Raw genomic sequence first — 230,686 nt, forward strand, 5'->3', positions numbered from 1 at the left:
CAGCCTCTTTAGCTGCTGTCGCTTTGGTTGCCGCTTCTAAAGCAGCAGCTTCGGCTGCTTCGGCTGCAGCTGCACGCTCTAGTGCAGCCGCGAGCAGGTCTTCACCATTACCGGCATTTGCTAAGTTCTCTTCCGCTTTTGCTAGGGCTTCTTGTGCTTTAGCAGCGTCTGCTTGGGCTTTTTCGGCAGCAGCTTGGGCAGCGTCGGCTTGGGCTTGAACTGCTGTCAGTGCTTGGTTAGCAGCATCTGCTTGAGCTTGAGCATCTTGTGCTGCTTGTTCAGCGGCAGTTTGCTTGTCACTCTTAGCACCATAAGTACCTTGAGCGCCATTGCCTTCATAAACACCGCCTAGATACTGAGCATCTCCACCAAAGAATCCACCTTCAGTATTGTAACCAGCATTATCAGCAGCAGTACCTGAGAACTGGTTGCCGTTGATATCAGCAGTAAGACCAATTTTACCAGCATTATCAAAGGTAAGGTCGCCTTTCACATTTTTGGCAACAAAGTCAGCGGTAAAAACTGATTTACCAAATTCGATGTCATTATCTATGCCAAGCTGACGATAAGTGGCATCACCAGTGTAGCCTACGCTACCTTCGGTTGGCATGTTCTCAGCTTGAGTGGCATTACCGACTACGGCAACCCCGTTCACAGGTAGCTCTGCACCGCTAAAGACCGCTTTGCCATCAATGTGACCGATGCGCATGTCATCGCCAAAGTCTTTATACGTTGAGGTGTACGTTAGAGGCAATGTCTGACCCAAGGCTGGAACAGAAACTTCTGCACTGTCAGCATGACTCATAAAGCCATTCGCAAGCGCTGTGTCAGCATTACCTGATGTTGTGACGCCAACTTTACCTAATAGTCCATCACCTTTGCCTGGTTCTGATTCTGAAGCGATGTCTGCGCGGGCTACGATACTATTATCCGTTGCTTCAAAGTCACGGGTGGTGGTGTTATAAACTTTACTTAGTGGGGTTACATTGATATTCAATGACTGAACCCCAGACTTAGCGGCTTCAGGAGCGTTCTTGATTTGAGAGGCAGCTAAGGCATCTTTGGCATCCTGAGCGGCTTGCTGAGCGGCTGCAATTTGCGCCTCTGCTGCGGCCTGAGCTTCCGCTTGAGCTTGCTGGGTAGCGATCACTTCGGCATTGGCTGCATCAAGGGCGGCCTGGCGACGGTCTACTTCTGCTTGTAGCGCTTCAGGATTACCTCCACTTGCCAACGCTTCTGCTAGGTCTTTCTCAGCTTTAGCCAGAGCTGCTTCGGCAGTTTCTAAGTCCGCTTTAGCTTTTTCGGCTAACTGTTTAGAATCTGCTGCTTCTTTGTTTGCTTTTACTGCTTCATCCTTAGCCTTTAATGCCTCTGCTTTTGCTTCTTCAGCTTGCTTTATCGCCTGTTCCTTTCGCGAAGCCTCTAAGTCTGCTCTATCAGCCTCTGATTTAGCAATCGCCTCCGCTTCTTCTACACGTTTTTGGGCATCAGCGGCGTCTTTGACTGCTTTATCAGCACGTGCCTTAGCGTCTGCGGCTGCTTTTTTTGCAGCAGTAATTTCTTTTGCTGACGCACTTTTGACTGCTTCGAGTTTGGCTGCGGCCTCTTTAGCTGCTGCTGATGCTGCATCAGCTGCCGCTTTCGCTGCTGCTTTTGCCGCTACAATTGCTTGTGCTTCTGCAGTTTTAAGCGCTTCTTTTGCCGCTGTCGCTTCTTTTTCAGCGACAGCAACTTGGCTGGCTGTTGCTTCTTTTAGAGCTGCAATCTTTTTATCTGCCTCAGCTTTTGCAGCTGCAACGGCTTTTATAGCGGCGGCGGCCTTTTCTTCTGCTATTTTAACTTTGTCCTGAGCTTTCTTAGTCTCAGCTTCGGCTGTTTTCTTTTCTGCCTCAGCGGCTTCTTTGGCAGCCGTTTCTGATGCCAACAAATCTTGTAGCTCTTTAGCTTTGGCTTCTGCCGTATTTGCACGGGCCTCAGCAGCTTTTGCGTTAGCTTCAGCAACTTTCACTTTAGCTACGGCTTCTTTAGCTGCCGCCTCTTTAGCAGCTTTTATCTTACCTTCAGCCTCTTGTGCCGCCGCTTCAATCTTTGCAACTGCTTCTACCCTAGCGGCCTCTGCTGCGGCTTTCGCTTTTGCTGCCTCTGATCTTGCTGCATCAATCGCCTTTTGTGACGCTTCTGCCGCCTTTTGTGACTCGACACCAAATTTCATCTCAGCAGCTTTAAGTGCGTCTTCTGCAGCCTTCGTTTTGGCCTTTGCCTGTTTTAAGGCATCTTCTGCAGCTTTTGTTTTGGCTTCTGCGGCTTTGATCGCAGCCTCTGCTTGCGCATTACTGCCAGTATCAACGCCGCTACCCTCAGTTTCTGATCCTCCTGCAGTTCCACTATCATCTTTAGGTATTGTAGGGGATGGCTTGGGCGTGGTGCTGTCTCCACCATCACTAGCGCATGATGCTAGGATTACAGTGGTTAAAATAACGACGCTAGCTTTCAGCGGCGTTTTTAGTTTTTTTGCTGTCGCTACAGCAGATATTGAATGACGGTTAAGTGACATTCGTCTTCCTCCATGAAGAATTGATAACAGTCCATTATTTATCCATAATAGGCACAACAAATATCTAGTGCCACGCATAGATAAACAAATCACTTATAAAAAGTCAATAAATATGTCTACAATTATGAATAATGTAACCTTTTGTTACCAATTAATTTCTTATTTCTTTTAAACGATATGTTTTGAATCAGTTTTTATTTAAAGTTAATAAAATACTCATTCCTGGCAGACCCAATGATAGTAATTTAAATATTACATATTCATATCACTCATCATTTATTAGTTACAATATTTATAAAAATATATTAACTAAAAATATATAAAAATCAATACTTTGGGGTAAATAACGAAACTTTGTTATATTAACCATAAATATATTATATAAAATATACAATCAATATTTTTTGATAAAAAATAAACTTATTAAGATCTCATTTATTTATTAATTTCTACCCAATTACTTTAAAAGCAGAAAAACAATATTTCTAAAGACAATAATACTTAGTTAAATTTACCGCAATACTTAAAAAGTATTACCACCATTATGATTAATATGGTGTATTAGATACTTTATAAAATCAATAAAATTGAAAACTTAAGTTTATTATTAAGTAGTACTTTTATAGTTTTTATAAACAAAAAAAAGCGCCCGAAGGCGCTTTTTTTATTCTGAGCTAATAGGCTAATTTATTGCTTTTCTGCACCAAAAGTACCTTGGAAGGTTGTACCTTCTCCTGGTTGAGCACCTTTACCGCCTTGCTCTAGAGCTTGTTGATAAACACCACCTAAGAATTTAGCATCTTCACCGTAGAATCCTCCAGCAGTATCGATATTATTTGCATTACCAGCAAAGGTATTACCAGTGATATCTGCATTGATATCAATTTTGTTGCCAGTAGGCATATACTGATAATCGCCATCTGCAAATGTTAATGTACCTTCAAGCTTGCTATTAACAAAGTCTACATCGAATGCAGAAGTACCATTAACCACTGGTCCACCACGCTCACCATCTTTCAGATGGAGGTTTTCCATATAAGTGGCGACACCGTTATACGCTACCATACCATCATTGATGTTGTTATCGATGTTATACTGGGCGAGTTCTTTCATATACTGCATGTCGTCAAGACTAGTACCATTACCTTGTACATAAACAGTAGACACTCGTGCCAGATCACCTAGGACGGATTGATTGGGATCACCGTAAACATGACCAATCTGCATCTGTGAATCAAAATTTCTATACACAGATGAATAGTTTAGATCTAGTGCTACAGGCCCTTGAACCGTTGTAGACTCTGTATGAAGACTAAATCCACTACCATAATCAGTATCATTATCACCGCTAATGTTTATCGAAACTTGCTCTTTAACAGAGTCAGGTTTTGTCATATCGGCACGAGCGATAAAACTATCATAGTTCGTAAAGTTATTACCTTCACGATTATCTACTGGAACGTTTGACCCATCTACCTCTACCGTTTCTGTAAAGTCAGACTTGTCGTCACGAATTTCTGCATAACCGATAGCATCTTCTGTGAAGCTACCCTCAGCACTACTTAATGTATTGCTTTGGAAGCCAGTAAGTTCAGTATCTGCCGCTACATCTGGGTTAGTAGGCGCTTCTGGAAGTGGCTCAGTTGGCTCAACTGGATTAGCGGCTGTACCATCTTTCTCTGCACCAAAGGTACCTTGTGAGCCATTACCTTCATAGATACCACCAATAAAGTTGGCATCTTCACCGTAGAAAGCACCTTCAGTATTGTAGCCACTCTCATCAGCTGCAGTACCTGAGAATTCATTACCAGTAATATCTGCTGATAGCCCAATTTCGCCAGCTTGAGCAAACTCCAGTGTACCATCAACTTTACTATTGACGAAGTCAGCCGTGAACTTAGAGCTACCGTATTCAATCGCATTGTCTACACCAACTTTACGATTGGTAGCATCACCAGCATACTCAAACGTACCTTCTGTCGGTAGCGTCGCTGTCTTATTACCCACTACCGCAACACCATCTACAGGTACAGCGCCATTGGCTGCTGTGCCATCTATATGGGCAATGCGCATCTCACCGTTAGCACCAAAGTCTTTATAAGTTGCAATGTAAGCCAAATCACCTTCACCAGTTACGTTTCCAGTACCTTCATAAGCTTTGAAGCCATTTTCCGTTTCAGCATCATTGTCACCTGATACCTGAATGGTTATAGGCCCTGGGAGAACACCTGTAAGCGCCAAATCAGCACGAGCATCGACATCTGAGGTGCTACGGATTTCAAAGTCACGCGTTGTGGTTGTTTTGACGCCCATCTGCAATGCACTTGCATCAACAGATAAATGCTGTACACCTGATTGCTCAGCTTCAGCTGCAGACTCAAATTTTGGCGTTAACGCATCTAGCTGTTCTTGCAGCTCTTGAGCTTTCTGTTCAGCTGCTGCTTGTGCTTCAGCTGCTGCAGTTGCTCTGTCTTCTGCTTCTTGTGCTTCTTTTTCAGCTATTTCTTTAGCAGTTTTTGCCTTTTCAGCTTCTAATCTAGCTTCTTCTGCCAATTTTTCAGCTGCTGCTACATCTTCTGCGGCGGCTGACTCTGCAGCGGCTATTTTAGCAGCGGCATCTTTTTCGGCTGCTTCTGCGGCGGCTACAGCAGCGGCTGCACTCGCTTTAGCTGCACTCGCTTCTGACTGAGCCGCTGTTACTTTATCTTGTGCCGCTTTAACTTCTTCTTGCGCTTTATCTGCTGCTGCTTGGATTGCTGCATCTGCGTCTTCTTTAGCTTTCTTCGCCGCTTCTTCTGCTGCGGCTGCTCTGTCTAAAGCATCTTGCAGTGCTTGATCATCGCCGCCACTCCCAGCGTTATCAGCCGCTTCTTGTGCTTTAATGGCAGCTTCTTTCGCTTTTACCGCATCAGCTTGAGCTTGTTCTGCAGTAGCTTGAGCTTCCGCCGCTTCTGCTTGGGCAGCGGCTAACGCTTTTTCAGCAGCTTCTGCTTGCGCTTTTGTATCTTTAGCTGCCTGCTCAGCTGCGATTTGATTGTCACTCTTGGCTCCATAAGTACCTTGAGCGCCTTTACCTTCGTAAACACCACCTAAGTATTGAGCATCACCACCGTAGAAGCCACCATCAGCGTTATAACCGTCTTTAGTTCCTGAGAACTTATTGCCGTCTATAGTTCCTTCTAGACCGATTGTTTTATCACTAAAGGTTAGATCGCCTTTTACGTTTTTGGCCACAAAGTCAGCCGTGAATACTGAAGATCCAAACTCAACCTTGCTGTCTGTGCCCAATGCGCGATAAGTTGCTTCACCTGTGTAGCCCACTTTACCTTCTGTTGGCACATTAGCAGCTTCAGTCGCATTACCTACTACGGCGACACCATTGACTGGCAGCAGGCCAGCAGCTGCACCATCAATATGGGCAACTCTTAAATCATCACTAAAGTCTTTGTAGGTTGAGGTATAGACTAAGTCTTGCTCACCCAATGAAGCTGTGACAACTTTGGTAGTATTTTCAAACGATTTGAAGCCATTAGAGCCTGCTACTTCTGCATCGCTATCACCACTAACTTTTAGTGTTACTGGATCAGAAACCAAGCCGCCTGAAGCTGTGTCTGCACGAGCGTCAACCTCAGTCTCATCAGTGATGTCGAAGTCACGTGTGGTGGTGGTCAGCATACCTTGACCTATTCCAGTGGCATTGATGCTGATGTGCTGGACGCCTGACTTAGTAGTTTGAGGCGCGTTTTTAATTTCAGCAGCTGATGCTGCATCTTGCGCAGCTTGTTGTGCTGCTGCAGCTGCAGTCGCTTCTGCCTCTGCTTCTTGCTGGGCAGTATTAGCGGCAGCGGCAGCGGCGTCGGCGGCAGCTGCCGCTTCTTCTGCTAATTTCGCCTTGCGATCAGCTTCTTTTTGAAGCGCTTCTGAACCACCCCCATCTGCTAATGCATCCTCTAATGCTTGTTCAGCCTCTTCTTTTGCTTTAATGGCATCTGCTTTTGCTTTTTCAGCAGCAGCAGCAGCAGCTTCAGCTTCTTCTTTTGCTTTGAGGGCTGATGCCGCCTTTTCTTCAGCTGCTTTTTCAGCAGCAGCTATTTGCTCAGCAGCCTCTTTTTTTGCTTTTTCAGCTTCTTCTTTCGCCTCTTGAGCTTCCTGTTTTGCTTTTTCGGCTTCAGCTTTCGCTTCTTCTAGTTGCTTATCGGTAGCACCAGGTATTGGGCTAAAGACATCATCAAGATTATAAGAAGGCTCATCTGTTGTATTACAGGCGGCCAAAATCATTGACGTCAAAAGGACAACACTGGCTTTAAGTGGAGTTTTTAGTTTTTTAGCGGTTGATACAGCTGAGATTGAATGACGATTAGGTGACATTCTTCTTCCTCCATGGATGATTGATAGATAGTCCTTTATCTACTCGTACGACATAGGATGGGTCTGTACGATATATAGATAATCAAATTTAGTTTGCAAAGTCAATTTGTTGCAGCGATTACCTGCTGATAAAACATGACGCAAACGTTCATTTATTAAAAATTAAATACATGTATCGACATGATGTAGGCTTATCTGGCTCATAAGCTAGATAAGCCGTTATAGTTAGATTTCAGATAGTGAGATATCACAATTTATTGGCTTTGATAAGACAGCTTTACGCCCGCGATATAGCCATCATTGTCTTCAGCTTTGCTGACGATACTACCGTTAGGTAGTTGTCCAGTCGCATCGCCAAACTTCAGATATTTACCACCCACAGATACCGCCCATTCAGGAGTGACATTGTATTTTACGCCGCCACCGATACTATAGAACCCTTCAATAGTACCAAGCGAGCTCACCGGATCACCAGCACCAGAGTCATAACCAACCACGACCGAACCCGCCAGTTTTTCGTTAAAGCGTTTAGCCAGACCCACATCGACTTTCCACTGATCTTTTTCATAAGACAGTAATGGCAAGCCTTCTGGAACTGCAGCCTTAGAGTAAGCATTGTATAATGGTGGTACGATGGTAAAATCACTCCATGGTACCCAGCGTACATCTAATGTACCTAATAGCTGATACTTTTCACTTAGACCCGTTTGGATATTTAAGTTCACAGACTCAGGCGTTGTGACTGTCGCATCAGTGGTAGCATATTCACCGATTGACTGACCAAGCGCAGAGTCTGGATCAATCCCAAGCTTGCCTAACGCTGTATCTCGTAGAGGTGACCCTAATAGAGGTATTCTCTCTCCCACTGGGGTTTTATGGTCAATCTCTGAGCGATACGTTAAGGCAGCATTTAAGGCGATTTCAGGCTTGCTATACGCCAGACCTGCTACCCAACCATAGTCAGTGTCACTATTCACATTAGCATCGTAGCCTGTCAACGGACCGTATGCTTGACCGCGCAAGTGCACATCTGCTTTTACCTTTTGCATCACAGGACCGCCATAGACTTGAAAGCCATTGGACTTATAACCGATCAAACCTGTCCATGATTCAGTGTGTACACTTACGTTGGTATTTTTGTCGTAATCTGGGTCTAGTACCGAAGAGTTGATCAACTCATTTGGAACGGATGTCCCAGTTGATGAGTCGGCAATAGTATCCTTACCTGCTTGAGAGACAAACGTGCTATCGCCAGAGTACTCTACTTCTGCACCAAATGGCTCGTCATAAAACACACCAATACTGAAGTTCTCATTGATGTCGGTTTTGACGCCATAGCGCATAAAACTATATGTATCTGGAGTTGCATCACCAGTTGACTTACCTTTTCTATAAGCCTCTTCTGTCGAAGTAATGCCATTATTAATATCACCAGTTGGAGTAGTGATAGCACCGGCATTATCATGGGCTGAAACATCAGTATCAATGTAAGCGTAATCAATCTCGGCATAAGTACCAGGATTAAAAAAGCCTTTGATGTCTTGACCAGAACGGTCGAGGCCAGCAGCTTGCGTCAATGAAGCAGCTGATAGCGTGATCAGAGCGAGGGTAAGTTTAGAGATAGGAAAATTTTGAGACACTTAGATATCCTCCATGAATAAAATAACTGGCAAGTAGCTCGAAGACTATACAGACTAATGACCTGTAATAGTAACGTCAGCCGATGCTATGGAATCCTTTGCCAAACGACTTAACTGTCGAAAGTAACGATGATTTACGCAACATCACTTTCGTTGTTATCAGACATTACCGCTATGTAAGACAACGTAACTGATTTCAGTATCATAATTAAACTTCTATACTATAGCAATACTCTTTTAGAGATTTTACAAAGATGGATTTATGTCAATAGAATATTCACCACTGTTTCATTGAGCCAATAATGTGGCATTTTTTACCTCACAAACGCTTTCTTATCGTCTATATACCACCTTATATGATCCACTATATCTCATTGATTATAATAGATATATTTTATAAAAATTTTTTTGTAAAAAAAGTCAGCGGTTTTAGGCCGTCATTTTTATAAAGAATAGCACAATAAAGTATTAAAACAATCGTTCACTGACTGATAAGTATTAACTAGCTATTTGACATTATGGTTAAGCAGAAATCTCATCTATGGTCGACTCTAAATAAAAGAATCATATGTTTATTCACCAGTAAAGCTGACCATATTATTTGTTTTTGCCAAAAAAAAGCGACCCGTAATGGATCGCTTTTTTAGCATTTATCTCAGTTTAAAACTCAACTGATTTAGTGCTTATTTTGCTTGATAAGACAGCTTCACACCCAGCGCAAAACCGTCGTTGTCTTCAAACTTGCTAACAACTTGCTTTGATGGAATTTGACCATCAGCATCGCCGAACCATAAGTATTTACCACCTGCAGACACCGCCCAGTTTTCTGTGATGTCGTATTTACCACCTAGACCGACACTATAATAGCCTTCGATAGGGCCTAGTGAAGTGACAGGGTTGCCAGCGCCACTGTCCCAACCAACGGTACCACTAACGGCAAACTTTGGTGCTAGACGTTTGGCAAGACCTAACTCTACCTGCCACTGGTCTTTATCATAGTTTACTAATGCCAAGCCTTTATCATCTTGCGTAGCAACTTTACTCACATCGTTGTATAACGACGGTACGATAGCAAAGTCGCTCCACGGTACCCAGCGCACTTTAGCAGTGGCTAATGTGGTTGGATTGATACCCGTTTGGAAATCAAAGTTAACTGACTCTGGTGTGTTAATTTCGATATCAGCATGTCTAGTCGTTGATAATGGAACGCCGATAGTGGCACCAGCAGCGGTGGCCAAAGGGAAAGATTCAAACGCTTTTGCGCTATGCTTGATCTCAGAGCGATATGTCAACGCCGCTTTTAGCGCAATCTCAGGCTTGCTATATGCCATACCAGCAATCCAACCATAGTCTTGGTCATTGCTAATATGCATGGTATAGCCTTTTGCTGAGCTGTATGCATCGCCACGCAGCTTCACGTCCGCTCTTACACGCTGAGCAACGGGACCACCATATGCTTGGAACTCTTTGTTTTGACCAAACTTCATTCCAAGAATACCCGTGATACTTTCGGTACGTACTTCAACTTGTGTCTCTTCACCTGCAACTGCTGCTAGACCTTTAGCGGCTTCTAGACCGATTAGCTGAGCCTGTGCCTCTTTTAGTTGCTCAGCTGTCAAACCGCCTGGGTTACCTGGCGCGAGCGCGCCTTGCAACTGCGGTATCAACACATCATCAACATAAGCTTCGGTAACATTAGGGTTGCCTGTAAAATCTTGGATGATAGCATCGGCATCAGTATTGGTAATGAAGTCATTTTTACCAGTATAGTCGGCTGCGGCGCCTAATGGCTCATCATATAAGACACCGATACTAAAGGTGTCATTGATATCTGTTTTTACGCCATAACGGAAAAAGTCGTAATCTTCTGCGATGTCGTCAATTTTGTTGCCTGATGAATCTTCACCCGTTACATCGGCGTCGATATAAGTATAGACGGTCTCTGCATAAGTGCCATCTTGTAAGAATGCGGTGATGTCTTGACCTGAACGATCAAGACCAGCAGCACTAGCAACGCTAGCGACAGATAGAGCAGCAACAGCTACTGTGAGAGTTTTTAAATGAAAAGTTGCGCGCATTGTATATCTCCAAACATCCGCATTGTTTCACTACTTAACCCGACTTTTATGAGTAAGCAGCATCCGAGGGTGAAGATAGTAAAGATTTTGTCACACGAAAACAACTGCAAAAACACATTATTTCTATATTCTGACCAGAAAGTCACCAAAAAGTATCTTTATCTAAAAGTACAAATATAGCGATTATTTAATACTGTTGAGGTCACTTTTTTACTCTCTTAATAGTTCTACCATCTCAATAATGTGGCGGTCTATCCGCCATCACATCAAATGGCGCAATACCATTCTCTGAGTCTTGATTTTCTATTTGTTTATAAATCAGTTGTAACTGACGCTGCAATGTATGAATATCCCTATCTTGTCGCGTGATGACGTCATTTAACCTTTCGACAGTGACTTCAAGATGCGCTAGGCTCGTTTGTAAATCGATTACTTGGGCTTGCAAGTCATCTTGCATACCAAACCCGTCCTCTTTATCTTTGAATTGATTCATGTTGTTCTCTAAATAATGGTAAGTAGAAGGTCGAATAGACTCGGCGGCAGCATATTTGCAGCAGCGTCAATAGTAGCCAGTCACCTTTGATAACGGACATTAAATCGCCGCCACTATGCAAAGTAATAAATAGTGTTGATAAAACCACTTACGCGCACTACAGTGATGCGGTGGCATGTTATACTGCTGGCAATTTTGCAACAACCCCTACCTCACTATTATATAAGCTTAAGACATTCTATGGCACTGATACATCTAAAAGACATTCACTTAGCCTTTGGCGTCGCCCCCATTCTCGATGGTATTGATTTTTCGATCAATGCAGGCGAGCGCGTTTGTTTGATTGGCCGCAATGGCGAAGGTAAATCCACTTTATTTAAACTGATCAATGGCTCGCTGCAGCCAGATAGTGGTGAGATCATCACCAATAGTAGTATGCGCGTTGCGATGCTCGAGCAAGACGTTCCCGAGTCGAGCGGACGCATACTCGATATCGTCATGGGCGGTAGCCGCCGCACAGCTGAGCTGCTGATCAATTATAATAAGCAAGTGGAGATGTGCGCCAATGGCGACATGGACGCTTGCGAGCACATGGCGACCTTGCAGCATGATATCGACGCCGTCCATGGCTGGGACTTAGAACGTGATGCCATGCGTCTAATCACCACCATGGGGCTTGACCCAGAGGACGACCTCTCCTCGCTATCTGGAGGCCGTAAGCGCCGCGTTTTACTCGCGCGTGCGCTGGTTACCAAACCTGACGTATTGTTATTAGATGAGCCAACCAACCATTTAGACGTTGATAGTATTGAGTGGTTAGAGCGCTTCTTGCTTGATTGGCAAGGACTGACTTTGTTATTTGTCACGCACGATAGAGCATTCGTTGATAAGCTTGCGACTCGTATTGTAGAGCTTGACCGTGGTCAATTGACCAGCTATGACGTCACCCAAGGCGCCAAAGGCTATGCTCGTTATCAAGAGCTAAAAGAGCAGCAGCTACTTGCTGAGGAAAAAAACAATGCCAATTTTGATAAAAAACTGGCACAAGAAGAAGTGTGGATTCGTCAAGGCATCAAAGCCCGTCGTACCCGTAACGAAGGCCGCGTACGCGAGCTAAAAGCCCTGCGCGAAGAGCGAAAAAACCGCCGCGAGCAAGTCGGCAACGTCAATATCACCATGGGTGAAGGCGAAAAAAGCGGTAAGCTGGTTTGTAAAGTCAAAAACTTACATCTTGAATATGATGGCAATGTACTGGTTGACAACTTTACGACCACTGTTATGCGCGGCGACAAAATCGGTATTGTCGGCCCTAACGGCGCAGGCAAAACCACATTAATCAAAGCCCTACTCGATATGTCGGATGACGAGGTCACCAAGACCGGCAGCGTCAAGCTTGGCACCAATTTGCAAATTGCCTTTTTTGATCAGCTGCGCGATCAGCTCGACCTTGAGGCAAGCGTCGCGCAAAACGTCTCAGAAGGCTCTGACTTTGTCGAAGTGGGCGGCCGAAAAACCCATATCATGAGCTATTTGCAAGACTTCTTATTTGCGCCGGAGCGCGCGCGTACACCTGTCAAAGCCTTATCAGGTGGTGAGCGCAACCGCGTATTACTTGCCAAGCAATTATTAAAACCTGCCAACATATTAGTGCTTGATGAGCCGACTAACGATTTGGATATGGCCACCCTTGAGCTATTAGAAGAGTCGGTCAGCAGCTTTAACGGTACCATCTTGCTGATCAGTCATGACCGCTCATTTATGGACAATGTGGTCACCTCCACTTGGGTATTTGATACGGATGAAAATGGCAATGGCATCGTCAAAGAGTATGTCGGCGGTTATCAAGAGTACTTGATACAAAAAAACCGTGAGGAAGCCGCGCGCGCCGCAAAAGCACCCGTTAGCAATACTAAAGCGTCAAAATCAGCCAATAAATCTGACGCTGGAAAGCCAAATAAAGCCGCCAAAAAGCTCAACTTCAATGAGCAGCGCGAGCTAGATAGCTTACCCAAAGAAATCGCGGCGCTAGAAGCCGAACAAAAGACGCTAGAAGACAAGCTGGCTGATGGCTCATGGTTTACCACCGACTTTGATGCCGCGACGGCCGCCAGTGAGCGCTTGTTGGCCATCGAAGAGGAGATGATGAGCAAGCTTGAACGCTGGAGTGAGCTTGAAGGCTAATCGCCTAAAGACGCGTTTAGGATAATAAAAGATCACCGCTTTTGTCGCTAAAGTGGTGATTGTTGATTGACGATGAGAGACATAACGCTTAAGTACTGAAAGTTAGTGAACATTGCCTGAATTTCAAGTATCATTCGCTATTGCTGAATATCCTTATTGATTATAAGGTCATCACGTGACCATCGTTTGCAAAACCGTTGAAGCGCCTTTGCGTCCTTTATCGAAACAAAACGGATGTTAGACGTTGATAATCCAGCGTTTTTGTATAGGTTACCCTGTTCAACCTTATACTGTGTTCTCTCAAGGTTGCTTTATTTTTAACGCAATAATTTATTTTATCACCGAAATAGCTTAGAATAGCAACAATTAGCAAAATTAGGCACAGCTAAAGTGGCTTGATATTGTATATTTTCTAAGCCACAAACCCAGTGTGGGATAATCCCATTTCATTCACCTGGAGGAAGTATTAATGAGCCAAGCCGAAGGCGTTAACGTACAACGCCGTAGAGTTCTTATTGCCTCAACTGCCGCAATTGGTGCAGCTGGGGTAGCTGCTGTGGCAACACCTTTTGTCCGCTCTTGGTACCCAAGCGCCAAAGCTGAGGCTGCAGGGGCTGCAGTCACCCAAGACATCAGCTCTATTGAAGCGGGACAGATGATTGTCGTCAAATATCGCGGTAAACCGATCTTTGTGGTAAAACGTACCGAAGACATGTTGAGCACGCTTGAGTCAGTTAAGCCATTACTATCTGACCCTAATTCAGAAGCATCGCTACAACCAGAGTATTGCCAAAACCCAGAGCGTTCTTTGACACCAGAAGTCTTGGTGGTCGAAGGCGTGTGTACGCATTTAGGCTGTGCACCGAACTACCGTCCTGATGTGGGCGCAGCCGATTTGGGTGGTAATGACTGGTACGGCGGCTTTTTTTGCCCCTGTCACGGATCAAAATATGATATAGCAGGCCGTGTCTATAGTGGCGTTCCTGCACCGCTGAATTTACCTGTTCCAGAATATAGCATGGAAGGTACCATCTTGACGGTTGGGGAGGCTTAATATGAGTATGGGTAAAAAGTTAATGCATTGGGTGGACGCGCGTTTCCCAGCGACTGAAACCTATGAATACCACATGTCAAAGTACTATGCACCAAAGAACTTTAACTTTTGGTACTTCTTTGGCGTATTGTCAATGGTCGTATTGGTCAACCAGTTGGTGACCGGTATTTGGCTGACGATGATGTACAACCCTAGTGCCGAGGGCGCATTTGCGTCTGTAGAATACATCATGCGTGATGTCAAAGGCGGTTGGCTCATCCGTTATATGCACTCGACTGGCGCCTCAGCGTTCTTTGTCGTGGTGTATTTGCATATGTTTAGAGCACTGCTCTACGGCTCATATCAAAAACCTCGTGAGCTTATTTGGCTCATCGGCATGGGCATCTATTTGGCTCTTATGGCCGAAGGATTCTTTGGATACCTACTCCCTTGGGGCAACATGTCATTTTGGGGTGCTCAGGTTATCTTAAACCTTCCTGCGGCGCTGCCGGTAATTGGTGACGGTCTTGCTGAGTGGGTACGTGGTGACTATATCATCTCAGGTATCACCCTAAACCGCTTCTTTGCGCTACACGTTGTCGCTATTCCATTGGTCCTTGTGGGCTTGGTCTTCATGCACATTGTCGCATTGCACCATGTAGGCTCTAACAACCCTGATGGTATCGATATTAAGAAGCTAAAAGACAAAAATGGCGTACCATTAGACGGTATCGAATTCCATCCATACTACACTGTGCATGATATGGTGGGTATCGTAGTATTCTTTATCTGTTTCTTTGCGGTGGTGTTCTTCTTCCCTGAAGGCGGCGGTTATTTCCTTGAGCCACCTAACTTTGAAGCGGCGAACTCTCTAAAAACACCAGAGCATATCGCGCCAGTATGGTACTACACACCGTTCTATGCCATCTTGCGTGCGGTTCCAAGTAAGCTGGGTGGGGTCATCGCCATGGGTGCGGCCATCGCTGTACTATTCTTGATACCGTGGCTCGACAGATCACCTGTACGCTCAATACGCTACAAAGGTATCTTGTCTAAGATTGCACTAACTGTCTTTGCTATTAGCTTTATCGTACTTGGCTATTTAGGTGCGACACCTGCAACGCCAACTGCGACTATTATGTCTCGTGTATTCACGATTCTATATTTCTTGTTCTTCTTGTTGATGCCGTTTTACACTGCAATCGAGAAGTGTAAACAGCCACCAGAACGCGTTACCGGAGGTCACTAATGAGCACGCTAATCAAATCCCTAGCTGGTCTAGGCTTAGGCGCGGCATTGAGTTTGACTGCTGGTAGTGCGCTGGCAGCAGGCGGCGGATGTGGTACTTTTACCAATGCCGACGGCGTGGTAGAACATTTGGCTTGTAGTGAAGCCCCCATTGACTTTACCAATAAAGGCTCGCTACAAAACGGTGCAAAAATCTTTATGAACTACTGTGCTGGTTGTCATTCTGCACAGTACGTTCGTCATTCACGCATCGCCAAAGACTTGGATATTCCACCTGAGCTGGTCGAAAAATACCTAATGGTCACCACCGATCAAATCGGTGACCATATCACAGCGGAGATTGACCCTGATGTTCAAGCCGCATGGTTTGGTGCGGCGCCACCAGACCTATCGCTTGAAACCAGACTACGCGGTGATGACTGGGTTTATACTTATCTATTGTCATTTTATGAAGATCCAAGCCGTCCTTGGGGCTCAAACAACTTAGTGCTGGCAAACGCGGCGATGCCGCACGTATTGCATAACATGCAAGAAGAGCTTAGTGCTGAAGAGTTTGAATCTGAAGTTGGTGACTTGGTCAACTTTATGGCGTGGATGGCAGAACCTGCCCGTCATGACCGTCAAGTGATTGGCTTCTTTGTGATTTTATTCTTGTTAGTATTACTGATCCCAGTTTACTTACTCAATAAAGAGTTCTGGAAAGACGTAAAATAACAGCATCCTAAACATAGCCTATCGCTATAAAAACTTGGTCATAATAGATACAAAAAGGCACTACTTTGGTAGTGCCTTTTTTCATTTTGCCGCACCGTATTTTGTACGTGTTACTATATAGTTTGATCCAAGTAAATCAGATACATGGCTATCAAGTCGCTCAATGAAACGTTTTTATATCGAATCGAGGATAGCGTAGATAATAGAGACTGATAAGATAATAAAGACTGACAATAGAACAAACACCTCTCCATACGGCATCCACCCATCACGCTTACGTACACCGGCTTGATAATCGGCTCTACTTTGTTTACGATGACACCCTTTACTATGAACATTAGGCTTTCATGATTGATGCAAACGACATTCCAAGTAGTCAGCTAATCTTATATGCTGATGACGGCTACGATAGTCATGTGGTGCGCCTATTACTTGAAGAAAAAAAGCTCGATTATTATTTGTCACGTTTGCACTCTGAGCGCCCCGAGGACTTGACTGAGCTAAACCCTTATCATACCCTGCCTGTGTTGCAGCAGCGTGATATTGCCCTTTATGAGATCAACGTGATTTTTGAATACTTAGAAGAGCGCTACCATACCAATAAGCTGCTCCCTGAAGCCCCGCAAGAGCGCGCCCAGTTTCGCCAATTGGCATGGCGCATCCAGCATGATTGGCTGGTGCTCGGCAAGCAGCTACTGACACATCCTGATAGTTTTAATAAAGCGAAAGCTGTCATTGCCAAAAAACAGCTCAGTGATTCTTTAATTACGCTTGCGCCTTTGTTTGCGCATAAGCCTTATTTTATAGCAGATGACTTTGGCTGGTGTGACGTGTTGTTAGCGCCTTTACTGTGGCGACTAGAAGACATGGGCATAGCGCTACCGCGTGCGATCAGTCGGCCTTTATTGGACTATCAGCAGCGTATCTTTGAGCGCGAGAGCTTCCAAAGAAGTGTGCGCTAATTAGACAAGGCTCGATGTCTGTCTTAGAATAAAAAGCGTAAAAAAAATAAAAACCAAACAGACAGTGACAATGCGAAAATTAGTCCCGCCATACTTGTCTGTTGCAAACAATGTATTATTTAAAATAGTAGACTGTTGTCACAGATGACCGTTTATCTCTTAACCCATATTTAGTATAGGAAATCATTAGATGAGCGATACCACTTCTCTCACCCCAACTCGTCCATATATGGTACGCGCCCTTTATCAATGGATAGAGGACAATGCGCTGACGCCCTATCTGATGGTCGATGCGACGGCCAAAAACGTCCAGGTACCAACCGAACATGTGCAAGATGGCCGTATTGTGCTCAATATTGCCAGCCGTGCGACAGGCAATATGCGTATAGACAATGACTATATCCAGTTCAGCGCTCGTTTTGGTGGCGTCTCACAAGAGATTTGGGTGCCATTGACGGCGGTGATGGGTATCTATGCCAAAGAAAACTCGCAAGGCATGTTTTTTGATCCAAACGAGTATGACAATTATGTGCCAGAAGAGCAGCACACGACGCCCAAGGCTGACAAGCCCAAACCCAAACGCGATAACAAAGCGGGTCTAAAAGTCTTAAAGTAACAAAAACCTCTAACACCTTAGTTTTTAGCCCACAAAAAAGCCAGTCGTATGAACCATGACTGGCTTTTTGCTTATTTAACACTCTATAACTTTACTCTATAAGGCTAAAGACCTAAGCTAGCGCCAAACAGCAATAATTGAGCGGCTGCCGACTACGTTCTTGGCAGCGTGACACCGCGTTGACCTTGGTACTTGCCGCCACGGTCTTTATAGCTGGTTTCACAAACATCATCGCTATCACTTTGGAAAAACAGCATCTGTGCAACCCCTTCACCTGCATAAATGCGCGCAGGTAGATTGGTGGTATTACTAAACTCAAGCGTCACATGCCCTTCCCACTCAGGCTCAAGTGGTGTGACGTTGACGATGATGCCGCAGCGTGCATAAGTAGATTTACCAAGACAAATAGTCAGGACATCGCGTGGTATACGAAAGTACTCAACGGTACGCGCCAGCGCAAATGAGTTGGGCGGAATGATGCACTCATCACCAACGATATCGATAAAGCTTTTATCATCGAAGTTTTTGGGATCGACCACCACAGAGTGTACATTGGTAAAAACTTTAAACTCAGGGGCACAGCGTACATCGTATCCGTAGCTTGATGTGCCGTAGCTGACCAAACGCTCGCCTGCATCGTTGAAACGTACTTGACCCGCCTCAAATGGCTCAATCATGCCATGTTCTTCAGCCATTTTGCGAATCCAGCGGTCAGATTTGATAGACATTTTTGTTCCTTAGCAAATAATAATATAGGGGTTGGGCGCTGACGATAGCGCATCAATGACCCAGAGGCTGTCATGATTGTCACCCTCTAAGAGACACGCTTCGTATATTGGTAGCGGTGATTATACGGAATTGAGCGCTGAATTTATAGAGCTGTCACTATTTATCATGCAAACCATTTAATAGCCAAACCCTTAACACCCAAACTACTTGACAACCAAACTTTTAACACCCGAGTCAACCGAGTCACTTTATAAAAAGCAGGCAAGACCTCTAGGCTACCATTTGGCAAAATGGTCTTCTGCCAATCCCATGACATGATCGAGCCTGATGACGGTATCGCCCAGCCGTATCTCCCCACTATACCAGCCAAGCCATTGCTCAAAAATACTGGCCAGCACGCCAAAGTTATCGGTTTTTTGATAGACAGTCATGGGCGTAAAGGTCAAATCAATATCGACATTGCTCCAGCCAAGGTTTTGATGATAAACACGCCAAGTACTTGGCACAACTGCCTGCAAGGCCTTACGTACAAACATCACAGGCGGTAGATAATGTATCTGCCCATCTAGCCAGCAGGCATTTTCGCTCATACCTGTTTCATTGACACCCATCGATAAGTTCAATAAAAAATGGCGACCATCGGGCAAATAGTGATTGATACATGTCCAAAACCAATTGGTCTCGCGACGCATATAGCCCAGCGTCCAATCTAGATTGGCAATTGCAGACGCATCAAAGTCTATTTGCTTGGTTTGGCTGCCAGCCGTAACCGCAGCGATATTAAATATTGATGCTTCTTTGATGCACATGTGTCCCATGACTGCTGTCAGTGGCTCTTTTTGTGTGTATGTCCAGCCGCGCCTGCCCGTTGGGGTGCAGATCGCAAGTGGCTGCGCTTGCCGCTGTAGCATCGCATCAAGCGTAATGTGTTTACTATCCAATGCTACTGCGACTTGTGAAGGCGTAAAATCCAATGTTACGGTCAGCTTATTATGGGTAAATGCCATGCGCCCTTGATAGCAATCACCTATTAGCTGCGTCTGCCGCGTCAAAGGCTGTAAAGCTTCACAAACCTCTAGCTCATCAGTCTCATCGTTATAAAGATAAACAAAGGCACTGGTGGCAAGTTTGATGGTCGCCAGTGCCAAACAGATGCGATAAGGCGGCTGAATAATTTGGATAAAGCAAAATTGATTGGCTTTGAGATCTTTTCGCCAGTTTGGCAGCGTCTTTTGCGAGATCAGATGACTGCGGTAGTCAAGATAATTGATGCTTTTGACTTGCGTAAACACCCCAAAAGTGGGCTGTCCCTCTTGGATAAGCTGTTCAATAACTGGTCTTGCACCCACAGGTGAGTGCGGCTGATTTTGTGCGTTAGGGCTGGGGTTTTGGTTCATAAGTGAGGCATCCTAGCCAAATTTTATCGTGAGACTATCTGTCCTTGGTAGCCAACGGTGGTGCTTACGACGCTTCTTTTTGCTTGTCTTGCAGACACCCAAATGGCTTCTCTTATCACCTTAATCTCTATATCGGTCAAACCATCTGTCAGCTTTTGTGTCACATCAGTAGCGGCTATCGCGCTCATCCATAAAAAGTGCCGAGGAAACTTTTTTAATAACTCAGCCAACACTGCTGAAAACTTATTAAAATCAGCGATCACCATGCGGCGATTGCTAAATTCGGCGTTGATTTGATACCGTTTGCTACTACCGTCTTTGTAATAGCAAACAGCAATTATTTGATTGTTTGAAAGCTCGATCACATATATCGGCGGGCGCAACAGTTTCAATAACACATACTGCTTGGGAATATCGTCTAAATGACGCCGATAAATCGATATGCTCACCATACTTCCTTGCTGTAAATCACGTTCTTTATGGAAAAACATGCTTAGGCTATTTTACTATTATTCGAGTAGCGCGCAAAACCTATCAAAAAATTCGCTTATCATCGACTGGTTTGGCAAATTTTGCAATGTTGGCTTCGATGTTTTTGGCAATGCTCAAATAATAAGAGGCAAACTCATCGTCAGCCAAGACGCTTGGCACCCCTTTGTCCACTTGGGCGCGGATACCACTGGCAAGTGGCAACTGGCCTAGTAGCGGCACCTGATATTGCTCTGCGATAAACTCGCCGCCACCGCTGCCAAAGATGGCCTCGGTATGGTTGCAGTTACTACAGGTATGCAGCGCCATGTTTTCCACCACACCCAGTACGGGGATATTGGTTTTGTTAAACATCTCAACGCCCTTTTGCGCATCCATCAAGGCCACATGCTGCGGTGTTGTCACAATCACTGCCCCTGTGACAGGAATACGCTGCGCCAATGTCAGCTGAATATCACCTGTACCTGGTGGCATATCAATCACCAAATAGTCCAATTGTGGCCAGTTGGTTTGATTGTATAGCTGCATCAGGGCGCCCGTGGCCTTGGGGCCGCGCCACGCGACAGGAGTGTTGTCACTATCGAGCAAGCTACCTATCGATAGCATGGCCATACTGTGCGCCTCGACAGGCACAAACTGCTCGTTTTCTAGCTCAGGCTTGATATCCGCCACACCCAGCATCGTTGGCATACTAGGGCCGTAGATATCGGCATCTAGCACACCCACACGGTTGCCAAGCTTTTGTAATGCCAAAGCAATATTGACTGTCGTCGTTGATTTGCCGACGCCACCTTTGCCTGAGGCCACCACAATGATATGACGAATACGTGGGTGCGCTTCCAGCGATGCTTGGGTCGGCGCAGCCTTAGTAATTGGTGGCTCACTGCTTGTCGGTTCTTGGTCTGCTTGGGTAGCAGGTTTGGCGTGAGTGGCCATGGCATCTGTCGTCTTTGGCATCGATTTGGGCGGCGCTTTGGGCAAGCTTGCACCAGCACCTTTAACATCGGCTGGTAGGCGCACATTCATATGAATGGTTCTGATACCATGCGGATGCAGCAGTTGACCCAGCTCCTGTTGTATCTGTTCAGGGTTACTGTCTTTGGGTAAGCGCAAATCTAAGGTGAGCACTTGCCCGTCGCGCTCAAGCCCCGTCACCATCGTGGCAATGCTAACGGTGCCGACTTCATAGCCGAGCAAGACTTTATCAACTGCGCTATCACGCTCGGCACGCTGCTGCGGTGTTTCGGCTTTGGATTTTTTTTTCATAAAATTAAACATGGCTATCATGATTACCTATTTTGCAAGTGGGCCGGTAGGACAACTCGAGCAATACCGTCGTCGCGCTGGTCAATAATACATCATCAGCTTTTTGTCTACCCTTATTATCCGACAGTGTAGCTCAATTGACGCTATAAAAAAACCACAATGCCAGTGGGAACACGCGCGCCGACGATACCTATGGCAAAAACCAATTCAACCAATCGCCAAAAACTTCGAGGCGATAAATAAATAGATCAGCACTCCCGACGCATCACACACTGAAGTGATCAAAGGTGCACTGGCGGCGGCAGGGTCAAAGCCTAATTTGTTCAGCACAAATGGCAAGCTCATGCCGATCACACAACCAATCATCACCACCGACATCAGCGCCCCAGCGGTACGCTCTTCATAGGCGGAGAGTCTGCGAATGTCTTCGCGCTCTGCCTGTGCCAATGCTGGTAGCAGGGCATCACCCTGCGCTTGATTGAGACGCTTATATAAATCGGTACGCTCATCAGCGGGCATCTCACCGACTATCTTTGCTAGGCTGGCCCGCGGGAACACCTGCGCCATGGCGACTTGAAGCGACTTGAATATCAGGCGCTAAGTAGGCAACAGGCGCTCATAAAAAAGAGCCAATACAATTGGCTCAAGTCAACATAAAATCAAATCCTAATGGATTGGTCTTTTACTAGCAAGCTGATGATGGTCAAACGCCTCAAATAGCCAGCAAACCACAATCACGGTCAGTGTTGCCAAAGTTGATACCACAAACAAACATGAATGATATCAATTTATATAAAAGCGTCATAAATCCGCGACTGGCTCAGTTTGGATTTTATTAATTCATAAACCAACCATGGCTGGCGACGATGGATTGCCCAGTAAAGACATTACTTGGGAATGCTGCTAAAAACAAAGCCAGCTGGGCAATATCATCGACTGTAGTAAAGGCTTTATCGACGGTATTGACCAGCATAATGTCATTCACCACTGACTCTTCACTGATGCCTTTTTCGGCGGCTTGTTCGGGGATTTGTTTTTCGACCAGTGAGGTTTTGACAAACCCTTGGCATAGGTTTCGGCGATATCGCGTCCGATACCACTTGCGGCGCCTGTGACTAAGGCCACTTTGCTTGTCAAATCTTGTTGTAATTGGGTTGCCATATGCGATCATCCTTTATCAGTTGGCTGTGTTCAGTCTTTGTTGGCCGCCGTTATTGCATAATGCTCACTGGGGTTTTTTCTTGTAGCTCCTCAAAGCTGACACCCTCTGCCAGCTCAACCAACTTCAAACCATTTTCAGTCACGTCTAATACGGCAAGCTCGGTGATGATACGGTCGACCACGCCTTTGCCTGTCAAGGGTAGCGCGCATTCTGCAAGGATTTTTGGCTCGCCGTGTTTGTTGACTTGCTCCATCAGCACAATCACCCGCTGCACACCGGCCACCAAATCCATCGCGCCGCCCATGCCTTTGACCATTTTTTTGGGGATCATCCAGTTAGCCAAATCCCCTTTTTCTGACACTTCCATCGCGCCGAGTATCGCCAGATTGACATGACCACCTCGAATCATCGCAAACGACTCTGAGCTACTAAAATAACTGGCGCCCGGCTCTGCGGTCACCGTTTGCTTGCCCGCATTAATCAAGTCGGCATCGACATTCTCCGCCGTTGGAAACTCGCCAATACCTAATAGGCCGTTTTCAGACTGTAGCCAGACATCCACCCCTTCAGGAATATAGTTGGCCACGAGGGTCGGTAGTCCAATGCCCAAGTTTACATAATAGCCGTCTTGCAACTCTTGTGCGGCACGCTGTGCCATCTGCTCTCTTGTCCATGCCATGGTGATTTCCTTATTTTTATAACCACTCCAAGAAATATGATTAGCGGCATCAAACTCGCTTAGTCTACAAAATGTAGCACTTAGGGTTATCTTACTTGCTGCTCAATTTTTAGAAGTAGTATTACAATATTCTATTATTAACGTCATTTTTAAAAGGTTTGGGTAAAACCACTAACTAAGCACTCTTGGCGGCTTTAGTGGTGGTTTTTTCGATGCGTTTTTCAGGGTTATCATTTAAGACGATACGCTGCACAAAAATACCGGGCAGATGTACGTCATCAGGGTCAAGAGTGCCGGTCTCGACGATTTCTTCGACCTCAACGATGGTCACTTTGCCCGCCATCGCACAATCCGGGTTGAAGTTACGAGCGGTTTTATTAAAGATTAAATTGCCCGCCTTATCAGCCTTTTGCGCTTTAATCAATGCCACATCGGCGCGCAGTGAATGCTCTAACACATAAGTACGACCGTCAAACTCACGGGTTTCTTTGCCTTCAGCGACCAGCGTACCAACGCCTGTGGCGGTATAAAATGCAGGAATGCCTGCACCGCCTGAGCGCAGTTTTTCGGCCAAGGTGCCTTGCGGCGTCAGCTCAACTTCAAGCTCACCTGCCAAGTATTGACGCTCAAATTCTTTGTTTTCGCCGACGTAAGATGAAATCATTTTTTTAATTTGACGGGTTTGTAGTAGTAATCCTAAACCGAAGTCATCGACACCGGCGTTGTTACTGATACAGGTCAAATCCTTAACTCCGCTATCACGCAATGCTTCGATTAACGCTTCAGGAATACCGCACAGACCAAACCCGCCAATAGCAAGCGTCTGCCCATCGCTGACGATGCCTTTTAGCGCCTCTTCGGCACTACTATATACTTTTGAGCGACTCATACTTATCTCCTTGCAAGTCTGTTTTTGTTATTAACGTCCATTATCTATCATGATTTATTTATTGTGCCAATCAATAGCGTATTGACTTTTTTAAATTTAAATCAATACATTTTATATCGATATATCATATATCAAATACTTATGCTAACTTAACATATAATTCTCGTAGCGAGAAGACAATAACACTAAGAACGAATGAGACAGTACAGTAGCGAGGTATGAGGCAAGTCAATATCATATTATTCTAGATTAATATTTGATAAAAAATCAAAAATTACATATTTTGATTAATTTTATTGACCTACGTACCCAAGCGCTTGATTCCAGCAGCGATTGCGCTTGGCTCCTTTACCTTTACCATGACAGCACTACCAGGCACGCCAGCCATTCAAAACGCCATCCCAATCCCATACTACAATACCAACGTTTTTGCCGCACCGATACTGGGTATCATCGGCGGTACCATTATGTTTGTCTGTGGCTGGCTATGGCTACAGACACGCGCCAAAAAAAGCCAATGCCGCAGGTGAAGGCTATGGTCAATTATCATCTCATTGGTCGTTGCTTGTACGGTTTTGATTCCGCTGATCGCAGTGATCGCTATCATCATCTTAGGGACGATGTTTGGTTCTTTTTGATCGCACCGCTCGCCTAGCCTTAGCGCACCTCACTCTACAGTCGTCTTATTTTCGATTGATGATAACCACGAATACCACCCACTTAGCCTGCGCTCGGTGGGTTTTTTATGTCAAAGCGATGCTGGTTTTTTATAAAAAATCAGCCATCACTTAGCGTTAATTACTAAGGAATATCACAAATTTGGCCGAATTACGGTATCATAGGCACACTTTTTAGACTTTTGCTTATTTTAGAAGTTTTTAGCCTTGATAACGTCATCATCATACCTTTATAAACAGCGTGTGACGTTTGATAACCAACCCATTTATACAAAAATATAGGTGATAAAAGTGCGTGAGATTTTAGTAACCAGTGCGCTGCCCTACGCCAATGGCTACATCCATTTGGGGCACCTTGTAGAATATATTCAGACAGACATCTGGGTACGTGCCATGAAGGCGCAAGGCCATCAGGTCACTTATGTCTGTGCCGATGACGCGCACGGTACAGCCATCATGCTCAAAGCAGAAGCCAATGGCGTCACGCCAGAAGAGCAAATCGCCTCGGTCAAAGCCTCACACGAAGCAGATTTTGCAAAGTTTTTGATTGAATTTGACAACTACCACAGCACCCACTCAGAAGAAAACAAGCATTTTTCTGAGCTGATTTATCGTCGTCTAAATAACGCCGGCCACATCAGCACAAAGGATGTCGAGCAATTGTTTGACCCCGAAAAGCAATTGTTTTTGGCCGATCGATTTGTCAAGGGAGAGTGCCCAGAGTGCGCTAGCCCAGACCAATATGGTGATAACTGTGAAGTCTGCGGCACCACCTATGATGCCACCGAGCTAAAAAACCCCTATTCGACGTTGTCGGATGCCACGCCGGTACTCAAAACCTCAAAGCATTATTTCTTTGATTTGCCAGGATTTGAGCAGTTTTTAAAAGACTGGACCCGCAGTGATGAGCGTTTGCAAGTCTCGGTCGCCAATAAGCTACAAGAATGGTTTGAAGCGGGTCTCACCAGTTGGGATATCTCTCGCGATGCGCCGTATTTTGGTTTTCAGATACCCGATACCCCAAGCGATGAGCCAGACAAATACTTTTATGTATGGCTCGATGCACCAGTGGGCTACATGGCCAGCTTTAAAAACCTATGCGACAAACGCGAAGGCAGCGATCAGGCGCTCGATTTTGACCGCTATTGGGCACAGGAAAATGAGCATAAAACCGAGGTGTATCACTTCATCGGTAAAGACATCGTGTATTTCCATGCACTATTTTGGCCTGCCATGCTAGCCGGTAGTGAATTCCGCACGCCAACGGGCGTTTTTGCTCATGGTTTCTTAATGGTCAATGGCGAAAAAATGAGTAAGTCACGCGGCACCTTTATCAAAGCTGAGACTTATGCCGAGCACTTGCACCCAGAGTATCTGCGTTATTACTTCGCCAGTAAGCTGTCAGATAAGGTCGAGGACATCAACCTTGATTTAGAAGATTTTATGCAAAAGGTCAACTCTGACTTGGTGGGTAAAGTGGTCAATATCGCCAGTCGCAGCGCCGGTTTTATCGTCAAAAAATACGACGGGATGCTCTCAGAGGTCTGCGCTGAGCCTGAGTTGTTAGAAGACATCACCAAAACGGGCGATGAGATTGCTGCTGCTTATGAAAACCGCGAGTTCTCCCGTGCCATGCGCCTTATCATGCAGTGTGCGGACAAGGCCAACGAGTATATCGATGGCAAAAAACCATGGTCACTTGCCAAGCAAGAAGGCACTGAGCAAGAAGTTCAAGACGTCTGCTCGGTCGCTATCAACATTTTCCGTCAGTTGATGGTCTATCTGGCACCAGTATTGCCTGAGCTGACCACCAATGCCAAAACGTTTTTGAATATTGAAGACTTAAGCTTTGCCAGCCGCAATGAGTGGCTACTGGGTCATAAAATCAATAAATTCAAGCCACTGATGCAACGTATCGAAGAAAAAGATATTGAAGCCATGGTAGAAGATTCTAAAGCATCATTAGCTCAAGCTGATGCGCCTGCTGTGACCGAAAATAACAAGCCTGTCGCAAAAGACAAATCACCTGCAATAGACGCTAATACTGATGCCGAGCAAACGGATTATATTGGTATCGAAGACTTTGCCAAAGTCGAGATGAAAGTCGCACACGTTTTAGAGTGTAACCATGTAGAAGGCGCAGACAAATTACTACAGTTCACCCTAGATGTTGGTGAAGAAAAGCCACGTAACGTGTTTAGCGGTATTCGTAAGTTTTATGAGCCTGAGCAGTTATTGGATAAAAAGGTGATCTGCGTCACCAATCTGGCGCCGCGCAAGATGAAGTTTGGTGTCTCTGAGGGCATGATTTTGTCATCAGGCGATCCAAAAACTCAGCTAACGGTCGTTACGCTACCTGATAACTGTGTCATTGGTGATGTACTCGCATAAAAATATTAACTTAAGTAGTGGTGTAAGTGATAATTAAAGAAAGAACGAAAAAAACGGTCTAAATAGACCGTTTTTTTATGGCTGACTTAAAAGATTGAATCTCGCTGTTATCTACTCAAAACATCAATAATTTCCAACGTGTTATTAATTACTGTCACAATCTTATTGTCTGGCGTACGGATACGTACATAACGGTCATCATAACGGTCTAAAATAACAGAACGATCATAATCCCTTCTATCAATCTTGCCGACTACTCTATAACCGTATTTATCAAGGTCACGCTTGAATGACGCGTTAGGGCTAGCATTGCGATACGCATTAATATTAGGGTGGGCATTGCCATTATTTTGATAATTGTTATGGTTGTAATCTTTACTAATGTGAGCAGAGTTACCCTTGCCATTTCCATGACCGTGCCCATTACCATGATTGTCTTTTGCCATAGCAGGCAGGCAAATCAATGAGCTTGCCGTAATGCCAGCGATGGTTAATCGTTTTAGATTGGCCGTCTTCATAATGTTATCCTTAAAATATACGTTTGAATAATAGTAATGAGATATTTGAGTGCGTTGTATATTCAACACGTCAACATAGTAATGATATAAATTTTGGACGCACCCTACTTCTCATATAAAAATTTTTATATAAACATTAGCTTACGTTAATTATGAAGTCGGTTCGTAATAGATGCGTTGCTAGCTTGTATGCTTTTTGACTATCAGTTTATTGGATAAGACAATGCCTTAAAAGGCTAATTCTTATGGTTAAATACTCAAAACCACACTTATGACAGTGGTTACGACAATGCCTAATAGTCTTACTAAGTACGCCTATGACGAATGCGCTTTAATTTTTTATTGCGATAACTTACATTGCTGTCATAATATGGACGTAATAATCATGGATTGATTACTTTTATGTTCGCCCGTTATCTCAGCATGTACATAATATTGACTCGGGTAACCTGCACTTCTTTAACCGACGAGCCAGAATAACATGACCTTTGCTACTACTTTACGCTTTAGCCTATATGGTGCCGCCATGAGCGCGGCCCTTGGACTACTGGGCTGCTCAGACGCTACCGACACCGCCGCCGATAGTGCTGGTACTGATGCCGATAAACCTGCCAAGACTTTGGCCATCACCCAGATCGTCGAACATCCATCGCTAGATGAGATGCGCCGCGGTATCATTGATGAGCTGGCTGATAATGGCTACATCGAAGGTCAAAACCTCACAGTAAACTTCCAAAGTGCGCAGGGTAATACTGCCACCGCAGGGCAAATAGCCAAACAGTTTGCCGGCGACAACCCTGATGCCATCGTCGCCATATCGACGCCCTCGGCACAGTCAGTGGTGGCCTCTACCAAAACCGTCCCTGTGATTTATACCGCCATCTCAGACCCTGTGGCGGCGAAACTCATCGACGCCAATGACGTGCCTATCCAGTCAAACGTCACTGGCCTATCAAGTGAGCTGCCTATCGAGCCGCAACTGGACAATATCAAAAAAATCGTCCCCGATGCCAAAACCATCGGCTATGTCTATAGCCCAGGTGAAGTCAACTCTGTGGTGGTGCTCGATCAGCTCAAAAAAGCCGCGCCAAATTATGGCCTTACCATCTTAGATGTCACGGCCAATCGCCCAACCGATGTCGCCATGGCAACGCGCAGCCTCTCAGGTCGTGCCGATGTCATTTATACCTCGCTTGACAACAACGTGGTATCTGCCTTTGAAGCCATGGCAGGCGCGGCCAACGAGCTGGATATTCCGGTGATTGCTTCGGACGAGTTTAGCGTACGACGCGGCGCGACCGCCGCACTTGGGGTCAATGATTATGATTTTGGTCGTACCACAGGCAAGATGGTCTATCGCGTGCTAAATGGCGAAGCCGTGAGCGCCATTAAGCCTGAGGTCATGAACACCTTAACCTTGTACGCCAGTCCAAAGCATGCCGCTGAGCAAGGCATAAGCTTGAGTGAGGATTTGCTAAAAAACGCCATCAATATCGACAAAAAGGCACAAACCACTGCGCAGTAGTCATAGGGCGTGTGATGCATTGATTGTATGACACAGTCAACTGACGTTATCCTTTACCCATTTATTAAATAATGTACGGACACATTATTATTTTCAGGAGTGAGAGCTATGTTTTATCAAAACCGTTTTGGTCATTTCAACTTCAGTAAGGCGCTGTTATTAGGCGGCGTTTGTACTGCGATCTTAACTGGCTGTAATCAGACAGCCCAAGACACCGATAGTGCTGACGGTGCGACAGACAGTATCGCCACGCAAATGAAAACGGTCGCCATTACCGCCATTGTCGAGCATCCTGCCTTAGATGACGTACGTAAAGGCGTGATCGACGAGCTCGATGAAGCAGGTTTTAAAAACGGTGAAAACCTAACGGTTAACTTTCAAAGCGCACAAGGCAATACGGCAACAGCCGGACAGATCGCCAAGCAGTTTGTTGCTGATGAGCCAGACGCTATCGTCGCGATCGCCACCCCATCCGCTCAGTCTGTTGCGGCAGCGACCAGCACCATTCCGATGGTGTTTTCGGCTGTGACTGACCCTGTCGCCGCCAAGCTAGTACCGAAACTTGATGGCTCAGGCACCAACGTCACTGGCGCATCAGATGCGCTACCCTATGAGCCGCAAATCGAGCTGATGCGTCAGATCATCCCAGACCTAAAAAATGTCGGTTACGTCTATAGCCCAGGTGAAGTCAACTCAACCATCATCCTAAAAAACCTAAAAGAAAAGCTAACGCCACTTGGTATCAATGTGCATGAAGCGCCAGCACAGCGTAGTAACGATATCGCCATGGCCGCCCGCAGTCTTGAGGGTAAGGTGGATATGATCTACACCTCAACCGATAACAACGTGGTGTCGGCTTATGAGTCGCTATACCAAATCGCCAAAGAAAGTAAGATTCCGCTGATTGCCTCAGACACCAGCTCAGTCGAGCGCGGTGCGGTGGCGGCGTTGGGCGTCAACTACTACGATCTTGGCCGCGAAACTGGCAAAATCGTTGTGCGTATCTTAAATGGTGAAAAAGCCGGCACTATCCCTGTCTATACGCCGCAAGCGCTAGATTTGTATGTCAGTCCAAAACATGCGACTGAAGAAGGCATTACTTTGTCACAAGCGGTTATCGATAACGCCAAAGAAGTGATAGAATAACGACCTTTTATTTTTAACGTCACATAGCAGCGTCTATCTATCAGCAAAACCACCAAACAGACAGCGAGCGCTATTCATGGCTGTCTGTCGTTGGTTTTGTCCGATGGGCCTATATAATTAAAACCAAGGTAGCTTATGATCGTTATTCATCGTGATATGTTTTGGTTTACCCTAACCGCAGATTGTTTAATCTGTTAAATTCACCGCTTAGCTGTTTGGCGTTTATATGAGTGTGGCAATCGCCGCGCATTTATGTGACTCTCTCGCGCCGGACACTTGGTTATGACTTACTGATCTCTTATGTCTTTAATTGCTTTTTTTGGTGCGCTTGAAAGCGGTCTGATTTATGGCCTTGTTGCACTTGGCGTCCTGATCTCATTTCGTACGCTCGACTTTCCTGATCTGACGGCTGATGGCAGCTTTCCGCTCGGCGGCGCTGTCGCTGGTATCTCTATCGTCGCTGGTATCAACCCATGGCTTGCTTGCGCGTTTGGTATGCTCGCAGGATCAGTCGCAGGTATCGTCACGGCATGGCTCCACGTCAAGCTGGGTATCTTGCAGCTACTTGCCAGTATCTTGGTGATGGTCGCTCTATACTCTGTCAACTTGCGCATCATGGGTGCGCCAAACTTACCGCTCCTTGGTGAGACCACTGTATTTAGCAGCTTGGTAACCGATGGCAACGGCTATTGGATGCGCTGCTTGATCATTGGGGTGGTGATCTTACTGGCCAAGCTGTTTTTAGATTGGTTTTATAACACTGAAACTGGCTTGTCGATGCGTGCCACAGGCTCCAACCTACGGATGGCACAAGCCCAAGGTATCAACACCTCATGGATGACCATCATCGGTATGGCCATATCCAATGGTCTAATCGCACTGGCAGGTGCTTTGTTTGTACAAACACAAGGCGGCGCGGACATCTCTATCGGTATCGGTACCATTGTCATTGGTCTAGCAGCCGTCATCATCGGTGAGACCATCATTCCTGCCAAGCGTATCTGGCTGATTACCTTTGCTGTTATCGTCGGGGCGGTACTATATAAGCTGTTTATTCAGGTGGCGCTATCGAGCGATACACTACGTAGCATCGGATTTGGTCCGCAGGATTTAAACCTAATCACCGCCCTACTGGTGGTACTGGCACTGGTACTACCAAAAGCCAAAACCAAGTTTTTATCTCGCAAGGCTCGCGCTTAATAGTGGGTAAAGTAGCAATACAAGCTTGAAGTGACTGTCTGAAAGTGACAATAAGGAATAACGACTATGATGCAAGCCACAGATTTGCGGTTAACCTTTAACCCAGGCACCCCTATCGAAAATCCGGCGCTACGCGGCATCAATCTCAACATTGCAGATGGTGAGTTTGTGACGGTGATTGGTACCAATGGTGCTGGTAAATCCACGTTTTTGAATGCTGTCAGTGGTACCACACGTGTCGATAGTGGCTCAATCTTACTCAATGGTATTGATGTCACCAAAAAAACCGCGCATCAGCGTGCGCACTGGGTCGCTCGCGTGTTTCAAGACCCGATGGCGGGCACCTGCGAGGCGCTCACTATCGAAGAAAACATGGCACTGGCGTACAAACGTGGCGGCAAGCGTGGGTTGAGCTTTGCCTTAAACCAAAATAACCGTGATTTGTTTCGCGAAAAGCTGTCCGTACTTAAACTGGGATTAGAAAACCGCTTAACTGACCGCATGGGATTGCTATCAGGCGGGCAACGTCAGGCAGTTAGCCTCCTGATGGCCTCGCTCCAGCCTTCCAAAATCTTATTACTAGATGAACATACGGCCGCGCTTGACCCGAAGACAGCAGCGTTTGTCTTGGAGCTGACTGATAAGATCGTCACAGACAATAGCCTCACGACGATGATGGTCACCCACTCTATGCAGCAGGCGCTGGCGCACGGCACGCGCACGGTGATGCTACATCAAGGCCAAGTGGTCTTAGATGTTGCAGGAGACACTCGTCGCGGCATGACCGTCCATGACCTGCTCGATATGTTCGAGCAAACCCGTGGTGAAAAGGTCGAAGACGATAGCTTAATTTTGAGCTAGATTGTCTCAACTTATTGACTCTCAAAAAGCAGACATTACTGTTTCTGATTGCTTCTAAAACCTTTAAGAAAACGCGCTTTTCTTAAAGGTTTTTTGTTATCTATGGTTATTACTGCTACACACGGTACAGCGGGCATTATATAGTGATGAGATACCACCATTATGCCGCCATTTATCGATGAGGTCTGTCATGCGCAAAATTCCTAATGCAGTAGATACAGCTGCTTTGCCAGACACGCTTGAGACACTTCTCACACAGCTGCAAGACTATGACGTCTATGTGGTAGAGCTCAGACTGAGCCAACGCTGCCATCAGCGCATCCAAGCCCAAAAGCGCCAACTGGCGGGCCGTATAGGCTGCGGTATGTGCGGTATCACGGGGCTGACACAAGCCCTACCTGATTTGAGCACTTATACGCAAGATAGCCAACCAATTCAGACAGCCTGCCCGCGTCTGGATTATCTATTGGATATGCGCCAGCAAATCACTACCATGCAGCATACCCATCAGCTGGCAGGGGCGGTACACGCTGCAGCGACCCTGCATGACGAGCAGCTGTATTTGTTTGAAGATGTTGGCCGCCACAACGCGCTAGACAAACTGATTGGCTGGCAGCTGCGCAACAAGCGAGAGGCAGACTGTGTGCTGATGACCTCACGCTTGTCTATCGAGCTGGTACAAAAATCGATTCGGGGACGTATCCCTTGGCTCGTTGGTATGTCTGCGCCCACCAGTACGGCCGTACGGGTCGCCCAGCGCTATGGTTTGGGGCTGGCTGGGTTTTTGCGTGACAATAGAGTCACCTACTACACTGGTATTTGATGAGTATTGCCTAACCACATTTTCTAAATCCTGTCGTTATCATCGATTCGTTTACTTTGGTACCCTCACATTGATCATTTAATACTGCCACCATTCAATACGTTAGCCTTAGTGACACCCTCACAAACACCTTTTCATAAACCCCATTTGTCAATGCCATTTTTCTTGAGGTCTGCCTCTGCCTTTTGGTCATTTATGACAGATAACTGACTGATAGATTTGAGCTTCACGGCAGAATAGGGTACCCTTAGCGCACGAGTATGTTACACATAGTTAACATAGCTGTAGTTTTATTTATAAATACTGAGCCTATGGTGCGACGCATCAGGGCTGTAGCGTGTTTGAGACTTAACTACAGGTAATGCGTCAATTACCTAATCATGGGCAAAAATTCGCTCATGCTTGGGTGTATTTCAGCCGGCTATACATAATATCAGCCGATAAAGCTGTCTACACTTAGCACCGTCATCAGCAGATGGCTGAGTGCTTATCCATAATTTTGCTGTAGATACCTGCCTTGTCAGCGCTCTATAGCAGCCAGCTACTATCAAGTATGGCCACTTGACAGCGTGATGGATTATCCATCAACAGACGCATACTGATGACTGCCCTGCGATTTTTGTGAGACGTGGCTCACTGTTGCATGTGATTTTTTCAAATGACGTACAACAGTGAGTGACCGGCATGATGTCAATGGACAGTTGTCATTTACAGGTTGCAGGATCTACTCTTAAAACACCAAGTGCGCCAGCGTGCTGCATTTGGGTCGGCGCTGACCGCTTTTTATAACGGTCAATTGTTAGCACTGTGTGATGCCTCTACATAAGCATTTTATGGGCTTTATTATATTCTTAACAGTTTTGGATAGAGTTATACTATTAAACTTTTATTTATGTAAAATAATCGCGAGGTATGAATTTGAAAACTGAGTCACTGTTCCAATTTTCATCGTTAACCATTATTTTATTGTTGTTAGCGTTTTATGGCGGCACGTATTTGTTGTCATTGCTGATCAAAAAAGACAAAGAAACCACTTCAGGATTTATGGTGGCAGGCCATGGCGTCGGCTTTGGCATGGGTGCTGCTAGTATGACCGCTACTTGGATTTGGGCGGCATCGTTTTATGCGGCGGCGACCTCTGGCTACAAGTATGGCGTATCAGGGCCGATACATTACGGCTTTTGGGGCGCGCTGATGATCTTATTCATCTATCCTTTTGGTATGCGCTTTCGTGAGCTTGCACCCGATGGTCATACCTTAGGTGAGCTTATCCACGCCCGCCATGGCTCATCAAGCCAATTAATTTTAGCCATATCCAACCTTATGGGCAGCTTAATTAGCTTGATGGTCAACTTTACTGCAGCTGGGGCGTTGGTGTCGGTATTATCGCCATTATCGTTTCAGACGGGGGTCATGATTGCAGGTATCGGGGTGCTAAGCTACACCCTAACCTCAGGGTTTCGTGCTTCCGTCTTTACAGACTTTGCGCAATTGGTCGCTTTGATGGCCATCGGTATTGTCATTATTCCAGCGGTACTGTTTGCGATGGGTGGGCCACAAGTCATGGTCGATGGCCTCTCTAACCTCACGCTTGAACAGCAGGATTTCTTTTCATCCGAAGCGTTTTTTCAGCAAGGAGCGCCCTATTTTGTCGCTGTACTTGCTTATGCGATTGGTAACCAAACCATCACGCAGCGCTTGTTTGCGATCGATAAGACTAAGATTAAACAGACCTTTATTACCGCCACGGTCGGCTATGCTGGTATCGTCATCGGTCTTGGTATGATCGGATTGATGGCTTTGACCATCGGTATCGAGCCGCTAAATGGCGATATGAATAATCTGATTCCGCAAATGGTCAGCACTTACTTGCACCCTGTATTTATCGCCTTGTTCTTTATCTTGGTCATTGGCTCACTATCATCGACAGCCGACTCAGATTTGTCGGCCTTATCGACCATTATGATGGCGGATGTGTATGGCAAAAACATTGCCAAAGGCCGCGTCAAGCCTAAAACGATGATGCTCGTTGGTCGTAGCACGATGATTATCGCCACCGCTGCCGGACTGATCTTTGCCAGCTTTAAGCTAGATATTTTGGTGATGTTGGTCTTTGTAGGGGCGCTGTGGGGCGCGATTGTTTTTCCGGTCATCGCCAGTGTGTTTTGGAACCGCGTGACCAATACCGCCTTTACCTCGGCGGTCATCGTCGGCCTACTGCTATTCTGTGTGGTACGCTTTGAGCTGCTACCGATGACAGGCTTTACTGCCCTTTTCTTTGAAATACTGGCCAGTGTGGGCGCCGCAGTCGTGATTGGACTGATGGTCTTTGGCTTTTTGGGTCGTAAAATCGGCATGGTAGCGGCAGCGATCACGCTGGTACTGATGCTCATTTTTGCCACAGGCTTCTTACGTCAGTACATGGTACTACTGGCCTCACTAACGGCCTATGGTGCCAGCACCATCGTTTGTATCATCGTTAGCCTCATGGGTGATGAACACTTTGATTTTGCTTTAATCAATCAACGTGTCGGCGATTATGATAAAAAAGCCAAGGCATCGACCTCTGAGCTTTCATAAACACAGGTAGCGAGCACCGCTTGCGGGTTTGGCAGTTGGTCAATATGTGACCGGCTGCACAGGCAACCCTTCATAAATACTATAAGGAGATATCATGGACAACGTCTTTATCTACGGCTTATATATTTTAATTTGGCCAGCCATTACGCTCGGCGTGCTGGTATTGATTTGTACCGCGACTTATCGCGACATCAAACGAGCCAAACGTAATAACGAAGAGATATTATAAAAGTACACACTCAATGATCAGTACTCTCATCAGTGAGTCCGGCTCGCTGATGAGCCTGAATACGCAAAAAACTCATAAAAAAGCACTAAAATCAGCACAAGTGAGCATATAAGCTATTTTTAGCCAAAAAATGACTTGTAATTTAAATTATTTTTGCTAATATAGTCCACCTTGATTGGCTGGATGGCAGAGTGGTCATGCAGCGGACTGCAACTCCGTTAACGCCGGTTCGATTCCGACTCCAGCCTCCAATTATTTATTAACGTCATGTTAATTTAGGCTTGCATTATTAGCATAACCGCTTATAATAGCGACCACTTATCTTACCAGCGAAAAGTACTATCAACGCTTTTTAATGTATAGATAAAACAAGTTTTGCCCGGGTGGTGAAATTGGTAGACACAAGGGATTTAAAATCCCTCGCTCTAACGAGCGTGCCGGTTCAAGTCCGGCTCCGGGTACCATTATAGAAGTACGAAAAACCGCAAACCAACTATGGTCTGCGGTTTTTTTGTGTCTGTTATTTTTTAAGCAGCCTTCTTAGAATGACGCTCCTCCCTCCCTATACGTTAAGTCAGAAAACCTCTTTCTCCATGCGACGCTCAATGTCGGACACTGATACAATGGCGATAGACTAAAGCGTGTCAGTAAACTAATATAGTGCGCAAGATGCATTAAACCAATAACACGATAACTATCAGTTCCTACAACTATCAATCCTTCAACTATAAATCATAGACTCATTTAAGGAAACATCCTGACATGGCTGCAACTCCTATCTCCCCTATCAGTCAAGCTGAGATTAACAAAGCGGTTTGGAACGCCTGTGATACCTTTCGCGGTGTGATCAGCGCCGATACTTATAAAGACTTTATTTTGACCATGCTGTTTTTGAAGTATCTATCGGACGTGTACCGTGATGAATACAACAGCCTAATGGATGAGTATGGCGATGCCGATTTGGTCAAAGAGCTGATGAGCAACCAGCGCTTTGTGTTGCCCGATGGTGCCAGCTTTTGGGATTTGTACAAGCAGCGTCATCAGCCGGGCAATGGTCAGCGTATTGACGAAGCGCTACATGCGATAGAGGAAGCCAACGGTAATAAGCTGAAAAACGTGTTTCAAGACATCAGCTTTAACACCGACCGCTTGGGTAATGAGAAGAAGAAAAACGAGCTACTGCGGCATTTGCTTGAAGACTACGGCAAAGAGGTGATGAACCTCAGCCCGTCACGGGTCGGTAGCCTTGATGTGATTGGTAATGCCTATGAGTATCTGATCAAGCACTTCGCGGCAGATGCGGGCGCTAGTGCGGGTGAGTTCTACACTCCGCCTGAGGTGTCAAGCCTGCTTGCGACTATTCTAAATCCTGTTGCGGGCGATGCGATATGCGACCCAGCCTGTGGTTCAGGTTCTCTGCTCATCAAATGCGGGGCAATGGCACGCAAAAACTCAGGCAGCAAAAACTATGAGCTGTTTGGGCAAGAAGCGATTGGCTCGACGTGGGCACTGGCGAAAATGAATATGTTCCTTCATGGTGAGGACAATCACCGTATCGAATGGGGCGATACCTTGCGTCATCCACTATTACTTGATGATAAGGGCAACTTATTAAAATTCGATGTGGTGACTGCCAACCCACCCTTCTCACTAAGTAAATGGGGTTATGAAGATGCCGCCGATGATGAGCATGGTCGCTTTCATCGTGGTCTGCCGCCGAAGACCAAGGGCGATTATGCCTTTATCACTCATATGATTGAAACGCTCAAGAATGACAACGGGCGTATGGGTGTGGTGGTGCCGCATGGCGTGCTGTTCCGTGGCTCAAGTGAGGGCAAAATCCGTCAGCAGTTGATTGAAGAAAACCTGCTCGATACGGTGATTGGCTTGCCCGAAAAGCTGTTCTTTGGGACGGGGATTCCGGCGGCGATATTGGTGTTTAAGAAGAACAAAACCGATGATATGGTGCTATTTATCGATGCCAGTTCGGATTATGAGTCAGGCTCGAACCAAAACAAGCTGACGGATGAGAATTTGGCAAAAATCATTGAGACTTATAACAACCGTGAGTTTGTCGATAAATACGCCTATGTTGCCAGCCTTGATGAGATTAAGGAGAACGACTTTAACCTCAACATTCCGCGTTATGTCGATACCTTTGAGCCTGAGGCAGAGATTGATCTTGTGGCGGTACGTGAGCAGCGTTTGGCACTCAAAGCAGAGCTTGCCAGCTTAGAGTCTGAGATGGAACACTATCTTAAGGAGCTTGGTTATGGTGCCTAATGGATGGAAGGAAGAGTTTCTTGGTGATGTGGCACAGTTTTCACAAGGAGTTCAAGTAGATGCAGAGTTGCAATCAGAAATCAAGGATGATGGACTTATTCGATTTCTTAGAATTAGTGACTACGTTAATCCTAATGAAGTTCCTAGATACATTTCAAAACCTTCGGATAAATACATTGTCAATAAAACTGACTTAAGTATGATTCGTTATGGTAGTGCTGGTGCTGGGGATTTAGTAAGAGGACTAGAAGGTGCAATAGCTAACAATCTATTCAGAGTAATTCCTAATGAAAATTTACTTTCAAAAGACTTTTTTTGGTTTTATGCACACCAACCGGTAGTCAAAAACTTTTTATTTAGCAATTCAACTTCCTCGACAATGCCAGCAATTTCATTCAAGCTTGTTAGTAAATTGCCTTTGCTACTGCCGCCCCTACCCGAACAACAAAAAATCGCCAAAATCCTAACCACTTGGGATAAAGCGATTAGCACCACCGAGCGTTTAATTGACAATAGTACCCAGCAGAAAAAAGCCCTGATGCAGCAGTTGCTGACAGGTAAAAAGCGTTTGCTTGATGATGAAGGGAAACGGTTTGAGGGTGAGTGGTTAACTAAAAAACTAGTAGATATCACAACTAGAATTCAAAGAAAATCTGATGGTAATGACCATCCAATTTTAACTATTTCATCTTTAAGTGGGTTTATGACTCAAAAAGAACGTTATAGTCGTTTCATGGCTGGTGAAAGCTTAAAGAAATATGTTCTACTTAAAAATGGTGAGTTTGCTTATAACAAAGGAAACTCTAAAACATATCAGTTTGGCTGTATTTTCAAACTTGAAGATTTTGAGACGGGATTAGTACCTAATATCTATGTTTGTTTTAAAATCAATAACGGTTTATGTGAGGATTTTTACAAGTATCTGTTTGAAGCTGACTACTTAAAACCTCAACTCGGACGATTAGTAAATACTGGTGTTCGTAATGATGGCTTATTAAATATTAGACCTGACGAGTTTTTAAATACAACAGTACCTGTTCCTCCTATAGACGAACAACAAAAAATCGCTGCGGTATTAACCAATGCAAGCAGAGAAATCGAATTGCTGGAACAACAGCTTGCCGATTTTCAGCAAGAGAAAAAGGCGTTGATGCAGCAGCTTTTGACGGGTAAGAAGCGGGTGCGGATTGATGAAATAGTATAGCCGTAAATAAGTTTATAGCAGGCTGCGTTACAGACACCCTAGCGTCGCTAAATCGTTTAAAATGAATTAAAAGCTTATTAGGAGTAAACGACATGAATGTGTCTTACTCACGGCTGATCTTGATCTGTATGGTTTTGCAGCAGGTCACGGCATAGAAGCTATTAACTTTACTCACTTGCGAAAATACTTATAAAAAGTTGTATTGACACAAAAAAAGTAATCAACTAATCTATACTCAACATAACCGCCACGCTTAGTGCCCTCTGGGTAACGCGCAACCTTGGCGGTTTTTTGTTGCCTTTTTTATGTCGTTATCGGCTACAATCAATTTAAAAGCGTCACACTTATCAAACAATAACTATAAGCATACTCATATGACCAACCCTAGCATCAACTTCAAAGAAGAATTTAGCGCAAAAATCCCCGCCCTTACCTTACTCATGAATTTGGGTTATCGCTACCTCTCCCCTGAGGAATGCTTACAGCTACGCAGTCCTAAGGGCGCAAGAGTACAGACACCAGCCAATAGTAGCAATCAAGTGATGCTATTGCCTATATTACGTGAGTACTTGACCCGTCAAACCTTCCCCTTTGAAGGTCAGCAGCATCATCTGTCTGACGCTGGTATCGACAAGATCATCAGCGAGCTAAACCCAGCGATGAACCTAGGACTCACTCGTGCTAACGAAAAGCTTTATGACGCCCTACTCTATGGCGTCAGCGTCACTGAATTTATCGATGGCAAAAAAGCCTCGCCGACTATTCAGCTGATCGACTGGCAAAACATTGATAATAACGCCTATCACGTGACCGAAGAGATGGTCGTGCAAAACGCTGATGCGACTGGCAATGTCATCCCCGATATCGTCTGCTTTGTAAACGGCTTACCGCTAGTGGTCATAGAAGCCAAACGCCCCGACTCAAACAACCCCCATCAATCCACCAATAGCCAAGCCATCTCGCAGCACATCCGCAATCAAGGGCAGAAGTACATTCCGCATCTCTTTGCCTACAGTCAGCTGCTACTTGCTATCAATGGCCATGAAGGCTTGTACGGTACTTGCGGCACCCCTGAAAAGTTCTGGTCTAAATGGATCGAAGAAGAGATCAGCGAGATTGAGTTTCATCAAATAAAAAACCAACGCTTAGATGATCCTCAAATCGACCATTTGTTTGCACAGCGTAGTGCTGATGATAAACGTGAATATCGATCGCTGCTTGCTGCTGGCTCGCTTGCCGTGACCGATCAAGACCGTTTGATTATCAGCCTACTGCGTCCCGACCGTCTGCTCGATATGACTCGCTACTACACCCTGTTTGATAGTAAAGCAGGTAAGATCGTGGCGCGCTATCAGCAAGTCTTCGGCATCAAAGCCTTAGTTAAGCGCATCAGTCATTTTGACGAGCAAGGAAGCCGTGAGGGTGGCGTAATTTGGCATACCACAGGTAGTGGTAAGTCCTTTACCATGGTATTTTTATCCAAAGCGCTGATTTGGCTTGAGGATCTCGCCAAGTGTCGTGTGTTTGTCGTGACCGACCGAATAGACTTGGAGAACCAGATCGCCCGCACCTTTATCTCCGCCGGTGCGCTGAGTGATAAAGATCGCCGCCTAGCCAAAGCACTCTCTGGGCGTGACCTAGCCAAAAAGATCGGCAAGAGTAACGAGCGTATTGTGTTTTCTATCATCAATAAGTTTGGTGCAGCGGCGCAATATGATGAGTTTTATAACCCTAGCGAGAATATCATTGTCTTGGTTGATGAAGGTCACCGTAGCCAAAACGGTGAGAACAATATCCGTATGCAGCAGGCTCTGCCTAATGCCGCCTTTATCGCCTTTACGGGTACACCACTATTAAAAGATGATAAGACCGAAAACAAATTTGGCACCATCATTCACTCCTACACCATGCAGCAAGCGGTAGCCGATAAAACGGTCACGCCCCTACTCTATGAAGAGCGCATCCCTGAGCTGAACACCAATGATGTCGCAATCGATAAATGGTTTGAGCGTATTACCCAAAAGCTCACCAGTGAGCAAAAAGCAGATCTTAAACGTAAATTTTCTAAAAAAGGCCAAGTCTATCAAGTTGAAGGGCGTATAGAACTGATCGCCCATGATATCTCTGATCATTTTCAGAACTTCAAGCAGCAAGGCTTAAAAGGTCAGCTGGCTTGTGACTCAAAAGTATCTGCCATTCGCTATAAGCACGCTTTAGACGCTATTGGTAAGGTCAGCTCAGTCGTGGCTATGTCACCGCCTGACACCCGTGAAGGTCATGAAGTCGTCGATGCCGAGAGTAAAGACATCGTTCAAAACTGGTGGCAGAATAACGTCGCACCCAAATACGGTATGGACGATACCCAATATACCAAAGACATCATTGACGCTTTTGGTGAAGATGATGGCCCAGATATTATGATCGTGGTGGATAAGCTGTTAACTGGTTTTGATGAACCCAAAAACACCGTTCTGTATATCGACAAACCGCTAAAGAGTCATAACTTGATTCAGGCCATTGCTCGCGTTAACCGCTTGCATAACAAAAAGCAGTTCGGTTATTTGATTGATTATCGTGGCATTTTAAAAGAGCTCGACACCACGATTGAAAAATACCAAGATTTGGCTGAGCGTACCCAAGGTGGCTTTGACATTGAAGACTTGGCTGGCATGTACCATGCCATGGATTCTGAATACAAAAAACTGCCGATGCTACACAAAAAAGTCTGGGCGATTTTTGCTGATGTGACCAACAAACAAGATGGCAACGCCCTGCGTCAGTCGTTGTCGCCTAAAATAGAAGAGCGAGAGGGCGTATTCGTCGATACGCACCTAAAGAAGCGTGATGATTTTTATGCCGCTTTGACTGAGTTTGCTAATGTGATGAAAGTCGCACTACAATCGGCCTCCTACTTTGAAGACAGCTTTTTTGAGGGTAAGCGAGAGCGTTATAAAAAAGACTTAAAGGCCTTTGTGCAGCTACGTAAACAGGCACGTGAAGATGCCAATGAAACCATCAACTTTGATGAGTTTGAGGATGATATCCGTAGCCTACTCAATAAGCATATCGCAGGTATAGAAGTCAGAGAGCCTAAAGGCGCTTATCTAGTCGGTAATATGGGTAAAGACATTAAGCCTGAAGCACTAAGTGATGACGAAGCGCGTAACCAAACGGACAAAATCACCAGCCGCGTCACTAAGATGATTGAGCAAGATTTAGCTGATGATCCCTATGCGCAAGAGCATTTCTCCAAGCTTCTCAAAAAAGCCATTGAAGATGCTAAGGCCATGTTCGATGCACCAGTCAAGCAGTACATGATGTTTGCTGACTTCGAGCAAGACGTTAAAGCTCGCAAAGTACCTGATGTGCCAAACGAGTTTATCGATGAGTCAGGCAAACATAACAAACATGCACAAGCCTATTATGGACTGTTTAAGCACTTATTTGATCCAAGTCTTCTAGAAGAAAACGGCCTAGACAAGGACACACTCGTCAGCTTCGCTTACGCTATTGATGACGTTGTCGATAAAGCGGTAGCAGTCAACTCCTTAAACCCGTCACAGATGGAAAAAGACATCAAAGTTGGGCTACTAAAGCTACTGTTCAAAGCCATCGGTACCGACAATGCCAAGAAGCTGTCTGATGAAGTGATCCGTATCACTCGCCATGGTATCTCTCGGAGTCACTAGTCATGGCAAACCGACCAGAGCATAAGACAGTGAGCAATAATGGCGTGTCTGCTACTCGTGTATCTAACCATAGCACGCCTAGCAATAATACGCTTACTAGATCTAATGATACGCGGCATCACCTCTACTACGGTCAAGACAAAATCAGCTATGAAGTGATACGGAAAGACAAAGCTCGTAAGCTACGTATTAAGGTGTATCCGGATCAGCGGGTAGTGGTCAGCGTACCGATGCAGGTGACAGATGAGTTTATTTATCAGTCAGTGCAAAAACGGGTGCGCTGGATATGGCAGCACCTGCAAGACTTTGCCAAGCAAAAAACTGACGTGCTGCCAAAACGCTATGTCAGCGGTGAGCCTCAGTTTTATTTGGGTCGCAGATACGTGCTCAAAGTACTTGTCGACCCTGAGCAAGCTGCTAATGTAAAACTGATTCGTGGCAAGCTGACCGTGACTTTGACTCATAGTAGCAATGCTGCTGATGATACCAGTGGTAGCGACCGAGCAGCTAAAGTTAAGGCACTGTTAGATGCTTGGTATCAAACTAAAGCTAGAATAGTATTTGCAGAGCGCCTTGCTGCCGTATTGCCTCAAGCTGATTGGGTGCATAGCTCACCCACGTTTAAGATACTATCGATGAAAAAACAATGGGGCAGCTGCTCGGCTCAAGGCAACTTAGTCCTCAATCCACATTTGGTGAAAGCCCCTAAAGAATGTATCGACTACGTGATACTGCATGAGCTGTGTCATATCAAAGAGCACAACCACAGTGAGCGGTTTTGGCGACTGCTGTCGCAAGTTATGCCGCATTGGAAAGCGGTCAAAACTGAGCTTGATAGCTTGGCTGAGCTTTATTTGAATGAGTGAGGGTTATTAATGAAAAACCCTAATAGTTAAAGAATTCAATCTTGTGTGTTCAAGTAGCGTTCAAGGTAGTCTATATCAATCCATAACTGGATACATGCTCTTAATCGCTTTATGATTATTCACTGCCGTCCGAATCACACTGTTTAGTGACTCTATCGCATTGGTGGTATCAATCACTTTTCTGATGTCTTTAGGGTAGCCAAAGAACACCGTTAAGCCCTCCCAGTTATTACGCCAAGACTTGACCACGTGCGGATACTCCTTGCCCCAAGTCTCATCAAAGTGCTCAAGATTGGCCTCTGCCATCTCAAGGGTATCAGCGCCGTAGATGGCCTTTAAATCAGCCGCTACGGCCTTTTTATCCGTCCACGGCACAAACTTCATTGAATAGCGCACCATGTGTACGATACACAGCTGAACCTGTGCCTTTGGATAGACGGTGTTAATGGCATCAGGGAAGCCCTTTAAGCCATCGACACAGGCAATGAGGATATCTTGTACCCCACGGTTTTGTAATTCAGTGAGAACACCTAGCCAGAACTTAGCGCCTTCGTTCTCTGATAGCCACATGCCAAGCAGCTCTTTTTTACCATCAAGTCCCACGCCTAGCGCCAGATAGATCGCCTTGTTGATGATCTGCTTGTCTTGGCGTACCTTAACGACGATGCAGTCCAAATAGACGATAGGATAAACACTGCTCAGCGGCCTGTTCTGCCAAGCGGTGATGTCCTCTAATATATTATCGGTGACTCTTGAGATAAGAGAGCTTGAGATGTCGACATCGTAGAGCTCTTTAATACTCTCTACGATCTCAGTGGTGGTTTGACCCTTGGCGTAAAGGAATATGATTTTATCATCAAGGCCACTAATACGGGTTTGATGCTTACGCACTAAGGCAGGTTCAAAGTCACCATCACGGTCTCTTGGGGTGGATATCTCAAGATCGCCTGTGTCGCTACGGACGGTTTTTTTAGTGTATCCATTGCGCTTATTAGGCTTGTCTGCTTTCTCATGCTTGGGGTAGCCGAGATGGTCTTCCATCTCAGCTTCAAGGGCAGTATCGATAAACGACTGCATGAGCTGCTTTTGAAAGTCTTTGATGTCATCGAAGCTTTTCATGCTACCAGCCATTTGCTCGGCCAGTTTTTTAAGGTCAGATTGAGTCGTCATTGCTTATTCTCCGGTTAGTGCATATAAGCAGTTACACAAAGTTTGGGAAACTCCCGACCTGGATTCTCAACCGTCTCTAAAGGACAGCCCATCCCTAACCCATTCATCAAAAATCACCTAACAGTTTGCCCTTCTCCCTCAATAACAGGCATGGGTATCAAAAAATCGGTAGCTTGGTATGCGTAACCGTATTGGCTTATTTTTACACATTCCCTTTGGTTTTTTGGCAGCCACTGCAACAAAGTACCGAGCTGATTTATCACCTCGCGCACTACGACCTACTTGGCACGCAGGCCATGTAAGACAAAACCAAGGCAACGGTCGTCTGTCAGCCAATCATGTCAAAATCATGTCATAAAAAAAAGCCAGCCACCTAAGTGACTGACTTTTTTTAAAATATTTGGTGGAGATGGCGGGAGTTGAACCCGATTACATCAAACACTATCACACGCTATCAAATACGACCTTAATAATATCAATGACTTACGATTATGCAATGTGATTAGATGTGATAGCGTATGACGATAGGATGTCAAGAATCATGTCACAGACTAATTATCTTGTGATGAAATTATTGAGTTTTAGTGCATCGAAGTATACATATATTTACGGTGTAGATATACTATCGACAAATTTTATAATCCTTTAGTAAGTATATCCTATGAAATTCAGAAAAGATATTAACGGGCTTCGGGCTTTTGCAGTCATCGCTGTTGTCCTCTTCCATTTTAATGCCGCTTGGATGCCCGGTGGTTTTGCTGGTGTTGATGTATTCTTTGTAATTTCAGGGTTTTTAATGACTGGAATTATATTTAGAGGTATCGAGCAAGAAAAATTTTCTATTCTAAATTTCTATGTCGCTCGTGCTAATAGGATTATCCCTGCCTTAGCGTTGCTTTGCTTGGTATTGTTAGTCTTTGGCTGGTTCTATCTGACGCCTTTAGAGTACAAACCATTAGGGAAGCATGCCGCCAGTAGTGTCGGCTTCTTATCTAACTTTATTTATTGGAGAGAAGCAGGTTATTTTGACGCAGCTTCTCATGAGAAATGGCTGTTACACACATGGACACTATCAGTTGAGTGGCAGTTTTATATCATTTATCCGTTGATACTTGTGGCTATGCGCAAGTTTCTGTCTATAAAGACTATGAAGATTATGATACTAGTGGCAACAGTTTTAGCTTTTATTTTTTGCGTTTACTCTACTTATAAATGGCCTAATGCATCATATTTCTTATTGTCCGCAAGAGCGTGGGAGATGTTGATCGGTGGTGTTGCCTACCTTTATCCTTTTACATTGCAAGAGAATAGAAAAAAGCTTTTAGAGAAAATAGGTTTAGTTTTAGTGGTGGGGTCTTACTTCCTCATCTCAGCAGAAAATGCTTGGCCTGGTTACTTAGCACTATTTCCTGTTGTGGGCTCGTTCCTTATTATTCAGGCACAGCGCAATGACAGTATCATGACAAGCAATATCGTATTCCAAAAAATAGGCACATGGTCTTATTCTATCTACCTATGGCATTGGCCTTTGGTAGTCATTATTTATACATTCGCCATGCCTGAATACTATATTTATTTAGGCATGGCGCTATCCATACTTCTTGGCTTCCTAAGTTATAAGTATGTTGAAAAAATTAACTTTCCAAGAAGTTTTCCCACTCTTTTAAGTTACTTGAAATGTAAGCCAATTTATATTGCTGGAATTATTGGGGTGCTCGGGAGTCTAACTTTCCTTAAAAATGGCGTTGATGAAAGATTTGAGCTGAGTGCTCAAGAAAAAGAAGTAATGAGTGAGCTAGTAATGCCAAATAGAAGCAATGGGTACTGCTTTTATGATGCACACAAACTTTCAGATTTTGAGGTCGATGCAAATAAGGGAGTTGAATGCTATTTAGGAAAGGCTAACCATCCTACCAACACTTTGCTTTTTGGTGATTCTTATGCGGGGCATAATGAACCATTTTTTGATGAAGTGTTTAAAGCGAACGATGCCTCATTTCAGTCTGTAGTTACAAATTGGTGTACACCTTCTCTTTCAGACGACTTTGCAGGTTCAAAAACGGACCCTGCTTATGAACAGTGTATGCTCAACAGAAAGTATTTAATAGAAAGCCTAGGTAGCTATAAAAATATTATTTTTTCTGGATTGTGGACAAGTATCAAGACTGATAAGCAAACAAATGATTTAGAGGAAATTATTTCTAAAGCATCAGAGCAAGGAGTTAATATTATAATTATGGCTGCTCCTAGGTCATATGGCACAAACCCACTAGAAAGTTTCAAAAAAAGTATCTACTTCGATATACCAGATGTTATTGATAATAATGATAGCCCTGACTTAGCAATGCGTGAAGCTAATATGAAAATGGAAAAAATAGCTAACAAATATGACAATGTTCACTTTATCGATAGGACATACCTATATGATAAAAGTAATAATTTTAAAGTTAACGGGCTTACCGTTCCTTATAGTTATGATGGTGGTCATTTATCAATACTGGGATCGAAGTACTCAGCTAAGTATTTTATGGAACATGATGAGTACAAAAATATAATGCGACACTTTGATTTATAAGAAATGATAATTTTTATCAATATAAACGACTATATCTTTTTTTATCAAACTATAAAGCCCTGCCTAAAAGGTAGTGCTTTATCTAAAATTTGAACTAATTATCAATTATCGTTAGCTGCCCACCGTAAATTACCAACGATACGACGTGACCAGCCGCGACCAAATGTCGGCCAAGTACGCAAGCGCGTGTAAAAATCTAGGCGTTCCGCATTAAATAGCAAGATAATATCGTTTTGATCCATTGCTTTGACTGCTGCTAGTGTGCGCGGCCCAATAATGCCGTCATCTCTCGCACCGATTGCGCGTTGCAAAAACTTAACAGCATTGCGGTTACCGTGATTGTACGCTGCATCAAATACCTGCCAAGCGACAGCGCGTGGTAACTCGTCACCTTTAATGGCTTGCCAATACGACTTGTCAGCGATTGCTTGAGCCGTGGATTTTGGCAAACTACGCATTGGACCGTTATAACCGTGAGCACGAGCAACACGTTTTGTCACGCCCCACATCGTTTCACCGCCAGGGTCGCTTGGGTGATTGACGTAACCGCCCTCGTGCCTCATTAGTCGCTCGAAAATTGCGTCGAATACGCTCATAAATTTTACCTTATTTTAGACATTAAAAAAGCCCCAAAAATAGGGCTATATTTAATACTGATTGTTATTTTCCAAGTATCGCAAACACTGCGTCTTTGATTTCTTTTATCACCTCAGCAAGCGTCTTGCCCTGCCACAGCGCTATAGATTGATAAACAATGCCGATTGCAAGCATCCCAAACACTGCCCACATAAGCATGACAAAGCCATGTGTCATCACGCTGTAGTCTTGTAGCTTGTAATACTCAATAGACGCTTCGCCGCCGTACAAACTGATCGTGACAGCGATTGTAAACTTAACGATGACCGAGATATTGACTTGTATCTTACCGTCCCTGCCAATGTCACCTGATAGCATCAAACCAAGAATAGCGCCGATGACCGCGGCAAAAACTTTAGGTAGGAATACCAATAGCTTTAGTAGTATTATGTCCCAATAGGGTGTGTTGTTTGGCATTGTCTCCCCTCAAATTTTAGATAATAAAAAACCCCAATTAAGGGGTTTTGTTAAACTATTTTAAATTATTGTCGATTCAAGTGGTTGCTCAGTGCCTGTGCAAGTGCATCACTCTTACTGTTGATAACCCATTGCTCTGCAATCCAACCATTGGATATAGGCGTGCCAGACTGGGTTACTACGCTATAAGTCGTTAAATCGAACATTGTAGTATCTCCAGAGTCACTAATTAACTCCTCGCCATTTACATATAGTTTGTTTGCCGTGGTACCGTACTCGAACTTCGCAGCAACACCTGCCATGTGGAAAAAGTCGGGAGATTTATCCCCTGTTGTATGACCAGTCCCCCCAACAGCCTTGGTATCTGATAAATAAATCGAGGCATTAGAACTACCCTCAGGCTTGCTAAAAACTATTTTTGGCGCTAGGATACTGCTAATGCTGTTGGCATCACGTATGGAAATTAAGGTTACAGGTGTAGCCTTTCCATCTAGTTTACGGCAAGAAGCAATTATTATACCCTTATCAATGGCAACTGTCTTATCGCCAACAACAACTCCACCTAAATCTTCTTTTACTGGCATTAATACATTATTGTTAGAGTCATTGCCTAGCTTTAATGGGTATTGTGCAAGCTCACTACCCGTACTACCTGCTAAACCGTACACCTTATCTATATTACCGTTTGAAAAAAAACTAACACCAAAATCAGGTGAAAAACAAGCATAAGAATCGTCAGCAAGGTTGTTTTCTAAAACAAAAACAATGGCTCTTACTGTGTAGTGCATTGACAATACTGTAGCACCTGCTTCTTGTACTAATTTTACATGGTCTAAGAGCTTGGTTGTGATTGTCGGTGATGTGACATCTGTGACATAACTACTATCTGCACCCACATCTGCTAGCATGCTCCTAATGTAGCTTGTTTTTTCAGAGGCTGCTTGCAGTATCTCTAAGATATGGCGTGCCTTTGTTACACCAGTATATTTAACATCTGTTTTTAAAATTAAGCTCATTTGTATATCTCCGCATTGTTAATAAATTTAATTGCAACATTAGAAAAGGCGTTGAAATCTCCGTATTCGTACACAATACCAAGCGTGTGTTGGTCTATATTTTTTATAGATGTGTACCCAGTCTTCACTGTCTCTGGTATTAATTGATACTCCTTAGTCCATGACGCACAGTTATTATGTGACAAATACAATCTCAGCCCCTTACGTCCAAGGCGCGATGGGTGCGTAATAGCAATGCTCGGCACTCCGTCCCAAGAGTGAGGTGCTCTTTGCTGCATACCATATGCACAGCGGTCTCCAAAAGTAGGGCTATCGGGTACAAATTCTTTGATTGTCTTACCTCCATCTGTGGACTTTGCAAAATACATTTTTCGCTTATCAGCTACACCAGGTGATAACTCGTGACGTATAACAAAAATAAAGTTATTGTTACTATCAGTAGTAACAGCAGCTTCATTTGCCTCCATCGGCATACCTATTTCAGTAGGGCTGATATTGTAGCCAGTTTGCCACGTAGCACCAAAATCGTCCGAATAAACCCCAATCAACCGTCTATCTGAACTACCTACAGTATATCCAGCAAAAAGTAAGCGGTCTTTATATATACCATCTGGAACCAAAGCAACTGAATCTAACGAAGGATATAACAGTTCGGGTGTTGTTATGTTTCCAACTTTTGTCCATGTTTGACAGTTATCAACTGATTTATAAACCTTCATTCCACCCTGAGCTGTTGTGCTTACCACCGCAACCAATAGAACGCCATCTTTAACATCAAATAAATGAGATAACGAGGAGGATTTGTATGGTTCAGTCTCAAATAAACCCAGTGTCTTCCCAAGAGGGATAGTCTCGCCCACCGTAGCGGTCTGAGTTTCCCAGTCCACAGTGACAAATCTAGCAACAAGGTCGCCCACATAGTCTTGATTTGCCACAGAAAATTGCATAAATGTGACATAAAATAAAGTGTCACTTATTTTATGCATTGTACCCATACGCACATGTTCTTTACCGTCAGTGCCATGTAATGCTACATCGACATCAAAGTTCATAGGTTCTAGGTGCTGACTACTTACTCGCTCTAAATAAGCACCTGCATTGTTTATGCTGGCGTTGTCTAATAATTGACTACGCACAGCGTCAATACCAAAACCTGCTACTGGTGGATGTGGTGAAATCACATCAGCTTTGCTGTCTACACCAAATAGTAAGGAGCCTTCGTCGTCTGTAATCCCGTATGCAATACCTGCTTCTATAGCTTTAGCACTACCTTTCAAGGCTTCGCTTAACGTACCTTCTGTAACCTCAAAATCATTAGCTTTGAAAACTGCATCACTACTCAAGGTCGCTAAAACCTTGTCATCTGGGTCTGCAAACACATAAGCATTAGAACTTACACTTTTAATCTCTGCTATTGCTTTCAGCCTCTCGCTCACTGTGTTTAAAGCGTCCGTTTTACTTGTATCGGTGTAAGCCTTAGCTTGTATAAGCGGGTCATACTCGCTCTTAACCCAAGCTCCTGCGGTCTTAACATACAATCCGTTATTATGAGCGTCGTTAGTCACCATCGCATACTTACCATCAACTAACGCACTCGCTGTCATCAACGCTTTGGTCTTAAAAGGTGTAGCAGGTAAGCCACCATTTTGAAACATGATATTGATAGCTCTTTCAGCAGACGGATATGTATTCCCAGTGCGCGTCGTCACTATCGTATTTTCATCGCCGTTGGCAGCTTCACCCAGCACCTTAATATCTAAATGACCATTAGCCAAATCTTGCATCGTCAATAATTCCGACATTTCCTTTCCCCATAAAAATGCCCCGCTAGATGCGAGGCTTTGAGTGATTGTTTATATTAATTTAGATGATTAAGCCGTTTATATAGTCTTTATCATTCGGGTAGTACCTGCTGTCATAAGCCATTGCACTTATCGTCGACTCAAACAGCCCGTTCCCAGTTTTTTCGCTGATCAGATACGCATCAGACTCCGCGGCGGTCGCTTCTGTAATATTAAACACAGCATGAGTCACGCCAGCGGTCACCAGCGGTATCATAGGTATGCGAGCAACTTCGATTTGATAGTCACCAGTCTGCCTAATGATTTCAATCACATCGACGGTGCCATTTTTAAGCTGCAGATGGATAACATAGCTCTTGCCAGCATCCAAATAAACCGGATAATCCAGCGTCAAAACGGTGTTTTCCTGCAGTTCGATTTGACCGCTGCACAGTATCGGCACAGTAGAGTCGACGACGGCAATCCTATCCATACGTGTCACCAAGTCGCCCTCGCCATATGCGGTGAACTCGATGGCCTTACGGTTATGTTTAAGCTTATTCCAAGCCCTATGCGCCAAGAAATGCGCCTGCACGTTATTGGTCACGCCTTGGCTTGTAATGGTCTTATAGTTGGTGCGCAGCTCATCTGGTAACCGGATAATGGTTTCGCCATAGTTATCTGATGGATCGCGCCACTTAAACTCAACGCCATCATAATTATCTTGTATGCCAAAAAACTCGGTGACAGACATACTCTCTGGCGCAATATTTCGATGATTAAATAGCGCCAGGCTATTAGGCGTCTCACGCTCAAAGCCAAAATAGTGCAAACCACCTTCACGACGAGCAGTACAAAACACTGCTTCAGCGACCGTAAATATCATTTCTTGATAGCTAGCGTATTTATCATCAAACGTGTAGTTAAACTCACACGCTTTATCGGTACCAAAGTACGCGGCTATTTCATCACTGACATCATAAAGCGATTGAGCATCTATTTCGCTGGAATCCATGCGACCGATGAATGGATCAAGTGCCATCGCAATCGATATATCAGCAAAGTCACTTGTGGGTAAAAAGCCATCGATAGTATTAAGCTTACGATGTGCAATCATATTTAGCTCACTGGCATTAGTGCCAGAACCGATAGCCATGCGCCGCAATCGGATAATCGTATCATGCTCATAGACTGACTTCTTAGTCTCGTAGTAGCTGTACGCACTCTCGAAAACCACATCGTCTATTAAACTGGCGCTATCACCGTTATCGTTTTCGCGCTTGACCCTGAATCTAAACTGGCCAGCCTGCGGCAACTCTTTTCGTATGCTCAAACCAATCGGATTTCGGTTATTGGCGACGCCTTGCATGACATCACCGTAGCGATATATCTGCCCAGTCGGCACGCCATCAACAACCATCTGATATTCGATTTCAATGGCTACTTGCTTGCTATCGTCGCCATCATAAATACCATTTTGCGCCAAGAAGTTAAGAATAAACCCAGTAGTATCTTTATTGCCCGAGTAGTACCAGCCAATAAAATTGTCCTTTGAGCCTTTTATTAACACCTCTCTATTTAAAAGACTTTGTTTTTGAGCCTCTGTTAGGCTATCAAGCTTACCCCAGTCGGCATTCACCGAAACAGGGTCGACAAGCTTCAATACGCCGCCGCTTGTACTGGCGATAGTATAGGTGCCGCTCAGATCCACGTTGTTATTATTGCCTGTCAAAATCGCGGCAGTAACAGCGACACCATCTGCAGTTAATAGCGACCAGTTAGGGTTGGTAGTTGCAAAGCCATCCGCCAATACCACCTCATAGAAGTAAGCGCCAGGTGAGCCTGATTTGGTTATCGATGCAACGTCATACTCTCCTGCCAAGTCGAGCGACCCGCTCGATGCGTCATTAATTAGCAAAGCAGCAATACGCACTTTTTTATAGTTGTTTGGATCGATCACATTGATTGATGTAGCGATAGTCAGCACGCCGGCCATCGCTACATCAGTGTTGCCCGACAATCGAACATCTTCAACCGTGCCATAAATAGCATTGCTGATAATCACTTGTTCACCAGCAGTAAAGCTATAAGAAAAGTCAACAGAGCCTTCAATCTTATATTCTACAAAACTGTCAAAGTCTTTATCCCATCTGCGGCCAGTCTCACTTATTGTGCCGCTAGGTACGGTTATTTCATTTGGGCTGGTGACAGTGACCGAACGTGTAGAGATTCGCGCGCTATTTGGCGATAGCAGTGTTTGCTTACCGTCGATGGCGCTGACTTGCTTAGTGACAATCGGCAGCTGATCAAAAACAGACCCTATTTGTATTTGTGGCGTTGGGCTGATTAACGACTGGTTTGGCTCATAAATACTGATAGAGGCGCCATCAATCGTGCTGATAGGCGTCTCACCCTCGTTTATCATATTTTCGTCGATGGCAAAGAAACCAGTGCCAATGCTGAGCAAACACTCTTCTACTTGTACGCTGCCGTCATAATACCGATAAACTGTTGATATCAAGTCAGGTATAACTTTGCGCTTACCATATATATCCGGCACCCGCTCGCCTACGCGGTGTTTGTTTTGACGCTGCGCCAAGCTATTATTTGGAGAGCCGGACACCTCTTGAGGCGTGTTCATTTCTGGCATGTTCATGTATGTGTAAACCGCCACGCCGACCGATATAACGGCTGCAAGGACGCCTATTGTCACAGGGTCTTTTGCATGGCACAGCACATGATACTCACCGGTCACACCCTTCATGGCCCACGCTTGAGCTTTGGTTTTGGGTGTGATGTCGTTCTGCACGCATATTGTGTCTTTGTAGAGACGCGCTGAGGGGTATTGCTCACGGATTGACAACCACTCTGTCAGTAAACAGTCAAAACTGTACTCACTGCACTCGCTCGCATCAAGCTCATTGTGGAAAATCTTTAACGTCATAAAACCGTACCTTTTTATATTGGCGTTTGATGCTTCGCATAGCTTCGAAACGTGACCCCAACTCAGACAAATGCAGCACTCGTCCGCAATAATAAAGCCCAACATGATGACGATTATCTAGTGTCATCATTAGCACGATAGTGCCATCAGCTGGTGACGTCACCAGCTGTCCCCGGCTCATGCTGTGTTTATTTGGGCTTAGTGTGGTATTGAGCGAGCCAGTAAGGCCTAAAAAACAGTGGCTAAAATCATAATCAAACAAATACTTGCCAGCGTCGATCAAAAAGTGCACGCAATGATAGTTGTCACGGTCAAAACTACGGTTAAGTAAAGGGTCAATGCTCTTCATAACAATGCCTTTAGATCAGGATATTCATCAGGCGTATAAGACCGCCCTGTCGCCACGGTGTTTTTGTCAGGCGTTTTGGCATCAAACGTCGTTGCTTGATGGTCGCGGCTCATTTGCTCAACAAACAAGCCTTTGATGATGTCTATAGGTTTATCTTTGGCAAATGACATCGTGGCGACGTCATAAGCGTACTGACGGTAGATGACCTGCGGATGCTCATCACTGTCTGACGATCTTATCTGCTTGATGAGCGGTGGTACTACTTCGCCCAAATCGCCCAGGGTAATGTTAAGGCTTTGGTCTAAATCATCAGACGTCTTGCCTTTGTTGATAAGTAGTGGTGCAAACTCAAAATGTACGACATCTCCCGTTTCCAGCATGGCATCAATACCATCAGCATGATTGGTCACTATTCGTATTGGTTTTGGCCAAAGACTATGGCTAACCTCTATCGTCTCAAGTGCGGCAATACTGGGCGCACTATCAAGATGCAGATCTTTGATATCGTCAATCGTTACCGCCATTACAAACTCCCTAGTGCATCGGGCAAATCTTCGTTTACCAGTTTTTCGAGTAAATTAAGTAACTTGCGTGGGTCGCCTGACTCCCACAGACCAATAATGGTTTCATCAAACCCCTTGTCGGTATGGTTTGGTTTTAAGCGCAGGCCAAACGATACGCTATAGACTTTACCGTCACGCTCATTAACACGTAACGAGCCTGCGACAAACTGACAGACGTAAGTCGTCATCTCAGTATCATCGACGATCAAGCGCCAAAGAAATGGCCGTGGATTCGTCTGATGATTGCTCCAAAAAGCCCAAAAGTATTGCTGCTTAATCTTTTCATCGAGCATGACTGACGCTGTGACAGTATGTACATTATTAACAAACTGAATGCGCTGACGAGCAAACCCGCCTGCCAGCGCCTGCTCAAGCAAGTTGTTTGCTACTTCAGGCGTGTAACCGCGCTGCAGTGGGCATAATGCAAAGTTATTCATTAACGTTTGACCCTTGCTGTTGTATGGCGTTGTATTGATTTACTCTCTAGCGAGTTTGGGCGGCCGATACGGCGAAACGATTTTTCAATCATTTTGTCTACCATATCTATAGTGACTGCGCCGTTTGGTTCGCGGCGGGCGCTGACCTCGGCGCTAGAGTTGTTGTTGATCGTGATATTGCCTTGCCTGCCTGCAGTATCCATAAAGCGGGTAAAGTCTTTATTTTGCTTGGGAGATAGCACGCGCTCACCCTCATCAAGCAGGTATGTTGACTCTTTTGGCACATAATCTAGCCCGCCATGAGCGATACCGCTGACTGATGGCGCGCTCATGCCCTGAATACTAGCAGCACTTGCGACTTGTATAGCCGCCGCGGCTGCGGCTCCTGGGGCTGCGATATAAGGACCGAACAGCGGGATGGCAGAGAGTGAGTTGAAAGTATTAGAGTAGGTTTCCTCTACATTCATAAGCGCTTTATGCACGGCGTATGCTTTCTCTGCAGCGAAGGCTAACTTATGCATTCTCGAGCTTTCACCAAAAAACACGGCTGCAGCTTCGGTCATGCCAGCGAAGAGACTTTGATAAATAGCGACCCGCTGCGCTGCCTGCTGTTCTGCTAGTGTCTTATCTCTTAACGCATATTCCTGCTCTAGCGCCCACATTTTATCTAGGTGCTCTTGCTTGGCAATCTCCAATAACTCAAAGCGCTCAAGCTCAGGCAGTGCATAATTGCCACGCTCATCGACAGCGTTAATCTCACTTTCGCGGGATTTATACTGATTATTAATAGAGTTAAAACCCTCTACATAATCTTGATTCAAGCGCCATTGCTGGTAATCTTCATCGCTTAATGTGCGCTGCATCATGCTATCTTTGCCAGTGCTTAGCGCGTTTATACCGCCTGCACGGGCGCTATCAGCAATGGATTGATACATTTTATCCTGAGCACGAGCCTTGGCCTCTGATGCAAACTTAAAGTTATCTAAGTCCTTTTGATAAGCTGCGTTTTGCGCGTCAACATACATTTGACGCACGCTATCATCTTTGATGTTGGCGGCTTCGATTTCTTTGAGTGCTTTTTGATGCCTGGCATGGATGCGCTGCTCCTCGCCTTGGTATCTCTCCATGATGGATAGAGCTGCTGCGTTTTTTTCTTTAGCGTAGCGTTCTTCTTCGCGTGCCAAATACTTAGCTCGCTCAGCAGAGCCTTCGGCGTAGGCTTCTTCTATACTTTCAACACGAGCGATATGATCAAGCTCGATTTTCTCTTTATCGCTTGCGTATTGATTGACGATAGAGAGTTGAGCGCGTTTAATCTCTTCTTGCTGGCGCAATGCTTCTGCAGCGAGTCTTGCTTGTTCGCGCTGAGCTTGTTCAGCAATCTTGGCATCTTGCGCTAAAGCTTTGCCATAAAACGTACCTGAATATTTACGAGACATGCCAGCGCTATGCGCAGCCTTCAGCCATCCTGGCGCATTGGCCCCTTTGCCATCTTTACCCCAAGCCGCTGCGTTTTGCTGAATACCAAAGTGAAAGCGCCCTGCGCCCATATAGTCATTACCAGCACCGATACCATTGATGCCACGTGCGGCAGCCTCTTCAACGATAGCTTTTAGCAGTGGTAAATCTTTAGAGTTATTCCAGTCTAGTTTTTTACCACCCTTATATAGATCACCATCAGCGGCATAGCCATGGTCATGCGCAGTAGAGCCAACTCGCTTACCACCTGATCCTTTACCAGGCTGACCGCCTGAATTCACTTTGAAAACTATCCCTTCTTCTTGTAAAAAAGATAATGCTTGCTCGAGCTCGGGATTTAAGCGTTGATTTCGAATTGCGCCTTTGTTTGCGTATTGGATATATTTAGAAGCATCAGCGGTTGCTTTAGCAGTTCTTTCTCTAGCCTTAGCCTCGTCTTTAGCGGCATCAGCCAAAGCCCTAGTAGCTTTTATCTCCGCATCTACCGCACCATTTCTATAAGGGATCCCATTATTGTTATAAGGAAAAGCCACATTGGAGCCGCTTGTACCTAACACACTCCCGAATGAATTATTGATTACAGGGCGCTGTGTATTGATTCTATTCATTTTGCTAGACGCGCCATCCAATAGCTTGTCTATAGTTTCCATATCCCTAGCCCACTGGCTAGATATATCCAACATACTGCCACTCGCTAGAGCGCCAGCGCTGAAGAAACCAGTGAATAGAGCCTTACCTTTATCCGCTAAAGTGTCTGCGCTGAAGAAGTTATCAGCAGTTTGGCCAATATTGCGCATCTGCATACCGACTGCTGAAAAAGCATTGATGAGCTGTCCGATACCCGCCGCTATCCCAACTACTGAAGCGGCGGTTATGTTTATAGCTTGTCCAACGCCACTAATTTCGTCTTTAAAGCTACCGCCTTGTTTCGTACCTTCCTTGAAGTAGTCTATTAGCGTCGCCATGGCCGGGAGAGCCTCAGTAACCAGCTCATTGCGTACGCCCTCAAAATTAATCTTTAGCCCTTCGACTTCATTGGCTAATATCTTAGATTGCTCTATAGACTCTTTGGTTCTGATTACGCCTGCTTCATTAAGGTCGCGCTCATAGTTTCTGAGCGCTTCGCCGTTGTTATCCCACAAGGGTATGATATCGCCAAGGCCACTAGCCAAAGACTCAGTGACAAATCTAACCTCTTGGGTGGTTGCCCCTGCCAGCTCCATTTCATCTACGACGGCTTGAATAGCATCGACGCTATCCATCGTTGACAGGCTTTTACCGAATATCTCAAGCTCCGCGTCAGTTTTATTAGTGGCTTCTTGCATAAGCTCTAAGGTATCAACCAAGCCGCCGCCACCAGTAGCACTAAACTCACCAAGCTTTTCTTGAGCATCGGCCAATATATCGCCAACACCTTCCATCTCTAAGCCGTAACTTTTAGTAGCGGCTGTTAGCACCTGTAGATTTTGAGTAGACGTGTTCGCTCTTGTTGCTAATCTTACTAATTGCTCATCCGCTTCGGCGGTCTGTAGTGCTAAAGTTACTAAGCTTGCACCCATGACCGCCACTGACGCTACAACAGAAGCAGCACCCACCGCCGCTGCACCCGCTATTCCACCTTTGCCAAAAGCATCGGAAATAGAACCAAGTTGCTCGTTAAGAGAGTCAATAGCACCACCGATAGGCGTGCCACTGAGGTCCTCAATCAACTGATCTTTAAACTTAGATACTGACTTACCCATATTCTCAGTACGGTCACGGGTTTCGCGTTCTGCGCGGGTCAAGCCATCTGTAAACTCACTTAGGCGTACCGCCAAATCAAGTGTCAATCTACCAAGTGAGTTTGTTGCCATGATAAACACCTTTTTTTGGATAATAAAAAACCCCAATCATTGCTGACTGAGGTGAATATTGCTTATGCCACTTACTAGACAGTTGAATATTATTGAGTATTAAAGTTTTTCAAGACTTTATATTTAATCATTTGGTTGTTTGCATCTATGATATCTAATAAAGCGCCTTTGTAACCAATCTGACGTGAATCATCTAAGTCGTATTCAACTGCGTTACTGAAAGCAGGGCGAGCCATATCGCCTGAAAACTCTCTATACCCAATATTAACTTTCGATCCTACTTTGCCATTGTATATTAGTGTCTGCTGAAAGCTGTTTGCTTCAGCAGTAGTCCAATTCCGTTGTTTAAAGTCCAATCCTGTCTTACAATCTACATTCATATTATAGATAGTAAACATGCAGATAGCGTTGTCAGATTTTCTTAGAGTTACACTTTGTGTTGGATCTGATAAAGGACCGTCTATAATCTTTCCTGCACCGGATTCATTTGAGATGCCATATTGAATATATTCAGCATCTTCACCACGCTTTGGATAATACCCTTGTTGGATAGTGTGTTGAAAGCTTGTCTTTTGAGTGACAGGAAAATATAAAGCTTCACGTTCTGTCACTACACCCTGACTTAGCATTCTATCGCCCACATAAGCCTCATTAACACTGTTAATTGGCGGCTCACTAATTTTTTGAATGGTAGGCTGATAGTTGGTTAATGGTGTAGCACAGCCGACAACTGCAAACGACATAGCGACACAGACTAATGTTTTATGCACAGATCAACTCCTTGTTTTTGAAACACAGAAGCTATGAATATAAAACAATAGTAACATTAGAGCAACTTTAATTTATAAAGCAAATGTCTAGTCCTCAATCTGATCTTCAAAGCTGACGATCACATCATCTTCATGTGGCATGAGCTCAAGCGCTTCTGTATCACCCCCTTGAGAGTTGATATAGATAGCCATCATGTTGGCGACCGCTTGTTCGACTCTTCTGCCCACATTTAGACTACCACGGCGATAGCGGTATTCCGCCCACTGCTTAATCTCAACCATCGTTAGATTGGTTTTTACTTGATGAACACTATTACCACCTATGCCGTTGAGAGCCAATTCAAACAATAGCTCATACTCGCCGGCGATTATTCCTTTTTCTTCTTCGGCGCCTGCTTCTCTACCGCCTTTTTTATATTATCCAGCCCCCATACCTTGTTGAATACCGCGTTCGCCAGTGGCTGAATAAAATTATCTTCGACTTGTTTTTTGGTGAATTGTAGCTTGCCGTTTTCATCAACTAGCGCCTTACTAATCCATTCAGCGGCCACATCTTCCTTATTGTTCATGCGGTTGTGCAGATCATCGCTTATGGCAAAAGGAAGGATCTTGAACATAATATCGACTTCACAAAGCTCGCCTTTGTGATAAAACTCAACCTTTTCTGAATGTATTTCACCAACCAAACTACCCGCTTTCACATCTGACAATAATATCTTTGCCATTTTAATAATCCCATAAATAAGTAAAGCCCCAATAAAGGGGCTTTTGGTTTAACCAACTAATCCATCCGTATCTTTTATAAAGCCTACGAATTTGTCTTATACGCCGTGATAGGCTTCGACTGACGCTTCATAGCAACTGCATGCTTAACCAAAGAGTCAGGGTCGAACGTAGGAGCGCCAGCTTTCAGTCGCGCTGTGAATGTCGTCCAAGTTCGAGTTTCAGGTAGAGTGACCAGCGCTGTCGCTAGTGTTGGCTCACCTGCACCATCGGACCATCCCACGTAGACTTCTACCAACTCTTTATCTTCTGCCAATTGCAGTAGTGTCATGTGAGTTGCATTTTCAGGGTCTGTATTGATAGTGATTGATCCCTCACCAGGCTTATTCAGGCCATATGTTGATGTTGCCGAATCTGGCTCATCAAGACACGTATCATCAATTTCGGTTGAACTATCATCACCAAGCACAATGCCGGTAATACAGTCCATTCTAGTAAGGGTTGGCGCATCATCTTCACCATGCTTAATCCAAACCTTTGTACCCTGCGTGAGTACGCCTTTTTCTTTCTTCGCCATGATCGGCTCCTAGTGTGATTGGTAAATAGTTAACGCGCTAATATCCAGTTTGCATCAAAGCCACGGCCATAAAGCTTTGCTCTGCTGTCATACTGATTAATAGAGGGGTTTAATATCCAAGAGTGGCGCTCAAGGGCTGAACGTGTCACATCACGAATCTTGTAAGCTGTTTTCGCATCTGCTGCATAGACCATTAGTTGATACTGTGTGTCGTCAAAATTAGCTGACTCGTCTAGATGGTTGTTTGCTTGGCCGCTGATAGTTTGCCAGACGACATAGGGAGGCTCGGTACCATATGGAGCAACATCCTCAAACACCTGTGTTTCTACGTTGATCAGCGCCGCCACGGATACATCAGCTTTCAATGTACGATAAATAGGTAAAAAGCTCATAGTTTGGCAATCTCTTTATCAAGCTCAGCGCTATAAGCGCGGGCAAACTCTGCTTGCACAGCGGCTTGGTTATTATTAAGCGCTGGCCGCATAAACGGTGTGGCATTGTTGGTGGCGGATCCATACTCTACCAGCCTCCAGTACCACGTATCGCCGCCAGGGTTTTTTTTATCTCCCTGGGTTTGATAGGTTCTACCTGCACGTCCAGCTCGCCTATTTACTCGAGTATTCGCGTATTGGCTGGCGCCACCCTTGACGCCGACACGCATTACAACAAATCCCGTACCTCGCGTTCGAGCGGCCTTGGTAATAATGTTTTTCCAAATCTTCTCAGGACTATCTTTGTCATCGAGGCGCTTGGCGTTTTCGCGCGCCTCTTTCTTGACGATGTTCATAGCCTTGCGAGACGCACGAGTAGCCGCATTTTTGGCTTTACGCTCGTTGCCAAGCTGTCTTAGCTTGGCTTGTACCTCGTCGAGACCGGTGATGTTGTTTGCCATGGCTCAACCCTTAAACTGTTCGACACCGCCGCCAAGGTTAAAAGTCGTATATTCAACGCCTGTGTCGCTATCATCAAGCCCTTGACTATCAATAGCAAACACGCGACCTTTCCAGATAACGCGCATAGTCGTATCTACATCAAGGCCAGTGCGGTACCGGACCTTCATGCGTGCGGTAATTTCCGAATCTGCCGACTGTGCGCTAAGCAAATCTTTAGTCGATAGCGGCGTTATTTTTGCCCATATCTTTTTATAGTCAATCCATTCTGACGGCAAATCAAAGCCGTCATCATCACGTCCGCCACTGACAAAGCTTTGGACTGTGACGCGGTGCCGCAACTCGCCTGCTTTGATAGCCATATCAATCATCCATGTCTAAAAAAGTAGAACCTACCTGCTCATCATCATCTTGCTGCTCGATGAGCTCATTTAATATTTCATCGTGTTGATCAAGTAGCCGTAACATCGTCTGTTCTTTTTCGGCTGACTGCTTAATCAGTACGTTATTTTGTTCGACCAGTTTTGTCATCAGTGCCACTAAGTCGGGCAATGAGTTTTTTAGCTCGTCTGGCTGCTTCGGCTGTTCGGTTTTTGATGTACTCACGACGTTCCTCGCATGATTTGCATGACATAATTAGATTCCCATGTGGCGATAAGGTGCGAGCAAGCTGGTCACACCCATCGGCACTTCGTTCATTGATGTTTCGGACACTGATTCGCGGTGCGCGTACCAATGGCCAACCAGCATCAATGTCGCCTGATCAATAGACGCATTATCTAGCAAACCATCAGGGTCATCACTTGGTACCGCCACGTCATAAATAGTGCGATCAAGGTATCTCTGTATATGGTCACGAGCAGCGTCAACATATCCCAGCAACAGCGTGTCTTCATCATTATGGTCAATGCGGCACTGGCGCTTGACCTGCTCGAGTGTGACCATGATTAGTCCTTAGTTTTGATTTCGTCTTTCTTGGCCGCTTTGAGTACGGCGGTTTCTGGTTTTGATGCAGCAACTTGAGGCGCTTCAACTGCGATAGCATGTGCTTTTTCGACCAGCGCCGCGCCTTGGGCTTTATCGACTTCAATGATGGTGTCGCGCGGTGTGACCGTGCGATTCACCATCATAAATTTAAGAGTTTTAATCCACATAATGATTCCTCAACTTATTTAGCAGGCTACTCTTCAGCCTTATTTGTCTTTATTAGCGGCAGCTTCTTTAGCTTTCGCCTCTTTTTCGGCTTTTGCAGCAGCTTCTTTCTCAGCTTTTTCGGCAGCCGCTTTAGCCTTAGCGTCGTCATCAGCTTTTTTCTCAGCAACCGCCTCTGCATAGCCTTTATCAATCAGTTGTTGGCCTGTGATATCGGTAAACTCACCAACATCGCCGGCTTTATATGTTTGATTACCCATGCAAATAACGTCTTTAAATTTAACTTTCATAACTTGCTCCTTTTAGTAAGACAAAAACAACTTAATAAATTATTTTTGGCTTAATAAAAAAAACGAAACCCGTTATACGAGTTTCGTTTTTCATCATATTCTTAACAATCAAGTCTTAATTATGGTCCGACAGTTAGCGAACCTTTAATAAACGCTTGCGGACGATATACGGCCAGTGCCAAGCGCTCTTCAGCACGGATTGAGACCATATTTTTCTCAAAGTCGTCCGCGTTTTCGGTACTGACGACAACGTTTGCGTCTTCACGGTCAAAGATTTGCGCGGCATCAGCGAATGAGCCAGTTAAGAAGTTACCTAACATGCCAGCCTGGTTGGTTTGCGCCACTGGCAGACCCCATAAGCGCGCTTCTAAGGTGCCAAATGGATTGCTGAATAGGTAGCCGTTAGTGCTGGCGTCTTTCATCAGCTCAATATCAGTCCAGTCGATATCGTGCATGACGTGACCGGTTGCTGATAACTCAGCCAAAGTAACCTGCAGCATAGCCAAGCGCATTAAATCCAAGCTGTTTGACGGCGTAGTCTTAGTGCTAGGATTGGCGAATGCAGTGGCCTGCGTATAGATGCCGTGCAAATTATTGCCAGTACCGCTACCAAATAGCAGCTGCGTATCTTCTACACGCTTAAGACCATTGAGCAAACGGCCATTAATGATGCTGCGTAGTTGCGGCAAGTCATCAAGCGTCTGTTTGGCAATCTTCATCAAGTGAGCAATCGTCTTGACACCAGACAGCACCTCTTCAAACTCAATTTCTGAGTAAGGTTTAGTGGTGTTTTCAGCGACCGGTGCCGCGTTATTCGTAAATAACGTTTCGCGTAGATACGCCACTGCACTTGATTCTGTGTCGCCCGGCGCTAGTAAGTCACGTACTGTCAAACGCTGGTTTGGGTTGGTAACAATCTTGGTGCTACCATCTACAGGATTTACGGCGAATGAGGTTAGTGCTGCGCGTGGCACATCGATAGCTAGGCGTCGACCGGCAGAAACATTCTTGCTAAATTCGATAATGCTGTCATTTGCAATAACCAAATCGCCTGCGCGGTTACGCGATGGCGACTGATCACCATTACCGCTACCAATACGCGCAAATAACTGCTCTGCCTCACCAAGCTCAGTTTGCAGCTTGTTCTGCGTATCGCGCATGGTATTTAAGTCGGTAAGCAATTCATCGACTTTGTTTTTTGTTTCAGTTGATAGCTCGCCAGCCTTTTGCGCTTCTTTCAAAGCGTTTTCAGCAGCAGGCAGTGTCTTGTCGGTCAGCTCTTTAACCTTGGCATTAACCTGTTTGAGCTGTTCTGCGATTTGATCCTTGGTTTGATCAGTCATAATTTTTTCTCACAAAAAAGGCCGCCAAAAGGCGACCGGATGAATGAATAGGTTTGTTTAGTCTAGTTTGATTGAGTCAATCGCATTTTGCAGACCCTCAATCAATCCGCTCAGGTCAATGCCAGCGTTTTGCGTAGCATCTGGTTGAGTAGCGCTAGGCGTACTCTTTAAATCTTTCACAAGGCCGCGGCGCTCTTTGCGAGTCATACCCGCCTGCGCCATGATCAAATCTAGTTTGTGGGCAGCGATACGCTCTTTAGCACAGTTGTTTGTCTGCTCAGTAATAACATCAGAGTCTAAAAAGCTATCAGCCATACCTGTCTCAACGGCTTGCTTGCCATTAATCCAAGTCTCTTTATCCATTTGCTCTGATAGCTCGGCGGCATCAAGACCACTTTTGACGTGATAAATATCAGCGATAGTGTTATCGATTTGCTCTAAAAAATCAGCCACATCGCGCATGTCGTTGCGGTTACCGCCGACGCCAGTCCAAGCATTATGAATCATGAAGAAGCCAGCGCGGGCAATTTTAACCTCATCAGCAGCCATCGCGATAAATGATGCGGCGCTTGCAGCCATACCAAGTACGCGAACGGTCACATGGCCGCCATATTCGCGTAGCATGTTATAGATGGCAAGGCCTTCAAAAACATCCCCGCCAGGAGAGTTGATATTAACCACGATATCAGCATTACCAAATCGTTTAAGCTGGGCGCTAATGGTTTTTCCAGTGATGCCACCATCGGTCCACCAGTCGTAGCCGATAGGCTCTAAGATATTAATCACATTTTCAGAGTCGTCATCAGCAGCTTTGATATCAGGGTTCCAGCTATCTAGCGCCAATGGCATTTTTATATCGTGTGTCGCCTCAAAATCCGCTTTAGGCATCATCGTTCGCTTGCTCATCGTTGGCAACTCCATTGTAGTTTGTGCCCACCTTCTCAAGCGGGATTAGTGCTGATTGGATAGTGTATTTTTCACCGCCTTCGATCGGCGGCATGTTCTCTTTAGAGCGGACCTCATCGCGATTAATCCAGCCGTTATTAAGGCCAGATGCGTAATATTCGGATCGCGTTTTACTATCAGCTCGTAACAGCCCCTCAACATTAAACTCGACATAATATTTATCGCTTTCAATGCGGCCTATCAAGCAGCGCAAAATCTCTTGCTCGATATTGACCAGTAAAGGCCGGAACGTGTATTTCAGAAAGTGTAAATCTTGCGCTTCAGCTGACGCGGCCCAAGAGCTTTGTTTGTTAAAGTGACCAATCATAATTGGCGATACGCGGAACCAGCGACAGATCTCTTCAATCTCAAAAGCGCGCGTCTCAAGCATTTGCGCCGCTTCTGGGTTCATTGTCACGCCGTGATACTGCATACCATGCTCAAGCACCATCGTCTTGCCAGCATTGCTACTGCCCATAAATTTGGATATGTGACCGTGTAGCTTGCTGCGCTGTTCGCCCGTGAGCTTCTGATCCGTTGTCAAAAACCCAGATGTTTGCAAACCATTTTCAAAAAATTTGCCAGCCGCGTGTTCGGCTGAGGCGGCGGTAGCAAAAGTTTCACGCCCTTTGTTGATCGTAAAGATACCCATGACGCCATCGATGCCGAACGCGCGAATGTGCATGATGTCTTTATGATCAATATCACGGCGGCTTGTGCCTTCAACATAACTGTATTCGAGTACGCTATTGTTTTTGTTGCGACCTACTTTTACATGCTGCGGTAATAGCGGCTCAAGCGATATAATGCGCCTGCCTGTAACATTGCGCTTAATCTCAACGTAGGCATTACCCCATAGCAGTAGGCTTGCCACAATCATTTGCATGAATCGCGCTGGGGTCATCTCATAATTGGGCGACCGACATAGCAGGTCATATAATGGATGCTGTTTGGCCACCACACGACTACCGTCGGCCTTGGTTTCATAAACCTTTAGCGGTAATGTTGATACCGTCTCTGCTACCAACCGCACACACGAAAAAACCGTACTAAGTTGCAAGGCACTATCAACAGTGACATTCTTGCCACTAGCCGTCCTAGTTGACACGTTATCACTAGGCGTTAGACTCAGCTGTCCATCCAAGCCTAGAAAGCTGATCGCCGCCTGTGCAGCTCTGGCAAGACGCTTGGGCTTGATTAGATTACGCACATTAAATCCTTAATATTAAACGCCAATCATGATTGGGTCATCGTAAAAGCCATTATCACCGCCGCCATCACCTGCCAGCACCATGGCGCGGCTGATACCCATTAACAGAGCAACAGCACCATCGATTTTTTTGTAGTTAGTCTCTTTCCGTGGGAATACGTTACCATTGGCATCTTCACGCGATACCACGTTGCCAATCATCCAAGACAGCACCGGATGCCCGTCATGATGAAACCGCCCACCTTTCATGGCTGCTTCTAGCTCACGCATAGCTGGAGAAAAAGATTTTACTGTCTTAGGTATCTTTACCGCATCATAACCTGCAGCCTCAATAGTAGCGGCGACTTGGAAACCACCCCATTCATCATAAGGCACTTCAGTGAGCGGGAAGTTCCCAGCATCAACAACCAAATCTTCAGCGATGGCATTTAGATCGTTTTCAGCGCCATCATGTACTTCAAGCAGGCCTTGGTTCATCCACTTCTGGTACCGCTCGACCGCTTGCTTTTCATCACCTTTATAAACCGTATCTTCAGGTAAATAAAACCACGGCGATATGCAGTAGTAATGAAGCTTGCCATCATCTTCGTGTCGATAAAACAGGTTGATGCGCGCAGCAATATCAATCTTTGATGCCAAGTCAATCGGCATCACACAAGGCGTGGTTGAAAAATCATCAATGCTTAGGGTGTCATCAGCACACTCGCGCCAGTGTTCCATATTGAAAAACGCTGATTTAGCAGATACCCAGACGTTTAGATGCTTGGTTTTAAAAGAGTTTTGACGGCTGGCGTAATTAATCGCCTTAGTCTGCTGAGATTTCAAAGAGTCAGCATATACAGAGACATCATAATTCGGGTTAGCTTTGATCAATACGCTTGGGTCTGTCCAATCATCGCCTTCATCTATGGTCCACATCCAACCAAACAATTCATCATCTGGCACATTGCCAAGTAGCATGTCTTGCACACGACTGCGTAGCTCGTAGCAAGGGCCCTCGATATCATGACCAGCTGTCGTGATAACAAAGATCATCGGTTGTCGGCGCGCGCCCATGCCCGTTTGCATTGTGTCATAAAGACGACTATCAGGATGCTCATGATACTCATCGACAATAGCGCAATGCGGTGACTGACCGTCTGGCGGATCACCAATAATAGGCTCAAACAATGAGCCGTCATCCGGGCGCTCAAGACTGGCTGCATTAATTTGTATGCCGGTTGCTGCGACTAAGTCAGGCGAGCGCAAGACCATCAGGCGAGCAGGTTTGAACACCTCCCAAGCCTGCTTCTCCGTTGTGGCGCCTGAATAAACCTCACTACCAAACTCGCCATCGTTGGCAAACATATTAAGAGCGACGCCAGCAGCAATAGCAGACTTACCATTCTTACGTGGCACCTCCCAATATGATTCTCGAAAGCGTCTGAAGCCATCTTTTTTACGCACCCAACCGAACGTGACCGCGATACCGAATTTTTGCCACGGCTCAAGCTGAATTTTTAAGCGCTTTAAGGCCCACTCACCTTTCGTATGAGGTAGCAATTCAACAAAAAGAATTTTTTTTTCGGCAGCTTTTGGATCAAATTTATATGGATAGTTGCGTTTTTTTGACGCTTTTAAGTCGTCCAAGTGGCGCTTACAAGCCAAAACCACCCACTTACACGCTGGTACCTTGCCCTTAACAACCGACCGTGCCCATTTGTTGGCGATATCAACATTAGGATAATCAGCCATATATATCTCGCTTGAGCATCAGTTACATATTAAGGACACCTGCAAATGGGTTTGTTTGTTCTTTATTGCCAGCGCCAGTTAAGCGTTGGCGAGAGGAAGGATCTAGGCCCAGCAAACTACCAAAAGTTGCCATCTGTCTTACCGCTTCATTGAGTGCTGTCAATGCTGGATTTTTTATCACACTGCCAGCTGCGGTATTTAATGTGACCCCGCTAAAAGCAATCTCTGACTGACACTTCCGATAGGTTTCATATGCCATGCAAAATACTTCGACGTTGTGCATATCGGTAATTTTTAGCAGCTCGTTCTCAAGTAATTCAGGAACGATGGACCGCCAAATCATCGGCGCAAACTCTAGGCCGTCCATATAATCGGGCGGGTCAATATCAGTCACATTACTAAATTCTGGAACGTTGATATTTTTGCCTTTAGATTTTTTCGGGTCCGGCTTGCGACCTCGACCCGGTACCGCTGCCAAACCTCCCATATCACAAATTCCTTATCTTAGTCAATAGGCTAAACTTTTAATTAAACGCGCGTAAAAATGTACTTAAGGGGGCGGTCATTCGGGGCTTCCGGCTGAACAATTTACCCACCCTCCCCCTTTACTCGTTAGCTGTCTTTGATCTATGGCACTTACGACAAAGCGACTGTAGGTTGCTGAGCTCGTCGGTACCGCCGCTCGCCTTATTGATTATGTGATCAACGTCGGTGGCTGGCACGTATCTGCCTGCGCGCTTGCAAGCCATGCACAGATGACCATCACGATTAAGTACTTGCGCGCGAAGCTTACGCCAAGCGTGTCCGTAACCGCGCTTGGTTGTGCTACCGCTGCGGTCTGGGCGCTTGGTCCAGTTGCTGCGCTGGTCTGCATGTTCATCACAGTATCCTTTGTCTTTACGTTTAACTAGGTTTGGGCAGCGGTATTGGCGGCATGGTGTGGACGGCATAGCTTCGGCTTCCATTTCTTATTATCAGGCTCAATCAAAGCCATATACTTCTTGGCCTCGCTGTTGCCGTTATTAGCTCTATCTATAAGCAGTCTTAGGTTTGATTGTCTATACTCTAGCGCTTCGCCTGTGCGATATTTGATATACAGCGTCTCGTTTGTGCATTCATATCTCATGGGTATCACACCTTACCAAACGTTAGGCATAAAAAAGCCCACGCTATTTCTAACGTGGGTAAGTGATAGTGCGCCCGGCAGGATTCGAACCTACGACCAAAAGATTATGAGTCTTCTGCTCTAACCACTGAGCTACAGGCACGCAACATCGCCACTGTTACTTATCAATCATCACATGCAATGATTATTAAATAACGGCAGCTCTCATTCAATTCGCAGTTGCCATCTGCTGCCTAGTATCTCGCTGGCATGTGCTGACCGTGGCTAAACCAATCAGGCATAAAAAAAGACGAGAGCAATTAAGCTGTCGTCTTTTGGTTTAACTGGCCTTACCTACTACTTAAGCCAGTATGACAAATACTACCCTATTCGGGCGGCATGGGTCAAGCTATCTATCGTTTCACTCAATCTTACTCTGCATTCGAAAACTTTAATTGCTTACGATAATGAGCGACCGAACAATCAACCTTGCCGACCATATCAAAAAGGTCGTGCGTCATCTGTCGCTGGTAGGTTAGCCATGCATTAGTATAGGTGCTTGCATTAATCTTTATGCCTGAGAACTGCAACCGACCTTTGACTGTATATACATCCCAAAGCTCATACAACTCAAAATGCAGTACCATGCGCGCCATCAGTCGTGCCAGCTCAGGCAGACTGTGAGTACATGCCTGCGGTGCAGCGCGCTTATTTTTATTGCAGCGCTCAATCATATTGGCTGCCAGATACTGCACGACTTCATCGAAATGACGTGACCAATCCCAGTTAGTATCACTGCCCCACAGCAATATACTTGCCAGCGCCTTGGCTGGCGCGTCATCAATCATTGCAATAGCAGCGCAGTGGTCTTCCCAGTTTACTTCTGGCGGTAATCCACCTTGTCCAATATTGAATTTAACGGTCTTGGCGTGCATGCCTTGCTCAAGCCAGTCTTGATTTGATAGCTGCAGGTTTGGTGATTGGCCAAAGCTGTTATGCAGCTCGTCAATCAGTGCGTAGGCATACTGACCAGGCTTATGTTTTTCTTTTGCCGGCTCAGGCTTATCTAACACTTCCTGCGCTCGAACAACTGGCACAGCGTAACGGAGGAACTTATCGATAGATATAACCCTTTCTTTTTTGCGGTTTGGATTGTTAAGCCATTTAAACTTAAGTTCGCCTTTATCATAATCGACATGCAGCACTTCCATTACCTCGCCTGCTTTGTCGACCCATTCGGTTTTGATTTCGATATCAGTCACTTGCTCACCTCGCTAGCCGCTTTAATCTCGTGATTTGATTCATCACATACTGGCCAATAATCAACCTTGCCATCATCGAACATCACCATATAATTCAATCGACCGCCCGGATAGTCCTTACCACACATAACCAAGCCCACAATCGTCGCCCATTCGCCAGACCTAAAGCTATAAGGGTGTATACCTCTAATCATTGCTGGTGATATATTCAGGCCTTCTTTATCTTGTTGTTTCAAGAAATCACCTCTACTCATTGGCCTGTAATTACGCAGCAAATCAAACGCTAATACCGTACAAAGACCATTGTTCTTTGATTCAGCTCTGAGCAAAACCCCATCAACGACAAGTATTTTTAAAACATCGCCATCGCTATCATCAATCCACTCGCTACCAACCGTAATATCACTCACTTGGCATTCTCCCCAGCTTCTTCACCTGCCAGCGCAAAGTAAGCAGCGCCATCTAAGTAGTTATCTTCACGATGTTCGCCTTGTTCTGAGCGGGCGAGCTTAAGGCATGCCATAAACTTCCAGCCCTGCTCTGGTGTCAATTCATGCCCTGTTAGCGCGTTAAACATCGCAACAATTTTTGGCATTGACCGCTCAGCCTGACCGCCTGACTTATCGTAGGACTTGCCACGCTCTGCCATAACTTCAACTGCTTCGGTGAGTATCTGCACGGCTTTGGGTGGTAGCGTGGCTGATGGTAGTGGATTAAAGGTCTTGGCGGTTGCTGGCTTTCGCTTAAAACGCGCCTCAAACCCAGTGATGCTCATACGGTCATTGGCAATGTCTGAATCAAACAACGGATTATTGAGCCACTCAAAGTAAACGATACAAGCATTAACGTTTTTAACCTTCACCTCCATACCATCGATATCAATCCACGTGCTACCCACCACATCAACACTTTTCATAAAAACCCCTTATCAATTAATCCCGTTTAAACCCGGGCTTCATAACCATCAACAGCGCTACGAACCCAAGTAACGATAAAAGCGCGCCTGATAGCTTATATAGCTCAAGCACAGTGAATGACACAGCCAACACCAATACCACGTTATAAATCATCGCTAGCAGCGCATGAAAACACTCTGGCCAATATTTCCAGTCCATAGCTACTTCCCCTTTTTAGTTTTAATCGGCTTTGGCGCTGGCACGTCGACCACACCTTTATTAATTAGTCTGTGGTATTTATAAATCATCATGCCAGCGTCACGGCCATGCCCAGATGTGCGACCCGCCCAGCCAGTGATCATCTTGAAGTCTTTGGCATTGCGCTTGGTGTCAATATTAGCGGGTGCAACTAAAATATGGCGAAGACCGTTACGCTCACAAAACTCTTGCCAGATGCTGCAATCGCGTGTGACAGACCCAACGCCTTTAATACGCTCACGGCCTATACTGTCATCCACCCATGTGCGCTTGCGGACATCCTCGATGCAGACGACCAAATCAACGTCTGACTGCGCCGCCTCATCTCTAATCGCTAGGACCTTATCTTGGGCGCTTAGAATGCTTTGAGTAGACACCTCTTGCAGTACACCGTCGATGCTATGAGCAAATCCTGTTTTGACGCCTGTATCGATACCGATTAAGATCATTATTCAGCCCTTAATAATTTGATTAAACGTCTGGCGGCTCATGGTTTCTTTAGTGCCGTCTGTGTATGTGATGACAACAGTATTGGTCTTAATCCATTCCTGTTTTTGTATCTGCTTGTTGTTGTAGATGTTTTTCATAAACCCTGAAACTCCTTAAACTTACCTTTGATCAGTCGATACCCTACTGGATTACTCCTATCACACTCCAAATAACCCAACCTAACCAACTCCTGTAGCGTTCTCTGGTGTGTTCTGATTGTGCCATTTAGTATTCCTGACAGCTCCTTACGGCTAACCCAGCAGGGGTAACTGGCAGCAATGTAACGTAATGCTTTGAGCTTGATTTCAAAATTAGTCATGAAACCACTCATACCGCCTCCTGCAACTGGTTTAACACTCTGTCATAGGTTTCATCTGCTGACTCGCCTGGCATCCTCTGTTGCTTGATATGCTCGTATGTTGCAGCGACATCCATGTTTGGCAGCGGCTCTTTGCGTAGACCGTTAAATATGCAGCACTTGCTTGGGTCTATCTTGGCCTGTACTGGCTGGCTATGGCTTGGATGAAACACATCAGGTAAGTCGCTGTCATAACCGTTAGACGGCTTGCCAGCGCTGTTACTCCAATCTTCATTGTCGATATTAAAACGGCCCTTTGCTTTTTCCTGACGCGCTTGATCGGCTTTTTGATTGTTTGCTTCGCGTATCAGCCACTTTACGAGCTTAACTTTGCGATAAGACTCTGTGATCAGTGGATTGCCTTTGAGCGCTTGCTCAGCGTAATGACCTTTGAATGCTGAGACCTCAAACTGATACTGATCATCGGTCAGCTGTATCATCTTGCCCGCTTTGAATAACTCACCGCGCATCTGGTCAATGGTTGGAGCCTCCCAGTTTTCGATGCTTTCTGCGTGTTGACTGCGGATTAATTCAGCCGTGGTCGGTTGCTGATTAGCTGTTGACTGAGTTGGGTGTGCTGGTGCAACTGGTGCTGGCTGGTTGGCTGATGATTGATTGTTGTCAGTAGAGTTATCCACAGAGCCATGATTAGAATTATCCACAACCGCCTCGCCCGCGTGTGTGTGCGCCTCTCTCTCTAATGGTTTATGGTTATTGGTTTCTGGTTCATGGTTCTTAGTTATAGCAGCGTTTTTGGCGTTACCAGCGTTACAGTCATCGTTACTTGGCGTTACAGTTTGCGTTACATCGTTTGCAACGTTACTAGCGTGACACTGCTTGATAGCATCGATATGCTTAGCATGTAATTCCCTTAAAGCAGCAGTACCAATACCCTTATCGACAGATACGCCTATATCAGCAAGGTCGTTAATCATATTGCGCTTGTCTTGACGAGACTTGCGAGTACGTTCTGCAGCTGTCATGGGCGCATCATCATCGTTACACGTAACGTTACACCCATCGTTACTTGGCGTTACAGTTTGCGTTACATCATTCGTTACAGCGTTACGCTTGCCGTTACTATCGGTGTTACCGTTTTTGAATTTGTAATTCTTAAGCTCTTTATCGATACGGTGATGATGATGACGCTTGCCACGTTTGACAAAATATTCATCAAGGATGTATTCGAGCATTTCAAGATATTCAGGCGTAGTACATAGCAGACGACGTGCCAGCTTATTCATATCTGACGAATCGATGGCTTGTTCGTTGTGATAGTACATATCTATCAAGTCACGATAGATAGCACGCTCAGGTAACGATAGGTGGCGTGTTGAGTTGTTAAAATCAGCAATGTTGAAGTTATAGAAATGCATTAGGCCACCTCATGAACGATGGCAAAAGTCTTAGCGAGATGCGTAAGGCCCTTTGGCGTGAATAGCGGCTGAGTGGTTGCGACTCGCTCGTTGCTGTTGCCTCGATACGTTACTGCGCGCTCTTCCATAAAGCCTTGCTTCATGCGAATGCTGCTCATCTTTAGCTTGTTGCGCTTGTCGCGGTACATCCAATCATGGCCCAGGCACCAATTAACAAACTTGTTTTGTGGAATACCAAGCGCTTTGGCAGTATCTCGAACGTTTAAGCTACCCATGGCGCAGTCGATAACATCCAATGCTGCAGCTTTAGGCTCAGTAAGTGCTAAGCGTGACTGCTGATTCTCGATAAGCTCAGCCTGATCAGCGGCAAGGCGTAATGCTTCAGATAAGGTGGAAGGGATGACTGGTGCGCTGGCTTGCGCTTCTAGCTCTTGCCAGCGGTCAATAACTGCAGCGGTAAACTCAGGTGATAAGCGAGCGACAATTACAAGGCTGTCTCGCTGGTCTGATAAAAAGTGAGTGTATTGCTGGCCGTTTTGCTCATGCGTGTACTGATGGGGTGTCGTATTTTTTACGATACCCTTTTCGACCAAAGAGCGTATTAGCTTTAATACATTGTCATGAGGCTTGTTGCATAGGTCTGCCATTTCACGGCTAGACATACGTTTTTTATTATTTGTTTGCAAAGTTTGGATATTCATAGTAGTATTCCTTTATCAATTGTTTGTATTTCAGAAACACCTAAACCCCGTCAGTTCCCGCTGATGGGGTTTTTGTTTGCGCGTTGATAATATCTTCGATACTGACATCGAGATCTTCGGCTATTTTCTCGAACTTCTCATAAGCTTTTATCAATCTGATATTGATATTGATGATGCTGGCAAGTGGACGCGCCTTATCAATACGGTCAAACTCACGTTTGATGTCTGCATCATCGCCAGTCACTTCTGTTACTTCTCTTAAATGACAGGTTTTGCATTTATTGATAGTGGCATTACACATATCATTTCCCCTCACAGTGATTGGCGATTTGAACGCTGAGTGTGCGCAGTGCGACCATGGCGTCTTGAATCTTTGTCTGTAGCGCGTCATGCTCTTTGCAATCAATGCGGCCGTCTTCTAGCGCTTGCTGCATCTCACTCATGATGTCACCCTGGCATGCAGATGTAGATAGCGCGGTCATGATGATGCTTGCCTGCGTCGCCTCTTCATCTACACGCGTAAATATGCCGCCTAAGCGGTGAGCCATGGCTTGGATGATGCTGGTGTCGTTGGTGTATTCCATAATTGTGATTGCTTCATCCAAACGTAGATGATGAGTGTCAGTGTTTGGATTAACTTTATTGTTTAATACAGTGCTTGACATACCCATGCGCGCGGCAATGGCTGTTGAGCCGCCATGCTTAGGGTTATGTACCGTCTTGTGTGCTGCGTCGATTACGTCCATCGTGTCCTACCTATTTATAAAAACGTTTTGTTGATAAGTGGTTGGTTGTAGTATTTAATCAGTGGCTTCGAGTGAGGCTAATGCAGGGCAAAGGTCTACAGCCTTGAACTCACCGTTTGTTATACGCTCTGCCTTTAATGCCAAAGCAGCTGACATATTGGCCTTGCCTTGAACCCATTTCCATACACCAGGCTGACTACATCCCAATGCTTCAGCCGTCTTATGCTGATTTCCGAAATAGCTGACTAAGGCTTCATAAGGATTGTTAGGTTTCATTTTTATTACCTTGGGTATATTTGTGCCTTAATAATATAACTTTAGTTATTATAAATCAATAACTTTAAGCATTTTACATTGATAACCTAGGTTATTAGAATTATCGTAATAACTGGAGAATCATAATGAGCACGTTAGCAGAGAGGGTTAAGCTGGCTAGAGATAGGCTAAACCTGTCGCAACAAGATGTTGCAGATGCCACAGGTATGTCTCAGCCAAGTTATTACAAGATAGAAAAAGGGCTTACAAAGCGGACTACATATATCAATGAGCTCGCTAAAGTTCTAGAAACTAACGTCGATTGGTTGATGTACGGAGAAGGCGAAAACACGTCAAAGCCAAGCCATGACGATCTAATGCAGAAGATAAAGGATATAGAGGGTCGCAGTGGCAGTGGAGGTGAAAACCATCCGGTACCAGACGGCACTACAAATGCAAGAATGTCTAGTGGCTCAGGCATGGTTCCTATATTGAGCTGGGTCGCCGCGGGTAGTTGGTCTAATGTAGAGCCCGTGACGTTTGAGGACGCTATTGGTGAAGCACCAAAGCCCCCTAACCTGTCTAAACTTGGTTTTGCATTACGCGTACAAGGGCAAAGCATGCTGCCAGAGTTTAAGCCTGGTGAAGTTATTTATGTTGAACCACAAACAGGATTTCTTGCACTCAAAGATAGCGATCTTGTCATCGTACAATGCAATGATGATAAGGAAGCGACGTTTAAGCAGCTAGTACTAGGCGAAACGTCAGATGATATGTACCTAAGACCGCTTAATCCTAACTGGCCTGAGCAAAGAATGGTGCCGATGGGTGAATGCAGTTTGGTAGGTAAAGTCGTGGGTAAGTATGTCGAATACTAATAACAAGAGGTTGATGTGATGGATAATAGTAAATTACCGATAAACCAGTTGATAGCTAAAATTAATGAAGCGGCAGACAATAACGAAGCGCTAAATTTAACTGTTGATGAAGTGAAATTAGCAGCTAAAGAATTTGGCGGCCTGGTCATGATTCCAGTTTATGATATGGACAACTTCCCAATTAAACGCCGCAATCGTGATGAAAATACGGACGTAAATGCAGAATAACCAAGGATTTTATTAATAAAGGGATTTTACAAATGACAGACTGGCACTTTGGCTATGAGTTCAATACTCCAATTGTAGGAGAGTCTAACTATCAAGATGCTCTCAGAAAGAGCTTCAACGAACCTAATGCCTTCAGAAAGGGAGAGTCTGCTTTTATTGATGTAGATTTAACGTACGAACCAAACAACCCTTATGACAAGAACGCAGTAGCTGTCGTTTCTACCTATGGAACGCTGGGCTATTTATCCAAGCAAGATGCTATTCGCTATCGACATCTATGTGAAGGCGAGAGAGATACCCTGTCTGTAAGATGCAAAATATACGGAGGCAGCAAAGGCTTGTATGGTGCATGGGTTGATCTAAATCTAGAGGATTTGGCTGAATCACCACAAAGTTTAAAAAAGTATAAAGATATAACAAGCCAGCCTTCCCCGCCTTCGCTACCAGAAAAACCCAAAAACAAAATATCGATGACAACGATTATCGTAGGCGTACTAGTATTGTTTTTCGTTTTCTCGATGGTCTTTTAAGGCTAAGAGTTGGTAATAATAAATAGGCGTCAGCGTCAGCACGCTTGAGACTGGCGATAGCACGAGGTTCTGAGCAAGTTAGAGATTTTTTGTTAAATTACATTGATCATGATGATATCTTGTTCGTCATAAAAGTAGATGTAAGTAATTGGCACTCATATAATGTCCAAAAAGGCGCTACCGACTGGCTAAAAAGTTAAATTATAAATTCTTCTTCTAAAACTCTACTAACAACCGTCCTACATGGGCGGTTTTTTTATGCCTAAAATATCGTTTTAACAATTACTTACAGTTTAATCAAACCCCTTAAAGCAATGAATTTTAGTCCTATAGTAATAAATAAATAACTATTTTGGCGTTTAATTACTTTAGTTATTGACAGTAATTATAACTATGGTTATTATTGTATTCATCACAACGACGCAAGGCAACTGTTATGAACTCAATAAAAGACTTTCTAGCCAGCATCGGCACCATCACATTGTTAGCACTTGGTATGACAGCGGCAACGGCTGGCGCGCAACACATCAACCAAGCATTTGACCGCTCGCAGGCAGGCCATGACGCCATGATTGCCGAACACAAGGCCTACCTAGCCAGCGATGACGACTACTATGTCACCGACCCTATGAATGGCTTTGACGAAGAAGTCTATGAGGCATCTGAGCAAGCAGCTACCGCTCGTCATGCCAATCTTTTTATCTCTAATGCTTATGGGAGAGATTAATGAGCAGCCATACTTTAAACAAGCTCTTAAAAAACCTTGATATGCAGATGGACAACATTATGTCCGACAGCCCTTCAAGCGAAGAGTTAAAAGCCATCAATGAGCAGACACGCCAGCTAACCGCGGTCAGCAAACAAGTCGTTGATATCTATCGGTTGAGCTTGGATGCTGGCAAGTTTGCTCATCAAACAGGCGCGGAAGTGCACGTTAGTGATGAGATACTAAGTGTCGGCACGCCAAGTAAAGCGCTACAAAGCAGAAACGGTGATCGTAATGAGTAGCAAAAGATGGAGTGTCACGCCAGCGCAGCATGACTTCATGGTAAAGCACCAAGCTCATATCACCCGCGCCAAACTAGCAGCCATGCTAAATGCTGAGTTTGGTCTTAACTTAAACACAGAGCAAGTTCGAAGCTACACCAAGCGCATGGGCCTAAAAAGAGTTATCCGCACCATGATAAACAATGGCGATGAGTTGCAGTGGATAGCCAAACATCAGGCCAACACGCCCCGCGGTGAGTTGACAGCAAAGTTTAACGAGCGGTTTGGCAAAGCCATCTCTGTTACTCAGATGAACGGTTACTGCAGACGCCAAGGGCTTTGGATGGATGACTTAATACGTAACCGCAAACCAATTGGCCATATAAGCCGCCATGGTAAGTTTTTGAACATAAAGATCAGTAAATCGGAATGGCAATCGTTGCATCGGTTTGTTTGGGAACGGCACCACAGCAAAAAGGTGCCTGATGGTTTTATGATCGTGTTTGCGGATGGTGATGTGGATAATGTCGATATCGAAAACCTGGTGTGCGTGCGTGAGACGATAAGCGTCACGATTAACCACACCAATCCTGCTAATACTGACAATCCTGATTTAAACAAAGCCATTATGTTGACCGAGTCACTTAATGCCCTGGTCAGAGATTACGTCAAATCCCAACAGACAAAAAGAACCAAAAAGGATTATCGCTGTGAACGACTATAAATCCCCGCAAGAAATGGAAGCGTTGGCGCTTGAACTGCTCGAAACTGAGCTAAACATGGACGTGCCAGCAAATACCTGCCCTATCTGTGGCAGTAACGTGGAGAGTAAACAAGATGGCTGATGATATTGATCGCGCTGGTGAGCGCATAGATGCTGAAATGACTGCTCGTCTTAGGGTTTTGCCGGTATTCGATATTCCTTCGCTTCCTGAGTGCATATCATGCGGTGAAGAAATACCAAGCAAGCGGCGCGCCATTGGTGGTGTTACCCGGTGCTTTGACTGTCAAAATCATTTTGAAGGGCGGAGGTAATTATGGGTGATGCAAATTGTCCTGAGTGCGGCGGCGGTTATACCTGCCAAGACTTAGTTATGGATGGCGAAGTAGTAACAGCCACTTGCCGCGAATGCCAAACTGAGTTTGATGTTGAAGCAAGTGTTTCTTTTAACATGGCTTAAATGAACGCAAATGAACGCAAAAAGGAATATACCGTGGATCTAATCGAATTAAAAACAGCTTATCTAAAAGCTATGTTATGCGCAGCAGCAAAATCAGATGTTAGATATTACCTAGAAGGCGTTTACTTCGTCGGTGGCGATAACAAAGTGTTGGCCTACTCTACTGACGGTCATCAGCTATTGCGTTGGATCGTCTGTGAAGACTATCAAGGCGATGACTTTTCTTACATCATTAACCGTCGCTGTATCAAAGACGCCATTAAAACCAAATACCATATTCACTTAGAAGTCTCAACTGGCGAGCTTGTTTGCGCTAAAGACGAAGATTTTAGAAAATTCAGAGGTTTAATTGATGGTAAGTACCCAGATGTTAAGCGCGCTGTCGCAGGTTACGTTGAGGACATCAAGCAAGAAAAAGACAAGAACGTATTGCTCAATGGTAATTATTTAAAGAACTTAGGCAAGATAGGCAAAATCATCGGTAAGCATTACAAGGTGAAAGACGTGCCAGTACGCTTTTACAGCTCAAAACCTGTGGATGGCATTACTAATATATTTACATTCAATGGCAATAAAAACCTTATGTATATCATGACCAGCTGCCGAACTGCTGATACTACAGACGAAGAGCATCACGCGGTTTTGATGGATGAACACCCAATACCGAAACCTGAAGTACAGCAATGGCTAGATGAAGGCTATGGAGCGATATGCAGTGTCAGCAATAAATCCCCAGATGACGCCAAAGGCTTTGCTGAGTTTGCTATAAATCGAAAAGTTATTGTTGATTATGACGACGACAGTTATATGGACTCAACAGGCAAAATTTGGCGTTTTGTTTATTTAATTGATGCTCTTGAGCCGAACTCACACTTTAAACAAGGAGTAAGTCATGGATAACGATACTTTAAATCTACTCCATCAGATGGGCCTAACCCCGCTCGACTGGGTAGATGCCAAGCAGTTTGCTGCTCTAACTGGCATTGCCGAGCAAAAGCTTACTCATCGTAAGCGAGAGTGGCCAGAAAACGTTGTTTGGATGAAGCAGAGTGGTAACCTATATTACTCAATAAGAGGATATAACCAGTGGATGACAAAACAAGCAAACATACGTTACCGCAAGGCGTGCGGCTTAGATCAGGGAGTATCCAAATCCACTTTGCACGAAACGGTGCCAGGTATCAAGTCACACTCCCGCACCCAGTCACTGCAGCGGGTATCAGTGCAGCGGTTAGAATTAGACGCGATTTAATCACTAAAGCGGAGTGGGGTGTGCTGACTGAAGCAGACCTCGCCGCCGCCAGAGGCGAATGGGTAAATGATAATAGTGTTGTTGTAGAAGATGGCGTACTTTTCCAAGAAATTGCACAAAAATACTTAAAGCATTGCGAAGCGAACACCGACTCTAAAAAAGACTATATCAGCGCGCTAAATAAGCACTGGATGCCGCGCATGGCATTGATACCTATTCATGACATAACATCCGACCTGATACGCGACATCATCTCTGATATTGGATTTAAATCTGATAAGACATTTAATAACTGTCTGGTGCCACTTCGAGGCGTATTTGATAAAGCTATTGAGCTGCGATTGATCACGCCTGCAGAAAATCCAATGTCGATGATCAAGAATAAAAAGGTGCAATCTGGGTTACCGGACCCATTTACGCGCGATGAGATGAATGCCCTATTAAATTGGCTGGATAAGAATTTGACAGATAAGGACCATTTTTATTATTGGTATTTTGAAGTCGCGTTTTGGACTGGATGTCGCCCCAGCGAGCTATACGCTTTAAGATGGAAAGATATCGACTGGTTTAATGAGTCAGTTATCATTAATAAAAGCCGTGTGCGCGGCGTTGAGAAGCAAGTCACCAAGACCCATACAGCGCGCGAAGTATATTTGAATGACCGCTCGAAGCGTGCATTTGAGGCACTAGAGGCTATGAAGCTCAGCGATGACTATGTGATGATATGCCCAGAGACCAGCCAGCCATTTTATAATGAAAAGCCTGCCCGCATGCGGCTGATTGAAGCAATGAAGGCGACAAGGGTAAGGCGTCGGCCAGCATATAATGCCAGACACACTTATGCCACAATGCTGCTGATGTCTGATGTTAATCCGGTATTTGTAGCAAACCAATTGGGCCATAGCTTGCAGATGCTTATTAAGCGGTATGGGCGTTGGCTGCATGGTGACCAGAACAAGATTGAAGTATCTAAATTGAATACGGATTGACGTACTGAAAAAACAATTTACGTCAAAGCTACGTCATAAAAAAAGCCAGCCACCTAAGTGACTGACTTTCTTTAAAATATTTGGTGGAGATGGCGGGAGTTGAACCCGCGTCCGCCAGCATTACGCTCATGAATCTACATGTTTAGTTTCTGTCTTTAGTTTTAATCCGCACCGATCCGACAGTCAGGATGGATTGGACGATTCTCTACTTTTGAACCCAAGCGATTGAGACAATCACTTGTGGCGAACCTATATGCGGACGCTTCAACTGGGCTAACCAACTATAGGTAATCGGCAGCGCAGTAAGCAGGGTTTAAGCTGCTAGAGCGTAAGTTTCGTCGTTTGCGACTATAACAATATATGTTTGATTAACGAGAGGACATACACTCTCGACATGCATCATTGAGTTTCATCACCAGCGTCGAAGCCAGAACATCCCCAATAAGACTGAGTATTCTAGACTAACTTAAGCTTTGACTCAACCTATAACCGTTAGTTATTACATTAATTTACAGGTTGGCTATTACGTTTAAAGCTTATCCATCTGTCTGTCTTAATTACTCTACTTACTATATAGGGTCAACTCACCTGATTTCAATAGCTAAGAGACTATTTATAAGGCAATATTTATAAGAAAAAGTTAAGCTAAAACCTTATTTAACCATTTGCCGATATTTTGAATCTGCGGCATACAGACTTGATGTGCCATCGGGTAAGTATGGTATTCAACGTTGTAGCCTTTGCTCGTCAATAACTGCTGCGCCTGCTCGCCTAGCATCACAGGTACGACTGGATCATGCGTACCATGCTCAATCAAAATCGGTAGGTCTCTATTGGCAGCACTATACTCAATATTGTCATTGGTTGCTAAGTAGGTAGAGAGCGTCATCAGACCCGCCAAGCGCTCTGGATGACTGAGCGCCACATGATAAGCAACCGCCCCGCCCTGCGAAAACCCAGCGATAACGATATGTTCAGGTTTGACGCCGCGCTCAATTTCACGGGCAATCAAATCTCGAATCTGCTGCGCGGATGTCTCAATTTGTGTCACATCAACTTTGCGCTCAAGACTCATCTCCAAGATATCATACCAAGCCGGCATCACCATCCCACCATTGACCGTGACAGGACGCTTGGGCGCATGCGGAAAGATAAACCGTACTGCCATGTCGTCAGCCAGTCCGAGCTGCGGCACCACAGGCTCAAAATCATGACCGCTGGCCCCTAAGCCATGTAACCAAATGACCGCTCTGTCTATCTTTTTTTGTGCCGGATTGTGCTCGGCGGTGACCACGTCTAGATACTTACTCATTATCGCTAGTTTCCTTTTATAAAGCATAAAATATGCATCAAATATAGAACTGAGATGGCGTTTGTATCGCCTTTATCCCTATTATTTTCATCAATTTTTCACAGTGTTTTGCACTGACTGACAAAATCCAGTCACGCTTTTGTGCTACGATAATTATAGACTCTGCTACAACTGATACCAATTGCTGCAGAGCAAGTACGACTGATATCAAACACTGCGCTCACTACTGTATGACGCCTTATTTATATTTTTCAATCTCATATCACCAGTGCCCTATATAGCAGGCACCCTTTAATAAAGATATTACGTTTATGACCCATATTTTACTGGTAGAAGACGATCCGGCGATTGCTATGTCGCTCAAAGTTACTTGCAAACGTGAGGGCTGGCAGATGACGTGGCTCGATAACGCCAGTAGTGTATTGCCGATGCTACACAGTAATGAGGCGCAAGATTTATCGGCTATTATTCTAGATGTTGGGCTGCCCGATGGTGATGGGCTCAGTCTCTGCCAGCAGATACGCCATACACCTGATATAGGCCGATTAAAAGATATCCCTGTGGTTTTTTTGACCGCGCGTAGCGATGAGGTTGATCGTATCTTGGGGCTAGAGATGGGCGGCGATGACTACTGCGCCAAGCCTTTTAGTCCTCGTGAGCTGGTCGCACGCCTAAAAGCCATTTGGCGTCGTGAGCAGCTGCTCTTTGAGCAATCAGCGGCCACGGCGACTGTTACTGAGGCGGCTGAGAACGCCAATCAGCATGTATCTGCCCTTTCATCTAGCAGCACTCCTGCTCACCATCTATCAGGGCAAGCCTTGAGCTTTGAGTGTCAATCTGGCATCTGGCATTACCAGCCGCTCAATTACTCTTTGATGTGGCAAGATACAAAACTGGAGCTGAGTAATACCGAGCGTAAGATTTTATTAACCTTATTACAAGCGCCCAACCAAGTCTTTAGCCGTGAGCAGCTGCTAAATGCGGTAAGCGACTATCCTGATCATCGCCTCGCGCGGACGATAGACAGTCATATCAAATCCATCCGTAAGCAGCTGGCGATCGTCAATCCTAGCCGCGATGTTATCTACACGCATCGCGGTTTGGGGTATGCTTTATGCCCAGCTTAGCTCATCCGCTATACTCCATTTATGATATTACTAAAGTGCTAAAGACATGAACGCTCCTGATAAGAGTCATCGTCACCTTGACAAAACACCTGCTAATCAGAGCAATTGGTATGCCAAACTGCACCCCATTGGAACCGCGCAACAAACCCGCAGTCCGAAACGCCTGCTAAATTTGAGCATATTTTTTCGGATTTGGCTTGCAGTCGCACTGGTGCTAAGCATTTGCGGTGTGGTCGCTTTCACGCAGCTGTTTGGCTACGTCAAACCCACCGCCCAACAAGTCATCGAAGACACGTTGCTAGATACCAGTAAACTGCTGGCTGCGACGCTGCAGCTGCCATTGGTATCAGGGCAATTGTACGATGATACTTATCAAGCCACCCTTGATGCGACGCTCAAGCACACTTCAGGCGCGAACTCTACCCTCGAGCCTACCCAAGAATCCTCAAACAATAGCAACTCTCGCGTTTATGTAACAGACGCGAATGGCGTGGTCATATATGACTCTTTGCCTACCCCGCTCAATGCCGAAGGTCAGGACTATAGCCGCTGGAATGATGTGTACCTTACGCTGCAGGGGCGCTACGGCGCGAGGAGCACGGCAGATATCGATAGCACTCGTGGTAGCTCTATTATGTATGTAGCGCAGCCTATCATCGATAGCAGAGGTGCCGTGATCGGTGTCGTCAGTGTTGGCAAACCGGTCGATAGTGTGCTGCCGTATCTTGATAATACCCGCAATCGCATGCTCATTACCGCGCTGCTGATGAGCATTGCCGCTCTTATCCTCGCAGGGCTGGTGGCATGGTGGCTCAAACAGAGCATTACTTTGGTCACGCACTACACCAATGCCTTAGCTGAAGACACCAAAAAACCCTATTTTTATTTCGGTCATGAGCTCAACAGCTTGACAGATACGATCGAGTCTATGAAACATCGGTTAGAAAACCGCGCCTATGTCACCGACTATGTCCATACCCTGACTCACGAGCTCAAAAGCCCGCTAACCGCCATTCGTGCTAGTAGTGAGCTATTAGAAGATGAGCAACTAGATGCAGAAGATCGGCAGATGTTAAACCACTCGGTCGCTGAACAAAGCATCAAAATGCAGCAGCTGATTGATCGTTTATTACTACTGGCCAAGGTCGAGCAACCTACCTTTAAGCTCAATCGGCAACTGACAGCGCTACTGCCAGTATTGCAAACCCTCACAAGAAACAACAGCGCCAAACTACAACAGCAAAACCTACCACCTATCAATATTTATAGTGAGGATAAATGCGTGACTGACTTGGTTATCGCCGAGGCTCCAATACAGGCCAATGCGTTGACAAACCCGCATGTCTTTGCTGATCCGTTTTGGCTGGTACAAGCGCTACAAAATGTGTTAGATAATGCCATTTATTTTGCCAACACTGAGGTCACCCTTACTGTGTATAGCCACTCTCACGATAGTAGCGACAAAACCGTGACCATTGATATCTTTAATGATGGCAAACCACTGCCCGAATACGCCCTCTCTAAAGCGTTTGATCGCTATTTTAGTCTCTCGCATCAAAGCCTGCAGACCCTTTCCTCAACCTATCAAGTACCCGATCAAACCAATCAGACCGCGCCTGATCAGGCTAATACAGCGCTTAAAAAAGGCACGGGTCTGGGCCTCACCTTAGTCAGGCAAGTGATCGAACACCATGGCGGTCATGTGAAGATCAGTAATATCGGCACAGAGCAAGCCTTTGCTAGACATGACAAAAGTCCAAACGCTGGTGTCAGCGTACGCATTACCTTACCGCTGGCTTAAAACACACCCGTTATACCAATTCATCGATTTTTCATCAGAACTGCACAGGATTTCTACTCGCTTGTCTTACGATGACGTTATACACATTCATCACTTATCTTAGGAGTGGAGACCGCATGCCACAGTTATCAATGCATCCGTCTATTGTCAAAAACTTAGTGGGGCAAAGCCGTCAGTGCTGTGCTCAGACTTTATCCGGCCAAGGGATAGATAGTATCGCGTTTGGTCATTGGCTTGCCATACCCAGTCAGCAGCTACTATTGATATTTCGGCATCAGCAGTGCGTGGCGATTGATACCTATCCGCTGGCAGCGTAACTGATTGACCACTCACAAAAAAGCCCTTTAGTATTTTTAGTCATGGCACACTAAAGACGCTAAAGGGCTGATACGCTAGATAACTGATGCTATCTCACGATATTACGTAATTGAGGAGACCGGCGGCTCGACATCGGCGTTTTGACCACGGTGGCGCAGATAATGATCGAGTAACACAATCGCTAGCATCGCCTCGGCGATCGGGGTGGCACGTACTCCAACGCAAGGATCATGACGACCTTTGGTCAGCATGTCGACAGCTTCGCCTTGGGTATTGATGCTCTTGCCAGCCGTGGTGATACTAGAAGTTGGCTTGAGGGCGATGCTCACGCGGATATCTTGTCCTGATGAAATACCGCCCAAAACACCACCAGCATGATTGGCCGTAAAACCCTCTGGCGTCAGCTCATCACGAGAGCGATGACCGAACTGCCCTGCTACCGCCATACCATCGCCAATCTCCACCCCTTTGACCGCATTGATACTCATCATGGCGTGAGCGATATCCGCATCCAGACGGTCAAATACCGGCTCGCCCAGACCCACAGGCACCCCACTGGCGATCACTTCTAGACGCGCACCGCAGCTGCTTCCTTCGCGGCGCAGACTGTCTATCAAAGCCTCAAACCGACCAATAGCGTCTTTATCCGCCGTAAAAAACGGATTGCTATTGACAAAGTCCCAATCAATTTGGCTTGGATCAGTGACTTGGCTGTACTCATTACCAATCTGGGTCACATGCCCATGAATCTGTATACCTAAGCGCTCAGACAGATACTTCTTAGCGATAGCGCCTGCGGCCACACGCATCGCCGTCTCACGCGCTGACGAGCGTCCACCACCGCGATAATCGCGAAAACCGTACTTCATACTATATGTATAGTCGGCATGACCGGGGCGAAAGGTATCTTTGATATCGCTATAATCTTTGGATTTTTGATTGGTATTTCGAATCAGCAGCCCGATTGAAGTGCCTGTGGTCTTACCTTCAAAGACGCCTGAGAGGATCTCGACTTCATCAGCCTCACGGCGCTGGGTTGAGTATTTAGAGGTGCCGGGCTTGCGGCGATCCAGATCTACCTGCAAATCCTCTGCCGACAGTGCCAAACCAGGTGGCACGCCATCGACAATGGCCATCAATCCGGCGCCATGTGACTCACCGCACGTCGTGACGGTAAAAACCTGCCCAATACTATTGCCTGCCATATCTGTCCTTAAATCCGTAAAATCTATTGCGCACTATCCTATTGAGGTATTAACGCATGGTCGCCGCTTTTATTTGTCATCTAACAGCACCGCCTACATACGACTACTGCGCGCTATCCAATAACTGCACATAAGCGGCAAACAGCTCGCGGTTTGCCACCAGCTCATCATAAGTCATGGCAAACACTCCATGACCACCACGAGCAAATTTTAACCAGTCAAAACTGATATCAGGATAGGCTTGCTTTAGCGCCCATTCACTATCGCCCACCTCGCAGACCAGCAAGCCTTCAGGGCTCAAATAATCTGGCGCTTCAAATAAGATACGATGTACCAAGTCCAAACCGTCTTGACCCGCTGCCAATGCATGCTCAGGCTCATATAAAAACTCAGGCGGCAAATCAGCCATGATGGCAGCATCGACGTACGGCGGATTGGTGACGATTAGCTCGTATTGGTTTTCAGCAGGTATCTTGGCAAACAAATCTGACTCAATGACATTGATTTGATGACCAAGGTCATGATGATCAACGTTGACCATCGCCACCTCTAGCGCCCCTTTATCGATATCAACTGCATCGACCAGCGCATCGACAAAACGGGTCGCAAGCGCAATGGCAATACAGCCAGAGCCTGTACATAGGTCTAAGATACGCTCAGGCTGTGATAGCTGTTTGACGTCCAAACCATGGTCATAAAATACCGAGGTTTGCTCATTGACATCGACGCCGAGCGGTTTGGCCAGCTCATTGACCTCAAAGTACGGATGAAACTGCTGGCGAATCAGCTCGGCGATGGGCGAGCGCGGGATGAGCACGCGCTCATCGACATAAAACGGTAAATCACAAAAGTACGATAAGTTGATTAAGTAGCTCAGCGGTTTGCGCTCAGCGATACGCTCTTCTAATAAGCTCAGCACCAGCTGCTTTTCTGAAGACGTCAGGCGACAATCGAGGATCTGCTCATTGGCCGACCAGTCCAAAGACAAAGAATGTAAAACGATAGCAGAGGCTTCGGCAAACTCATCCGTGGTGCCTTGAGCGACGACCACATCATAATTGCGCAGCTGGGTGACCGAAAAACGGATAAAATCACGAATACTCACAAGCTGCTCACGTGCTTCTGCAAGCTCAGCATGTAAGTTGGCAAATTGCTCATGCTCACCGAGCAGACCGGTCTCTAAATCATACGCCATATCACCTTCTGCGACCTGCGCGCCCTCTTCATTGAAGTACTGATTTTGAAACGCTTCTGCGCTCATTGTTTGCTCTTCTGACATATCGCACCTTGCTGATTGCATGCTCACGGATAGCATGCGGATGGATTAAATCGCCTGATAATAAAAGCCGATCTACTAAATAAAAATCTCGTTTACCATTATAGACGCAAACCGTAACTTGCGCCAATACTTGCATTTATACTGTCACATTTATCTTTGTTTCTATTTACTTTTATGTATCAGATTGCCTCAGCAGCTTACTTGGCCGTCTACACATTTTCACTATATTATTGCCCAACTGTAGTGAATACGTCAGCAGTTGACGTTTAAACGTCTTAAGATAGAAAAACATGTATCAAAAGTTTGCGAAGCGCCACAATTATGCGCATAATAACCCCATTAGTAGCAACCACAAGTAATGTCATATGATGAAAAAAAAGCCACTTATTACTGCTATCTCAATCGCTATCATTAGCACCAGTGTTAGCGCGTTTGCCGCGCCCGATGAGACCGCACGCACATTGCCAGTACGTACGGCTGAGACCCTACCAAGTCTTGCCCAAAAAGTCAGTCTTGATGTGCAAGAAAACCGGAGTCACGCGATTGAGCCGCGTGCGACTGAGGCGACGTCCAGCGTCAAGCCAAACAAATCCGCCTCAAGCGATAGCATGACGCAGCTGATTGACTCAAAACAAGCCTCAGATGCCGCCCCCAAGGCAAACACGGCTGATAATATGAGTGCCGCCGAGCTGACTTTAAAGGATGAGCAGTCTGAGCGCACAGATGACATCAGTGAAGGCCAAGCCGTTGCTGCGCCCAGCAATATCGATGCTATCGACTCCTCTGACCCGTTGTCTTTTGAGCTACCAGACAACGAAAAACGCCAAGACTTCAGCGACGACCCTACCATCAAAAGCATCGAAGACAAAAACGGTAAGCGCTATACCACGCTAAACTTGTCAAGCTATGCCAAACAAGTCAACAACGCCGTTTGGTCGCCGAACATGAAAGTCAACTCAGCGATGACGATAAAAATGCAGGCACTGCTAGATTGGAACCATGCCTCTCCTGGTCCTATCGATGGTGGCTGGGGCATGAACAGCAAAAAAGCATTGACCAACTTTCAAACCATGAAAGGCTTGCCCGCCACCGGCAGGATGGATCAAAAAACGTGGAATGCCTTAACCAAAAACATCCCCGCCAATAAGCCGGTACTGGTGACTTATACACTGACTGATGACGACATCAAAACCAACTTTGCCACTACACCTGCAGGCTCAGAAGCCAAGTCAAAAATGAAGGGCCTATACTACCAAGACATCAAAGAGATGCTGGCTGAGCGCTTTCATATGGACATTCGCTACTTGGACAAACTCAATAAAAACAAAACCTACAAAGCAGGCGAGACCATCACTGTCCTAAATACCCGCGACCCTCTCAACCAACGTATCAACCGCGTGGTCGCCAACAAAGCCGACAAAACACTGTATGCTTATAATGGTGACAAGCTTGTAGCCACTTATCCTACCACCGTAGGTAGTGACGCCACCCCGTCTCCACAAGGTACCTTCAAAATCATCAATAAGGTCAAGATGCCTTGGTATAAAGCGACTGTCGGTAAAGGCTCGCAGAAAAAAGTACACATGCTGCCACCAGGCCCAAACAACCCAGTCGGCGTCGTATGGATGGGTCTGTCTAAGCCATCATATGGTCTACATGGCTCACCAAAGCCTGAAGGCATCAGCCGTCAAGCATCAGCAGGCTGTGTGCGTTTGACCAACTGGGATGTGCTCGAGGTATATGCCAATATCGAAAATGGCGCAACCGTCGAGTTAAAATAACTGTTTAACTGGTATTGTATACGCCAAAAAAAAGACCTTGCTTGCAAGGTCTTTTTTTTGGCGTATATAAAACAAGAGGCGTAAAGCAGTGGTTAGGTATAGGTTTGGTGCAAATCCAAAAACAGAAAGTCACCCATTCAGCTAAGATGCGATTACGTATTATAGCCTTCCTCATTACCCGTGATGCTGCCGACTTTTTTGGTAAAAAACAAACCTGCAGGAATAGAGAGCAAAAGACCGGCGACGACCGCGATTTGTACATGCGGAATTTGATTAAAACCTGTCACCAAAGCACCAATGATAAAGACACCGACTGTCACGGTCGCAGCGATTGAGTAAATAACAGAGAATAATGGCCAATTCATGAATTACTCCTTACTTTTTTTGTGGGTATAACTCCTTTATACACTAAATCCACAAAAAAAGTAAGTATTTCTCGCAAACCTTCAGGCCAGTTATAGCAAGTAACAACGGGCAAAGACCTTGCTATTATTAAGGTTTTTATAATAAACCTCTTTATCATTATTGCTACATCATTTTCATACTACCGATTTTTCCTATTGCCGCGTCTCTGACTGAGTCCGCCGTCCGTAGTTCATAGCCATCAACCGTGTTGCGCTAAATAACCACCCATTACTACCTTCGGTGCTGCCTGCTCGGATGCTGCTCGATGACGACTCGCAAAAAACCCACACATCTGCGGCCATTTATCATTACAATAACGAGTGTCTTTTTTTGATAGAAAGCTACCTATTATGACGTCTGTTGATAAACAAAAAGCCCACCACTCATCCAGCCACACCGCTGATACAACGGCACCATCTCGCACCGATGAAAGCTTAGAGACGCCAACGACCAAGACAGACACTGATGTCGAACCTACTGTCACTGATGATGCCGAAATAGAAAATAGCACTGATAACAGTAGATGTGATAACGATGACGATATAGCATGTGCCAAACCTCCTGAGTCTAAGATTAGCATGGAGTCCATCGCACCTGATGTCGTCGTTGCGACCTTAGAGACCACGGACCCCGATGCACCATCAGCAAACGACCAGCCAACCTCAGAATCAGAGCCTTTAAACCCTGATGCTGATGCTGAGCAAACGCCGACACAAACAGCCGAGCAAGCCTCTACACCCGTATCTCAGCAACAGACAGATACTAATGCCCCTGACCAAGAATATGATAAAGAAAATGACCAAGGACACGATAACAGCGAAGTAAAGGAGGAGCAGCAAAACCCAGAGAATGCTGAGCAACAAACCAAAACTACCGACGCAGAGCAGCTAAAAGCGAGCAAAACAACAGACAAGCCAGCAACAGATGATAGCGACCAGCAAGAAGATGAGATAAAAGAAGAAAAAGAAGCCAAACTAGAGTCTTATAAGCAGTTTGCAGCGGAGCAGTTTAGCAACCAAAAAGTCGACTATCCTGAGGTACGGGTAAAGATAGAGGCCAACGCCCTGCCCAGCAGGATGTATTTTATCATGAATATTCTCTCAGCCATCATTGCCAGCTATGGGCTGGTGACCAACTCAGCTGCGGTGGTGATTGGTGCGATGCTGGTGGCTATGATGCTCGGGCCCATCACGGGCGTGGCATTGGCCATTATCGACCACCGGATGCCGCTGCTGCGTAAATCGCTGATTACGGTACTTTTGGGCATTACTTTGGTGTTGATAGTTGGTTTCATCGTCGGCTGGCTGCACAAAGACCAACCTCTCACCGCCGAGATTTTATCGCGTACGCAGCCAACTTCTATGGATTTGATGATTGCCTTAGCAGGTGGCACAGCCGGCGCTTATGCCATGGTATCCCCGCATCTTTCGGTTGCCGTTGTTGGGGTGGCGGTGGCGACTGCTTTGGTACCACCACTGGCCGCCAGCGGGATTTTGTTTGCCAATGGTGAGATGCAGCTAGGCTTTGGCGCGCTGTTACTGGCAGTGACCAACATCATTGCGATTCAGTTTACCAACGCCTTAGTGCTGTGGGTGCTTGGGTTTCGGCGACTGGTCGATGACGACTACAAGTCCAGCAACTACCTGACTTTTTTGCAGCGTAACGCGGTGACGTTGTTATTGTTAGGCGGCCTCGGTACCTATCTAACCATCAACCTACAAACCAACGCCAAGCAGCAAGTGTTTGAAAGCAGTGTCAAGGAAGCCATCAATCGCTATTTTATTGATAAAGGCAACGTGCTGACCAACACTCAGTTTGATAGCACTGAGCAAAACCAAGTGGTCCGCGCTGTCATCCGCGGTGAGACGACACCGAGCGCTTATGACGTGCAGCAAATAGAAACCCGCATCACCCAAGATATGGCAAAAAACTTCCCTGATTATCTGCCGATAAAACTCCAGCTGCGTTACCTACCCGTACAGGTCATTGAGTCCAATCCGCTGACACAAGACAAACTCGACAAAACAGATGCCGCGATTTTGACCAATTAACGCTGAGGGCGTGTAAATCAAACGTATCGGCTGTACTCGATTGCTGACCTCCCAATGCCGTGTTAGTATCTAGGCTTTTTTTTACAGCCTTACTGCCATGCTCTTGTTGTCTGACGCGCAGTCGTCTGTCAATAAAGCATTGAATACTATACTTTGCGCCGCAGCAACAACTCAGGCAGATTAGCCTCACCAACCTAAACTTCAGGAACTTCAGGAACTTCAGGAACTTCAGGGATAGGAGTACATCATAGTGAACAAACAATCTTGGCAAATAGCCGCAGCCTATATGTCAGTAGTCGTTGGCGGTGGTTTTGCCTCTGGCCAAGAAGTCCTTCAGTTTTTTACCGGCTACGGGATGGCAAGTGTTATTGGCACACTGGTTAGTGCCGCGCTGTTTGCTTTTTTGGGTATGCAAATTGCGCGTATGAGCTCAAATATGCAGGCCAACTCACACAAAAAAGTACTGTATACCTTATTTGGTACGCGCGCTGGGTTGGTTGTGGATGTGGTGTTATCATTCTTTTTATTTGGTGTGGGCGTGGTCATGCTGGCTGGTAGTGGTTCCATCTTTACGCAGCAGTACGGTTGGCCACCTCTGGTAGGCAGTGTTTTTATGACGGTACTGGTCGTCGCCACACTCTGCTTAAAAGTAAAAGGCATTATCAGGCTAATCAGTATCATCATGCCTGTGCTGCTGCTATTGATATTGGCGATTACCACCTACTCATTTTTTAACAGCACCGCCTCAAGTGAGACGCTAAATAAGGTAGCGCAAGAAATACCTACTATCAGCTCAGACTGGCCGATCTCAAATTGGTTTTTTGGGGCGGTGCTTTATGCCTCATTTAATATCGCGGTTGGCTTTCCTATGCTGGTAGTCATTGGCGGTATGACTCGCTCCGAAAAAACAGCAGCCAGCGGTGGCGCGATGGGCGGGCTCGGCTTGGGCTTGTTAGTATTTTTACTCAATATTGGCCTTTTCGCTAACATCGACACACTCATCGGTGTTGAGATGCTTACTCTAGAACTGGCTTCAAACATCTCACCCGTGTTGGCGATCATCATGTCAGCGACGCTCATTTGTATGATATACAGCACCGCCGTGGGTATGTTTTTTGCCTTTAGTACCCGCTTTGCAACACCAGAGACAAACCGCTTCAAAGCACTTAGCGCGTTTTTTGCTATCGTGGGTCTTGGTTTAAGCCAACTCGGCTTTAGCACACTCATTGGCACCGTGTATCCCATGCTGGGCATTATTGGTCTCATCATGATCGTGGCTATTATTTGGGTATGGGTTCGCAACCGCACACAGCCAATACAAGCGCAAGCTCAAACATCAAGTTAGCAGTTGAACGACTCATGCCGTCATTTGCGGTAAGACGTTCACGCTGATTGTTTGTAAATGAAAGCCTCATTGACCTTGGCACAATACCCCAACAGTGATAACTCTTATACCAAGAGCTTGGGCGTTTGTGCTAAAATCGCTTGCAAAATTATTTTACTCAATTCTATCCGTCAGTAAGGAGCCGCTGTGAGCCAGCCATCTCAAACAGCCGATATTCGCCAAGCCTTTATCGATTTTTTTATCAGCAAGCAGCATACCCAAGTGTCATCGTCTAGCTTGATTCCGCACAATGACCCGACATTGTTATTTACCAACGCGGGTATGAATCAGTTTAAAGAAACCTTTTTGGGCATGGAAACGCGCGACTATACGCGTGCGGTGACCTCGCAAAAATGTGTACGGGCTGGCGGCAAACACAATGATTTGGACAACGTAGGCTATACCGCGCGCCACCATACGTTTTTTGAGATGCTCGGTAACTTCTCGTTTGGCGATTACTTCAAAAAATCTGGTATCGAATATATCTGGGAGTTTTTGACCTCAGATAAGTGGTTAGCCATTGATAAAGACCGTCTGTATGTGACCATTTACGAAACGGATGATGAAGCGTTTGATATTTGGCACCATGACATCGGCATCCCAAGCGACCGTATTATCCGCATCGGTGATAATAAAGGTGCGCCTTATGCGTCTGATAACTTTTGGACGATGGGCGACACCGGTCCTTGTGGCCCATGTACTGAGGTCTTTTATGATCATGGTGCCGATGTCGAAGGCGGCCTGCCGGGTACGCCTGAAGAAGACGGCGATCGCTATATCGAGATTTGGAACTGCGTCTTTATGCAGTTTAATCGCCAAAAAGACGGCACCATGTTGCCGCTGCCTGCGCCAAGCGTCGATACGGGCATGGGGCTTGAGCGTATCAGCGCCATTATGCAAGGCGTCCATAGCAACTATGAGATAGATCTATTTGTACATCTAATGGAGGCAGCGGCTGAGATTTTAGAGATTGACAATCAGCAGCAGTCATCACTCAAAGTCATCGCCGACCACATCCGTGCAGTGGCGTTTTTGATTGCAGATGGCGTCACACCAAGCAACGAAGGCCGCGGTTATGTACTGCGCCGTGTCATTCGCCGCGCGGTACGTCATGGCAACAAACTGGGCGCTGATAGTGAATTTTTCTATAAAATGGTCGCGCCTTTAGTGGCAGAGATGGGCGACGCTTATCCCGAGCTAAAAGACAAACAAAGCGAGATTGAGAGCGCCATTCAAAAAGAAGAAGCGCAGTTTGCTAAGACACTCGCGCAAGGTCTGCGCCTGCTCGCCTCTGAGCTTGAAGGCCTAAAAGATGGTGATATCCTCTCTGGCGAAGCGGCGTTTAAGCTTTATGATACCTACGGCTTCCCGCTTGATTTGACAGCTGACATCACACGCGAGCGCGGTATCGCCATCGATGAGGCTGAGTTCGATGAGCACATGCAAGCACAGCGCGAGCGGGCTCGTGATGCTGGTAAGTTTGATGTGGACTATAGCAGCGTCATTCAAGTTGAGAGTCCTACTGAATTTATTGGTTATGAACAGCTAGAAGAAGATGGCGTGAGCATCGATGCCCTTTATCAAGATGGCAACCCTGCTGAGCGTTTGGCTGAAGGGATGGAAGGCGTCGTGGTCCTAGATCGCACCCCGTTTTATGCTGAAGGCGGTGGTCAAGTCGGTGAGCTGGGCGAAATCCACACTGCAACGGGCGTGTTTGCCGTACAAGACACCAAAAAATCTGGGCAAGCCATCATTCATCATGGCGTGGTGACCATGGGCGAGATTTGTAGCAAACAAACCGCCAATGCTCAAGTGCTCTCAAGCATCCGCGCGGCGAGTGCCAAAAACCACTCAGCCACTCACCTATTGCACGCAGCCCTAAGAGAAGTGCTGGGCGATGCGGTCACCCAAAAAGGCTCATTGGTATCCAGTGAGGTTTTGCGTTTTGACTTTGCTTACGACAAACCTGTCACGCCCGATGAGATTAGCCGTATTGAGCGCCTCGTCAATGAGCAAATTCAAGCCAACACCCCGACCCGTATCGAGCATATGTCCATCGATGAAGCCATGAACCAAGGGGCGATGGCGCTGTTTGGCGAAAAGTATGGCAGTGACGTCCGTGTATTGACGATGGGCACAGAGCGCATCGTAGATGGTCAGCGCAAGCCTTTCTCTATCGAGCTGTGCGGCGGTCTGCATGTGCAGCGCACCGGTGATATAGGCCTACTCAAAATCACCAGTGAATCTGGTATCGCCGCTGGTATCCGCCGTATTGAAGCCGTCACTGGCATGAACGCCATCAAAAACATACAGCAAGGCGAGCAGCAACTCAGCGAGCTGGCAAGTCAGCTAAAAGCCAAGCGCCCTGACGTGGCACAGCGTGTACGTACGATGGTCGACAAGCAGCGCGAGCTAGAAAAAGAGCTTGAGCGTTTGCAGCAAAAGATGGCCAGTGCCCAAGCAGCCAACCTACTCGATGAAGTACAGACCATCGCAGACACGCCTGTACTCATCAGCACCCTAAGCGGTATCGATGGCAAATCCATCCGTACCCTGATGGATGATATCAAATCCAAACTGCCAGATAGCGTCATTGTCCTGATCGGTGATAAAAACGAGCAATTGGCATTGGCCGCCAGTGTGGCAAAATCTGTCACCGCCAAGATAAAAGCGGGCGATATTATTCGTCATCTAGCAGGCGAGCTGGGCGGTAAAGGTGGCGGCAAGCCTGACTATGCGCAAGGCGGCGCACCAAAATCTGACAGTGCAAAAGCCGTCATCGACGCACTACCCGCTTGGATTGCCGAGCAGTTAGGTTAGGGCATCTCGGGCATAGCGCTGGGACGAAAACCCAAGCGCTACCTGACCCAAATGCGATCCAGCCTAAATGCTATCTGAGTGTCATAGAGCAATCCTTATCGCATGATGCGGGTTGGTTATGGCCTTCATAACCAATCGCCATGCATCTAAGCACTGCTGGCACTTAACGTTGCTTAGCAGATATGATATAAAGGTCAACGTTTGAACATATCGTTCATTCACTTGCTCAGCAGCACAACATAGCAAACAGCATAGGGCGCAACTCTTATAATACGGCTTTATCTATGCAGACATTGATTGGGCGTCACATAGATGCACAGCGATGATAAAAAAGGCCATTATTGAATAATAGGTAGATTTTTATGGCGTTAATAGTACAAAAATATGGCGGCACCTCGATGGGTAGTATCGACCGCATAAAAAACGTCGCCAAACGAGTCAAACGCTGGCATGATAACGGTCACCAAGTGGTCGTCGTAGTCTCAGCCATGAGCGGCGAAACCAACCGTTTGATCGATTTGGCACGCCAAATCAGTACCCAACCTGACCCACGTGAATACGACCAAATGGTCTCAACAGGTGAGCAAGTCTCCATCTCATTGCTTGCGATGGCGCTAAAAGATCTGGGCGTGGGGGCGCGCTCATTGACGGGTCGCCAAGTGGCGATTAAAACCGATAACGCGTATAACAAAGCCCGTATCGAGAGCATTGATGACGAAAACATCCGCGAACAGCTCGATGCTGGCAATGTCGTCATCGTCGCAGGCTTTCAGGGCATCGACGCAGAAGGCAACGCCACCACCCTAGGCCGCGGTGGCTCTGATACTACCGGCGTGGCGATTGCAGCAGCACTAGGCGCTGATGAGTGTCAAATCTATACCGACGTCGATGGCGTCTATACCACAGATCCACGCGTGACCTCAAAAGCCAAAAAGCTTGAAAAAATTACCTTTGAAGAAATGCTTGAGATGGCAAGCCTTGGCTCCAAAATCCTACAGATTCGTTCGGTAGAGTTTGCTGGTAAATATGGCGTGCCGCTGCGTGTGCTATCTAGCTTTGATGAAAATACTGACGGTAGCTTTGACCAAGAATTTCAAGACAATGTCGGCACCCTAATTACGATAGACGAAGGAGACAGTATGGAACAGGCAATCATCTCAGGTATCGCCTTTAACCGAGACGAAGCAAAAATTGTAGTGCGCGGCGTACCTGATCACCCTGGTATTGCCTCTGCTATTTTAAGCCCGATTGGACGTGCCAATATCGAAATCGATATGATTGTACAAAACCTATCGGATCAAGGTACCACTGACTTCACCTTTACCGTCAACCGTACTGACTTAGACAAAGCCATGAAAGTGCTAAACGACGAAGTCAAAGACGACATCGGTGCCAAAGAAATTTTGGGTAACAGTGAAGTGGTCAAAGTATCTTTGGTCGGTGTGGGCATGCGCTCACACGCAGGGGTTGCAAGCCTGATGTTCCAAACCTTGGCCGAGCACAACATCAACATTCAGATGATCTCGACCAGTGAAATCAAAGTCTCTGTCTTGATTCAAGATCAGCATCTAGAAAAAGCGGTCAAATCATTGCATACAGCGTTCGGTCTAGACCGTGACGATGGCGATAGCAAAGTCGCTGGGCTATAATTTATAATTGATATCACCATTATTGATGAAACTGTCATTGATTTTAAACCATTAAACCTATCAACTTAGCATCAACAGTTATCAATTAAATCAGTATCAATTACTTTGTCTAATATATTTAATAAAATAGGGTCTTTTTAGATCCTATTTTTATTTTTTATTATTACTAGGCTGCGTATTTACCCAGTAGTTTTGTGAAAACCCGTGACAGTAACTGTTATGCCCCCTATAATGGGGGCTTCATTTGGGCTAAATGAATCTACCTATCATCGCCGTTATTGGCACAATCATTATGTTGTGATCAACACATGGTTTGTTTTGTGCTGCGGCGATGTCCTGCAATCGAGAAGTAATCTGATGAGTAATAATTTGTTGATGCGACATAAGGAGTGTGACGCATGTTAATTTTGACACGCCGCGTGGGCGAAACGCTAATGATTGGTGATGAGGTCAGTGTGACTGTCCTTGGTGTCAAAGGCAATCAAGTACGTATCGGTGTAAACGCACCCAAAGATATTGCCGTACACCGCGAAGAGATTTACCAACGTATTCAGCATGAGCGTTCTGTACAGTCGCAAATGCAGCATCTTGAGCAAGGCAATTTTGCGCCTTCATTTGATGACGAAGACTATTTTAATCGTTGAGCGATAAAACTGAACGATTAATCACGAATAATCATTGAGCATCTACTAGAAGTGTGTTTTTATAAATACGCTGCGTTTTTAGAAGTACTGTCGTTTTTATAACTATATAATCTAATAGGTTTATTTTTTAATCTGCTCTGAGGTCATTTATTTATGAGTATCCGCCAATCAGATGTATCGGCCCTACTTAATGGTTTGGACAAAAAAGCCATTGGATTCAATGATGTCATCAGTTTTATTGATGATTTTTATCGTTATGCGCCAGCGCCTTTTGTCAACGGTATGGTACATAATGCTGCTGGTGAAAACGAAGGCAGTGCCAAGATTTTTGGGTTTGCCAAGCATCATGGCCTAAACCAATTAGACACGCTAAAACTGTTTGGCGAGCATTATGCCAAAGTCCTAGCGACGCCTAACGGCACAGATCATGCCAATATTCGCAACTTTTTACATTGGGGCTGGCAAGGGTTTTTGATGCAAAAAAACCCACTAACGGTTCGCCCTAGTGTGGATACCACTGCACTTTAAAACCTAATCTATCAATCCAAAAAAAGCCACGCTCATGAGCGTGGCTTTTTACTGTGTGCTCCTCAGTCAACTCAATACGAAGATAACTTCAATACTCAATACACAATCAACTGAGCGCTTATTTTGCTTATCACGGTCTGTTTACTGCTTATTGCGAAACTTCACAGGCTGTACCGCGCCTTTGGGATTGGGCATGTTTGGATAGTGATGCTCATGCTCGACATCACACTCTGCCCCAACGACTGAGCCATCGTCTTTTACTGGCTTATGAATATAGCCGGTACGCTCAGAGGGCGGCAGATGCTCGTGCTCCCATACCATCACCGCTTGCATGCAAGTCTCGCGCTGCTCCGCGCTTAGCTTACGACCATCTGGCCATTTACCCAGCTCAATCGCCATACGAAACTTATCGACCACCTCTGGCGTCAAACTCGCTAATATCGTTTTTTTATCCATCGTGCCTACTCTCACTATGTCTGACTGTGTTTTTTATCATCTAAGATATTTGTGTCTTAAAAACGCTTATTCATCGTCTATGATATCATCATCGACATCCATACTGAATTCTTCAGCATGGACGTTCCAGTGTAGCTTGGTGCGACATGCCTCATAAAAATCAAAACCTGGCGGGTGCAGTAGCGTCAATTTGTCGGGGTGCTTACGGATATATAGGCGCTGCTCTTGATCTAAGGGTACGCTTGGCTTGCCATCTGCGCTCACCATCGGCTGGGTGCGGTTGTCTTCATGTATGCGAATACACACCTCACTGTTTCCGCTCACCATAATCGGCCTGCTCGAGAGCGTATGAGGATGCATGGGCACCAGACAAATGGCATCCATACTGGGATGGATGATAGGGCCACCGCCTGATAGCGCATAGGCTGTAGAGCCGGTAGGCGTCGCCGCGATCAAGCCATCACTATGCTGCCGATAGACATCTTGACCATCGATTTTCATCTGAAAGTCGATCATGTGGACTGACTTACCGGCATGCAGCACCACGTCGTTGAGTGCCATGTCTTCATGAATGATGTTGCGCCCTTCTCGTATCTCCATGGTCAATAAAAACCGATGATCCAGCTGATAATTACCCATCAGTACTTGGCGCAGTTTAAAGGCCGCCTCGTCCGGCTTTACGTCCGCCAAAAACCCAAGGCGACCGCGGTTGACCCCAAGAACAGGCACACGGTAGCGTGCCAACGCCTCGGCCGCATGCAGGATAGAGCCATCCCCACCGACGACGATGACCAAATCACAAATCTCGCCGATCAAGCTGCGTTTGACGATTTTGACTTTTTCGATTTCGGTAAGGTTTAACGTCGGTAAGTTGGCGGTTTGCATATCCATGATCAACGTCAAGTTCATGTCATTGATGGTTTGGGCAATTTGCACCAGACTTTGGGTCACACTGCGCTTGCCGGCACGCCCCATGAGGCCAATACGCCGAAAAGCTGGGTTTTTGATGGCGTGGAACAGCTCGGATTCGTGTAAATGTGGCAATCTTGCAGACTGCGCTGAGTTTTCCATAAAAAGACTCGGTATAACGGTAAAATACCAGCTCATGATAGCGAGAAATACGTGCTTAGACTAGCATGTTTATGCATTATCGTTGTTAACAGTCGTAATCGACCCCAGATAAAAACCAGTGCACGCTACCACTAGATGAGTTTGTAGCTGCGCTTGTTTGGCTACCAAAATGCCGCCACTGCTGGGTGTAGATCAGCGCTTTATAACGCCGCGCAGCCTTGCTTTTCATCACGCAAACACAGTTGACAATGATGGCGGTTTTGCTAAAGTAGCTGACATTACTATTTTTATATTTAATTAAGGACATATGTATGGCCAATCCTATTGTCAGTCGCGCAGAGCTTGCGATCGGCGGTAACCCAATGACGGTCAAGGGCGTGATTCAAAAGACCAGTCTGCTACTCGGGTTATCTGCCATCACTGGTGTGGGTTTTTTCTTTTATGCACTGATGGCAGGCCTATCACAAGGCTTTATCACGATGGCAGCCATGGTAAGTATGTTTGCCGCGTTTGGTCTTGCCATTTTTATCACCTTTAAACCACAAAAAGCCAAGACGTTTGCTGTCCCTTATGCTCTGTTAGAGGGTGTGTTTTTGGGCGGTATCTCGCTGTTTTTTATGCGCATGTACCCAAGCGTGCCGGTCACGGCAATGTGTGCGACATTTGTGACGGCAGCTGTGATGTTGGGGCTATACCGCTCAGGGCTGGTAAAGGTCACTGAAAAGTTCCGCTCTATCGTCACCTCAGCGGTCATTGCCATTATGCTTGTCTATGTCGCGCAGTGGGTGTTGTCGTTGGTATTTGGCTCGACCTTGCCTTTCTTGTTTGAGGGCGGCGCTATCGCTATTGGTTTTAGCTTATTTGTCATCGTCATTGCTTCTTTTACCTTGCTACTAGACTTCGATAATATCGATCGCGGTGTGGCTATGGGCGTATCAGAGGATTACGAGTGGTTATTTAGTATCGGCATTCTTGCCACGCTAGTCTGGATGTACATTGAGTTTATGCGCTTATTAAGCTACCTACAAGACTAAATGATACATACCGCTATCACATGAACAAAAACCGCCTTGGCTAAGGCGGTTTTTTTATGCATAAGCTGATAGAGTCCCAGTGACTCGGTGGCAGCTACGCGCGTTTTAGCCGCAGGGCGTTTAACACCACAAATAAAGAGCTAAGCGACATGCCAATGGCCGCTAACCATGGCGGTACATAACCGAGCGCCGCTGGTATCAGCACACTGCCATTATAAATAATTGCCCAGCGAAAGTTTTGTTTGATGATGCGTTCGGTTTTATCAGCGATACGCTTGGCTGCGGTAATGGCTTCGATTTGACCGTCCAAAATAATACTATCACTTGATACCTGTGCTAAGTCTGCCGCGCCTGCTATCGAGGTTGACACATCGGCAGCAGCAAGCACTGGCGCATCATTGATGCCATCTCCGACCATCAGTACCACCGCCCCTTGTGCCTGTAGGCTTTGGATATGATCGACCTTATCTGTCGGCGACAAACCATTGTAGGCGGCCTGCATGCCCAAACTCTCAGCCATACGCAGCGCTTGCGGGCTTGGGTCACCTGTCAGCATGACAGATTCGATACCCAAATCCTTTAACGCATCGAGCATCGGCTTGGCACTATCACGCACTTTGTCATTAAAATAAAAGCAGGCCAACGCTTGCCATGACGCACCCGCACTTTGCTGACAAGACAACACCACCGCCGAGCTTGCGCGCTCAGCCACCAAGTCAATATGTCGCCCATGATCTGTACTGTCTAAGGCAAAATCCACATGACCAATACGATAGCGCACATCATCAATCACCGCCTCGACGCCGCCTGCAGGATAGTACTGCAACAACTGAGTGGTAGGCAGATGCAACTGATACGCTGCGGTCAACAGCGCATGGGCAATCGGGTGACGGCTACCGACTTCTAAGGCGGCGGCTATCGCCAGCACTTTGTCTTTCTGCTCAGTGCGCGTCTGCCCTGCTTGCTCGCTGTCTGGCAACAGAGTCATCAGCTCAATATTTAATAAGTTAGGCTTACCGTACGTCAGGGTACCTGTTTTATCAAACGCCACATGAGTAATCTCTGCAAGCGTCTGTAGCGTATGTCCACGCGTGGTCAAAAACCCATAGCTTGCCAAACGGTTGGTCGAAACCGTTAAGGCAATAGGCGTGGCCAAAGATAGCGCGCAAGGACAAGTCGCCACTAACACCGCAACCGTTGCCCAAATCGCTTGGCTAGGATCGACGATATACCAGCCGACAAACACCAATACCGACAGTACTAAGATACGCGCCACAAACCAGCGTGCCAGCTTATCTGCCTGCTGAGCAAGCTTGGGTTTTTCGCTCATGGCGCGGTTCATCAGTCTATCGATCAAGCCGATTTGGCTGTCTTTTGGCAAGGCGGTAATCAACATCTCAAACGGCTGACTGTCATTTTGTGCGCCGCCGACGATATAGTCGCCTTGCGTTTTGAGAATCAAATCGCCCTCACCGGTCAACAAACTCTGCGAGACGGTGGCTGTCTGACTGAGCAATATCCCATCACTGATGATCTCAGAACCTGCCTCTACCAGAATAATATCGCCCACTTGCAAGCTATGCGCGGTGACCATCTGCTTGTCTTCTGTATCGTATGCAGCGTTTGCGCGCTGTGCTTGCCACGCTTGCGCGATGCACACTGTCAGCTTCTGCAGACTGGTATCCATACTTTGGGTAAAGTCCGCGATGGCGTCTGATGCGCCGCCTGTGTCTTTTTGGGCCGCTGCTATGCTCGCGTCACCAAGTTTAGCAGCACTCGAGGGGTTTCTCGCGCCATCTTGTATCGAGGGGCTTTGCTCAAAATGCTGTAATATCTGTGCAGCGGCATCCTTGTTTTCAGCAATTTTTTGTACCAATACCGGCTCAACCACCACCAAGTCATTGGCCATGGTCGCCGCTTTTAGGCGAGCATTATGCTCGATATAACGCCCCGCCAATAAAAAGAAAATAAACATACTGACCGAATCATAGTATGTCTCACCTTGCCCAGTGACGGTGGCGTACAGACTGGCAAAAAAAGTGACAACCAGTGCGATACTGACGGGCACATCCATATTCACCTGACGGGCGCGAATCGCAGACCATGCCGAGGTAAAAAACGGAATACCTGCATAAAAGAAAACCGGCGTACTGACAAACAACGACACCCAGCGCAAAAAATCACGCTGAAATATCAGCATATCGCTGTATTCTCCAAAGTAAATCGCAACGGCATACATCATCGCTTGCATCGAGCCCAGCGCTGCAATACCCAAGCGCAGGAGCATTTGATTGTTATGACGTGCCAGCATCGCCTCGTGAGTGTCTTGACGGTATGGCTTGGCTTCGTAGCCGATCTCGTTGATGACTGCCAAAATACGGCTGATCGGTAGGCGGCTTTCATTCCATATCACACGCATGCGCTGGTTGGTCAAGTTGACTTGGCATTTGCTAATGCCCTCTAGCTCATCTAAGCGCGACTCAATCAGCCAAGTACAGGCGGCGCAGCGCAGGTTGTTGACCGACAGCTCAGCCACCGACATACCGTCTTGTGCGTAGACAAATTGTGATTTGATCTCTTCATGATCATAGGCTTCAAGACGCGTCAACTGCGTAGGTAGGCTGGCAGTGCGGTTGATCTCTGAACGGTCCAAATAATACTGCTCAAGCCCAGCCTCTACGATGCTCTCAGAGGCAAGCTGACACCCCATACAGCACATTTCACGCGATTGGCCCAATATCTCAGTATAAAATGGCGGCTCAGGCACAGGGTCTCCGCAGTGAAAACAGTGGCCTGCAAGAGGCAACACCAAACCTTCGGTGATAGAGCTATCTTCATAGCGTTGACTGGTAGATGCCGTTTGTGATGGAACACTAGACATAATCACCCTTATTTCCTTTAGACAGGTTTGCTCGAACCTTATTTGCTTTAAATTTGCGTTACATAAACTGACTAGGTCGTGTCTGCATTGTAAATAAGTAGGCCACGCTGCCGCGGATTCATAAAAATTACATCATGGTCGCCTAGACAAACTGCTATCGTGTGTTAGCAGCTGACATGCTCTTTAGACTGCCCGTAACATTCTGCTGGTGACGAGGGTATAACCTGTATCAGCTTAGTGTCTATTAGCTTAGAATCTATAGTCAGTTCAAAACAAAACTGCCATAAGTTCCAAAGCGCTACTAGGATGAATTTTTCGCCGCCTCTTTATATACAGAACGCAAGGAAATTTATACCAGTAGCGCTATAACATTTTTAAATTGAATCTACTATAACAACTTAGAATCACTGTGCAGTTTGACTATCGATTATACTATAAGCAGCTCCCTCAAGCAGCGGTAACTACTGACCGCTAAATACCCATGAATACTGTCGTTGACGATGATAGATTGAAAAAGTTGTCAATTTGCGTCATTATGAGGCAGTTTTTTTATCCCAAAACGGTGCGACATCAGTGCAAAAATCCAATTTTAAGCGATCCACTCTCACTTTGCCTCAGTCTTCTAGACCTGCTATCGGCACGCTGCCTTCACAGCAGCGTGGTATCGTCTTTAGTAGTCTGATTTTACTTGTTATCATCGCAGGCATGGTGTTGTTGGCGCTCTATTTGATCAAACTTGATCGCACTATTACTCATAAATTTGAGGGTAAGCGCTGGGATATTCCGGCCAAAGTCTACTCGCAGCCGCTTGAGCTATATCAAGGGGCAAATGTCGATCGCGAAACGATGAAGACCTGGCTTGAGCTGCTCAATTATCAAAGCAACAAATCCTATGATCGCACAGGGACTTATCACCGCTCGGGCAATACTTATTTTATTCACACTCGCGGCTTTACCTACAGTGCCAATGACAAAGACGCCGAGCAAGTCATTAAAATGACCATCTCAGGCAATAAGATTGCGTCTATTCAAAGCACACTGCCGGCCAAAAGTGGCATCATTCGTTTGGAGCCAGTAAATATCGGCGGCATCTATCCTGACAGCAACGAAGATCGCTTGGTGGTGTCGTTAGATGAAGTGCCGCAGCCATTGATTGATGCGCTGATTGCCACCGAAGATCGGGCGTTTTATGAGCATAAAGGGGTCTCGATACGCGGTATCGCGCGCGCCGTGCTCAATAACTTCTCTGGCGGCTCGATGCAAGGCGGCTCGACCATCACCCAGCAGCTTATCAAAAACTTTTATCTCAACTCAGATCGCACGCTCAAACGTAAAGCCAACGAAGCGTTGATGGCGGTTTTATTGGAGCTGCACTACAGCAAAGATGAGATTTTGCAGACGTATCTTAATGAGATTTATTTGGGTCAAAACGGCAACCGTTCTATTAACGGCTTTGGGTTGGCATCACAGTTTTATTTTGACAAACCCCTAAAAGAGCTACGTATAGATCAGCAAGCCATGCTGGTCGGTATGGCAAAAGGCCCTAGTATCTATAATCCGCGCCGTCATCCAAACGACTCAAAAGCGCGCCGTGACGTCGTGCTAAACAACATGCTGGCAATGGGTACTTTGAGCCAAGAAGACTACGAAAAAGCTTTGGAGCAGCCGCTGGGCGTGGTGGATAAGCCAGTTGAAGGCAAAAGCCAATTCCCTGACTTTTTAGATATCGTCAAGCGTGAGCTAAATACTGTTTACTATGCTGACGATCTCAAAAACGAAGGTCTGATCATTATCAGTACCTTGGACCCTATTGCTCAGTTGGCCGCTGACAAAGCGGTCGACAAAAAACTGAGCGAGCTGCGCCGTAATAGTAGTAAGACCAAAGATCTGCAAGGCGCTCTGGTTAGTGCCAACCCTGAAACAGGCGAGCTGGTCTCTGTGGTGGGCAGTGGCAGTGAGTTTACAGGCTTTAACCGTGCGGTCGATGCCAAACGTCAGGTCGGCTCTTTATTAAAACCAGTCGTTTATATGACCGCGCTCGAAAGTGGCCGTTATAACTTGGCAAGTCCAGTAGATGATTCGCCGATTACCGTCACCCTAGCCGATGGCACCAAGTGGAGCCCCAAAAACTACTCAAACCGTGATCATGGCTATGTTCCCTTGACTACCGCTCTTGCCAAGTCTTATAACCAAAGCACGGTACGTTTGGGCATGGAGTTTGGTGTCGACACTTTTGCCAGACAGTTGCGTCGTCTGGGTGTACAAGAAAAAATCCCGCCTTACCCTTCAGCATTATTGGGCTCTGTCAATCTAAGCCCCATGGATATGCTTGGTGTTTATCAAGTCTTTGCCACCGGCGGCTTTCGTACGCCCATTCATAGTATTCGTACGGTGATCGACAATCGTGGCCGGATTTTGCAGCGTACGGGGCTAAACACGCAGCGCAGCATTCCGCCTGAGACCAACTTTTTGACCAATTACGCCCTACAACAAGTGGTGTCAAACGGTACGGCCAGACGCGCTCAGTCGCTGGGTAGTCACTTAAATTTGGCGGGCAAGACAGGTACGACCAACAACTATCGCGACGCCTGGTTTGCCGGCTATAGTGGCAACTATGTCAGCGTGGTATGGGTTGGCCGTGATGACAACAAACCTATCGGCTTGAGCGGTGGTACTGGCGCCCTACCCGTTTGGATTGACTACATGAAACGCCTGAAGCTGACGCCCGTGGCGCTACCGGAGCCTGAAGGCATCGAGTGGCTCTGGCTAGAAAACAACTCAGGCAAACTCTCTGATGAGCGCTGTGCTGATGCACGCTATTTACCTGTCTTATCCGCGCACCTACCAAAAGAAGCCAGTGCCTGTGCCCTTGGATTATACCAGCAAGAGCGAGCGCGTGAGCAGCTGCAATGGCAAAGCCAGCAAGGCGTCATCAATCAACAACGTCGCCGCGAAGGTTTGGATATTCCAAATGGCGAAGCGGTCGATTCTGATAATGATGAGGATCAAGCTGACAGCAACGATGCACAAAATCGTGCAGATACATGGTATGACCGCGCTGTTGAATGGTTTTAATATTTTGGTAATTTATAAAGGGGCTCTCTATGCTGTCATTGATCAAACACACTGTCTTAGGTAACCATCGCCTGATGCCAACCTCTATAAGAACCACATTGAGTACCGTCAAGTCCACTCGCCGTTTAGTTTTTTCTGGCGCTGTGATAGGCATGCTGAGTTTGAGCGCTTGTCAAACGGTACCCAGCACGCCTGCTGGTGCGCACACTTCAGCTAAACAGACGCCATCAGGGGCATCAGGCACCGCTAGCACTGCGCGATATGACACGGTCTATCCGGTGACACAAGCCCCCATTGTCAAACAAGACGGCACAGGCAGCGCTGGTGCTTACCCAAAGGACGGCTCTTCTGAGTCAGCAAACCCACTGACAAAAGATACGCCGCAGACCCACCTACCCAGTCAAGATCCCATCGTCAGTCAGCCAGATGTGGTCATTCTCACGCCTTCTCGTGAAGACTATATGATCTCTGAGCCTGCAGCACCCTCACACAATGAGCTGCTAGAGCGCGCTAGAAAAAACTCACAACAACGCGGCCAGAGTACCACGAGCAATAACAGCGACCTGCCTGCATTTCGCAATCTGATGCAAGCGGGTATCAGTCAGCTCAAAGCTGGCAGCCTGACCAATGCCGAAAACAGTTTTACCCGCGCCCAGCGCTTGGCACCCAGATCCTCTGCCGTCTATTTTTATCTGGCACAAGTTGCACTAAAAAAGAACCAACCACGTAAAGCAGAAGCCATGGCGCGCCGCGGCCTTAGCGTGTCGCAAGACGCCAGTCGTAGACGTGCACTATGGCAAGTCATCCTGCAATCAGGGCAAGCTCAGGGTAATGGGCGAGTGATTAACGAAGCAAAACGAGCACTGCGTTAATCTGGCGCCAGCGTATGACCTCAGCAGCTAAGCTAAAAGCACACGCGTAAAATATCGCGAATGAGGTCAAGCCCACCTATCTCAATGGATATCAAGTAGCCATCGTAGCAATACATGAGCTGCTTTTTCACTACTGTTTCTTGTTAAAATACGTATTTATTTTTCTCACTTTTTTCTTTTATTTAAAGGTATCGTTATGGCATGGCAACAACTACATTTACAATGCGAAAAGGCAAACGTTGATTTGGCCGAAGCGCTGCTATTAGAAGCAGGCGCGCTCTCAATCGCGCTCGATGACGCAGGCGATCAACCTTTGTTTGAGCCGTTGCCTGGTGAGTCGCCACTTTGGGACGAGGTTATTTTGACTGGGCTCTTTGATGCGAGCACTGATGACGGCAGTCGGCAGGCCGTCGAGCAGCTAAGCCACGAAATCGCCGCACAAGTACAAGCCAGCCGCATTTGGCTGACCGCTGTCGACGATAAAGACTGGGAACGCGAATGGATGAGCAACTACCAGCCGATAGAATGCGCCAACGATCTTTGGATTGTGCCCAACTGGCTTACGCCGCCGAGCCCTGAAGCGACAAACATCATTATGGACCCAGGTTTGGCGTTTGGTACTGGCTATCATGCCACCACGCGTTTATGCCTCGACTGGCTCACAGAGCAAGACCTGACAGACAAGGTAGTGATTGACTATGGCTGCGGCTCAGGTATTTTGGGCATCGCCGCCTTGCTGCTAGGCGCACGAAAAGTCTACGCTGTCGATATCGATCCACAAGCAGTGCTGGCCACCAATCAAAATGCAGAGCGCAACCAAGTTGGTGATCGTCTGCAAGCATTTTTGCCAGAAGCATTTAATGAATACTGTGCTGAGCATGAAGTTGTGCCAGTCGAAGTACTGGTCGCCAATATTTTGGCAAAACCCCTGATCGGCTTAGCCCCGTACTTTGCTACATTGGTCAAACCCAGCAGCCGTATCGTACTGGCAGGCTTGATTGAATCGCAAACCGACGACGTCGTCGCCGCCTATCAGCCTTACTTTGCTATGGATCCTAAGCATGCTTTTACTGACCAAGAAGACCAGCACTGGCAACGATTATCTGGTACATTTACAGGCTAGCAACATTTAATTACATCTGTTACGATAGAGGGCAGTCAAATGTTATGTATTTGACGCCACTCTGTCCTTGCCCATGATTCATACATGAGATATTTTGTTAATGCGTAGTATATACCCCATAGGCAGCTGTTGGTGAGTGGAAAAGCGGTATTGATCACCATACTTTTTTGGACTCGACCCTATGACCACGCCCATAAAAACTCAGTGCCCCCATTGTCACGCTTGCTTTAAAGTAAAACAAACCCAATTGAACAAAGTAAACGCCACTGTCAACTGCGAGCAGTGTCATCAGAGCTTCTTAGTCAATCAGCACCTCATCGTCACCGCCGACATTGCCCCCAGCCCTCACGCTGCGACCGATACCGCCACTTCTACATCAAACAAAGCCGCGGCTCACAATGAGCTTATTCACGACGATTTGATTCATGATGATCTGATTGATGACGACCTCATCCACGATGAGCTGATTCATGATGACATGGATATAGGGGAGTCAGAAACCGACTTATTAGAGTACGATTCGCTCGACAGTATGGATGCATGGCTGACACAGGCGAGTCATCGCAACCATACCTCCAACCAGCAGCCATCTGCAGCGCAGACAAGCCCGGACTCATCGGCACAAGCAGCGCTAAGCTCTGCCGCCGCCAATGATATTCATGCCAATGTCGATGACAATGCGGACAATGCTTGGCTTGAGGCGTTGTTGAAAGAAGAAAGCCAAAACACACACAAAACACCAGATAACACCGACCTATCACAAATCTTACAAAAAATGGGCGTGCCGTTTAGTGACGAAGAAAAAAGCCAAAACGCTCGTGTAAAAGAGGCGCAAGCAAGGTTTTCACCAACGCCTGCGCGGCGCTCAGTGGCATCATTACTATGGACCCTTGGTTGCTTGGTATTGGCGCTGCTCTTATTGGCGCAATATGTCATCTTTAATATAGACACCTTGGTCAAAGACCCTGCCCACGCCGAGCGCCTACACCGCATCTGCTCCGTTGCCGTTTGTAGCTTGCCTAGTGCGGACCTAACAGCATTGAGCATTAGTCACATTACTCACCAAAAAAGCCGTATCAATACCACAGGCGCGTTTAGCGATGTCAGTGCCGCCCTTTATAATCAAAGCACCAAAGCGCAGCTCTATCCGAGCGTAAAGGTCAGTGTGTACGGCAAAGATACTATAATTGGTGAGTTTATCGCAGCGCCAGCAGATTACTTATTAAGCAAGCAAAAACAACTCGCCGCCAATAGTCAGCAGCAGTTATTGTTTACCATCCCTGTGGCCAATACTCAGATTCGCGACGTTCAGATAACGCCTTTGTATTAAGGCCTGTGTTTATCAAATGGTTAAGGTATGTTTTAGCTACGCTGACAGATACTACGAAAAATAACGCTTCATTGAGCGACTTGATGGTCATGTATTTGATAACTGGGTATCGGATATAACCTCGAATCTATCAGCGCCAAAGGCCATTAATTTGATATAATACCCTGATATCTGATGGTTTGATTTTCTCTAACCCAAGGACTTTATCTTATGGCACCTCATGCACAGCATAATGCCCACCATTTTGCTACCAGCTCTGAGCATCCTGCCGACTACTCCAAACCCCATACCGACACTGCTCATGAGCCACTGCGTGTACATGTTGAGCGTGTGGTGCGCCAGTACTTTGCCTTGTTAGGTGATGAGGTGCCAACCGACTTATACGAGCTGATTTTAAGACAAGTTGAAGAACCGCTACTGTCGGTCGTCCTCGAACAAACGCGCGGCAATCAAACCAGATGCGCCCAAATCCTCGGGCTAAATCGCGGTACACTACGCAAAAAACTCAAAACTTATGACTTAATGTAGCATCAGCTATATGCGCCTATCTATTTTGATTGACAATCATTATGCAGGGCAATTGAGCGGTGATGATCTCAGTTTTTTTGAGGTTATCTGCCACCATTGTCGTTATCATCTTGCCAGACGTTGATGTCGGGCTTTTTTTATGGAAGTTTTTTTATGAGCACAACCCCACTCGCCTTATTATCAGTCTCTGATAAATCCAATATCGTTGAATTTGCTCAAGGTCTCATCAAGGCAGGCTTTGGTTTGTTATCTACTGGCGGTACGTATCGGCTACTCACCGAAAATAACGTCGCTGTAACCGAGGTCTCAGACTATACTGGCTTTCCTGAGATGATGGACGGCCGCGTCAAGACACTACATCCTAAAATCCATGGCGGTATCTTAGGTCGCCGCGGGACTGATGATGGCGTCATGAGTGACCATCAAATCGAGCGTATTGATCTGGTGGTGGTAAACTTATATCCATTTGCGCAAACCATCGCGCGCGCCGATGTGACCATGGCTGATGCTATCGAAAACATCGATATCGGCGGCCCTACTATGGTACGGGCAGCAGCAAAAAACCATGCCCATGTCGGTATCGTCACGGACCCTGCTGACTATGAGCGCGTCCTTAACGCTCTCGGTGACAGCACTGAGCTGACTTCGGCGCTGCGTTATGACTTAGCGGTCAAAGCTTTTGAGCATACCGCACAGTATGACGGTATGATTGCCAACTTCTTGGGCAGCCGCCTCAGCCCCACGCAGGAGCCAGAAAACTTCCCACGTACCTTTAACGTGCAGCTCGAAAAAGCACAAGACTTACGTTATGGTGAAAACCCGCATCAAAACGCCGCTTTTTATGTCGAAAACCACCCATTAAAGAGCCAGCAAGCCTCTATCGCGACCGCCACACAGTTGCAAGGCAAAGCGCTGTCGTATAATAATATCGCCGATACAGATGCCGCACTGGAGTGTGTCAAAGCCTTTAGCGCGCCTGCTTGTGTGATCGTCAAACACGCCAACCCTTGCGGCGTGGCTGTGGATCAAGACCAAGTTGCTGCATACCAAACGGCCTTTAGTACCGACCCTGAGTCTTCTTTTGGTGGCATCATTGCCTTTAACCGCCCCTTGACGCTAGCCGCGGCTAAAGCCATCATTGATAATCAGTTCGTCGAAGTCATCATCGCACCAAGTATCGAAGAAGGCGTCCTCGATATCACAGCCAGCAAGAAAAACGTCCGCGTCTTGGTATGCGGCGAGTTGCCAGCACCAGACCAACGCGACGCTCAGCTTGATTATAAGCGCGTCAATGGTGGCCTACTCGTACAAGAACAAGACCTTGGCTTAATCACTGCCAATGATCTAAAAATTGTCACCGATGTACAGCCAACAGAGGCGCAGATTGCAGACTTGCTATTTAGCTGGAACGTCGCAAAATATGTCAAATCAAACGCCATCGTCTATGCCAAAGCGCAGCGCACCATCGGTGTTGGTGCCGGTCAAATGAGCCGTGTCAACTCAGCCCGTATCGCCGCCATCAAAGCTGAACACGCAGGACTTGCCACCGAAGGCGCCGTTATGGCCTCAGATGCCTTCTTCCCATTCCGTGATGGCATCGATAATGCAGCGGATGTCGGCATCTCTGCTATCATTCAGCCGGGTGGCTCGATGCGCGATGACGAAACCATCGCAGCAGCCAATGAGCATGGTATCGCCATGGTGTTCACAGGTATGCGTCATTTCCGCCACTAGTCTTTTGTAACTGAGCCGGCGCGCATGAGGCGGGTCGGTTTTGATTGCTAAATTATAGATCAAAAAAAGCCACTGTCCTTGATACAGTGGCTTTTTTACGTCTTCATGTGCGAGCGGTTATCGTCATTTAAGCCATTTAAGATGACTCAATTATCGATATTTAACGATTTGTATTTAACGACCTTGCGCGTTGGCCATGTTGGTGTCGTTAATCTCAACCTGATACACCATCCGCAGATACTCTAAGTAATCTTGCAGTTGATCTTGGCCTAAATTATCACGAATAATAGCCGCCGTTTGTGCTCTTTGCACATCAGATAATGGTGATTGCTGCTCCGTTTTGATGCGGTCACCGACCAACAAGCTGGCACCCACTTCCGTCTCGCCTGCGATGGCTACCACAGCGTTATCATCAGCTTGCTGGCTAAAGGCCATACTACGCTCTTTTTCGGTCAATTGTGTCGTTTGACGATTGATCTGACCGAGCGCTTGCAGTGTTACGGGCTGCTTGCTGATATCTGCTGGCGTTTTGATACTAGCAGCGATGGCTTTGGCTTCTTTTAGGGCCAATGCTGTGGCTTTTTGGCGACGTAGTATCTGCGTAATTTTTGGCGTCGCCGCTGACAAAGACAAGGTTTTAGTAGGACGATAATTGCTCGGCTGTACCCACACCTTGCTGTTACCTACTTCGATACCTGCGGTTACTGCCTGATCTTGAATGGTAAATTCATCAAAGGCTTGTTTGAGCACAGCTGGCTGTGACAGGACCGATTGGTTATTTTCTTTACGGTAGTCTTTGATGCGTTTTAGTGGGACGTTTTCTTGCTGAGCAATATCTTCGATACTAAAACCATCAGCCGCTAAATCATTAATGGCCGTGACTTTATCGGCATAAATCTCTTGACGCTTGTACTCTTTTGCTTTCGCCGTTAGCTCATCGCGCATGCTCTCCAGACTTGGCACCTTGCTACCATTATCTTCGGTCACTGTAAATATTTGATAGCCAAAGCTGGTTTTGATAGGTGCGGTGACATCCCCAACACTTAGGCCTTCAAGCGCTTTTTCGACCGCAGCAGCATCGCTACCAAACACCGAGGTATTCAGACGACCGATATCGCCGCCGTTCTCTCCTGACGGATCATCGGACTCGGCTTTGGCAAGCGCGGCAAACGACTCACCTTTGTCTAAACGTGCCTGAATTCTTTCAGCACGCGCCTTGGCGTTGTCACCTGTGAGGAGTATTTGGCTGATTCTACGCTCGTCTACCACTGCTTGGCTTTGCTTATACGCTTCATACTGCTGCTGTAGATCCGCTTCAGTGACCTCATCAACCTGAATGGCTTGTGGGTCTAGTTGAATATAAGCCAAATCCACCATCGCGGCACTTTTTAGTGTGTCTTTATTGGCATCATAATAAGCCTGAATATCGCTTTTGCTGACTTCGACTTGATCGGCATAGTCTTGCCAATTAAACCGATGGAGCCAGATATTGCGCGACTCCATTTGCAAATCAATCAATTGACTGACCGCTTGCATCGGATAAATCGCAGTACCGACGATACTGGCATTGAGCTGATCGAGGCTTAACTGATTGCGAAACTCAGCAAACAGCTGGTTTTTTGTCATACCGCGATTGCGCAAAAAGTTTGCAAACTGCTCATTAGAAAAATTGCCGTCCGCATCTTTAAATGCTTCTTCTTGACGCAGCAAACGGTTGATGGTGTCATCAGAGACCGTCATCCCAAGCTTACCTGCCTGCTGCTCTAACAATGTGCGATCTATAAGGCCTTTTAGCACCTGCTCGTGTAGCACATCCTCATTTAAGAGGCTGGCATCATCAACTTGCTCTAAGATTTCGGTACGACGGTTATTTACCGCAGCTTGATACTCAGACAGTCCCACACTTGCCTCACCCACCTGAGCGACTTGGTTTGGGTCGACACTACCGCCAAAGTAGCTTTCGACACCCAATAGCGCAAGCGGTGACAGGCATAAAATCAATAAAATGCGACCTGGCCAGCTTTTTAAAAAATCGCGCAATTTATCCATAGTTATCTCTGCTTTATTAACCTATGTTGATGAAAAACCATTGTAATATTATGCCTATCGACGCTGTGGTAACGATACTATCTAAGCCGGCAATGGTATGAGTAAGGGCGTGTGAGTTTTGGTACAAAACCAAGAGATATCAATCAATCTTGATTTAGACAATGCATCTACAGCGCGCCCTATGATACGTGATTTTTAAGACAGACTCAAAATATTCATGATGTCTGATACAAACTATCGCAATAAAAAAAGCACCTAAATATTAGGTGCTTTTTGCTATTTGGCTCATGGCTTAAATAATAAGCAAATCCATGAGCGACCTTCTATCTTTTTACGGCATACAGACACTGCATTTATACGTATCTTGTATCCAATTTTAGTCTCTGCCTAATAGGTGGCCGTAGTTTTATAGTGGTCTATACCTTATATAGTCTTAAAAAGTACTATCTTAACAAAGGCTTAGTTTAAGCGCTCTTTTAAGTTCTTACCAGCTTTAAAGCTTGGTACTTTGCTTGCTGGGATGTTTAGCTCTTCACCAGTCTTAGGGTTACGGCCAGTACGTGCTTTGCGGTCTTTTACGCTAAAAGTACCAAAACCAACCAAAGAGATGCTGTCGCCAGCTTCTAAAGCTTCACCAACACTTTCCATAACAGCGTTTAGTGCATCGCCAGCTTGGGTTTTGTTCAGACCACTTTTTTCTGCGATGCTATCAATCAATTCTGACTTATTCATAAAGTTTCCTTCAAGTTTAAGGGGGATAATACACGCTCACGCCAGGTATTGTAACGCTCTCATAGCACTTAAGCAATAAAAACTACCTGACTTGCGTATTAACAGGTTTCGCTTTGTTATCGTCTTTATATCAAGGCCGCATAAGGAGCGCAAGCGATTTTACATATTTTTGTGCCGCTTACTACGTATTTGACACTCAATGTTACGCAAAACCCCTGCAATTTTTTTATCAACTCACTACTTTACCTTAGACAGCTTGACTACCTACTGTTTTGTCCAGTAAATTGCTCTCACTATAGTATTTGAACCTATCCTTAGCTTAAAAACACTAATGAGTCATCAACAAGCCACTACTGGCTCTAAGACAACAGGCAGCCAAAGCCGAAAATAGCACAAAAAATATCGACTTATCAATACACTTGACACATCGACTTATCAATACACTTGACACAAAGGTTACCAAGAGTCAGAAACTTACGTTACTTTTTATTATAAAGACGTTACTATAAGCAAAATATAATCGCATATTTTGGGTGTATCTTGATTTTTAAGTTATTTTTTATTGATCAAATCCTCATTTTACGACACGTTACTAAAATAACCACGGATTATCTACATGAAGCGTTCTACGTTATCTCACTCTTTTCTCAATATCTTTTTGGTGTTCATCGAGTCAGCATTGACCTTACTGTTACGCCTAGATCCTGAATTACGTAAAGCAGCTTATCCTTTAGCCAAGCAAGGTACTGTCGTCGCGCTGCGCTTGTACCTCCCCCATGTAGAAGTTTTTGCCACCTTTAGTACCAAAGGCGTATTATTAGACGCGCAACTGCCGATAGGCCGTAGTGAGCCTGATGTCGTCATCAATGCCTACAGTATCCAAGTCATCAACGCCATCACCACTCACGATAGCGAAAGCACCGAAAAGCTACAAATGCGCGGGGAGTCAGTGCAAGTACAGTTGGTCAAGCAATTTATCATGCAATTGGGTCTAGGCAGCCTCATCCAAGGACTGGTGAAAAAGTTCAAAGGCAGTAAAGACAAATCTAAGCCCACTGAAGCGGAGATGGCAGAAAAAAAGGAGAGCTACAAACTGCGTATCAAAGAGCAACAAACGCAAATCAACACCTTAACCATCAAAAACCGCGAGCTTGAAACCACGGTCAAAGAGCTACAAAGCAAACAAAAAACACTGACGATTGTAACTGTCGTCGCCCTGCTTGTCATGATTGGCGCGATTATCGCATTATTAATAAATTAAACGAGTCCACTAAACGAAGCAATAAAATCGACAGGTATCATTAAGAAGTCTATTAGTCGCTTTATGGTGGCGTCTTTAACAGGCTACTGACCAGTCATCAAACAGTAGGGTGCCATATCAAAGATACAGCCTAGATATCTATTGCTGTCACCCTACCTTCTCCTACCTTGCCTTTTATCAAGTATCGTTAATTCTAAACCAAAAAAAATGCACCTATTATGCCGCATGCGACTGGTATCAACTTTTCTTGCGTGCTGCTTATTTTTGAAGCTTTACGGCATTTATACCTATAACACTGGGTTTGTTTTATAGTGCACCCACTATATCTTTACTCCTCATTTGTTTTTACTCTTGATTATTATCCATCATTGCTTTTATGCATCATTGTTTTTATCAATCATAGCCATCAGCTTGATTAACCATTCAACCATACTTTAATCTTGACTAAATTACTCAGGATTAAGTATAATTGGCTTAATCGTTGCACACATCGGGTTGACCATCTGTTGTTTAACGACGATAAGACACCACTTAGCAGATGACTTTTATTTGAGCATGGCAGAGGTTTTGCCTTTTTTATCTTTCGCTTTGGTAGAGAGTCTCTTACTAAGATCGTTGTTAAATAAAAATGATATATAAGTTTGGAGATAACACATGCGTTTGACTACTCGAGGCAGATACGCCGTGACCGCGTTGCTAGATTTGGCGCTACAAACCAGCCAACAAGACAGTGCGGTATCCTTATCTGATATCGCTAAACGGCAATCAATATCTATCTCTTACCTCGAACAGTTATTTTCCAAACTACGCAAAGGTGGGCTTGTCACCAGTATACGTGGTGCCGCTGGTGGTTATTACTTAGCCAAACCGCTAAACGAGATAGATGTGATGAGCATCATATCTGCGGTCGATGAGTCGGTTAATGCGATGCAGTGTGAAGGACGTGGCGACTGCCAAGGTGGTACAATGTGCCTAACCCATGATCTATGGTGTGCATTGTCCAATCATATCGAGCAGTACTTGAAAAACATAACATTAGCGCAATTATTAGATATGGAAAATGTGCAGTCCGTCTCAGAGCGACAGCACACCTCCACCAAAGAAGTTTCTATAAAAGACATTAATACCATTACCCTATCGAACAGCGAGGCAAACCCAGCATGAGCCAACATAACAACCTTATATATTTAGATTATGCCGCCACCACGCCAGTTGCTAAATCAGTAGCTGCCAAGATGAGCGAGTATCTGACTGTAGATGGCATCTTTGGTAACCCAGCCTCGCGCTCGCACGGCTACGGCTGGCAAGCAGAAGAAGCTGTAGAAACGGCGCGTCAGCAAGTAGCTGAAGTCATCAACGCTGATCCTCGTGAAATCGTCTTTACCTCTGGTGCGACTGAATCCGACAACCTTGCCATCAAAGGCGCGGCGCATTTTTATCAATCGCGCGGCAAGCACATCATTACCAGTAAAATTGAGCACAAAGCAGTTTTAGATACCTGCCGTGAGCTTGAGCAAGAAGGTTTTGAGATTACTTACTTAGAGCCACAAGCCGGTACGGGTCTTATTTTGCCAGAGCAAGTAAAAGATGCATTACGTGACGATACGATTTTGGTATCACTGATGATGGTAAACAATGAGCTTGGTACCATCACCGATGTCGCAGCGATTGGTGAAATCACTCGTGACGCTGGCGTGGTTTTCCATGTCGATGGCGCGCAGTCTGTCGGTAAAGTAAAAATCAATCTTGAAGAAATGAAAATTGATTTGATGAGTTTCTCAGGACACAAAGTCTATGGCCCTAAAGGGATTGGCGCATTGTTTGTCCGCCGTAAGCCGCGCATTCGCCTAAAAGCTGAGCAGCATGGCGGTGGTCATGAGCGTGGTATGCGCTCAGGTACATTACCGACGCATCAAATCGTAGGTCTAGGAGCGGCATTTGCCCTAGCCAATGAGCGCTTTGAAGAGGATCATGCTCACGTTGCCAAGCTCCGCCAAAAACTATGGGATGGCCTGCAAGATATCGAAGAGATCTACCTAAATGGGGATCTTGAGAATAGCGTGCCAAACATTGTAAACATTAGCTTTAACTTTGTTGAAGGCGAGTCATTGATGATGTCGCTAAAAGACTTAGCTGTTTCATCAGGCTCGGCCTGTACGTCTGCGACGCTTGAGCCATCATATGTATTACGTGCTATTGGTCGTCCAGATGAGTTGGCTCACAGCTCAATCCGCTTCAGCTTTGGCCGTTATACTACCGAAGAAGACATCGACCGTGTCATCAAACAAATGCACGAAGCGGTTGAGAAACTGCGCGCCCTATCACCACTTTGGGATATGTATCAAGAAGGTGTGGATTTAGATTCAGTGGAATGGGCTGAGCACTAACATTTGCCAAACAAATCGCCTTTGCGCGCTTTGTTTTAAATATTTATAAAACGATTGATCAGACAATTACAGTAAGCGTTTGACCCCAATTATCGATGAGCGACGGATACATAGTAAACAATCTATCTCTCATCCCCTAACTAGGAGAAAACCCCATGGCCTATAGTGACCAAGTTATTGATCATTACGAAAACCCACGCAACGTCGGCAATCTTGACAAAAACGCTAAAAACGTTGGTACCGGTATGGTCGGTGCCCCAGCGTGTGGCGATGTGATGCGCCTACAGATCCAAGTAGATGATAACGGTATCATCGAAGATGCACGTTTTAAAACGTACGGCTGCGGCTCAGCGATTGCCTCAAGCTCACTTGTCACCGAGTGGCTAAAAGGCAAAAGCTTGGACCAAGCTGGCGAGATTAAAAATATGGACATCGCTGAAGAGTTAGCTTTGCCACCAGTAAAAGTGCATTGCTCTGTACTCGCAGAAGACGCAATCAAAGCGGCTATCAGCGACTATAAAGGCAAGCATGGTACCGCTGAAGAAGCGACCAGCTAAGCTTATTGGCCATATGCATTGTTTTATTAGCAAGGCGTCAGTAGAACTCTAATGGGGATCGCTACTGACGCCATAAAGGTGACAATAACGCTACTGTAATTGTCACCTTTTATTTTCTAACTGGCGCAAACACATAAGCCTGGTAGATTTGCTACTAGTCTCATACTCGTTATTAATAGCCGTCATTGATTTTATGGTCGATGACATCATATTAAAAGATATCTTTATTATTGATAGTCAATGGGAGTTGGCATGATTGAAATGACAGAACGCGCCGCCCAGCATGTTCGAGAGTTTTTGGACAATCGCGGCAAAGGCGAAGGTATCCGTGTGGGCATTCGTACCGCAGGCTGTTCAGGCTTGGCCTATGTCTTAGAGTTTGTAGATACCCCTGATGACAATGACACACGTTACGAAAGCCGCGGTGTGAGCATCTTTATCGATCCGAAAAGCTTGGTCTATTTAGACGGCTTATTGATGGATTATGAAAAAGAAGGCTTAAATGAAGGCTTTAAGTTCACAAACCCCAACCAAAAAGGCGAATGTGGTTGCGGTGAGTCGTTTACTGTTTAAAGTTGCCCACCCTTAGCCATTGGCCCATTGGCCATCATTATGAATGAGGCCTACTGGCCTTTAAGCATGTTGTATTTTGATAAAAAATGTCGTTTGCAACATTTCTATTATTCAGTTGGTAGGCTATACATCACCCTATCTGGCGCTTGATAGCCCACTAAATATGATAAGCACTGGTATCTCAGACACTTTATAATAAATAAAAGCAAGGCGTATGATATGACAGACATCACCGCAGAAGCACAGTTTGATAACTTTTTTGCTCTATTTGAGCAGCCCGCTCAGTTTGAGATTGATCAGGCCCGTCTGGATCAACAGTTACGTCTACTACAAAAACGCTATCACCCTGATAATCTGATGGTAGATAGCACAAAAGACGTGACGAGTGTGACGGAGGCCAAACAGCAATCAGAGCAAGCTTCAGCACTGATAAATCAAGCATACCAAACCTTAAAGGCTCCTGATAGCCGCGCCGGCTACCTATTAGAGATGGCAAATCAGGCTCATAATCTTGAGCACTCAATTGCCGATTTAGATTTTTTAGAAGACGCCATGCAGATGCGTATCGATCTAGATGAAGCGATCGAAGATAAGGATCGGACAACGCTTGCGCAGCTACAACCCCAGATTACCACTCGTCTGAGCAAACAGTCTGAGCGCTTTAGCAGTGCCTATCAAAAGCAAGACTGGCAGACCGCGATTGATGCCACCCAAAAGCTTAAGTTTTTGGTAAAACTCAATGCCGATGTGACGACTGGTCTCGATGAAGTCGCCAGTACTGAGCACTCTGATGACGATGATTTATATGTTTAGGGTGTCTAGATAAACATACCTTCAATATTTAAATTTAAAGATTGATATTTATCATCATTCGTCATCATAATTGCGCCATTTCCTTTATTTATTTTATCTTTGAGTGATTTTATGTCTTTATTGCAAATTGCCGAACCCAATCAAAGTGCCCAACCTCATCAGCATCGTTTTGGTCTAGGTATCGACCTTGGCACCACACGCTCACTGGTCGCAGTCGTACGCTCAGGCAAAGCGCAAGTCTTAGAGGCAGGCGCTGACAACGATACGTTGCTGCCCTCTGTCGTCTACTACCCCAGCACTGGCAAACCCATGGTAGGATATGATGCCTTAGCGCATTTGGCCGATGACCCAAAAAATACCATCGTATCTGCCAAGCGCTTTATGGGTCGTAGTCAAGCGGATATTAAGTTCTCTCATCCTTATGAGTTAAGTGGTAATGCAGACGACATGCCAGCTTTTGTCACCGCCCAAGGTAAGGTGTCCCCTGTCGAAGTCTCAGCACGTATCCTAGCCGCCCTCGAGCAGCGCGCCGCAAGCGCATTACCTGCCGACAGCATCGAAGGGGCAGTGATCACTGTTCCCGCTTATTTTGATGAGGCGCAGCGCCAAGCGACCAAGGATGCCGCACAAGCTGCTGGTATCAATGTGCTACGTCTGTTAAATGAGCCCACGGCAGCCGCTGTCGCCTACGGCCTTGATAAGCCTACTCGAGATAACACGCAAAGCCATTACTTAATTTATGATTTGGGCGGCGGTACCTTTGATGTCTCTATCTTAAAGCTCACTGATGGGGTTTTTGAAGTCTTAGCAACTGGCGGCAACAGTGCGTTAGGCGGTGATGATATCGACCGCTTGCTGACCAACTGGTTGATCAAACAATTAGGTATCGACCCAAAAGACGTCAGTCGGCACGACAAGTCAATCCTTGCCCAGCGAGCCAAAGCATATAAGCAAGCTTTGACGGACGCCGAGCAGGTCGCTATCGACATTACGGTCAACGGCCACTCTTATCAAGGCACCTTACGCCGTGACGATTTGTTGACCATTGCCGAGCCTGTCAATCGCCGTACGCTTAGCGTCTGCGAGCAGGTTTTACGCGATGCCAAGCTATCTATTGACGATTTAGATGAAGTCATCTTGGTGGGCGGCTCAACCCGTATGCCAGCTGTGCAACAAGTGGTGAGCACGTTTTTTGGCAAACAGCCACTTTGCCGCTTAAACCCAGATGAAGTCGTCGCTCTAGGAGCTGCACAAACAGCGCATCAACTGGTCAATGGCGATAGCGACAACACACTTTTATTATTAGATGTCACTCCTTTGTCACTCGGTCTTGAGACCATGGGCGGCCTAGTTGAAGTACTTATCCCACGTAATACCCCTATCCCTGTCAAAAAACGCCAAGTATTTACCACCTATCAGGACGGTCAGACAGGCATGGTGATTCATGTAGTTCAAGGCGAGCGCGAAACTGTCGAAAACTGCCGTTCGCTTGGACGTTTTGAATTATATGGCATCCCGCCGATGAAAGCGGGCTTTGCCCGTATCGAGGTCACCTTTAGCATTGATGCCAATGGTCAATTGACAGTCAGCGCGCAAGAAACCACCACCAAGACAGAAAGCAAAATTGAGATTGTGCCTTCTTATGGCTTGTCAGATGAGCAAAAAGAGCAATTGCTTATGGCGGGGTTTGAGCACGCTGAAGAAGATAAAAATGCACGCTCTTTAATCGAGACCAAAGTAGAAGCAGAACGCGAAGTATTGGCGCTACAGTCTGCGCTGCAAGAGTTTGCAGCCTTATTGACCTCTGATGAACAGCAAGCTCTAACGCAGCAAACACAAGCACTACAAACAGCACTAAGCACCGATGATATAACTCTCATTGAAGCCGAACAAGCCAAGCTCAAACCGCATAGCGATGCATTTGCTGCTCGTATTATGAATCAAAGCGTCAAGGCCAGCATGGCAGGTACCAGCGCTCAAGATTGGTAAAAACGCGTATAGAATTTATCTAGATACGGCTTAGCCATAATAGATGTGATGACGTGTAACAGACCTGATATATTTTTGAGTTTTTATTTTTTAATTGATTAGCACCGGACAGATAATTTATGCCAAAGATTACCGTATTACCTCATCATGAGATTTGCCCCGAAGGCACTGAAGTCGAGCTAGAAGCTGGCCAGAACCTATGCAAAGCCCTACTAGAAAAAGGTATTAAGATAGAGCACGCGTGTGAGATGTCAAAAGCCTGTACCACCTGTCATGTGGTGGTGCGTAAAGGATTTAATAGCCTAGATGAGATGGACGATATCGAAGCGGATCTTTTAGACCGTGCTTGGGGGCTGGAGCCAGACTCACGTTTGTCTTGTCAGGTGATGCTAGAAGACGACGACTTGACCATCGAGATTCCCAAATACACGCTCAACCATGCTAAAGAAAACCACTGATAACATACCACTAATAACATATAGTCAAAGCCATCATAAAACGCCAACGATGACTGCGTATCATGGTTGGCGTTTTTGTCTGCTCACGGACGAGCTGACATATTAAGTATGAAGTTAAATATGGTCATACAGATGTCAAATCAGTAAAAGAGTCGCTATTGATCGTTATAACGCTGGCTTTCTGCTGCAATAGCATTTGCTACTTTTTCTTGCTCTTGTTCGATACGCTCGAGAGCGAGGTTTAGACGCTCTCGGATGTCTTGATAGTCTTGATCTTTCATGTCTTTGAAATTTAGATGCAAATTAAATCCTGGTAATGTATGGTCCACCCATTTTGATAGCGGACCTTTATTGGCATCAGGATCGAGGACTTGCCAAGCATTGACTTTTTCGTCGAAGCCTTTTAGCTGAAACGCACCTGCATGCTGACATTCATAATTGTGGCAAACATAATCATAAGTACTTTCGCTGACGAGTATCTCATCTTTGCCCGCGCTACTCTCCAGCCGCGCCGCGAGATTGGCCTCTTTGCCAATCAATGTATAGCTCAAGCGATTATTGCTACCAAAGTTGCCGACATGACAATAGCCTGTCGTGATACCAACGCGTATATACAGCCCTGCAAAACCCATTAGCCGCCACTTATGTCTCAGGGTACGCATCTCACGGCGCATATCTAGCGCCATTGCCACACAGTCAAGCGCATCTTGACGCGCACCTTGACTGCTAGGCTCTCCAAAAAAACACACCATCCCATCGCCGACGAACTTATCAAGCACAGCGCCATGCTTATTGGCGATGACCGTCATGCAGTGCATATAGGTATTTAAAATATCTGCCAGATTGTCCGAGCTTAAACTATCAGACAGCTCTGTAAAACCCACAATATCCGAAAACATAATCGTCAGCTTAGCACGTTTGTTTGACACACTAACGGGCGCATCTGTTTTTACAATTGGCTCCCAAATCTGCGGTGGCACAAAACGGGTTAGCTTATTGATGACTGAAACCATGGTACTCAAACGCCCTACCGCTTGCTGCGCGCGCTGTTGGTGACCCATGTACTTTTGATACACATAGCGAAATTGACACAGCATCACCGCCATACTGGACAGTAGCACCACTGGCGTCAGCCAACTGTCATGGCAGTCCATCTGCGTGCTGTTTAAAATCACGCTGACATAATAAAAAACAATCACAGTCACTATCGAGACAATGACCAGTCTAATTTGGTTTTCAGGACTACTAATAATAATACGTAGCGCAATCAAAGCTGCCAGACTGATCGACATGACCGTGCACAGCTGTATCGAACCTATGACTGCAGACAGCAAAATAATGACGATATTGGAGGTCCAAAAACTGGTCTGACGGCGATAGTTATATATCAAAATCAGCAAGCTTGGCAGGCTAACGACGATCAGCAGTGCCATCGAGGTGGCACTAAAGTCAAAATGCAGGGCAAGAAGCACAACCGTTAGGATCAAGACAAACACTTCTGGATAGTCGAATCGATAGATACCATTCGTCTGCGATGAAAATTTCGGTCTCAATGTATCTAAAAGAAGCATATGAAGTGTTCGCTTAATAAAGCAGACGATCGATAAATATTAGGAGAAGGAAGATAGCACAATGACAGTTAATGTCGTTATGAACATACTATTTTCAAAACCCAAGCAACAGGCAGACAAACCCTTAGCCGACTACCACAACTCGCCAGCACCGATGACACTTTAGGTTTGGTATAAGGCAAGCTAAAAGACTATTATACGTTTTCATTTTTATAAAACCTACGTTACTGATACGCAAAACCCTACCGTTGGTCACTTAATGAGCAAGCCATAATAAGCAAGTTTATAGCCTTACTTGGTACTTGGCTGTCTTACTGCACCCTAAAGCTGCTTGAGGCACCAGAGTAAGGCTTAATCTTGCCTGTCCAGCCGCTTTTCCAGTCGCCAGCATGGGTCAGTCGATATGTCCCTGCTGACGTATCGGCACTGATGCGCCAATCGATAATCGCCTTACTATATGCCGCACCTTGACGCTGCCAAGTATAAGTGGTCTCAAAGTCACGGTCGCTCAGATAGTCCTCCCATTGACCATCTTGGTAACGCTGCACCTTAAGAAAGCTGTCTTCGGTACGTAGGTTGTTTTTGGGGTGCGCTGCACGAAATACCGCCGTAGCGACTTCCCTACTTTGGTAACATCGAAGTGACTATTCCGCCGACGATAGCGTTGAAGTTTTGCTGACTATAGCCCGCTAGTGTGTCGTCCGTGCTGGCGATTTGATACAGCTGCTGATGCGAGTAGCCAGTATTTCCCACGTGAGTATGCGTGGCGGCAAGCATCACGTTATCGTCGTTATACAAGTCGCCAAAATCTGCTTGTAAGCGTTTGATGACCTCAAGCTTGACCGCGTTAAACATCGCGCCCATATCCGCTGAGACATAGACAACGTAGGTCGTCGTGACGAGGGTGGTGAGATAGAGGAAGTAGCCATTTGTTGTCCTTAACATAGAGTGAAACTTTAAATCAAACAATCCTGATTTAAAATTGAAGGTCTCAGCACTTCGCACCGCATCTACTCTGATGTGACGCAGCAAAGACACTGAGCTGACAAGCTGGCTATATCCATTTAGCCAACTTACACTCTAATATAACGACTGACAGACAAATGTAAAATATTTTCGTAAAGCCGTACAATAAACTCATTAACACAGAGAGCTATGCTTACAGACAAACGCTCACGCCTATGCGTATTTAACCGTTTATTACCAAAGGCTTATTGCTAAAAGACCTATTGCATCTGCCAATCAAACGGCATTTGATGATGACCACGCAGCGCCATCATCAAAGTTTGCTGCATCTGCGCCAGTACTTCTTTGGTATAAGGTACAGCAGGGACGCCCCACACTGGGTTGGGCCACTGCATATCGTTTTGATAACGAACGATATGATGAAAATGAAGCTGCGGTACTTGATTGCCCAGCGCAGCCACGTTCATCTTGTCAGCCTGAAAAGTCTTGGCAAGTTGGCTGGACAACCAGCTCGACTCACGCAAAAACTGCGCTTGGTCAGCCTCAGACAGCTCATACAATTCTTTGATACCAGAGACACGTGGCACCAATATCAACCAAGGAAACTGACAATCATTGATTAAACGGCAGGTCGATAATGGGAAATCTCCCACCAAAAAACTGTCGGCTGCAAGTTTATGATGAAGTTGGAACATAATGACGGTTCTCTTGTTATGAAGGGGATAACGCTTAAATACTAAAAAAAAGGGTGACCAAGACCTATCGGACGCTATAGGCCATAGAGCAGACACAGAGTATCTGCTATTTTATCAGTTATCCAGTAGATAAAATAGCGCCTTAATAGATTGGCTACTGTTTTACTGTGCTGCTACCTAGTAGATGGGGCGCTTGATACGATGACTGGCGTCACTCAAAGCGCTAAGCGAGCTCTGTCACCATATGCTCGCTAAAGTAGCGCAGCAACTCCTCAAGCACAGTCACGCGTTGCTGCGGCGTGGCCAGCTTATTGGCATCTTGATAGCGAATGCCAGAGGCGCCATTCATCCGGTAGCGCTGTCCATCTTTTTGAATAAGCTGGATAATTGCCAAGGCGTCAACTGGCGTATCAGGAGCAAACTCTAACGTCATGCTGCTACTATTGGCATCGATTTTGTTGATCTTCAATGGCTCGGCCTGTATACGCAGTCTATGGATGGCAAATAAATGCTTGGTCTGATCTGGCAGTGTGCCAAAACGATCAATCATCTCGGTACGGATATCAGTGAGCGCCTCAAAATCATCAGCATTACTGATGCGCTTATAAAATAGCAAACGCTGATGCACATCATGCAAGTATTCTTCTGGTATCAGCGCTGAGCTATGCAGATTGATCTCACTGGTAAGTGACAATGGGGTATTCAAATCAGGCTCTTTGCCCGCCTTGATGGCCTTTGTCGCACGCTCTAGCATATCCATATACAAGCTAAAGCCAATGGCTTGCATGTTACCGCTTTGCTGCTTGCCCAGTATCTCACCTGCCCCGCGAATCTCCAAGTCCTCACTCGCCAGCATAAAGCCTGCACCCAATGTATTGGCGCGTTCAATGGCGTGCAGACGGCGCTTGGCATCGCCTTTTAAGCCTTTGATAGATGGCACGAGCAAGTAGCAATACGCCTGATGATGACTACGACCTACGCGGCCTCGCAGCTGATGCAGCTGCGCCAGACCAAACTTATCCGCGCGCTCAATAATGATGGTATTGGCATTTGGTACGTCGATACCGGTCTCGATGATGGTCGAACACACCAGCACATTGAACTTTTTATGATAAAACTGCTCCATAATCTGCTCAAGCTGGCGCTCTTGCATCTGCCCATGCGCGACCCCCACTCTAGCCTCGGGCACCAGCTCACGTATCGTCTCTGCCATGCGCTCAATGCTCGCCACATCATTATGCAGCAAGTAGACTTGCCCGCCGCGTAATAGCTCACGCAAGATAGCCTCTTTCATCAAGGCATCGGTCTTTTGCATAACAAAAGTTTTGATCGCCAGACGACGAGCAGGCGGCGTGGCGATAATCGACATATCACGCATGCCAGATAGTGCCATATTAAGCGTACGAGGAATCGGCGTCGCTGTCATCGACATACTATCTACATCGGTCTGAAGGGCTTTGATACGCTCTTTATGGCGCACACCAAAGCGGTGCTCTTCATCAACGATCATCAAGCCTAAATTAGAGAACTTCACATCAGGTTGCAGAAGTTTATGCGTGCCAATGACAATATCGACCTTACCCGCGGCAAGGTCTCTCAATACCGTATCTTGATGCTTTTTGCCACCAAAACGCGATAATGTCTCGATACGTACTGGCCAATCGGCAAAACGGTCGCGAAAATTGTCTTCGTGCTGACCTGCCAGCAGTGTCGTTGGCACCAATACCGCCACTTGATAGCCGGCACTGACCGCAATGAACGCCGCGCGCATCGCCACTTCTGTCTTGCCAAAACCCACATCACCGCAAATGAGGCGATCCATCGGCTGGTTTTGTCTCATGTCCTCCATCACCGCCTGGATAGCATTGGCCTGATCGGCGGTCTCTTCAAAGGCAAACTGACTGGCAAACAGCTCGTATTGTGAAGGGTCAATCTTGAAGTGAATACCGACTTTGGCCTCACGCCTTGCTTGCATATTGAGCAGCTCGGCGGCGACATCGTGGATTTGCTCCAGCGCTTTTTGTTTGGCTTTGTCCCACTTGCCACTACCTATTTTATGGAGTGGCGCAAGTGCGGGGTCACCGCCGCTGTAGCGACTGATCATTTGTAAATTGGCAACGGGTACATAAATACTGGCGTCGTCCGCGTATTTTAGATGAATAAATTCTTGCTCGCCATCGCCCACATCTAAAGTAATCAGCCCATTATAGCGACCGATACCATGCTCGATATGCACCACTGGACTGCCTTCGGTGATCTCTGTGACGCTTTTGACCAAAAACTCTTCTGACACCCCGCTTTGGCGGCGACGACGTGTTTGTAGCACTTGCCTACCAAACAGCTGAGTCTCACTGATCACCACCAAACGCTCAGGAATATACACCCCGCGCTCGATAGGCGCCACCGTCAGCCCTACCTGCGGCAAGTTATTATCATTAAGGGTTGTGACCTTATCAGCGGCCAAAAACGCTTCAAAGCTATCATACGCTTTGGTGTCTATCTTACCCTTAAACAGCTCTATCAAAATCTCACGGCGCCCTGCTGTTTCGGCAACGATCAGCACCGGCGTCGCTGTTTGTGCTTGCTGTAGCAAAAACTCTAGCAAATCGGCCAACGGTTCTGCTTTTTGGTGATTGACCGCCAGCTGCGGCGGTTGTTGCGCCGTGAGTGTGACCAACCCTTGCCGATTAGAGGCAGCCTGTGCGGTCGATGAGGCATCATTGTCTATCGCCGCGCGCGTCTCATGCGCACTGAGCATCACTCGCGGATAGTGGTTAAGATGCTCGTTTAAGGTATTTGATAATAAATATAACAATTCTGGGGCGACAATAGGTTTGTCGATATCGTGCCTGCGCTCTTCATAACGGCGCTGAATCTGCGACCAATAATCCGCTTGTGTTTCGTGGATTCGCTCATCGATGATAAACAGAGCGTCATCTGGCAAATAAGCAAACAAGCTGCTGTCAGCTTGCCAGTCATCCAAATCAAAAAACAATGGCTGATAGTACTCAAGCCCGCTACTGGCGATACCCGCCATCACATCTTTATGCAGCTCAGACTTGCGACTGCTGGTATTGGGAAACATCGCAGCAAAGTTGGTCCGAAACGTCTCGCGCCCTTCATCGAGCGGAAATTCTTTGGCAGGTAGTATCTGAAACTGCTGAATAGGTTTTGAGATATCAGGCAGTTTATGCAGTAGCGATAGTGACTCTTTGCCGATGCTACTGTCGTTACCACTCATCATGTTTTTTAGATCGTCGACGGTCAGCGTACGCTGCGTCTGCGGATTAAAAAAGCGAATGGTTTCGATTTCATCATCAAACAAGTCTAAACGTAGCGGAAATGGCTGCCCCATGGCAAAGATATCGACAATACTACCGCGTACCGCAAACTCGCCTGGCTCAAAGACGTTTTCGACCGCACGGTAGCCTGCCTTTGCAAGCAGCTCGCGCTGGGTATTGATATCAAAGCGATCACCGACACTCAAATCAAAATGCTGCCCTATCAGCCAGCTTGGCGGGGCGACCCGATGCATGAGCGCCTGCACCGAGATGAGCAGCACGCCTTTAGTGGGCATATCGGTCAATAGGTTGATACGCTCGCTGACGATGTCTTGATGCGGGGACAGCTCATCGTAGGTCAGCGTCTCCCAATCAGGAAACACATAGGCATCGACGCCGCAAAACGCCAGCTCGGTTTCTATCTGATTGAGCTGGTTTTGATCGCGCGTTACCACTACTTTTAGACGCTCGGATACGTCCCATACCAACGCTTGCATCAAGCTTGCCAGCCATAGACTACTGATCGCACCATAAACAGGGGTCAGCCAGCGCCGCTCGGCATGAGCGATAGGAAACAACTGCTGGTTAATAGGGTCAAACGCGTCAGTCAAAGCAGTGATAGGCATAGAGGATAAGATCAAAGTTAAGAGTCAGAAAGCTATTATACGAATATTTATGCAATTACCAAAATTTATGCCGTAACGGTTTGTCACTCAGCACATCACGCACAAAAACCTCGACGCTTAAGCCAAGATTTTATATTAATGGTTGGGCTAGGCTTAGCATTAGGCTTAAAGCAGAGGCTTGTCGCTCGCGATAATGCCGTTGTTGTCTGCATAGACAAACATGCCTGAATTTAGGGTCAAATCCCCAAAGCTAATCTCGAGATCGGTTTGTCCCTCGTCACGGCGCGTCGATTTACGCGGGATACAGCCAAGCGCCATGACACCGATATCCATCTGTGCCATATCATCGACATCACGGACACAGCCGTACACGATGACCCCAGCCCAACCATTATCAATCGCCGACTGAGCAATCATATCGCCGAGCAGCGCACAGCGCATCGAGCCACCACCATCGACCACCAGTACCTTTCCATTGCCCTTATTGTCTTTACCATCGCTGTTTAATAGTGACTTGACACGGCTGTTGTCTTCGAAACACTTGACCGTCACAATCTCACCGCAAAACCGATCTTTGCCACCAAAGCTATAAAACGACTTGCCTTCGATATTTGGCAGACACACTTGCGACTCAGGATTGGCATCCAATAAATCACAAGTTACAAAATTGTCTTGGTTCATGGTAGGCTCTGTTGCTGCGTTTGACATGAGTACACTCCTTGTTCGTTGTTGGCTAGGATTAAAGGGTATAAAAAGTATGATTTATATTTTTTACTTAGGCTATTTTTTGACTTTAGTCATTGCCAGCATTTGTTTATTTTCGATGATATCTGTGGTGGTAATCGCAGGCTCACGGCGGTACTTACTACGCTCATAGATATCATGGGCGCTCATGGCCATGGCGATAGCGACACGTTTTGCAGAAATCGGATGCAGGGATAATGACTCCGGCACCAAAGGCGAGACGAGCTTAAAGGCTTTTTGACTTAGGCTCTCAAGCGGGCGACCTTTGTGCTTACCGAGCAACAACGACGGCCGAAAAATCACCAAATGGGCAAAATTTAGCGCCATGATGGATTGCTCGGTCTCTGCCTTGACTCGGTTGTATAAAAACCGACTGTCGATATCAGCATTCATCGCAGACAATAAAAAGAAGTTTTCTACCCCTTTCTCGCGGCACAGCGTAGCAAACGTCACATTGTAGTCATGATCCACTTTATGAAAGGCTTCATCACTGCCAGCTTGCTTTTTGGTCGTACCAAGACAGCTAAAAGCATCGGTGCTGCGATCAGCGCCGACACTGGCGAACACCTCAGCCAAGTTGTCAAAATCATTGACCTGATAAAACCTCATGCTAGCATTGATATAGCGTGGCGGACGCCGTGCAATCACAATCAACGTGTCATAAAGCTCACTTAGCTGCTTGACAAGATGTTGTCCTACCAATCCTGTCGCGCCAATCACAATTGCTTTTCGCTGCATATCTTGTCCATTCGTATCGTATGAGATATGAGAGCACTCTTATACAAAGCATTCTCTTGATTTATCGTATCCGCTTATCCACCAGCATATCTGGGCGCTATTTTAACCTTCCGCTTGCGTATCATACCTAAAATCACTCAGCGGTGAGGGTATTATAGCGAATTTATTGTAAGAGATTTTATCCGTCAAGCCTTTTACTAGCCACGACCTTTGAGAGTAGATACATGAAAAAACCGAATATTGATAAAATAGCATAACTTCTTTACCGATTAACCATCAAATATATTGTCCTAAGCGCAATAATTTGCTAAGATAACCGGCTTTACACGTCAACGCTGTTTAATTATTCCAAACAGTTCTGACGTTTGCGATGACTACCGATATTAGATACTTTAGTATTGGACATCGACATCATGTTTGACGAGACGGCTGCTCGTCACCGATGATTGTTAAACCCATTATTGCAATCAACATTCATATTTTTATCTGTCTTTATCAAGGAGATACGCGTGGCTAATACTGCACAAGCTCGTAAACGCGCCCGTCAAAACACCAAACGTCGTCAGCAAACTGCTTCACAGCGCTCAATGGTTCGTACTTACCTAAAGCGCGTAGATGCTGCTATCGCATCAAAAGACTATGCTGCAGCAACTGAAGCGTACAACAAAGCTGTACCTGTCATCGACCGTATGGCTGACAAAGGCATCATCCATAAAAACAAAGCTGCTCGTCGTAAGAGCCGCCTAAACAAAACCATCAAAGGCTTACAAGCTTAAGATAGGTTGCGTTTAGACCGCATCACTCTGTTTGGGTGATGATCAAAACCTTGTCATTAGCTCTTATGCTGAGGCAAGGTTTTTTTATGCCCAAAAACCATAAACACAACACCTTGTCTATAGAAAATAAACATTAAGCAACCGTAAACACTCACAGAATAAAAAGCGATAAACAAAAAAAACCATGGCTGTGCTAAGCTTAGTCCCACTTCACCTCTGGGGGCAACAGCAATGTATTTGGATGAAACCCTGCTGCGCGGTACCCTTCTAACAATGTCACAATCGGCCGTATATAGACCTCACCACGCCAAACGAAGTGGGCACTGGCTTGTTCAAATGGCTTATCATCAAACCACAAAAACACCCCTTCCATCATCTTTGGCCAATCATTCCAATCAATCTCTACCACATCAAACATCACCGCCAAAAATGCTGACAGCAACGTATCGTGACTGACCGCCAGCATAAGATGCCCAGGCTGCGGCTGATGCTGATAAAACAATGATAAAATATCAAGCCCACCTTGATAGGCGTTTTTGGTGCCAGCAAGATTGCCTTGTAAAAAACGATTGATAAAGTTGAGCACGCCGATTTCTTTAAATACTGGATTGGCAATCTCAGGGTCAGTGACAAGGCTACCAGGCTCTACCAACAGCGACTGGTGCATGATATCACGCTGTAACCCTGCACCTGCTTGCATAAGCTGCGCAGTATCAATACAGCGGCCGATAGGGCTTGAGATGCTATCCACGTCTAGAGAATAAGGCAGATGACCTGCCAACCAGCGCCCCCAAGACTTGGCCAAGACGCGACCTTTAGGAGTCAATGGCAACTGATAACTGGCAAAGCCGTTACCGTCAGAGCGCTCACGCAGGGAGTGTCTGGTAAATAAAATCAGGCGCTTGTCTTCAGGCAACAGGCTCACTGAAGAGATCATACTATCAGGCAGGTGCGACGGCGCGGGCGCGCTTGGCGTATGACTGGCACGCCTTTCTGCAGATAGTTTAGATAAAGTGTTGTGGAAGTATTCGCTCATGCTAGCAAGCGTAGCAGATTTTTTGTGAAGAATGAACAAAATATAAATTCAGTTGCAAATAAGCAAAACCGAAATGAAAACCACCCAGCACTGCTACGCGCTTTATCTCAAGCAAGAGTATGCTATCTAATCAAGCTCAATCACTTTATCCCAAGCAAATGCTATTTCGGTACTACTGACTTCGTTGGGATACGCACGTGGATTGACAACCACTCGGGTACGACCAATACGATAATCAAAGGCTTCATGGGTATGGCCATGCACCCATAGCGCTGGCGCCCATTCCTCCTGCATCCAGCTTGACAAGTCACTCACAAAAGCGGCATTACTGGGTAGATTGGCATATTTCTCAGATACCGACAACGGGCTGATGCTGTGATGACTCATGACGATGGTCTTTTTGCCAAGCGATTGAGCGGTTTTTAATGCTTGCTGTAGCCATTGACGCTGCTTAGCATGCAGTTGCATGGATACCTCAGGGGAAAACAACTCGCTACCGGCATAGATTTGTTTATAATCACGCATAAAACGCTTGGCAGCTGCCATGGTTTCTTCATTGGCCTGATACTGATAATCCGTCCATAAGGTGCAGCCCAAGATACGTACGTCTCCAATATCGATGTGTTGACACTGTAAAACCCGCACGCCTTGCTGCGACTTGGCATCATAGTTATCCCAAATGGCCAGCTTTTTATCAAAATGCAGCACGTCTTCATTGAAGTATTCATGATTGCCTGCAATGGTGATCAAAGGCACCTGCAGACGTGCCGCTTGCGCTTGTAACCACGGCATACCGCTGTCGCTATTGGCCGTATCGCCTGCGACCAGCACCACATCGGCATCAGTCTTGGGGATATGTCCCATCGGATGCGACTGACGCGCATAGCTATCAATATGCAGGTCACTTAAAATCTGTAATTTCATATCTTCCAATAGTGTCTTAGGAAATCACGGACAAAAATCAATCAGACGATGCGTAGAAGCATAGCGTATTTTTTGTCACAGATATCAACATAAATTTTAAGTAGTGTAGCACCTTTTTATCTACCCGCAAAAAGCAAAAAGACAGCGGCTTAGGCTGTCTCTTTTCTTCGTTTTTGACTCAGGCTAGATACCCTCAAGTATCCGCTGCAGCTTGGCCGCTGGGTCGGCCGCCTGCGTGATAGAACGTCCGATCACCAGATAGTCAGCACCATCTTGTAACGCTTGTGCGGGCGTACAGATGCGTTTTTGGTCGTCAGCATTGTCCTCAGCGAGGCGAATACCAGGCGTCACAAGCTTAAAATCCTGACCACATAGCGCCTTTAGGCTCTGAGCTTCTTGTGCTGAGCAGACCACGCCATCGAGACCTGCTTGCTTGGTCAGCTGTGCTAGGCGACTGACTTGTGTATCCAGGCCATCGGTAATACCCGTCTGCGTCAATGCTTGATTGTCCATAGAAGTCAGCACCGTGACCGCAATCAGCAAGGTATCTAAGTTATTATCCAGCAAGCGCTGTTTGGCAAGCGACATTGCCTCTAAGCCTGCGCTCGCATGCACATTGACCATCCACACACCTAAATCAGCTGCCGCGAGTACCGCCTGTGCCGTAGTATTAGGGATATCATGAAACTTAAGATCTAAAAACACCTCAAATTGACGCTGATGTAGGGCTTTGATGATATCAGGGCCACAGCGCGTAAACAGCTCTTTGCCTACCTTTAAACGGCACAGCGCTGGATCGAGCTTGTCAGCCAGCGCGAGCGACGCTTCCATTGTCATATTGTCTAAGGCGACAACGACAGGAGATTTGATTGCATTATTCATAGTGTTGCCACATTTATATCGAAGTTAAAAAAACCAAATAGCGACCAAACGCATGGCTATCAACTCACCTGTCTCGCAAGTTTGTATCATAAGGTGCCTAGCTGACGCTCTATTCAGACTTAGTCAGATTTAGTCACGTTTTTGTTTGGTCAGTGTCGCCGCTTCCTCTTGAGCAGCGTGATTATCGTGCACGTTGGTCGCTGTCGAACCATACACCGCCTCTTCTACTGAAGGCGCAGTCGCTTGACGATCGATGACCACATTGGCTTGCGTCAGTTGTTCTTGCAGATTGGTATTGGCTTTTTGTAGACGTGATATTTCCCATTTGTTTTGTAAAACACGAAAGAGCAGCAGCGCAAGTAGCATACCAATCACAATACCTAATATCAGACACAGGATCAGTAATAAGCCCAAATTCATCGTCGGCGCTTGTGAAAACAGTAAATTTACGCCAACCTCGGTATTATTGGCCAATACCAACCCTAATGAATAAGCGAAGCTTAAAAACAGTAGTACAAACAGTAAAAAGCGCATAAGACATATACCTTGGTTTGATGGGTTGCAAAGGACTCAAAGACCGCGTTTTGTCACAAACAGCGATGCTACTTTTTGACTGGCACGCTACTGTTAATGAATACTACCCAACGCTGCCATAATGATCGTATTATCTATCCATTAGCTACTTTGTCATTGACCGCTTCGCGCAGGGCTTTGCCTGGCTTGAAATGCGGAATGGCTTTGGCAGGTACTGGTACACTCTCCCCAGTCTTAGGATTGCGGCCCATACGGGCACGGCGATGATGTAAACAAAAGCTACCAAACCCACGCACTTCTACTCGGCCATCATTGGCCAGTGTATCGGTCATTAGGTTTAATATTTCACGCACTGCATCATCGACCACGCTATCAGTCATATTGTCACAGTTCGCACTCAAATTACTAATAAATTCAGACTTATTAATCGCTTGCTGCATTGTTACGCTTGCCTTGTTAATTAATGGATAAGATGATTGTAAACCAAGTTACTATTTTTTAAAGGTTTTAACCCTTCATATAGCCGTATAAGACCATACTGAAAATCGAAACAAAAAGCAAAATAACGGTCAATAGTGCTAATACGGCTCTCATCAGTAAGCAGTGATTTACATCTCGTTACTCAATGTTGCAAATGATAGCGGATATTATCATAAATGGAAATAAGAGTTTGCTTTGTTTTTCGCAAAAACCTTGAAGATGTAACGCATACCAAACACCCATTCATAAAAAAAAGCGACCGAAGTCGCTTTTTTTATATTACTTTTAGATCAATAACTTGTCGCTTACTGCATTTGCTCTTTGATCAAATCACCAATGGTTTTTGGTTGAGCATCAGCTGCTTGTGGCGCATTGCTACCTAGATCTTTGATCGCTTGACGCTCTTCAGCTTCGTCTTTTGCTTTGATAGACAAATTGATGTTGCGAGTCTTACGATCTACACTGATGATCTTCGCTTCAACGTCATCACCAACGCTTAGATGCTTGGTTGCATCTTCGACACGATCACGCTGAATCTCAGAGGCACGTAAGTACGCTTCAACTTCATCAGCAAGCTCGATAGTAGCGCCTTTAGCGTCTACTTCTTTCACTTTACCATTGACGATAGCACCGCGGTCATTAGCGACTAGGTATTCGTTGAATGGATCTGAGCTTAACTGCTTCACGCCTAGGCTGATACGGTTCGCTTCTGCATCTACAGACAATACCATAGCTTCAACGGTGTCGCCTTTGTTGTAGTTGCGGATTGCTTCTTCGCCCGTTTCGTTCCAAGAGATATCAGACAAGTGAACCAAACCGTCGATACCGCCATCTAGACCGATAAAGATACCAAAGTCAGTGATTGACTTGATAGTACCAGTGATTTTATCGCCACGCTCATGTTTCTTATCAAACTCTTCCCATGGGTTTGCTAGGGTTTGCTTGATACCCAAGCTGATACGACGACGCTCTTCATCAATATCTAGAATCATCACGTCAACTTCATCACCCACTTGTACAACTTTTGATGGGTGGATGTTTTTGTTGGTGTGATCCATCTCTGATACGTGTACTAGGCCTTCGATACCTTCAGAGATCTCAGCAAAGCAGCCGTAATCAGTTAAGTTGGTAACGCGAGCTTTAACAATACTACCAACTGGGTAAGTACCGCCAACGTTGTCCCAAGGATCGGTACCAAGTTGTTTTAGACCTAGGCTTACGCGGTTGCGCTCACGGTCAAACTTCAATACTTTAACTTTTAGGTCTTGACCAACTTCAACCACCTCAGATGGGTGCTTGATACGGCGCCATGCCATGTCAGTGATGTGTAGCAAGCCATCGATACCACCAAGATCAACAAACGCACCGTAATCAGTTAGGTTTTTGACGATACCTTCGATCTCGATACCTTCTTCAAGCTTGTTCAACAGCTCTTCGCGCTCAGCTGAGTTTTCAGCTTCCATTACTGCACGGCGGCTAACCACAACGTTGTTACGTTTTTGGTCAAGCTTGATGACTTTGAATTCTAGCTCTTTGCCTTCAAGATGTGTGGTGTCACGAATCGGACGTACATCAACCAATGAGCCTGGTAAGAACGCGCGTACTGAACCCACGTCTACAGTAAAACCACCTTTTACTTTGCTAGAAATGATACCTTTTACGATCTCATCGTTCTCATAGATTTTTTCAAGGACATTCCACGTCTCGACGCGCTTGGCTTTTTCGCGTGATAGTAGGGTTTGACCCATACCATTATCAACCGCTTCAACCACGACATCAACGCTATCGCCAACTTCAACTTCAAGTTCGCCTTCTTCGCTTAAAAACTCTTCACGAGCGACGATACCTTCAGATTTAAGACCAGTATCTACTGTGATCCAATCGCTATCGATGGCCACAACAGTACCTGTAATAACCGAGCCACGCTCGATATCCAGACCCTGCTCTTCAATGCTCGCTTCAAATAGTTCAGCAAATGATTCCATTATGTCTACCTTTGTATAGCCGTATCCTGTCCAGCACAGTACGGATCAAATTTATGATTGCATAAAACGAGAATACTGGTTTTATATCTTATGCAGTCATATAAAAAACCTTTGTTGCTAATAAGCGAGCATCTCATCACACTCATTAGCAACAACTGTCTTTACTGCCCGCTCACATTTCTACTCTTGGTTTAATGTTGGCTTTGGCTTATTGCACATCTCTACTTATACAATTTTATACTAAAACCAAAGCCTGTAGCAAATTTTTTGGTAGTGAGTTGGTAGTTACTGTATTGTTTTTATTAATTATTAAAACAAATGCCTTTGTCCTGACAGTATTTTTTGACCTGTGCATATACGCTGTCGGCATCCAAATATGAGCTGTCTAATAATAAAGCGTCTTTGGCAGGCTTCGACGGTGCTGTCGCGCGATTTTCATCACGCTCGTCACGCGCTTTGATCGTTGCTAAAATCGCCTCAAAATCTGCGGTTTGCCCTGCACTTAGTAGCTGCGTGACACGGCGCTCAGCACGCGCTTTGGCACTGGCTGTCAAGTATACCTTAACATCCGCATCAGGGAATACCACCGTTCCCATATCACGGCCATCAGCGACCAGCCCTGAGCGACTGGCCATTTTTTGCTGCAGCGTGAGCAGCGCCTGACGCACTTTAGGGAATACCGCGATCTTTGAAGCATAACCGCCAACGGTTTCGTTACGCACTTGCTCGCCAACGGCATCGCCATTGACGATGATATCTACGCGGCCTGATGCCTCATTGGGCACAAACACGATATCTAAACCTTGGGTTAATGTCAGTACTGCCTGCTCATCAATGTCTTGACAGCCATCGGCACCGAGCAATCCTGCTTCAAAGGCTTTGAGCCCGACGATACGGTATAGCGCCCCTGAGTCTAATAACTGATAACCCAGTGCTTGCGCTAAGCGCCAGGTGACTGTGCCTTTACCCGCCCCGCTTGGACCATCAATACATATCACGGGATAACGCTGTACCGCTTGCTCAGAGGGATCACAATCCTGCAAAGCATTATCAGGCGTAAAGTCAGGTGTAGAGACAGTCATCATGTTTACTCAATTATAAAAACAACATATATCGCCCACTGCTAAGAACAGCGCGATATTCACCACCTTATCAAACGCTTAACAGCCATCTGATAATCGCAGCGTCAAATAGGGCGATATTATAGCAAGAAAACCCTATCATCACCATAACTGATGCTTATATTTGCAGGCAGTATGTTTTGTAGAGACGCAAAAGCCCTTATTTTTTAACATCTGATTTTTTTTGCTTGGCCAGCTGACGACGAGCTCGAAAAAACCGCTTAAGTAGCTGACTGCTATGCTCACTGCACAAACCCCGTTGTACGGTAATGACATGATTATAAAAATCTTGTGCCGATAGATCCATCTGACTACCCACCATGCCAGCTCGCGGCTCATTTGCTGCATACACCAGCCGCGCCACTCGCGCATGGATTAGCGCGCCCATACACATGGTGCAAGGCTCTAAGGTCACGTACAAGGTGGTGTTTGATGGTAGGCGGTAGTTTTTTAGGTGGCTACAGGCATCTCTTAGAGCGACTATCTCGGCATGAGCGGTGGCATCATGGCGACCGATTGGCTCATTAAAGCCTTTACCAATCATCTGCTGCTCATGTACCAGTATCGCGCCAACTGGCACCTCGCCCAGCTCAGCGCCGCGCTGAGCCAATGCCAATGCTTGATACATCCACTGTACATCTTCTAGCGTCCAAAACTGCTGAGTGCTCAGCTCAAGCTGATGTCGAGCACGGCTACCAGCAACGTCCACAGACAAGCTATCAGGGCTTGAGTGGTAACTAATACCATCAGGCAGACAACAATGATGTGCCTGCAGTGTCTCTGCGCCAAAAAAAGGAATGGTCATAGATAGCTACTGTGGCAACTGCCAGTCGATGGGTGTACGGCCATGCTGCCGGAGATAATCATTGGTCTTCGAAAACGGCTTGGTGCCAAAAAATCCGCCACGGTTTGCCGCTAGCGGCGATGGGTGGACAGCGGTTAAAATCAAATGTTTATCAGCATGGATGTATTTGCCTTTTTTCTGGGCTTTACTACCCCACAAAATAAACACCGTATGCTCTGTTTGTTCGTTGATCACATCGATCACTGCATCGGTAAATTGCTCCCAGCCTTGATTTTGATGACTGTTTGGTTCACCTTCTCGCACAGTCAACGCACTGTTTAGCAGTAATACACCTTGCTGCGCCCAATAAGTCAAGTCCCCATGCGCTGATGGCTGAACACCGATATCATCGGCCATCTCTTTTAGCAAGTTGTTGAGTGACGGCGGTTTTGGAATGACTTTGGGTACCGAAAACGATAATCCCATGGCCTGACCTGGGCGATGATAAGGGTCTTGCCCTAAGATGACCACTTTAACGCGAGATAATGGCGTGAGATTAAAAGCATTAAACATTAGTGGCGCTGGTGGATAGATGTTATCTGGCGACTGATAAGCCTCCTTTAAAAAAGCCCGTAGGTTGTCCATATTCTCAGAAGTCAGCTCATCTGCCAAGGCCATCTTCCAGTCTTCTGGCAAACGTACTTTGTCTAAGATGGCTTTTTTTTGTGCGGCTGTTTTTGGCGCCTTTGCATCGAGAGGTTCCATACTGTGTCCTTTTTTAGTTGTTATATAGGGCGTGTCTTCAATTCAATCGATAGTTATCTAAATGGGTTCACTATCTATAAAAGTTAGCTGGCTACTACCTACAAGACCCTTACTTTTAGTAAAATCAATCAACATAAATAAAAATGAGATGATGAATTATAACAATAAAAAAACGGCTACCGCACGAACATGGTAACCGTTCTTATTATATTAGTAGCAAAGCCTTAGCTGGCTAATGACTCAGAGTCTGGGTGCGGCTCGTGCGTCTCCACCACCGTCAGCACGATACGACTGTCTGCTGAGCCTGTATTGGCGCTCTGACCTTTTTCTAATGCAACAGCGTTTTCATCTTGTGCCTCAGGTGCCAAGGTCAGATGTACGACCCCGCCATTGACCAAGTCACCAAACAAAATCATGCTTGCGAGCGGCTTTTTGATTTCATCCTGTATCAAGCGCTGCATCGGACGCGCCCCCATTAGACGATCATAGCCTTTGTCCGCCAGATAGTCACGTACGTCATCGTCGATCTCTAATGTCACTTGTTTGTCATCGAGCTGTACTTGTAGCTCAACCAAGAACTTATCGACCACTGATACCACGACCGAGGTATCTAATGGATTGAACTGAATAATCGCATCCAAACGGTTACGGAACTCAGGGGTAAAGACCCGTTTTAACGCCTCAGTATTGTCACGGCTATGATCTTGCTGGGTAAAGCCCATGGACGAGCGGCTGATACTCTCCGCACCGACGTTGGTCGTCATGATGATAATCACCTGCTTAAAGACAGCAACGCGGCCATTATTATCCGTCAACGTACCATGGTCCATCACCTGCAGTAGCAAGTTAAAGACATCAGGATGGGCTTTTTCGATCTCATCTAGTAGCAGCACGCAATGCGGATGCTGATTGATTTTTTCGGTCAGCAAACCGCCTTGATCATAGCCAACATAGCCAGGAGGCGCGCCAATCAAACGTGATGCGGTGTGCGCTTCCATGTATTCTGACATATCAAAACGTACCAGCTCCACGCCGAGCAGGTTGGCCAACTGACGCGATACTTCTGTCTTACCTACCCCTGTTGGGCCGGCAAACATAAACGAGCCAATCGGCTTATCTGGCGCTTTGAGTCCAGCTCGCGACAGCTTGATGGCATCTGCCAAAGTCGTGATGGCTTCATCCTGACCAAACACCAAGTGCTTGAGGTCACGGTCCAAGTGCTCCAAGATACTCTTGTCATCACTGGACACCGATTTAGGCGGAATACGGGCAAGCTTAGCAATGATGGCTTCGATATCTGCCACATCGATTTTCATCGGTGCTTTTTTCACCTCAGTGGCTTGAGAGTCCTCATGAGACTTCTCGTTCGCATAGGCTTGATCTTCGGCTTTGGCAGTGTTTGCCTCCGCTTGCATCTCGCTGCTATAGTCTGTCTCAGCATCGTCCGCTGCTGCAACTGGTGTATCAAAATCCTGCTCTAAATCAGCGATGAAGCTTTCTTCTGCTGCGACATCATCAGCATCAGGGACGACACCCAAACGCTTATAGGCACCTGCCTCATCGATGACATCTATCGCCTTGTCTGGCAAAAAACGCTCATGGATGTGCTTGGCTGACAATTGAACTGCTGTGACCAATGCTTCATCACTATACTCGACATTGTGAAACTCTTCGTAACGCGGTTTAAGCCCGCGTAAAATATCGATAGTATCGTCGACACTTGGCTCTTTTACGTCGATTTTTTGGAAACGACGAGAAAGAGCATGATCCTTTTCAAACAACTGACGATACTCGGTAAAGGTGGTCGAGCCGATACAGCGCAGCTCGCCATTGGCAAGGGCCGGCTTGATCAGGTTTGAGACATCCATATTACTACTCATCGATGACCCTGCACCGATAATCATATGAATCTCATCAATAAACAAAATCGCATTGGGTTTTTTCTTTAACGCATCAAGCAAGGATTTCATGCGCTTCTCAAAATCACCGCGATACTTGGTGCCAGCGATAAGCGCGCCGATATCCAGACTATAAATCACGCAGCCATTCAATGGCTTTGGCGCTTTTTCGTTGATGATAAGCCACGCCAAACCTTCAGCGATAGAGGTCTTACCTACGCCTGGCTCGCCCACCAATAGCGGGTTGTTTTTGCGGCGACGGCATAGCACTTGTGCCGCCCGCTCAATCTCAGACGCGCGGCCGATAAGCGGATCGGTCTTACCTTCCGCGGCACGCTGGTTTAGATTGGTAGCGAACTCGACTAGCGGATCTTTACTGGTCTTTTCTGAGGCACCGCGGCGCTCACCTGTCATCGATGCACGTGGCTCTGATGGCTCATCTTTATCTTGACCATGCGAGAGATACTGCGTCAGCTCTAGACGGCTGATGCCTTGCTTTTTGAGCAAATATACTGCATAGGTGTCATGCTCTGAAAACATCGACACAAGAATATCCGAGCCTTCTACCAGACGGCCGCCGCCGATAGACTGTACGTGAAAGATAGCACGCTGCAAGATGCGATCAAAGCTTTGGGTTGGCTGCGGGGATTGCTCGGTATCAGCATCCACCGTCGGCGTGTGCTTATTAATATAAGCCTCAAGCTCGGTGCGTAGCGCTGAAACATTGGCATTACAAGCGGTTAGGGTGTTGGCGGCATGAGTGTTTTCTAGTAGCGCCAACAATAGATGCTCAACAGTGAGATACTCATGCGATTTTTGGCGCGCAAGCGTCATTGCTAAACGCAAAGAAACTTCAAGATGACGACTTAACATAAGGGCTTCCTACGGTTGTACCTATCTTTATAATTGATAGCTTTATGAATGAGTTAGTAAGTAAATCAGGGCGATAGATGGATTGTTCAAGGGCAATGGCGGCATAATTACTTGATATAAATCAATAATGCGGACCATAACCTCCCTGTTTTGGATACCCTTACCGATAAAAAGAGTCATCTATCGACGATTAAGCCTGCGCCGAGCAGTCGAGTACAGGGCATTATGACTCATATTCGCTTTTCTTTATCTCAACACGATATTTACCCATAGTCAATCTATTAACATCGACTAAAATGTATCGAAGCATATTGCGTCAAGACAGCAAGATAACAAGATAGACAAACAGGCAGGATAAGAAAGCAAACAACAAGGAGGCAAAGATACAGAAGTAAGGTGAAGAATGGGAACGTGATAGTGAATTCATTATAAAAACAGTACAGCGAGTTGACTTCCTCCCCTCCCTAAACGGAGGGGATACCTACTAAAGACGGTCAAGCCCGACCGCGAGAATGTTTTTTGCTCCATTAACATCTCTGTTATGGGTCGTTTTACAAGAACGACAAAACCATACTCTTATACCAAGACCTGATCTACCTTTCGGACTGTCTTGGCAAGAGCCGCAACATGAGCAGGTTTGGGTGCTGTACGCTTCATTGACTTCGATATAGTGGCAACCTGCGTTCGCGCATTTATAATCCAGTTGCCGCTTAATCTCAAACCAACCCGCGTCATAGACGGATTTGGCCAGTTTGGATGAAGTGAATGATGTTGATTTAATCTTTCCAACAACGATTAAGCTGTTGGCCTTAACAAGCTTTGATGTGAATTTATGGATCAGATCTTGACGGGTATTTTTGATCTTGGCGTGAATGGCCTTGACTCGCTTTTTGTTTTTAGCACGCCCAGCAATTGCCAGTTTTTCTGCGTATTGATGGGTGACTTTGATTTGTAGCTGATCACCATCACTACTGACCGCTGAATCCTTACAGCCTAAATCAACACCGACTTGGCCAGTACCACACTTAATCTTTGGAAACTCTTTGACGGTGATACAAGCATACCAATGGCCGCGATTGTCTTGTACCAATTCGCACGTGTTGATGTTGTAGAGGGCTAAATTGTAGCTATCCCACAGATCAATGATCAGCTTTTGGCGGTTAGCAAGGCTTAGTTGGATAGTGGACTTAAGGCTTTTCTTGCCTGACTGACGGGTTGCTAGGTGCTTAATAGCGGTCTTTTTAAAAGGAATCCAGCCCAAACTTCTTCTCTTGGCCTTTGGGTTGTTGGTGCGCCAGTTGAGTTTGGCTTTTTTAAACTGTTTACGGGATTTAGCGTGAACCTCACTAATCGCTTGCAAGGTTTGACTATGCAGATTTAGGTATTCACCCGCCCCTTTGGTATAAGCGGCCAAGTCATAGGCTGAAAAGAATTTGCCTGTGCGCTGTAAATGTTTAAAACTTAGCTCATTGACGTAATTCCAGACAAAGTTGACCGCACCAGCTAAGATATTGAGCTGAGCGGCGTGTTTGTCTTTGATGCGTAGTTTGAGCGTTTTCATGGATTAATTATGATCTCAATGGGTTTGGGTATCAAGGGGTTCGTCATACTGGGCAACAATGGCTGACGCCTGATATCTACGACCTAGAAGGATGTGGATATCAGGCGTTAGATGATAAAACATCGTTGTATTATCTCACTGCTTTATTTTTTCACTGTTTCATTGAGCGACTTGTATGGTGATGGGGGTTGCAAACAGTCAAATAAAATATATACAAACCTACCTATTTATTACTATAATAGATAGATTATATCTATAATATAGAGAGCAAGTTATGGGGAAACTGGTTAGTATTGGGGAGGCTGCCAAACATTTCGGGGTTGCTCAATCCACATTAAGACGTTGGGATGAGGATGGTACGTTAGTCGCCAAGCGAACCGAAAACGGGCATAGGCGATATGATTTAAGTGAAATCAGACCGCATTCCTTGAATACACCACCTAAATTAGACCGAAAAACCATTGCTTATGCTCGAGTGTCGAGTCGTGATCAAAAAGACGACTTACTTCGCCAGTCTCAAGTTTTGGAACTTTATTGTGCCAGGCAAGGCTGGACTTTTGAGACGATTACCGATCTTGGTAGTGGAATGAATTATAAAAAGAAAGGCTTAAAAAACCTGCTTGATGACATACTGAGCAATAAAGTTGAACGGCTGGTAATTACCCATAAAGACAGGCTTTTACGATTTGGTGCAGAACTGGTTTTCATGTTGTGTGAGGCTCGTGACGTTGAAGTGGTAATAATCAATCAAGGTGAAGAGTTGAGTTTTGAGCAAGAATTAGCCCAAGATGTATTGGAGATTATCACCGTATTTTCAGCGAGGCTATACGGCTCTTGCAGCAAGAAAAACCAACAATTAATAGAGGCGGTTAAAAAAGCATTATGATCCGTGGACACATTATCGAACTCAAGCCAAACAACGTACAGGCAAATCACCTTGCTCGTGCTTGTGGCGTGGCGAGAAAAGCCTACAACTGGGCTTTGCATGAGTGGCAGCGGCAGTATGCGCTTGACAAAGCGTACCGTGATGCGTGTTTGGCCGCAGGCGTTGAGGTTGATACTAAAAATCTAAACAAGCCCTCACAGGCGAAGCTCAGACGCGAATTGAACGCCATTAAGCGTGAATTATTCCCCTATATGCTGGAAGTGACCAAATGCGCTCCGCAGGCGGCAATCATGCAGTTGGGTGATGCTTATAACAACTTCTTTAAAGGCTTAGCGAAATACCCAACCGCTCGTAAAAAAGGCCGTGACGATAGATTCAGTTTATCCAACGACCAATTTGCCATTAAAGGTAAATCCATTCGTATCCCAAACTTGGGCTGGGTTCGCTTAAAAGAAGCTTTACGTTTTGACGGCAAGATCATGTCAGCCACCATCTCTAAACGTGGCGGTAAGTGGTTTGTTAGTGTGGCTGTTGAAATACAAAAAGCTGTAATTCCTACTAAAAAGACAGGTAAAAGCGTTGGTGTTGATCTTGGTATTACCGACTTACTGGTTTTATCAGACGGCACTAAAATTAAAGCGCCAAAACCACTTCAAGCAAACCTTAAAAAACTAAGAACGCTAAACAAAGCGCTCAGTCGCACTAAAAAAGGCAGTAAAAACAGAGAAAAAGCGAAAACCAAGCTCTCTCGTTTGCACTATAAGATCAGGTGTATTAGGCAAGATTCTCTCCATCAAATCACAACAAGTCTGGTTAATGAGTTCGATGTGATTGCGATTGAGGATTTGAATGTCAAAGGTATGGTTAAGAACAGGCGGCTATCAAGAGCTATCAGTGACTTGGGTTTCTTTGAGTTTAAGCGACAGCTTATCTACAAAGCCACTGAGCAAGGCAAGGTTGTGAAATCAGTCGGACCCTTCTACCCAAGCTCAAAAACCTGTTCAAACTGCAATCATATCCTTGGTAAAGATGAGCTAACATTGAAAATGCGTGAGTGGTTGTGCCCTAACTGTCAGGTTTCTCATGACCGTGACCTCAACGCCAGCATCAATATTTTAAATAACGCGACTGTTATTTTAACAGCTGCATAATCCTGTTTATTGGACGGTGAGTTCCATCGCCAATTAAAAAAGTCTGTGGAGTCGTGGTCAGTCTAAATCTCAAATGAGAAATAGCGCGTGACAATGAAGCAGAAAGAAAACGTCAAACCTATCTAATAGTCAATATTGGCTAGGTTTGAGTAAGATTTTTGGAACGGAATGACTGATAAACACCATCAACAACCATACTTATTCATTTCAGGCTTCCGTAAAGGTGTGGGCATCAGACGTCGCTATTATCCTTTATTACCCTTCCCCTTGATGTGGTTCGATTTGGGTCAATAACGGATACCCTTCGCGGTGAGCCAGACTGTTGACTTTTTTGGCCTTAGTTTCAGCGATATCTTTTGGGTAGATGCCTGCGATACCTTTACTACTATTATGAATAGTCAGCATAATCTCCACAGCAGCATCCATACTATGACGAAACTCCGACTGCAGGACATACACCACAAACTCCATCGGTGTGTAGTTGTCGTTGTACATGACCACCGCATACATCGGCGGCTTGGCGATTTCTGGCTCAGCCACCAGTACGTCTGCTTGCGGTGAGGTTTCCTCTTCTGTATCACCATCTTGGGCACGGTGGGCGGGTAGGTTTGGAAAGTGCCAATCGCATACCATTGGCGCATCGTGTAGTGTCATTTGTTTTATCATAATCAAAGTATAATTATAAGGTAAGTTTGAAGTTATAGAAGTGATAACAAGCAGGCAGACTATTATTGTCTATTATTGATGTCGATCTGAACAGACAGACGGCCGCTAGTCTGTCGCACTCTTTGGTTCAATCGGGCTTTCATCCACCTCAGGCAGATCCAATAAAGACAGCGGCATATTGTCCACCCTGTCGCCCAGCTTCCAGTCATACAGCTGCTCTACTTGCTGATTGCCTGCTTGCAAGCTGAGTTTGACTTGTAGAGGTTTAAAGCCTGATGGCATCATAAAGCGACCACGAATACGTACGATACCTTCTATCATATGGTTTGCCGGATCAAGTGGCACTTCGACCAGCTCGCCATCATTGAGCAAGGTCAAAGTTGGTCTTAGACGTTTGGCTGAGCCATCCGCACTGAGCATACCAATATCAAACCCATACTCAAAAGCATTCTCAGGTAGTGGCTCAATCTTAGCCCCCAGTACTTTTAGTGGCATGCCGCCTTTTTCAGTGAGTGCCTCTGCATACACGTCATTTAGCTGCGTCAGTTGGCGATTTTCTACTGTCAGCGCTTGCTGGTTTTCACGCAGTTCATGTAAGTTTGCCAAGCTAATAGCCAGCTCTTGCTTGGCAGTGGCGGCTTGATTGGTCGCAACCTTATTACTCAGACGCAAATCCTCCAGCTCTTTACTGGCCTCTTTGCTATCAATGATCGCTTGTTTGGCTTCGTTTTGCATCGAGTGAGCACCGCGCTGATAGCCAAGCTTATGACCAAACATCAGCCCCACAATCGCGGTGACCAGTATCACCACCACAAACAAAGCCAATACCAATGACGAAGCGCCTTGCTGCGTGCGCCCGATATTGCTCGCCACGCTGTTTTTAAAAGACTGCTTCCTTTGCTCCATATCGCATGGAGCAAAGGCTTGGCATGGTACACATGCTGGCTGCGGGCTAAGGCGTAGTGCAATCTGAATACGCATTTAGACAGTATCTCTTAATAGTAAGGGCAAGTTAGTATAGCGGAATTTATAATCAATACCTAGCACCATAAATGTGAATGACAAGTTGAGAAAAAAGCGAACAAAACAACACCTTAAGGAACAATAGGTGCAAAATTCAATCCCAATGACTCCTCAAGCCCAAACATGACATTCATATTTTGTACCGCTTGTCCTGCTGCTCCTTTTACGAGGTTATCCTGTACCACGATCACTGTCAGCTCAGCGTGCTCGTTGTCTTGATGTATCGCTATACGCAAACGGTTACTGGCGCGGACACTGCGGGTATCTGGATAATTGCCTTTGGGCATGACATCGATAAATGGCTCACTTGCATAAGCATTCTCGAAGGCTTGCTGCCAGTCAATAGCCGTCCCAGCCTCTGTCATCTCCATATGAATGGAGCTGAGCATACCGCGTATCATCGGCACCAAATGCGGTAAAAAACGAATGCGATGCGTAAACTGACTGCCTAGTAACTGTGCCACACCCTGCTCGATCTCAGGCAGGTGACGATGCCCCTCAACGCTATAAGCCTTAAAATTATCTGTCGTTTCGGTATAATTGAGCGCAAGTTTTGCCTGACGTCCAGCGCCTGAGACACCAGATTTTGCATCAATGACGATACGCGGCTCGATCAGCCTATCTGCTTGGGTGTTTTGTTTTTCGATAATAGGCTTGAGACCTAAAATCGCCGTGGTAGGATAACAACCAGGGTTGCCCACGACCAGCGCCTCGGCAAGCTTGGCACGATTGACCTCAGGTAAGCCATAAACAGCCGTTTTTAGCAGCTCAGGGCAGGCATGCGACTGCTGATACCAGTGCTCAAAATCCGTCAAGGACTGCAAACGAAAATCAGCAGCCAAATCGATGACCTTAACGCCCGCTTGCGTGAGCGCCTCGGCCTGCTTCATCGCCACCCCATGAGGGGTTGCAAAAAACACCACATCGCACTTTTGTAACGCCCCAAGTGTATCTTCACCCAAATCACTAAAAACGATGTCTGATATACCGCGTAAGCTTGGAAATATCTCATCAGCGCGCGTACCCGCCTCGCTACGTGACGTTAGCAAATCAAGAGACACGTTGGGGTGGGCAGACAATAAGCGAATAAGCTCAATACCTGTATAGCCTGTACCGCCGACAATAGCTGCTGAAATCATAAGATATCCTTTTTTACTTGTTTTTTTACTTGAGTAACATCATGCCTAAAAATAAGGTAACCAGAAAACAAACGCAAGTATCGCTCTACTCCCATCAAACTCGCTGACAGTACCCGTTGCGGGATTCGACTGGCGATAAGCATTTGCTCTCACATCAAAGCATGGCTCATGCGCTATAAACTAAAGTTTATAGTCATGAACCGCATCAATAAACACCTTGGCATTGTCAGGGTTGACCCACTGCGTGATACCGTGACCTAAGTTTGCCACGTAGCCTGTTTTTTCGCCATCTGCATAGGCTCTATCGAGCATCGCCGTTACTTCTGCGCGGATGGTGGCAGGCGAGCCGTACAAGGTTGCTGGATCTAAGTTGCCTTGTAGTGCTTTGCTGCTCTGTAGTTTTTTGTGCTGCTTGGTCAATTGACGCTGGCTCTCATTGAGCACTTGGCGCGCGCGATCTAGCGGCATGGTCCAGTCTAGCCCGAGTGCGTCCGCCTGACTGTCTGCTTGCACATCGAGCCACAGGCCACCGCCTTTGGTAAATAGCACCACTGGGATCTGCGGGTGACGAATCTTTAGCTCAGCGACGATACGCTTATTATAGGCATGAGAGAAGTCAACGAACTGACGATGACCAAGCGTGCCGCCCCAGCTATCAAATATCTGTAAAATCTGAGCACCAGCGACCACTTGAGCATCCAAATAATCCACCACTGCGCTAGCCAACTTATCCAATAACTGATGCAAAAACTCAGGATTGCTATACAAAAAACCTTTGGTATAACGATAGTCCTTTGAGCTGCCGCCTTCGATCATATAAGTGGCTAGTGTCCAAGGGCTACCAGAAAACCCAAATAAGGGTACTTGGCCATTTAGCGCCTGACGAATACTGGTCACCGCACGCATGACATAATCAAGCGAGTCATTCATATCCAGCACTGGCAGTCTATCAAGGTCTGCCTGCTGACGAATCGGGTACTTGAACTTTGGGCCCTCGCCTGTCTCAAAATACAAACCCAAACCCATCGCATCAGGAATGGTCAAAATATCACTAAATAAAATCGCTGCATCTAAATCATAACGACGCAGTGGCTGCAAGGTGACCTCGGTGGCACGCGCAGTGTCTTTACACAAGCTCATAAAATCGCCAGCCTCTGCCCGCGTGGCTTTATATTCTGGTAAATAACGGCCAGCTTGACGCATCATCCAAACAGGGGTGGTATCAACAGCCTCAAAGCGTAAGGCACGTAGCAATCTATCGTTTTTTAACGGCACAAACGTTTGCTGAGCCGAATGATTATTGTCTGAAGCACTCATGTACAAATCTCCAAAACCGCACAGTATTTATATCTCTTTGCATACTGTACTGGATAAATAAAGTGAATAAAAAATGATAAACGCTGATAACGTATAGATGGCGGCATATAAATACTAAAAACCGTCTCATGAGTTGATAGGAGTGCCCAAAGCTTAAGCTTAAATGCCATTTATTATTAGGGCGTGTCCTCAATCAAATATCTATCGCTAGATATCTATCGATAAAAATAAGGACACGCCTTCGTCATTGAAAATAGCGATCAGACCGCTAAATAGGATCAGACGGTCAGTGCTAGATTGTCTCGGTGCACCATGACCACGCGCTCTTCATGATTGCCAAGTATCTTATCAAACTCCTCAGTTCGCTCACGAGCCACACGGCGCGCATCACGAGATGAAAAGTTGACTTGGCCGACCGCGATACGCTCGCCTGTGTCTTGGTGCACCACCTCTACCACATCGCCTTCATCAAAATCGCCGCGTACCTCTACCACCCCGACAGGCAATAAGCTCTTATGATGCTCGACCAACGCCTTAGCCGCTCCAGCATCGACGATCAGGGTGCCTGACATGCGTAGATGGGCGGCCAGCCACTGTTTGCGGGCGATGATTTTATCTTCATCATTGGTGGTCAACAGCGTACCCACCGCCTCGCCTGAGACCACTCGCGTGATGACATCATCGATCGCCCCACTGACAATCACCGTCGGACAGCCGCCCATAGCAGCAAGGCGACCGGCGCGGATCTTAGTCAGCATACCGCCGCGCCCAAGCTTGCCGCCATCACCTGCGATATCAAACAAATAATCTGCCATCGCGCGCTCTTGGCGAATCATCTTGGCATTGGGGTTGTCACGCGGGTTGTCTGTAAAGACGCCTTCTTGGTCTGTGAGGATAATATACAAATCTGCATTGACCATCGCCGCTGCCATCGCGCCCAATGTGTCATTGTCACCAAACTTAATCTCATCAATAGTGATGGTATCATTTTCATTGATGACCGGCAGGACGCGCCAGTCCAACAATTGGGTCAAGGCGCCAGTAGTATTTAGGTAACGACTACGGTTGGACAAATCATCGTGTGTCAGCAAAAGCTGTGAGCTTTGGATACCGTGTTGAATCAAAGCCGACCACCAGGTCTCAATCAAACCCATCTGACCAATAGATGCACACGCTTGCAAGGCGGCAAGCTTCCGTGGGCGCTCCTCAAGGTTCATACGTACCACACCTTCGGCAACTGCACCAGAGGACACCAGCAGCACTTCCACGCCTTGCTTATGCAGCTTTGCAATTTGCTTGGCCCATTCGTAAATGGCAGTTCGATCCAGCCCTCGGCCGTTATTGGTTAATAACGATGAGCCAATCTTGACAATAACGCGCTGAATATCAAAGTTGCGAGTTTGCTTAATAAACCTTGCTTCTTCGGTCGTATTTGCTATGTCATCTGCCATATAAACTCCTGTGTCTTGTATCAATTGATTACGGGGGTTGCTCTAAACATTTAAGTATATCAGCTTAAGCATCATAGCTTAAGGCACATAAACCACCTCAACGCCATCTTCGTCGTCATCTAAGCGATCATCGCTGTTATCTATGCCTTCACGCGCAGCTCGGCGAGCGGCTCTATATGCTTCGCGCTGGGCTTCGGTATTTAGGCGAACTTCTTCTTCTAAACGCGCGAAACGCTCTTTTTGTGCTTCAGCAAAGATAGGGTCTTCTATCTCGCGCTCGCGCTCACGCTCAATATCGTTCATCAGGTGGTATTTGACCGCGTCCACCCCCTCCCCAGTCAAGGTAGAGGTGCGAAAGACCATACCTGTCCAGCCAAGTTCAGCCACGATATGCGTACACAGCTCGTTTAAGTCTTCCTCAGCGACCTGATCGATTTTGTTGAGTACCAAAATCTGCGGGAGGTTGGCCAATTCAGGTGAAAAACGCTCAAGCTCATTTAAGATCACGCGGGCGTTTTCTACCGGATCACTGCCATCGACGGGCTTGACATCGACTAAGTGTAACAGACGACGCGTACGAGCCACGTGCTTTAAAAAGCGAATACCCAGCCCAGCCCCTTCGGATGCGCCTTCGATCAAGCCTGGGATATCTGCCATGACAAACGAGCGATGGCGACCGATATCAACGACGCCTAAGTTTGGCACCAACGTGGTAAAGGGATAATCCGCCACCTTTGGTTTGGCAGCCGAGACCTGACGGATAAAGGTGGATTTACCCGCATTGGGCAAACCGACCAATCCCACATCAGCGACGACTTTTAACTCAAACTTAAGTACTTTTAATTCGCCCTCAAAACCTGAAGTCGCCTTGCGCGGTGCTTGGTTGGTCGAGCTTTTGAAATGGGTATTGCCCAGACCACCATCGCCGCCCTTAGCAACCAATAGCGTCTGACCAATTTCGACCAAATCTCCTAATACTTCGTCCGTCTCGGTATCGACCACCGTCGTACCGACCGGCACAGGCAGATAAATATCCTCTGAGCCTTTGCCTGAACAGTTTTTACTTTGTCCATTTTCACCGCGTTTTGCATCATAGCGGCGCGTATAACGATAGTCCACTAGGGTGTTGGTATTGTCATCAGCAATGACATAGACATCACCGCCGCTACCACCATCACCGCCATCAGGGCCACCACGTGGGACATATTTTTCTCGGCGAAAACTGGCGATTCCGTTACCACCGTCACCTGCTTTTACCGTTACGACGGCTTCATCAATAAATCGCATCTTACGTTCCTTAATTTACAATCCAGTCTATAACTGGCTACAACCAGCGGCTGTATTTTAGGTTTTTGCTAGGGGGTGTTGTCATGACGACTGCCAAAGTCCCATTGTTGGTGCTTAGCACTGAGTAGTTAGCGCTTAGCCTTCATGATGACAATAACACCCGATAACCAATCGGACTATCGGGTGCTTTATATTATATTTGAGTTTGCAGCGCTTAGCTTACGTTTTATGCAGGAATTTGCGTATAGCTAATGCCAGCCATCTGGGTAGCCAAACGCAAGACCTGAGTACTATAGCCTACTTCGTTGTCATACCAGATATATACGATGGCATGATTATCAGTCAAAATAGTTGCTTGCGCATCGACGATACCGACATGAGTGGTCCCAACAAAGTCGGTCGACACCGCTTCAGTCGAGTCTGTATAAGCGATTTGCGACTGCCAAGTGTGACTGTTGGCGATTTTGCGCATAAATGCATTTAACGCATCAGCGCTCTCTGGCGCGGTTTTTAGATTTAAGTTCAAAATCGCAAGACTCACGTTGGGGGTCGGAACGCGAATGGCATTGCCAGTTAGCTTACCACTGAGCTCCGGTAACGCTTTACCGACTGCTTTTGCAGCGCCTGTGCTGGTGATGACCATGTTCAATACGGCACTACGGCCGCGGCGGTCTGATTTGTGATAGTTATCAATTAGGTTTTGATCATTGGTAAATGAGTGAATGGTCTCGACGTGACCGTTTTCGATACCGTACTCATCGTTTAGTACTTTTAGCGTTGGGGTAATAGCGTTGGTGGTACAGCTGGCTGCGCTAACAATAGTATCATCGCCGACTGTGTCATTGTTGACACCATACACGACGTTTTTGATATCACCGCCTGCTGGTGCGGTTAGGAGTACTTTTTTGACACCAGTAGATTGCAAGTGCTTACCAAGGCCATCTTCGTCTTTCCAGATACCTGTGTTGTCGATCACCAATGCATCAGCGATGCCATAAGCGGTATAATCGATGGTGCTTGGATCATTGGCATAAATCACTTGTACAAAGCGACCATTGATGATCAGGCCGTTGTTGTCTTCATCAACCGTCACGCCGCCAGCAAAACTACCATGGATAGAGTCGCGCTCTAACAACGACGCACGCTTGGCCAGATCGCCTGCTTTTGCAGGACGTACGACGATGGCTTTTAGCTGCAAGCCTTTGGCGCTAGATGCTTGCGATAACAATAGGCGAGTCAAGATACGACCGATACGGCCAAAACCGTATAGTACCACGTCAGTGGCGCTGTTCATCGCCCCTTGCTCATGGTTGACGGCTTGCAGAGCAGCCTGTACGTCAGTGTCAGAGGCGATCAGCTGGCCGACATCGATACGAGCGGCTTGAAGGTCTTTATTTTCTGCCAAAGTTTTTACCATGGCCAAGGTGTCAGCGACCTGGATGGTCTTTGCGCCTTGCTCACGCAATGCTACTTTTTGATGCAGTGCCAATATTTGACCCACTGAGCTGGTATCTAGCGTTTCGCCGAACAAAGTCACTTGTACGTCTTGCTCATTATAAAGCTTATTTAGCAGCCCCATTAGCTCAATGGCTTGTTGCTCTTGGGTGTTGTAGTTGCTCAAGTGGTCTTGATGTAATTGGCGTAAGGTATCAGCGTTGCTCACGAGAAACATCCTTATGGTCAGTAATGTATGATCAGTAAAGTATAAAGAAAAATAAATAGATGGGCAGTATAGGCTCTAAGCGTTGACACTTATGGAGTCATCAAGACTCTCGATTTTGGTTATTTGCGTTAGAGTATGTAGAGCGCCTAGATTTTAGCCTAAAACGCCCTATTTTGCCAGTCATTAACCACGCGAACAGGATTATGGGACCAAGTTGACCGTTTGTTTGGACTGCGGTGTCAGCTCAAATTCTTTTAAATCGTAGCCTTGTTGCTGGGCAATTTGACGATATTTGGCGTACGTTTCTTGAGCGATATCTGGTGAGCGTGCCAGCAACCAAAGATAGTCTTTGTCAGGCGTCCCTACCAAGGCAGTTTTATAATCGCCATCACGTGCCAGCACCCAATAGTCGGCACGGCCCACTGGCAGCCAGCGTATCCACGATGGCAAAAACGTAACCTTGAGTTTACTACCAGTGGCATCGGCAGGTTTGGCCAAACCGTCAGCAACGATCTCTGCGCCGTCACTATCCAAGCACTTGTTGGTGACGATAACGCCCGAGCCGTCCGTCTTTTGCGTATAGTTGGCCGTCACATCGCCTGCGCAGTTACGTTGAAAATACATCGGCAAGCGGCCTATTTCATACCACGTCCCCGCGTATTTGTTTAGATCTACACTATCGACTGTGGTCGGCGTGGTCGCAGATTTATGGATGATATCACTTGGCTGCACAGCTAGTGTCCCTGTCATTTCAGCGCTGCTGGTCTTTGCCACTGTGCTTGGTTTTGCCGCTGTGGTTGTCTCAGGCGAAGCAGCATAAGCAGAAAACGCCGCCAGAGGTATGATAATCGCTAATGCTATGCCTGTGTGCTTGATCAATCCATTCATAAATACGCGCTCCGGTATTTCGCTGTATGAGTCTGTATAAGACGTAGAGCTGTAGGATGTCTGTCCATCAGCTGTTGATGAGCTAGGCTTTGATGACGCGCCTACTTTCTTAGACTTGTCGTAGGTATTAAGAGCGCCTTTCTGCATGATTGCATCCACAGGCGTTTGTCCATGACCCGTCAGGCACTTTGACGTTGTGTGCTTATCTTTTGGCGGCGAGGTTACTTGGATGTCATCCATCATGGCAGAGTCTTCTATTTTGGCAGGTTTTTTGCTCACCTTTTTATAACCAAAATAATTGTCTTGTAAAGACACCTGAGTGGGCGCTGGCTGCGAATACCTGCTGCTCGCTATCTCATCTACCAGATCATCACGATAGCTGGCATCATTGCTGGCAGCATGACTGACATTGTCTGTTTGCTGTGCGCTGCTTTTGGTCAATTCACTGTGTAAATAGCAGTCGCTAAATGAACTGCTCTGCTGAGATTGAGAACCAGCTTCCTGTGAATCAGACCAAGCTGATTTAGGTAACTTATTGGTTTTCATAGATATACCGTATTTATTATGTCTGTTAAATATGCTTTATACATTGTCAATTTTATACATTGTAGATAACACCTAATGGGTGTAATCGTGGTCTTACCCTGAGCTTATAAAGGCATTGTTCTCTATCGCCCGGCTTTCTATATAATATGATTAAGCTAAATGCCTGAAGATTTAGGTAAGCATCAACGCGCCTTTTTATTAAATACTATTTACTAAATGCTGTGTCTGCCATACTGTTTTTATAATAAGGTATCGTTTGGATAAGCGATGAACAGTCAGCTGCTTAGGCGCGCTTTAATCGGTATTTAATTGACTTTGTTAGACGGTATATATTAAGACCAGCCACCCCACAAAAACAGTGTCGCAATGTAGGGAAACGCAACGGTTTGTAAGTAAGTATGTGTTTATGATGCAATATAAATACATGTTTACCAAGCAGATAAATACGCTAAAAAATCAGTGGCTTAGCCGACTTAATATTTGTTGTGTTTTTGCGGTTTTGGGCCTATAAAAACTGACGAATACCCGCCACACTGACGCCGCCGTATTGCTTGGCCTTATCGATCATTGACGGCGATAATCCACCCAAACCAATGACGGGCATGTCAGCCAGTTTGGTCAGTGCAGACCATGCCTGCCAGCCAAGTGGCGCAGTATCGGGATGGGTTTGGGTAGACAGGATGGGCGATACAAAAATACCGATGATAGGCGGCAGTTGCTGCTGAATACGCATGCGTGCCAGCTGGTTGGCGGCGGCGATGCTCTCGCTATCATGACAGCTGACGATAAGTGGCTGCCCTGCGGGTATTGAGTCGGCAGCTGCCGTCTGACCATATTGGCTATGTTGCCAGTGCAGCAGCTCCGTGTGAGTCAGATGGTATGCGCTGATGGACTGGTGTGCCATTAGCGCCTGAGAGGTGGGCGCCTCCCTGATCTCAGCGCTACTAAAGCCATCATTAGTCAATGGCAAAATAGCCTGAATATCTGGTCGCCTCTGCATGAGCTGGGCAATTGTGCGGTCAGCGCGTGACACACTTGCGTCTTTGAGCCGTACATACACCCACGCACTGGGCAAAAGGTGCTGCTGGTGGTAGGCCAGCCATGCTGCCGCTGGATCGGTGTGGCCGCCAAAATGCGCTAAGGGATAAGTGATGGCGATGGCAGGTGGCAGCTGCAGCCACTGTAAAATCGTACGATTGGCCGCTGGCAACGGGTACTCACCTGCCAGTAACGCTCGCTTATCCACCCACTTGAGCGCCTGCCCCTCTAGACCATACTCAGCCAGTTTATGCTGCTCGTATTGCTCTGCTGTCAGCTCAATTTGATATACCTGCAAGCTGACCTGCTTATCACCATAGTCGTGATGGATACGGCCAAGCTTGACCATCAGGTTGTCAGCGACGTTGATACCTGTCTCTTCGGCCACTTCTCGTATTAACGCCCGCTTGGCACCCTCCTGTTCTTCGATCTTGCCACCGACAAACTCATAAAGACTGCCCTGATGCTGCGCGGCATGACGAAACCCAAGGAGATAGCAGTTTTTATAATAAATGACAGCCACGGCGACATTGACAACGTTGGCGCTAGCATTGGCTTTGGTGCTGGCAGGCATGTGGGCAGTGTTGGTAATGAGCGAAGGATGGTTTATGCGGGTCATGAGGGTCCTTGAGGGCATTAATAGCTACTTGAATAGCTACTTGGAAATAGTAATGATAGTAGTGATGGATGATATTGATGACGAAATACTGACTGCGCTCTGACTGTCTTTAGCGGTGCGCTAATTTTAGCAAACGGCTGGTTTTCGATATTCTGCGAGCACAAAAAAGTGGTTGATGACAAAGGGATTTATATAAGTTTACATAATAACTGCATTTTATTTTATCAATTGGCTTGCAAAATCATTAAATCTAAATGATAATTATTATCGTTAAAGGTAGTAGTTCTATTGCCACTTATTGTTTTATCACTTTATCAAAAGGAATTTATTATGAGCATGGTCATCTCTCGTTACTTAAACTGTCGCGAAAATCGTCTGCCTACTTTGCAGTCGCAGCACCTATTTGCCTTAACCAAAGAAGTCCGTATCGAACATGAGGGCGAAGAGTATCGCCTGCGCCTAACTCGTAATAACCGTTTGATTTTGACCAAATAAATTGATATCTGTCTGTTATCAGACATCCTCGATAATAAAAAACGCCTTGTATCAAAGGCGTTTTTTATTAGAGCGTGCCCCTATTTTAAAAATAGGGATAGCAGTGAGATACATTGCAGTCAAATAAGGAAAATGTATACCAGCTGCGACTCTCAATCTATAACTGTTTTATGTTCAACTAACCATATCCCTTTTAGAACTGCCAACTATACACCACATCCACCGCGTTTTCTGCAGCTGAGGTAGCCTCGACGTAGATGCGCCGTGTCAGCTGATAACGAACAGACAAGCTGTTTTGGGCATTAAACACCCCCACGCCATAGCGAATATACAGATCCGGTGTCACATAACCTGTGACATTGACGTTGGTGTCTTCACTACTGCCTGAGGCATCTACGGTCAGACTTTGCAAACCAAACACCTGACCTATCTGGTTGGTCAAGCTGCGCGTGCCGCTAAGGCCAAAGCTCAAGCCGGCCGCCGCCAAGTTGTTGGTGACCTGCGACTTAAAGCCTTGCTCACTGATTTGGGTGGCGCTCTTATTATTGATTCTACCGGTGACTAGAGCATTCATCGCTTGCTGCTGGGTGAGTCCTGCATTATTAAAGACGATGATATTTGGGTTTTCTGTATTACCCTTAACCCGTAAGCCCACCGTCTTACCACTGATGGTTTTGACCGCCTCGATACTGAGGTTGGGCTTCATCACATCGCCATTAAAGCGTACTTGCCCATAATTTAGCTCCAGACTTTGACCAAAAGCGTTGATATTGGTGCGACGTGACACCTGCACTACTCCTTTTGCGCGCATGATACCAGTGCCATTTTGATTGATGTTAATCGCCCCAGCCAAAGGAATGACCGCACCAAAGCCACGGAAGTTGATATCGTCACCCAAGTCGACACCGATATCGGCATTGATCGACCAAGGCTTGGAGACTGCTAATACCTCATCGATATTGCCAATCAAGCGGCGGTCAAGAACGACGGCATCTTCTGTCTGAGTGATGATATCTTCGCTGGCCTCTGGCGGACGGATGGTCGCTGATGGCACGCTCACTGCCCCTTTGATATCGACATAACGATCGCCTGGACGCACGATGATATCGATGTCAGGGTTGATCTCAGCGACGAGCAAAGGCGGCTGGGTGATGACCAAGCGCTCACCGACGACACTGAGCTTGGCTTGCAGTTTTTGCTGCCAATTCACCGTGCCTGTCAAAGTACCTGAGCCCGAACCACTATTAAAGGTACCATCGATGGTCGCCTGTGTACCGCGGATTTTGGCCTCAGTATTGACATTGGTCAGATTGACGGGCAAATCAAGCATGGCAATACGGCCATCTGCCAATTTGACATCACCATAAAACTGCGGTTTATCCAACGTGCCGCCCAGACCACCTGCCATCGTGACATTGCCCTCCAATACTCGCATGCCGGGGAAAAACGGCTTAAATATCGCTAAATTCAGCTCATTGAGTACCAGCGCGCCAGAGATTGGCTTGGGGGTCTTATAGGGGTCTACAATCACCTCAGCATAGCCACGGGCGCCGCGCCCTGTATTGATATCTGTGCGTAGCTTGATACCTTCAGGCACCGACAACGCAATCAGGGACACGCGTTTGTACGGTAATGTCACCGGCGCACTATCACCATCTTGAATCAAGCCGATTTTGCCATTGTCCGAGTATAGCGTGGTATTGATAGTCGGTGGACGACCACGCTGCCAGCCGACGATGGCCTTACCATTTATCTTGCCATGCCAGTCAATATCTTTGGGCAAAAATACTGAAAACAGCGTGGTATCAAGGTTTTGTAAGGCAATATTGACTTCGCCTTTGTCTGGTGAGGCAATTAAGTTGTCGCGTAGGCACAGCTTGCCACTTTGGTCAGACGCTTGCCAGCAGTGTGCGGCCAGCTGTACTTTAAAGTCGTTGCGACTGCCGTTTTGCTCATGAGGCAAATTGACAATCAGCTGAGCAGGCTGCAGCTGGTTTAGGGTAGCGTATTTAGACTTTATACGCCCTTTACCGATGACCCCTGACCAGACAAGCTTGTCACGATTAAAGCCGCCTTTGAGTCTGGCACCAATATCGAGCTGCTCATTAGCCACATCCAGATCGACTACATGGGCCTGCTCGGTGCCATTAAAGGACGCTTTGACACTTTTAAAGCTTTGCCCTGCTGCATCCAGACCTTCTGCTGTCACGATAAGCTGGCTTGGACTGTTTGCTAAATTGACAAGCTTGCCGCGCACGCCACCTTGACGCAGGATAAATCCTGGCAGCGCGATGCGCTCACCGACCAAATCGATATAAATGGTGGGCAGTGCCTGTCCTGCTGGCTGCGATAAGGTTGCGCCGCCTGTGACTTTACCCGCAAGTTTGTCTGATAGCTGATCAAGGCTTGTGATATTGATTTTGGTTTGTAGCTGCTGGGCGTTGCCATCAGCAGTGACGTAGTTGTCGCCCCAGCGTAGCACCAAATTATCGGCATTTAAGCTATCGATTAGCGCATTGACTTGTTTATATTGCGCTTGCGCATCCTGCGTTTGTAAGCGCTTAAAGTAGCTTGCTAGATCTTTTGGCAACCGCATTTTCGCCGTCAAGCTGCCTTTGGCACTAAGCGGCTGGCCTTTTAGTCGACCACTTAAATCTACCTGTCTGATATTGACGGTTTGCTGATTGTCACCCCAGCGGCCATCCGTATCGATCGTACCAGTGATGAGGCTTGGCGTATCTTTTAGGAAGTATCCGATATTAAAACGATCCATGACCGCCTTGATATCCCACGCGATGCCTTGACGTACATCAACCGTACCTGTCGCATCGATACTACCCGCAGCGCCTATATGACGCAGACGCTTGATACGAATCAACTGAGCATCGCCGCTGGCATCTATCGTCAGCTGACCCACTGGCAGCTGATCGGCGTCTAACACGCCATCGAAGTTTATGGCAAAACGCTGCAGCTTTCCTGAGGCGTTGGGGTTGTTTTTGGCAGCCGTTTGCCACGCACCGCTGGTGGTCAAGTCGCCTGTGATAATCGCTGGATTATTGGGTAAGAAATACCCCACATTAAACTTGTCAAAACGACCATCTACTGTCCAGCCGATATGGTTGCGCAGGTCGATGACACCCTTGGCATTGACCGCCCCTGCTTCACCGTTATAGGTTACGTTTCGAATACTGATGAGTTTTGGCGTGCCCGCTGCGTCAATTGAGAGGCGACCTTTTGGTACATCAGCGGTATCGACTTGACCAGCAAAACGAGCGTCAAACACCGACAGCTCACCTCCGACGATATCGACACTGGCATCGCCTGTGCCTGTCAGCCCAATACGACGGCCGTCTTGTGTGGTATCGAGCGCTGCTTGTAAGTCAGTATTGTTTAGGGTGACGATATGACGCTGGCCGCGCGCGCCGCCCTTATTGATATTGAGCAAACGACCGCGCGCGCTGATACTGCCAGTCAGGCGCTCTAGCGGCAAGTCGCTACGATACGCTTTTGGTAGCAAGCCATTGGTACGTGCATCTATCTGCCATGTCAGCGGACGGTTTTTGCGCGCCAATTGGATCTGGCCGGTGCCAGACAAGTCGCCCACCACACCATTGTAGTTGAGGCGATTGATATCAATGACGTCGCCAGCTTTACGCACGCGTACATCATAATTGCCTTTAGGGGCAGCGTTTAGCTCATTGATGCTGGCATTGGCATCGACCGACAGACGCGAGCCGCGAATGATGACGTCTGCTTGCCCACGTGGGCTGTCGATATTGCCGATGCTTGGTACATCACGGCGGATGAGGTTTTGCCAATTGGCATCGATATACCAAGGCGCGGCTTGTGTGGATTTGGCCGATACTTTACCACGCGCGATATTGGCGTTGACATGCTCTCCATCACGCTGGCGCAAATCAGCATCTATCTGTAGATTACCATTACTGTCTTGCTGCTGATAATGGACTGACAGTCTGCCATTTAGTTTTTGCGGTGCATATGCTTTAAAGTCGGCGTAGTCATCTGGAATGGCACGGCGAATATCAAAGTTACTGCCAGTGGCGCGCACTTTGGCATCAAAGCTGTCTTGCCAGTCCAAGATGCCTTGTAATACAAGATTACCCGCGGGTACTTGAGCATCTAAGCGATCGACGCGCAGCTGACTATTGGCAATGATACCGCGGCCTTGATAATGTCCTGATGGGATATCTTTGGCAGTCAGCTCGGTATTGATGCGCAGACGTATTTCGGAGATGACCCCTGTGGCTGTCGCCGTACCGCTTTGTAGGCGGATGTTTTGGCTCTCAGCATACGGAATCAAAATATCATCCCATTGCAGCTTTGCCTGAAACGGCGAGCCGTCATCTAAGCCCTGAGCGACAAAACTACCGCTGACGTCGCTGTCGTTATAGCGGCTACGCACTTTACCAACGGTGCGTTTTAGCGTACCTGTGGCCGTGACATTGAGCGGATCGATATAGGCTTTTTCTAGCGCGCTGACCTCTACGATAGCGCTCAAATCTAGCGGGTAATCACCCTGCAACTCAATCTCACCTTGCAATGCGCTGACGTTGACGATATCAGCATACTGCAAGTCACCGCGACCCAAAGCGACCTGCGTACCAACCCACGTCAAATCACGGGCGGCGATATCATGCACCACGATAGGCTCTTTGGTCACTTGTTTATAAATAATGTTGTTTATTTTGGCCTGATCAAAACGCAGGTTCACTGGTAGTTGCAGGGTTTTATAATCAAATGGCTCGCCCGTTGGCGGCTGGTTGTTGATGATCTCGATGGTATGAATGTCTGCATCGCGCAAATGCACTTCTTTGGCAAACATCGCACGCCAGCCTATTTTGACATACGCCTTATCGACCAAAATCTCAAGGTCGTCAGTCGCGTTGATATCGATATCGCTGACCCAAATACCATCGCGCAGATTGCCACGGCCATATTTGAAATCAATGCCTGTCTCAGCACTGACTTTTTCTAAAATAAACTTCGTGCCCGACTCGGTACCTGCAGCATAAAAAAACGCCACAAACATAATCGCCAAGACGATGGTGATGAGTACCAGCAGTTTGAGCAAAAAAGACAGCGGATACCAACGCCTGACAGCACGAGCATCGCGCTGTGCTGGGTCTTCATCTGGTGCGTTATTGGGCGGGGTGTTTTTTGTCAGCATGACACTCAACTACGTTAAAAAATGATGACCAGCAATGGCACGATAAATACGAAAAATGACAATAAAGCTATAAGGGCGAACCAATAAAGAAGTGCAGTCTAACCGGAATACTCTCCTCTGTCACACCCGCGGCGACATCCACCCGTACCACACCGACGGGGGAAGCCCAGCGGATACCGACACCGACGCCGACCTTGGTATCTGTCTCAAAGTCTTTGTCGTAGGCATTACCCACGTCCGTAAAGAAAGCACCGCGAAACCCTGGTCTAAACTCATAGTTATACTCAGCGCTACCGACTGCCAGCACCTGCCCGCCTGTCAAGTAGCCCTTATCTAGCGGGGATAAACTCTCATAGTCGTAGCCGCGAATGCTTTGGTCGCCGCCTGCAAAAAAACGCAGCTTATAAGGCACATCATAAAAATCATCTGCCCAAATATAGCCTGTATTGAGACTGCCTAATACCTGATGTTTTTTATCGTCACCAAAGCTATAAATACCACTGACACCAGCGCGAACGATGGCCAAGTCGGTGTCGCTCAGCGCTTTGTCAGTCCCAGCTTCGAGCGAGTAATACTGGCGGATACCGCGAGTCGGGTTGGTCGTACTGTCCACGTCGGTTTTGTTCATACCATAGCCAAACAGTAATGCTCGCTGTTTGGGTTTAGAAGACGTAAAGCGAATGGGCAGGTCATCAAGCTCTGTCTCATCTACGCCCGTCTCTAGCTCATCTAAGCGATAACGCATAGAGTAGCTGCGGTTCCAGCCACTGTCGCGGCGGATGTTACGGGCAATGGCCGCTTTTAGCGTTTTGGTGGACAAATCAAAGTTACCTTCGCCTTGATCAATGACCTCTTCTTCATAGGTCAGACGCCCATCTAACTTATCATTGAGCGGATGTTTCCAAGGCCTGCTGCCATAGACAGCGACATTTTTCGTGATTCTTGAAACCTCAGTCTCTGCCCCCGCTTGATAGCCTTGACGATTGAGCAAATTATAATCTATTTTGGCAGTGGCCCTGACACCTGTGTCTGTCCCATAACCCAGACCGACTTGCGCATCACGCGGCTTGTTGGAGGACACAAAAACATACAGCGGTACTTTTTTGCTTTCAGCTACGTCTTGCGGGGTTTTACGTCCTGCCAGCGTGGGCGGCACAAAGTTTTCGTCGGCCAGTAAGTTTTTTTCATCTGGAAATATCTTTTGTGCCACATTACTGATGGAGTCACTGATTTTACCCAAGATGCTATCCGCCTCTTGGTCTTTTTCATCGAGTACGCGATCGTTTGGCAAGCGGCTTAAGCGCTCAGCTTTTTGTTTGATGGCTTGTAGCTTATCCAGCGTGGCTTCGTCTGCCTCAAACTCGATGGCCACGATATCGGCAGGGTCGACCGTCGCGCCGCTATTACTGGCCGAGCTTTCGCTTGCGACACCGCCGTTTTCTGCACTCATACGCCCGTCATTACTGACTGTGCTGGCTGCCGTAACGGCATTATTGGTCGTACCATTATTGACATCATTGTCCAACACCTCATTGCCATTGGCAGTAGGCGCATTGTCAAAAGCCAACGTGCTCGCCTCACTACTCTCATCAGGTGGCAAAATGGACTCTACGTTGACGGTGTTAAAATAACGGGTCGCCGACAAATCGTTACTAAACTTGGTCACCGCTGGCCGATAAAACTTGTCGCCCGGCTCAAAGCCGATGAGCTGCTGTAACAATGATATCTCAACAGGCAGCTTGTCAGGGTCTCGTGTCAGGGTGTTGGTCGCTTCATCATAAGTAAAAAACACCACGTCATCAAACTCGTAACGATCGCCTGTGTTATAAACCAAAGCGACGTCGGCGGTGTTGTCTGGCAAGATGATATCAACCGATTTGTTTAGCCAATACTCATCAAAATAACCATAAGTGTTACTCAACGACTCCAAAGCCGCTTTGCTGTTTTTGTAGATGCGGTGGTTAAAGATATCGCCCTCTTGTGGTGGCAAGTCCGTTTCGAGCGCAGCAAACTCCGGCTGCTCACCGCCTTCACCGCGAATCTCGACGATGCGGCTATCCACACGCACCGGCTCTCCCAGATTTTCGATGATGACATCAATCCTATCGCTGTTAGGCTGACGCAAGCGCAAAGTCACATCATAATACCCCACCGCTTTTGCCGCATCTAATGCCGTCTGACGCAGGCGAGGCAAAGCTGCGGTAAAGTCAACGACCGACTGAACCGTCGTATCATCCAGCGCCGCTTTGATGTTTTTTATCGGTTGGGTATCGTCGTCGGCTTTTTTGAGCTTTGGTTTGCCATCGCCTGTATCTGCTGCCTGCTGCAGATAGACAGTGGTGTCGACATGCGGCAACGCCCTCACTCCCCCATTAAACAGGCGATTATAAAGGCGCTTGATGATATTGCCATTGTTACGGGCTAGCGGTTTTTTTTCATCAGCTTGCTCGATACTTTGGCTGACCGCCTGCGTATCGGTTTGATAATCTGGCAAATAGTCATCAGGATTGATGTTTTGTGCTGTGGCACTTTCTCCATTAGCAGCGCTGGTATTGGCCACAATCTCGCTATCAGTCGCTTCATTAGTGCGGCCACTGCTGACCGAATCACTAACATCGATCGGACGCGACATGACTTCGTCTGTCTGCGCTTGTGTTGCCGTGCGCTCAGCTTTCTCATTTTTACCCAGCGTCTCCAAGTTACTTGGGACTGGCAAATTGGTGGCATCCAGTGCAACATCCAAACCCACGGGCGGAGTGGTATCGTCCAAACTGGCAATCGGAGCATCAAAATCTCTGTCATAGCGACCAGCGCCGTCAAGGGGGCTGACATTGCCATTGCCAGTCACCGTGCTATTACTCTCTAGTATGTCATTATTTTGACGATTAATAGCTGCCAGCTCACGCTCTATCTGTTCAGGCGTCATCATCTGATAACCCTGCTGCTGTACCTCAGCGGCCTGTTGCAACAGATTGTCGTTCGCGCCTGTATTAGACATATCACTAGCCAGCGCATCATTATTTAGGGCATTGTCGTTAGGTGAATTGTCATTAAGTGAGTTGTTATTCAGCGCATCGTTATCGACACCATCTATCATACTTCCCTGATTTTTTTGATGACGGTCAGCGCCATTTGTGTTATTCGTCTGGTTATTCGATCGGTTTGAGGGGTCGTTAATTGAAGAGTTACTATTTACAGCATTTGACGTTTCAGTGTTTGATTTTTTAACGGTTGATTTTTTGAGATCTAGACTTTGCTCACTATACTCATCGAGCACAGATTGATCGATAATACCTTGCTCCACCGCTTTTTTTAGGCGTAGCGCGTCTAGTGCAGCATCTACTTGCGAGCCATCCTCTAACGGCTCACGCGGTGCTGAGCTAGCGCTTGAACGACTGTTAGCAGACTGAGTGGCAGGAGCTTTGACCATGACCGTAGGCGGCGCATCAGCCCATACCGTAGGCGCCACCCCAAAACCCACCAAGCTGGTCGTCAGCGCGGTAAATAATGCTGAGCGTGTAAAGTGCGCGCACACGGCGTGAGGTCGAGCCCTGTTATCAGAGCGGATAGCCGTACTGGCACTCTCGCTATGACTACTCACGCTATGACTACAGGTATCCTGCGGCGTCAGCAATACGTTGTGCGTTAGAGTTGATGGCTGGTGCTTCATGATTGGTTCCTATCAGCTCACGCGGTACCGTATCAACAACGATGGCCATTGTTTAGCATTACCGGTGAATAAACTTATCGCAGTGGTCTGAATTATCACTATATTTGGCAATATAGCCATATAAATTTACAAATCATAACTTAGATAATTATGAAATCATAGCGTTGTACGCATGTATTTTTGGCAAAGCCTTGCTATTATACGGCTTAACAGCTACAAACCCTATGCTATATTTTTATAAGTTATTGATATTAATAACAATCAAAATCATCCGACTGTTTTATTTGACGGTTTTTTACTCATCAACCGCGACCCATCGGTAGGAATTTTCATGGCAAATCAGTTTCAATTATTTAAGCATCGCCGTTTTAGCGCCATGTTTTTTACGCAGTTTTTGGGCGCCTTTAATGACAATATTTTTAAGCAAGCGCTGATATTGGTACTGACGTATACGGCGGCAAGCCAGCTGGGTATGGAAGTCAGTATCTTAAACAACTTGGCCGCCATGCTGTTTATTTTGCCCTATTTTTTATTTTCAGCAGTGGCAGGCCAAATCGCTGATAAGTTTGAAAAATCCAAGCTGACGCAGTTTATTAAATTACTTGAGCTGGTGATTATGGCGGTGGCAGCCGTGGGTTTTGTCTTTGAATGGTATGGTTTGCTGTTTGTGGCGCTGTTTTTGATGGGCACGCATTCGACGTTTTTTGGGCCGATCAAGTACGCTTATCTGCCACAAGCGATGAAAGAAAATGAGCTGGTCGGCGCTAATGGCTTGTTTCAGATGGGCACTTCACTGGCGATTTTACTGGGGATGATCGTCGCTGGGATATTGACACAGCTCTCCGCATCGCTTTATTGGATCAGTGCGACGGTGCTGTTGGTGGCTATGCTCGGCTATTTGGCCGCACGCTTTATCCCGCTGATGCCTGCGATGCAGCCGGCGCTGACAATCAACTGGAATATCTTTACCACCAGTTTGAGTACGGTACGCTATCTATACTCCTTGCCGTTTTTGTTTTTTGTCATTCTTGGCAACAGCTGGTTTTGGTTTTATGGCGCGACGTTTTTGACGCAGACGCCAGAGTTTAGCAAGGTCATCTTGCACGGCGATGAGTCGGTGGTGATTTTTTTATTAACGCTGTTTTCAGTTGGCGTATCGATCGGTTCACTGCTATGTAAGTCACTGACCAAAAACCAAGTCAGCTTGCGGCTATTGCCGTTTGGTATTGCAGGTTTGAGTATTTTTGCTGTCGATTTATATTGGTCCTTATCTAGCCTAAATATGGCTGTCGCTGATGGCACACTGCTGGGTATTGGTGAGTTGGTTGGGATGAGTGGCACGTGGCGCATCTTTGCCGACTTATTCTTTTTGGGGTTTAGTGGCGGCTTATACATCGTGCCACTGTATGCGTCGATGCAGGCATATGCGCCAAAAAGCCACCGTGCGCGTATCGTGGGGGCCAACAATATCTTTAATGCAATATTTATGGTCACCTCAGCGATTTTTTCGATTGTTATTTTAAACACCTTGGGTTTGACGCTACCGCAGTTGTTTTTGGTGACAGGCCTGCTAAATATCACCTTTGGCGTGTTTTTGTATATCAAGCTGCATAAACATATCAAAGCGGCGGTCATCCAAACCCATGATGCGAGCGTTTTATAATACATTTCGCAGTCGATATGTAGGCACGTGCATAATAAATAGTAGTGCTGATATTTTGGATTGTTTGCTATAGTAATATTTGTTGTTTTTGATTATAAGTCATGAGGAGTGAATTATGGCCCCGCGTCCTTTGTCCAAAGTCGACCAGTTGTTAGTTGGGGTCGATAAGGCGTTACGAGCTGTCGTCCCACATTCAAATCCTAGCACGCGCCCCTTACCAGTGAGTAGTGATGAGATTCCTGAGCTGAGCATCACCGAGGCGCGTCATGTCGCAGGGCTGATGCGCATCAATCACACAGGCGAAGTATGCGCGCAAGGCCTGTATCACGGTCAAGCCTTTAGCGCAAAAGACGACGGCGTCAAACAAGCCATGCAGCAGTCTGCCGAAGAAGAAGTCGACCATCTGGTATGGTGTGAGACTCGGCTAGACGAGCTTGGTAGCCATGCCAGTATTTTTACGCCGCTGTGGTACGGCATGTCTTTTGGTCTGGGCGCGGTGGCAGGTGCTATCTCCAATGAGTTTAGCTTGGGGTTTGTCGCCGAGACAGAAGCGCAAGTCAGCGAGCATTTACAAGATCATATCACCCAGCTACCAGAGCAAGACCAGCGCTCAAAAGAGATATTGGCACAAATGGATATCGAAGAGCTGCATCACCGTGAGCTGGCGCTCGCAAATGGGGGTGCGGCGCTGTCACCCGTTGTACGCCAGACGATGCGTTGGATGGCCAACCGTATGAAGGCCACCGCTTACCACTTATAAAAGCTATCGTATTAACAATCCTACTACTGATAGCGCTCAGTTTAATTTGCTAGGGTATAAAAAATTTGTACGCTTTTGCCTTGAGATGTCTCAGGTATCTGGTATCTTCAGATGAGTAAATACTGCCCATCAGCTACATTATAAAATCATACAACAACCGACCTATGAATACTAATAAACACTAACTTACTAATATTGACTTACTAATAAGGTAGCTATTTTTATGAAAACCACTACATTATCGACCAGCGTACCTCCCAAGGCACCAGCGCTGGCAACTCTGACAGCCGTTGCTGCCGCTTGCGCCATGATGCTCTCTGCGCCTGCTCATGCAGCCGAAGCACAAGCTGCGAGCAGCGCGACTGATGCCACTAACGCCGCCTCTGTACCGAGCGCCATCGACTCAAGCAAACGTGTCATTCGTCTATCTCAGCCAAAGGCTGATAACGCGGCTAGCACAAACAATGCACCAGCCCCTCAAGCTGCCGCGCCGCAAACCTTCACCGCACCGCAGCCACCCACCGTACAAAACCGCCCGCCGATGAGTACGTTGCAGCCACAAGACGTCAGGCCACCAGCGACGCCTGAATTCACTGGTACCACACGTGTCTACGATCCAGGTCCGATGAATGCCACTGGCATCGACCTTCGTAGTGGTCAGCTGACCAACATCCCCACGCCGCAAGTACAACTGTCTGATGTCAGCTTTGTGCCAACGGTACTGATTCCGCAGCAGACGGGCGATAATAATGACAAGCTTGATGTCAGCCTACTCGATGACTTTATCAAAGATGTCTCACCCAACGCTCGTCATTACCCACCCAACTTCCCTAACCGCTCACAGCGTCACTACACCCGCGAAAAAATCAAGGTGTTGGCAGAGTGGATTGAGCCTTATGCCAAAGAGCCAAACGCGTCTTATGATGTACTGATTCGGGCAGCGAAGCTCAATGGCATGGGCCGCAACCTAGACTTGGGCTCGGACTATACCATCCGCGGTGGGCAGTATGTGGATCGCGCCATCAAAATTCAGCCAGACAGCGGCGAAGCCAACTTCTTGTATGGCATGATGCTCTCAGAAGGTGGCGGGTTTAAAGAAGGTCAAAAATACTTAGACCGTGCCGTCTCGTTGGGCTACACCGAAGCAGAGCAAAGCTTGGCACAATCAGACCTTCTTAGCGATCGCCGTGACAAAGCCTTGGAGCGTCTGCGTCGCCTCGAAAGTCAGAACCCCGACAACGACATTATTCCTCAGCAAATCAAACTTATCGAAGAAGGTAAGTTTTATATCTGGGATATTCCTGCCCCTGACATCAATGTCAAACCAAGCGTCTAATCTGCTGTACATCAGCCTGTTTGACCGATAGCCCCTATAGCGCCTTCATTTTCTCACTAAAAATGAAGGCGTTTTTTTGCTGGATAATAAATAGTCTAATCACAAAAGTTACGCTACACTTATCTGCACGCCTGCCGGCACTCCTTCGCCTTTTTGATACTCGTTTTTGGGATTGACTTATGACGCCGTTTAGCCTTATCAAACCGATGATGCACACCAATCAAAAAATGCGGTCGATGACCCTAGCAGTCTTGCTTGCCGTAGTAGCGCTACTGCCTGCCTGCAGCACGGTTTCTGTCAACAAACAAACCTCCGCAAAGACCATCACCGACCAGCGCGGCAATATCGTCACTGACAAAAAACTGAGTAGTGACACCGCCTCAGCGCTGCTATCTGCAGGGCTAAACGAGCAAGCCTGTATGCAGCAGTTTGATCTGTGCTTGACGCAGCTGACTGATAGCATACTAAATAAACATTACCGCCCTGCTTTAGCGATTTTTGCCGAGCTACACTATGCCAAAGCCCGTCAGCTGGCACGCTCGCAAGCTTGCCGCGACGCCTTGTCTCGTCCGCCGCTTGATCCCTACTATGCCAATGCGCCGCTAAGTGCAGAAGACGCCAAAGCCCAGCAACAAAACACCAGTCGCTGTCTCAATGACTATCAAGAGCGGCTATTTGATGCAGTAAAATCGAGCTACACCTATTTATTTTATGACGCGCTCGTACACGATTTTGAGGGAGCGGATAAGGCCAGCGGACAGTCGCAGCAACAAAACCGTATTCCCAATGATACGGATATTCAGACCCAAGACATATATAACGCGGCCAGCAACGATATCATCACTCAGCTGTACAAGTCCGCTGATGGCACGGACAAACTGATGGGCGAGGCACAGATAGAATACCTCCCCATCACCTCAAGCAAGCGTGATAGCAGCGAGAAAGCAGCCATCGCCAATTTATCATCGCTCACAGGCAAACCCACTGACCAAATCAAAGTGATGAAAATAGCCGTCGATGACTATCAGCTTGGCGTCTATCTGCCAAACGAAAACAGCTACTTACAAAATGCGCACAAGCAAGCCTCAGCACTTGCTGACCTAGTCTCCACTTACGAGCTGCGCCTCTCTGGCCTAAACTCTATCAGCAAACGTCCGGGGCTGGGCATCAGCCTAGTGGCATCGTTAGATGATCGTTATACCACAACGATTCGGCAACTATTGGCGTCGTCGTTGGCGGGGCGCTTGTCCTATGAGCAAAACAGCGACAGCGTCAATGAGAATGAGAGCGACCCAAGCTCGCGTATCTATCCTACAGGCCATTTGCTATTGACCGGTCTTATCAAGCCCAGCGGCAATAGCGTTTTAGACACGCTGAGCAGCCGCACGCTCGATATCCATCTTTATAACCCGTATCAAACAGAGCATGTCAATATCTTGGGTGATAACTACCCCATCGCAGCCAATTTTTCGGCAGGCTATGGTCTTTGGTTGGCAGAAAACCAGCTGGATGGTGTCGGTTATCTTAATCTCATCACTCGCCAGCCTGACGCCCGAATGCCCAAGCTGTTTATGCTCGAGCCCTATGACCCTGATAAGCGCGTGCTGATTATGCTGCACGGCCTTGCCTCTAGTCCTGCAACGTGGGTCAATTTGACCAACGATATTTTGAATGATGATAAATTACGTGAGAATTATCAGGTTTGGCAGATATTTTATCCCACTAACTTGCCTATATTAGAAAACCGTTATCAAATTCAGCGCCTGATCAATAGCACTTATGCCCAGACCGACCCACAAGGGCAGAACCGCGCCAGCAAAAACAGCGTGATTATCAGCCACAGCATGGGCGCTGTCATCGCCCGTATGATGCTATCAGACGACAATCTGGTCGACGATTTAGACAGCTTAGACGATCAAAACCTGCTCTCTAATAGCGAAAAGCGGCAAATTCGTGATGCTCTTAAAGCCTCATTTGGTGAGACCGAGCTCAAAGAGCGCTTTGAGCTCACAACCTTACCGCAAGTGGATACAGCGGTGTTTTTATCAGCGCCGTTTCGCGGCACCGATTATGCAGACCGCTGGTTTACCCGTGCGCTGCGCCGCATTGTGTATCTGCCCGTTGGGCTGGTCAAGACGGTCACAGACAATCTGGCGACCATTGCCACCCAAGGCGACTTGGCACAAAACCCACTTGGCGCTTTATACCTACAAAACGGTGCCAGCCAATTGAGTGACAAATCCTCATTTATTCAATTGACCCGAGACATCTCCATCAATGACCGTATTACTTATCACTCCATCATCGCCAATAACGATTCAGATATCACCAAAGGGCTGGCACAGATGCAGCCAGGCAATGCCAAAATCGACTTGTCACAAGCCATAAAAGACGAGAAAGACAGTCACGCTACCAACACTAGCGCTACCGACACCGCCGACGCTGCTAACGATAAAGCATCGACACAGCCGCTGGTGGCCGCAGTCACCGTCGATAAAAACATCAGTCAAGCGTTGACTGAACGTCTATCAGACGGCATCGTACCTTATACCAGTGCGCACTTAGACGGTGCAGCTTCTGAGACCATTATAAATGGGGGTCATAGTATTCAGAGCAACCCCCAGACCATCTTGACGCTACGGCGGATCTTGCACAAGCAATTACAAGAATAACACTCAAGCCGTTGCCGCAGATAATGAGCAGCTGACTGTAAGGAAATGTAGAAGCGCTACAAACTGATAACATGTTGCAGATTTGTACCTCACTCGATGATAGACAGGCATAATAGCCGCCCTGATAGTAGTGCAGAAACTTTATCACAACTAATTGTTTTTACTGTTATTTTAAAGAAGTTGTCTGTTTTTTTAGCACAAATACTCGTGACTACTAGATAGGCCATCAGGGTGCTGCATCGCTTGCGTGTGCACCGAGGGAGGCGCATAATATATTGAAAGCACATAACAGTCATGTATTAATTTATAAGGATGTAAATTACTTAATTCAGCTAAACAGTCGTTAGCTTAGCCACCATGTATCATTTAGGTCGCGCGCTAATCCATACTGAAACACAATCTGCCTATTGCCTATATATAAATAAAGACAGTATGCAGACTGTTATTTGAGCGTTTGAGGGAAGCCTGCGCTATTCAGCTAACAGATAAGGGTAACCGTTTATGTTCGCTACGTTTATGATTGACCAGCTCGATGCGCTGATGCTGGCGCGTATCCAATTCGCTTTTGTTATCTCATTTCATATTGTTTTCCCCGCCTTTTCTATTGGTCTAGCCAGCTGGCTGACGGTGCTTGAGTTCCGTTGGTTAAAGACCGGCGAGCCTATTTATGCTGAAGTCTATAAGCATTGGGTCAAAATATTTGCCGTGGTCTTTGGTATGGGGGTGGTCTCGGGCGTGGTGATGTCCTACCAGTTCGGTACCAACTGGGCGGTGTTTTCGGACAAGGCTGGTAACGTTTTAGGTCCCCTACTTGCCTATGAGGTATTGACCGCGTTTTTCTTAGAAGCGTCCTTTTTGGGGATTATGCTGTTTGGCTGGGGCCGCGTGAGTAAGCGGATGCACTTTGCTTCGACAGCCATTGTTGCCATCGGTACGCTAATTTCAGGATTTTGGATTTTGTCTGCCAACAGCTTTATGCAGACGCCGCAGGGCTTTATGCTGGGCGCGGATGGCATCTTATATCCTACCAACTGGTTTGAGATTATCTTTAACCCCTCCTTTCCTTACCGTTATGCCCATATGATGACGGCGGCGTTTTTGACCACCGCCTTTGTCGTTGGCGGTATCGGTGCTTACTACCTGCAATCTAAAAAGCACAAAGAGCACCGTCAGCATGGCCGTGTCATGTTAGGTATGGCGATGATTATGGCGATATTTGTCGCGCCAGCACAGGTGTTGATTGGTGATGAGCACGGTCTTAACACCTTAGAGCATCAGCCAGCCAAAGTCGCTGCTATGGAAGGTATCTGGGAAGATGAGCGCGGCGCGGCTCTGCGCTTGTTTGCGTTGCCTGATCAAGAAAACCAAACCAATAAGTACGAGGTAGCCATCCCTTATGTTTCAGGCTTGATTCTCACCCATTCGTTTGATGGTGAGGTTAAGGGTCTCAAAAACTGGGCACCTGAAGATCAGCCCCCTGTGGCTATTGTATTTTGGGCGTTTCGTATTATGGTCGGTATTGGCACGCTCATGGTGTTGGTCGGCTTATTTAGTCTGTATAAATACTTTAAAAAACAACAGTATGACCCCCAAAGTGTCTGGTTTCACCGTGCTTGGATGATGATGACGCCGCTTGGTTTTATCGCACTGCTGGCTGGTTGGTTTGTCACCGAAACAGGACGTCAGCCATGGACCGTCTATGGCGTGATACGTACAGCTGAGAGTATGTCGCCCATTGCAGCACAGCAGGTGGCGACGACTTTGATTGGCTTTATTGTGCTTTATGTGTTTGTCTTTGGCGCAGGGAGTTTTTATATCTTGCGACTGATCGCGCAGGGGCCAAAACCGTTTGAAGATCCCGCTGAGGACAACTTCTATGAGCACTCAGTCACAGAAAGTCAGGGACGGACACTAAGCGGTGATAGCAGTCCTGATCAAAGTACAAAAGAAAATATCGATACACCTGCTGATGATGTCGATGATGGAGGGTTACGCTAATGTTTAACTACGGTGATGTATTAGACTTACCTTTGATCTGGGGCGGCTTGATTGCCTTATCTGTCTTTATTTATGTGTTGCTTGATGGTTTTGACTTGGGCTGCGGGATTTTATTTCCTTTTGCAGGCTCAGACAAAAACCGTAGCCGCATGATGAACTCTATCGCGCCTTTTTGGGATGGCAACGAGACGTGGCTGGTACTGGGCGGTGGCGGTTTATTCGCAGCCTTCCCAGTCTCTTATGGCATTATCATGACAGGCTTGTATCTGCCGGTCATCTTTATGCTGTTTGGCCTGATCATGCGCGGCGTGGCGTTTGAGTTTCGTTTTAAAGCCTCCTCACGTCGTCACGTATGGGACAGTTTTTTCTTTATCGGCTCCGTGGTGGCGACTTTTTGCCAAGGGCTGATGTTGGGCGCGTTGATACAAGGGATTGAGGCAAGCAATCGTCTCTATACAGGCGGGCCTTTTGATTGGTTCACACCTTTTTCTATCATTTGCGGTATTGCTATGATTATCGGCTATGCGCTACTTGGCTCTACGTGGCTCATTATCAAAACCGAGCATACTTTACAAGTATGGGCCCGTAAGGTTTCAGGCTGGATGCTATTGGCACTGATCATCGCAATGGTCGTCGTCACAGGCTTTATGTATTTTTCTGATATCAAGGCGCTTGAGGGCTGGTTTAGCTTCCCAGGCTTGCTATATTTGGCACCCATGCCGATTATCGTGCTGCTCTTGTTCTTTTTGATGCGTAAAGATTTAAAGACGGAGCGTGAATATCGCCCATTTCTCTTGACGGTGGCGTTATTTTTGATGGGTTATATCGGAGTCTGTTTTGCCGTTTTCCCTTATATCGTCCCGTATGAAATGACGATTTATGAAGCAGCAGCAGCGGACACCTCGCTATCCTTTATGCTGATTGGGGCCGCTATCATGCTACCGATTATCTTAAGTTATACCGCTTTTGCCTACTATACTTTTAAGGGCAAGACAGATCATGAGCATATGTACTAGGCGTAGTATATGTGCTAAGTCAGAAACAAGTAGCATCAGAGAAATGACAGCTAAAAAGTGACAGGCCACCGCAAAAGGTGGCGGTCACTACGCCCGCCCGTATGGCGTATCTATAAAAAGATAGGAGACGAATATGAAAAAGCTCAGTAAAAAGCAATCACAATGGGCATGGTTTATTGGTCTATATATCGCGGGTTTTTTGGTGATTTTTACCATTGCCCAATTGATTAAGCTGGCTATGGGTGTCTAGCTCATAGGTGCCTAGCGTTGGGTAACCCACCCTCTATGGCTTATCGTGCCCTAACAAACCAAAAAGCAGCGCCATAAATGGTCGCTGCTTTTTTATTGTCCTATAGTACAGTGAGCGCTAAGCGCCTTGATGACTGGCGGCTCCTTTATCATCGATAAATTCATTGACTTGCGTCAGACGTTCAGGTGTGCCAACGTCTATCCAGTTATCTGCTATCACCTCGGCGGTGATTTGAAACTTTATCATCGCCTGCTTGAGCAGCGGTGCCAGTGCCGCTGGCTGACCTGAGGCCAACCCATCGACCAGTCTTGGCGACATCACGCTGATACCAGCAAAGGTATATTTGTCCGCATTATCAATCGGCTGCTCGCTGGCAAGACCATTGTTAATGGCGAAATCTCCGCCACTATTATGCTCTGGATTGTCAATCAGCAATAGATGCGCACGCTGGTCCGCCCCCAGCTTATAATCAATCAGTTGCGAAAAATCGTAAGTCGTCCACACATCCGAGTTGACTAAAATAAACGGCTCATCTCGTAGCTTGGCTGCCTGCAGCGCCTGAAATATCCCTCCTGCCGTCTCCAGTGGCTCATCGCTTTCGACCGACCAATGCAGGGTCACGCCATATTGTGCCCCGTCACCCAACCTCTCTATCAGGGTATCGGCAAGCCATGAGGCGTTGATGGTGATGTCGGTAATACCAGCCGCTCGTAGTGCCTTGATATGCCAGACGATCAACGGCTGACCGCCCACCTCTACCAAAGGCTTGGGAGTCTCTAAGGTCAGCGGCCGCAGACGCGTACCCTTGCCAGCTGCCAAAATCATTGCTTGGGTAATCGTTGCTTGGTTGGTCTCAGACATGTGCGCTCCGTGTTTTTGTTATTGCTTTTTAAATACTGCCTAGGGTATGCCTTCAATTCACTCGATAGTTATTTAAATGGGCTAAAAATGGCCTAAATATATTGCTGCACAAACTGACGCTGATACGCTGGCAATATGTGCTCTCTTAGATAGTCATTAAAAGGTGCCACCGCTTGCTGCATCTGCAGGCTGCCATGCGCCTCCAACCATTCTAGCTCAACCATAAAATCGCGCATCACTTTCGGAATATCGGCTAAATAGCGGTCTTTGCCATCGCGCTGCGATAGGCGGACAAAGATTCCCAGCACCTTTAGATGGCGCTGGACACCCATGACACTCATATCGTTTTCAAACTGCGCGATATCGGCAGCTGTGCTCACACCTGCTTGCTTTTGTAATTGCCAAAAATCACGTGTCCATGCAGATATCTGCGGCTCAGACCACTCCACATAAGCATCTCGCAGCAGCGATACCAAATCATAAGTATAAGCGCCAATCACCGCATCTTGAAAATCAATCACCCCCAAGCGTGAGTGATCGGCTTGATCTTGCATCAAGTTGCGGCTGTGATAATCGCGATGGACGACGACTGCTGGCTGCTGCAAAATCTCTTGTATCAATACCGCTTTTAGCGCCCGCCACAGCTTTGGATCAACTGCCACGCCGATATATGGCATAAACCATTCACTAAACAAATCCATCTCTCGGTCTAGCAGTGCACTGTCATAATCAGGCAGCTGATGCTCAGATTTTGCTTGCTCAACAGAGAGTGTTTGTAGTGCGACCAATGTCTGCATGGCCAGCTGATAATGGCGATCGACTCGCTCGGGTGTGGCTTTAACCAGCAAATGAGCAAACTCTACCGTACCAAAGTCTTGTAATACCAAAAAGCCGTTGGCCACATCCTGCGCGATCAGCGTTGGCACATTGATCACAGGTGCCATCAATTTGGCGACATTGATAAATTGACGCATAGCGTCTTGTTCATCAGCCGAATCCATGACAATATAACGTGCCGCTTGCGATTGAGGCTCTGTTGTCAGCTGCAGGCGATGATACTGACGCGCGCTGGCATCCCCCGGCAGACTCTGTAAATCAAAGGTCTGCTCTGTAAAGACTGCTTGTAGCCAGTCGTGCAATTGCTGCTGGCGGCTGTTGGGTAGCGGCTGGGTCATAAGGCTCTCTAAAATCGTATTATCGGTTATAAAAAAGTAAATGTCGGTGGTCAACAACTAAAGTAGTGATAAGTCTGGCAAAACCTTGCTAAAATAGTGACGCCTATCTTGGTCATCATCGCTTTTATCGGTAGATAAGCGCGTGTTTGGCACGATGGCTATTGCTGAGCATAAATGCAGCAACCTGTGCTCATCTTATAATTTTTGGTAAATAGTGTAGCTGATTTGGTTTTTTTTGACTATGATTAGTCGTCATTATATGTAAAACCGCCTGACTGTTGACACCATTTAGCATAATAAGCTCAATCTGTCGGCGCTGATGTATGACAGTACCTAAAAGATACGGCCACTCAATTACGTATCGCAATCTAACCGGCTCTGCAATCATAGGTGTGCCCTTGCTATATTCTTCGCTCTACCAAAGCATTCGTTTGATCTTATTTGGCGCGTTAGGTTTATCGAGCCTTGCGGTCAATGCCGCACTCAGCGAGGCAGAACCACAGACACAAACGACCAAGCCCCTGTCTGCGGATAGCGCGCACCGTCCTACTTATCTGGCAGCAAATCAGTCTGCCAGTCGCGTGGCAAAAGACACCCACCATGCTTTTGACCAAGATATCCGTTATCCTCAAAGCACCGTGCCACCCAGCGCAAAAAATCCGACTGTAAACCATACCCATGCAAACAATGCCCGTGCATCGAGTGATAGCGACAGTACGCCAAGCCCGTCACTTGGGACGACAGCGATCAATAACCACGGCAATAGCAATGACGACAGTAGCGTCTCAGGCTCTGCCTTGCCGCCAGCATTTGTGCCAGCTCCTGCAATACCCGACACGCTCGATGCGCAGTATGGCGGCGACACATTTTTTGATGAGCCTGCCGGCACCAACAATACCTCCCTGCAAACGCCTGAGCAAGTGGCCAGCACTTTAGATATCGATACCACAGCCACTATGGCTCACCATGCCAATCCTGAGGTTGATACCAGTAACAGTATCCACAACAACGCTGGCGCTGATACCCATAACGATAGTAATGACACTGATATCACTAACAGCGACGAGAGTATTCAAGACAGCCTCAAACGGTTGGCTGAGTTTTATGAGCTTACACCTGAGACTGAGACAGCGGCACCAAACACCAATAGCAGCATGAGTCTGCCAGACGATGAGACAAATGCGCTACCAGAGGCGCTCACGCCGAGTGCACAAACCATTCCAAAGGTTGGCCGCAATCTAGAGCTGCTACCTAGAGCGATCGATAGTGCCCAGCGCTGTGAGGGTCAATGGGTCTATCCTAAAAGCAACCCCAATTATCAGCGGGCAGTCAGTGAAGCAGGCGGCATCAATGGACAAACCGCACCGAATGTCAGTGAGATACCAAACCAGCAAGCGCCGCTATTTTCAGAGTCAGACTACGGCTATTATGACAATGTCGACTATGCTGAGCTATCAGGCAATGTCATTATCAATCAAGGCAGCCAGCATATCGAAGCTGACAAAGTATTGCTGGATTTGGGCAGCGGGGTGGCGGCAGCGCAAGGTAAAGTCATGTTTACGGACAAGGCAACTGGCAGCCGAGCAGCGCAGCGCAAGGCAAACCAAACCCAAGTCAATTTGACAGACAAAGCGACGCAAGGCGGCCTCATCGGGGTGGCCGATAGCCTCAATTACAACACCGAAACAGGCCAATCCACCGCCAAAGACGTGGCGTTTGCCAGTGTCGAATTACAAGCTCACGGCTATGCCAAGCAGCTAAACAGACCCAATGAGACGCAGTATGAGCTCGATGAGGTGATGTTTAGCACCTGCCCACCGACCAATCGCAAATGGCAATTTGACGCCAAAAGCATCGACTTAGATACCGATACCGGTCGCGGCGAGGCATATAATACGACTTTTCGTGTCGCCGATGTGCCCGTATTTTACTTGCCTTATTTTAACTTCCCGATCGACAGTCGGCGTAGCAGCGGGTTTTTGTTACCCAGCGCCAGTGTCAGTAGTGAAAACGGCTTAGAAGTTGATGTGCCTTATTATTTTAACTTAGCGCCCAACTATGATGCCACGCTCAACACGCACATCTATACCGATCGCAATCCTATGCTATCAGGTGAGTTTCGTTATTTGACCGAAAACTACGGCGAAGGTATCTTTAATGGCTCTTATTTGCCAAGCGACCGAGAGTATGGTGATGAAGATCGCAGTAGCTTTTTTTATGATCATGCATGGTCTTCTAAGAGCATTCCGCGGTTGAGTGGCGATGCCAAATACAGCTACGTGTCAGACTCAGATTATCTCGATGATTTTGATACGCTTGGCTTATCTGATAGTACAGTAAACTTACCAAGACGGGCGCGCCTAAACTACTATAACGACTATGTCAGCGGCGAGCTAAAAGTTGAGACTTTTCAGACGCTCGATGCGTTCAATGGTGATGGCGAGGCGTTGCAAGATAAGGACAAACCGTACTCACGCTTACCACAGCTAAGCGTAAACTATCGCCTGCCCACCGCTAATAATCTTGATATAACTGGTGTCCATGACTCCGCTTATTTCAAAAAATCCATCGATGATGGCTCAGAAAACGAAAAAAGCGGCACACGTCTTTATAATAAAATCAGCGCCGTCTACCCTATCGAAAGCTCATGGGGCTATGTCAAACCCAAGCTCAGCCTCCAGCACCTGTATACGTCTTATGACGAAGACAGCTTGGCGGACAATCAGCTGAGTAAAGAAGATGGTAGCCAGTCAGTCTTTGTACCGCAGGCCAGTATCGACGCTGGACTGAACTTCTATCAAGCAGGCTCACCATTTGGCGCGTTTGATGAGACCATGGGCGGTTACCGTTTGCTCAGCCCGCGCTTAAAGTACACCTACTCGCCATACAAAGATCAAAACGACATCCCAAACTTCAACACCCGTATTGCCTCTATCAACTATGAACAGTTATTTTCTGACAGTTGGTTTTTAGGTCAAGATCGTCTGCAAGATTTGCACGCCATCACGCCGGGTATAAACTATCGTTACATCGATGCAACGGGTGTGACACGTTTTGATGGTAGCATTGCAGAGCAGTTTTATATCGACAATGGACGCGTAACCTTAGAGAATGAGCAGCCAGTCTTTACCTCTTCGTCTTCTGGGATGGTGTGGAATACCAGTACGCAGCCTTATAACAACTTTTGGGTCGATGTCAGCGGCGCTTTGACCAATGACTATGACCTAAACTATGTGACCACTGAGCTTCGTTATCAGCCGTCGGACAATAGTTTGTTTAACGTCGGGTTTGTCAAGCGTCAACGTGACGAAAACACCGATCAACTGCCATTGTCTGCCTTTACCGCCTCCGCCATTTTTCCTATCAACAACAATTGGCGAGTATTGGCACAGGGTCAATACGATTATAACCGTGATAAAATGCTCGACTCTTTAGTCGGTGTCGATTATGAAGACTGCTGTTTTGGTTTTGCAGTTTATGGTCGTCGTTACTATAATGACCTCAATGTAAAGGACGAACCAACCCAAGCGGTGATGGCTGAGATTAGACTAAATGGTTTGGGCAGTGGTAGCAGCCGTTTGACCCGCCTGCTCTCTGACAAAATCTTAGGTTTTGAGCCTGTACAAAACGCTTGGAAAGACTAAGACATGATAGGTACTATGTAACGCAGCAATGATACTGCGGGGCAATGGTACCGATATTTATAACCCTGTATTTTTAGGCTTTTAGGGACAACCCTGTCTATTATTTGATTATTAAGTGTATTGGGTAGAGTTAACCGACTACCATCCGATGCGATGACATTGATGAGGAGCATCATGAGATTTTTTTCTGTACGTCAGACCAGCCGCGCGGTACTGCTATCTATGGGTGCCAGTCTTGCGCTCACTTTGAGTGCTCAAGCGGCAACCGTCAAGCCTGCGAGCGCCCAAGCTGCTGATCCAACCAGCACCAGTCGTTTAACACCAGCAAACAGTACCGACGGCATCATCGCTTTGGTCAATGAAAACGCTATCTTAAAAAGCGAGTTGGTTGAGGCCATCCAGCAAACTCAGGCGCGCGCCCAAGCCGCGGGCGAGCCGATAGCCAACTCAGCACAGCTACAGTCTGAAGTACTAAACGCCCTTATCTTGCGTGAGTTACAACTATCGATGGTCAAACGCATCGGTCTGACGCCCGACGACGCGGCCATCAATCAGCGTCTTGGCCAAATCGTACAGGCTGAAGGCTTAGATAGTATCGCAGCCTTGCAGCAGCGCCTAGATGCCGCCCAACCTGGTAGCTATGCTGCTCTGCGCGCGCAACTGATCGAAGACGCCGCTATTCAGGCACTGCAGCAGCGCCAAATCAGTAGCCGCGTACGCATCAGTGAGCAAGACATCGATGCATTTTTGGCCTCACCTGAAGCCAAACGCCTAAACCAAAGTGAATACCAAACCATTCATGTGCGCGTGCCTTATATGGACGACTATAGCCGCCTATCTGAGGCGCAGCGCGAAGAAGCACTAAAAGTCGCTCAAGCCCTACGTACGCGCCTGCTTACGCCAAATGTCGATGTCACAGAGGCCATCGCCGCCAGTCAAGGCAGCTACCCTATCCCGCTCCAAGGTGGCGATATGGGCTTCCATAAAGCAGCATCTCTACCGACAGAACTATCTAGCGAGATTACCAAACTCGATGTAGGCGCCGTCAGTGCACCGCTTATCACACCAGAGGGTATCGATATCATTAAACTGGCTGACAAAAAAGCCAGTGACACCATGCTGGTACCGCAGTGGCATACTCGTCATATCCTCGTCAAAGTCGATGAGCTGCAGACAGACGCCCTCGCCGAACAAAAAATCAATGACCTATATGAGCAGCTACGCGGTGGCGCTGACTTTGCAAGCTTGGCCTCGACCTACTCAGATGATCCAGGCTCTGCCGGACGTGGCGGCGATTTGGACTGGGTTAGTGAAGGCGATATGATAGGCCCATTTGAAGCCATGATGAAAAACACCACCGTGGGCGACTACTCTGCTCCTTTTAAAACGCAATTTGGCTGGCATATCCTGCAAGTCGAAGGCAAGCGTCAGCAAGACGTCAGCGACGAATATCGCCGCAATATGGCACGTCAAGCCCTGTATCAACGCCTAGCGCCGCAAGCAAAAGAAGACTGGCTCCAAGAGCTACGCGCGGGCGCTTATATCCAAGTGCTTGGCTAAGCACCTATCGGTATATAAACATAAGCTGTGGTATAAACATCGACAAAAACACCACTGTCAAAAAAAGGGTACATGCCAGCGCATGTACCCTTTTTTGTTGCTTAGTAGGTGGCAGATTATCGTAAGAAATACACCTAACGCTTGTATTTCTATTATCAATTCAATCGATTACAAACACGATTATAAAAACCTAACTAGCATATAAATCCCCATAGCGACCATCATGATGTTTTCGGTCAACGACACAAAACCGAGCGGTACATTTGAGTTACCGCCCACGCAAGCACATTTAAGCTCACGCTTGTCTATATACACTGCTTTGAACACCGAGACGCCATTGATACCGCCGATAACTATCGCAACGACAGCCGCTATGATACTCAGCCATGCCACACCTGCGAGCATGGCAATACCGACAAAAGCCTCGGCGAAAGGATAAACATACGCATAGCGCACAATTTTGCGTGCTAATAAATCATAGCCCAAAAACTGATTGGTAAAGCTTTCTAAATCTTGTAGCTTTTGAATGGCAAGCACAATCATCGATAAGGCGATAAACCAGATAAGCGTTTGTATCGTCAATAGCGTATCGCTCATGCCCCAAGTCAGCGAAAGGCTGGCCAGCGCGGTGGTAGCAAATATGGCAATCACTGGCGTGTAGCTAAAACCCTCCTTTTGAGCAACCTTTTTACCAAAGTAGGCTTGCAGGTCATCATAGCCACCTACGCGCTCGCCATTAATAAGTATTTGCGGGGTGGTAGTGACATTGAATTTGTCTTTGACCGCTTGCGTCTCAGCATCATTGTTTAAAGGTTTGTCCTCAACCTCATAGCCTTTACGCTGCAATAAATCGAGCGCCTTTAACCCAAAGGGGCAAACGTGATCGGCTTTTACCAGACGGTAGACGGTTGCTGTTTTCATGCTCAATACTCCCTTCACTTTATTCTCACCGATAGCTCAGTGTGCAAACGTTGTAGTCAGTACGAATATGGACACATTAGCGGTCAAACCCGCTGTCTTTGCTCGTCTACTCTAGCTCTTTTATCAGCTGCTGCATCTCACCGATTTCGCGCTTTTGCGCTTTGATGATGTCATCGGCAAGCTGGCGCACGCGCGGGTCATCGATATCGGCGCGTTTACTGGTCAAAATAGCGATAGAATGGTGCGGTATCATCGCCTGCATCCAATCCACCTGATCGACGGTTTGCTGTGAGCGCACACCCCAAAGACCAAAGGCAAATAGCACGACACTTAAGCCATAAATCATCAAATTAACTTTGGTTTTTTTGTACATATTACCCATAAAAGCAAGCATGATAACGGCCATCATCGCACCCATATATAGCGCCATATAAGCACGCGTCTCACTAAAGTACACATGATCCCATTTATAGGTATTAAAATACATCATGATATACATAACGATGGTCGAGGTAAGTATCATCAAAAAAAACTTCAGATACGGGTTCATTTGCGATTTATTATTATTCATATCCATGTGATTATCTCCAAAAATGACACCTATATAGTAAAATCTAAATCAAAACCAGAATTTCACCCCTACGGTGACGCTACTGGTATCAACATCTTCATTGTTTTGGCGACGTAAGTCTCTTGTATCTGATAATGCTGTCTCATAGCTAAAACCCACATAAGGGGACAGCTGACGACTAAGCATCTCATAGGTGAGCCGAACTTCAGTTTCTAACTCATTAAAGCCTTTGGTAATGTTATTGTCAGTATCATCCTTGCTAAATACCGTTAACCCAGCTTCAGGTATCACCACCCAATGCTGGTCTAAGCGCCATTCATACTCTGCACCAAGATCAAGCTGGACTTGACCGTCGGTATAAACATAGGCTCTAGCATCAGTCTCAATAAAGTAAGGCGCAGTGCCGACGATACCCGCCATCAGTGCTGACTTGTCGTTTTCAGTGTTATAAGCGATGCCCGCTTCGCCATTCCAAAAGACACCAAGCGGTTTCCAGTAAGACAGCGAGCTTAGGCTATCGATGGCTTTATCATCTTTGGTCTCGGCGTGACCTTCAGTACGTAATCTAAGACGGCTACTATCATCACCATACCAACCCTCTATTTCAAAGTTGATTTGATCGTCCTCGAACTGATAGCCCAAATCATCTACCGATATGCCCCAAGTCGGCAAGCTACCCATCATCACTGGTTTACCATACTCGCCATAGCCTACGCCATTGGAGTAATCAGGGCTACGCGCATCAGCAGGCGGCTCTCCGCCTTGCATACCCGACATATCCATATCGCCACCTTGCATGCCAGACATGTTCATATCGCCATGATCCATATCCGCCATATCATCTGTCATATCCATACCGCTATGGTCCATATCTGACATGTCCATTTCAGCTGCCGCTGCTAAGGGTGACGTTAGCAATACCGCTGATGATAATCCAATGAATGGCAGACTTTTTTTAATTGTTTTCATAACAAGCTCACATTCCACAATTCATTAAACGACAGCAACTTCTCTAAACATGCCGGCTTCCATGTGATAAAGCAGATGGCAATGCCAAGCCCAGCGTCCCGCCTCGCCCGTCACATCAAAACTCACCTTTTGCGCAGGATGTACCAATATTGTGTGTTTACGGACTTGAAAGTCGCCATTAGGCGCACACAAATCACTCCACATACCATGTAGATGCATCGGGTGGCTCATCATGGTGTCATTGACTAAGGTAATACGCACGCGCTCGCCCGGTTTGATATTGACAGGCGGCGCATCCTTAAACATGATGCCATCGAGCGCCCAGATATAGCGCTCCATATTACCCGTTAGATGAATCTCAACCTCACGCGTGGGTTTGCTCTGCTCGCTCATGATCTCGTTGTCGACAGAACGCAGCTGGCTATACGTCAGCACCTCTCTATCGATGTTACGCAGATTAATCCCAGGATCATCGAGGTTCATACGCGGACTATCGACGCGCATATCGGTCTTAAAGTCATACTCAGTCTTGGCATGGTGTGCGTCATAACCCTTGTCGCCCATTGCGCCCATCATATCGGCCATGGTGAGCCACTCGATACCATCCATCTGAGGCGTGGCAGCACGCGCGCCTTTTTTAGTGGCTAGGGTCGCGGTCACATAATCAGTGCGATCGATGTTTTGCGCAAAGATAGTATGGGCGTCTTTAGTTGGCGTGACGATGACATCATAAGTCTCAGCGACGCCAATGCGAAAATCATCGACCTCGACAGGCGCAACATCATTACCATCAGTACCGACGACTTTTATCTTTAGGCCGGGTATGCGCACATCAAATATCGTCTGCGCAGAGCCATTGATAAAGCGTAGCTTAACAGGTTGTCCTGCCTTGACCAGCTGCGCCCAATTAGCTGCGGTTGTTTTACCATTAATCAGATAAGTAAAAGTCGTCTCCCCTGACAAATCACTAAAATCAGTCGGCATCATGCGCATCTGATTCCACATTTTACGCTTATCAAAAGCGGCCTCTATATCGGTGGCGGCGATATCAGAAAGGAGTTTTTTGAAATCTGGTAGATGATAATTATCAAAGTCAGCGCGCTGCTTGAGTAGCTTGAGTAACGTATGCGGATCACGGTGCGTCCAGTCACTGAGCAGTATGACGTGATCTTCTGCCACCGGATAGCGCTCCGCTCCTTTTGGCTCGATGACGATCGCGCCGCGCATACCCGTTTGCTCCTGGAAGCCTGTATGCGAGTGATACCAATAAGTCCCTGATTGTTTGAGTTTGAACTTATAAGTAAAGGTACTATTGGCAGGGATGCCATCGAAGCTAATACCCGGCACACCGTCCATCTCAAAAGGTACGAGCAGACCATGCCAATGAATAGAAGTCGGCTCATTCATCTGATTGTGCACGCGGATGATGACCGTATCGCCCTCTTGCATCTTCAGCGTTGGTGCCGGCAAGGAATCATTAATCAGCGTCGCTATACTCGACTTACCATTGACGATAACAGGCTTTTTGCTGATATACAGATCGAACTCATCACCCGACAAGATAGGCACTTTATGATCGGGTCTATCGCTATTAATAACCGCCTTGCTTTGCGAGCCCGCAAGCGCACTATTTGCCATCGTTGGCAGGCCTGATAGCATGGACGCCCCTACCAAGGCGGACGATCCTGTCAAAAAATGACGGCGGTTGAGCGTATTTTTATTATTCATAAGATGACTCGTACTAAGGAATTAATAAATACTAAAATCTCTAAAAACGCTTCAAACTATAGTTGCTGCTGCGGCGACTCAACTTGTGCATAAACCGTGCTGCTACCGTCTTTGTTAATTTGCATGATTCGATACGGATCAAATCTGTTTTGATACTCCATACCTGGACTACCCATAGGCATACCCGGCACCGCAAGGCCAATCGCCTCGCTTGGTGGGTTTGCTAAAAACTGCGCCACATATTTGGCCGGGACATGACCTTCAAACACATAACCATCACTCGTCACTGTAGTATGGCAAGAGCGCATATTATCAGGCACGCCGTAGCGCTGTTTAAACACCGCCAAATCGCTGACATCTTGCCCGTTTGCCGTCATACCATGATCCTCGGCATGACCGATCCATTCTTTACAGCAGCCACAATTGGCATCTTTGTAGACGGTGGCCGAGACGTTTTGTAAAATGGTGGATGACGGCTGCAGGTCTGATGCCTTTGTATTTGACGCTGGGCTTATAGCCTCTACTGGTACTTGTGTGCTCGCCGTCGTTTGCTTATCAGCTGCATCGACATCTGGCTGACTACAAGCCATCAGCCCAACGCTCGCCGTCAATAAAACAACGCCACCCAACCACTTATGGTCTGTATTAAACATCATGCTTTTATCCTTTTTTATCCCATTGCCTTGTATCAGATAATACTGTAGAGCGGGCGGCCTTTTACTAAGTCAACAGCCGTTATAAATGCAGCGGCCGCCGATGCCGTTCATAGCCTATATACTAGCGACCCCATTCTGACCGGCAGATGACATGCAGATGACAATCCTGTCATCTTTGCCACCATCGATGTTCATAGCAAACAGAATCCTTTAGTATGGCCTTATGCTATGAACCTAATCTGCGAGGTGAGATGATGAAGGTATTATTGGTAGAAGACGAGATCAAACTTGGCGAGTATATAAAAAAAGGACTGACAGAAGCGGGGTTTGTCGTTGAGCATCATACAACGGGTCTAGATGGCTATCATGCACTCATGACCGATGAGTATAGCGTGGTGCTGATGGATGTCATGTTGCCTGATATCAGCGGCTTTGAGCTGATACGCAATTATCGCGCTGCCGGCAAGCAGACGCCTGTGCTGTTTTTGACCGCAAAAGACGAGTTAAGCGATAGAGTCAAAGGCATCGAGATCGGCGGCGATGATTATCTGACCAAACCTTTTGCCTTTGCCGAGCTGATCGTGCGTATAAAAAGCCTCTTGCGCCGCGCCAATCAAGCGGACTATAACAGCACGATATTACAGATAGCAGACCTACAGATGGATATCGCCAAGCGCACTGTGCATAGAGGCGATACAGCCATTAAGCTGACGGCCAAAGAGTTTGCTTTGTTGCAGTTTTTATTAGAGCGCCGAGGTGAGGTGCTCCCGCGCTCTGTCATCGCCTCACAAGTATGGGACATGAATTTTGATAGTGATACCAATGTCATCGATGTGGCCATCAGACGCCTACGGCTCAAAATCGATGATGACTATGAGACCAAGCTGATTCACACCGTGCGCGGTATGGGATATCGCTTAGATGCGGCAGATACTGCCATAGCAGAGACGGATAACGCGCGATGAAATACCGCTTTGATAATCGGCGCTTACCACTATTATGGCGTACGATTTTTTTATTGACGATCGTTGTCGTCATCTCCCAAATCGTTATTTATATTTGGGTACAACGCTCGGTCAGCGGCCACTTTGAGCAAATGGACTCAGAGATCATCACACATGCTGCCTTTAATTTGCGCAAACGTGCCGATTATTTCAATGAACGCACGACGGCGACTTTGCCATTGTCCTCTACGCCTTCAGCGCCACTTTATCCTGATGACCTGCACGCCTCATGGTCAGACTATAATCTAAAAATCCTAGTGATTGACAGACAAGAGCATCGACTGTCCAGTGCGCCAAGTGGCTTTAGCCATGAGCTGCCCGCGGACTTTGACCTTTGGTCATTATGGCAAACGCATCGCGAGCAGCAATTTGTCACCAAAATCAACGACCGAAACTACCGCGCGGTGCTCATCAAAGACGAGCAGATCCTCGCCTTGATTGCCTTACCAATCGATGTCCATCATCAGTACCTTTTACAGTTCAATCGTCAGCTAAGCCTGATTTTACTTGCGATTACGTTGTTACTGGTTTCTGTTGCGGCCCTGAGTGTCTATTGGGGATTTGCGCCCTTATCCACCATTGTACAAAAGATGCAAGGCATCAATCCAGAGCGCTTGGATGAAAGAGTGAGCGTCAGTGACATGCCGCGCGAGCTACGGCCTTTGGCCGAGTCTTACAACCTCATGATGAGTAAACTTGAGGGTAATTTTGCTTCATTACTGCGGTTTTCGGACAATATCGCCCACGAGCTGCGCACACCGCTTGCCACCCTTGGTACACAGACCCAAGTCATGCTGAGTAAACCTAGAAGCCTTGAGGAATATACCGAGCAGCTCCATCATCAGCACGACACACTCCAGCAGCTATCAAGCCTCATCAATAATATGCTGCTGCTCGCCAAAACCCAAAAAGGGCTAAATGACTCACAGCTTGCGCCAGTAAATACTGAGGAGTTGATCATAAAACTACTGGATTATTTTGAGTTGATAGCCGAAGACCGCCACTTACTCTTTAAAAAAACAGGCAGTTTTGAGGTGGTATTGGGCGATGAAGGTCTGCTACAAAGACTGTTTGCCAACCTTATGTCAAACGCCATACATTACGCCGCCAGTGACAGCGTCATTAGCGTCGACGCTGCCATCGAAGGCCCATCGGAGCTGCAACCTATCAAACCCTCTAATATCAGTACAGCTCATCGGTCAGCGCTCATTATTACCATTACCAATCGCATGGCGCAGCCTATCAGTCAAGCAGAGGCAGACAAGCTGTTCGAGCGCTTTCATCGTCACCATACCACTACCAACATGCATGCTGGATCGGGGCTGGGGCTATCTATCGTACAAGCCATCGCCCAAGCCCATGACGGTACTGTCAGCATTCGCATCAGAGATCATGAGTACTTTGCCGTGAGTGTTAAGCTGTATCTGGCGCAATTATAGTGGAGTCCAAATACATCAGCTATGGATACTTGTCTTTTACCAACAGATCTTCTACCAACAGATTTTGCAGACACAAAAAAACCCCAAACAATGTAATGTTTGAGGCGAAACTTGCTTAAACCCAAAGGTTTAAATTCGTTTTAAATATGGCGCAGCGGACGGGACTCGAACCCGCGACCCCCGGCGTGACAGGCCGGTATTCTAACCAACTGAACTACCGCTGCTTAGGTCGTCTTAGCATCTTGCCTTTATAAAGACCCACTTGCTAATAAGTGGTGGGTGATGACAGGCTCGAACTGCCGACATTCTGCGTGTAAGGCAGACGCTCTACCAACTGAGCTAATCACCCTGAGAAGCGTTAAAAATTGCACTGCAACTTTATCTTCGCAAGAGAATCTCCCTTACTTAAAGGGAAAATTCCAACAGAAACTGACTGATTAAAGCCTCGCTCTGTGGGTGTGTATTATATAGATTTACACATGGCTGTCAAACAGTATTTTGCCTTTTTTTCATGATTTTCTTTTATTTTAAAAAAACAATCAGCAAACCTATGTTTTTATTGATTTTATATTTTTTAAAATTTACAGATATTTCTTATATTGACGCATTTTGGATGGACAGCGTGGCTCACTATCCCATGTTATCCATGAAAATCCTGACCTTTATACTGCGGGCACAACCCCTCTAGCCCTTCAAACTGCGGGGTAAATCGGCACTTGCTGGCCGTATTGACAACCAGCAAGACTTTTTTATATCAAAAAATGCTGGCGCGATGCCATTCATACGCTCTGCGGTAAAATCATACAAGCAGGTTATTTTGCAGATTTATCCAAATCAATAGAGACCGAGTTGATACAGTAGCGCATACCTGTCGTCTCACGCGGTCCATCAGGGAACACATGACCCAAGTGCGCGCCGCAGTTGCTACAGGTCACCTCAGTGCGGCGCATACCTAATGAGTTGTCTTCATGCTCATCGATAGCGGCATTGTCGATACCTTGATCAAAGCTTGGCCAGCCGCAGCCTGCATCAAACTTGTTGTCAGCATCGAATAACTTTGCACCGCAGCCTTTACAGCGGTAGATACCTTCGTCATTGACATCATTATAAACGCCAGTAAACGGACGCTCCGTGCCTTTTTCGCGCATCACATGATACTCTTCGCTACTCAAACGCTCGCGCCAGTCAGCGTCGGTCAATTGACTGATTTCTTCTTTGCTAAGTTGGTTGTCTTGCATGGTTTATCCTTATTTATCGGTTTTGTCTGATTTTTTGTGATTAATCGCTATAACATTATCTCGCTATAAAACCACCAAAATACAGAGCCAGTTAAGCCCATGATAATAATAACGATGCTGTGTATTTGTTGATACAACCAGCATTATTCAAGGTGTCTACTACAACAATATCATTCTACCCCTCAAGTCTGATGAGCACTGTAATAAAAATGATAAGAAAGCAGCGCTTCTCCCTTTGGCGACCTATAAGCGTCTTATATTTTATTTTTATATAGTCAAATTGGCTAGGCGAATTGGTCATGTTTTAAAAACCGGACAGCTTGGCAAAAGCTACAGATATACTCAAGGCACAGCGTAAAGATATATTTTGCAAGTTATTCTTGCATTGTAAAATAAACCAATAGATACGGCTTGCATTGATAGATAAAATGCAATAATATCTTGCATTGAGCATTAAACATTTATGCCCCGCAATCACAGATTTACTGATGCGTAAGACTCGCACTACCACATATATATAGGCTTAAACGTAATGGCTGATAACAATAAAAAGAGCACTCAGGCTGAGCGACTGGTGCAGCTGCGCCGTGATAAAGGGCTGACCGCCGAGCAGCTAGCCCAAGCGATGACTGCCGCTGGCGCTAAGGTCAGTCGCGGCGCTATCTCTAACTGGGAGCGTGGCACCAACGGTATCGTCTCATCCAAGCTGCCGACATTGGCACGTATTTTGGGCTGTAGCGAAGGGTATTTGCTGCGCGGTGAGAGTGCAGCTAATACAGAGCTGCCATGCCCTAGCAGCGCCCCTGAGGTAGTGATGGCGCAATCCGGAGGCCAGTATCGCGCGTTAGACGAGCATATCAGTCAATCCCAAAAACCGATCAGCCAAGCTGATGCAGCCATGACACAAGCTTCTTCACCAACCAACCAGACAAGCGATCCCTTTATGAATACAATAAAAAAGTCTGACAAATTACAAAACGTCTGCTACGACATTCGTGGCCCCCTACTTCAGACTGCCAATAAAATGGAAGCAGAAGGCAAACGTATTTTGAAGCTCAACGTTGGCAACCCTGCGCCCTTCGGTCTAGAGGCGCCGCATGAGATTTTGCGCGATGTATCAATGAACCTGCCAGAGGCGACTGGTTACTCAGACTCGCAAGGGATTTTTTCGGCGCGAAAGGCCGTGCTGCAATATTATCAATCAAAGGGGCTGCTCTCTGCCGTCGATGTGCGCGACGTCTATCTGGGCAACGGCGTGTCTGAGCTGATTGTGATGACCATGCAGGCGCTGATGAATGATGGAGATGAAGTACTGATTCCAATGCCAGACTATCCACTGTGGACGGCCGCTGCAAATCTGGCTGGTGGCACTGCTGTCCATTATCGCTGTAATGAAGACGATAACTGGCACCCAGATATCGAAGACATCAAATCTAAAATCACGCCCAAAACCAAAGGCATCGTCGTGATCAACCCCAACAACCCCACAGGGGCACTCTACAGCAACGAGCTGCTACGACAGATTATTGAAGTGGCCAAAGCGCATAATCTGATCATCATGGCTGATGAGATTTATGATCGTATTCTGTATGATGATACCGTGCATACACCGATGAGCACGTTGACGGATGACGTGCTGGTACTCTCCTATAATGGTCTCTCAAAGTCGCACCGTATCGCAGGCTTTCGTGCCGGCTGGATGCTGGTTTCAGGACAAAAGCAACACGCCGCCGACTTTATCGAAGGCTTAGATATGCTGGCGTCCATGCGTTTGTGCTCCAACGTCCAAGGCCAGTACGCGATTCAAACGGCGATGGGCGGCTACCAAAGCATGAAAGAGCTGACCTCAAAGACGGGGCGCTTGTACAAGCAGCGTGAAATGGCCGTCACTCGCCTCAATGCCATTAAAGGCATTTCTTGCACCATGCCGCAGGGCGCGTTTTATTGTTTTCCCAAAATGGATCCTGAGGTTTACCCTATCGAAGACGACATGGCCTTTATGATGGATCTACTAGTAGAAGAAAATGTCCTGATGGTACAAGGCACCGGGTTTAACTGGGACAAACCTGACCACTTCCGCTTGGTATTTTTGCCCAATATCCATGACTTAGAAAATGCCATGGATCGCTTGGATCGCTTTTTTGCCAAAAAACGTCAGCAGTTTGGTACGGATTAGTCCCATCCACTATCTGTGACTGAGCGCCAAGATAGGATAGGTTCTACATTTTTGACTTCCTCCCCTCCCTAAACGGAGGGGATTGCTACTAAAGACGGCCAAGCCCGACCGCGAGAATGTTTTTTGCTCCATTAACGTCACGTTGATGGGTCGTTTTACAAGAACGACAAAACCATGCTCTTATACCAATACCTGATCTACCTTTCGGACTGTCTTGGCGAGAGCCGCAATTTGATCAGGTTTGGGTGCTGTACGCTTCATTGACTTCGATATAGTGGCAACCTGCGTTCGCGCATTTATAATCCAGTTGCCGTTTTATTTCAAACCAACCAGCGTCATAGACGGATTTGGCCAGTTTGGATGAAGTGAATGATGTTGATTTAATCTTACCAACAACGATTAGGCTGTTGGACTTAACAAGCTTTAATGTGAATTTATGAATCAGATCTTGACGGGTGTTTTTAATCTTGGCGTGAATCGCCTTGACCCGCTTTTTATTCTTGGCTCTTTGGGCGGTGGCCAGTTTTTCGGCGTATTGATGAGTGACTTTGATTTGTAGCTGATCACCATTACTACTGACTGCTGAATCCTTGCAGCCTAGATCAATACCGACTTGGCCAGTACCGCACTTAATCTTTGGAAATTCTTTGACGGTGATACAGGCATACCAGTAGCCGCGATTGTCTTGCACTAGCTCCAGAGTATTGATGCTGTACAGGGCTAGGTTATAGCTGTCCCATAGATCTATAGTAAGTTTTTTGCCTTTAGCGAGGCTTAGCTGAATAGTAGATTTAAGGCTTTTCTTGCCTGATTGACGGGTTGCTAAGTGCTTAATGGCTGTCTTTTTAAAGGGAATCCATCCCAAGCTTCTTCTCTTGGCCTTTGGGTTGTTGGTACGCCAGTTGAGTTTGGCTTTTTTGAATTGTTTACGAGCCTTGGCATGGGTCTCAGAGATGGCTTGCAAGGTTTGGCTGTGCAAGTTTAAATACTCGCCACTGCCTTTGGTATAAGCGGCCAAATCATAAGCTGAAAAGAATTTGCCTGTGCGCTTAAGATGTTTAAAACTTAGCTCATTGACGTAATTCCAGACAAAGTTAACCGCCCCAGCTAAGATATTGAGCTGAGTGGCGTGTTTGTCTTTGATGCGTAGCTTGAGCGTTTTCATGGAATAATTATGATCTCAATGGGTTTGGTTATCAAGGGGTTCGCCATACTGGGCGACAATGACTGACGCCTGATATCCACGCCCTAGAAGGATGTGGTTTTACGGCGTTAGATGATAAAAAAACGCTTATCGGCATTAGGCTGATAAGCGTTTTTTATGAGAGTGTGCTCGTGCACAACACTGGCCACCTATCTGCATGCGTATCTTTGCATGATGGTTGCCGCTTTTGTTGGTTAAAAGATATTTATCAGAACCACATAGCTTATCGCAGACATCGTAGCGGCAGCTGGTAAAGTGACAACCCACGCCAGACCAATTGGCTTCATCAGCGCCCAATTGGTGTCTCTGTTGACAATACCAATCCCCAATACCGCACCGACCAACGTATGCGTACTCGATACTGGCAGACCCATGGTCGAGGCACCCATCACGACGGCAGCGGCGGCCAACTCTGCCGAAAAGCCAGAAGCTGGATGCATTTTTGCCAAATTGGTACCGACGGTTTGAATGACTTCTTTACCAATAAACCAAAGACCGACGATCAGCGCCACCCCAAACGTCAACATCACCGCTGGTGGCACTGCCGCTTGTGAGGCAATCTCATTGGTACGGATGACATCCATAATGGCCGCAAACGGGCCGACGGCGTTGGCAATGTCGTTTGAACCATGACTAAAGGCAAAAGCGGACGCCGTAAATACTTGCATCCAGCTAAACATAATAAAGGTCGCTTTGGTCAAATCCTCTTTATGCTTACCGCGGATACTTTTGGTATAGATAAAGGTGGCCAACCAGACCAAGGCGGCAATCATGCCCATGATCAAAAAACCTTGTAGCGTCGTCAGGCTATTATTGACGTTTTTAAGACCTTTAAACACCACCAAAGACGTCATAATCGCGCCGCCAAGCGCGGCAATCATCGGCACCCATTGCTTGAGTGCTTTTAGCGTATCTAGACTGCTACGCTCATTTTCGATCTCATACAGCTTTTTGTAATAGTCCGTTTCTAAATCTTCGACGACACAATCATCATCTTTGTAGATTTCTTGGTCGCGCAGCATCGCTGAGGTATAAGCCAGCTGCTCCGACTCGGTCAGACGCTCCAGATACTCTTTATGGTTTTGTTTTAAGACTTTTTTACTGGCTTTTAATTCACCAATATGAGCCTCGGTTCTATCATTATACTCGATGATGTTTTTCTTGATTTGACCGTACAATATATAGGCCAAGATACCGCCCAATAGAGGCGATAGCACCCATGAGATGGCAATGGTGCCAACCGTGCCCCAATCGACTGTCGAGAGTGCCGTCGCGCTGCCACCCAAATCAAAGCCCAACACGATAGAGCTACCAACCACCCCGCCGATGATAGAGTGCGTGGTCGATACTGGCAGGCCTTTGCGCGTGGCAAACAACAGCCAAAATGCGGCCGCAACCAGAGCTGAGAGCATGACGTAAATGAACTGGTTGGGCGTGACGGTCAGACCATCTAAGTCTACGATGCCTTTGCGGATGGTGTCCGTCACTTCCCCGCCTGCCAGCACTGCGCCGGATACTTCAAATATCGCGGCAACCCCGAGTGCTTGCGGGATGGTCAACGTCCCTGCACCCACCGAGGTGCCAAAGGAGTTGGCAACATCATTACCACCGATATTAAATGCCATAAAGACACCAAAAGCGGTGGCGACAATAAATAGCGTCGTTTGTTGACGCATTGTGTAATCTAGACCCCACCATAAAAAGTAGGCGGTCATCGCAATCAGTAAAATGGCAAAAAATAGATTTATTCTCATAGAGCCGACTGATTTGACGGGCCCTGTAGAGCTGCTGCTAATACCCATACGTTGATACGTCCTGCGTAAGCTGATTGAAATTATATGCGATTAAAGACAAGCGTGCCAAAGGTAAAACCCTTAATGCAACATGTCACAAAGCCGCAAGGGGTATTGCTCAATCGTCTGATTACAGCATCTTGCGGCTTAGATTTTTTGTGATGATAATGTTAGCACTTGATAACTGCTAATTATGATAAGCGTTGTCAGAGCTGTGATGGTCGGTGTATTACCAAAGGCACCAATACAAGGTCACAAGACTCTATTTGCTACGTTTTGTTGGGTGTAGCAAGAAACGTTACGCGCCTATTATATTCAATATAAGCACATAATGCATGATGATATTACAAGATTTGTAACTGCTCATGGTTAGGGCAGATGATACCGTGTTTACCTGCACCATTATACGCTTATTTACGCCATACGCCTATAGTGACGATAGTTGTTCGATGGCATGATCCAAGACTTGCAAGCGCGCTTGGCGCTTTTCGTTGGTGGCAATAATGCACCATGGTGCCTTGTCTGTGTCTGTCCGTGCCAGCATATCAGCAGCCGCCTGTACATACCCCTCCCACTTATCGCGATTGCGCCAATCATCCTCCGTCAGCTTATACTGCTTGTGCGGTGTCTGCTGGCGTGCCTCAAAGCGCTGTAGCTGCTCTTTTTTGTCGATGGCCAGCCAGTATTTTATCACCAGCGTGCCCGCATCAGCTAGGTCGGCCTCAAAACGGTTGATTTCGTCATAGGCACGCTGCCATGCCGCCGCGTCAGCAAAGCCTTCGATACGCTCAACCAACACTCGCCCGTACCAAGTCCGATCAAAGATAGCAATACGGCTGATGCGGTCAGTGTGCTCGTTGGGCAGTTTATGCCAAAAGCGCCACAAATAAGGATGCTGCAGCTCATGAAGCATCGGTGCCCCGATATTATAAATCTGATACTCGCGCGGATCGAGCGGCGCCACCAGCCTTTTGATCGCCCCGCCCTTGCCAGCGGCATCCATGCCTTCAAAAGCAAAGACGACATGCCGACCGTTGCGCGCACGCAGTAGCGCAGCCAAACGCGCTTGCTTGGCCGCCAGCGCCTCTTTATAGTCAGACTTGTCTATTTTTGTGCTAGGGATATCTTGTAGCTGATTGGGAATGGCGACTGGCACGAAGGGGCTGGGATGAGACTTTGCCTTAGTGTCATCCTTAGTGTCATCCTTCGTCTTGCTACTTGCCAGCGCTTCTTGCATGGCGTGCAGCACCTCATGACAAAAATGATCGGCGGCAGCAGACTTGTCCTCCCCATCGATGATGACCCAGTCTGGTTGTTGTCTAAGCAGCGCGGTGGCCACCTCATTGAAGGTATCGACTACTTGTCTGTCGTGCCAGTCCATTTGATACAAAAACTGTGGGTCTTCTGTTTTGTCCGTCAGGCGTTTTTGCAACGTATCGACATCGACATGAAACCAGCACTTAAGCAGTCGCGTTTGGTTGGCCGCCAAATCCTGCTCAAAGGCAGTTAGTTTCGCCAGTTGCTGCTGTAGGTAGTCTTGCCACTTGGTCGTCATACGAGACATCAAAGATGACGGCACATCGTCTTGTTTGTTTTGACTCTTTGTCCCAGCGGCTGTTTCGGTAGTGTCTTTTACGCAAGTCATACGCATGACGTCATACAGCAGGTCAGCATACCAATTCCCAAAATACACCATCACGTCACCGTGACGTGGCAACACGTTGGTATGCGTTTGCCAAATCGGCTGATAGTCCAGTGGGCAGTCGCCAACGGTCGCCTCGACTTTTAGTAGCCGCGGATCTACCCAGCCTCTTAACTGCTTGACTGCTGTGCCTTTACCAGCTTGCTCCATCCCGTTGACCAGTACCAGCAGTCCTGTGGCTTTGTCATGGGTAGGCGGGCTTTGTTGCCGCGTTGCTCGCAGGGCGTATTGCGCCGTGACCAATGCCAGTCGCAGGGCATCTTTGTCCATAGAAAACTGGCTGAGCGGATTGGGTTTGAGACGCTGGCTGATGATTTTTTTATCAGCTGGCGTGCGTCCATCTGGTGCACTCTGCTCTGCGGCATGGTTATTTTTTGACATCGCATCCTCCGTCCTAGTTGGTTTTTCATAAGCTCATCTAATGCTGATTCATTGCATCAATCTTGCAAAATTTTGAGCCATTTTTATACTAGCACTCAGCCAATAGACTAAATAACGTTGCTATGTAACCATTTGGGTAACAGTTTGGCATTTGTATTCTGTTTTATTTTCTTTTAAGGTGAACACTTTTTACGATACGTCCGTTTGCTACAGGCTGTCATTTAGAGATACGTAAGATATAGCTGCGTCTAAATAAATCAGATACATAGCTATAAAGCCGCTTTATAAAAAGTTGCACGTTGATATGAGCGTATCGATTTTATAGCGAATTGACCGTACTGCTTGTTGACCTTGTCTTTATAATGGCGGTATTTTCATACGGTTTTTAAAATATTTATAGCGTTTTAAAAATTATTTTGCGCACAAAACCATTAAAATATGTCACTGACAGACAGGTAACACCACGCCATTTATCAGCACTTTGATAATATTATTGATTTTATAGGATTGATTGCCATGACCGCTTTAGCCAACTTACAACAACACTTGAACCGCTTTTGGGCGCTGCCCTACCATCAAGACGATGCCCTAAACAATAAACTAAAAGACGTACAGTCATGGCAACAAACGCGCATCAAACACACGCACCATGAGCTGTTTTCTCAGCCCAAAAACCAACTGATGGCTGAGTATTTTTTGACCCAGCTATATGATGGCGGCGATGAGTTTAAGCTACTGGCCAAACAGTTGGAGCGCATTTTACCCAAAGCGCAAAAGCTTGAGCGCTTGGCAAAAGAGTCGGCGCTAGAGGCTGGTAGTATGGGCATTCAAGCGGCGATTTTGGCGATTGAGCTGGATTTGCATTTGGCGCAGTGGTTACTGACCCAAGAGTTGCCAGTGACCGAAGACAATATGCTGGCCGCCTATCGTGCTGTCGATGAAGCAGAAGCACGCCGCGTCCAAATCGCCAACCTCAAAGACGTCTGTTATCGCACAGACAAACATTTAAACTCATTTATGCTCAAAAAAGCCTTTGCCTTAGCCAAAGGCACCGCCTATCGCTATAATTTTCAGCCACTGTATGATTTCATTGACACAGGCTTTCAGGCCATGAAACCACTCAAAAGCGTCAGTCATTTTATCGAGCCATTTTGCCAGCAGGAGCTTTTGATTATCGAGCAGGTGCATGTCGCGGATAATGACGATAAGCCAATGCGGTTTGGTGTATCATAGACTGATAGTGTAGATTGGCTAATACCAACACGCCCTACCAAGAAAGTCATAACAATAACGAATAGGACACAATGATGACAGACAACACCAACCGCGCCGCTAACACCCACGAGCCATCCAAGCAGGCCGAGCTGCAAGACAGTCTCGTCAAAGACAAGCTTGTCAAAGAAAGCATCCGTCATAATCAAGACATCACAGCGCAAGCACAAGCGCGGCAGACAGACGCTCAGCGCAGCCAGCACCATGATTTTACCCAAGTTCAAGACTTACCCACCGGAACCCCACAAGGTCAACAAACCACTATGCCTAATACGATCAATGACAGTGCCGACCCTAGCGCTGCGCAAACACAAACTACCAAGCAGACGCTATTTAATCAGCGCGATGACATCAACAACCCGCACACGCCTGAAACCGATGGTAATGAGCAGACACACTTTGGCTATAAGACAGTCAATAAAGCAGAAAAACAAGCACGTGTGGCTGATGTCTTTACTTCTGTTGCCAAAAAATATGACATCATGAACGACCTTATGTCATTTGGTATCCATCGTCTATGGAAGCGTTACGCGATTAGCTTATCAGGCGTGCGTGCCGGTCAGCAGGTACTCGATATCGCTGGCGGCACCGGCGACTTGGCCAAAGTGTTTAGCCGTGAAGTGGGTCGCCACGGCCATGTGGTACTATCAGACATCAACGCGGCCATGCTAGAGGTCGGCCGTGAGCGCCTGATCAATGCAGGCTGCAACAACGTAGACTTTGTATTGGCCAATGCCGAAACACTGGCACCGTTTGATGATGAAAGCTTTGATTTGGTGACCATCAGCTTTGGTCTACGCAACGTCACAGACAAAGACGCAGCGCTGCGAGCCATGTACCGCGTACTAAAGCCAGGTGGTCGCTTGTTGATTTTGGAGTTCTCAAAGCCCGTCTTTGAGCCACTGTCTAAAGCCTATGATCTGTATTCATTTACAGCGCTACCGATGATGGGCAAGCTGATTGCCAATGATTCTGAAAGTTACCAGTACTTGGCAGAGTCGATTCGTATGCATCCTGATCAGCAAACGCTAAAGCAAATGATGCAACAAGCTGGCTTTGAAAACTGTGATTATCACAATCTCACCGCCGGTATCGTCGCGGTGCATCGCGGTTTTAAGGCGTAATATTGCTTAGTATTTAGTATTTAGCACTTAGCATTTAGCGTTTAGTAAGTAGTGCTTAATGCTGCGTCTTTTGTACTGCATGATGGGATAACGATGGTGACTATTGAGCCGCCACACTCTGTAGTCGTTGATTATTATAAACTTAGCGCTGTTGTTAGGCGCTTCACCAAACACGCGAGAGCCTTATGCTGACTGTTTTACTTTTGGCTGGTGCCGAAAAGCTGATTAACCTTGCTATCGCTAGCGATGACATTACCAAAGCAGGATTGGCCCCGCTTGCTGGTAAAGTATTGCGGCTGGAGATGGCTGTGCCTGAGATTCATCTAGACGTGCTGTTTAGCCATGAGCGTTTGCGCTTTGAGCCTGTGACCACGGACAGTGTGTTTGAGCCAAGCGGCACTATGGATGAGCGGCAAAAAGCCAGTAGGCAGCGCGCGCGTATCGGTCACAGCCGACCAGATTGCACCATCACAGTCGACAATCCTGCCCAACTGCTCAACCTGATGCGCGGCACCGAAGGCAACCTGCCTATCGCAGGCGACTATAAGGTACTCATGCAGCTAAAACAGCTGGTCGCAGGGTTTGACCCTGACGTGGCAGGACAGCTGGAGCCTTTCATCGGCAAGCCCATGGCCAGCCAATTACACCTGCTCATCTCTCAGCTAAAAAGCAGCTGGCGACATAGTGCCAAACGCGCATTTGATGACGTCAGCGATTGGGCCAATGATGTGGCAGGCAATGCTGCACCTGACCCCGCTGAGGTGGCAGAGGTCAATGACCTCAGGCAGCAGCTCCTCAAGCTACGTGCTGATGTGGCGCGCGAAGAAGCGAGACTTGCAGCCATCAAAGAAGAGCAATCACGTTTTCTTAACAACTCGTTTCATCAGTAACTGGTCTGGGGCGTGTTGAATATTTAACAAACCCTAAGCACCGCGCTACCCTATTTTTGAATTTTTTAGAGTGCTTATTTCTCATGCTACTATCTCACCGCGCCCGTTTATTTGAGCTTTGGCGTATCGCCGCCACTTATCGTATCGATACGCACCTGTCTTTAGAAGAGATGCCGCAGCTACAGCCTATCGCGCGCTTGATTCGTCTGCACCCTGCCGCGTGGGGCAAAAAACATCAGCCCAACGCCATCAAGTACGCCCTAGAAGACATGGGCACGCTGTTTTTAAAACTTGGCCAGCTGCTCTCTACGCGCCGTGATCTGGTGCCACCTGAGATCATCGAGCAGTTGGTGCAGCTACAAGACAAAGTCAAACCCTTCGACGCTGACGTTGCCATTGCTCAGATTCAGCACCCAACACACGGCCTCGGTCAACCAATCAACACATTGTTTGCCCGCTTTGATGTCAAGCCACTAGCGGCGGCATCTATCGCCCAAGTACACACCGCGGCCTTGCATGATGGTCGTGAAGTGGTGGTAAAGGTGGTGCGGCCTGATATTCGCGCCACCATCATCTCTGACTTTGAGCTACTGCGCGAGCTGGCCGGCTGGGCATCGGCGCGTATCGAAGCGGCGCGCGCGGTACATATCATCGATATCGTCGAAGACTACCGCCAAGTGATGCTCAATGAGCTGGACCTGACCTTGGAGGCGGACAATACCACGCAGATGCGCAATAACTTCTTAGGCTCGGCACTCATGTATGTGCCTGAAGTTTATGATGCCGCCAAAAACGTCATGGTCATGGAGCGCATCCAAGGCGTTCCTATCTCGCAGGTTGAGGTATTTGATAAGCTGGGTTATGACCGTGCAACACTGGCAGAAAAAGGCTTAACGATATTTTTTACCCAAGTATTTCGCGATAACTTTTTTCATGCTGATATGCATCCGGGTAATGTCTTCGTTGAGACGCCACCTGTCAAAGATTTATACGATGATACGGCAAAGCTTGGCCATGAGCCGCGCTATATCGGCCTCGATTGTGCCATCATGGGTACGCTATCAAGAGACGATCAGCTGGTGGTGGCGCGGATGCTGCTGGCGGTGATGAATAATAACTTCACGGCCGTGGTAGATATTGTCAGCCGTGCAGGCTGGATACCACCTAACGCCGACAAGCATGCGCTCATGCGTGACATGAAACGCACCGTCGGTCCGATGCTACAAAAATCCATTAACGACATCGATTTTGCTGGAGTATTGATGCAGATTTTGGATATCGCCCGTCGTCATCATATGAGTATTCCGCCACAGTTAATGCTACTGCTCAAAACCTTGGTACATGTCGAGGGACTGGGGCGCGACCTATATCCTGAGCTTGATATTTGGTCGCTTGCCAAGCCCATCCTTAGCGGCTGGATCAAAGAGCAGCTCGACCCTGTACGCAACTTACAACAGCTGCGCCAACAGTTGCCAGAGCTGTTATTATCGACCACGGATATCCCAAAACTACTCGATCAAGGCTTACAGAGCCTTGCCTCTCAAGGGTCGCGACAAGACAGTCAGCTCAGAGAAATACAGCAAATCCGAGCGGATATGCTCAATGACCGTCGCCGCGACTGGCTGGCACTCTCAGGCTTTGCTATCTTTATTGCGATTGCCACGCAAGTCGGCTGGTTTGCGCCTGTCTTTTATCTATTGGCCATCGTCGTGGTTGTTTGGCGAGTACTGGCCTAATTGCTCTTTTAGCGCTCGTTATGCCATTGGCGTATATTGTTTTAGGGCGTGTCCTCATTTTAAAAATGGCGATAAAAATGAGATAAATTGCCGCCAAACAAGGAAAATAGCGCGGATAATATCGAGATATTCGTCAGCTATTTGAACACGTTTGGCCAGATTTAGCCATTTTTAGCCCATTTGGATAGCTATCGATTGACTTGAGGACACGCCCTAGTCTACGTCCAAAAAAATAAAAACACATGCTGTCTAACAAATTATATATGTGTAGGAGTCATCCATGTCTGCCCTATCCGCCTTACCTGCATCCGAGCCGCACGATAGCACTACGCCCGATCACAGTGCGGCCATAGCTGCGCTACAGATACGCTTTGGCAAACAGCTGAGTGTCAATAAAGCGGTACGCGAGCAACATGGTCATACCATGACATGGCTTGCCAACCAGCCACCCGATGCGGTGCTGACCGTGCAGGATAAACATGAGGTCGCCGCGGCTGTCGAGATTTGCAACCAGTATCAGATGCCAGTGATTGCTTTTGGTATAGGCTCATCCTTAGAAGGACAGCTAAACGCGCCTTTTGGCGGGCTATGTATCGATATGCATGCGATGGATACAATCTTACAAGTCAATAATGAAGATCTGACCGTGACCGTACAGCCTGGCGTCACACGCGAGCAGCTCAATCATTACCTGCGCGATACGGGGTTATTTTTTCCGATAGATCCAGGCGCTAATGCCAGTATCGGTGGCATGGTGGCCACTCGCGCCTCTGGCACCAACGCTGTGCGCTACGGCACCATGAAAGATGTGGTGCTCGTTCTAGAAGTCGTGACCGCCAACGGGGAGATCGTACGTACAGGCACACGCGCCAAAAAGTCGGCCGCTTTTCATTGAGCGGCTTAATAGCGACGTCTCTGATTTAAACGAAGAAGCGCCGCCTTTTAATCAACCAAAAGGCGGCGCTTTTTGTATAAAGGTGTTTTGGCCAGTTTTATATCATCTCACATGACATAGCCTATAACATCTGGTCAATGGCCATCTGCGTCAATACGCGGCCACGAGCCGTACGTAATACGTAACCTTGCTGAATTAAATACGGCTCGATGACATCCTCAAGCGTGCCGCGATCCTCTGCCATCGCCGCCGCTACCGCCTCAACCCCAGCCGGCCCTCCATCAAAGCGCTCTTGCAATATCTCGATATAGCGCCTGTCTAAATGGTCAAGACCGCGCCTATCGACCGCCAGCATATCCAGCGCACTGCCTGCTATCACGCCATTGATACGGCCATCGCCTTTGACCTCGGCATAATCACGTACACGGCGCAACAAACGGTTGGCAATCCTTGGGGTGCCGCGTGCACGGCGCGCAATCTCGACCGCACCGTCTTCACTCATCGGCACGCGCATCAAGCGCGCCGCGCGTGTCACAATGGTAGTCAGATCTGCGATATTATAAAACTCTAACCGCTGAACGATACCAAAACGATCTCGCAGTGGTGAAGTCAAAAGCCCTGCACGCGTGGTCGCTGCTACCAGCGTAAATGGCGGCAAGTCCAGCTTGATAGACCGCGCCGCTGGCCCTTCACCAATCATAATATCCAGCTGAAAATCTTCCATCGCAGGATAGAGTATCTCTTCGATGACGGAGCTTAACCGATGAATCTCATCGATAAACAGCACATCACCTTCCTCTAAGTTGGTCAACATAGCAGCCAAATCACCAGGTCGCTCAAGGACAGGCCCCGAGGTTGAACGCAGGTTACCACCCATCTCGCGCGCGATGATATTGGCCAGAGTCGTCTTACCTAGCCCTGGTGGCCCAAAGATAAGCGTATGATCCAACGCTTCATCACGGCCGCGCGCCGCCCCGATAAATACTTCCATCTGCTCACGCACGACAGGCTGGCCAATATACTCTGCCAGTAGTGCTGGGCGAATATTGGCATCAGGCGCATCACTGGCGCCCTCTAGCGGATTAATTAAACGATCTTGCATCATAGTTTTATCATTATATTAAAAAAGTGAAATCATACAAAACATCATAAAGCACCGGCGCACGAAAGCACAGACGTCAACGAAAATAAGCGACAATCGATGTCGCTTATCTCAGGTCGCCTATGTCAGTTCGCTGTAAAGCGCATTCGGCACACCCTAATTAATAATAAAAACTGCCTTAAAAGCCTGACAACTGCTGCAAAGTCGCTTTTAGTAAACTTTGCGTATCAGCAAATGTATCTCCACTACGCTTAGCCGCTTTAATCGCTTGCTGCGCTTCTTTTTCTTTGTAGCCTAGGCTGATAAGTGCGCCCTCGACCTCAGCGATGATGCTGCCTTCGTGAGAGGCTGTGGTTACCTGCGTTGGTAGCTCTAACAAATCATTGTCGACTTCGATATTCTTTAGCTTGTCTTTAAGCTCGATTAATAAACGCTGCGCGGTTTTTTTGCCAATCCCTGGGATACGTGTCAATGCACTCTCTGACTCTTGCTCGACATGCATCTTAAGCTCAGCGGCCGACATAGCAGACAGCATCGCTAACGCCATTTTTGCCCCCACGCCATTGATTTTGATAAGCTGACGAAACACTTCACGCTCTTTGCGATCGATAAACCCATAAAGCAGCTGCGCGTCTTCGCGCACATGCAAATGCGTCCAGATGCGAGCCTGCTGATCGAGCTGTAACTGACAAAATGACGGCAATGGTAGCTCGATATCATACCCCACGCCAGATGCGGTCAAAATACATGCCGTTGGTGCCATCAGGTACGCGACCTGCCCTGTAATCAGTCCAATCATCATCCATTACCTATCATTATAAAAAATAAACTGCGCCATACTCTACGCTTACTACTCAATATTTTGGTTTAAAAACGCCTATGTAAAAACGTACACATAAATCTCTTGCGCTTACACCCAGCCATTTAGAGAAAAAAGGCGTTTGCATATCGATATGACAAACGCCTTCTTTGATAAGCTCAGCCCTACTTGTCAGGCTTGGTTATAAAAATCAACCATACCTTCAAGACTGATTGGGCGAATCTTATGCGCTTGACCAGCAGAACCAAAAGCCTCAAAGCGGTTGGTACAGATGTCAGACATCGCGACCATAGAGGCTTTGAAATATTTACGTGGATCAAACTCACTTGGGTTTTCTACCAAAAACTGGCGGATAGCGCCTGTGGAAGCCAACCGCAAATCAGTATCGATGTTTACTTTACGCACACCATGTTTGATGGCCTCGACGATTTGCTCAACGGGCACGCCGTATGTCTCACCGATATCACCGCCATTTTCATTGATGACTTTGAGCCACTCTTGCGGCACAGAAGACGAGCCATGCATGACCAAATGCGTGTTTGGAATACGGGCATGAATCTCTTTGACGCGCTCGATAGATAGGATATCGCCTGTCGGTGGACGTGTGAACTTATAAGCACCGTGACTGGTACCAATCGCAATGGCAAGTGCATCGACATTGGTATCTTTGACAAACTGCTCGGCTTCGTCCGCACTGGTCAATAGCTGCTCATGGTCCAACACGCCCTCTGCTCCTGAGCCATCTTCTTCACCCGCCATGCCAGTCTCAAGGCTACCCAAACAGCCAATCTCACCTTCGACAGAAACGCCGCACGCATGCGCCATCTTGACCACTTCGCGTGTGACGCTAGCGTTATAATCGTAATCCATTGGGGTTTTGCCGTCCTCACCCAGTGAGCCGTCCATCATCACCGATGAAAAACCAAGCTGAATAGAGCGTTGGCAAATGGCGGGCGACATACCATGGTCTTGGTGCATCACCACAGGAATGTGTGGCCATTCTTCTATAGCAGCGATAATCAGATGACGTAAAAACGCCGAGCCTGCATATTTGCGAGCGCCAGCACTGGCTTGGACGATGACCGGTGAGTCGCAGGCGTCGGCCGCCATCATGATTGCACGCATCTGCTCTAAGTTATTGACATTAAAAGCAGGCACCCCGTAATTATGCTCGGCGGCGTGATCTAGAAGTTGACGTAAGGATATTAAGGCCATAAAACGCTCTCTGATTAAAATTTTGGATAGTATGTAAAATAGCTTTTGAAATGATAGCAGCAACATAGCGCTGCCTATATGACTCGCCCAAAGCTGTACACTCAATGATGTCAAAACTGCCCGTCTGGCAAAACCATTGGCAGCTGGCAATAATAGACGCTCATTATCGTGCGCTGATTATAGCAAAAATTGCCTTGTCTTCGTAGCGGTTGCCTGACTATTTATTTTGTGACGGATGGACTATAAAGAAATGCTTGTAGTGTTTCGCCATCACCATACAAAAAGCCTTGGCAATCGCCAAGGCTTTTTTAGTATTTTGAGGGCTTATAAAGCAGCTGTTTTATGAGACAACCATTATAGAGCAGTCATAAAAAACTGCTTATTTAGCGAGCTGTATATCAATCTATCAGTAGTCAAACAGTGATAAAAAGGTTTGAATCGGTCAAACAATGCTTATTTACTAAGCGACTAGTTTTGACAAGCTACTGATTATTGAACCTATTAGTACTGCTGCTCAGCATCAACTGCGACATCATTTGCGCCGTCAGCCACTGCATTTGCGCCATCAGCTACCGCCTCGGCAGTGTTTGCTACTGCTTTGTTGGTACCATCAGCGATTGCATCACCTGTGTTTTCTAGAGCGTCTGTCGCAACCGCGCCAGCAGTTTCAGCGCTTTCGGCGACTTCAGCACCAGCATTTTGGGCAGCAACTTCTGCTTCAGCAGCAGCTTCTTCTGTCTCTACAGCGGCGGCTTCAGTGTTGGCCGCAACATCATCACCGGCAGACTCAACAGCAGCTTCAGTATTTTCTTCTGTTTGTTGGCTACACGCAGTGATAGCAAAAGTACCAGCAAGTACGCTAGCAAGTAACAAATGACGTTTTAACATAATAAACCTCTCGTAAATAAAGCATGTCAAAATACATGGTTGCGCTATTTTATAGAGTGCAAATAAGACATGCAATAATAATTTTCAGTGTATAAACAAATAAATACGACTTAATAATAATCGGCGGCCATCAATGCCGAAGTCTGTCATACAGAGTACTATATTGATGGCCGTCCTCTTATTTCCACAGCCTACCTTAGATGATTCATCATGGCTGTACATCTAGTGTTACTAACGTACTAAGTAACGTTAAACGTTAAAGGTTTACGCGTCTATTTGCAGAGCAGCAACTGCAGGCAGCACCTTACCTTCGACGAACTCTAAGAAAGCGCCGCCACCTGTAGACATATAACTGACGCCGTCCGCCACTTGATATTTATCAATGGCAGCTAGCGTATCACCGCCGCCTGCGATAGAAAACCCAGCACTATCTTTGACCGCTGCGGCCAATATTTGCGTACCCTGCCCAAAAGCATCCACTTCAAAAACTCCAACTGGACCATTCCATAAAATGGTCTTGGCATTGATGATAGCCTCAGCCAAGCGCTCAGCGCTTTTTGGCGCGATGTCCAATATCATGTCGTTGTCGCCGATAGCATCGACCGACTTAATGGTCGCAGTGGCTTGTTGTAATGAGCCAGTAAAGTCGGCAAAGTCGATATCGTCTTTATCGGCCACCACCACAAAATCAGGCAATAAAATCTCAGTTTTGCTCATAATATCGCGAGCGCTATCGATCAAATCCGCTTCATACAATGATGCACCAACGCTATGACCTTGCGCCGCCAAAAATGTATTGGCAATACCGCCACCAACGATGATTTGGCTACATACCTCAGCTAAGCTATGCAGCACTTCAAGCTTGGTCGATACCTTTGAGCCACCCACGATAGCCAGCATCGGCTGAGCTGGTGTCTCTAACGCCAAACTTAGCGCATCAAGCTCTGCGGCCAACAACGGCCCTGCACAGACCTTTTTGCCTGCTTGGTGCATGGCTTGAGTGACGCCCTCTGTCGATGCCTGCGCGCGATGCGCGGTACCAAAGGCATCCATCACAAACACATCGCACAAATCTGCGTATTTTTTTGCCAAAGCAGCTTCGTTTTTCTTCTCGCCTTTGTTAAAACGGACGTTTTCTAGTAGCACTACTTCACCTGCTTTGATAGACACGCCTTGAGTCAGATAGTCAGTATCTAACCGCACAGGCGCAGCCAGTTTGTCGCTAAGATAATCAGCGACCGGTGCCAATGAATAAATGGCTTCAGGGCTGCCTTCGGTTGGCCGCCCAAGATGTGAGCAGACAATCGCAGCCCCGCCTTTTTCTAGCGCCATCTTAATGGTAGGTAAGCTTGCTTGTAGGCGCGCATCACTGCTGACTTTGCCATCTTTGATTGGCACATTTAAGTCTTCTCGAATCAATACAACCTTGTCCGTTAAGCTCAGCTCACTCATACGCAAAAAATTCATTAACTGCTCCTCTACATCATCTATTGTTAATCTACAGTGGACTGCTCGATAAGTCCTAATACCACATATTTAGGGTCAATCCTAAATAAAACTGACACCATCGATACGATGCCGCACTATGCCGCCTAAGTGGTAGCGCTCAGGCCGATCAAAAACACTCTAGTAAGAATTTGTGGCGGTGTATTCTAGCAGTTTTCTACCACGCTCTCCTATCAAAGCGTGGATTAAATATTACTCAGCAGACAATCACACAAAACCGGCTCGACAAACTGATGATAAAAATCAGTATTTTATAAAACCAGTAACATTTCGTGGTGGCACTCATGAATTGCGCTGTTTATGATAAATCTACACTATGATGACCTTAGGCTAGACCAGAATAAACGCAGGCTCTGCCAAACACAGGCGCTAGCCTAACTGTTTAGTGAATAATAACAACAACCTACTAGGAGAAAACCATGAGTATCGATCTAAAAACAGCAAAACAAAACCTATTAAAACTCAAAGAAGAGTACGAAACTCGCATCGACAAAATCGAAGAACATATCCAAAACCCACAGGACGACCTCAATGAGCACTGGGAAGACCAAGCCATCTCCTACCGTCAAAACGACATGCGAAAAAACCTCATGGCTGAGGCGCGTCAAAGTCTAATTTATGTAGAAAACGCGCTAAGCCGTATCGAAAACGGCAGTTATGGAGAGTGCGAAGTATGCGGCGAGCCAATCGAAGAGCAGCGCCTAGAAGCCCTGCCCTATGCTACGTTATGTATGCAACACGCCAAATAGCGAATGGCTTTTGACTTATCCTTGTGACTTATTTCGTCTTGTGGCTTATATAGTTAACCTGCTTTAGGGCGATTTTATATTGGATTGACGATACTTGATCATCAGGCCTTTATGTCACCGGCAGCGGCATGCCACTTTGCAAACGCTTGCTGCCACTGCTGACAACGAGGTGCTATCTGCGCAACAGGCAGATCCATAATATCTCCAACGACAGCCACATATTTGATGGGCAAACCTGCCAGCGCGCCGACATTCTCAGCACTTAACCCACCTATCACGCAGATATCGATGCCTTGCTGGCAGCCTTCTTTTAGCTGCTGGTACGAGATGGTATCGGCTTTGGGCTTGGTCGTAGAAGCAAAAACAGCACCCATGGCCGCATAGTCTGCGCCTTGCTGCTTGGCTTCTTTGACCAGCGCCACTTGTCCATGACACGTACGACCGATAATCTGATCCGGACTTATTTGGCGCTTGGCATCGACCATCTTGCCATCTTGCTGACCTAGGTGTACCCCGACACCGAGCTTGGCCGCCAGCGCACTATCATCATTGATCACGACTGGTACCTGATATCTTCGTGCCAGCTCGACAATTTGCTTGGCTTCTGCCAACAGTGTTGCCCCACCATCTGGCAATGCCGCTGTTTTTTTACGGCGTACTTGCAGCAGACCGACCAGCCCTGTTGCCAGCGCGGCCTCTAGCTTTTGATAGAGTCGCTCAAACTCATCGTCGTTCGTCAGCAAATAAAGCTGAGGTACGACAGCCGATTGCAAGTGATTCATACCACGAGTATCCTTTTTGATATAAAAAAGGCCGTTATATGATATAACAGCCCTTTGAATTATTTTACCTGTCTATTTTTGATCTATATACGTGCGTATGTGTGTTTGTATACTGACATCAGTGTCATCCGCATTTATACAGTACGACGCGTGGCCAAGCTGTTTAAGATATTTTTGGCATCGCCCCAGCGCGTGGCTGAGCTGTTTGCGCCCAAAATAACAATAATGGCTGGGCGGTTATTGACCCTCGTTTCCATGACCACACAGCGCCCTGCTTCATTGATAAAGCCGGTCTTTGAAATACCAATAGGATAGCCACCCTCACGTACTAAGCTGCTGGTATTGTTGGCTTTATATGTGCGGTTGCCCCGAGAGTAATTTGATACAAAGAAATCATAGCTTTTGGTGGTGGAGAAGCGGCGAATCACATCGTAGTTACCCGCAGCGCGTACCATCTTGACCAAATCATTTGATGAGGCCACATTACGCTTGTCAAGACCCGTTGGATCACCAAAAAAGGCAGTCGTCATACCCAAGTCTTGCGCTTTGCGGTTCATCGCTCGCATAAAGGCACTATATCCACCTGGATAATTACGCGCCAGACTTTTTGCAGCTGGATTTTCTGACTTCATCAAGGCCATGAGTAGCATTTCGGCACGGTTGAGGCGATCTCCTACTTTTAGACGAGAGCTTGCACGTTTGGGGCCGACAAAGTCTTCTGCGTCTAAGATAATCTCTTCACGCATATCCAGACCGGCATCTAGTACCACCATCGCGGTCATGACCTTGGTGATACTGGCCATTGGACGGGCAATATCCGCGTCTTTTTCGTAGATAGACTCGCCTGTTTCGGCATCAATCACAGCCACACTACGCGAGTCTGTACTGATCGGAATCATATCACTACTGCCAAAGGCGCCGCGATAGGTGGTGTTGTAGCGATTGCTACTGGTATAACTATTATTGCTGCTGCCAAAGCTGTTGGTATTGGTGATATTGGTGGTGCCATAACCGGTATCAACTTTTTTGATAGCAGAGCCTGTCGATTTGTACATAATCTTACGAGCTTCAGACAAGCTATCGGCACCGCCCCAGCTGATACGCGCGCTAGATTCTGTATCAGCGCTACCATTAATCGTAAGTGCAGCTTGTGCCACACCACCCAAACTCAGTGAAATCATGGCAGCGATCAGTTGCTGTTTGGTTAATGGTAGTTGCTTCATTGTGCCTCCTGCTGTCGCTATCACGCCAGATACATACGATCTGACGCCAAAAACGTTCATAGTGTTTATGAATAGGTTTGTAAGTACTCGTATAGAGTTTTTGTATTTTTAGTGTATCATGGTTTGCTTTTAAGTTTAATGTATCAAGCTGATTTAATGGTTTATTTTGTCCCAATTCAAATTTTGCTACAACCACTTTATATTATAGAAACATTGGTTCACATTTCAGCAATATATCTTAACCCAAAGCATGGCAATTATTCAAAATTTGATATATTAAACAACAACATCCACATAATATATTAGCAGTATTTTACATCGTCAAAAACTAAAAAAAATACCTTAGACAGTTTTTTGTCTGTGATTTATGCTAGGCAACATCCCTTCTTCTGACAAATAGTAACAAATAGTAAAGAGTATAGTGATGATTAAAGTATTGGTAGTCGATGATCATGATTTGGTACGTATGGGTATCAGCCGTATGTTGTCAGACAGTGCGGATATTGAGGTGGTCGGTGAGGCCGATAGCGGCGACATGGCGATCAAAATGGCCAAACAGCTGCACCCTGATGTGGTATTACTCGATGTCAATATGCCCAATATTGGCGGGCTTGAAGCCACCAAGCGTTTGGTCCAATTAGACATGGGTATCAAGATTTTGGCGGTCAGCAGCATGTCGGCGCAGCCTTATCCTTCTATGCTGATCAAAGCTGGGGTCAACGGTTATATTACCAAAGGCACACCCTTAGACGAGATGATACGGGCGGTAAAAAAAGTCTATCAAGGGGGCCGCTATTTTAGCCAAGATGTCGCAGAGCAGTTAGCAGACGTCTTGCTATCAGACAATGCCAGCTCGCCCTTTGATTTGCTCAGTGATCGCGAAAAACAAGTAGCGATGATGGTCGTCAACTGCCAAAGCCCGCAGCAAATCGCGGATCAGCTGTTTGTCAGTGTCAAAACCATCAATACGTATCGCTACCGTATCTATGAAAAAGTCGGGGTCGATAGCGATGTCAAACTGACACATTTAGCGATCCGTCATGGTCTGATTCAGCCATAATCTTCGCCTACTTGTCTGCTTAGTAAGTCAACCAGATAAGCCAGACAGCACTGTAAGTCAGTAAGTACTGATTGTCCCATGACGGTGAATTTATGAAACCTGCTATTCGTTTTTTCTCGACCATCACCCGCTCAGCGCCCCCCAATGACACCCTGCCATTGCCGCAGCTGCGTAAACTAGGACTTATTTATAGCAGTTATCGCTTTGCTGTGAGCTTGTTTTCTATGCTCATGGTCTATATCACCGCACGTGCTGATAGCGGCGCGTCTTTGCCCAGTTTTTTGCAACAAACCACCCTGAGCTTTTATGTACTGCTTAGCATGATATTGCTCGGTTTGTTTTATGTGGTCAACAAACACATGCGCCAGCAGCTGGCCTTTGGTTTGGCTTTGGATGTCATCATCTTAAGCTTGCTGCTTTATACCGCAGGTGCGCCTGACTTGCAGCTGACCATGCTATATATGGTAGTGGTAGCGGCAAGCTTTATGCTACTTCACAGCTCTCAAGCATTGATCATCACCTTACTAGCGATTATTTTTGTTATTTATCAGCAGTTTTTTTATGCCATTGCCAATAGTATGAGCTTGACCAACTTAGGCGATGCGCTGCTGATGTCTGCCAGTTTTTTGGCGGTGGGTGGCTTGAGCTGGTCTATCTCGCAGCGCCTAGTGCAGTTAGAAAAAGTGGCCGCCCGTCATGCCAAGGAAGTCGAGCGTCTAAATGTCATCAACCAAGAAGTCATCACTCAAATGGTCAATGGCGTTATTGTCATCGATCAGGCGCATATCGTGCTGGCAAATCTTGCCGCGTATCAGCTGCTCAGTATCCCTCATCGTCCATCACTCACCTTACCTACTACCAGCGAAAGTCGTACGCCAAATGATAGGCGCAGGCTCGATAGCGCATCTGCTACCCAATTAGCAGATTTTGAAGAGCAACTTGACGAGCAGCATTCGCAGCTGCTTCAGGCCTGCTTGACTGTCGCAGCAGGACAGTCGCGTACCTTTACTTATGACTTACCTGCCGTGGCCAATGTATCGGTGTTTGGCAAGCTACGTGTACAGATTATCCCTCTAAAAGACGGCAGTAAACTGGTCATGCTCGAAGATTTGCGCCGTGAGCAAGCCAACGCTCAGCAGCTAAAACTGGCGTCTTTAGGACAGCTGACGGCCAGTATTGCTCATGAGATTAGAAACCCACTGGCCACCATCTCACAAGCCAGCCAGTTGCTCATGGAGGACGTCGTAGAAAGCTGTCACCCACCAGCAAGTAACGACATGACAAGCCCTGCCCCTGATTATAGTGATGAGCACATCGCAGCCAATCATGAGCTGTATAAAATGATATTTTCGCAGACCAAACGCGTCAATCGTATTATAGAAGACATCTTAAAGCTGTCGCGTCAGCAGCAAGCAAACCAGCAGCCCATTGTGCTTGCCGAATGGATGCCTACGTTTTTAGAAAACCATTTTCAGGGGCATGACGTGTTTTTGCGTGTTAAGACCCAGCCGACCATCTCCTTTGACACCCACCAACTAGAGCAAGTATTGATCAACTTAATCAACAATGGTTTGCGTCATAGTAGCTACGCCCACCCTCATGCCTTTGTGGAAATCGAGATTTATTGTGCAGATAACGATGTTATAATCGATATTTTAGATGGTGGTACTGGGGTCCGCGAGCATGATTTACCGCACTTGTTCAATCCGTTTTTTACCACAGATCAAGCAGGGACAGGACTTGGGTTGTATTTATCACAAGCCTTTTGCGAAGCCAATCAAGCTCGCCTGCTATATGTGCCTGAACACACAAAAACCTGCTTTCGCCTCATCGCACCTGCCATCAATACCTGCACCCATGTATAAAACGCATTGGTACGACCTTACTATTTGTGTACCAATACCGCACTGATAAGCTAAGCATTTGTAAGCACTTAACTGCAATTGTGATAGATGCTTTGATAGTTTTTCGCTACCGAATACGATGAGATGATGTATGACAAAAACCGCGCTAGTCGTTGATGATGAAGTAGATCTGTGCCGATTAATGCAAATCACTTTAACCAAGATGGGCATCAAAAGTGATGTTGCTTATACATTGTCACAAGCAAGAGGCTACTGGCAAGAGCGCGAGTATGACTTTTGCTTAACGGATCTCAAGCTCCCTGACGGCTCAGGTCTGGAGCTGGTTAAAGAAATCAGTGGCAGCACCAACACGCCCATTGCCGTTATTACCGCGCACGGTAGTATGGATTTGGCCATCGAAGCCCTCAAGCTTGGCGCTTTTGACTTTGTCAATAAACCACTTGAGCTGCCGCGCCTGCGCCAACTGGTCGAAAACGCCCTCAAAGTCACTCACCAAGGTGACGACCCCGAGGCCGCTCCTGAGTGTACCCCTGAGCAAAAACTCCTCGATAGTAGGCTGATCGGCGACTCAGCGGTGATGCTACCACTGAAAAACACCATTTTAAAACTGGCACGCTCGCAAGCACCGGTGTTTTTATCAGGGGCGTCGGGTACAGGTAAGGAAGTGGTCGCCAGACTGATTCATGATCTCAGTCCACGCCGTGATGGTAGCTTTGTACCTGTGAATTGCGGCGCCATACCCTCCGAGCTGATGGAGTTAGAATTTTTTGGCCATAAAAAAGGCAGCTTCACGGGCGCGGTCGCTGACAAACAGGGCCTGTTTCAGCAAGCCAATGGCGGGACTTTATTTTTAGATGAAGTGGCTGACTTGCCGCTAGCGATGCAAGTCAAACTTCTGCGCGCCATTCAAGAAAAAACGGTAAGAGCCATCGGTGATACCAAAGAGATACCTGTCGATATTCGCATATTGTCTGCAACTCATAAAGATTTGGCCCAGCTGGTGCAGGCTGGCACGTTTCGCCAAGATCTCTACTACCGCATCAACGTCATTGAATTAAAACTACCGACGCTCAACGCGCGCCGTGATGACATACCTGTACTAGCGACACACTTTTTAGCCTTGATCGCTGAAGAGTGGCAATTGGAGACGCCGCCTTCACTGACGGCAGCCGCCTGTGAGCGTTTGCAACATCACGACTTTGCAGGTAACGTGCGCGAGCTGCGTAACCTGCTTGAGCGTGCAGTAACCCTAGCAGAAACACCAAATATCGATATAAACCATCTGGGCCTGCCAGCGTTGACGCCGGCGGATACAGAGCCGCATGCGGTAAACGCAGCTACGCAAGGCGCAGCACCAACAGCTGAAACATCTGCCGCCCGCACTCATCCTGCTTCAGCAGACACGCTTTTACCAAACAGCCCATCGGGACAAATGGCGCCCATAGACAGCTCAGCAGCACACGATGAGAAGGGGCAACCTATCCAAACCCCGACTTCGGCCAGCAACTTGCATCCTTATCGCACCCATACTCAGCACTACCCTTCTGTCATCAAAGGTGCGGCGGCCAATCATCCAAAAACAGCGCAGGGCGACAGCGCCGAAAACATAAAAACGGCCAATCAGGCCGTACAAGCGCCAAACGAGACAAAAAACATCGACAATACAGGCTTACCCGCCCAAGGCTTAGAGCATTATTTACAAGCGCAAGAAAAACAGCTGATCATCACCGCACTAAAGCAAACAGGCTGGAATAAAACCCAAGCCGCTGAACTGCTGGGTACGACTTTTCGCTCTTTACGTTACCGCATGAAAAAACTAGAAATCGATGAAGACCAGCTTGAATAAGGACCAGAGACGATCTATGGCATGGGCGACCATTATATGACTTAGATTGGGCTCACTGTGCGCGGTTGGGCTTTCGGACAAAACGAACGCCTGACGTTAAGGCGCGCTCTTTGACCAGCTCAAGAGCCTGCTGTCGCCATGTGCTCTCATTTCCAGAGAGCATCACATCAGGTGTCACCCCGATCTCATCTATCTTTTGACCCGTGGCGGTCATATAGTTGGCGACCGTCAGTTTGACCGCTTGCTCATCGTTTAGCGGAATCACCGACTGTACCGATCCTTTACCATAGCTGACCTCCCCAAGGATAGTGGCGCGCTGCTGCGCCTGCAGGCTACTGGCAAGCACCTCGGCCGCCGAAGCCGAGTAGCGATTTTGTAGCACCACCATAGGTAGAGGCTTAAGGATGGCCTCACCTGTCGTTGACAGCACGCGCGGCTCGTTTTGGCGCGCTTGTACCTGCACCACATCAGTATCATTCATGAACAGACTGGCGACATTCACCGCCGAGGTAAGCACGCCGCCTGGATTGTCACGTAGATCCAACAAAATGCCTGAAACCGGCGAGTCTAGATTGATCAAACCCTCAAGCAGCCTGTCACGACTATCGTTTTGAAAGGCTGGTAGCCTAACCACCGCAATACCATCGACCAACTCTATCTCAATGGTTTGCGGATGGCTGTTATTTCGCTGCAAGGTGGTAGTGTGCTTACGGCGACCCGCTTTAGAAGTCACCACATCGACTTGCGTACCAGCGATACCCGTTAGCAGTTGCTCAACGTCATTGGTTTGGCGACTTTCATCAAGCTTAAACTCACCCACCTGATGCAAATAATCGCCAACCGCAATGCCTTTTTTGTCAGCAGATGAGCCATCGATAACCTCTGTGATGACCCAGTGGCCTTCTTGCGGCTGATAGCTGACCTTGATACCGACATCGCCTACGTCGCCTTCGGTAAAGGCACGCAGGTTTTCATAAGCCTCAGCATCCAAAAACTCAGCATGACTATCGAGCTTGGTCAACATACCGCTCATGGCATTATTAAACAGCGTCTCGTCGTTGACCGCATCGACATACTCACGGCGCACCAAGTCAACCACAGCGACAAAGGTCTTGAGCGTCTCAGGAGAAATGGCATTTAATGACACATGCGCGACCTCCGGCGGTATCGCGGTATCGATTACCTCGGCCTCGTCATTGAGCACGCTTTCATCGGCAACGCTATCTATCGAATCATCGATGTCGTCGGCTGCCTCTAGCATGTCGGCGATATCTGATAGATTGTCTTCTGCTGGGTCTATTTCATCCGTATTTAAGCCAATCAGTTGCAGCTTCTGCACCGAATGATGACTGGGCGCCGCTGCCGCTTGAGAGAAATGGACACCGACCAGCCCTAGCAGCGCTGCCATAAAGACGGGCTTATATACAGCAGGCGTGCTGGATACACGTCTGATATCGCGATTGATTTTTTCGATGAGAAAAGAGCGTATGGCATAAATAGAACGCATAAAATACTCGTGTTAATCATAAAATATGATGTTTTTTATTATAAAAATATCTGTGATAGCGATGTTATAAGATAGCATCAAGAGCAGAGCTAAGAATAGCAGTGTATTGCAAACCTTCGGTATTTAAATCGTTAACTGTCATTGGTACGGCTGCGGTCGTGACAATAAAAAAACACCTAAAAATATCGCAAAAAAAAGGAGAGACAATGATTATCTCTCCTTATAATACAGCGGCACAACGTCTGTCTGTCCTTATCGTACCATAGCCATATTACCGCTACAGCACAACTCACAGCATATCCACAGTATCGCCATTCACCGCAATGAGCAATACGCCGCTACTCATGAGGGTGGCGTATGATCATAAAGCAGACTTACGACGCTGGAACCAGTAGGCTCTTACCTGTCATTTCAGCTGGTGTATCCACACTCATCAGGGTCAAAATAGTTGGAGCGATATCGCTGAGCTTACCCCCACTGCGCACCGTGAGTTTTTGCTCGCCGATATAAATCAGCGGTACCAACTCGGTGGTATGCTGAGTATGCACTTGCCCACTTTCATAGTCCTGCATTTGCTCACAGTTGCCATGATCAGCGGTGATGAGCATATCGCCGCCAACCGCGCGCACAGCAGTCTCAAGACGGCCAATACAGACATCGAGCGCCTCTACCGCTTGCACCGCGGCATCAAAGATACCCGTGTGTCCAACCATATCACCATTGGCATAGTTGACCACTAGCACATCATACTTGCCAGACTCAATCGCCTCGACCAGCTTATCCGTCACTTCAGGGGCGCTCATTTCAGGCTTCAGATCATAAGTGGCCACATCAGGTGATGGTACTAGGATACGGGTCTCGCCTTCATACTCCTCTTCGCGGCCACCACTAAAGAAAAACGTCACATGAGCGTACTTTTCCGTTTCGGCGATACGTAGCTGCGTTTTGCCAATGTTTTGCAAATACTCGCCAAGAGTGTTGGTCAATGAGGCGGGATGATAAGCGATGCTGGTGTGCGGGTTGTCAGCCAGCACATCAGAGTATTTGGTCAGCATGACAAAGGCAGCCAGCTTTGGCTGCTTTTGACGGGCAAATCCTGAAAACTCATGATCTGGCAGTACAAACGCTTGGGTAAGCTCGCGAGCACGATCAGCGCGGAAGTTCATAAAGATCAGCGCGTCATTGTCTTCAACTGTATAAGGCACTTCATCACGACCAATCACGGTCGTCGGACTGACAAACTCATCCGTCTCGCGCGCTTTATAAGCGGCTTGTACAGCACCATCGGCACGCGTGGCCAAACGATCAGCTTTGCCTTCAGTGATCAGCTCATAGGCTTTTTGGACGCGCTCCCAGCGATTGTCACGGTCCATGGCATAATAACGCCCGATGATACTGGCAATCTGTACGCGGCCACCTTCGTAGTGGGCATTGAGCTTACCAATATGATCACGCAAGCGATCGATATATTTGTCAGCAGACTTAGGTGGCGTATCGCGGCCATCTAAAAAACAATGCACAAAGACGTTTTTGGCACCATGTACCAGCGCTGAGTGACACATCGCTTCGATATGGTCTTGATGCGAGTGCACCCCACCATCAGAAAGCAAGCCCATGATATGCACATTACCGCCCAAGTCGTTTGCCGCTTTTACTGCATCAACCAGCGCTTGATTTTTATAAAACTCACGGTTGGCCAACTCGTTTGAGATACGCGTTGAGTCCTGATACAGGACGCGGCCAGCGCCGAGGTTCATATGTCCCACTTCTGAGTTGCCAAACTGACCATCTGGTAAACCCACATCTTCTCCAGAGGCAGATATCAGGCCATGTGGATATTGCTGATAGATTTTATCCAAGTTTGGCATATTGGCCGCAGCAATGGCATTATCCTTATCTTCTTCACGATGACCAAAGCCGTCCAATATCATCAAAACATGCGGTGTTTTTTTATTTTGTCCGCCGTTTTTGTCATTAAGTGGTGCCTGATTGTCATCGATAGACTCTGATGGTTGCTGGTTCGTGGTCATATATTACCGCTCCTCAAGTGAATGAACGCCTATAATGCTGTCTTAGGGTGTTGAAAGCCCTCTATATTAGCACATATCTGAAAATTGCTGAAAAACTGACAAATTTTCACTACGTAGCAATCTGTAATTGCTACTTGCAATCACACTTTTCATTGGTTAAGATGAAACTATTCTGAAGTGTTGGCTAGTAGATGTTTATTCCCTGAGCCGATAATGCTTTACTAGGATGTGGTACCTATTGCCTCATTGTGTATGCCTGCACCGCTTGCGGTGTATCAGGAAACCTGCAGAGGTAGTGACGCATCCGCCCTGAACTTCACGGTTCATGGGTCACCATCTTACGGCGGCACTTCGGTTGTTCTATTCGGTCTTCTCTTTATTTTATCGCTTGTAAAATATAAAGGATAAATAAGCCATCAAGACCAGCAAAAAGCCCCTTTCGCTCATCACGAAAGGGGCTTTTTGCTATTTGCTTTACGACTTACTATCATTCATCATTGGCAGACTTGGTGATTTTTTTCACATCTTTGGGCACGCTTTTGGCCGTACCATCTACGGTAGTATGCTGTTTAAAGGCATCGCCAAACGGGTTTTGCGACTGCTGACCAAAGGGGTTTTGACCACCCATACCACCTGCACCGCCAAACGGATTTTGACCGCCCATGCCACCAAATGGGTTTTGACCGCCCATCTGTCCACCCATTTGTTTTGCCATCATTTCCATCATTTTTTGCTGGTTATTCATGACATAGTTGTTGGCCGCATCTTTCAGCTTTTTTTGTACAGGCGGTAACACAACCAATAACGCTAGTAAATCACTGAGCACCCCTGGTATCAGTAATAAAATACCGGCTGCCGCCATCGCCACACTCTTTAGCATGGTAGACTCTTGCGGGCGCATCGCTGGATTCATCATGCCACCTGCTTTCATCTGCTGCGCCATCGGGTTGAGCGCGGCCATACCTTTGCGCATCAGTGACACACCGATGACAGCGGCGATGATAAACCACATAAATACCCACCAGCCACTCATAAACTGGGCAAGCAAATACCACAGCAGCATCTCAATAATAAACCAAACAATGGCGATACCAACGATCTGACCCATAAAGTGTCGTCCTATAAAATAAAAACCAATAAATAAAGCGCCATACAAATTAAGATGGCTAACATATGATGTATATGGGGATTGATTGCTATACTATCAAACTTATAGCGGATTTTTAAGATATAAAACAAAATGTAAGTAAGACGGAATACTATGGCAATTATTATTGGGATTGACCCAGGCTCGCGTATGACCGGTTATGGCATCGTGCAACAAACCGGCGACAAACTGACCTATATCGATGCAGGCACCATTCGCACAGAGACTAAGGAGATGCCTGAGCGCTTAAAGCGTATTTTTAATGGGTTGACGCGTATTACTCAGCACCATCTAAAATATACTGACGAGCCAATTCATACGGCAATCGAACAAGTATTTATGGCCGAAAACCCAGACTCAGCGCTAAAGCTCGGTCAAGCTCGCGGTGCTGCCATCGCAGCGATGGTAGCACTAGACTTAGAGGTGTCGGAGTACACCGCTCGTCAGATCAAGCAGGCGGTTTGCGGCTATGGCGCAGCGGCCAAAGAGCAAGTGCAGGAGATGGTATGCCGTATACTATCGTTAGACGTTGTGCCACAGCAAGATGCCGCCGACGGCCTTGCTTGTGCGATTTGTCATGCCCACTCCAGCCATTCGATGAACAAACTGATATTAAACAGCGCTATGCGCGGGCGCGGCAGCTCTAAGAAAAAAGGCCGCTGGCGGCTAACAGAAGAAGACTTGGGCAATTTACGTTAGGTCATCAAGCTATTTGTCTGCAAGTCATCAAACATAAAAAACACGCGTCATTTGAACGCGTGTTTTCTTAAACCATTTTGGCTATCTCACCCTCGTTTTAAATAACCAAAACGACCAACCAACTTACTGTAAAAGCCTCACTCTACCACACTACTTTCTATCACAGCATCGAGTACATAAGCGTACTCTTCACCTGTTGATACTGCGTCTTCGGTATCCAATAGATAGCGCTGGAGACGCAGCACTTCATCATGCTTGCCGTCATGCTGATAGCCTTCGATTTCTCCCGTGAACGCAGCCCATTTACCTTCACTGGTCTTGATACCTTGATCATCATAAGTGATGGGTTTGACTTGCAGACACTGCTGTGTCCCCTCAGCGGTGCAAGGGGCTTTCTTGGCGTTGACGGCCCAAAAGACGGTTTTTCCTTTGCTATTATATTTCGCCTGTGAGGTCAGCCGCCCTTTCCAAGTCAACGTCACCTCATCGCTGGTCACTTGCGTGAGTAAGGGCCGCTCATCTGTCGTCACGCTCAACTCACTCGTACCCTGCATCAATGTGTTCAGACGATTTTCAGCCTCATTGAGATCTTGGCAGAGCATTTGTGTACTCATGCTCTCTTCGGTGGTCAACGTATTACCCTGCAGCTGATAAACCGCGCTCATAGCATTGCAGCCAACGCTATAGCTCAAAGTGTCTTGCCCTTGATTTTGATTAAACAGTAATGACACTTGGTCTTTGATATCAGCCAGCATAGACACCGATGGCCCACTGCCAGCATTCTGAATATCCGATAGCGTCCAACGATAGCGCGATAGGTTTTCGATCATTTTTTGCTCTACCGTCAGCTTATCATCATGGCCATCGTCTGTATCCGTATTCTCTACATTCATCTCGTCTATTGGCGTAGTGCCATCTGTTTCACTGGTTACCGCCGCTTCATGACGATCCACCGTGTCACCATCAGCAGGCGCAGTGGATTTTTGACAAGCGCCCAGCGCTAGACTTGCTACAAGCATGCTTGGTAATAGTAGCCATTTCGAAGCGGGTTTTGCGGTTTTACTTACCATACAACGTACCTCTTAGTAAGCTTGGTTTCTTTTTTTTGTATAAAACAGATGTGGCAAAAAACTGTCAAATATCATTTAAGCTCTATTACAAAGCTTTTTATGCAACGTCTAAAAGCTCAGGACAGATTGCTCACTATAGCGCTGTGTCTACGGCACTATGTAATAAAATGTTTATTTTTATTACATCTTTTAAAAACAGTTCCCAAATCCATGTTTTAGTGCTAGTAGTCGTGAGTTACTATCTTGCAACTTCTATCTTGGCTTGATTATAACGCCTTATTAACACTGCATAAAAAAACAGCCAATCATGGGATAGGCTGTTTTAATTGAATATAAGCTGTCAGCAGTTGAAAGGTTAATTGAGCAGCTAGGGCGTGTCCTCATTTGACCAGATTTAGCCATTTTTAACCCATTTAGATTACTATCGATTGAATTGAGGACACGCCCTAGTTAAGGATACACTTAAGAAATAAGCAGCCGACTACTTATCAATCTCTCGTGTCCATCTCTCATCACTTACTGCCATCTACGGGCTTGGCTTTTGCCATATTTTTGATACTAAACTGCTCATTCATTTTTTGATAAAAACGTGCTAGGTTTTCACCTTGCTTGCTTGGGTCGACTTTAAGTATTTTGCCAAAATCTAACCCCAAATACAGCACAATATCGGCAAAGCTTAACTGCTCACCCACGAGATAGTCGCGACCTACTAAAGCGTTCTCAAAATAGCCCATGGCTTTGGTAGCACGGGCGATAGATGGCTGGACAAACTCAGGAACCTGCTCGACGCGCTGAGCCTTGGAAGGATGACTGTGCTGAAACGCCAGCATTAGGTTGTACAACACCTCAAACTCAGCGATCCGGCGCATGGCGCAAACTTGCGCGCGCTGTACCACATCATTTCCCATCACTGAGCGCTCGCCATAGACGCGGTCTAGATACTCACAGACCGCTTGTGAGTCGTTGAGCACCGTCCCATCGTCTAAGGTCAAGACCGGTACCGTCTGCATCGGATTGATCTTGGTAAATTCCGCCGAGATCTGCTCGTTGGCTGCAAAGTCGATATCTATCACATCGACGTCATCCATGTCATCGACATCAATCCCTTTTGATGCCAAAAGTATCAAAGCTTTACGCGGGTTTGGGGCAGTACGAGTGACGTATAGTTTTTTCATAATAAACTCCTTGTAAAATAGATAGATAACGATTTAGCG

At 46.7% G+C, this 230,686-nt stretch carries 192 protein-coding genes, 5 tRNA genes, 2 other RNA genes and 9 pseudogenes; 87 read left to right on the forward strand and 121 right to left on the reverse strand.

Annotated elements, in window-relative coordinates:
• The 5 genes from C6W44_RS13335 to C6W44_RS00025 form a co-directional block, all read right to left on the reverse strand.
• Positions 1-2,554, reverse strand: a 2,554-nt coding sequence (locus C6W44_RS13335) for a transferrin-binding protein-like solute binding protein (RefSeq protein ID WP_158676679.1), incomplete at its 3' end; no start/stop codon positions are given.
• Positions 2,555-3,241: 687 nt separating this feature from the next.
• Positions 3,242-6,922 carry a transferrin-binding protein-like solute binding protein gene (locus C6W44_RS00010; RefSeq protein ID WP_105243724.1) on the reverse strand — a complete coding sequence of 1,227 codons (3,681 nt, stop codon included), beginning with the start codon at positions 6,920-6,922 and terminating at the stop codon, positions 3,242-3,244.
• A 254-nt stretch (positions 6,923-7,176) separates the two neighbouring features.
• Complete coding sequence (locus C6W44_RS00015) at positions 7,177-8,562, reverse strand: OmpP1/FadL family transporter (protein ID WP_105243725.1); 1,386 nt, start codon at positions 8,560-8,562, stop codon at positions 7,177-7,179.
• A 683-nt stretch (positions 8,563-9,245) separates the two neighbouring features.
• Positions 9,246-10,640, reverse strand: a complete 1,395-nt coding sequence (locus tag C6W44_RS00020) for an outer membrane protein transport protein (RefSeq protein WP_105243726.1) — start codon at positions 10,638-10,640, stop codon at positions 9,246-9,248.
• Between the two features lie 235 nt (positions 10,641-10,875).
• Positions 10,876-11,133 carry a SlyX family protein gene (locus C6W44_RS00025; RefSeq protein ID WP_105243727.1) on the reverse strand — a complete coding sequence of 86 codons (258 nt, stop codon included), beginning with the start codon at positions 11,131-11,133 and terminating at the stop codon, positions 10,876-10,878.
• Positions 11,134-11,373: 240 nt separating this feature from the next.
• On the opposite strand from C6W44_RS00025, the gene C6W44_RS00030 reads away from it, so the two are divergent.
• From C6W44_RS00030 to C6W44_RS00055, 6 genes are all read left to right on the forward strand, one after another.
• Positions 11,374-13,314, forward strand: a complete 1,941-nt coding sequence (locus C6W44_RS00030) for an ATP-binding cassette domain-containing protein (RefSeq protein WP_105243728.1) — start codon at positions 11,374-11,376, stop codon at positions 13,312-13,314.
• Between the two features lie 469 nt (positions 13,315-13,783).
• Positions 13,784-14,368: a ubiquinol-cytochrome c reductase iron-sulfur subunit gene (gene petA, locus C6W44_RS00035; RefSeq protein ID WP_105243729.1), complete on the forward strand. Its 585-nt coding sequence runs from the start codon at positions 13,784-13,786 to the stop codon at positions 14,366-14,368.
• 7 nt (positions 14,369-14,375) lie between these two features.
• A complete protein-coding gene (locus tag C6W44_RS00040) occupies positions 14,376-15,596 on the forward strand; it encodes a cytochrome b (protein ID WP_413772324.1) in 1,221 nt (406 codons plus the stop codon).
• A complete protein-coding gene (locus C6W44_RS00045) occupies positions 15,596-16,309 on the forward strand; it encodes a cytochrome c1 (RefSeq protein ID WP_105243731.1) in 714 nt (237 codons plus the stop codon). Before C6W44_RS00040 ends, C6W44_RS00045 begins: the two co-directional genes overlap by 1 nt.
• 347 nt (positions 16,310-16,656) lie before the next feature.
• Entirely contained in the window at positions 16,657-17,271 is a 615-nt protein-coding gene (locus tag C6W44_RS00050) for a glutathione S-transferase N-terminal domain-containing protein (RefSeq protein WP_105243732.1), read from the forward strand.
• A 190-nt stretch (positions 17,272-17,461) separates the two neighbouring features.
• A complete protein-coding gene (locus C6W44_RS00055) occupies positions 17,462-17,887 on the forward strand; it encodes a ClpXP protease specificity-enhancing factor (RefSeq protein ID WP_105243733.1) in 426 nt (141 codons plus the stop codon).
• 152 nt (positions 17,888-18,039) lie between these two features.
• Here the strand turns inward: C6W44_RS00055 and dcd are convergent, their stop codons facing one another.
• The 9 genes and pseudogenes from dcd to C6W44_RS00095 all read right to left on the reverse strand — a co-directional run bounded on the left by dcd (position 18,040) and on the right by C6W44_RS00095 (position 24,498).
• The gene (gene dcd, locus C6W44_RS00060; RefSeq protein ID WP_075101619.1) at positions 18,040-18,615 is read right to left on the reverse strand and encodes a dCTP deaminase; all 576 of its coding nucleotides are present in this window, start codon (positions 18,613-18,615) and stop codon (positions 18,040-18,042) included.
• A 276-nt stretch (positions 18,616-18,891) separates the two neighbouring features.
• Positions 18,892-20,013, reverse strand: coding sequence for a DUF2804 domain-containing protein (locus C6W44_RS00065; protein ID WP_105243734.1), 1,122 nt, complete (start codon positions 20,011-20,013; stop codon positions 18,892-18,894).
• A 23-nt stretch (positions 20,014-20,036) separates the two neighbouring features.
• A complete protein-coding gene (locus C6W44_RS00070) occupies positions 20,037-20,462 on the reverse strand; it encodes a hypothetical protein (protein WP_158676680.1) in 426 nt (141 codons plus the stop codon).
• A gap of 85 nt (positions 20,463-20,547) precedes the next feature.
• Entirely contained in the window at positions 20,548-21,780 is a 1,233-nt protein-coding gene (apbC, locus tag C6W44_RS00075; protein WP_105246318.1) for an iron-sulfur cluster carrier protein ApbC, read from the reverse strand.
• 195 nt (positions 21,781-21,975) lie between these two features.
• Positions 21,976-22,152: pseudogene (locus C6W44_RS00080) on the reverse strand (magnesium transporter); the annotation flags it as partial.
• Positions 22,153-22,176: 24 nt separating this feature from the next.
• Positions 22,177-22,335 (reverse strand): annotated as a pseudogene (locus C6W44_RS13460) (magnesium transporter MgtE N-terminal domain-containing protein); the annotation flags it as partial.
• A gap of 268 nt (positions 22,336-22,603) precedes the next feature.
• Positions 22,604-22,939 (reverse strand): hypothetical protein, encoded by a 336-nt coding sequence (locus C6W44_RS00085; protein ID WP_264755600.1) that lies wholly within the window; start codon positions 22,937-22,939, stop codon positions 22,604-22,606.
• 40 nt (positions 22,940-22,979) lie between these two features.
• Positions 22,980-23,609: a CoA transferase subunit B gene (locus C6W44_RS00090; protein ID WP_105243736.1), complete on the reverse strand. Its 630-nt coding sequence runs from the start codon at positions 23,607-23,609 to the stop codon at positions 22,980-22,982.
• 175 nt (positions 23,610-23,784) lie between these two features.
• Positions 23,785-24,498: a CoA transferase subunit A gene (locus C6W44_RS00095; RefSeq protein WP_105243737.1), complete on the reverse strand. Its 714-nt coding sequence runs from the start codon at positions 24,496-24,498 to the stop codon at positions 23,785-23,787.
• A 305-nt stretch (positions 24,499-24,803) separates the two neighbouring features.
• Between C6W44_RS00095 and C6W44_RS00100 the strand changes: the two are divergent.
• Positions 24,804-25,041, forward strand: a pseudogene (locus tag C6W44_RS00100) (GntP family permease); the annotation flags it as partial.
• Positions 25,042-25,466: 425 nt separating this feature from the next.
• Positions 25,467-27,566 carry a methionine--tRNA ligase gene (gene metG / locus C6W44_RS00105; RefSeq protein ID WP_199774442.1) on the forward strand — a complete coding sequence of 700 codons (2,100 nt, stop codon included), beginning with the start codon at positions 25,467-25,469 and terminating at the stop codon, positions 27,564-27,566.
• A gap of 107 nt (positions 27,567-27,673) precedes the next feature.
• Here the strand turns inward: metG and C6W44_RS00110 are convergent, their stop codons facing one another.
• On the reverse strand, positions 27,674-28,084 hold the full coding sequence (locus tag C6W44_RS00110) for a hypothetical protein (protein ID WP_105243738.1): 411 nt from the start codon (positions 28,082-28,084) through the stop codon (positions 27,674-27,676).
• Positions 28,085-28,565: 481 nt separating this feature from the next.
• Between C6W44_RS00110 and C6W44_RS00115 the strand changes: the two genes are divergently transcribed.
• From C6W44_RS00115 to C6W44_RS00170, 13 genes are all read left to right on the forward strand, one after another.
• Positions 28,566-29,609 carry an ABC transporter substrate-binding protein gene (locus C6W44_RS00115; RefSeq protein ID WP_105243739.1) on the forward strand — a complete coding sequence of 348 codons (1,044 nt, stop codon included), beginning with the start codon at positions 28,566-28,568 and terminating at the stop codon, positions 29,607-29,609.
• Between the two features lie 108 nt (positions 29,610-29,717).
• Positions 29,718-30,755 carry an ABC transporter substrate-binding protein gene (locus C6W44_RS00120; RefSeq protein ID WP_105243740.1) on the forward strand — a complete coding sequence of 346 codons (1,038 nt, stop codon included), beginning with the start codon at positions 29,718-29,720 and terminating at the stop codon, positions 30,753-30,755.
• Positions 30,756-31,055: 300 nt separating this feature from the next.
• On the forward strand, positions 31,056-31,955 hold the full coding sequence (locus C6W44_RS00125) for an ABC transporter permease (protein WP_075101629.1): 900 nt from the start codon (positions 31,056-31,058) through the stop codon (positions 31,953-31,955).
• A 66-nt stretch (positions 31,956-32,021) separates the two neighbouring features.
• Positions 32,022-32,816 carry an ABC transporter ATP-binding protein gene (locus tag C6W44_RS00130; protein ID WP_100749770.1) on the forward strand — a complete coding sequence of 265 codons (795 nt, stop codon included), beginning with the start codon at positions 32,022-32,024 and terminating at the stop codon, positions 32,814-32,816.
• A gap of 190 nt (positions 32,817-33,006) precedes the next feature.
• Positions 33,007-33,639, forward strand: a complete 633-nt coding sequence (locus C6W44_RS00135; protein ID WP_227526305.1) for a formate dehydrogenase accessory sulfurtransferase FdhD — start codon at positions 33,007-33,009, stop codon at positions 33,637-33,639.
• 912 nt (positions 33,640-34,551) lie between these two features.
• Positions 34,552-36,219 (forward strand): sodium:solute symporter family protein, encoded by a 1,668-nt coding sequence (locus tag C6W44_RS00140; RefSeq protein ID WP_105243742.1) that lies wholly within the window; start codon positions 34,552-34,554, stop codon positions 36,217-36,219.
• Between the two features lie 94 nt (positions 36,220-36,313).
• On the forward strand, positions 36,314-36,448 hold the full coding sequence (locus tag C6W44_RS13520) for a putative transporter small subunit (protein ID WP_208855952.1): 135 nt from the start codon (positions 36,314-36,316) through the stop codon (positions 36,446-36,448).
• 177 nt (positions 36,449-36,625) lie between these two features.
• Positions 36,626-36,699, forward strand: a tRNA-Cys gene (locus tag C6W44_RS00145).
• 126 nt (positions 36,700-36,825) lie between these two features.
• Positions 36,826-36,912, forward strand: a tRNA-Leu gene (locus tag C6W44_RS00150).
• A gap of 298 nt (positions 36,913-37,210) precedes the next feature.
• Positions 37,211-38,731, forward strand: coding sequence for a type I restriction-modification system subunit M (locus tag C6W44_RS00155; protein WP_105243743.1), 1,521 nt, complete (start codon positions 37,211-37,213; stop codon positions 38,729-38,731).
• Positions 38,721-39,935 carry a restriction endonuclease subunit S gene (locus C6W44_RS00160; protein ID WP_105243744.1) on the forward strand — a complete coding sequence of 405 codons (1,215 nt, stop codon included), beginning with the start codon at positions 38,721-38,723 and terminating at the stop codon, positions 39,933-39,935. The genes C6W44_RS00155 and C6W44_RS00160 overlap by 11 nt, the downstream gene beginning before the upstream one ends.
• Before the next feature lie 374 nt (positions 39,936-40,309).
• Positions 40,310-43,624: a type I restriction endonuclease subunit R gene (locus C6W44_RS00165; RefSeq protein ID WP_105246323.1), complete on the forward strand. Its 3,315-nt coding sequence runs from the start codon at positions 40,310-40,312 to the stop codon at positions 43,622-43,624.
• A gap of 2 nt (positions 43,625-43,626) precedes the next feature.
• Entirely contained in the window at positions 43,627-44,490 is an 864-nt protein-coding gene (locus C6W44_RS00170) for a M48 family metallopeptidase (protein WP_105243745.1), read from the forward strand.
• Between the two features lie 108 nt (positions 44,491-44,598).
• Here the strand turns inward: C6W44_RS00170 and C6W44_RS00175 are convergent.
• Positions 44,599-45,660 (reverse strand): annotated as a pseudogene (locus C6W44_RS00175) (IS256 family transposase); the annotation flags it as partial.
• Positions 45,661-45,838: 178 nt separating this feature from the next.
• On the opposite strand from C6W44_RS00175, the gene C6W44_RS13465 reads away from it, so the two are divergent.
• Together C6W44_RS13465 and C6W44_RS13525 are read left to right on the forward strand one after the other, a co-directional pair.
• A complete protein-coding gene (locus C6W44_RS13465; protein WP_199774535.1) occupies positions 45,839-46,018 on the forward strand; it encodes a hypothetical protein in 180 nt (59 codons plus the stop codon).
• 303 nt (positions 46,019-46,321) lie between these two features.
• A complete protein-coding gene (locus tag C6W44_RS13525; protein ID WP_227526306.1) occupies positions 46,322-48,235 on the forward strand; it encodes an acyltransferase family protein in 1,914 nt (637 codons plus the stop codon).
• A gap of 101 nt (positions 48,236-48,336) precedes the next feature.
• Here C6W44_RS13525 and C6W44_RS00185 read toward each other — a convergent pair whose 3' ends face one another.
• From C6W44_RS00185 to C6W44_RS00370, 39 genes are all read right to left on the reverse strand, one after another.
• On the reverse strand, positions 48,337-48,831 hold the full coding sequence (locus tag C6W44_RS00185; RefSeq protein ID WP_105243746.1) for a glycoside hydrolase family 108 protein: 495 nt from the start codon (positions 48,829-48,831) through the stop codon (positions 48,337-48,339).
• Positions 48,832-48,895: 64 nt separating this feature from the next.
• Positions 48,896-49,288, reverse strand: a complete 393-nt coding sequence (locus C6W44_RS00190; protein WP_105243747.1) for a hypothetical protein — start codon at positions 49,286-49,288, stop codon at positions 48,896-48,898.
• Between the two features lie 65 nt (positions 49,289-49,353).
• The gene (locus C6W44_RS00195; RefSeq protein WP_105243748.1) at positions 49,354-50,304 is read right to left on the reverse strand and encodes a hypothetical protein; all 951 of its coding nucleotides are present in this window, start codon (positions 50,302-50,304) and stop codon (positions 49,354-49,356) included.
• The gene (locus tag C6W44_RS00200; protein WP_105243749.1) at positions 50,301-52,106 is read right to left on the reverse strand and encodes a sialidase family protein; all 1,806 of its coding nucleotides are present in this window, start codon (positions 52,104-52,106) and stop codon (positions 50,301-50,303) included. The genes C6W44_RS00195 and C6W44_RS00200 overlap by 4 nt, the downstream gene beginning before the upstream one ends.
• A 61-nt stretch (positions 52,107-52,167) precedes the next feature.
• The gene (locus C6W44_RS00205) at positions 52,168-55,029 is read right to left on the reverse strand and encodes a host specificity factor TipJ family phage tail protein (protein ID WP_105243750.1); all 2,862 of its coding nucleotides are present in this window, start codon (positions 55,027-55,029) and stop codon (positions 52,168-52,170) included.
• Positions 55,004-55,378 carry a hypothetical protein gene (locus C6W44_RS00210; RefSeq protein WP_105243751.1) on the reverse strand — a complete coding sequence of 125 codons (375 nt, stop codon included), beginning with the start codon at positions 55,376-55,378 and terminating at the stop codon, positions 55,004-55,006. Before C6W44_RS00210 ends, C6W44_RS00205 begins: the two co-directional genes overlap by 26 nt.
• Positions 55,375-55,902 carry a DUF1833 family protein gene (locus tag C6W44_RS00215; protein ID WP_105243752.1) on the reverse strand — a complete coding sequence of 176 codons (528 nt, stop codon included), beginning with the start codon at positions 55,900-55,902 and terminating at the stop codon, positions 55,375-55,377. Before C6W44_RS00215 ends, C6W44_RS00210 begins: the two co-directional genes overlap by 4 nt.
• Positions 55,902-56,378, reverse strand: coding sequence for a hypothetical protein (locus tag C6W44_RS00220; protein ID WP_105243753.1), 477 nt, complete (start codon positions 56,376-56,378; stop codon positions 55,902-55,904). Before C6W44_RS00220 ends, C6W44_RS00215 begins: the two co-directional genes overlap by 1 nt.
• Positions 56,378-59,710 carry a cell envelope integrity protein TolA gene (locus tag C6W44_RS00225; RefSeq protein WP_105243754.1) on the reverse strand — a complete coding sequence of 1,111 codons (3,333 nt, stop codon included), beginning with the start codon at positions 59,708-59,710 and terminating at the stop codon, positions 56,378-56,380. Before C6W44_RS00225 ends, C6W44_RS00220 begins: the two co-directional genes overlap by 1 nt.
• Before the next feature lie 89 nt (positions 59,711-59,799).
• The gene (locus C6W44_RS00230) at positions 59,800-60,480 is read right to left on the reverse strand and encodes a hypothetical protein (RefSeq protein WP_227526307.1); all 681 of its coding nucleotides are present in this window, start codon (positions 60,478-60,480) and stop codon (positions 59,800-59,802) included.
• A gap of 87 nt (positions 60,481-60,567) precedes the next feature.
• Positions 60,568-60,828 (reverse strand): hypothetical protein, encoded by a 261-nt coding sequence (locus tag C6W44_RS00235; protein WP_227526308.1) that lies wholly within the window; start codon positions 60,826-60,828, stop codon positions 60,568-60,570.
• A gap of 20 nt (positions 60,829-60,848) precedes the next feature.
• Entirely contained in the window at positions 60,849-61,205 is a 357-nt protein-coding gene (locus C6W44_RS00240; RefSeq protein ID WP_227526309.1) for a phage tail assembly chaperone family protein, TAC, read from the reverse strand.
• An 83-nt stretch (positions 61,206-61,288) separates the two neighbouring features.
• Entirely contained in the window at positions 61,289-61,780 is a 492-nt protein-coding gene (locus tag C6W44_RS00245; protein ID WP_105243757.1) for a phage tail tube protein, read from the reverse strand.
• A 29-nt stretch (positions 61,781-61,809) separates the two neighbouring features.
• On the reverse strand, positions 61,810-62,172 hold the full coding sequence (locus tag C6W44_RS00250) for a tail completion protein gp17 (protein WP_105243758.1): 363 nt from the start codon (positions 62,170-62,172) through the stop codon (positions 61,810-61,812).
• Positions 62,169-62,672: an HK97-gp10 family putative phage morphogenesis protein gene (locus tag C6W44_RS00255; protein ID WP_105243759.1), complete on the reverse strand. Its 504-nt coding sequence runs from the start codon at positions 62,670-62,672 to the stop codon at positions 62,169-62,171. Before C6W44_RS00255 ends, C6W44_RS00250 begins: the two co-directional genes overlap by 4 nt.
• Positions 62,673-62,675: 3 nt before the next feature.
• Positions 62,676-63,032 carry a phage head closure protein gene (locus C6W44_RS00260; protein ID WP_105243760.1) on the reverse strand — a complete coding sequence of 119 codons (357 nt, stop codon included), beginning with the start codon at positions 63,030-63,032 and terminating at the stop codon, positions 62,676-62,678.
• A 1-nt stretch (position 63,033) separates the two neighbouring features.
• The gene (locus tag C6W44_RS00265) at positions 63,034-63,276 is read right to left on the reverse strand and encodes a hypothetical protein (RefSeq protein ID WP_105243761.1); all 243 of its coding nucleotides are present in this window, start codon (positions 63,274-63,276) and stop codon (positions 63,034-63,036) included.
• A 30-nt stretch (positions 63,277-63,306) separates the two neighbouring features.
• The gene (locus C6W44_RS00270; RefSeq protein WP_105243762.1) at positions 63,307-63,615 is read right to left on the reverse strand and encodes a head-tail connector protein; all 309 of its coding nucleotides are present in this window, start codon (positions 63,613-63,615) and stop codon (positions 63,307-63,309) included.
• 2 nt (positions 63,616-63,617) lie between these two features.
• Positions 63,618-63,824 (reverse strand): hypothetical protein, encoded by a 207-nt coding sequence (locus C6W44_RS00275; protein ID WP_105243763.1) that lies wholly within the window; start codon positions 63,822-63,824, stop codon positions 63,618-63,620.
• Positions 63,825-63,863: 39 nt separating this feature from the next.
• Positions 63,864-64,112 carry a hypothetical protein gene (locus C6W44_RS13470; protein ID WP_199774443.1) on the reverse strand — a complete coding sequence of 83 codons (249 nt, stop codon included), beginning with the start codon at positions 64,110-64,112 and terminating at the stop codon, positions 63,864-63,866.
• A 119-nt stretch (positions 64,113-64,231) separates the two neighbouring features.
• The gene (locus C6W44_RS00285; RefSeq protein ID WP_105243764.1) at positions 64,232-65,455 is read right to left on the reverse strand and encodes a phage major capsid protein; all 1,224 of its coding nucleotides are present in this window, start codon (positions 65,453-65,455) and stop codon (positions 64,232-64,234) included.
• A gap of 57 nt (positions 65,456-65,512) precedes the next feature.
• Complete coding sequence (locus tag C6W44_RS00290; RefSeq protein WP_105243765.1) at positions 65,513-66,361, reverse strand: head maturation protease, ClpP-related; 849 nt, start codon at positions 66,359-66,361, stop codon at positions 65,513-65,515.
• On the reverse strand, positions 66,336-67,610 hold the full coding sequence (locus C6W44_RS00295; protein WP_227526310.1) for a phage portal protein: 1,275 nt from the start codon (positions 67,608-67,610) through the stop codon (positions 66,336-66,338). Before C6W44_RS00295 ends, C6W44_RS00290 begins: the two co-directional genes overlap by 26 nt.
• A 15-nt stretch (positions 67,611-67,625) precedes the next feature.
• Complete coding sequence (locus C6W44_RS00300; protein ID WP_105243766.1) at positions 67,626-69,344, reverse strand: terminase large subunit; 1,719 nt, start codon at positions 69,342-69,344, stop codon at positions 67,626-67,628.
• A gap of 22 nt (positions 69,345-69,366) precedes the next feature.
• Positions 69,367-69,831, reverse strand: a complete 465-nt coding sequence (locus C6W44_RS00305) for a phage terminase small subunit P27 family (RefSeq protein ID WP_105243767.1) — start codon at positions 69,829-69,831, stop codon at positions 69,367-69,369.
• Between the two features lie 118 nt (positions 69,832-69,949).
• Positions 69,950-70,294: an HNH endonuclease gene (locus tag C6W44_RS00310; protein WP_105246329.1), complete on the reverse strand. Its 345-nt coding sequence runs from the start codon at positions 70,292-70,294 to the stop codon at positions 69,950-69,952.
• On the reverse strand, positions 70,252-70,470 hold the full coding sequence (locus tag C6W44_RS13340) for a hypothetical protein (protein WP_158676681.1): 219 nt from the start codon (positions 70,468-70,470) through the stop codon (positions 70,252-70,254). The genes C6W44_RS00310 and C6W44_RS13340 overlap by 43 nt, the downstream gene beginning before the upstream one ends.
• Positions 70,471-70,539: 69 nt before the next feature.
• Positions 70,540-70,612: transfer RNA gene (locus C6W44_RS00315), tRNA-Ile, on the reverse strand.
• 268 nt (positions 70,613-70,880) lie between these two features.
• Positions 70,881-71,711 carry a hypothetical protein gene (locus tag C6W44_RS00320; RefSeq protein ID WP_105243768.1) on the reverse strand — a complete coding sequence of 277 codons (831 nt, stop codon included), beginning with the start codon at positions 71,709-71,711 and terminating at the stop codon, positions 70,881-70,883.
• Entirely contained in the window at positions 71,708-72,121 is a 414-nt protein-coding gene (locus C6W44_RS00325) for a hypothetical protein (protein WP_105243769.1), read from the reverse strand. The genes C6W44_RS00320 and C6W44_RS00325 overlap by 4 nt, the downstream gene beginning before the upstream one ends.
• Positions 72,118-72,627, reverse strand: a complete 510-nt coding sequence (locus C6W44_RS13475; protein WP_199774444.1) for a DUF6378 domain-containing protein — start codon at positions 72,625-72,627, stop codon at positions 72,118-72,120. Before C6W44_RS13475 ends, C6W44_RS00325 begins: the two co-directional genes overlap by 4 nt.
• A gap of 16 nt (positions 72,628-72,643) precedes the next feature.
• Positions 72,644-72,826, reverse strand: a complete 183-nt coding sequence (locus C6W44_RS00335) for a hypothetical protein (protein WP_105243770.1) — start codon at positions 72,824-72,826, stop codon at positions 72,644-72,646.
• A gap of 2 nt (positions 72,827-72,828) precedes the next feature.
• Positions 72,829-73,314 (reverse strand): hypothetical protein, encoded by a 486-nt coding sequence (locus C6W44_RS00340; RefSeq protein WP_105243771.1) that lies wholly within the window; start codon positions 73,312-73,314, stop codon positions 72,829-72,831.
• 3 nt (positions 73,315-73,317) lie between these two features.
• Positions 73,318-73,452 (reverse strand): hypothetical protein, encoded by a 135-nt coding sequence (locus tag C6W44_RS13625; RefSeq protein WP_264755602.1) that lies wholly within the window; start codon positions 73,450-73,452, stop codon positions 73,318-73,320.
• Between the two features lie 229 nt (positions 73,453-73,681).
• On the reverse strand, positions 73,682-75,088 hold the full coding sequence (locus C6W44_RS00350; protein WP_105243772.1) for a YdaU family protein: 1,407 nt from the start codon (positions 75,086-75,088) through the stop codon (positions 73,682-73,684).
• The gene (locus C6W44_RS00355; RefSeq protein WP_105243773.1) at positions 75,088-75,789 is read right to left on the reverse strand and encodes a phage antirepressor KilAC domain-containing protein; all 702 of its coding nucleotides are present in this window, start codon (positions 75,787-75,789) and stop codon (positions 75,088-75,090) included. Before C6W44_RS00355 ends, C6W44_RS00350 begins: the two co-directional genes overlap by 1 nt.
• Positions 75,790-75,829: 40 nt before the next feature.
• Positions 75,830-76,090, reverse strand: a complete 261-nt coding sequence (locus C6W44_RS00360; RefSeq protein ID WP_105243774.1) for a hypothetical protein — start codon at positions 76,088-76,090, stop codon at positions 75,830-75,832.
• A gap of 1 nt (position 76,091) precedes the next feature.
• Positions 76,092-76,535 (reverse strand): phage regulatory CII family protein, encoded by a 444-nt coding sequence (locus C6W44_RS00365; protein WP_105243775.1) that lies wholly within the window; start codon positions 76,533-76,535, stop codon positions 76,092-76,094.
• A 54-nt stretch (positions 76,536-76,589) separates the two neighbouring features.
• The gene (locus C6W44_RS00370) at positions 76,590-76,811 is read right to left on the reverse strand and encodes a transcriptional regulator (RefSeq protein ID WP_105243776.1); all 222 of its coding nucleotides are present in this window, start codon (positions 76,809-76,811) and stop codon (positions 76,590-76,592) included.
• Positions 76,812-76,936: 125 nt separating this feature from the next.
• Between C6W44_RS00370 and C6W44_RS00375 the strand changes: the two genes are divergently transcribed.
• From C6W44_RS00375 to C6W44_RS00415, 12 genes are all read left to right on the forward strand, one after another.
• Positions 76,937-77,668: a LexA family protein gene (locus tag C6W44_RS00375; RefSeq protein WP_105243777.1), complete on the forward strand. Its 732-nt coding sequence runs from the start codon at positions 76,937-76,939 to the stop codon at positions 77,666-77,668.
• A gap of 18 nt (positions 77,669-77,686) precedes the next feature.
• Positions 77,687-77,896: a hypothetical protein gene (locus tag C6W44_RS00380; protein ID WP_105243778.1), complete on the forward strand. Its 210-nt coding sequence runs from the start codon at positions 77,687-77,689 to the stop codon at positions 77,894-77,896.
• Between the two features lie 32 nt (positions 77,897-77,928).
• Entirely contained in the window at positions 77,929-78,426 is a 498-nt protein-coding gene (locus C6W44_RS00385; protein WP_105243779.1) for an HIRAN domain-containing protein, read from the forward strand.
• A gap of 436 nt (positions 78,427-78,862) precedes the next feature.
• A complete protein-coding gene (locus tag C6W44_RS00390) occupies positions 78,863-79,153 on the forward strand; it encodes a hypothetical protein (protein ID WP_105243780.1) in 291 nt (96 codons plus the stop codon).
• Entirely contained in the window at positions 79,153-79,434 is a 282-nt protein-coding gene (locus C6W44_RS00395) for a hypothetical protein (protein WP_075101696.1), read from the forward strand. Before C6W44_RS00390 ends, C6W44_RS00395 begins: the two co-directional genes overlap by 1 nt.
• Positions 79,427-80,137, forward strand: coding sequence for an HNH endonuclease signature motif containing protein (locus tag C6W44_RS00400; RefSeq protein ID WP_105243781.1), 711 nt, complete (start codon positions 79,427-79,429; stop codon positions 80,135-80,137). Before C6W44_RS00395 ends, C6W44_RS00400 begins: the two co-directional genes overlap by 8 nt.
• Positions 80,124-80,258 carry a hypothetical protein gene (locus C6W44_RS13630; RefSeq protein WP_256713745.1) on the forward strand — a complete coding sequence of 45 codons (135 nt, stop codon included), beginning with the start codon at positions 80,124-80,126 and terminating at the stop codon, positions 80,256-80,258. Before C6W44_RS00400 ends, C6W44_RS13630 begins: the two co-directional genes overlap by 14 nt.
• Positions 80,259-80,295: 37 nt before the next feature.
• Entirely contained in the window at positions 80,296-80,448 is a 153-nt protein-coding gene (locus tag C6W44_RS00405; protein WP_227526453.1) for a TraR/DksA C4-type zinc finger protein, read from the forward strand.
• 2 nt (positions 80,449-80,450) lie between these two features.
• Positions 80,451-80,594: a hypothetical protein gene (locus tag C6W44_RS13345; RefSeq protein WP_158676682.1), complete on the forward strand. Its 144-nt coding sequence runs from the start codon at positions 80,451-80,453 to the stop codon at positions 80,592-80,594.
• Positions 80,595-81,494, forward strand: coding sequence for a hypothetical protein (locus C6W44_RS00410; RefSeq protein WP_105243783.1), 900 nt, complete (start codon positions 80,595-80,597; stop codon positions 81,492-81,494).
• Positions 81,487-81,846, forward strand: a complete 360-nt coding sequence (locus tag C6W44_RS13530) for an excisionase family protein (RefSeq protein WP_227526491.1) — start codon at positions 81,487-81,489, stop codon at positions 81,844-81,846. The genes C6W44_RS00410 and C6W44_RS13530 overlap by 8 nt, the downstream gene beginning before the upstream one ends.
• Complete coding sequence (locus C6W44_RS00415) at positions 81,741-82,835, forward strand: tyrosine-type recombinase/integrase (protein WP_227526454.1); 1,095 nt, start codon at positions 81,741-81,743, stop codon at positions 82,833-82,835. Before C6W44_RS13530 ends, C6W44_RS00415 begins: the two co-directional genes overlap by 106 nt.
• Before the next feature lie 81 nt (positions 82,836-82,916).
• Here C6W44_RS00415 and ssrA read toward each other — a convergent pair.
• Together ssrA and C6W44_RS00425 are read right to left on the reverse strand one after the other, a co-directional pair.
• Positions 82,917-83,275, reverse strand: a transfer-messenger RNA (tmRNA) gene (ssrA, locus tag C6W44_RS00420).
• 200 nt (positions 83,276-83,475) lie between these two features.
• Entirely contained in the window at positions 83,476-84,147 is a 672-nt protein-coding gene (locus C6W44_RS00425) for an alpha/beta hydrolase (protein WP_105243785.1), read from the reverse strand.
• A gap of 311 nt (positions 84,148-84,458) precedes the next feature.
• Here C6W44_RS00425 and C6W44_RS00430 point away from each other — a divergent pair, with 311 nt between their 5' ends.
• From C6W44_RS00430 to C6W44_RS00440, 3 genes are all read left to right on the forward strand, one after another.
• Positions 84,459-85,274, forward strand: a complete 816-nt coding sequence (locus tag C6W44_RS00430) for a response regulator (RefSeq protein ID WP_105243786.1) — start codon at positions 84,459-84,461, stop codon at positions 85,272-85,274.
• 46 nt (positions 85,275-85,320) lie between these two features.
• Complete coding sequence (gene creC / locus C6W44_RS00435; protein ID WP_105243787.1) at positions 85,321-87,075, forward strand: two-component system sensor histidine kinase CreC; 1,755 nt, start codon at positions 85,321-85,323, stop codon at positions 87,073-87,075.
• A 116-nt stretch (positions 87,076-87,191) separates the two neighbouring features.
• Positions 87,192-87,392, forward strand: coding sequence for a hypothetical protein (locus C6W44_RS00440; protein WP_105243788.1), 201 nt, complete (start codon positions 87,192-87,194; stop codon positions 87,390-87,392).
• A 102-nt stretch (positions 87,393-87,494) separates the two neighbouring features.
• On the opposite strand, the gene aroC is transcribed toward C6W44_RS00440, so the two are convergent.
• Together aroC and prmB are read right to left on the reverse strand one after the other, a co-directional pair.
• Positions 87,495-88,598 carry a chorismate synthase gene (aroC, locus tag C6W44_RS00445; RefSeq protein WP_105243789.1) on the reverse strand — a complete coding sequence of 368 codons (1,104 nt, stop codon included), beginning with the start codon at positions 88,596-88,598 and terminating at the stop codon, positions 87,495-87,497.
• A 103-nt stretch (positions 88,599-88,701) separates the two neighbouring features.
• Positions 88,702-89,877, reverse strand: a complete 1,176-nt coding sequence (prmB, locus tag C6W44_RS00450) for a 50S ribosomal protein L3 N(5)-glutamine methyltransferase (RefSeq protein WP_105243790.1) — start codon at positions 89,875-89,877, stop codon at positions 88,702-88,704.
• A gap of 368 nt (positions 89,878-90,245) precedes the next feature.
• Between prmB and C6W44_RS00455 the strand changes: the two genes are divergently transcribed.
• Positions 90,246-91,658, forward strand: coding sequence for a L,D-transpeptidase family protein (locus tag C6W44_RS00455; protein ID WP_413772325.1), 1,413 nt, complete (start codon positions 90,246-90,248; stop codon positions 91,656-91,658).
• Between the two features lie 152 nt (positions 91,659-91,810).
• Here C6W44_RS00455 and C6W44_RS00460 read toward each other — a convergent pair whose 3' ends face one another.
• Positions 91,811-92,023: a hypothetical protein gene (locus C6W44_RS00460; protein ID WP_105243791.1), complete on the reverse strand. Its 213-nt coding sequence runs from the start codon at positions 92,021-92,023 to the stop codon at positions 91,811-91,813.
• Positions 92,024-92,413: 390 nt separating this feature from the next.
• Between C6W44_RS00460 and C6W44_RS00465 the strand changes: the two genes are divergently transcribed.
• The 6 genes and pseudogenes from C6W44_RS00465 (at position 92,414) to C6W44_RS00490 (ending at position 101,139) form a co-directional block, all read left to right on the forward strand.
• Positions 92,414-94,114, forward strand: coding sequence for a TIGR00341 family protein (locus C6W44_RS00465; protein ID WP_105243792.1), 1,701 nt, complete (start codon positions 92,414-92,416; stop codon positions 94,112-94,114).
• A 250-nt stretch (positions 94,115-94,364) separates the two neighbouring features.
• Positions 94,365-95,459 (forward strand): hypothetical protein, encoded by a 1,095-nt coding sequence (locus C6W44_RS00470; RefSeq protein WP_105243793.1) that lies wholly within the window; start codon positions 94,365-94,367, stop codon positions 95,457-95,459.
• 186 nt (positions 95,460-95,645) lie between these two features.
• Positions 95,646-98,318 carry an alanine--tRNA ligase gene (gene alaS / locus C6W44_RS00475; protein WP_105243794.1) on the forward strand — a complete coding sequence of 891 codons (2,673 nt, stop codon included), beginning with the start codon at positions 95,646-95,648 and terminating at the stop codon, positions 98,316-98,318.
• Positions 98,319-98,680: 362 nt separating this feature from the next.
• Entirely contained in the window at positions 98,681-99,967 is a 1,287-nt protein-coding gene (locus C6W44_RS00480; protein ID WP_105243795.1) for an aspartate kinase, read from the forward strand.
• 398 nt (positions 99,968-100,365) lie between these two features.
• A pseudogene (gene csrA, locus C6W44_RS00485) lies at positions 100,366-100,533 on the forward strand (carbon storage regulator CsrA); the annotation flags it as partial.
• A gap of 231 nt (positions 100,534-100,764) precedes the next feature.
• Entirely contained in the window at positions 100,765-101,139 is a 375-nt protein-coding gene (locus C6W44_RS00490) for a HopJ type III effector protein (RefSeq protein WP_075101716.1), read from the forward strand.
• Positions 101,140-101,280: 141 nt separating this feature from the next.
• Here the strand turns inward: C6W44_RS00490 and C6W44_RS00495 are convergent, their stop codons facing one another.
• From C6W44_RS00495 to C6W44_RS00505, 3 genes are all read right to left on the reverse strand, one after another.
• Positions 101,281-101,595 carry a YeaC family protein gene (locus C6W44_RS00495; protein ID WP_105243796.1) on the reverse strand — a complete coding sequence of 105 codons (315 nt, stop codon included), beginning with the start codon at positions 101,593-101,595 and terminating at the stop codon, positions 101,281-101,283.
• A 66-nt stretch (positions 101,596-101,661) separates the two neighbouring features.
• Positions 101,662-102,666, reverse strand: a complete 1,005-nt coding sequence (locus tag C6W44_RS00500; RefSeq protein ID WP_199774446.1) for an NAD(+) kinase — start codon at positions 102,664-102,666, stop codon at positions 101,662-101,664.
• A gap of 85 nt (positions 102,667-102,751) precedes the next feature.
• On the reverse strand, positions 102,752-102,973 hold the full coding sequence (locus tag C6W44_RS00505; RefSeq protein ID WP_105243797.1) for a hypothetical protein: 222 nt from the start codon (positions 102,971-102,973) through the stop codon (positions 102,752-102,754).
• A gap of 4 nt (positions 102,974-102,977) precedes the next feature.
• Here C6W44_RS00505 and C6W44_RS00510 point away from each other — a divergent pair, with 4 nt between their 5' ends.
• Positions 102,978-103,700 carry a Bax inhibitor-1/YccA family membrane protein gene (locus C6W44_RS00510; protein WP_075102647.1) on the forward strand — a complete coding sequence of 241 codons (723 nt, stop codon included), beginning with the start codon at positions 102,978-102,980 and terminating at the stop codon, positions 103,698-103,700.
• Positions 103,701-103,794: 94 nt separating this feature from the next.
• On the opposite strand, the gene C6W44_RS00515 is transcribed toward C6W44_RS00510, so the two are convergent.
• A complete protein-coding gene (locus tag C6W44_RS00515) occupies positions 103,795-106,581 on the reverse strand; it encodes a heavy metal translocating P-type ATPase (protein ID WP_105243798.1) in 2,787 nt (928 codons plus the stop codon).
• A gap of 573 nt (positions 106,582-107,154) precedes the next feature.
• On the opposite strand from C6W44_RS00515, the gene mrcB reads away from it, so the two are divergent.
• The 6 genes from mrcB (at position 107,155) to purH (ending at position 115,243) form a co-directional block, all read left to right on the forward strand.
• Complete coding sequence (mrcB, locus tag C6W44_RS00520) at positions 107,155-109,656, forward strand: penicillin-binding protein 1B (protein WP_105246336.1); 2,502 nt, start codon at positions 107,155-107,157, stop codon at positions 109,654-109,656.
• Positions 109,657-109,685: 29 nt separating this feature from the next.
• On the forward strand, positions 109,686-110,528 hold the full coding sequence (locus C6W44_RS13350; RefSeq protein WP_227526311.1) for a tetratricopeptide repeat protein: 843 nt from the start codon (positions 109,686-109,688) through the stop codon (positions 110,526-110,528).
• A 196-nt stretch (positions 110,529-110,724) separates the two neighbouring features.
• Positions 110,725-111,651, forward strand: a complete 927-nt coding sequence (prmA, locus tag C6W44_RS00530; RefSeq protein ID WP_105243799.1) for a 50S ribosomal protein L11 methyltransferase — start codon at positions 110,725-110,727, stop codon at positions 111,649-111,651.
• Positions 111,652-111,832: 181 nt separating this feature from the next.
• Complete coding sequence (locus C6W44_RS00535; protein ID WP_105243800.1) at positions 111,833-112,981, forward strand: DUF3426 domain-containing protein; 1,149 nt, start codon at positions 111,833-111,835, stop codon at positions 112,979-112,981.
• 210 nt (positions 112,982-113,191) lie between these two features.
• Positions 113,192-113,509: a DNA-binding transcriptional regulator Fis gene (gene fis / locus C6W44_RS00540; RefSeq protein WP_105243801.1), complete on the forward strand. Its 318-nt coding sequence runs from the start codon at positions 113,192-113,194 to the stop codon at positions 113,507-113,509.
• A gap of 153 nt (positions 113,510-113,662) precedes the next feature.
• Positions 113,663-115,243, forward strand: coding sequence for a bifunctional phosphoribosylaminoimidazolecarboxamide formyltransferase/IMP cyclohydrolase (purH, locus tag C6W44_RS00545; protein ID WP_105243802.1), 1,581 nt, complete (start codon positions 113,663-113,665; stop codon positions 115,241-115,243).
• Positions 115,244-115,417: 174 nt separating this feature from the next.
• On the opposite strand, the gene C6W44_RS00550 is transcribed toward purH, so the two are convergent.
• Together C6W44_RS00550 and C6W44_RS00555 are read right to left on the reverse strand one after the other, a co-directional pair.
• Entirely contained in the window at positions 115,418-117,292 is a 1,875-nt protein-coding gene (locus C6W44_RS00550) for a SurA N-terminal domain-containing protein (protein ID WP_105243803.1), read from the reverse strand.
• A gap of 459 nt (positions 117,293-117,751) precedes the next feature.
• Positions 117,752-118,024 (reverse strand): HU family DNA-binding protein, encoded by a 273-nt coding sequence (locus tag C6W44_RS00555; RefSeq protein WP_075100718.1) that lies wholly within the window; start codon positions 118,022-118,024, stop codon positions 117,752-117,754.
• 616 nt (positions 118,025-118,640) lie between these two features.
• Between C6W44_RS00555 and C6W44_RS00560 the strand changes: the two genes are divergently transcribed.
• From C6W44_RS00560 to fdx, 8 genes are all read left to right on the forward strand, one after another.
• On the forward strand, positions 118,641-119,285 hold the full coding sequence (locus C6W44_RS00560) for a hypothetical protein (RefSeq protein WP_105243804.1): 645 nt from the start codon (positions 118,641-118,643) through the stop codon (positions 119,283-119,285).
• Between the two features lie 654 nt (positions 119,286-119,939).
• A complete protein-coding gene (locus C6W44_RS00565; RefSeq protein ID WP_105243805.1) occupies positions 119,940-120,449 on the forward strand; it encodes an Rrf2 family transcriptional regulator in 510 nt (169 codons plus the stop codon).
• A complete protein-coding gene (locus tag C6W44_RS00570; protein WP_105243806.1) occupies positions 120,446-121,672 on the forward strand; it encodes an IscS subfamily cysteine desulfurase in 1,227 nt (408 codons plus the stop codon). Before C6W44_RS00565 ends, C6W44_RS00570 begins: the two co-directional genes overlap by 4 nt.
• A 155-nt stretch (positions 121,673-121,827) precedes the next feature.
• Positions 121,828-122,229: a Fe-S cluster assembly scaffold IscU gene (gene iscU / locus C6W44_RS00575; RefSeq protein WP_100749875.1), complete on the forward strand. Its 402-nt coding sequence runs from the start codon at positions 121,828-121,830 to the stop codon at positions 122,227-122,229.
• Between the two features lie 252 nt (positions 122,230-122,481).
• Complete coding sequence (gene iscA / locus C6W44_RS00580) at positions 122,482-122,802, forward strand: iron-sulfur cluster assembly protein IscA (RefSeq protein WP_075100713.1); 321 nt, start codon at positions 122,482-122,484, stop codon at positions 122,800-122,802.
• A 219-nt stretch (positions 122,803-123,021) separates the two neighbouring features.
• Positions 123,022-123,615, forward strand: coding sequence for a Fe-S protein assembly co-chaperone HscB (gene hscB / locus C6W44_RS00585; protein ID WP_105243807.1), 594 nt, complete (start codon positions 123,022-123,024; stop codon positions 123,613-123,615).
• 111 nt (positions 123,616-123,726) lie between these two features.
• The gene (gene hscA / locus C6W44_RS00590) at positions 123,727-125,604 is read left to right on the forward strand and encodes a Fe-S protein assembly chaperone HscA (RefSeq protein ID WP_105243808.1); all 1,878 of its coding nucleotides are present in this window, start codon (positions 123,727-123,729) and stop codon (positions 125,602-125,604) included.
• Between the two features lie 119 nt (positions 125,605-125,723).
• Positions 125,724-126,062: an ISC system 2Fe-2S type ferredoxin gene (gene fdx, locus C6W44_RS00595; RefSeq protein WP_075100710.1), complete on the forward strand. Its 339-nt coding sequence runs from the start codon at positions 125,724-125,726 to the stop codon at positions 126,060-126,062.
• Positions 126,063-126,217: 155 nt separating this feature from the next.
• Here the strand turns inward: fdx and C6W44_RS00600 are convergent, their stop codons facing one another.
• The 7 genes and pseudogenes from C6W44_RS00600 to C6W44_RS00630 all read right to left on the reverse strand — a co-directional run bounded on the left by C6W44_RS00600 (position 126,218) and on the right by C6W44_RS00630 (position 134,683).
• Positions 126,218-127,615, reverse strand: coding sequence for an adenylate/guanylate cyclase domain-containing protein (locus C6W44_RS00600; protein WP_227526312.1), 1,398 nt, complete (start codon positions 127,613-127,615; stop codon positions 126,218-126,220).
• A gap of 329 nt (positions 127,616-127,944) precedes the next feature.
• Positions 127,945-128,205 (reverse strand): annotated as a pseudogene (locus tag C6W44_RS00605) (neutral/alkaline non-lysosomal ceramidase C-terminal domain-containing protein); the annotation flags it as partial.
• A 49-nt stretch (positions 128,206-128,254) separates the two neighbouring features.
• Positions 128,255-128,578 carry a neutral/alkaline non-lysosomal ceramidase N-terminal domain-containing protein gene (locus C6W44_RS00610; protein WP_105243810.1) on the reverse strand — a complete coding sequence of 108 codons (324 nt, stop codon included), beginning with the start codon at positions 128,576-128,578 and terminating at the stop codon, positions 128,255-128,257.
• A 281-nt stretch (positions 128,579-128,859) separates the two neighbouring features.
• Positions 128,860-129,294 (reverse strand): HIT domain-containing protein, encoded by a 435-nt coding sequence (locus C6W44_RS00615; RefSeq protein WP_075100708.1) that lies wholly within the window; start codon positions 129,292-129,294, stop codon positions 128,860-128,862.
• Positions 129,295-129,517: 223 nt separating this feature from the next.
• Positions 129,518-133,201 carry a transcription-repair coupling factor gene (gene mfd / locus C6W44_RS00620; RefSeq protein WP_105243811.1) on the reverse strand — a complete coding sequence of 1,228 codons (3,684 nt, stop codon included), beginning with the start codon at positions 133,199-133,201 and terminating at the stop codon, positions 129,518-129,520.
• Between the two features lie 165 nt (positions 133,202-133,366).
• On the reverse strand, positions 133,367-133,882 hold the full coding sequence (rraA, locus tag C6W44_RS00625) for a ribonuclease E activity regulator RraA (protein WP_075100779.1): 516 nt from the start codon (positions 133,880-133,882) through the stop codon (positions 133,367-133,369).
• Positions 133,883-133,981: 99 nt separating this feature from the next.
• A complete protein-coding gene (locus tag C6W44_RS00630) occupies positions 133,982-134,683 on the reverse strand; it encodes an NAD-dependent epimerase/dehydratase family protein (RefSeq protein ID WP_105243813.1) in 702 nt (233 codons plus the stop codon).
• A gap of 509 nt (positions 134,684-135,192) precedes the next feature.
• Here C6W44_RS00630 and rpsT point away from each other — a divergent pair.
• The gene (rpsT, locus tag C6W44_RS00635) at positions 135,193-135,459 is read left to right on the forward strand and encodes a 30S ribosomal protein S20 (protein WP_105243814.1); all 267 of its coding nucleotides are present in this window, start codon (positions 135,193-135,195) and stop codon (positions 135,457-135,459) included.
• A gap of 199 nt (positions 135,460-135,658) precedes the next feature.
• Here rpsT and C6W44_RS00640 read toward each other — a convergent pair whose 3' ends face one another.
• From C6W44_RS00640 to C6W44_RS00690, 11 genes are all read right to left on the reverse strand, one after another.
• A complete protein-coding gene (locus tag C6W44_RS00640) occupies positions 135,659-136,495 on the reverse strand; it encodes a histidine phosphatase family protein (protein ID WP_105243815.1) in 837 nt (278 codons plus the stop codon).
• Positions 136,496-136,621: 126 nt separating this feature from the next.
• Complete coding sequence (locus C6W44_RS00645; RefSeq protein ID WP_105243816.1) at positions 136,622-137,419, reverse strand: metallophosphoesterase; 798 nt, start codon at positions 137,417-137,419, stop codon at positions 136,622-136,624.
• Between the two features lie 183 nt (positions 137,420-137,602).
• Positions 137,603-138,301, reverse strand: a complete 699-nt coding sequence (gene pyrF, locus C6W44_RS00650) for an orotidine-5'-phosphate decarboxylase (protein ID WP_105243817.1) — start codon at positions 138,299-138,301, stop codon at positions 137,603-137,605.
• 129 nt (positions 138,302-138,430) lie between these two features.
• Positions 138,431-138,835, reverse strand: coding sequence for a lipopolysaccharide assembly protein LapA domain-containing protein (locus tag C6W44_RS00655; protein ID WP_105243818.1), 405 nt, complete (start codon positions 138,833-138,835; stop codon positions 138,431-138,433).
• A gap of 134 nt (positions 138,836-138,969) precedes the next feature.
• On the reverse strand, positions 138,970-139,275 hold the full coding sequence (locus tag C6W44_RS00660; RefSeq protein ID WP_075100701.1) for an integration host factor subunit beta: 306 nt from the start codon (positions 139,273-139,275) through the stop codon (positions 138,970-138,972).
• 345 nt (positions 139,276-139,620) lie between these two features.
• A complete protein-coding gene (gene rpsA, locus C6W44_RS00665; RefSeq protein WP_105243819.1) occupies positions 139,621-141,300 on the reverse strand; it encodes a 30S ribosomal protein S1 in 1,680 nt (559 codons plus the stop codon).
• Between the two features lie 302 nt (positions 141,301-141,602).
• The gene (gene cmk / locus C6W44_RS00670; protein ID WP_105246338.1) at positions 141,603-142,382 is read right to left on the reverse strand and encodes a (d)CMP kinase; all 780 of its coding nucleotides are present in this window, start codon (positions 142,380-142,382) and stop codon (positions 141,603-141,605) included.
• Between the two features lie 199 nt (positions 142,383-142,581).
• Positions 142,582-143,226: a tRNA adenosine(34) deaminase TadA gene (gene tadA, locus C6W44_RS00675; protein WP_105243820.1), complete on the reverse strand. Its 645-nt coding sequence runs from the start codon at positions 143,224-143,226 to the stop codon at positions 142,582-142,584.
• Between the two features lie 6 nt (positions 143,227-143,232).
• On the reverse strand, positions 143,233-143,970 hold the full coding sequence (locus C6W44_RS00680) for a uracil-DNA glycosylase (RefSeq protein ID WP_105243821.1): 738 nt from the start codon (positions 143,968-143,970) through the stop codon (positions 143,233-143,235).
• 224 nt (positions 143,971-144,194) lie between these two features.
• Positions 144,195-146,741 carry an ATP-dependent Clp protease ATP-binding subunit ClpA gene (gene clpA, locus C6W44_RS00685; protein WP_105243822.1) on the reverse strand — a complete coding sequence of 849 codons (2,547 nt, stop codon included), beginning with the start codon at positions 146,739-146,741 and terminating at the stop codon, positions 144,195-144,197.
• Positions 146,742-147,225: 484 nt separating this feature from the next.
• The gene (locus C6W44_RS00690) at positions 147,226-148,302 is read right to left on the reverse strand and encodes an RNA-guided endonuclease InsQ/TnpB family protein (protein WP_105243823.1); all 1,077 of its coding nucleotides are present in this window, start codon (positions 148,300-148,302) and stop codon (positions 147,226-147,228) included.
• Positions 148,303-148,576: 274 nt separating this feature from the next.
• Between C6W44_RS00690 and C6W44_RS00695 the strand changes: the two genes are divergently transcribed.
• A complete protein-coding gene (locus tag C6W44_RS00695; RefSeq protein ID WP_105243824.1) occupies positions 148,577-149,188 on the forward strand; it encodes an IS607 family transposase in 612 nt (203 codons plus the stop codon).
• On the forward strand, positions 149,185-150,339 hold the full coding sequence (locus C6W44_RS00700; protein WP_093071385.1) for an RNA-guided endonuclease InsQ/TnpB family protein: 1,155 nt from the start codon (positions 149,185-149,187) through the stop codon (positions 150,337-150,339). The genes C6W44_RS00695 and C6W44_RS00700 overlap by 4 nt, the downstream gene beginning before the upstream one ends.
• A 255-nt stretch (positions 150,340-150,594) precedes the next feature.
• On the opposite strand, the gene C6W44_RS00705 is transcribed toward C6W44_RS00700, so the two are convergent.
• From C6W44_RS00705 to C6W44_RS00745, 9 genes are all read right to left on the reverse strand, one after another.
• Positions 150,595-150,993 (reverse strand): ATP-dependent Clp protease adaptor ClpS, encoded by a 399-nt coding sequence (locus C6W44_RS00705; protein WP_105243825.1) that lies wholly within the window; start codon positions 150,991-150,993, stop codon positions 150,595-150,597.
• A 117-nt stretch (positions 150,994-151,110) separates the two neighbouring features.
• Positions 151,111-151,986, reverse strand: coding sequence for a hypothetical protein (locus C6W44_RS00710; RefSeq protein ID WP_105243826.1), 876 nt, complete (start codon positions 151,984-151,986; stop codon positions 151,111-151,113).
• Between the two features lie 113 nt (positions 151,987-152,099).
• On the reverse strand, positions 152,100-153,167 hold the full coding sequence (gene argC, locus C6W44_RS00715) for an N-acetyl-gamma-glutamyl-phosphate reductase (RefSeq protein ID WP_105243827.1): 1,068 nt from the start codon (positions 153,165-153,167) through the stop codon (positions 152,100-152,102).
• Positions 153,168-153,347: 180 nt separating this feature from the next.
• The gene (gene hemE, locus C6W44_RS00720; protein WP_105243828.1) at positions 153,348-154,484 is read right to left on the reverse strand and encodes a uroporphyrinogen decarboxylase; all 1,137 of its coding nucleotides are present in this window, start codon (positions 154,482-154,484) and stop codon (positions 153,348-153,350) included.
• A 278-nt stretch (positions 154,485-154,762) separates the two neighbouring features.
• Positions 154,763-155,935 carry a glutamate 5-kinase gene (gene proB, locus C6W44_RS00725; RefSeq protein ID WP_105243829.1) on the reverse strand — a complete coding sequence of 391 codons (1,173 nt, stop codon included), beginning with the start codon at positions 155,933-155,935 and terminating at the stop codon, positions 154,763-154,765.
• Between the two features lie 78 nt (positions 155,936-156,013).
• Positions 156,014-157,222 carry an Obg family GTPase CgtA gene (cgtA, locus tag C6W44_RS00730; RefSeq protein ID WP_105243830.1) on the reverse strand — a complete coding sequence of 403 codons (1,209 nt, stop codon included), beginning with the start codon at positions 157,220-157,222 and terminating at the stop codon, positions 156,014-156,016.
• Positions 157,223-157,448: 226 nt separating this feature from the next.
• Positions 157,449-158,894 carry a glyceraldehyde-3-phosphate dehydrogenase gene (locus C6W44_RS00735; protein ID WP_105243831.1) on the reverse strand — a complete coding sequence of 482 codons (1,446 nt, stop codon included), beginning with the start codon at positions 158,892-158,894 and terminating at the stop codon, positions 157,449-157,451.
• A 192-nt stretch (positions 158,895-159,086) separates the two neighbouring features.
• Positions 159,087-160,319 carry a lipocalin family protein gene (locus C6W44_RS00740; protein WP_105243832.1) on the reverse strand — a complete coding sequence of 411 codons (1,233 nt, stop codon included), beginning with the start codon at positions 160,317-160,319 and terminating at the stop codon, positions 159,087-159,089.
• A 505-nt stretch (positions 160,320-160,824) separates the two neighbouring features.
• Entirely contained in the window at positions 160,825-161,976 is a 1,152-nt protein-coding gene (locus C6W44_RS00745; protein ID WP_227526313.1) for an NUDIX domain-containing protein, read from the reverse strand.
• A 336-nt stretch (positions 161,977-162,312) separates the two neighbouring features.
• Between C6W44_RS00745 and hemP the strand changes: the two genes are divergently transcribed.
• A complete protein-coding gene (gene hemP, locus C6W44_RS00750; protein WP_227672156.1) occupies positions 162,313-162,471 on the forward strand; it encodes a hemin uptake protein HemP in 159 nt (52 codons plus the stop codon).
• A gap of 193 nt (positions 162,472-162,664) precedes the next feature.
• On the opposite strand, the gene C6W44_RS00755 is transcribed toward hemP, so the two are convergent.
• Both C6W44_RS00755 and C6W44_RS00760 read right to left on the reverse strand, forming a co-directional pair.
• On the reverse strand, positions 162,665-167,659 hold the full coding sequence (locus C6W44_RS00755; protein ID WP_105243833.1) for a translocation/assembly module TamB domain-containing protein: 4,995 nt from the start codon (positions 167,657-167,659) through the stop codon (positions 162,665-162,667).
• A gap of 67 nt (positions 167,660-167,726) precedes the next feature.
• Positions 167,727-171,329 (reverse strand): BamA/TamA family outer membrane protein, encoded by a 3,603-nt coding sequence (locus C6W44_RS00760; protein WP_105243834.1) that lies wholly within the window; start codon positions 171,327-171,329, stop codon positions 167,727-167,729.
• A gap of 331 nt (positions 171,330-171,660) precedes the next feature.
• Here C6W44_RS00760 and C6W44_RS00765 point away from each other — a divergent pair, with 331 nt between their 5' ends.
• From C6W44_RS00765 to C6W44_RS13720, 7 genes are all read left to right on the forward strand, one after another.
• Positions 171,661-172,992, forward strand: a complete 1,332-nt coding sequence (locus C6W44_RS00765; protein ID WP_105243835.1) for an MFS transporter — start codon at positions 171,661-171,663, stop codon at positions 172,990-172,992.
• A 115-nt stretch (positions 172,993-173,107) separates the two neighbouring features.
• Positions 173,108-173,752 carry a 2-polyprenyl-3-methyl-6-methoxy-1,4-benzoquinone monooxygenase gene (gene coq7, locus C6W44_RS00770; protein WP_105243836.1) on the forward strand — a complete coding sequence of 215 codons (645 nt, stop codon included), beginning with the start codon at positions 173,108-173,110 and terminating at the stop codon, positions 173,750-173,752.
• 223 nt (positions 173,753-173,975) lie between these two features.
• Positions 173,976-175,088 carry a tetratricopeptide repeat protein gene (locus C6W44_RS00775; protein WP_105243837.1) on the forward strand — a complete coding sequence of 371 codons (1,113 nt, stop codon included), beginning with the start codon at positions 173,976-173,978 and terminating at the stop codon, positions 175,086-175,088.
• A gap of 236 nt (positions 175,089-175,324) precedes the next feature.
• Positions 175,325-177,760, forward strand: coding sequence for an alpha/beta hydrolase (locus C6W44_RS00780; RefSeq protein WP_105246342.1), 2,436 nt, complete (start codon positions 175,325-175,327; stop codon positions 177,758-177,760).
• A gap of 501 nt (positions 177,761-178,261) precedes the next feature.
• On the forward strand, positions 178,262-179,758 hold the full coding sequence (locus C6W44_RS00785; protein WP_105243838.1) for a cytochrome ubiquinol oxidase subunit I: 1,497 nt from the start codon (positions 178,262-178,264) through the stop codon (positions 179,756-179,758).
• Positions 179,758-180,774, forward strand: a complete 1,017-nt coding sequence (gene cydB / locus C6W44_RS00790; RefSeq protein WP_105243839.1) for a cytochrome d ubiquinol oxidase subunit II — start codon at positions 179,758-179,760, stop codon at positions 180,772-180,774. The genes C6W44_RS00785 and cydB overlap by 1 nt, the downstream gene beginning before the upstream one ends.
• A gap of 133 nt (positions 180,775-180,907) precedes the next feature.
• A complete protein-coding gene (locus C6W44_RS13720) occupies positions 180,908-181,024 on the forward strand; it encodes a DUF2474 domain-containing protein (protein WP_372046312.1) in 117 nt (38 codons plus the stop codon).
• Between the two features lie 117 nt (positions 181,025-181,141).
• Here C6W44_RS13720 and murU read toward each other — a convergent pair whose 3' ends face one another.
• Together murU and C6W44_RS00800 are read right to left on the reverse strand one after the other, a co-directional pair.
• Positions 181,142-181,885 carry an N-acetylmuramate alpha-1-phosphate uridylyltransferase MurU gene (gene murU / locus C6W44_RS00795; protein ID WP_105243840.1) on the reverse strand — a complete coding sequence of 248 codons (744 nt, stop codon included), beginning with the start codon at positions 181,883-181,885 and terminating at the stop codon, positions 181,142-181,144.
• A 92-nt stretch (positions 181,886-181,977) separates the two neighbouring features.
• Positions 181,978-183,060: an aminoglycoside phosphotransferase family protein gene (locus C6W44_RS00800; RefSeq protein WP_105243841.1), complete on the reverse strand. Its 1,083-nt coding sequence runs from the start codon at positions 183,058-183,060 to the stop codon at positions 181,978-181,980.
• Between the two features lie 398 nt (positions 183,061-183,458).
• Between C6W44_RS00800 and C6W44_RS00810 the strand changes: the two genes are divergently transcribed.
• The gene (locus C6W44_RS00810) at positions 183,459-186,704 is read left to right on the forward strand and encodes an LPS-assembly protein LptD (RefSeq protein ID WP_227526315.1); all 3,246 of its coding nucleotides are present in this window, start codon (positions 183,459-183,461) and stop codon (positions 186,702-186,704) included.
• A 174-nt stretch (positions 186,705-186,878) separates the two neighbouring features.
• Positions 186,879-188,264 carry a peptidylprolyl isomerase gene (locus tag C6W44_RS00815; protein ID WP_105243843.1) on the forward strand — a complete coding sequence of 462 codons (1,386 nt, stop codon included), beginning with the start codon at positions 186,879-186,881 and terminating at the stop codon, positions 188,262-188,264.
• Positions 188,265-188,444: 180 nt separating this feature from the next.
• On the opposite strand, the gene C6W44_RS00820 is transcribed toward C6W44_RS00815, so the two are convergent.
• The 5 genes from C6W44_RS00820 to C6W44_RS00840 all read right to left on the reverse strand — a co-directional run bounded on the left by C6W44_RS00820 (position 188,445) and on the right by C6W44_RS00840 (position 193,106).
• Complete coding sequence (locus C6W44_RS00820) at positions 188,445-189,185, reverse strand: MauE/DoxX family redox-associated membrane protein (protein ID WP_105243844.1); 741 nt, start codon at positions 189,183-189,185, stop codon at positions 188,445-188,447.
• Between the two features lie 106 nt (positions 189,186-189,291).
• Positions 189,292-189,762, reverse strand: coding sequence for a DUF305 domain-containing protein (locus tag C6W44_RS00825; RefSeq protein ID WP_105243845.1), 471 nt, complete (start codon positions 189,760-189,762; stop codon positions 189,292-189,294).
• 42 nt (positions 189,763-189,804) lie between these two features.
• Positions 189,805-190,725: a copper resistance protein B gene (locus C6W44_RS00830; RefSeq protein WP_105243846.1), complete on the reverse strand. Its 921-nt coding sequence runs from the start codon at positions 190,723-190,725 to the stop codon at positions 189,805-189,807.
• 24 nt (positions 190,726-190,749) lie between these two features.
• On the reverse strand, positions 190,750-192,453 hold the full coding sequence (locus C6W44_RS00835) for a copper resistance system multicopper oxidase (protein WP_105243847.1): 1,704 nt from the start codon (positions 192,451-192,453) through the stop codon (positions 190,750-190,752).
• Positions 192,454-192,509: 56 nt separating this feature from the next.
• Complete coding sequence (locus C6W44_RS00840) at positions 192,510-193,106, reverse strand: DUF411 domain-containing protein (protein WP_413772326.1); 597 nt, start codon at positions 193,104-193,106, stop codon at positions 192,510-192,512.
• 257 nt (positions 193,107-193,363) lie between these two features.
• Here C6W44_RS00840 and C6W44_RS00845 point away from each other — a divergent pair, with 257 nt between their 5' ends.
• Both C6W44_RS00845 and C6W44_RS00850 read left to right on the forward strand, forming a co-directional pair.
• On the forward strand, positions 193,364-194,074 hold the full coding sequence (locus C6W44_RS00845) for a heavy metal response regulator transcription factor (protein ID WP_105243849.1): 711 nt from the start codon (positions 193,364-193,366) through the stop codon (positions 194,072-194,074).
• Positions 194,071-195,552, forward strand: coding sequence for an ATP-binding protein (locus C6W44_RS00850; protein ID WP_105243850.1), 1,482 nt, complete (start codon positions 194,071-194,073; stop codon positions 195,550-195,552). The genes C6W44_RS00845 and C6W44_RS00850 overlap by 4 nt, the downstream gene beginning before the upstream one ends.
• A 147-nt stretch (positions 195,553-195,699) precedes the next feature.
• On the opposite strand, the gene C6W44_RS00855 is transcribed toward C6W44_RS00850, so the two are convergent.
• From C6W44_RS00855 to msrB, 4 genes and pseudogenes are all read right to left on the reverse strand, one after another.
• Positions 195,700-195,776 (reverse strand) — tRNA-Asp (locus tag C6W44_RS00855).
• A 49-nt stretch (positions 195,777-195,825) separates the two neighbouring features.
• Positions 195,826-195,901: transfer RNA gene (locus C6W44_RS00860), tRNA-Val, on the reverse strand.
• A 300-nt stretch (positions 195,902-196,201) separates the two neighbouring features.
• Positions 196,202-196,368, reverse strand: a pseudogene (locus C6W44_RS13725) (glutathione peroxidase); the annotation flags it as partial.
• Entirely contained in the window at positions 196,365-196,790 is a 426-nt protein-coding gene (gene msrB / locus C6W44_RS00870) for a peptide-methionine (R)-S-oxide reductase MsrB (protein WP_100749890.1), read from the reverse strand. The gene msrB and the pseudogene C6W44_RS13725, both read right to left, overlap by 4 nt.
• Positions 196,791-197,322: 532 nt before the next feature.
• Between msrB and C6W44_RS00875 the strand changes: the two genes are divergently transcribed.
• Entirely contained in the window at positions 197,323-198,966 is a 1,644-nt protein-coding gene (locus tag C6W44_RS00875; protein WP_105243851.1) for an aminotransferase class I/II-fold pyridoxal phosphate-dependent enzyme, read from the forward strand.
• A gap of 68 nt (positions 198,967-199,034) precedes the next feature.
• Here C6W44_RS00875 and C6W44_RS00880 read toward each other — a convergent pair.
• The 3 genes and pseudogenes from C6W44_RS00880 to C6W44_RS00890 all read right to left on the reverse strand — a co-directional run bounded on the left by C6W44_RS00880 (position 199,035) and on the right by C6W44_RS00890 (position 204,046).
• Positions 199,035-200,131 (reverse strand): annotated as a pseudogene (locus C6W44_RS00880) (RNA-guided endonuclease InsQ/TnpB family protein).
• Between the two features lie 233 nt (positions 200,132-200,364).
• A complete protein-coding gene (locus C6W44_RS00885; RefSeq protein WP_105243852.1) occupies positions 200,365-201,972 on the reverse strand; it encodes an inorganic phosphate transporter in 1,608 nt (535 codons plus the stop codon).
• Between the two features lie 418 nt (positions 201,973-202,390).
• Complete coding sequence (locus C6W44_RS00890) at positions 202,391-204,046, reverse strand: ATPase (protein WP_105243853.1); 1,656 nt, start codon at positions 204,044-204,046, stop codon at positions 202,391-202,393.
• Between the two features lie 516 nt (positions 204,047-204,562).
• Here C6W44_RS00890 and C6W44_RS00895 point away from each other — a divergent pair.
• The 5 genes and pseudogenes from C6W44_RS00895 to C6W44_RS00915 all read left to right on the forward strand — a co-directional run.
• Positions 204,563-205,279 carry an FFLEELY motif protein gene (locus C6W44_RS00895; protein WP_105243854.1) on the forward strand — a complete coding sequence of 239 codons (717 nt, stop codon included), beginning with the start codon at positions 204,563-204,565 and terminating at the stop codon, positions 205,277-205,279.
• Between the two features lie 74 nt (positions 205,280-205,353).
• The gene (gene ubiE, locus C6W44_RS00900; protein WP_227526455.1) at positions 205,354-206,442 is read left to right on the forward strand and encodes a bifunctional demethylmenaquinone methyltransferase/2-methoxy-6-polyprenyl-1,4-benzoquinol methylase UbiE; all 1,089 of its coding nucleotides are present in this window, start codon (positions 205,354-205,356) and stop codon (positions 206,440-206,442) included.
• A 185-nt stretch (positions 206,443-206,627) separates the two neighbouring features.
• Entirely contained in the window at positions 206,628-207,332 is a 705-nt protein-coding gene (locus C6W44_RS00905; protein WP_100749894.1) for an SCP2 domain-containing protein, read from the forward strand.
• An 83-nt stretch (positions 207,333-207,415) separates the two neighbouring features.
• Complete coding sequence (locus tag C6W44_RS00910) at positions 207,416-209,068, forward strand: ABC1 kinase family protein (RefSeq protein WP_105243855.1); 1,653 nt, start codon at positions 207,416-207,418, stop codon at positions 209,066-209,068.
• A gap of 280 nt (positions 209,069-209,348) precedes the next feature.
• Positions 209,349-209,954: pseudogene (locus tag C6W44_RS00915) on the forward strand (FAD-binding oxidoreductase); the annotation flags it as partial.
• A gap of 130 nt (positions 209,955-210,084) precedes the next feature.
• Here C6W44_RS00915 and ruvB read toward each other — a convergent pair.
• The 5 genes from ruvB to C6W44_RS00940 all read right to left on the reverse strand — a co-directional run bounded on the left by ruvB (position 210,085) and on the right by C6W44_RS00940 (position 215,455).
• Positions 210,085-211,065 carry a Holliday junction branch migration DNA helicase RuvB gene (gene ruvB, locus C6W44_RS00920; protein ID WP_105246349.1) on the reverse strand — a complete coding sequence of 327 codons (981 nt, stop codon included), beginning with the start codon at positions 211,063-211,065 and terminating at the stop codon, positions 210,085-210,087.
• A gap of 178 nt (positions 211,066-211,243) precedes the next feature.
• A complete protein-coding gene (gene ruvA / locus C6W44_RS00925; RefSeq protein ID WP_075100770.1) occupies positions 211,244-211,864 on the reverse strand; it encodes a Holliday junction branch migration protein RuvA in 621 nt (206 codons plus the stop codon).
• Positions 211,865-212,056: 192 nt separating this feature from the next.
• Positions 212,057-213,100, reverse strand: a complete 1,044-nt coding sequence (gene fba / locus C6W44_RS00930) for a class II fructose-bisphosphate aldolase (RefSeq protein ID WP_105246351.1) — start codon at positions 213,098-213,100, stop codon at positions 212,057-212,059.
• A 501-nt stretch (positions 213,101-213,601) separates the two neighbouring features.
• Positions 213,602-213,988, reverse strand: coding sequence for a hypothetical protein (locus tag C6W44_RS00935; RefSeq protein WP_105243856.1), 387 nt, complete (start codon positions 213,986-213,988; stop codon positions 213,602-213,604).
• A 264-nt stretch (positions 213,989-214,252) separates the two neighbouring features.
• Complete coding sequence (locus tag C6W44_RS00940) at positions 214,253-215,455, reverse strand: phosphoglycerate kinase (protein ID WP_105243857.1); 1,203 nt, start codon at positions 215,453-215,455, stop codon at positions 214,253-214,255.
• 458 nt (positions 215,456-215,913) lie between these two features.
• Here C6W44_RS00940 and C6W44_RS00945 point away from each other — a divergent pair, with 458 nt between their 5' ends.
• Positions 215,914-216,243, forward strand: coding sequence for a TraR/DksA family transcriptional regulator (locus C6W44_RS00945; protein ID WP_075100661.1), 330 nt, complete (start codon positions 215,914-215,916; stop codon positions 216,241-216,243).
• A gap of 101 nt (positions 216,244-216,344) precedes the next feature.
• Here C6W44_RS00945 and C6W44_RS00950 read toward each other — a convergent pair whose 3' ends face one another.
• Positions 216,345-217,025 carry a thiamine phosphate synthase gene (locus tag C6W44_RS00950; protein WP_105243858.1) on the reverse strand — a complete coding sequence of 227 codons (681 nt, stop codon included), beginning with the start codon at positions 217,023-217,025 and terminating at the stop codon, positions 216,345-216,347.
• Between the two features lie 134 nt (positions 217,026-217,159).
• Entirely contained in the window at positions 217,160-218,248 is a 1,089-nt protein-coding gene (locus tag C6W44_RS00955; RefSeq protein WP_105243859.1) for a serine hydrolase, read from the reverse strand.
• A 424-nt stretch (positions 218,249-218,672) separates the two neighbouring features.
• Here C6W44_RS00955 and C6W44_RS00960 point away from each other — a divergent pair, with 424 nt between their 5' ends.
• The 3 genes from C6W44_RS00960 (at position 218,673) to C6W44_RS00970 (ending at position 223,019) form a co-directional block, all read left to right on the forward strand.
• The gene (locus C6W44_RS00960) at positions 218,673-219,308 is read left to right on the forward strand and encodes a response regulator (protein ID WP_075100658.1); all 636 of its coding nucleotides are present in this window, start codon (positions 218,673-218,675) and stop codon (positions 219,306-219,308) included.
• Positions 219,309-219,400: 92 nt separating this feature from the next.
• A complete protein-coding gene (locus C6W44_RS00965; RefSeq protein WP_105243860.1) occupies positions 219,401-221,173 on the forward strand; it encodes a sensor histidine kinase in 1,773 nt (590 codons plus the stop codon).
• A 130-nt stretch (positions 221,174-221,303) separates the two neighbouring features.
• Positions 221,304-223,019, forward strand: a complete 1,716-nt coding sequence (locus tag C6W44_RS00970; protein ID WP_105243861.1) for a sigma-54-dependent transcriptional regulator — start codon at positions 221,304-221,306, stop codon at positions 223,017-223,019.
• Between the two features lie 52 nt (positions 223,020-223,071).
• Here the strand turns inward: C6W44_RS00970 and C6W44_RS00975 are convergent, their stop codons facing one another.
• Both C6W44_RS00975 and gpmI read right to left on the reverse strand, forming a co-directional pair.
• On the reverse strand, positions 223,072-224,526 hold the full coding sequence (locus C6W44_RS00975) for a S41 family peptidase (protein ID WP_105243862.1): 1,455 nt from the start codon (positions 224,524-224,526) through the stop codon (positions 223,072-223,074).
• 374 nt (positions 224,527-224,900) lie between these two features.
• A complete protein-coding gene (gene gpmI / locus C6W44_RS00980; protein ID WP_105243863.1) occupies positions 224,901-226,556 on the reverse strand; it encodes a 2,3-bisphosphoglycerate-independent phosphoglycerate mutase in 1,656 nt (551 codons plus the stop codon).
• A gap of 166 nt (positions 226,557-226,722) precedes the next feature.
• Between gpmI and ssrS the strand changes: the two genes are divergently transcribed.
• Positions 226,723-226,918, forward strand: a non-coding RNA gene (gene ssrS, locus C6W44_RS00985) — 6S RNA.
• Positions 226,919-227,043: 125 nt separating this feature from the next.
• Here ssrS and C6W44_RS00990 read toward each other — a convergent pair.
• The gene (locus tag C6W44_RS00990) at positions 227,044-227,664 is read right to left on the reverse strand and encodes an FxsA family protein (RefSeq protein WP_105243864.1); all 621 of its coding nucleotides are present in this window, start codon (positions 227,662-227,664) and stop codon (positions 227,044-227,046) included.
• A 153-nt stretch (positions 227,665-227,817) separates the two neighbouring features.
• Between C6W44_RS00990 and ruvC the strand changes: the two genes are divergently transcribed.
• The gene (ruvC, locus tag C6W44_RS00995; RefSeq protein ID WP_105243865.1) at positions 227,818-228,402 is read left to right on the forward strand and encodes a crossover junction endodeoxyribonuclease RuvC; all 585 of its coding nucleotides are present in this window, start codon (positions 227,818-227,820) and stop codon (positions 228,400-228,402) included.
• 137 nt (positions 228,403-228,539) lie between these two features.
• Here the strand turns inward: ruvC and C6W44_RS01000 are convergent, their stop codons facing one another.
• Positions 228,540-229,472, reverse strand: a complete 933-nt coding sequence (locus tag C6W44_RS01000; protein WP_105243866.1) for an META domain-containing protein — start codon at positions 229,470-229,472, stop codon at positions 228,540-228,542.
• Positions 229,473-229,984: 512 nt separating this feature from the next.
• Positions 229,985-230,647 (reverse strand): glutathione S-transferase family protein, encoded by a 663-nt coding sequence (locus C6W44_RS01005; RefSeq protein WP_105243867.1) that lies wholly within the window; start codon positions 230,645-230,647, stop codon positions 229,985-229,987.
• Positions 230,648-230,686: the final 39 nt, after the last annotated feature.

Source organism: Psychrobacter sp. Marseille-P5312 (assembly GCF_900291405.1).
GTDB lineage: Bacteria > Pseudomonadota > Gammaproteobacteria > Pseudomonadales > Moraxellaceae > Psychrobacter > Psychrobacter celer.

What these genes read in the sequence shown, in the direction of transcription:
- fba (WP_105246351.1), bottom strand. Translation starts at nt 213,100, where the DNA reads ATGGCCTTAATATCCTTACGTCAACTTCTAGATCACGCCGCCGAGCAT.
- C6W44_RS00940 (WP_105243857.1), bottom strand. Translation starts at nt 215,455, where the DNA reads ATGAATTTTTTGCGTATGAGTGAGCTGAGCTTAACGGACAAGGTTGTA.
- C6W44_RS00165 (WP_105246323.1), top strand. Translation starts at nt 40,310, where the DNA reads ATGACCAACCCTAGCATCAACTTCAAAGAAGAATTTAGCGCAAAAATC.
- C6W44_RS00700 (WP_093071385.1), top strand. Translation starts at nt 149,185, where the DNA reads ATGATCCGTGGACACATTATCGAACTCAAGCCAAACAACGTACAGGCA.
- C6W44_RS00185 (WP_105243746.1), bottom strand. Translation starts at nt 48,831, where the DNA reads ATGAGCGTATTCGACGCAATTTTCGAGCGACTAATGAGGCACGAGGGC.
- C6W44_RS00270 (WP_105243762.1), bottom strand. Translation starts at nt 63,615, where the DNA reads ATGGTCACACTCGAGCAGGTCAAGCGCCAGTGCCGCATTGACCATAAT.
- C6W44_RS00245 (WP_105243757.1), bottom strand. Translation starts at nt 61,780, where the DNA reads ATGGCGAAGAAAGAAAAAGGCGTACTCACGCAGGGTACAAAGGTTTGG.
- C6W44_RS13475 (WP_199774444.1), bottom strand. Translation starts at nt 72,627, where the DNA reads ATGAAAAGTGTTGATGTGGTGGGTAGCACGTGGATTGATATCGATGGT.
- C6W44_RS00215 (WP_105243752.1), bottom strand. Translation starts at nt 55,902, where the DNA reads ATGGCGGTAACGATTGACGATATCAAAGATCTGCATCTTGATAGTGCG.
- C6W44_RS00965 (WP_105243860.1), top strand. Translation starts at nt 219,401, where the DNA reads ATGAAACCTGCTATTCGTTTTTTCTCGACCATCACCCGCTCAGCGCCC.
- C6W44_RS00465 (WP_105243792.1), top strand. Translation starts at nt 92,414, where the DNA reads ATGACGTCTGTTGATAAACAAAAAGCCCACCACTCATCCAGCCACACC.
- C6W44_RS00160 (WP_105243744.1), top strand. Translation starts at nt 38,721, where the DNA reads ATGGTGCCTAATGGATGGAAGGAAGAGTTTCTTGGTGATGTGGCACAG.
- C6W44_RS13340 (WP_158676681.1), bottom strand. Translation starts at nt 70,470, where the DNA reads ATGAGATATGAATGCACAAACGAGACGCTGTATATCAAATATCGCACA.
- ubiE (WP_227526455.1), top strand. Translation starts at nt 205,354, where the DNA reads ATGACAGACAACACCAACCGCGCCGCTAACACCCACGAGCCATCCAAG.
- C6W44_RS00615 (WP_075100708.1), bottom strand. Translation starts at nt 129,294, where the DNA reads ATGTTCCAACTTCATCATAAACTTGCAGCCGACAGTTTTTTGGTGGGA.
- creC (WP_105243787.1), top strand. Translation starts at nt 85,321, where the DNA reads ATGAACGCTCCTGATAAGAGTCATCGTCACCTTGACAAAACACCTGCT.
- C6W44_RS00140 (WP_105243742.1), top strand. Translation starts at nt 34,552, where the DNA reads ATGAATTTGAAAACTGAGTCACTGTTCCAATTTTCATCGTTAACCATT.
- C6W44_RS00655 (WP_105243818.1), bottom strand. Translation starts at nt 138,835, where the DNA reads ATGCGCTTTTTACTGTTTGTACTACTGTTTTTAAGCTTCGCTTATTCA.
- C6W44_RS00250 (WP_105243758.1), bottom strand. Translation starts at nt 62,172, where the DNA reads ATGAGCTTTTTACCTATTTATCGTACATTGAAAGCTGATGTATCCGTG.
- C6W44_RS00970 (WP_105243861.1), top strand. Translation starts at nt 221,304, where the DNA reads ATGACAAAAACCGCGCTAGTCGTTGATGATGAAGTAGATCTGTGCCGA.
- C6W44_RS00335 (WP_105243770.1), bottom strand. Translation starts at nt 72,826, where the DNA reads ATGGACTGGAAATATTGGCCAGAGTGTTTTCATGCGCTGCTAGCGATG.
- C6W44_RS13625 (WP_264755602.1), bottom strand. Translation starts at nt 73,452, where the DNA reads ATGAAAAACATCTACAACAACAAGCAGATACAAAAACAGGAATGGATT.
- C6W44_RS00835 (WP_105243847.1), bottom strand. Translation starts at nt 192,453, where the DNA reads ATGAATAATAAAAATACGCTCAACCGCCGTCATTTTTTGACAGGATCG.
- C6W44_RS00800 (WP_105243841.1), bottom strand. Translation starts at nt 183,060, where the DNA reads ATGACCCAGCCGCTACCCAACAGCCGCCAGCAGCAATTGCACGACTGG.
- C6W44_RS00845 (WP_105243849.1), top strand. Translation starts at nt 193,364, where the DNA reads ATGAAGGTATTATTGGTAGAAGACGAGATCAAACTTGGCGAGTATATA.
- argC (WP_105243827.1), bottom strand. Translation starts at nt 153,167, where the DNA reads ATGATTTCAGCAGCTATTGTCGGCGGTACAGGCTATACAGGTATTGAG.
- C6W44_RS00055 (WP_105243733.1), top strand. Translation starts at nt 17,462, where the DNA reads ATGAGCGATACCACTTCTCTCACCCCAACTCGTCCATATATGGTACGC.
- iscA (WP_075100713.1), top strand. Translation starts at nt 122,482, where the DNA reads ATGATTGAAATGACAGAACGCGCCGCCCAGCATGTTCGAGAGTTTTTG.
- C6W44_RS00400 (WP_105243781.1), top strand. Translation starts at nt 79,427, where the DNA reads ATGAGTAGCAAAAGATGGAGTGTCACGCCAGCGCAGCATGACTTCATG.
- C6W44_RS00170 (WP_105243745.1), top strand. Translation starts at nt 43,627, where the DNA reads ATGGCAAACCGACCAGAGCATAAGACAGTGAGCAATAATGGCGTGTCT.
- C6W44_RS00610 (WP_105243810.1), bottom strand. Translation starts at nt 128,578, where the DNA reads ATGTTAAGGACAACAAATGGCTACTTCCTCTATCTCACCACCCTCGTC.
- C6W44_RS00460 (WP_105243791.1), bottom strand. Translation starts at nt 92,023, where the DNA reads ATGAATTGGCCATTATTCTCTGTTATTTACTCAATCGCTGCGACCGTG.
- C6W44_RS00840 (WP_413772326.1), bottom strand. Translation starts at nt 193,106, where the DNA reads ATGTTTAATACAGACCATAAGTGGTTGGGTGGCGTTGTTTTATTGACG.
- C6W44_RS00910 (WP_105243855.1), top strand. Translation starts at nt 207,416, where the DNA reads ATGCTACTATCTCACCGCGCCCGTTTATTTGAGCTTTGGCGTATCGCC.
- C6W44_RS00510 (WP_075102647.1), top strand. Translation starts at nt 102,978, where the DNA reads ATGGCCAATCCTATTGTCAGTCGCGCAGAGCTTGCGATCGGCGGTAAC.
- C6W44_RS00745 (WP_227526313.1), bottom strand. Translation starts at nt 161,976, where the DNA reads ATGACCCGCATAAACCATCCTTCGCTCATTACCAACACTGCCCACATG.
- C6W44_RS00290 (WP_105243765.1), bottom strand. Translation starts at nt 66,361, where the DNA reads ATGAGCAAGCGAACGATGATGCCTAAAGCGGATTTTGAGGCGACACAC.
- C6W44_RS00905 (WP_100749894.1), top strand. Translation starts at nt 206,628, where the DNA reads ATGCTGACTGTTTTACTTTTGGCTGGTGCCGAAAAGCTGATTAACCTT.
- coq7 (WP_105243836.1), top strand. Translation starts at nt 173,108, where the DNA reads ATGGCCCCGCGTCCTTTGTCCAAAGTCGACCAGTTGTTAGTTGGGGTC.
- C6W44_RS00045 (WP_105243731.1), top strand. Translation starts at nt 15,596, where the DNA reads ATGAGCACGCTAATCAAATCCCTAGCTGGTCTAGGCTTAGGCGCGGCA.
- C6W44_RS00340 (WP_105243771.1), bottom strand. Translation starts at nt 73,314, where the DNA reads ATGATCTTAATCGGTATCGATACAGGCGTCAAAACAGGATTTGCTCAT.
- fdx (WP_075100710.1), top strand. Translation starts at nt 125,724, where the DNA reads ATGCCAAAGATTACCGTATTACCTCATCATGAGATTTGCCCCGAAGGC.
- C6W44_RS00500 (WP_199774446.1), bottom strand. Translation starts at nt 102,666, where the DNA reads ATGGAAAACTCAGCGCAGTCTGCAAGATTGCCACATTTACACGAATCC.
- C6W44_RS00155 (WP_105243743.1), top strand. Translation starts at nt 37,211, where the DNA reads ATGGCTGCAACTCCTATCTCCCCTATCAGTCAAGCTGAGATTAACAAA.
- mfd (WP_105243811.1), bottom strand. Translation starts at nt 133,201, where the DNA reads ATGCCTATCACTGCTTTGACTGACGCGTTTGACCCTATTAACCAGCAG.
- C6W44_RS00945 (WP_075100661.1), top strand. Translation starts at nt 215,914, where the DNA reads ATGAGTATCGATCTAAAAACAGCAAAACAAAACCTATTAAAACTCAAA.
- C6W44_RS00935 (WP_105243856.1), bottom strand. Translation starts at nt 213,988, where the DNA reads ATGTTAAAACGTCATTTGTTACTTGCTAGCGTACTTGCTGGTACTTTT.
- C6W44_RS00705 (WP_105243825.1), bottom strand. Translation starts at nt 150,993, where the DNA reads ATGACACTACACGATGCGCCAATGGTATGCGATTGGCACTTTCCAAAC.
- C6W44_RS00815 (WP_105243843.1), top strand. Translation starts at nt 186,879, where the DNA reads ATGAGATTTTTTTCTGTACGTCAGACCAGCCGCGCGGTACTGCTATCT.
- cmk (WP_105246338.1), bottom strand. Translation starts at nt 142,382, where the DNA reads ATGACTGTCTCTACACCTGACTTTACGCCTGATAATGCTTTGCAGGAT.
- C6W44_RS00050 (WP_105243732.1), top strand. Translation starts at nt 16,657, where the DNA reads ATGATTGATGCAAACGACATTCCAAGTAGTCAGCTAATCTTATATGCT.
- C6W44_RS00955 (WP_105243859.1), bottom strand. Translation starts at nt 218,248, where the DNA reads ATGAAGCAACTACCATTAACCAAACAGCAACTGATCGCTGCCATGATT.
- C6W44_RS00640 (WP_105243815.1), bottom strand. Translation starts at nt 136,495, where the DNA reads ATGAGCGAATACTTCCACAACACTTTATCTAAACTATCTGCAGAAAGG.
- C6W44_RS01005 (WP_105243867.1), bottom strand. Translation starts at nt 230,647, where the DNA reads ATGAAAAAACTATACGTCACTCGTACTGCCCCAAACCCGCGTAAAGCT.
- petA (WP_105243729.1), top strand. Translation starts at nt 13,784, where the DNA reads ATGAGCCAAGCCGAAGGCGTTAACGTACAACGCCGTAGAGTTCTTATT.
- C6W44_RS00350 (WP_105243772.1), bottom strand. Translation starts at nt 75,088, where the DNA reads ATGCATTTCTATAACTTCAACATTGCTGATTTTAACAACTCAACACGC.
- C6W44_RS00950 (WP_105243858.1), bottom strand. Translation starts at nt 217,025, where the DNA reads ATGAATCACTTGCAATCGGCTGTCGTACCTCAGCTTTATTTGCTGACG.
- C6W44_RS00850 (WP_105243850.1), top strand. Translation starts at nt 194,071, where the DNA reads ATGAAATACCGCTTTGATAATCGGCGCTTACCACTATTATGGCGTACG.
- C6W44_RS00690 (WP_105243823.1), bottom strand. Translation starts at nt 148,302, where the DNA reads ATGAAAACGCTCAAACTACGCATCAAAGACAAACACGCCGCTCAGCTC.
- C6W44_RS00630 (WP_105243813.1), bottom strand. Translation starts at nt 134,683, where the DNA reads ATGCAGCGAAAAGCAATTGTGATTGGCGCGACAGGATTGGTAGGACAA.
- C6W44_RS00355 (WP_105243773.1), bottom strand. Translation starts at nt 75,789, where the DNA reads ATGAATATCCAAACTTTGCAAACAAATAATAAAAAACGTATGTCTAGC.
- prmA (WP_105243799.1), top strand. Translation starts at nt 110,725, where the DNA reads ATGGCATGGCAACAACTACATTTACAATGCGAAAAGGCAAACGTTGAT.
- ruvA (WP_075100770.1), bottom strand. Translation starts at nt 211,864, where the DNA reads ATGATTGGACTGATTACAGGGCAGGTCGCGTACCTGATGGCACCAACG.
- gpmI (WP_105243863.1), bottom strand. Translation starts at nt 226,556, where the DNA reads ATGACCACGAACCAGCAACCATCAGAGTCTATCGATGACAATCAGGCA.
- C6W44_RS00065 (WP_105243734.1), bottom strand. Translation starts at nt 20,013, where the DNA reads ATGAACCAAAACCCCAGCCCTAACGCACAAAATCAGCCGCACTCACCT.
- cgtA (WP_105243830.1), bottom strand. Translation starts at nt 157,222, where the DNA reads ATGCGATTTATTGATGAAGCCGTCGTAACGGTAAAAGCAGGTGACGGT.
- ruvC (WP_105243865.1), top strand. Translation starts at nt 227,818, where the DNA reads ATGGCAATTATTATTGGGATTGACCCAGGCTCGCGTATGACCGGTTAT.
- C6W44_RS00125 (WP_075101629.1), top strand. Translation starts at nt 31,056, where the DNA reads ATGTCTTTAATTGCTTTTTTTGGTGCGCTTGAAAGCGGTCTGATTTAT.
- rraA (WP_075100779.1), bottom strand. Translation starts at nt 133,882, where the DNA reads ATGAACCAAGACAATTTTGTAACTTGTGATTTATTGGATGCCAATCCT.
- C6W44_RS00775 (WP_105243837.1), top strand. Translation starts at nt 173,976, where the DNA reads ATGAAAACCACTACATTATCGACCAGCGTACCTCCCAAGGCACCAGCG.
- C6W44_RS13350 (WP_227526311.1), top strand. Translation starts at nt 109,686, where the DNA reads ATGCTGTCATTGATCAAACACACTGTCTTAGGTAACCATCGCCTGATG.
- C6W44_RS00120 (WP_105243740.1), top strand. Translation starts at nt 29,718, where the DNA reads ATGTTTTATCAAAACCGTTTTGGTCATTTCAACTTCAGTAAGGCGCTG.
- C6W44_RS00410 (WP_105243783.1), top strand. Translation starts at nt 80,595, where the DNA reads ATGAACGCAAATGAACGCAAAAAGGAATATACCGTGGATCTAATCGAA.
- C6W44_RS00660 (WP_075100701.1), bottom strand. Translation starts at nt 139,275, where the DNA reads ATGCAGCAAGCGATTAATAAGTCTGAATTTATTAGTAATTTGAGTGCG.
- C6W44_RS00110 (WP_105243738.1), bottom strand. Translation starts at nt 28,084, where the DNA reads ATGAAGACGGCCAATCTAAAACGATTAACCATCGCTGGCATTACGGCA.
- C6W44_RS00130 (WP_100749770.1), top strand. Translation starts at nt 32,022, where the DNA reads ATGATGCAAGCCACAGATTTGCGGTTAACCTTTAACCCAGGCACCCCT.
- C6W44_RS00300 (WP_105243766.1), bottom strand. Translation starts at nt 69,344, where the DNA reads ATGGCTGATTATCCTAATGTTGATATCGCCAACAAATGGGCACGGTCG.
- rpsA (WP_105243819.1), bottom strand. Translation starts at nt 141,300, where the DNA reads ATGGAATCATTTGCTGAACTATTTGAAGCGAGCATTGAAGAGCAGGGT.
- C6W44_RS00285 (WP_105243764.1), bottom strand. Translation starts at nt 65,455, where the DNA reads ATGACTGATCAAACCAAGGATCAAATCGCAGAACAGCTCAAACAGGTT.
- C6W44_RS00240 (WP_227526309.1), bottom strand. Translation starts at nt 61,205, where the DNA reads ATGGCAAAGATATTATTGTCAGATGTGAAAGCGGGTAGTTTGGTTGGT.
- C6W44_RS00755 (WP_105243833.1), bottom strand. Translation starts at nt 167,659, where the DNA reads ATGCTGACAAAAAACACCCCGCCCAATAACGCACCAGATGAAGACCCA.
- hemE (WP_105243828.1), bottom strand. Translation starts at nt 154,484, where the DNA reads ATGAGTGCTTCAGACAATAATCATTCGGCTCAGCAAACGTTTGTGCCG.
- C6W44_RS00975 (WP_105243862.1), bottom strand. Translation starts at nt 224,526, where the DNA reads ATGCGTTCTATTTATGCCATACGCTCTTTTCTCATCGAAAAAATCAAT.
- C6W44_RS13520 (WP_208855952.1), top strand. Translation starts at nt 36,314, where the DNA reads ATGGACAACGTCTTTATCTACGGCTTATATATTTTAATTTGGCCAGCC.
- pyrF (WP_105243817.1), bottom strand. Translation starts at nt 138,301, where the DNA reads ATGAATAATGCAATCAAATCTCCTGTCGTTGTCGCCTTAGACAATATG.
- purH (WP_105243802.1), top strand. Translation starts at nt 113,663, where the DNA reads ATGAGCACAACCCCACTCGCCTTATTATCAGTCTCTGATAAATCCAAT.
- C6W44_RS00395 (WP_075101696.1), top strand. Translation starts at nt 79,153, where the DNA reads ATGAGCAGCCATACTTTAAACAAGCTCTTAAAAAACCTTGATATGCAG.
- C6W44_RS00555 (WP_075100718.1), bottom strand. Translation starts at nt 118,024, where the DNA reads ATGAATAAGTCAGAATTGATTGATAGCATCGCAGAAAAAAGTGGTCTG.
- C6W44_RS00765 (WP_105243835.1), top strand. Translation starts at nt 171,661, where the DNA reads ATGGCAAATCAGTTTCAATTATTTAAGCATCGCCGTTTTAGCGCCATG.
- C6W44_RS00220 (WP_105243753.1), bottom strand. Translation starts at nt 56,378, where the DNA reads ATGAATAACTTTGCATTATGCCCACTGCAGCGCGGTTACACGCCTGAA.
- C6W44_RS00025 (WP_105243727.1), bottom strand. Translation starts at nt 11,133, where the DNA reads ATGAATCAATTCAAAGATAAAGAGGACGGGTTTGGTATGCAAGATGAC.
- iscU (WP_100749875.1), top strand. Translation starts at nt 121,828, where the DNA reads ATGGCCTATAGTGACCAAGTTATTGATCATTACGAAAACCCACGCAAC.
- C6W44_RS00135 (WP_227526305.1), top strand. Translation starts at nt 33,007, where the DNA reads ATGCGCAAAATTCCTAATGCAGTAGATACAGCTGCTTTGCCAGACACG.
- C6W44_RS01000 (WP_105243866.1), bottom strand. Translation starts at nt 229,472, where the DNA reads ATGGTAAGTAAAACCGCAAAACCCGCTTCGAAATGGCTACTATTACCA.
- C6W44_RS00095 (WP_105243737.1), bottom strand. Translation starts at nt 24,498, where the DNA reads ATGAGTCGCTCAAAAGTATATAGTAGTGCCGAAGAGGCGCTAAAAGGC.
- proB (WP_105243829.1), bottom strand. Translation starts at nt 155,935, where the DNA reads ATGGCAGATGACATAGCAAATACGACCGAAGAAGCAAGGTTTATTAAG.
- clpA (WP_105243822.1), bottom strand. Translation starts at nt 146,741, where the DNA reads ATGTTAAGTCGTCATCTTGAAGTTTCTTTGCGTTTAGCAATGACGCTT.
- C6W44_RS00090 (WP_105243736.1), bottom strand. Translation starts at nt 23,609, where the DNA reads ATGGCATGGACAAGAGAGCAGATGGCACAGCGTGCCGCACAAGAGTTG.
- C6W44_RS00875 (WP_105243851.1), top strand. Translation starts at nt 197,323, where the DNA reads ATGGCTGATAACAATAAAAAGAGCACTCAGGCTGAGCGACTGGTGCAG.
- C6W44_RS00990 (WP_105243864.1), bottom strand. Translation starts at nt 227,664, where the DNA reads ATGGGTCAGATCGTTGGTATCGCCATTGTTTGGTTTATTATTGAGATG.
- C6W44_RS00680 (WP_105243821.1), bottom strand. Translation starts at nt 143,970, where the DNA reads ATGGAACCTCTCGATGCAAAGGCGCCAAAAACAGCCGCACAAAAAAAA.
- murU (WP_105243840.1), bottom strand. Translation starts at nt 181,885, where the DNA reads ATGTCTGAGACCAACCAAGCAACGATTACCCAAGCAATGATTTTGGCA.
- C6W44_RS00830 (WP_105243846.1), bottom strand. Translation starts at nt 190,725, where the DNA reads ATGAAAACAATTAAAAAAAGTCTGCCATTCATTGGATTATCATCAGCG.
- C6W44_RS00440 (WP_105243788.1), top strand. Translation starts at nt 87,192, where the DNA reads ATGCCACAGTTATCAATGCATCCGTCTATTGTCAAAAACTTAGTGGGG.
- C6W44_RS00710 (WP_105243826.1), bottom strand. Translation starts at nt 151,986, where the DNA reads ATGCGTATTCAGATTGCACTACGCCTTAGCCCGCAGCCAGCATGTGTA.
- C6W44_RS00825 (WP_105243845.1), bottom strand. Translation starts at nt 189,762, where the DNA reads ATGGATATGAATAATAATAAATCGCAAATGAACCCGTATCTGAAGTTT.
- C6W44_RS13465 (WP_199774535.1), top strand. Translation starts at nt 45,839, where the DNA reads ATGCGTAACCGTATTGGCTTATTTTTACACATTCCCTTTGGTTTTTTG.
- C6W44_RS00310 (WP_105246329.1), bottom strand. Translation starts at nt 70,294, where the DNA reads ATGCCGTCCACACCATGCCGCCAATACCGCTGCCCAAACCTAGTTAAA.
- C6W44_RS13530 (WP_227526491.1), top strand. Translation starts at nt 81,487, where the DNA reads ATGGATAACGATACTTTAAATCTACTCCATCAGATGGGCCTAACCCCG.
- C6W44_RS13470 (WP_199774443.1), bottom strand. Translation starts at nt 64,112, where the DNA reads ATGAAAGTTAAATTTAAAGACGTTATTTGCATGGGTAATCAAACATAT.
- C6W44_RS00360 (WP_105243774.1), bottom strand. Translation starts at nt 76,090, where the DNA reads ATGTGTAATGCCACTATCAATAAATGCAAAACCTGTCATTTAAGAGAA.
- C6W44_RS00010 (WP_105243724.1), bottom strand. Translation starts at nt 6,922, where the DNA reads ATGTCACCTAATCGTCATTCAATCTCAGCTGTATCAACCGCTAAAAAA.
- C6W44_RS00225 (WP_105243754.1), bottom strand. Translation starts at nt 59,710, where the DNA reads ATGGCAACAAACTCACTTGGTAGATTGACACTTGATTTGGCGGTACGC.
- hscA (WP_105243808.1), top strand. Translation starts at nt 123,727, where the DNA reads ATGTCTTTATTGCAAATTGCCGAACCCAATCAAAGTGCCCAACCTCAT.
- ruvB (WP_105246349.1), bottom strand. Translation starts at nt 211,065, where the DNA reads ATGCAAGATCGTTTAATTAATCCGCTAGAGGGCGCCAGTGATGCGCCT.
- apbC (WP_105246318.1), bottom strand. Translation starts at nt 21,780, where the DNA reads ATGTTTAATTTTATGAAAAAAAAATCCAAAGCCGAAACACCGCAGCAG.
- C6W44_RS00505 (WP_105243797.1), bottom strand. Translation starts at nt 102,973, where the DNA reads ATGTCCTTAATTAAATATAAAAATAGTAATGTCAGCTACTTTAGCAAA.
- C6W44_RS00885 (WP_105243852.1), bottom strand. Translation starts at nt 201,972, where the DNA reads ATGGGTATTAGCAGCAGCTCTACAGGGCCCGTCAAATCAGTCGGCTCT.
- C6W44_RS00820 (WP_105243844.1), bottom strand. Translation starts at nt 189,185, where the DNA reads ATGAAAACAGCAACCGTCTACCGTCTGGTAAAAGCCGATCACGTTTGC.
- C6W44_RS00515 (WP_105243798.1), bottom strand. Translation starts at nt 106,581, where the DNA reads ATGTCTAGTGTTCCATCACAAACGGCATCTACCAGTCAACGCTATGAA.
- C6W44_RS00085 (WP_264755600.1), bottom strand. Translation starts at nt 22,939, where the DNA reads ATGATCGCATATGGCAACCCAATTACAACAAGATTTGACAAGCAAAGT.
- C6W44_RS00570 (WP_105243806.1), top strand. Translation starts at nt 120,446, where the DNA reads ATGAGCCAACATAACAACCTTATATATTTAGATTATGCCGCCACCACG.
- C6W44_RS00380 (WP_105243778.1), top strand. Translation starts at nt 77,687, where the DNA reads ATGGATAATAGTAAATTACCGATAAACCAGTTGATAGCTAAAATTAAT.
- cydB (WP_105243839.1), top strand. Translation starts at nt 179,758, where the DNA reads ATGTTTAACTACGGTGATGTATTAGACTTACCTTTGATCTGGGGCGGC.
- C6W44_RS00260 (WP_105243760.1), bottom strand. Translation starts at nt 63,032, where the DNA reads ATGGCTATCAAAGCAGGCGAGTTGCGGCACCGCGTCACAGTCCAAAGC.
- C6W44_RS00455 (WP_413772325.1), top strand. Translation starts at nt 90,246, where the DNA reads ATGAAAAAAAAGCCACTTATTACTGCTATCTCAATCGCTATCATTAGC.
- C6W44_RS00390 (WP_105243780.1), top strand. Translation starts at nt 78,863, where the DNA reads ATGAACTCAATAAAAGACTTTCTAGCCAGCATCGGCACCATCACATTG.
- C6W44_RS00735 (WP_105243831.1), bottom strand. Translation starts at nt 158,894, where the DNA reads ATGTTTCTCGTGAGCAACGCTGATACCTTACGCCAATTACATCAAGAC.
- C6W44_RS00480 (WP_105243795.1), top strand. Translation starts at nt 98,681, where the DNA reads ATGGCGTTAATAGTACAAAAATATGGCGGCACCTCGATGGGTAGTATC.
- C6W44_RS00115 (WP_105243739.1), top strand. Translation starts at nt 28,566, where the DNA reads ATGACCTTTGCTACTACTTTACGCTTTAGCCTATATGGTGCCGCCATG.
- C6W44_RS00275 (WP_105243763.1), bottom strand. Translation starts at nt 63,824, where the DNA reads ATGTGGATTAAAACTCTTAAATTTATGATGGTGAATCGCACGGTCACA.
- C6W44_RS00030 (WP_105243728.1), top strand. Translation starts at nt 11,374, where the DNA reads ATGGCACTGATACATCTAAAAGACATTCACTTAGCCTTTGGCGTCGCC.
- C6W44_RS13345 (WP_158676682.1), top strand. Translation starts at nt 80,451, where the DNA reads ATGGGTGATGCAAATTGTCCTGAGTGCGGCGGCGGTTATACCTGCCAA.
- C6W44_RS00040 (WP_413772324.1), top strand. Translation starts at nt 14,376, where the DNA reads ATGGGTAAAAAGTTAATGCATTGGGTGGACGCGCGTTTCCCAGCGACT.
- C6W44_RS00020 (WP_105243726.1), bottom strand. Translation starts at nt 10,640, where the DNA reads ATGCGCGCAACTTTTCATTTAAAAACTCTCACAGTAGCTGTTGCTGCT.
- C6W44_RS00960 (WP_075100658.1), top strand. Translation starts at nt 218,673, where the DNA reads ATGATTAAAGTATTGGTAGTCGATGATCATGATTTGGTACGTATGGGT.
- C6W44_RS00740 (WP_105243832.1), bottom strand. Translation starts at nt 160,319, where the DNA reads ATGAAAACCAATAAGTTACCTAAATCAGCTTGGTCTGATTCACAGGAA.
- C6W44_RS00535 (WP_105243800.1), top strand. Translation starts at nt 111,833, where the DNA reads ATGACCACGCCCATAAAAACTCAGTGCCCCCATTGTCACGCTTGCTTT.
- C6W44_RS00785 (WP_105243838.1), top strand. Translation starts at nt 178,262, where the DNA reads ATGTTCGCTACGTTTATGATTGACCAGCTCGATGCGCTGATGCTGGCG.
- C6W44_RS00760 (WP_105243834.1), bottom strand. Translation starts at nt 171,329, where the DNA reads ATGAAGCACCAGCCATCAACTCTAACGCACAACGTATTGCTGACGCCG.
- C6W44_RS00210 (WP_105243751.1), bottom strand. Translation starts at nt 55,378, where the DNA reads ATGAAGAGCATTGACCCTTTACTTAACCGTAGTTTTGACCGTGACAAC.
- C6W44_RS00385 (WP_105243779.1), top strand. Translation starts at nt 77,929, where the DNA reads ATGACAGACTGGCACTTTGGCTATGAGTTCAATACTCCAATTGTAGGA.
- fis (WP_105243801.1), top strand. Translation starts at nt 113,192, where the DNA reads ATGGCACCTCATGCACAGCATAATGCCCACCATTTTGCTACCAGCTCT.
- C6W44_RS00430 (WP_105243786.1), top strand. Translation starts at nt 84,459, where the DNA reads ATGACCCATATTTTACTGGTAGAAGACGATCCGGCGATTGCTATGTCG.
- C6W44_RS00890 (WP_105243853.1), bottom strand. Translation starts at nt 204,046, where the DNA reads ATGTCAAAAAATAACCATGCCGCAGAGCAGAGTGCACCAGATGGACGC.
- aroC (WP_105243789.1), bottom strand. Translation starts at nt 88,598, where the DNA reads ATGGCAGGCAATAGTATTGGGCAGGTTTTTACCGTCACGACGTGCGGT.
- C6W44_RS00365 (WP_105243775.1), bottom strand. Translation starts at nt 76,535, where the DNA reads ATGGACGTAATCGACGCAGCACACAAGACGGTACATAACCCTAAGCAT.
- hemP (WP_227672156.1), top strand. Translation starts at nt 162,313, where the DNA reads ATGGTCATCTCTCGTTACTTAAACTGTCGCGAAAATCGTCTGCCTACT.
- C6W44_RS00255 (WP_105243759.1), bottom strand. Translation starts at nt 62,672, where the DNA reads ATGGCAAACAACATCACCGGTCTCGACGAGGTACAAGCCAAGCTAAGA.
- C6W44_RS13525 (WP_227526306.1), top strand. Translation starts at nt 46,322, where the DNA reads ATGAAATTCAGAAAAGATATTAACGGGCTTCGGGCTTTTGCAGTCATC.
- C6W44_RS00200 (WP_105243749.1), bottom strand. Translation starts at nt 52,106, where the DNA reads ATGTCGGAATTATTGACGATGCAAGATTTGGCTAATGGTCATTTAGAT.
- C6W44_RS00205 (WP_105243750.1), bottom strand. Translation starts at nt 55,029, where the DNA reads ATGACGTTAAAGATTTTCCACAATGAGCTTGATGCGAGCGAGTGCAGT.
- C6W44_RS00405 (WP_227526453.1), top strand. Translation starts at nt 80,296, where the DNA reads ATGACTGCTCGTCTTAGGGTTTTGCCGGTATTCGATATTCCTTCGCTT.
- C6W44_RS00425 (WP_105243785.1), bottom strand. Translation starts at nt 84,147, where the DNA reads ATGAGTAAGTATCTAGACGTGGTCACCGCCGAGCACAATCCGGCACAA.
- C6W44_RS00645 (WP_105243816.1), bottom strand. Translation starts at nt 137,419, where the DNA reads ATGAAATTACAGATTTTAAGTGACCTGCATATTGATAGCTATGCGCGT.
- tadA (WP_105243820.1), bottom strand. Translation starts at nt 143,226, where the DNA reads ATGACCATTCCTTTTTTTGGCGCAGAGACACTGCAGGCACATCATTGT.
- hscB (WP_105243807.1), top strand. Translation starts at nt 123,022, where the DNA reads ATGACAGACATCACCGCAGAAGCACAGTTTGATAACTTTTTTGCTCTA.
- C6W44_RS00190 (WP_105243747.1), bottom strand. Translation starts at nt 49,288, where the DNA reads ATGCCAAACAACACACCCTATTGGGACATAATACTACTAAAGCTATTG.
- dcd (WP_075101619.1), bottom strand. Translation starts at nt 18,615, where the DNA reads ATGTCTATCAAATCTGACCGCTGGATTCGCAAAATGGCTGAAGAACAT.
- C6W44_RS00565 (WP_105243805.1), top strand. Translation starts at nt 119,940, where the DNA reads ATGCGTTTGACTACTCGAGGCAGATACGCCGTGACCGCGTTGCTAGAT.
- C6W44_RS00490 (WP_075101716.1), top strand. Translation starts at nt 100,765, where the DNA reads ATGAGTATCCGCCAATCAGATGTATCGGCCCTACTTAATGGTTTGGAC.
- C6W44_RS00550 (WP_105243803.1), bottom strand. Translation starts at nt 117,292, where the DNA reads ATGGATAAATTGCGCGATTTTTTAAAAAGCTGGCCAGGTCGCATTTTA.
- C6W44_RS00780 (WP_105246342.1), top strand. Translation starts at nt 175,325, where the DNA reads ATGACCCTAGCAGTCTTGCTTGCCGTAGTAGCGCTACTGCCTGCCTGC.
- C6W44_RS00195 (WP_105243748.1), bottom strand. Translation starts at nt 50,304, where the DNA reads ATGAGCTTAATTTTAAAAACAGATGTTAAATATACTGGTGTAACAAAG.
- C6W44_RS00895 (WP_105243854.1), top strand. Translation starts at nt 204,563, where the DNA reads ATGACCGCTTTAGCCAACTTACAACAACACTTGAACCGCTTTTGGGCG.
- C6W44_RS00695 (WP_105243824.1), top strand. Translation starts at nt 148,577, where the DNA reads ATGGGGAAACTGGTTAGTATTGGGGAGGCTGCCAAACATTTCGGGGTT.
- C6W44_RS00305 (WP_105243767.1), bottom strand. Translation starts at nt 69,831, where the DNA reads ATGGGAGGTTTGGCAGCGGTACCGGGTCGAGGTCGCAAGCCGGACCCG.
- C6W44_RS00495 (WP_105243796.1), bottom strand. Translation starts at nt 101,595, where the DNA reads ATGGATAAAAAAACGATATTAGCGAGTTTGACGCCAGAGGTGGTCGAT.
- prmB (WP_105243790.1), bottom strand. Translation starts at nt 89,877, where the DNA reads ATGTCAGAAGAGCAAACAATGAGCGCAGAAGCGTTTCAAAATCAGTAC.
- C6W44_RS00370 (WP_105243776.1), bottom strand. Translation starts at nt 76,811, where the DNA reads ATGAAACCTAACAATCCTTATGAAGCCTTAGTCAGCTATTTCGGAAAT.
- C6W44_RS00375 (WP_105243777.1), top strand. Translation starts at nt 76,937, where the DNA reads ATGAGCACGTTAGCAGAGAGGGTTAAGCTGGCTAGAGATAGGCTAAAC.
- C6W44_RS00560 (WP_105243804.1), top strand. Translation starts at nt 118,641, where the DNA reads ATGAAGCGTTCTACGTTATCTCACTCTTTTCTCAATATCTTTTTGGTG.
- msrB (WP_100749890.1), bottom strand. Translation starts at nt 196,790, where the DNA reads ATGCAAGACAACCAACTTAGCAAAGAAGAAATCAGTCAATTGACCGAC.
- C6W44_RS13720 (WP_372046312.1), top strand. Translation starts at nt 180,908, where the DNA reads ATGAAAAAGCTCAGTAAAAAGCAATCACAATGGGCATGGTTTATTGGT.